This is a genomic window from Gemmata obscuriglobus, assembly GCF_008065095.1.
In the GTDB taxonomy this organism is placed as follows: domain Bacteria; phylum Planctomycetota; class Planctomycetia; order Gemmatales; family Gemmataceae; genus Gemmata; species Gemmata obscuriglobus.
The window spans coordinates 684,158-914,843 of record NZ_CP042911.1 but is presented as its reverse complement, the minus strand read 5'-3'; the positions used below and the strand labels follow the sequence as shown (position 1 = coordinate 914,843).

Below are 230,686 nucleotides of genomic sequence, written 5' to 3'. Positions count from 1 at the left end.
CCTCTGGGAGCCCAGGGTTGTCACCCTGGGCAATGATCCCGCGCCCCGTTGGGGCGAAGAGATGGCATCAATCATCCTCGCGTGCGAGTCGGCAATCAATCGCCCACATCTGATTTATTTGGCTCTCGCCCCAACGGGGCGCGGGATCATTGCCCAGGGTGACAACCCTGGGCTCCCAGAGGTGACAATCCCAAACTTGCCTTGAATGCTATTGGCTAAAATTACAATAAACATCACATCCCTACTGACCTTTCCAAACCCGCGCCCGCGGCGTTACGCTACCAATTCTTTTCCGCCCGATCCACGGGAGACGCGCCGATGGCAGCCCGGTTCCAGATCACCAGCGATTACGCGCCCGCCGGCGACCAGCCCAAAGCCATCGAGCAGCTTACCCAGGGGTTCGCCAACGGCAAAAAGGTCCAGGTGCTCCTCGGCGCCACCGGCACCGGGAAGACGTTCACCGCGTCCAACGTCATCGCCCGCGCGAACAAGCCCACGCTGGTGCTGGCCCACAACAAGACCCTCGCCGCCCAGCTCTACAAGGAGTTCAAAGGGTTCTTCAAGAACAACGCGGTCCACTACTTCGTCAGCTATTACGACTACTACCAGCCCGAAGCGTACATCCCGCAGCGCGACATCTACATCGAAAAAGACTCCAGCATCAACGAGAACATCGACCGGCTGCGGCTCGCCGCCACGTCCGCCCTCGTGAGCCGCGAGGACGTCATCATCGTCGCGTCGGTGTCGTGCATCTACGGCCTCGGGTCCCCCTCCGACTACAAGCGGATGATGGTCTACGTCCGCAAGGGGGAGACGCTCGACCGGGACAACATGCTCCTGCGGCTGATCGACATCCAGTACAAGCGGAACGACGTGGCGTTCGAGCGCGGGACGGTGCGGGTCCGCGGCGACACCATCGACGTGTGGCCGGCGTCCGAGGAGTTCGCGTACCGGATCGAGCTGTTCGGCGACGACGTCGAGACGCTGTCGGTGATCCACCCGGTGTCCGGCGAAACGATCCGGCCGCTGGACGACCTCTACATCTACCCGGCGAAGCACTTCGTCACCCCGGAGGAGCGCGTCCAGGCGGCCATCAAGGGCATCGAAGAGGAACTGAACCAGCGGCTCGAGCAGTTCAAGACCGAGGGCAAGCTGCTGGAAATGGAGCGGCTCAAGGCCCGCTGCCGGTACGACCTGGACATGCTCCGCGAGGTGGGGTACTGCTCCGGCATCGAGAACTACGCCCGCTGGTTCAGCGGCCGCGCGCCCGGCGAGGCGCCGTACACGCTCATCGACTTCTTCCCTGAAGACTTCCTGCTCGTGGTGGACGAGTCGCACGTCACGCTGCCGCAGGTCCGCGGGATGTACTTCGGGGACCGCAGCCGCAAGGAAACGCTGGTCGCGCACGGGTTCCGGCTGCCGAGCGCGCTCGACAACCGGCCGCTCAAGTTCGACGAGTTCGAGAAGCGGATGACGCAGTGCCTGTGCCTCTCCGCGACCCCCGGCCCCTACGAACTGGAGAAGGTCGGCGGGGAGGTGGTCGAACAGGTGATCCGGCCGACCGGGCTGGTCGACCCGGTCATCCACGTGAAGCCCGCCCGCGGGCAAGTCAAGGACCTGGAGGCCGAGGTGCGCACCCGGGCCGCGAAGGGCGAACGGGCGCTCGTAACGGTGCTCACCAAGCGCATGGCGGAAGACCTCACCACCTACTTCCGCGACGCCGGGATGCGGTGCAAGTGGCTCCACTCGGAACTCGACGCGATCGAACGCATTCAGGTGCTCCGGGAGCTGCGCGAGGGACAGTTCGACGTGCTGGTGGGGGTGAACCTGCTCCGCGAGGGCCTCGACCTGCCGGAGGTGTCGCTGGTGGCCATCCTCGACGCCGACAAGGAGGGCTTCCTGCGGTCCGACAAGTCGCTGATCCAGACGATGGGCCGCGCCGCGCGGAACGTGAACGCGGAGGTGATCCTGTACGCCGACGTGGTGACCGACTCGATGAGCCGGGCCATGAACGAAACGAACCGGCGGCGCGAGATCCAGCTCGCGTACAACGCCGAACACGGGATCACGCCGCAAACGGTGAAGACGGCGATCAAGAACGAGATCGAGGACGAGATCGAGGCGCACCAGATGGCGCAGGCGGCCGCGACCGGCAGCAGCGCTGCGGCGGAAGACTACGTCACGGTCGAGTACGTTCAGAGCCTGTACGAGGAGATGCTCGAGGCGGCCAAAACGCTCGACTTCGAACGCGCGCAGGCGCTGCGCGACCAGATCGTGCGGCTCGAAACCGAGCTGCGCAAGAAGCACGGCGACGCCGCACCGCCGAGCGTGTTGGGCAACAAGACGGTGCCCGTCAGTCAGCCGGCCGGGGCGAAGCGACGCGCCAAGCGGAAGAACGCCTGACCCCGAGCGGCGGCGCGCCGCTGTCGTATTAATTGGTATCCACACCGTATTCTGTAGCCGGCCTCTGTCAGGCCGGTGTACATGGGTGGTGTCGCACCGGCCTCACAGAGGCCGGCTACAGAATGCAGTCACCCTTCAATCGGATTCGGTATCATTCGTTAGCGGGAGCCGGCGTTCAGAACGCCGGCGCATCTCGTCCCGGCGCCGACGAAAGCGCCGTTCGTGCCGGAACAATCCGTAAGAAGCCACACAATGAACCTGTTCACCAAGTTCGAGGCGGGGCTGCCGCTGGCGCAGTTCCTGAAGTACGGCACCGACGCACACCGCGCGCGCTGGCAGGCCGCGGCCGCGCAAACGGTTCTTACCGGGCCGCAGCAGGAACTGGTCCGCACATTCACGCGACGCACAAACGTCCTGCTTCTCGCCGGGGCTTGGTGCGGCGACTGCTCGTCGCAGTGCCCCATCTTCGAGCGGATCGCCGAAATCAATCCGAACGTCGTCGTTCGATACATCGACCGCGACGAGCACGCCGACGCGCAGGCCGCGCTGCAAATTAACGGCGGAAACCGGGTTCCGGTCGCCGTCTTCTTCTCAGAAGACGGCCACGAGGTCGCCCGGTACGGCGAGCGCACGCTGGCCCGCTACCGTGCGCTCGTCGCCCAGCTCACCGGCGAAGGCTGCGCAACCGGCTTCGTGAAAGGAGACGACCCGGTCCAGAAGGCGGTAGTTCAGGAGTGGCTCGACCAACTCGAGCGCGTGCAGTGCATCTTGCGCCTGTCCCCCCGGCTCCGCGCGAAACACGGTGATTGAGTGAATTTTGGCAGGTTGGGCGGCTCGTTACGTTCGGGTTGTGGCTCTTCAGCCCCGAGCGTAAGCTAGAATTGGTTTTAACTGCTCGTCCAACCGATCTGAATGAAGGCGTAGCGCGTTCGTCCGCTCCGGAGCTGTCGATGATTCGGTACCGCTGCCCGCACTGCTCGCTCCTGACTGCGGTTCACGAGCGACGTGTCGGGCAGGCGAGCGTGTGCAAAGCGTGCCTGAAGCCCCATCAGATTCCGGCCGATCCCGCCCTCTGGTTGACCGCAACTGGAGACCCACTTCACACATTGGACGTGCCAGCGGAACCGATTGTGTCCGCGGCCGCCGAACGAGAAATCGTTCAGGAGCCGCAACTTACGGTTCCCGAACCTGCACCTGCTCCTTCGCACGTGCCGTTGCCGGAACCGGTGCGCGAACCGGAAATGGAGCCCGTTGCCGCGGCAACTGAGCGTCATCCGCACAGCGAGCCTGAACCGATTGCCGCGATGGGACGCGTTTCTCCCCCCCTTGAACAGGCTCCCGCCATTGAGGAAGAGCCCAGCCACGCCCCGGTTGCGACGCTAAATCTCCCATCACAAACGACTTGGGAATCGGCGCCTGCGCCGCTGCAACGAGTCCGGCCGACAGCCCCGTTGCCCCAAACAGGTGGCGATACCCCGCCGCCCCGGTACAGCGAACCGGTTCAACTTCAGACCCAGGCGGATATTGCAGCGGCGCTCACGAACGCGTTGACCGCCCGAATGAAGCCCCGCGCGGCCCCGCGTCGCGATCTGCGCCCGTCCACCGCGTTGTGGATGCTGCTGACCGGTCTGGGCGTTGCGTTCTTCCTTGCCGCACTTTTCACCGGGCCGGCGAACCGGTGGGTCGTGCTGGGGGCCGGTGCCCTGCAGATCACCCTTGGCTATGCCTGGATCGTTCGGCTGACGGCCATGCGCAGTGCCGTGCGCGGCCGGCTGTGCGCGGTCCCGGTCATCACGCCATATTACCTATTTCAGCAGAAGTACGCGAAGCTGCGGCCGCTCCGGTTCGTGCTCACCGGGGCCGCACTGGTGGCGCTCTCCCTGATCGTGCCGGCGGTTGCGGACCTGACACAGCCGCTGGCCCCGAAGGCCGAGCCGCGGCCGACGCCCCTGGACCCGTCCACGCAACCCGTGCTCGCCCAGTTGCGGACGTACCGCGAGCGGAGCGATTACGGCGGGCTGGTGCGCACGCTCGGGCTGCTGGCAAAGTCGGACACGATTCACTCGGTCGACGCCCGCGACCGGGCCGAAATCGCGGTCGAACTGGAAGGCTTGTGCAAACACGAGGACCGGACGGTGCGGCTCGGCGCGATGGCCGCGCTGGTGTCCTGGGATACGACCCCTAATAACGCAAAGGCGCGGCAGGTGTGTCTGGACGCGATCCGGTCGCAGAGCGAAGAGGAGCGGTACCGCGCCCTGTGCCTGCTGTCGCACTGGAAGGACGCCGAAACGGCCCGGGCGGCGCAATCGCTGATCGGCCGCCCGAACCGCCAAACGAACCAGGCGAAGCAGGCCCTGGAAGAAATCGGAGGCCCGCACGCCGAAGCCGCCGGGCTCGTGCTGCTGAAACGCGCCGACGACCTGACCGTGCGTCTCATCGCGATCGACATCCTGTTAAAGGTGGGCGGCCCGACCGCGGTCAACGAACTGGAGCAGTTCGCGCAGGCCACCGACGACATCGGCGCCCGCAACAGTGCCCTGTCCGCGGTGAACCAGATCCGCGGGCGCAAGCGCCCGTGACGCCGTGCCGGCGGAATCGCCGCAGCCCCGGTGACCGCCGGAAGTGCAACGAGCCGCGGCCGCCGGGGGCTGTCCCCGGCGGCCGCGGCTCGTTGCACTTCCGGCGGTGTGAATCAGAACCGGGAAGCGGCCACGGTGGCGCCGCCAAGGAAGTTGCTGAACGCGGTGAAGCTGCCCAGCTTCGTCCCCGTCAGCGGGTCGATCGCGACGGCGGACGCCTGGATGCCCACGCCCGGGGTAGTGAGAATGTCGTACCGGCCGTCGCGGTTGAAGTCCGAGAGGGCCACGTAGCCGCCGCCGGTGAACGTGGTGCCGAAGTCGTTCACGAAGAAGCTGCTAATCAGCGTGCCGTCGCGGCCGTTCACCACGCGGATGTTGAACCGCACCCCCGGGCCGCTGCCGAGCACCAGGTCCGGCGTGCCGTCGCCGTTCACGTCGCCGACGGCCACCGACACGTTGCCCAGGTACGGGCTGAACGCGAGGAAGCTGTTCTGGAAGCTCGGCAAGCTGGCCGAGACGAACGCGGTCCCGGTCTCGCCGTTGAACACCTTGGTGTGGCCGTTGATCGCGGCCGCGGTGACGACCTCTTCCAGGCCGTCGTTGTCGAAGTCGGCCGCGGAGATGGTGACGTTGCCCAGGAAGCTCTGGTACGAGAGGAAGCTGTTCAGCAGCGTGCCGTCCAGGCCGCTGAAGATCTTCACGTGGCCGTTCGCCCCGTTGGCCACCACGAGGACGTCGGCGAACCCGTCGCCGTTCACGTCGCCGGCGCCCACGTTCACCGACCCCGCGAACCCCGCGAACGAGAAGAAGCTGCCGATCGCGCCGGTCAACTGCTGGCCGGTGATGCCGTTAAACACCTTGATGTGCCCGTTACCGGCCTCGATCGCGGTGACGATCGCGTCCGGCACGCCGTCGCCGTTCACGTCGCCGGTGGCGACACGCACCCCGCCCTTGAACCCGTCGAACGGGATGATCGGCGCCGCGGTGCGCAGCGCGCCGGTGGCCGGGTCGAGCAGCCGCACGTCGCCGTTGGCGCCGAGGCCCGAGCCCACCACCACCGTGCCCTCGGGCACCACCGCGAGGTCGTACACCTCCGCCCCGTTGGTGCCGACCAGCCCGATCAGGGTGGCGGCGCCGGTGGTGAGGTTGATCGAGTAGAACCGCGTCTGCCCGTCGGTCGAGGCCAGGGCGGCGTAAGCGGTGCCCAGGCCGTTGTTGTTAGCGGTCCCAGCGGCCCCGGTGGCCTCGACGATGTCGAACCCGCCCTCAAGAGTCGCGCTCAGCGTGACGCCCAGCGCGCCGATCTGCGTGTACACCCCGCCGGTCGGGCTGTTCGGAGCGCCGTCCACGCTGCCGAGCCGCCCCAGCGTGCCGGTCGCCCGGTCGATCACGTACAGCGTGGTCGGGTAGGCCGTGCTCGCGCGGTCGGTGTTGCGGTCGTACGCGAGGCCGATGATCTCGGTCGTGTTCGGCGTGATGCCGACGTCGTTCGTGACCAGCACGCCGTTGTTCGGGTTGATGCGGGCGTTGCCGAGCGCGGCGCTCGCGAACCGGATGCGGTCCACGGTCGGGTTGAAGTCAATGTCGTTGGCGGTCGAGTCGTTCCCGCCCGTGACCGTGGCGCTGGTGCCGATCAGCGTCACAGCCCCGGTGTTCGGGTTAATGGAGTACGTTTTGGCCGGGTTGTCGCCGGTGCTGGCCGTCGGGAACGTGATCCCGATGAGCTGCCCGGTGCGCGGGCGGAAGTCGATGCCCTGGAGCGTTTCGCCCGCCGGCACGGCCACCGTGGTGGTCGCGGCGAGCGTGTTCGGGGACGCGGAGTCGAACTTGAGCAGGATGTTGTTGGCGCTGAGGGCGTACACGGTGGCCGGCACTTCGCGTGATTCAAGCGCCTCAAGCCTGAGACCGCGGGGGGGGGCTGTTGGGGAGGAGCGGGTGACCGGGGCGACGCGGCGGAGACGCGAGAGGAAGCGCGAGAGCATCAGGTCAGTACTCCAGGAATCAAGATGTCGGAGAGTGTTAAGGTACGAACGGAACTTGTGATAACCGCGTGAATACCCGGCGTCAACGCTTTATTTGCCCTAATCATTCCAAACCGCCCATTTGTCCGACACCAGTCGCCCGGGCAGCTCATTCAAACGACCCGGCGGGCCTGGCACACAGGTTCTCGAACCTGCGCACCGGCCCGCCGGGTTGTGACGGGAAACCGCTACGGAATGCGGCGCTCGATCCGGCGCAGCTCGCGCGGCGTGAGCCCGTAGAACTTGTACGTTTGAGTCCGATACACCGGGGTGTAGAAGCTGGGGTACGTGGTCGCGGTGAACGTCGGGATCGTCTTGTACTGCTCGACCGTGAGGTTGAGCGTCCCGACCTTCTTCTCCAGGTCCCACTTGGCCGCGTCCCAGGGGACGCTCACCAGCTTGTTAGCGTCCGTCGAGACGACCAGGTATTCGAGGTTGCCGGCGTCGTCGAACACGAGGTCCTCGACGGTCCCGATGGCGGTGTTGCCGGCGATCAGGATCTTGGTCCCGAGCACCTGCTTCGCGCGGAACGAGTTGGACGCACCCACCGCCGGTTGGGCCGACACGGCGCGGGGCGGGTCCGCGGCGAAAACCGGTACGGCGGACAGGAGAGCAGCGGCGGTCGCGGCGCGCAGGGTATTTTTCAGCATGAACGTCTCCGTGACGGGCGAGGTGCCGGACGCGGTTCACGCGTTCGGTGCCGCCACGGTTAGCAACTCTGGTGCCCCGACTCCGGGCGAGGGACTTTTCCCGGCCCTGTGGGCAAGGATCGGGGCGGCCGTTGTATGTCATCGGGCGGGACGATTCGCGGCGCCGGCGGCGCCCGTTACCCAACCGCTGAAAGCCCCCGCCTCGGGTCGGTTCAGACTCAACTAAGTTCGCGACTGACCTTCTTTTGCGAAACGCCGCGCGGTATCAGCACAAAAGCGGAACTTCCCGCACCGAATCTGTGGCCGGAATCATCGAATTCAGTACACGGGGCCGGCCCCGAACCTTCTGTCACAATTCCGCGTCCGTGCGACATTCTGCCGTTGCGGGCGCTCCTAGAATGGTGACAGAGGGGCGACCGCCGTGCCCCTCACACTCCGGGAGCCACCAAATGAGCAACACGCCCAACCGCGCGAGCAACTCGGCGGGCAAGCCTCGCAAGAAAGAGGTCACCCTGGACCTCGCGACCGCGCGCCAAATGCTGCCGCTGGTGCGGAGCATCGTGGCTGATGTTCAGACGGCCCGGCAGGCGCTGAGCCGGTTGGTGCCGGAGCAGGAGCGGCTGGAACGGCACCGCCGCGACCTCGTGTGGCAAGAGCGCCAGCGCCGCTACCAAGTGGCCGACGAAATCGCAGCCGCCGAGAAGAGTTGGGCCACGGCGGTGGCCGAATTGAACACGCTCGGCCTTACGCTTGTGGACGATGAGGTGGGAGAAGTGGACTTCCCCACAAAAGTGAACGGCCGCACCGCAGCGTTCTCGTGGCTGGCGAACGAAGAGGCGCTGAACCACTGGCACTACGCAGACGAAGAGTCCCGGCGCCCGATCCCGGCCGACTGGGATAAGTCCAATACCGTCAACGCGACCCGGTACCGCGGCAACCAGCCGTAACCCCGTGCCCGCATAACGATGTGCTCCGACACCGCAGTCACCTAACTGCGGTGTCGCTGTTTTTAGACCTGCTCCGCCGTGTCAACGTGCGGTTCATCTCTGCCAGTGTTGAGCCGTTACTGAATTCTTGACGCTCCTCGCAGCCGAGGCCTCACCTCTTGCGATGCTCGATCGCGGTCACTCGGCGTTCGCGTCGTAGCAATTGTTCCGGCCGAGCGCGAAGGTCGCGTTCGAGTGGTAGCGGTTCTGTCACTCGCGAGCGCCGTCCAGTACTGACATTTTGTATTTTTTACCTTCAGCCGTTTGCACCGAAAGCGGCAATGGTCTATGAAGTTGGTGTGCCCCGAAGTGCGGCCGACAACGGCCGAACAACGAGGTGCCCCGGCCCTCAGTTTTTGTGCGGGTTCGGGAGCTTCTTCACGTTGGGCTTTTACCGTTCCGAGGGGGGAGCGGTTTAGGCTGCCAGGCTACCGAAGGGATGGACGGGACCCGTAAGTATGCTTGGTACGCGGGGCGGGCTTCGGCCCGCCCCGCGTTATTTTGTGCGCGCGTTCAACCATTCTGAAAGCTCTGCGGCGGCCACGCTGCACCACATCACTTTCGCAGCAGCAAGATCACGATACCGAGCAGCGCCAGCACCAGTGCGACGGAGAGGGTAATCAGCAGCGCCGTCGGGCCGGCTGCCGGCGGGTGCGCGATCGGCAGGCGAGAGTCCGTGAGCCGCGGCGATGTGTCGCCGTCGTTGGCGAAAGCGGCCGGCTCGGGGTAAGTGCCCCGGGGGGCGCCCGAACTGTGTTCCGAAACCTTGATCTTGGTCGAGTCGGTCCGGACCGGCTCCCGCTCCGCGGGCAGCGCGGCCGACGATCCCGGGCCTCCGGGCCGACGCGCGGGGCCGGGGATCTGTGCCCGCGCGCCCGAAGTGCCGCGCACCACGGCCACCGGTGGCGCGGACCGGCTCATCGCGATCCGCGGCGGCGGGTCCGGCATCCACCGCGGGTCCGGCGGGGCCACCTCCCCGTGGTCGAACGGCGCCAGCGCCTCGAACACCCCGGACGCGGTCGGGAACCGATCGACCGCGCGCTTCTCGAGCATCCGGTGAACCACCTCGGCCAGTTCCTTCGGCACCTCGGGCCGCAACCGGCCGATCGGGACCGGGTCTTTGACTTGCTGCCACACCAACTTTTGGGCCACCCGCCCCTCGGGGAACAGCGGCCGCCCCGCGAGCAGGAAGTACAGCGTCGCGCCCAGCGAGTAGATGTCGGCCCGTGCGTCCACCTTCGAGCTGTCCACCGCCTGCTCCGGGGCGACGTAGTCGGCGGTGCCCAGGATGCTCTTGTTGTCGAGCTGCTTGGTGAGCATCGACGCCTTGTCGGCCTCCGACCGGACCAGCCCGAGGTCGAGGATCTTCACCATCCCGGTGCGATCGAGGAGCAGGTTGCCCGGCTTGATGTCGCGGTGCACGAAGCCGAGTTCGTGGGCGTGCTGGAGCCCGAACGCCACCTGGCGGGCGTAGTGGCACGCGGTCGCCACGTCCAGCGGCCCCGTCTGGGTGACGAGCGACTGGAGGCTGAGCCCCTCGACGTACTCCATCACCAGGTACAGGATCTTGCCCTCCTGGCACAGGTCGAAGACGCGGACGATGTTCGGGTGGTCGAGGGTGCCGGCGGCGCGGGCCTCGCGGAAGAACCGCTCGCGGGCGACCACGTCGTCGGTGGCGTGGACCGGGAACACCTTGAGCGCGACGAGGCGGCGCATGTGCCCGTGCTCGGCCAGGTACACCTGGCCCATCCCGCCGGCGCCGAGCTGGTCCAAAATCAAGTAGCTGCCGAGGTGAAACCCCTTGTACTTGCCCGCGGCCAGTTTGTCGGCGTGGAACCGCGTGAGGAGGCCGGCGGCCACCAGTCGGTCCAGTAGCACGGCGGTGGATTGGGCGTCACCGGGCTTCTGGCTCGCGAGAAACCCTTCCAGCCGGTCCGCCGGCACGAGGCCGCTTTTGCGGAGCCGGTCGAGCAGTTCGGTGACGCTGGTCGGCGCGGGCATACGGACCCGAAGGGCCAGAGTGGTGGGCGCTTCTAGCATAACACAGGTCCGCCGACCAGCTCAGCGGCTGGCGACGAGCACCGCCATGCCAACGAGCGCGGCAATCAGCGCAATCGTTAGCACAACGGCGTGCGTCCGTCGTTCTGGGGCCGGAGCACCGTTATCGGGACGGGGCCGCGGCTTCTCGGCGGCGGGCACCACGACTTCAGCAACGCGGCCGTGAGCCGGAACCCCGTTATCGGGACCGCGGGGCGGCTCCGGCGCGGGCAGCGGGAGCGCGGGCTTGGTGCGGTCGCGCCCGCCGGGCCTCACGATGCGGAGCGTGTCGGGAAGCGGATCGCCGCCGGTCGGCGGGCCGTGGTCGTGCGCGGTGCTGCGCGGCCCGAGCCGGAACAGCCGCTGCGGGAAGTCGTTCCCCGGCGCCGCCCACCACCGGAACACCTCGACGGCCTCGGCGGGCGTCTGGAGCCGGGCGCGGCGGTCGCGGGCCAGGAGCTTGTGGACCGCCGCCGCCAGTTCGGGCGGCAGGTCCGGGCGCAACTGGTGCAGCGGGTGCGGGTCGCCGGTCTGCTTCACCTGCCATTTCCACTGGATGTCGGTGCCCGGGAACGGCGGGTGCCCCGTCAGGAGGAAATAGAGGGTGGCGCCGAGCGCGTAGAGGTCCGCGCGGGCGTCGACGTCGGAGCTGTCGAGCGCCTGCTCCGGGGCGAGGTAGTCCAGCGTCCCCAGCACCACGTCCGACCAGTCCGTCGGCGGGTGCGTGCCGTCCGGAGCGAACTTCGCGATCCCGAGGTCGAGGATCTTGACCACCCCGGTGCGGTCGAGGAGCAGGTTGGCCGGCTTGATGTCGCGGTGAACCAGCCCGACCGCCGCGGCCCGGGCCAGCCCTTTGGCGACCTGCAGGCCCACCACCGCCGCCTCGCCGGCTCCGAACGTGCCGCCCCGCGCGACGGCCTCCTGCAGGCTGAGCCCGTCGACGTGCTCCATCACCAGGAACGGCGGGTCGTGGGCCATGTCCGCGTCGAGGACCGTCACGACGTTCGGGTGGGCCAGGGCGGCGGCGGCGCGGGCCTCGCGCATGAACCGCTTGCGCGCCCCGGGGTCCGAGCGGAGCGCGTCGGACAGCACCTTCACCGCGACCCGCTTGCCCAGCACCGAATGTTCGGCGAGAAACACGTTCCCCATGCCGCCGCGCCCGAGCCGGTCGAGCACGCGGTAGTTCCCCAGCCACAGCGCCCCCTCGTCCCCGCCCGCCACCGCGCCGGCCTGAAACGCCGTGAGCAGCCCGTCGGCGACGAGGCGGGCGAGCGCGGCCGGGGCGTCGGCGAACGCGTGCCGGGACGTGAACGCCTCCAGCCGCGCCGGCTCGACGAGGCGGGAGCGGGCGAGCGCCGCGAACAGCTCATGGACTGTTTGTGGGCGTGGCATCGGGTGCCCGGGCGGTTGGGGATTAATGCAGGATAGAACACGATTCGCCGGGGCCAATAATTCCGCGCCCGCGGGTTGCACGGGCGGGGGCGTGTTCTACTGTAGAGCGGTTCCCGTCGGCCCCACGCCGACCCGTTCCGCCCGTACCAGGGTGATCCGATGCGCCGCTCCCCGCGGCCGGCCCGTCGCGGCGTCGCGGCGATTGAGCTGGCGTTCGTGTTCATGCTGTTCGTGATCCCGCTCATGTTCGGGATCTGGGAGCTGGGCCGGCTGGTGCAGGTGCAGCAGCTCGTCAGCAACGCCACCCGCGAGGGCGCGCGGCTGTCGGCCCAGGCGTACACGATCAACAGCTCGGGCGCGCCGACGCAGATCCGGCTGAGCACCGGCACGGTGAACGTTCAGGCCTCGGTGTACCAGTACCTGTACGCGGCCGGGCTGACGAACCTGCAACTGAGCGACGTGACGGTCGAGTTCGCGTTCTCGACCCCCCGGACGACCGACTACGTGCCCCTCTCGACGGACCCGACCGGGACCAACTACCCGTTCGGCAGCTACCCGCCGGAGCCGTGCTACGGCGAGAAGGGGATGATCTTCACGCTCAAAATCACCATCCCGTGGAGCAAGGTGCGGTGGATCAATAAGGGCCTCATCAGCCCCTCCACCGTGTCGTTCACGGTCACCTGGCAGATGCTCACCGACGACCGGTTCCAGGTGAACGGCACCCTGCCCACCTGGTAGCTTGGGCGGAAGGCCGAGACCACACGTTGAGGAGCCGCGCCCGCGAACGCGCCGCGGCTCCCCCTCTACCGACTCCAACCCCCGGCGCGGACACCTATGCTCGCAACCCGACTCCGCCGCCGCCACCACCGCCGCGGGCTCACCGCGGTCGAGGCGGCGCTCGTGATGAGCGTGTTCCTGATGCTCCTGTTCGGCATGTTCGAGTACTGCCGGTTCCTGATGGTGCTGCACGTGACCAACAACGCGGCCCGCGAGGGCGCGCGGTACGCGGTCGTCAACGTGGACAAGCCGAGCACCTTCAACGTCACCGACTACACGTACACCGACGCGACCGGCGCCACCCAGACGGTCCAGAACATCGAGTCGTACACCCAGGACCGCATGGGCGGGATCCACGTTCGGAACATCGAGAGCTTCCGCATCGCGGTGTACTCGGTGGACCAGACCGGGCTGGCCCTCAGCCCGCCGGTGGTCCGGCCGAAGACCAAGACCGCCGGCGTGTACCCGGACCCGTTCAACGACGCGGACGCGAACGCGGTGCCGTGGAACTCCGCCGGGTTCACGGAGAAGATCGCGGTCACCATCGACGGCACCTACCGCCCGATCCTCCCGACGCTGCTGCTCATGCCGTCCACCATCTCGGTGAAGACCACCGCGATCATGGGCAGCGAGGGCTGAGCCCCGGAGCGCGGAGGGCAACCATCAAAAGGCGGGGGGCGGGAGGAGAAGCGAGGGACGCCCCCTTGCTTTCCCTTCCGCCCTCTGTTGTTTGATCTCTGCCCTTGAGCCCCTGCCCTCTGTCGTGCGCTCCCGCTATGAACCCCGAAACTGAAGTGATCGCGTGCCCGGCGTGCAAGCACCTGGTGCGGGTGCCGCTGGACTGGCTCGGCACGCAGGTGCAGTGCCCCGAGTGCCGGGCGCAGTTCCGCGCGCCGATCCGCGAGAACGGGACGCTCACGGGGGCCGAGCTGCTGTCGCGGCCGGGGCCGGCGCCGGGGCCGGCGCCGGCGCCCCGGCCGGACCTCATGCTGATGCTCCCGGCGTTCGGGCTGCTGGTGTGCGGCGTCGTCGGGGCGGTGGTGAACGGTTACCTGCTGTTCCTGGTGTTCGGCGACCCCGCCGCGGGCCGGCAGTGGGCCGCGAAACAGACCGAAGCGGTGCGCAAGATGGGGCTCGAGGCCGCCCCCGGCGGCACGCCCGAGGAGAAGGCCGCGCGAGAGGCGGAGGCGACCGAGCAGTTGCTCGGGCACTTCCGGTGGATCCTGCCGACCGCCCTCGCCGCCAGCGCGACCGTGCTCGCGGGCGGGCTTGCGATCGTGTTCCGGCGGAACTACCGGCTCGCGCAACTGGCGTGCGTGGTCGCGACGCTGAACGTCGCGCACCTGTGCTGCGTCCCGGGCGCCGTCGCGGGCCTGTGGGGGCTGCTGATGCTCGGCTCGGAGGAGGGGCGGGCGCACTTCCGGCGGTAGAGTCGCGCGGGAACCTGCTATCATGTCTGTTTGCTCCCGCGCGAGAGTGCTGAGATGTCCCGCTCCGGCCGACCGACCGACGACAAGCCCCTGCCGCCGCTGTACGCGATGACGCACGGCGGCATCGAGACCACCGCGGCCGACGAGATCACCCGCGACATCGGCGGGGAGGTGAAGAAGACGGCCCGCGGGCTGGTGGTGTTCCGCGTCGGCGCGCTCTCCGACAAGGTGCTGTCGCTGCGCACCACCGAGGACGTGTTCCTGATGGCCTGGGGGTCGGACTCGCTGACCTACAAGTCCGAGGACCTCGACACGATCCGCACCTGGACCGCGCGCAAGCCGGACTGGGACCACCTCTTCAAGCTGCACCACAAGCTGCGCCCGAAAACCAAGGGCAAGCCGACGTACCACCTCGTGTGCCAGATGCAGGGCGAGCACGGGTTCCGGCGCGCGGACGCGCGGGCCGCGTTCATCGAGGGGCTGGCGGGCAAGATCCCGCACGGGTGGCACTACAGCAACGAGAACGCGTGGCTCGAGATCTGGCTCACCATCTACAGCAAGACCGCCGTGTGCGGCGTGCGGCTCAGCGACCGCACGATGCGGCACCGGGCGTACAAGCTGGACCACGTCGCCGCGTCCCTCCGCCCCACCGTCGCGGCGGCGATGGTGCGGCTCGCGGGCATCGGCCCGGGGATGACGGTGCTCGACCCGTTCTGCGGGGCCGGCACGATCCTGGCGGAAGCGCTCGACGTGGCCGAGAAGCGGAGCCGCGGCGGCGAGATCCGCGTGATCGGCGGGGACATCGACCCGAACGCGGTGTTCGTGACCTCGCAGAACCTCGAGCACGTGGGCAAGGCGGCCCTCGCCCGCTGGGACGCGACGGCGCTGCCGCTGGAAACGGCGAGCGTGGACCGGATCGTGTCGAACCCGCCGTTCGGGAAGCAGTTGTCGTCCATCGAGCAGATCGGCCCGCTGTACGAGGCCGCGGGCGTCGAGATGGACCGCGTGCTGAAGCCGGGCGGCCGCGCGGTGCTGCTGGCGATGGAAGTGGAGGGCCTGAAGCGCGTGTTACAGGGCTGCCGCTGGCAGCAGGTGCGGCAGACGCGGGTCCGCCTCTTGGGGCTCCCCGCGGTGCTGACCGTGTGGAACAAGCCGGGCTGAGAACCGCCGCGTGCGCACGCGCCCCTCACCGAAGGCCGGTCACGTCTTCTCCAGCACCAGGTCGAGCGCCCAGCACCCGCGGGCGTGCGGCGCGTGCGCGTCGCGCAAGTGCTCCAGCAGCGGGGCGGCGTCGCACCCCGCCTCCTGGAGCGCGTCGGCCAGAATCGGCAACCGGTCGAAGGCCCGTTCCAGGTACGCGCCCTCCGCGAGCATCCGGACGTCCGGGGTGCGCCACGCGGGATCAAAATCCGTTGGCCGGAACGGGTTGCCGAAGACCTCGCGCACGAACGTCAGGAGGTGCCGCTCCCCGTTCTCGCGCCCCCGGAACCACGACCCGCCGGCTTCGATGACCAGGTCGGAATGGACCGCGAGGGCCGAATCCCAGAGCCCCGAGCGGACGCGAGGGTGGGCCACGTTCGGGGTCGCGGCGTACCCGGCCGCGTGGGCCGCCGAGGTGTGGACGCGGCGCCGAGAACCCAGCCGGGACGCGGAGCCCCAGGACGCCTGGCTCGCGAACTGGGCCGTCGCCTCCGTTTCCAGCCCGTCCGCGAACCGCTCCGTGACCTCGATCGCCCCGCGCGCTTGCGGCGCGAGGAGCAGGTCCCAGAACGGCCGCACGCACGCGATCGCGAACAGCCGCAGCTTGCGGTCGCTGCAGCGGCCGTTCAGGAACTGCCGAACGACTTCCGCGTCGGCGCACGCGTCCCATTCGTCGGCGGTCATACACGTTCTCGCGGTTTGAACATGGGCCGGTGGCGCTTACGACACATCGGTGGTGCTGCGAACCCGCCGTCACGAAGCGGCGGGCTCGGCCGCGCCGCTTCGTGAGTGAACGAAAAAGAGCGCGCGAGAATTCACGAAATCCTGATAAACTCTCGCCGCGTTCCGTTAATCAAGTTGAACGCGGGCCGGGCGCGAGCGCGGCCCGCGTTAAGTATCGAAGTGATTCCGGCCGTACCGGTCACGGCCGGCGAAACAAAAATGGGTTCTTGACGATCGCCCGGTGACTTGGACCTTGTTACGATGCAGGCTGAGCACTTTATAGCGTTGCATTCGGTACCGAGTTCGCTCCGGTCGCCCGCGGGCTCGGTGGCGCGTTGTCGGAGGACGTGATGGACCCCACCCGCGACATCGGCGCCCTGCTGGCGGCTTTCCGGGCCGGCGAGCCGTGGGCCGCCGAGGAGCTGTACGCCCGGTTCGGGCCGACGATCCGGGCGAACGTGCGGCGCCGCCTGCCCCCGCAGCTCCGGAGCCGGTTCGACTCGGTCGACTTCGTGCAGGACGTTTGGGCCTCGTTCCTGATCGCCCCGTCGGAGGGCCGCGCCTTCACCTCCCCCCAGGCGCTCGCCAACTTTCTCGCCCGGGTCGCGCACAACAAAGTCGTTGAGATGTCTCGGCAGCAGCTCGGAACGCAGAAGTACGACCGGTCCCGGGAGGTGCCCGCGGCCGGCGCCGAGCCCCCCGACCGCGCCCCGTCGCCCAGTCAGGTGGTGATCGCCGACGAGCGGTGGGAGCGGCTGTTACAAAACTTCTCGGGCCGGCAGCGGGTCGTCGCCGAGCGGCTGCGCGACGGGTACGGGCTCGACGACATCGTCCGGCTGACGGACGTGAGCCTGAGCACCGTCAACCGCATCGTGCGGCGGCTCAAGGACCTCGCGGGGGTGTAACCGTGGCGACCGTCACCGGCCTCGTCGACCCGTCACTCGCGGCGCCGGCCGCGCTCGCCGAGTCGCTCAAGCGGGCGTGGCGCGCCGGGGCCGCCCCGGACGCCGCCGCGGCGCTCGCCGAGCACCCCGTGCTGCTCGATTACCCGTCGCTGGTAATCGATCTGGCGTACGAGGAGTACTGCCTCCGCGAGGAGGCCGGTCCCGCGCCGGCGGTGGACGAGTTCGCCGCCCGGTTCCCGGCGCACGAAGCGCTGGTCCGCGAGGTGCTCGACGGGCACCGGCAGCTCGCCGATCACCCGGAGCTGCTGGCCGCCGCGCCGGCGTGGCCGCAGCCCGGGGACCGGTTCGAGCAGCTCGTGGTGGTCCGGGAACTCGGCCGCGGCGCGTTCGCCCGCGCGTACCTGGCCCTCGACCCCGAGGCCGGCGACCGATCGGTGGTGCTGAAACTGACCCCGGGGCCGTCCCGCGAGGCGCGCGTTCTGGGGGCGATCACGCACCCGCACATCGTGCCCGTCCTCTGGGCGCGTCAGTCCAACGGCTTCGCCGCCGTGTGCATGCCGTTCGTCGGAGAGACCACGCTACGCGACCTCATTGCGGCCCCGGCGCCGCTCGGGCTCGACCGGCGGGTGGCGCTGGCCGCCCGGCTCGCCGGCGCGGTGGAGCACCTGCACCGCGCCGGGCTGGTACACGGCGACCTGAAGCCGTCGAACGTCATCGTCGCGCCGGACGGGCGGCCGTACCTCATCGACTTCAACCTGTGCGCCGACCTCGCGGCCCCGGCACACCGGTGCGGCGGCACGCTCCCTTACATGCCGCCGGAGTGGCTCCGCGTGGTGGCCGGCGGCGGTGCGGCGGCGCCGGCCACCGCGGCCGACGTGTACTCGTTCGGGGTGCTGCTGTTCGAGCTTCTGACCGGCCACGTGCCGGCCGAACCGGGCACCACCGACGCGGCTCGCGCGGCGGCCGAACTGCTCCGGCAGTCGATTCCTCCCCGACCGCCGGTCGCACCGGCCGCCCTCGCGGGTCTCGTGCGCCGATGCCTGGACCCAATCCCCGAACGGCGGCCGGACATCCGCCGGGTGCGGGCCGCGCTCGAGCGGCACCTCGCCCGCCGCGTCCGCTGCTTCGCGGCCACGTTGGTCGCGCTCGCGGTTGTGCTGAGCGGGCTCGTCGCCGTCGCGCTCGCGCGCCGGTCCGTCGAACCGTCATCCGCCGAACCCGCTCCGCCGGCGCGTCCAGCGCCCGAGTTGCCACCGGAGCCCCGGCACGAGAGACCTGCCACGGCCGCCGAGCACTTCGAATGCGGCCGGCGTGCCCTTCAAGAGGGGTACGTTGCTGCGGCCCTCAAGAGCTTCGAGGACGCCGACCGGTTGGAGCCGTCCGGGCGGAACGCCGCGTATTTGGCTTACGCTCACTCGCTCGCCGCGAATCACGCGGGCGCGGTCGAATTGTACCGCCAGGCGGTCCGCGCGAAATTTGCGCCGGCCTGGGTGCGAAACAACCTCGGCCGGGCGCTGTTGCAGAGCGGAGGGACGCGGGCGCGGCTCTTGTGCGCCCGGGCCGAGGTCGCTGCGGCGCTGGAACGGGCGCCCGACATGCCCGCCGCCCGGTTGAACCGAGCGTACGTCCGATTCCGGCTCGTACTCGCGACCGGTTACGAGGTGAGCGACGACCCCGCAGCGCTGGACGACATCGAAGCCGCGCTGGCGGGGCCGGCCGAGTCGCCCGAGATGTACACGAACGCGGCCCTCGTGCTGCTGACCTTCGGCGGGGGACGGGAGCACTCGCACGCACGGGCCGTGTGGTGCCTCAAGCAAGCGGTCCGACTCGGCCGCCCGCCCGAACGGCTGCTCACCGATCCGATCCTCCAAAAGCAGCTCGGCGTGAAGGAGCGAGCTGAACTGTGCGGGTTGCCCCCTGGCGCGCCCGTTCCGGCCGCGGTGGACCCGCACCTCGCTCGCCCGCCGTTCGACCCACACACGTTCGCTCAGGCCGGCGGCGCGCCTTAACCTATCGAGCCGCTTCCCGCGGCCGTTTCCGTCACATCTGCTGTCGCGCCCTTTCGGATCACTACCCACGCCGTTCCGCGTTACCCGGGTACTGTTGCACCCCAATCGCTTCACGCCCGCGGGCGATAAGTTGATGCACCGTGGCACTTTGCGCAAACCGGGCTAACCGAGTTCGTGAAGCGAAGACAGCCGCACGTCCCTTCTGCATGTGTCCCGTGGGCTCCCGCCACCATTTTTGACATTTTTCGCACACCGTTCTCGATGGAGCGGGTGAACGATCGCGCGGCAGGCGCCGCGCGCCCCACCCCGACGAGGATGTCGAATGACGCACGCACGCCCCACACCGTTCCGGTCACGGCTCACGCTCGAAGCGCTCGAATGGCGGGACCAGCCGTCCGGGCTGGGGTTGGAACCGCCCACCGGCACGCAGCCGGTCCTCGTGGCGTTGGCCGCCGTGCCGGTGAACAAGGCCCCCGAGATCGTTGATTTCGAGTCCGCAGAGATCGGGAACGGGCACTTTCTGATTACCGGGCGTGTGGTCGACGAGACACCGGGCGGGCGGACGGTGACGTTCGGAGGGGCGGTCGCCCAGCTCACCGGGAGGACCGTGGTTACCGACGAGGACGGTACGTTCTCGATTACGGTGCGGATCAAGACCGACGGCACCGAGGGCGGGACCGTGTCCGCCGTCACCACCGACGGAGAGCTGAAATCCAAAGAGGTGCTGACGCACCTCAGCGCGACACCGACGCCGTGAGCGCCGCGCAGGAACGGGTGAACCGAACGGGGAGGGCGTGGCGTGGCGGGATGCGGTAACGCAGGGCGGGACCCGGGCGCCCGGCTCCTGCCGCTGATCGCCCGGGTCATCGACTTGGGGCGCGGCCCGCCCGGGCTCGTGCAGTGGGTGACCGCCCGGCTCGGGTGCGGGTTGGGCGCGCGGGAGCTGGCGCACCGGCTCGCGGGCGAACTGGCCCGCCCAGGGGCGGGTGCCGCCGATACGCTCCCCGCCGCGCCGCACCAGCACACGCGAGGCGACCTCCGGAAATCTCGAACGACCGAACCACTGTAATGTGCAAGAATATGTTCCTGGGGGCTGCGCTCGCGCGGCTGACGGCGCTCGCCGTCAGCCGCGCCGGGGACGTTCCGCCGGACGAGGCGCGGGCCGGGCTGCGGGCTCCGGGTGCTACGCGCCCGGAGCCGAGAAGTACCGGGGCCTCGGCCCAGGCGCGGACAAGGGGCTGCGGAAGCAGGCCGCCGAGGAATACTACCGGCCCCCGCGCCTCGACTATTTCAAGGACACGGACGCGGTCGGTAGTTCCGGCGGCGATGGCGCCCAACCGCTCGCGCGGAGCGGCGCGGCGATCAAGGGGCGGAACGCCTGGACCATTTGGGCCGCCGGGAACGAGGCGTGGTGGGACGGGCTCGCCCGGTACGGGTACGGCACCATCGACCTGCCGTGGCTCCCCGCCCCCGGCCACCGCGACGCCCGGTTCGCCCGCACGTGGCTCGTCAACGAGCCCGGCACCCGGCTGCCGTTCGAGGGCGAAGACGCGCAAACCTACCGGGTCCGGTTCGCGCGCCCGATCCGGCCCGACGACGGCCCGTGCCGGGTGCTGCCCGGCGACGCGCCGGAAAAGCGCCCGCCGCACGTCGGATACCGGCCCGCGGTTGACGGCGAGAAGTGGTACGACGCGAGTTCCTACGACCCGAGCGAGCGGAAGCACCCGGACGAGTACCCCGTGTACGGGTACCCGACCGGGGTGGTCGTGCTGCGCCTGTTCCCGATTCCCCGGGGGACGCCGATCAACGCGCTGGCCTGCATCGGCCCCGAGACGCCGCTCGCGAACAAGCCCGACCGGCTGAGCGCGCCCGGCGCAGAATTCCTGAAGTGCAGGGACGTGAAGCCGGGCGACACGAACGAGGACGCGAAGGCGCGCGGCGCGCGGACTTCGATCTGACGGTCGGGTCGGCCCTGATTAATGCGAGCAAGTGCCCGGCCCACGTCACCGACCTGGGCCACGACTACGAGTTCATCCGGCGCCTGTCGGACGAAGAGAAGCGCGAGCGGATCGCGCTGCTGAAGACGTTCTGACCGCCGGCCCCGTTACGCCCCGCCGCTCCCGGGTGCCCCCGCGCCGGCCCTGGGCCGCCCTCCCGCCCCCGAGGCCCGTACCCATGCCCGAGATCCGCACGGACCGGCAGCGACCGGAGGCGTCGCCGTTAGTCGTCGTCGGGGCGGGCGCCGGCGTCGCGCCGCTGGCCGCCCGGCTCGCCGAGCGCGGGTACGCGGTGCTGATCGCCGAGATGGGGCAAGAAAAGCCCGCGAAGCCGGCCGACGCGCGGGTCGAGAACGCCGACATGCCGCTCCTGCACCCGGAGGTCACCGAGGACCCGCGGCACGCGCTGCGGTTCTTCGTGCGGCACTTCGACGGCCCGCCCGCGGACAGCCTCGACCCGAAGGTTCATGCCCCGCTGCCGGGCTCCCCGGCCCCGCACCCCGAGAACGAGGCGGGCATCTTCTACCCGCGCCCAGGGGGGCGGCGGGTGCGCGATCCACAACGCCATGATCATCGTGTCCGGCCCCGCCGAGAACTGGGACCACATCGCCGAGGCGACCGGCGACCCGGGCTGGCGCGGCGACCGGATGCGGGCGTACTTCGAGCGGCTCGAGCACTGCCACTACAACCGGCGCGGGTTCTTCGACCGGATCCGCCGGTTCTTCGGGCTCAGCACCGGCTGGGAGGACGGCCGGCACGGCACCCGCGGGTGGTTCCAGACCACCACGTCCGACCTGCGGTTCCTGTTCCGCGACCGGCGCCCAGCGAAGGTGGTGCTGGAAGGCGCGTACGGGGTGATCCAGGCGCTGGCCCGGGCGGGGTGGTTGCGCCACGTGGACTTTCTGTCCACGGTTTCCGGCGGCGGCTACACCGGCGGGTTCCTGGGGCGCGTCTTCGATCCGGGCGGGAAGCGCGACGGGGTGACCGGCGCGATCCCGACCCCGGAGGGTGGGGCCGGGCAGGAGCGGGTGGCGCGGGACTTGGTGGGCTCGCGCTCGGAGCCGATCTCGTGGCTCCGCCGGCACTCGAACCACCTGTCGCCGACCGGGCACGGCCAGTTCGCCGCCAACCTGGCCGCGTTCTGGCGGAACCTGACCTCCGTGCGATCGGCGCACATCGGGGGCAACCGGTTCCGTTAGCCCCGAGGAGCCTCGGGGCTAACGGAACTGTTCGCGCTCGCCCGGGCCGTTCGCTGGGAGCCGGCTACGAACATCGGCCCGGACCGTCACGCGGGTCGTGGCCCGCGAGAACCGTTTGGAGTCTGTAAAGATTGTGAATGCCAACACATTAAGCGACGCCATGCCCCGCGTTCTTACCCGGCCGCGGGCGGCACTCGCGCTCGCACTGGTACTCGCGGCCGGGGCCGCCGCGACGCCCGGCGGGGCCGGCGCGTCCGACCATGCCGACCCGATCGACCCGTTTCGGCGCTCGGACGAACCCGAGCGCGGGCTGACCGGGCTGTTCGTGTTCCCGGTTTACGACGGCAAACGGACCAAGGGCGGGAGCGAGAAGGACTTGAGCAAGGCCCAGGACGAGAAGCTCGTGCTGATCGTGGGCGCGAACCGGCTGCGGGCCACGCCGCCGTACCGCGGGCTGGACGCGTTCGAGTTCGTCATCAACGTGGACAGCGCGCGATCGGCGAAGATCAACTACCCGAAGGAGCTGGCGCGTCCGACCAGCGCAGACGAGCGCAACACGGCCCGGTACGGCGGGGTGGTGGACCACCCGGAGGCCATCAGGCCGACGTTCCGCATCACCATGAAGCTGAAGAACAGCCTGGAACCGTTCACCGACCAGAACTTTCTCAGCCGGAAGGTCGAGGCGGACCGCGGCAACGGGTTGCAAGAGGTGCCGCTGTCCACGGTGACGAGGTGGGGGGCGGGGGTGCGCGACGACCCGTTCATTTTCCCCGCGTTCTTCGGCACCAACGTGATCGCGATGGCGGTGGAGGTGCCGTACAGTGCGTTCCCACGGACGCCCGGCACGGACTCGCTCCTCGTGTGGGCCACGCGATCTCGCAACGGCGCGCAGGTGGGCCACGTCGGCCGCGCCCAGCGCGCGCAGCTCCCGCGGTTCGATTTGCTGAACACGATACCGCCGAGCGAGCACGTGAAGGCGATCCGCGAGGCCCGTGAGAAGCCGGGGGTGCGGACCGACGCGCTCCGCTACCTGTTCCCGGCCGAGTTCAACTTGCGCTCGTTCGACGACCAACCCGACGTGGCCATCTTCACCCGCCGGCACCCGCCGGGGTTCCCGAACGGGCGGCGGCTCGAAGACGACGTGGCCAAGCTGACGTGCGAGCAGGGCGACTGCCAACTGTACGAGCTGTCGTTCGTGCCCCCGCGGTCGCCGAAGGTGCAGGAGGCGGCCAAGTACGACGCCGGCCGGCCGACCGCGAACGACCGGCCGTTCCTGGACGAGTGGCCGTACCTGGCCGAGGCCCAGGAGGAGCCGATGCCGGTGCCCGTGGCCGACCTGACGACGCGGACCCGCATCGTCTTCGTGGCGATCGCGCTGATCGTGTTGGCCGTGTTCCTGTTCCCGTTGGTGCTGCTGTACCGGTCGAAGCGCCAGCTCCGCCGGCTCCGCCAGGCGGTCACGCTGGCGGTGGCGCCCCCGACGCCGCCCCCCGGCGCGCCGGGAGGGGCGTCCTCATGAGCACCGATGGCCTGACCGTGTATCCGGGCGAAGAAGGGGCCACGCCGGAGGACTGGGCGCACCCGGGCTCGACGTTCGCCGCGGTGCGCGACGCGGTGTTCGAGGACGCCCGGTACTACGACGTGTGGAACGGCCCGGGCACGGCCAAGCGGCCGGTGTACCCGTTGGGCCTGTGGGATTTACTACGCCGCGCGCTGCGCGCCGGACGTTACCCGTTCCGGCGGCCGACCGGACCGTTGACACCCGCGCCGACTTGCGCGGGGGCCGGACCGCCGGGGCGTGCGCCGGCTCCTCCACCCGAACGAGTGTGCCTCACGGGGGTGTGGGAGATCACCGAGCCGACGGAGTACACCGGGTACTTCCGGCAGAACAGCAAGGGGCTGGTGATCGGGCGGTACTCGGCGGGCGGCGAGGCGCTCCGCGGGCAACCGCTGTCGCTGTCGCTGGTGGGCAAGCTGTACCCGACGACGGACCGGCCCGACCCGCGGCCGAGGAGGACGCGCGCGTGCCGTCGCTGATCTTCTCGCTGATGCTGGTCGAGGACGCCCGGCGGCTCCTGATCAGCAACCTGGACCTCGCCCCGCTGTGCCAGACCGACGGGCCGGACGGGAAGATCGCGTCGTTCGGCGCGGTGGAGTTTTACAATCTGTTTCCGGAGACACGGGCGACGTTCTCGGTCGCCACCGCGGCGCGGATGAACGCGTCGTTCCCGTTCGTCAGCCCGGCCGTAACCCCGCCGACGAACCCCGGTCGGCGGGTGGTGGACGCGGGCTACTACGACAACTACGGGATCGACATCGCGAGTGACCGATGACCGACGAGCAGCGCGAGCAAATCGTTCTGGCCGCCCAGAGTGAGGTCAACCGGCTGCTCACGGAACTCGAACGCGTGTACCTCTGGGTGCCCCCGGCGGCACCCGCGGTCTGCGGGGCAAACGGGTGACCGTGTCGCTTTCTTGACGAGCCGCGACCGCCAGGGAGCGGGATACGTGGCACCGCTCCCTGGCGGTCGCGGCTCGTCAACAAAAGCGGCCATATTACCGGGCACATGGATCAGGGAGCCCGTTGCGGCGCCGACTTTCAAGCTCCGATTGCGGCGCGGCGTGCGGCGCCGGATAATCGGACCTTACGGCTGTTCGAACGTGAGCGGGGATAAGGCATGGCGCGCTTCATCCTGGCGGCGTGTGCGGTGCTCGTGCTGGCGGAACTGGCCCCGGCGCGCGCACAGTTCGCGTGCGGCCCGCTGTGCGGCCCCGGATACGGGTTCGGCGGTTACTCGTACACGTACCGCACCGGCTTCGGGTTCTCGGTCGGCGGCCCTCACTTTCGCGTGAGCGGTTTCGCGGGCGGGTACGTGTCGCGTGCGGTGTACTACGCCCCGCCTTTGGTCCCGGTCTCGCCGTTCGGGCCGTTCGGACCTGTGGGGCTGGCGCCGGCGCCGCTCGTCGGGTTCGGTCGGCCGGTCATCGTCGTTCCGACCCCAATCATTCTCGGCGGGGATTTCGGCCGCGATACGCCGGAGGTGGTTGTCGCCGGGGCGGCCCCGCGCGACGACGGCGGCCTGTTCCCGCGCGGCGCAAAAGAGGGTGACTTCCTCGTCATTGCGCCGAAGAAACGGACCGCCCCCGCGATCGCCCGGGTGGCCGACGTGCGGCCCGGACCGGTGATCGCGTTCAACCCGTTTGTGGCGCCGGTGAAAGTGGCGATGGACCGCGCCGATCCGGACCCGAAAAAGGAAGCCGCGCGCCAGATCGGGTTGGCACGGGCCGCGTTCGCCGCGGCCGACTACGGCCGCGCGGCCGATCACTTCACACGCGCCAGCGCGTCCGATCCGGGCGACGCGCGAACGTACTTTTTGCACGCGCAGGCGAAGTTCGCAGCCGGTGAGTTCGTCGAAGCGGTAGCGCGCGTGCGGGACGGGCTGGCGCGTGATCCCAAGTGGCCCGCGGCGCCGTTCGACCCGACGGAACTGTACGACGGCCGTGCCGACCGGTACGCCGCCCACCTCGCCGCGCTCAAGAACGCGACGGCAGACAACCCCGGGCAGCCCGCACTGGAGTTCCTGCTCGGCTACCAGTTGTGGTTCGGGGGAGAGAGGGCCGAGGCCGAGAAGCTGTTCCGCACCGCCGAGAGGCGGCTCGCCGCCCCAGGGCCGATTGCGCTGTTCAAGTGACGCAGAGCCAAGAGCAGCTACTCGAGTCCCAGCACCAGGTCTAGCGCCCAGCACCCGCGGACGTGCGTTCCCTCGCCACGGCAGTGACGCAGCAGGGCGTCGCTGTCGCAACCCGCGTCCTGGAGCGCGTCGGCGAGAATCGGCATCGCGGCGAAATCGCGCGTCTCGTACATTTGTTTGGCGAGCGCGGTCACGGTGTCGGTGCGCCACGCGGGTACGAAGTGTGACGGCTGGAACGGGTTCCCGGCCACCTCCCACACCATCTCGCGCATCAGGGCCAGGTGAGCTGCGACAGCGGCATGAAACTCGGGGGACGTGGCAAAAAGCAGGCCGGTCGCGCCGGTGCGCGTCTGGACCACCGCGCCGAGCGCGCGCGTGCCGACCATTTCGAGCGGTAGCGGGTCGGTGGCTGCGAACGCAACCGCCCACGCCAGATCCGAGCACGCGTGGGCGGTGAGCGCATCCGCGCCGGTGTCAGTGGCCCGCCGGTAGGCGTCGTAAGACTGCTGCGCGAGGGCTCGGCAGGCGTGCCGGGCGCGGTCCAGCGCGCCGGCCGTCACCCGCCCGTCGGCGTACTGATCGACGACATCGAGCGCGGCGGCCAAGTCCGGGTGCGTGACCAAACCGGTGACGGTTCTGCACAGCCCGACCGCCAGCAGCCGCCGGCGGCGCGGCGGCAGGTGCTCGGCGGCGTGCCGCACGCGGGCGGCGTCGTCGGTCGGCGAGAGCCACTCGTCTTCGGTCATCGGGCGGGTCGCTACGGGAGCAGGTCCACCACCTGCGCGAGGTGCAGCTCCGCGACGAGCGGCGAGACCAGCGCGTTCGGCGAGCAGAGCCTGACCGAGTTGTAGGAGAACCCGTGCTGCGCGGCCGGGTCCGGGCGCGGGTCGCGGAAGATGTGGAGCTGCCGCGCCACCACGTCGATCACCCAGTAGTCGAGTACGCCCGCGGCGGCGTGCCGGCTCGCCTGCTCGGCTAAATCGTACCCCGCGTCGGCGTCCTCGATCTCGACCACCAGCACCGGCACGCGCTCGGCGTCGGTGGCCGGGTGCACGCGGACCACCGACACGTCCGGGGCGCTGGCGTCGGTGCCGTCGTGCCAGTGGACCGTGTACAGGTTCGGGGCGAACACGTTGCGGAGCCAGTTCTCGGTCATGCGCTGTGCGGTGGCGGCTTGCACGCGGTGCGCGGGCAGAACGGGGGTCGACATGCTCGGAACCTCCGAATGAGCCCCGGCCCGCCGCACGAGGTGATTGGATGCGGTCGTTCGGAGCGGAAAGGCGGTGGGCAGCTTATTGCCAACGCTGGTCGCAAACTGCCCGGGAAAGGACACCCGCAAAGTGTAACCGACCGGTTCCAGGGCCGCACGCCGAAATTCGATTTTCAGTTTGGCCGTTTGGCGACTTGGACCTGCCGGTATCCGGAAACGCCCCGAACGGGCGCGGGGAATGTGTGCCGCACGGAACCATGAAGTTTCGCGCATCAGGGCGGCTTCGATGTCAGAGCAGGGTCAGGGGGTTGACGCGGGTTTTCAGCGGTAGTTCTGTCGGCTTCCCGAGTCGGTGTGACTCGAACACCGCCGCGATCATCTCGACGATGGCGGTCGCGTCGCGGGCGGTACACTTGGTTTCGCGCCGCTGCTCGATCGCTCCGATCAGGTCGGTGATCGCGGCGACGTGTCCGCCCTCGTAGGTTCCGTCGGTGCGCGGCTCGGGCTTGTCAATCCCCGCGGAGGTGATGGATTGCCACTTCGCCCCACTCCGCGCCGGGGACCATCCGGCGTCGCGCAGTAACGCGGCCTTCACCAGGTAGCCGCTCTCCAGTTCGATGACACCCTTCGAGCCGAAGACCTGCACCGCGAACCGCGTCGGCGCTCCGGCCGCGCCCTTGCGGCTCGCGAAGTACCCCTGCACACCCTTCGGAAACGCATACGTGGCCTGGACGTGATCGCCCGCGAGCGGCCCGAGCCCTTCTGCGCCGTCTTTAACGTCGGCCCTCCCGACGGCACGCCCCTGTGCAGCGACTGTGGCGTAGCACGAGACCGCGTTCCCGCCCGCCACGCTGCGCATGAGGCCGAACACGTGCGACCCGAGCACCCACAGGTCCTCGCCCCCGCCCCGGGCGTCCTCCTTGCCGCGGGCGCGCACCTCGAGAAGGTCGCCGATCACACCGTCCGCGATGACCTTCAGTACGGTGTCGAGTACCGGCGAGTACTGACTGATGTGCGCGATCCCCAGTTTCAGGTGCCGCATGTCGAGTGCGTCGGCCACCGCGTCGCACTCCTTGAGCGTGCGCCAGAACGGCTTCTCCGTATAGATGTGACACCCCGCCTCGGCGGCGGCCATCAGCATGTCGTGGCGCTGGTCGATCCACCGCGGGCAGACCGCGACGAGGTCCGGCTTCTCTTTCGCAAGTAGGTCCTTGTAAGCGGCGTATGTGCGTGGCGCCCCGGTCCGCTTCTGGGCCGCGACCCGACCCGCCTCGCTGGCGTCCGCGACGGCTACGATCTCGACGTTATCGAGCTTCCGAAACGCGACATCGACCGCGTGCCCGTAGTCGCCGCGCCCGGTAGCCCCGATCACCCCGACCCGATACTTCCTCGCCACGGGAGGAGCCCTCCGGTCGCTTCAGATGCTTGCTTCTGGATCCCACCTGTCGACCCCTCCCCGCGCTGTCATACGCCTGCTCGTGTGAGTGGCGTCGCCGAGTTTGGAACTCGGGGCGGAGAGCCCGAACCGATCATTGATGGGCCAAGAGAGTTGTGAGAAAACGCGCGCAACAGGGCTACAAAGGCGCAATTTTTGGCGCCTTTCACGTTCTTTACACTTGCACTCACGCTGCGCGGCGTGTCACACTGAACTCATCATCCATTCATGTGCTCTTGGTCAGTTCGGATTCCGATGACACGTTCGTCGCGGCCACGTTCACTGTCGGCGTCAGCTCAGCGGTCAACTTCTGAACCAGCGCCTTAACCTGATCCGATACTCTTCGCCCGCCCGTCTCGTCGTTCACGTTTCCACGAAAAGGAGACCTCTCATGGCCAAAGCGCGCGGCGACTTCGCGGACATTCTTCTCCGCAAGAAGATGATCAGCCCGGACCAGATCGCCGAGGCGGAAGCCACCGGCCTCAAGCTCCAGGACGCGATCATCAAGCTCCAGTACCTCGCGGCCAACGAGGTGATGTCCGCGATCGCCGAGTTCTACGGGATGCAATTCGTCGACCTCAAAGAGGTTAGCATCGCCAAGGCGGTCATCGAACTGGTCCCCGAGTCGGTGGCCCGCGAGAACCTCGTTATTCCACTCAACCTGGAAGACAACACCCTCTCGCTCATCACCGCCGACCCGACGAACTACGAGACCATCGAGAAGCTTAAGTTCATTCTGAACAAGGAGATCAAGCCGGTTCTCGCGGTCCAGGAGCAGATCCAGGAGGCCATCAACGCGAACTACGGTCAGTCGGAAACGGAGTCCGTGGACTCCATGCTCGTCGAGTTCACCGACACCGCGATCGAGTTCACCCAGACCGAAAGCACGACGGCGATGGCTTCGGCCGACGACTCGGACGCGCCGGTCGTGAAGCTGGTCAACCTCGTCATCTCGGAAGCGATCACCCTCCGCGCGTCGGACATCCACATCGAGCCGTTCGGCGACCGCGTTCGGATCCGGTACCGGATCGACGGCGTGCTGGTCGAACGCGACGCCGCCCCCCGGCGGTTACTGGCTCCGATGCTGTCGCGTATCAAGATCATGGGTCAGATCGACATCAGTGAGAAGCGCCGCCCGCAGGACGGGCGCATCAAGATGACGGTGCAGGGCAAACACTTCGACCTGCGGGTCAGCCTGCTGCCGACCGTCCACGGCCAGTCGGCCGTCATGCGCATTCTGGACCGCGGCAACATTCAGGTCAGCATCAAGGACCTGGGATTTGCGGAAGACGACTACATGCGGTTCCAGCAAATCATCAAGCGCCCCAACGGGATCTTCCTGGTCACCGGACCGACCGGCTCGGGGAAGACCACCACACTGTACTCCGCGCTCAACGAACTCAATCGTCCGGACCGGAAAATCATCACCGCCGAGGACCCGGTCGAGTACTACCTGCCCGGGATCAACCAGGTCGAGGTGAAACACAACATCGGGCTCGATTTCGCCCGGATTATTCGCGCCATGCTTCGTCAAGCGCCTAACATTATTTTGGTAGGCGAAATTCGCGACAAGGAGACCGCAGAAATCGCCGTGCAGGCTTCTCTGACTGGACACTTGGTTTTCTCGACACTGCACACGAACGACGCGCCCAGTGCTGTGACCCGCCTCGGTGACATCGGAGTGCCTCCGTTCCTCATCGCCAGCTCGGTCATCGCGATCATGGCTCAACGTCTGGTGCGGATGAACTGCATCAAGTGTCGCGAGTCGTATCAGCCGCAAGCGGCAGAGATTAAGGCGGGCGGCCTCACGCCGGAAGAACTCTCGAAAGCGAACTTCATGAAGGGCCGCGGCTGTAACCATTGCCGGCAAACAGGTTACCGCGGTCGCCAGGGCATTTTCGAGATGTTAAGAATGACCTCGGCAATTCGTGAAATGACATTTGCCCAGGCCCCAACGCAGGACATTCGCCGGAAGGCGCGGGGGGGCGGGATGCGTTCGCTGCTCGAAGACGGGATTCTGAAAGCTATCAGGGGCAGCACCACATTGGAGGAGGTGCTGAGCACCTGCCACGCGGAAGTGCTCGTTGCCCGCGAAGCTTAGTGCCGGTCGGCGGCCGATAGAGACCGGGGTCCGATGGGCTCCGGTCGAACTTGAATCGTGTCGGTTTTACTCGCCCGCGCGTTCGTGATCCGTTTTTGGTTGCGCCGGCCGCGGCGGAGATAATGCGACACCGGGACGCGAACGCGCCCTTGGTGCCATTTGTGTCCGCCTCGGCACCGTCGCTCTGGCAAAGGGGTACCCCGTGCCTAAAGTCTCAATGGAGAAGTTGCTCGCGACGGTGATCCAGCTCAAAGCGAGTGACTTGCACATTAGCGTCGGTCAGCCGCCGGTCGTGCGCCACCAGGGGCGTATGAAGAAGCTCGACCTCGGCGGGCTGATCCTTGACAACGACGACACCACCGGGCTGATGAAGTCCATCACCCCGGACCGGTGTCAGCAGGAGCTGCAGACGAAAGGTGGCGCCGACTTCGCCATCGAGTACGTCGACGGTTACCGGTTCCGCGTCGCGGTGTTCAAACAGAAGGGGACCGTCGGGATGGTGCTGCGGCGCATCCCGAGCCAGTTCCTCACGTTCGAGCAACTGCGAACGCCCGAAGCGATCCGGTCCCTCATCATCCGCCCCCGCGGGCTGTTCCTGGTGACCGGCCCCACCGGGTCCGGCAAGACGACGTCGCTGGCGTCGATGCTGAACTTCCTGAACGACAACTACGACCGCCACATCATCACGCTGGAAGACCCGATCGAGTACTTCCACAAGCACAAGAAGAGCACCGTCAACCAGCGCGAGATCGGGATCGACGTGCCCGACTTCAAGGAGGGCATCCGCCGGGCGCTGCGCATGGACCCCGACGTGATCCTCGTCGGTGAAATGCGCGACCTCGAAACGATCCGGGCGGCGCTCGAGGCCGCCGAAACCGGGCACTTGGTGTTCGGCACGCTCCACACCTCCGGCGCGGCCTCGACCGTGGACCGGGTGGTCACGGTGTTCCCCGAGAACGAGCAGGACCAGATCCGCACGCAGCTCTCGGGCTCGCTCATCGGGGTGCTGTCGCAGGCGCTCCTGCCGCGCAAGCCCGAGGGGCTCATCGCCGCCTACGAGATGATGGTGGTGACGCCCGCCATCCGGAACCTGATCCGCGAGAACAAGACGTACCGCATCGACTCGTCGGTGCAGACCGGGCGCAAGCACGGCATGTTCCTGCTGGACGACTCGCTGTTCCGGCTGTGGCGCGAGGACCTGTGCGAGAAGGAAGAGGTGCTCCTCAAGTCCAGTAAGCCCAACGAGTTGGCGGCGAAGATCGCGCACGCCGAACGCGGCCTCGAAGACGAAGACGAGGAGGGGGGCGGCGAGGACGAGGAGGAGGACGAAGACGAGGACGAAGAGGACGACGACGACAACGACCGCAAGCGGCGGAGGCGGTAAGCGGCCGTCGCCCCGCTGCCCGGACAACCCCAGGGGCTGACGCCCCGCCCTCAGCTTCATCCTCCACACACAGGAACACCGATGGCCACGCCGACGCCGCCGAGCAACCCGAACCCGCCCAAGAAGCCCACGGCCCCGGCCGCGGGGCCGCCGAAGCCGCCCGCCGGCCAGCCGCCGAAGGCGGGCGCCCCGCGCCCCGGGGCCGCGCCCCAGAAGGCCGGCGCCGCGCCCCAGAAGGCGGCGCCGCAGCCGGCCGCCAAGAAGGCCCCGGCCAAGGACCGCTTCTCGTACATCGACGCCAACACCCGCCAGCTCGCCAAGAAGCTCGAGGACCTCGGGTTCCTCGACGGCCCGCAGGTCGAGACGCTCTACGAGGACCTGCGCACCACCGACGCGCAGCTCGGCGAGCTGGCCATGCAGCGCGGGCTCATCAACGAGGAGCAACTGCTCCAGGCGCAGGCCGAGATTCACGGCATGCGCGTGGCGAACCTGGAGGACACCAAGCCCACGCCGGCCGCGGTCAAGCTGGTGATGAAGAACATCGCGGAGGTGTACAAGCTCGTCCCGATCAGCTTCGAGAACGACGTGCTGACGGTCGCGATGTCCGACCCCAACAACATGCAGGCCACGGACGACCTCCGCAACCTGCTGCCCGGGGTGCGGCAGGTGAACGCGATCCTCGGGCCGCCCAAGCAGGTCCAGGCGCTGATGCAGCGGGCCTACTCGAACGAGAAGGAGGAGTCCATCTCGTCGGTGTACGCCCAGATCGCCGCCGACGAGAGCATCGGGTCCGCCTCCACGGGCCGCGAGAACAGCATCGACATCGGCGACCTGGCGGAGATGGCCAACGCCGCCCCGGTCCGGAAGCTCATCAACATGGTGCTGCTGATGGCCATCCGCGACCACGCCTCGGACATCCACTTCGAGCCGTTCGAGGACGAGTACAAGATGCGGTACCGGTGCGACGGGGTGCTGTACGAGATGGTGCCCCCGCCGCGCCACCTCGCCACCGCCATCGCCAGCCGCATCAAGGTCATGGCGAACCTGGACATCGCCGAGCGGCGCATGCCCCAGGACGGCCGCATCGAGCTGAACGTGGGCGGCAACCCGGTGGACATGCGGGTGTCGGTGCTGCCCACGCTGTTCGGCGAGAGCGTCGTCATCCGGGTGCTGGACCGCACCAACGTCGGGCTGTCGCTGGACCGCATCGGGATGCCGCCGGACCTGCTCGGCACGTTCCGGGCGGTGATCCACAAGCCCAACGGGATCGTCCTGGTGACCGGCCCGACCGGGGCCGGCAAGACCACCACGCTGTACTCGGCGCTGTCCGAGCTGAACGACATCGAGACCAAGCTCATCACCACCGAGGACCCGGTCGAGTACGAGATCGACGGCATCATCCAGTGCCCGATCAACCACGAGATCGACGTCACCTTCGCCAGCGCGCTGCGGGCCATCCTGCGGCAGGACCCGGACGTGATCCTCGTGGGCGAGATCCGCGACCTCGAGACCGCCGGCATCGCCATCCAGGCGTCGCTCACCGGGCACCTGGTGTTTAGCACGCTGCACACCAACGACGCCCCGTCGTCGATCACCCGGCTCCGCGACATGGGGGTGGAGCCGTTCCTCATCACCGCCACGGTGGAGGCGATCCAGGCCCAGCGGCTGGTGCGGCGCGTGTGCGTGAACTGCAAGACCGCCTACGAGCCGACCCGCGAGCAGATCATGGAGGTGAACCTGACCCCGGATCAGGTGGGCAAGCGGCCGTTCTACTACGGCGAGGGGTGCGACAAGTGTAACAACCTCGGGTTCAAGGGCCGCACCGGGCTGTACGAGATCCTGGTCATGAACGACGACCTGCGCGACATGGTGAGCCGCGGGGCCAGCACCGACGCGGTCCGGGCGTACTGCCGCAAGACCGGCACCCCGGGGCTCCGCGAGGCCGGCCTGAAGGCCCTGTTCGCCGGCACCACCACCCTCGACGAGGTGGTGCGCGAGACGGTGCAGGAAGACGAGGCCTAAGGGAAAATGCGGAGTGCGGAATTCGGAATTAAAGCAGCAACACAGCGGAGCATGAGATGGGGGCCGACTCGCCGGTTTCGTCTTCTGATTCCGAATTCCGCGTTCCGCATTCCGCATTGCCCAAGGGTTCCGCATTGCCCAAGAAGTCGCCCGACCTTCGTGTCCGCACGAAGGCGTTTGCCCTTCGCGTCATGCGGCTGGTGGACACTTTGCCGGCCACGCGTTCGGGTGATGTGATCGGTAAGCAGCTCCTGCGCAGCGCGACCTCGGTGGGTGCCAACTACCGGGCCGCGTGCCGGGGGCGGTCGCCGGCGGAGTTCGTCGCGAAGTTAGGGGTTGTTGAGGAAGAGGCCGACGAATCGGCCTACTGGTTCGAGCTGCTGACGGAAGGCGGGCTGGTGAAGCCGGAGGCACTGGCCGACCTGCACGCGGAGGCCGGTGAAATCGTGGCCATGGTGGTGGCGTCTATCAAGACCACCCGAAACGGCACCCGGTAACGGTTGGCGCCCCTCCTCGCAAGGGGGCACGAGCGACGGTGGCCCGCGGGTGCGGGTGTCTCGGTTCCGAATTCCGAATTCCGCATTCCGCATTGGAGAAAGTGATGCCTACGTTCAAGTACGAGGCGCTGGACACGTCCGGGGCCGAGGTCAAGGACTCCATCGAAGCCGCCAACGAGGAAGAGGCGCAGCAGAAGGTCAAGGCGAAGGGGTACTTCGTCACCAAGCTGACCGCGGTCGCCGGGGGCAAGGGGAGCAAGGGCAAGGGGAAGAAGAAGACCGGCAAGAGCCGCAAGACGTTCGTCATCGGCGGCGTCAAGCAGAAGCAACTGGTGACCTTCACCCGCCAGTTCTCGACGCTCCAGGACGCCGGCCTGCCGGTGCTCCGGTCGCTCCGCATCCTGGAGCGGCAGATGCCGCCCAGCGCGCTCAAGAACTCCATGATCGACGTGGTGGACGACGTCGAGTCCGGCTCGGCGCTGTCCGAGGCCCTGAGCCGGCACCCGAAGGCGTTCAGCAAGCTGTACGTGAACATGGTGCGGGCCGGCGAGGCCGGTGGTGCGCTGGAAATCATTCTCCAGCGGCTCGCGGACTTCCTCGAGAAGGCCCAGAGCCTCAAGTCCAAGATCATCGGCGCGATGGTCTACCCGGCGGTCGTGATCTTCGTCGCGGTGGCGATCCTCACCTTCATCATGGTGGCGATCATCCCGAAGTTTAAGAAGATCTTCGACGAGTTCGGGATGACCCTGCCGTGGGCCACTCTGACGCTCATCCGGGTCTCGAACTGGATGTCCGAGTACTGGTGGACCATTCCACTGTTCCCAACCGCACTGTACTTCCTGATCAAGCTGATCCGGCTGTCGCGGGCCGGGAACTTCGCCCTGGACCGGGCCACGCTCTGGATACCGGTGGTGGGCCAGCTCGTCGAGAAGACGATCGTGGCCCGGACCATGCGGACGCTGGGCACCCTGATCAGCTCCGGCGTGCCGATCCTGGAGGCCATCTCGATCGTGAAGGAGACGGCCAACAACGCGGTGTTTGAGCGGATGTTCCAGCGGATCTTCGAGTCGATCCGCGAGGGCGACACGATCGCCGACCCGCTCCGCGAGTCCCGTTTGGTGGACGCGATGGTCGTGAATATGGTGGAGGTGGGCGAGGAGACCGGCGACCTGGACACGATGCTCTACAAGATCGCCGACTTCTACGACGAGTGGGTGGACAACCTCGTCAAGTCGCTGATCTCGCTGCTGGAGCCCATCATGATCGTGTTCCTGGGTTTCACCATCGGCGCCATCGTGATCTCGCTGTTCCTGCCGCTCATCAAGCTGCTGGAAGGTCTGAGCAAGTAAGCCATTCGGGGTGCGGACCTCGGAACGCGGGGCGAAGACCGCTGCCGGCGTTCCGGGTTCCGCCCTCCGCACTCTCTGAGGGGACACGTCATGAACCTGAGGCGGACGGGCCGGAACCGGCGGGCGGGCTTCACGCTGATCGAGCTGCTGGTGGTGATCGGCATCATCGCGCTGCTGATCGGGCTCCTGGTCCCGGCGGTGATGAAGGTGCGGACCGGCATCAAGCGGAGCGAAAACCAGTGGCGAATGAGCCAGATCTCGCAAGCGGCCGACATGTTTTGCGCTTCTGAGGCACTGAGCAGGCCCGGCTACCTTCCTCAGGGGCCGTTCAGGCTTATGCCCTCGTACAGTGCGGGCGATGCCGAAGCCATGTACCTCAAGCACCTGTTTCCGAACCTCGACATAACCAACACTAAGTTGCCGACCGTGACCTTGACGGATGGAAACGAGGTCGCGTTGTTTTTCCTTACCGGGGGGGAAATCACTCGGTACACGGGCTTCTCCAACAATTCACAGTTTCCTTTTGACGCGGGCAGCCCGGGCGAATCTCGCAAAGGGCCGTTTCTGCAACTCAAGAGCGGCATGTATGAGCCGGTCGCCACGGGCCGGGCCAAACTCATCGACCCCTATGGTAGCCCCTACGCGATCTTCTTCAATCGTCAGGGCAATTACGGGACGCAATCGTTCACCTGGAAGAACGCGAAGGAGGAAACGACCACGTCGAGCCCGTTCTGGCGTGGGAACCCGAAGAAGTACGAGAACCCAAAAGGCATCCAGATTATTTCGGCAGGTGAGGACGCCAAGTTCGGTCCGGGTGGCGACTGGGGGACGAATGTGCCGACCGGGGGCGGCGATGACGACTGGAGCAACTTCTCGCAAGCCAAGCTCGGCGCAGGCCCGCAATAACCGGAGGACGCCATGCACACGAACACTCTCGCACGCGGTCGCTCCGCTCACCGACATGCGTTTACGCTGGTCGAACTGCTTGTAGTCATTTCGATCATCGGAATACTGACCGCACTCGTCGTCGCCGGGACGATGAAGTTCAAAGAGTCGGCCATGACAAACACGGCTGATAACCAGGTCAGCCAGCTTCAGGTGCGACTGCGCGAAGACTACAGCTTTGTGGTGCAAAAGTGCCACCGTGAAGGGGCACCGCAAGCGATCGTGACATTTTGCGGTGGAGACAAAGATAAGGCCCTGGCCATCCACACAGCGGCCACACTAAAGGTCCACTTTCCGGAGACCTTTGACGAGGCGACCAGCACGTTTTCGATCATGTCCGGAGCAACAACCATTTACACCTACGACTGGAAGCGAACTTTCGCCCCGGTCAAAAATCAGAGCAGCAGCGGCACGCCGGCCGGCACGCCGGACCAACACCGCGCCGTGCTCTTGTACCTGATTCTGGCAGAGCGAGCGACTGCCGGCGGGACCGGGGACGCGGGGGGAATCACCGGCGAACAGAAGCCGCTCAAAATTGCGAACACCGACTACACGGTATTCGTCGATCCCTACGGCACACCGCTTATCTACTACCGGTGGCTCCAGCTAAGCGAACTCGACCAACCGCCCTATGTGAACCGCAAGTTTAACGACGGCAGGGATTTTATCGACCCACTGGACCCGAAAGGTTTGATGGGCAGTTGGGGCACCACAAGCACGATCAGCCCTGCACTGGGTTTTGTCACCCCGGGTACCGCGTCTCGCAACCGGGTGCCGACGGTGCTATGCGCTGGGAAAGATCGGCGCTACGACTACTTCACACCCAAAGGCGCACAACTCCCCGTTCCTCCATATGCGTCGGGTGACTTGTCTCAAGAAGATGACCGCCTCGGCTACCGGCTTGATCGGTTCGGGGGGAAAGGGGGCAAACAATGATCCGCACCCAGAACACCCGCCGCAGCGGATTCACGCTCGTCGAACTGCTGGTCGGCATCTCGATCTTCTTGGCGCTAGCCGGGCTCGTCCTGCTGCTCTATCCGGGTGCCCGGGACCAGGACCGGGTTCGGTATGCGGTTTCCGACATCACCGCGCAACTGCGTATGGCTCAGAGCATGGCGGCCCGCGATAAAGCCCCGCGCGGCATCCGGTTCGTGCTCTCTAACGACGCAACCAACGACGACAAGACTGACGCTCGGTGGGTCACCGAGATGCAGTATGTGGAACAGCCCCCGCCGCTGATTCCGACCACGACCCCACTAAATTTCCCGCGGGCCAGCAACCCGAACCTGGGGACTGCCCCCGAGCTAATCGAAAACCTCGCGCCGCGGGTCCGGTTCGACTACGGGTTCGTGTCGTCCGGGATGAACGCGGGTGCGATCAACGGCCGCCGCTGTTTCATTGAAAACTTAAAATCGGAAGAAGCGGACCTGATTCAGCCCGGTTGCACGATCGTGATGCCGACCTTCAACTCCTGGAACAAGATCGCTCTACCCAGCATACCCGTCCCCACAACGGTGAAAAAAACCGGGCCGAATGCGAAAAACTTGTACACCGTCGAGGCCGTTCTGGAGGTGTACCCGGATGCGGTCATGGGCGGGAGCACGCAGGCCGTGGTCTACAACTTCGCGGTCTACCTGCTGGCCGTACCACTCGTGGGCGAGCCGATCATCCCGCTGCCCAAGAAGATTTGCGTGGACCTGAACGTCAGCGTTCCGGACCGGGTGAACGCCACCACCGACCTGGATGTCATATTCGGGCCGGACGGCAAGCTGCTCGGCGGCAGCGGCGGTCAACTGTTCCTGTGGGTGCGTGATTACACCAAGCCCGCCGTATACACAATCATCCCCCCCACCACCCCTCCTCCTCCCGCCTCCCCCACCCCTCGGTTAGCGGCTTATAAGACGGGGCAGGACTTGGTAGACGCGCTGCAAAAGGGTGGCGAACAACATGTGATCGCAATTCGCTCGTCCGGTACGATCGCGCACAACAACATCGCGTGGCCCGGAAACGGGACCAGTTACACGTCGGGCGGCGAACCGTTCAAGTTGGTTCGCGATCTGGGGCAGTAGCGGCAGCAAAAAAGCGGGCGTCGATTTTTGGCGCCCTGAGCCGCCGAGCGAATGATATTCACGGCGGGGCGTGCTCGGCCCCGCGGACCCGTACCCGACCCAGGACCACAGCACCGGCGCCCGCCCCACCCGGGCCGCCGCGAGGGCGACACATGACCCGCAGACCCGGACTGACGATGACCGAGCTGCTGGTCGCCATCTTCGTGGTGGCGATCGGACTGGCCGGGGTGATGAGCATGGTGCCGTTCGGCGCCAAACAGATGAGCGATGCGTTGGTCGCCGACCGCACCGCGACCCTCGCCACCAGCATCGACGCCCTGGTGCGGAGCTACTGGAAGGACAAAATCGCCGACGACCTCGCCCGGCAGGATGACCCCACATATCAGGACCGCGAGCCGTTCTGGCCGGCACTCGATGATGCGGGCAGCGGCCTCACCGTACCCGCTGCGACCGAGGCGAGTTATCCGGTGTTCCTGGACCCGATGGGGGTGTCAGGGCGATTGTCTTCGGACGCCGCACAACTCCGCGTGGGTGACGGTGGGGCCACCTTGATACCCCGGCGCACGATGAACGGAACGCGGCTCAACCCGCCGTTCGCCCCGTACAAGCCGCCGGCGACCCCGCCGTCCGGCTGGAACACGCTGAACACGCAGGAGGCTTCGCTGGCGTGGCGGATGTGGAGCCAGCCCGACGGCTTCTCCTGGGACGAGAATTCGCAACCGCAGGTGGTTTCGGGCCTGACTCCGAGTAGCAGCATTACGGTGCGCGAGCTGCGGTACAACGCGCTGGCCGTGATCCAACGCCCGACCAACAGCAACCGGACAACCGCAACGCTCAAAATAGTGGTGTTCAGTAATCGTCGGCACCAGTTCTATCCGGCCGGGTCTGAACACGTTATTCCCAAAACCGCTGGCGTGGCCTTTACGCCGGGTTCCACCGCGCTTCGGATCTCGTCGAGCTTGCTCCCGGCGAACGTCGAGATCCGCAAGGGCGGCTGGCTGATGGACGCGACGATCGACGGCTCCATCCGGCACGCGAACTTCTACCGCGTGGTGAGCGCCGCCGACGACGGGTCGGGGACACTGGACATCGAACTCGACTCCCCGGTCAAGCGGCTGGATGGGAGCACGGGCCAGTACAACGCAACGGTCGTGGTGATGCCGGGCATCGCCGGGGTGTTCGAGCGGCCGGAACTTACCGGTAACTTCGCCCCGTGACCGTTTCGGACCGGTGCCCGACACCCGAGAACGACCAACACACGTCCCAAACTTTCGAGCGAACCCGGGACCGGCGGCCAGCCGCTCCCGACGAGGACGACCGCATGACCTCTCGCACGATCCATCGCCCCGCCCGCCGCGGCCGGGCGGCGTTCACCCTGCCCGAACTGCTCGTGGTGGTGACCGTCACGCTCATCCTCATGAGCATCCTGGTTCAGGCCACCACGATCATCACGAACACGGTGAGTGAGGCCAAGGCCCAGGGCGACTTTGTGGGCCAGGAGCGTATGGCCATCGCGGTCATGCGTCGCGACCTCCAACTCGACCACTTCCTCGAAGAGGACGGCAAGCCGAACCTGGGCCGCAAAGTGAGTGACCAGCGGATCGATCAGGCAACGGTGGTCAACGGCCAGCTCACCTACAAGCCGCCGCGGTCCGGGTACTTCTGGGTGTACGCCCCGCCGGCGAAGTCGAGAACCGGCTGGACGTATGACCCGTCTCAGCCGCCGACCTGGAACGTCGAAGAGGGGGACGACAACGCCGGGTTCGGCTCGTCGCGGGCGGGCAGCCACTTCATGCAGTTTACGATCGTGGTGCCCGGCGGCGCGCCGCAGAACACGTTGACCGCGGACGTGCCGATGGGGGACCCGAACGTCATCACCGGCACTTGCGCCGAGGTGGCGTACTTCCTGGAACGGCACAACCCGCCCCGCACAACGTCCGGCTTGGCGGGGGGAGCGGAGGTGTACAAGTTGATCCGGCGGCAGCGGCTGGCGGCCCGGAACACGGACGACGATCCGGCCTACGAGTCGATACTCAAATCGTATCTGGGCGCCCCAAAGAATATGGCCCCGGCCGACCCGCTCGAAGTGATCGCGTGCTCCTACGATAGTGCCCAGACCCGGTACGACGTGCTCAACCTCAACAACCTCACCCCCCGCAGCAGCCGGTTGGTGAGACAGTCGATCTCCAATTACCGGATCGGCGAGGACGTGCTGCACAACTATGTGACTTCGTTTGAGTTGAAGTTCACCGGGCCACAGACCGGCGGCGTCTCCTACCTGGCGCCCGCGACCGGCAACATCTGGCCCCGCCCCTTTAACTTGGGCAACACCGACTACCCGTACGACGCGCTGCCGTTCAACGGCGAGTACGACACGGGCGACGAGAGCCTGCGGGCGCCGGCCAACCTGGCGACCGCAACGGTTACGGGGCCGGTGCTCAAGCCGATCCGCATCACCGGCATCCAGATCCGGCTTCGGTGCTGGAACCCGAGCAACAAGCAAACGCGCCAGACCACGACGGCCGTGGAACTGTAACGTCCCGGACGAACCCGAACACCGCCTGCGCTCCCGACCGGTGAGCGCGGGCCGATCCCGAACGCACACGCATCGGAGAAGGACATGTTCCGACCACTCCTCCGCTCTCACCGCCGGCCACCGCGCCGCGGTACGGCCATCCTCATCACGTGCTTCTTCCTCATCACCATCATGATGGTGACCGGGTTGGCGCTGGTGATGTACGCGGCCCGTGAGAAGGCCGCGGCGATGGCGTATTCAGACGCCATCGCGGTCCCCGCCAAGGCACCGCCGGACCCGACGAACGCGGTCAACGCGTTCTTCGGTGGGCTGCTCTATGACGATCTCGACGACGGCCCCGCGCTCCAGAACGTGATGCGCGGCCACAGCATCGCGCGGAGCATGTACGGCAGCCGATCTGACTACTCGGCGCCGGGCAACCCGTGGGTTGGGTCCGTTACCCCGTGGGCCGGGGTCGGTCCGTTCAACGACCAGCCCAGCACGTACACCTATAACGGTACGGCTAGCTACCCATCTCTCGCCGGCATCACGAGTCGTCAGCGGATCGTTAACTACACCGCCATGCTGATGGACAATCAGCCTCTGCTGATTGACCCGGAGTGGACTCGAAACCGACTGCCGGGCGCTGGCGGCAGTTGGCTGTTCAAGGATACCGTCGCTGGCCGCGACTACGTCGGCAAGCACGCGGGCTACACGTATCCGGGCGTCAAAGACTTCTTCCTCGGCGCCCAAGACCCGTACACCGGTGAGGTGTTAGTTCCGTCGTTCCACCGCGATTGGTTATTCCGACACACTTCTCGTCCGGCTGATGAATCGCCGCTTCATCCCGCCAACCCCAACTGGTACAACGATGCCGGTCGCCTGCTAACCGTGCGGCCACGCCCGGCCGAGCACCCGAACTTCCCACGCGTTCCACCGAACGCCGACGGCAGCTACACTGGGGACGTGCAGAACTGCCCCGGATCGTATCGATTCGTTGACGGCAAGGGCTTCATCGCGTTGAACGACAGTCAGTGGATGCACATCGGCCTGTCGCCGATGCGGTTGGCGAGCGGCAAGCTGGTGCAACCGCTGGTGGCTGCGCTCGTCCTGCCGCTGGACGGCCGGTTCGACATGAGCGTCCACGGAAACCAGCTTAATGGCGGCGCGCACGAGGGGTACGGCGGCTACGGGCCGTGGGCGGTTGATATCGGTTACGGGCTCAGCGACTACAACGCGACCACCCCGCCTCCGATGCCTTTGGCCGCTAACATGGAAGCGAACCGTAAGAGCTTGATCGCGGGGCGGAAGGCGAACTACCCCGCCGAGTTCAACCCGTTCGCGACCGGACAACTGCTCCCGACCTACGGCGGCGTGTCGTGGACCGGGGCACAGGTGGACTTCCAGTTCCCGGCCGGCAACAGCCTGTTCGGGCAGCCGTCACGTGCCAACCCGACTCTGACCCCCATCTACAGCAACTTCCAGAACGACAATGCCCAGGTGCCCAAGCCCCCGGCTCTCCCCGATCTGACGCTCGGGCACCCTGCCGGGTACAACCGGGACGAGTTCGCCGTGCGTAACACGGCCAACATGAACAGCCCGATCTTCCCGTACACGGACCTGAAGCGGTTCAGCCTGCGGTACGCGTACACGCCGGACTGGTATTACCAGGCGTTCGCGACCAAGGCCGCGCAAGACACGTTCCTGGGGCAACCGACCACATACCCGTATTTGGCGAACCCGGGGGCTAGTACGTCGTCCAATTACCGGCTCGACCCGGCGCACAACCGGCGGCTCCTGTTTACCCCGAAGGCGACGGGGCTGGATCGCCCGGCCCTGGCGCCGAACTTCGTGAGCCGCGACGACGGGACCGGTACCGGGTCTGCGTCGCCGGCGCTGCAAATCGTTGCGGGTGCGACCAAGCCGGGCGGCCTGTTCGCTGGCGCCAATCCCACCGCAACCGTATACCCCACGCCGCAAAACCCTGGGACGGTGACCGACTTCGCGCCGCCGGTGGCTGTTGGCGCAGGTGTTACGCAGCGCTGGTACAACATTCAGGCCGCGCTGGGGTCGGTGAACCTGAACCGCCCGCTGGCCGACTACCGCACCGATCTGACGAAGCCACTCGGCACCGATGTAAACCCGACGGGAACTCTGACCCCGGACCCGTTGTTGCTAAAAAACATGGGCAACGTTGTTCAGGCCGAGGCCGACCGGCAGGCGCTGGCGAAAGACATCTTCATCCGCCTCTGTGTCGCGACCGGCGCGGCGGCCATCGTTGACCCAAACACCGGCAACATCAGCCTTCCCAACCCGATCACGCGCCAAATCAACGGCGCGGGTGTGGCGTACACCACGCAGCAATACGACGCGCTGCGGTACCTGGCGCAGCTCGCGGTGAACATCGTGGATCACATCGACAACGACGATGTCAGCACCACGTTCCTGTGGAACCCTGTTGAAGGTGCAGCAGAGGATTTGAAAGCGGCAAAGGTTGGCAACCGGGCGGTGTTCGGCATCGAGAAGCCGCGGTTGCTGCTCAACGAGGTGTATAGCGAGATCACCAACGATACGGGTCCGGGTGACCAGGTTGAAGCTGTCAAAGACAAGGACGGCAACCCGACTCCGTTGGCACCGACGGCCAACGCCCAAGTTCGGTTTTGGGCCGAGTTAGTGAACCCGACTTCCGCCCCGCACGCAACGAACACCGGTGTACTTGGGACCGGCGCCGTGAATCTGAGCGCTTATCAGATCCAAATCGCACGTGCGATTCAGGAGACCGGTGGCACCGGGGATCGGATCTCGTTCCTTAGCTCGCTCAGTAACACGTCCGGAGTATTTGGTGACGCGACCGGAACCCCGGTCACTGCTGACGCAATGTTTAACTTCCCGCTTGTTCCGGTCGGGAGTAACCCTGCGGCTGTCGCGCCCAACGATGTGACACTGATTAACAACGGCCCCAATAGCCAGTATGCTCCGCCGTACACGGGCGGCCCGGCCAGCACGCTCCCGGCGGGCGGGTTCGTACTGGTCGGCCCGCCGACGCTCACTCCGAAAAAGGACGCAAAAGAATTCACCCCCCCGGCAGCCGGCGTTTGGGCAACGACGAACAAGGTCGATTCGCAACCTCTCGGGCCGGCGACGTCCAGTAGCGGGATGGGGTACATGTTGACGATGCCCAGCGCGACCATCCTATCAAACAAGGAGTTCAAGCGGCACGTGGTGCAACTCCGCCGGCTCACCAATCCGTACTTGCCGGCCAACGACCCGAACTACAGCTACGATCCGAGTCGGACGCCCAACCCTTACGTCACCGTTGACATGATGGACAATGTGCCGGCGTTCGACGCGGTTCACCGCGCGGCGGGACAACCGACGGACCGCAAGGAACGAGACGGCGGCAACCCGGGTGGGTACGATCCTGTGACCCAGAGGTTCTCCGTCGGAAAGGTCCAGCCGTTAGCTGCGTATTCGGGCATGGTTCCGATGAACGGCCCTGGGGCGTACAACGTGTACAACGGTAACACCGGGCGTGCAGTCGCTTCTTCGCTGACAGACTCGATGATCCGGGACCAGACCGGTGCCCCGACCCTGCCGACTCCGGCGACAGATCCGATGGTAACGAACGACCCGAACGAGCCGAAAAATACTTTCGGTCGTCATAATGGGCACTTGGCGGCACTCCCGGGGGGCGCGACCGTGACACCTGCCAATACCCCGGCAACGCTCACGGATACCATTATGCTCCCGTTCGACTGGCTGCCCCACCTGGACCGGCCGCTCGAAACGCAGGGCGATCTGTTCACGGTGCGAGACTGCCCGCCGCACCGGCTCACGTCCGAGTTCGTGCGCCCGAACGCGACCGCACCGTCCCTCCGATACGACGCCAGCTACGCGCAGTGGACGAGGCACAACGACGGGCTCACGCGGGCGCTGGGTCTGCTGTCCGTGAAGTCGCCGGACCTCCGCGTGCCTCACGGCGGTCGGGTCGCCGGTAAGGTGAACCCGAACGTGATCCAGGATCGCCGCGTCGTACAAGGTGTGTGGGCGCCACAGGCGAACAACCGGTTCAACCTCGCCTTCGTGAACGACACAGTGTGGGACAAGTGGCTGCGGTCCCGCTCGAACATGCAGGGACGTAAGCAGGCGGACGGTGTCACCGTGTTCAACTCCCCGGTGCCGACCGGGAGCATCGCGGAAGGCGGTGCCGACCGGCCGTTCATGCCCTTTGCGACCCCGACTGCAACGGCCGGCACGTTTGCCTACGGGAACCCGAGTACGTTCATCGACGGGGACACGATCTTGCGGCGCCCGGAGACAACGGCCATTCCGAACCCGGAACCGCACCTGATCTTGGACCCGCAGGCTGACCCCACCGTTGTTCATCACCCGTATACGCAGAGCGAGCCGCTGCGCAAGGTCATGAACAACCTCACCACCGTCAGCCATTCGTTCGTGGTGTATCTGACCGTTGGGTACTTTGAGCCTGATGGTTTGCAAACGGTGCCGACGACTTGGCCTACGGGTGTGCCAGCGCCTCCGCGCTTCGGAGCCGAGGTATACGATCAAATTCCCGGCGACATGCGGCAGAAGTTCGTGGCCGTCATCGACATGTCGAACATGGCGTTGAAGGGAACGACGTCGCTCACCGACACGAACCCTCACGCGACCGAGGCTCCGTTCTTCACGGCGCTTACGGCGACCGCCCGCGCCCCGGTTGCTCCGGCAACAACGTCTATACTGTCAATTGCGCATGAGTCATATGATACCGGTAATGGGATTGTATACGTGTCTGCTGATGGGGTCAGGAAGCCAATCACGGTTGGTACTCAGTTGATCATTGGATATGGTGCTGAGCAACAACCACCGAACCCGACCGCAGGAAATCCGACCCCCACTCCCGTAGTCGTGACCAAGGTACTCGGAGCGGGGCAACTGGAAGTGACTGGCCTCACTCGTGACGCCTGGGGTGGTACCGTCGTATCGAACGTGCGGCCGGGGTACGCGGGGCCACAACCGGGGTTCAACTTCACTCTCGATAAGTACAAGCCGGTCGTGCCCTACGTCGAGCGGCTCCGCTGAGTTCGAGTAGGTTGAAGTGAAGGGGCGGGCGGCGGTCCACTTGGATCGCCGCCCGCCCCTTGCTTATTCACACCGCTTTTCCCACCGACACCGAACATGCAGGAGGCAAAGACGCGACTGCGACGACGCACAAGCGGCTGACGGCCGGTCGCGGTGACACCGGCGGACCGCGCCGGCGTTGCCGCGGCCGGCGTGCGATCAGATCGCGTCCGCGGTGCTCAGCGGCGTCGCCGGGCGGCGCGGGAGCAGCGGGTACGACTGGGTCGGGTCGGCGTCGGTCGCGAGCTTCGTGAACTGACCGCTCTCGGGGTCGTAGGCGAACACGTCGCCGGTCTCCATCTTGTACACCCAGGCGTGCAGCTTCAGCTCGCCCGCCGCCAGCGCCGCCGCCACCGTCGGGTGGGTGCGCAGGTGCTCCACCTGCGTCAGCACGTTCTCCTGCACCATCACCTTCGCGCGGGCCTCGCCCGTCAGGTGCCCGTAGCACGTGCAGACGATCTCCGAACTGGCCTGCGCGTGCTCCAGCCACTGGCGCACGCGCGGCATGTTGGCCGTCGCCGACGGCTCGGCCACCGCCTGCATCGCCCCGCACCGCGTGTGCCCGCAGATGACGATGTCCTTGATGCCCAGCCCGCGGATCGCGTACTCGATCGTGGCCGCCTCGCCGCTGGCCGCGCCCGGCGTGTACGGCGGAACGATGTTGCCCGCGTTGCGGAGCACGAACAGCTCGCCGGGGTCGGTCTGGCAGATCAGGTCCGGCACCATGCGGGAGTCGGAGCAGGTGATGAACAGCGCCTGCGGGTGCTGCCCCTCCACCAGCTTCCGGAAGAAGTCGCTGTTGGGGGCGAACACGTCGGCCTGGAACTTGTGAATCCCGCTGATGAGCTTTTCCACGTTATACCGTCTCCATTTGGATCGTGACGCGAGGGGGCTGGGCCGCCGCGCACGGTCGCGTGCGCGGCGCGGTCCTGGGACCGACCGGTTGATTCGGGGCGCGCGGGGGCGGCGCGGGGTGCGTAACGGAACCGGTTAACAGCGATAGGGGGCGCCAAGACCGTTGCGGAACGGGTCGGCGGCGCTCGGCGGCGTCGTCCGCGGTTTGGCGACGTGAGAGTAGTGCATAGCGTGCGCGGGCGGCAGGGTCGCAACGAGTTCGCGAATCGGCTCGGCGTTCCGGTACGGGAAGGTGTGTCGAGCCTTGGCCGCACTCTCTTCCCGCTCGCCGCGCTCCTCGCGCTGCTCCTCTTCCTCGTTCGTCGGCGCGTCGGGCGCGGCCGGCACCGGGACGACCGGCAAGAGCGCCGCCCGGGCCTGCTGCGAACTGGTGAAGGGCACCAGACACAGGGCTACAGCGAGGAACCGGAGCGTCGCACCTAATCTGCGCATGGACTCCCTGACCGGCAACGGGGCTACGGGCGAATTGTATACGCAAAATTCGTTCCGCAGCAAGTGCATTCACCCCCCGTCGCTCCCGGCGGTTTCACACTCACCACGATTCGCCCACAAACGGCCCGGATTTCGAGATGTCGGCCGCAATCGAACCGGTACTCTGAAAACGCGAACAGAAACTCTGCCCCCGCGTCAGAAGCCCGTCCCCATGCTCACAACCGACCTCGTTGAACGTGTACTGACCACCATCCCGGGCCGCACGATCGGGGTGCTCGGCGACCTGTTCCTCGACCGTTACCTGGACATCGACCCGGGTCTGAACGAGCCTTCAGTGGAAACCGGGCTCACCGCGTACCAGGTCGTGAAGGTGCGCAGTTATCCCGGAGCCGCAGGAACCGTCATCAACAACCTCGCGGCGCTGGGCGTGGGACGCATCTACCCCATCGCGTGCATCGGCGACGACGGCGAGGGGTACGAACTCCGTCAGGCGCTCCGGACGCTTTCCGCCGTCGAACAGGGCGGGATCATCCAGTCGGAGGCGCGGCGCACCCCCACCTACACGAAACCGATGCTGGGAAAGGACGAGCTGAACCGGCTCGACATCAAGAACCGCACCCCGACACCGGACGGCATTCAGTCGCGCATCATCGAGTTACTCGACGCCGCGTGGCCGCAACTCGACGCGCTGCTCGTACTCGATCAGGTGAGCGAGGAGGATTGCGGCGTGGTGACCGCCCGCGTGCGCGAGCACGTCGCACGACTGGCGGAGCGCGACTCGGACAAGTTCGTCATGGCCGACAGTCGGGAGCGGATTTACCAGTTCCGCAACGTCTGCGTAAAGCCGAACGGCAACGAACTCAAGTCGTCGCGCGAGTTGTCTTCCCAGGAGCCGACCGGCGGAGGGGCAGTCTACGACGACGCCGACTTGAAGATCCTGCCCCCCGGCCCGCTCGTGTTCGCGACGAACGGCGAACAGGGCATCCGCTTATTCGACACCCGAAAAGGCGAGCCGGTGCTCACCAGCGTGCCGGCGTACCCCGTCGCGGGGCCGATCGACATTTGCGGCGCCGGCGACAGTTGCTCCGCGGGGATCGCGTCCGCGATGGTCAGCGGGCTGACGCACGAGCAGGCGGCGGCGTTCGGGAACCTCGTGGCGTCGATCACCATTCAGCAGATCGGGGTGACCGGCACCGCGCCGCCCGAGAAAGTCCGCGCCCGCTGGCGTGAGGTGGGCTGAACGCGAACGGGCCGCGGATCTGATCCGCGGCCCGTTCTCTTGCTCGACTCCGAATTCGCTCACCAGCGGCGGTAGAAATTGTAGTTGTAGCCGCCAAGCGGGTTGTACGGGTTGTAACCGAACCCGCGGTTGTAGCCGTAGCCGCCGAGCGGGTTGTACCCGTAAGACCGGCCGACCGAGTTACCGAACACGTCCCCGTAGTACGACCGCTGGTACACGCCGCCGAACGGGGAAACGTAAGTGCGGTTCGCGCCGTAAGCGCCCCAGTTGCCGTAGTTATTGGTAACCACAACGCCGCCGTTGGGGGTGGTGTTGTAGAAGCGGTACGCGTACTGGGCGTCGGCGGTCGCGGCGGTGGTCAGGCCGATGGCGAGGGCAGCCACCGCGGCGAAAGTAAAGCGTTTCATGGTGTGCCTCCTATGTTGAAGTCCGCGGGCTCGGAACGTTAGAACATACCTTGCGATTGTCGTGCCTTAACAACAAAAAGTGCGGACCGAGGGTTCGCTCCTCGGTCCGATAGTGGAAGCGTTACCGCCGCCAGCCGCGGCCCCGGTACATGCCGCCGTAGCTACTGGAGTACGGCGTGCTGTAGTACGGAGCGCTGTAATACGGCGTGCTGTAAGTCGTGGTGAAGCCGGCGGGCGTGACCACGCTGCCCGAATACGGGGAGTAGTAGTTGCTGACACCGATGCCGCTGTACGCCGGCGCGTAAGATGAGTAGGTGACGGACGGATAGTTGTAAATCGCCGACGGGTAAACAGTGGACGGATAGTTGTAAATCGCCGACGGGTAGTTGTAGCTAGATACGCTGCGGCTGCGGAACTGGGCGTCGGCGGTGCCGGCGGTGAACGCGAGACCGATGGCGGCGAAGGCCGCAAGTGCGAACGTTTTCATCTGTGTCCTCCGGGGCTGCCCGGGTGGGGAGCCGTTCGTTCGGCCGGCGATCCACGCCGGGCCGGTTCAGCGGAGGTAGAACTTGCATGACCCGTACCAACGGCCCTTCGCGCGACACTAATTCGACGGTTCTGAACGGAAGTGGCTGTCAAGTGAGCGGATAGCGGCGCGCAGCCGCTCGCGTACCTCGGGGGGCAGTTGCTGCATCGCGTCCGGATCAGCCAGCACCGCGCACGCACCTTCTACAATTTGGGCCAATCCGTGCCACGCGGAAGGCAAGGGCCGGGCCGCAAGCGGTGACGGCGGTAAGGCCGGCACGCACTCGCCTTGTGTCTTCTGATCGTGGTCGCTGGCCCTTTGCCCGCCGTCCTCCGCTTCTGCACCCGTCTCGACCAGTTCGCGCATGGTGTCGAGGAACCTGCCGGTGCCGACCGCCTCGAACGGGATCTCGTCCGCGTCGCCCGCGAACAGCCCGGCGAACAGCGCCTGCTTCGATTCGACCGTGCGCAGCACCCGCTCCTCAATTGTGCCACGGGTGACAAAGTTGATCACCCGCACCGGGCGGTTCTGACCCATCCGGTGGACCCGGGCGATGCGCTGCTCCAGCACCGCCGGGTTCCACGGCAGTTCGAGGTTCACCACCGTGTCCGCCATTTGAAGGTTCAGGCCGGTGCCGCCCGCGTCGGTGCTGAGGAACACTTTGCACGCCGCGTCGGCCTGGAACCGCTCGAGCACCGCCTTGCGCTCCTTCCCGGGCAGGCCGCCGTGCAGGAGCACGTAGCCCACGCCCAACCGGTCGAGCACCTTCGCGGCCTCCATCGCCATCGTCTCCCACTGCGAGAACACCACCAGCTTGTGATCGCTGACGAGTTCGGGGACGAGCTCCGCGAACTCGTCCAGCTTGGGGGACACGCGGGTCTGCTTGTCGTACAGGAACAGGCTGTCGCAGATGGTGCGGAGGTTCACCAGCGACGCGAGGATGCGCTTCCGGTCGAGGTCGGTCAGGTAGTTCTTTTGAAGGAGCCGCGCCAGCGTGACCCGCTGCTCCTCGTAAGGGCCGCGCTGCTCGTCGGCGAGTTCCACGAACACGGTGTTGTCCGTGCGCGCAGGGAGCTGCGTGAGCACCTCGCCGCGGGTGCGCCGCAGGAAGATGGGCGCGAGTTTCTCGCGGATCTTGTCGAGGTTGCGGTACCCCTTGAGGTTGCCGTTCTCGTCCAGCACCCGGTGCTCGTGGAGGAACTCGAACGCCGGGCCGAACCGGCGCTCGTCCACGAACTGCACGATGCTGTACAGCTCCTCGAGCCGGTTCTCCAGGGGGGTGCCGGTCAGAACGATCGCGTACCGGCTCCGCAGCTTCTTCACCTCGCGCGAGGTCTTCGCCTCCCAGTTCTTGATCCGCTGCGCCTCGTCCAGCACGATCACGTCGGGCTTCCAGGCGTTGATCGCCTCGCGGTCACGCACGACCTGTTCGTAGTTGACGAGCCGGAAGAAGGTGGGCTCGGCGTACTGGTCGAGCCGGACCCCGGGGCCGCCCTCGATCACCTGAACGGGCCGCGCGGTGAACTTCCGGATCTCGGTCTCCCACTGGTACTTGACCGAAGCCGGGGCGACGACCAGCGCGCGGCGGATGCCGCGCTCGCGGGCCAGCAGCTCGACCGCCGCGAGCGTCTGTACGGTTTTCCCGAGCCCCATGTCGTCGCCGAGGATGCTGCGGCCCCGGCACGCGAGGAACAGCACCCCGCGCATCTGGTAGTCGTACAGCGGCACCGAGAGGAGAGGCATGTCGAGCGTGCCGGCTTCCAGTTGTTGCAACCACTCCTGCTCGCGGGCGAGCATCTCGGCGCGCTCGATCTCGCGGTCGATGAACTCCAGCGCGTCGGACATTACGGTGACCTCTTCGGGCACCGCCTCCACGTCGCGGATGAGGTCCGGGTACTTCCCCCGTCCGGACCACAGCCCCTTGTCGTCGAAGTAGGCGTGCGCCAGCCGCCCGAGTTTGTCGGAGTGCCGGGGGGGGAGGTGAACCCCGACCTGAAGCTGCTCGCCGTAGTGAAGGAAGATCTCGGGCCGGGTGACGACCGCTTTCTTTTTCTGGAGGTGTGCCGGCAGTTCGTCCTTGAGGTGGTCGAGCACGGCCTCAATGTGTTTGCAGGTGCCGAGTGTGTTCGCCTTGAAGTCCGGGCACGTGCAGGCGTTGTCCCCCACCTCGAACCCTTTAATCGAAACCGTGTACTGCCCGCCGGACTCCGGGTTGGTAACCCGGTAGTCCGAGAACACGCGGTTCTTGCCCAAGTTCTCGATTGCGAACTTCGTGGCCCTCGCCCGCTGTCGCCGGATGTCGATCTGCACTTCGCGGAGCATGCGTTTCCTTTCGCCGACCCGGACCGCGGAACGGTTCGCGCCGCCCATTGTACCGTGCCAGCACGCTCGCCCGCCGTGCAGAGCGTCTGGTGCCTTGCGGTTCAGTTCAGTTGCGGTAAGCGGAGCGGGGGCGGAAGCACTTCCGCCACGCCTCGCCCGTTTAAATGCGTTGTGCGACCTTTAAGGCGGCAGCGAAAAAATAATTTGTGGGTTCACTACGCCGTGTCAACGGTGTAAACTGTGCAAACTGTGTAAACTGGTTTTGGGTAATACAGCATGACAAGTGGATGCCGAGGTGCTGGCGGCTGAACAAAAATTGTCCATTTGTGGGTGGCGAATTTTGATGAGACAATAACCACAAGGGTTTCTTATGAGACCCTAAAATGGTTCCTCTCTACCACGAATTCGCTATTTTTTAAGCTAATAGTGCGATGCGAGTTCACGGACCTTCAATAAAGTCGCATTCTGCCGTAATCAATGCCGACGCTCCGCGGTTATAAATGCCACTGCGGGCAGAATGACTCTGCAGCGCCGGCAATAGTTCGTGCCTGACGACGACTGCCGGCGCTTACCTGCGTGCCCTCCCGACCCTCGCAGGTGTCGCTTTCGGAAGGTTATCCCGGCCCCATCCCCCCCACGATCCTAAACCGATGCGCAACCGAGTTCGCCTGACGACTGAATCGCTCGAAAACCGATTCACCCCAGCAACCATCCAAATCACGGCCTTGACCAGCGGGTTCACCGCGACGAACAACAACTACCGCATCCTGGCCGACGCGTTCACTGACCCCGCTAGCCCTAACTTCGTCAGCCCGGGCGACACCGTTATCTTGAGCGGTAACTTCGACTGGACCGAGCCGAACGCTGCCGCCGCCTGGGCGCTGGGCAACGACGGCCTTGCGGACACCGGGGACGAGTACGCGATCACCATCAACGACGGCCTGGACAACGTCACGGTGACCGCCGCGTCGCTGGGGTCCGCGGTGATTCAGGGTCCGGGCGACCTACCCGACTTCGACCTCGAGGGCGCGTTCTACTTCCCCGGCGGGGCAGGCACCAACACCGGGTGGACGTTTTCCAACCTGACCCTGCTCGATTTCGATCTCGGGATCGGGATGTACGGGGACCCGAGCGGGGCCGGGGCGGGCGCCTACTCCGGCACGACCATCACGAACAACCGGATCCGCATCGCGACCGACCTGAGTACGGCGGCGGCCCCGGCAGACGTGTCCCAGAACATCGGCATCAATTTCAGCTTCGGCACCGGGCAGACGATCTCGAACAACCTGATCGAGATCCCCGGCGATGTGGCCGGGTCCACGGCGAACTCGAGTACGGTCGGGATTCAGTCCGAGACGTTCTTCCCGGGAACCTACGAAGGGCTGCGGATCACGGGGAACACGATCCGGGTGCTGAACGCGGCCGCGGTCGCGAACCCGCAGCGGATCGTGGGCATTTGGGAGAACGGCCACTCCCACGGGAGCAACATCACCGTCAGCGGCAACCAGTTCCTGAACGCCGCTGGCGTGAACCCGGCGGCGAACCTGCAGCAGGCGTTCGTCATCACCTCGCACTCCGGCCCTGACGGGGTCGTGACCTACGCCGGGAACACGGTGACCGGTGCGAACGTCGGGCTGGCGTGGCTCAGCCCCGTCGAGTTCCCTGGGTACGACTTCTCGAGTAACGGCCCGGTGCTCGTCCTCGGCAACACGCTAACCAACGTGCAGACCGGGATTTTGATCCAGTCGAAGGGCGTGGCGCAACTGGGCGGCGGCAACGTCATCACCGGCACGGCCACCGGGACCGGCGTGAGCATTCAGGCCGGTTCGGTCGCGACGATCTTCAACGGCTCCTTCACGGGCACCGGTGTCGGGATCGACGTGAACGGCGGGACGGCCCTGATCCAGGGCGCGGACCTCAACAACAACGCGATCGCCGGGCTGCGGGTGCAGACCGTAACAATCCCGCAGGGCGAGGAAATTCCTCCCCTGGTCTTCGTCGGCCTGGCGGACGCGGGCGGCGGCGGCACGGCCCTCGGCACCAGCACCGGCGGGAACAATTTCGCGAACTACCTACCGACCGGCGCGGCGCGGGCGATCATCAACCTGAACGCCGCCGGCGCCGGGGCGAACACCTCGGCCCGCAACAACACCTTCGCGTCCGACTCGCTCGCGTTCATCGAGCAGGTGGTGGACCACAGCGTTGATGTGGCCACGCGCGGGACGGTCGACTTCAGCTCCCCCGCCGCGGCCGGCAACGTGGCGCCGGCGGTTGCCAACCAGACGTTCGAACTGCCGATCGGCAGCCCGGCGGGCGCGCTCGTCGGTCAGGTGGTCGCGAGCGACGCGAACAGCAACCCGCTGGCGTACAGCATCACCGACGGCAACACGGGCGGCGCCTTCGCCATCGACGCGGCGACCGGCCGGCTCACCGTCGCCGTTCCGGCCGCACTCGGCACCGGGACGTTCAACTTGACGGTGCAGGTGAGTGACGGGCTCACGGTCAGCACCGCGACGGTTACCGTGACGCTGTTCGACAGCACCGGCGGGGCGAACGACCCGGGTCCGGCCGCGACCCCGGTGTACCTGACGGCGGTGGGCGCGGACGCGGGCGCCAACGGCCACGTGAAGGTGTACAACCAGGACGGCTCGCTGCGGTTCAGCTTCTTCGCGTTCGACGGGTTCAACGGCGGCGTGCGCGTGGCCACCGGCGACGTGAACGGCGACCAGGTTGAAGACATCGTGGTGGGGGCCGGGGCCGGGGCGGCCGGCGGCCACGTGAAGGTGTTCGACGGCGCCACCGGGGCGCTGATCTCGAGCTTCTTCTCGTTCTCGGGGTTCACCGGCGGGGTGAACGTCGCGGTGGGCGACGTGGACGGCGACGGCCGCGGCGACATCGTGGTGGGCACCGGGTCCGGCGCGGCGCACGTCAAGGCGTTCAGCTTCGCCAACAACACGCTGCTGTCCAGCTTCATCGCGTTCGACGGGTCCACCGGCGGCGTGACGGTGGCGGCGGGCAACTACGACGGGACCGGCGCCGACGAGATCGTCGTGGGCAGCGCGACCGGCCCGGCGCACGTGAAGGCGTTCACGCGCACCGGGAGCACTGTGCTCAGCTTCATCGCGTTCTCAGGGTTCAACGGTGGCGTGAACGTGGCGGCGGGCGACCTGAACGCCGACGGGTTCGCGGAACTCGTGGTCGGCACCGGGCCGGGCGTGAACGGCCAGGTGAAGGTGTTCCAGCGCACGACGGTCGCGACGGGTGGTGCGACCATCGCCACGATCCCGGGCACGGGCGGCGCCCGCGTGGCCCTGGGGCGGCTCAACAGCGACGCGGTTCCCGACATCCTGGTCGGGCCGGGGCCGGGCAGCAACGCGCTGGTGCGCACCTTCGACGGCAGTAACTTTACGGCCCTCAGCGCCATCGCCGCGTTCGACGGGTTCCTCGGCGGCGTGTTCGTCGGCTGATGAGCTCCAGGCGGGCACCAGAGCCCGCCTGGGTGAATGAACGGCTGGAACACAAGCGACGGCTCGCCCAAGTGGGCGAGCCGTTTGCGTTTCTGGCGGCTGGTGCGCAACTTCACAGGCGAGCGGGTATCATGTCGGCTTCCGCTCGTACCGGAGAAGCCGTTATGCCGCGTTCCGCGCTCGCTGTTCTTGCCCTCGTGGCGTTCACGCTGTTCCCGCCCCCTGCGGCGGCTGAAGAGATCCGGCTCCACGTCGACGCGTCCGAGGTCGCGCGGAAGGTGATCCACGTGCGTGAGGTGATCCCGGCGCAGTCGGAGTCGCTCACCCTGCACTACCCGAAGTGGATCCCGGGGCGGCACCGGCCCGTCGGTCAGATCGCCAACGTCACCGAGTTCCGCGCCGCGGCGAGCGGCAAAGCGCTCACGTGGAAGCGCGACGACGCCGACCCGTTCACCGTCGCCGTAGCAGTGCCCGACGGCGCGAAGGAGATCGAAGTCACGTTCGACCTGCTGCTCGCGGCCGGCGCCGAGGGCGGGGCACAGTTCATGACGGTCGCGTCGCCGAAGCTGCTGATGCTGAACTGGAACGACGTGCTGATGTACCCGAAGTTGGACGCGCCGCGTGCGGCGCCGCTGGAGGAACTCACCTTCACCCCGGCGGTGACGCTGCCGGCCGGTTGGGTGTGCGGCACCGCTCTCCCGGCCAAAGGAACGTCCGGCGGCGTCACGACCTTCGGGTCGGTGCCCCTTGGCACGCTCGTCGATTCGCCGCTCCTGGCGGGGGAGCACGTGCGCGAGGTGCCCCTCGACGGGGCGAACGGCAAACACCGGGTGTTTATCGCGTGCGACAGCGCCGCCGGCCTCGACGCACCCGAAGCGACCCTCGCCGCGTGGAAGCGGCTCCCGGGTGAGGCCGAGAAGCTGTTCGGGCCGGCGAAACCCTACACCAACTACACTTTCTTACTAGGCCTGAGTAACCACATTCCGCGGGCGGGCATCGAGCACCACCAGTCGAGCGACAACCGCCTCGCCGAACTCGCGCTGGTAAAAGCTGGCGAGCGGAAGGCGTCCGCAACGCTGTTCCCGCACGAGTTCGTTCACAGTTGGAACGGCAAGTACCGGCGCCCGGCCGACATGCTCAAACGCGACTACCAGCAGCCGCAGCAGACGCGGCTGCTGTGGGTGTACGAAGGGCTGACCAACTATCTGGGATGGTTGCTGGCGGTGCGGAGCGGGCTGTACACGCCCGACGAGGGCCGCGACTACCTCGCGATGACGGCGGCCCGCATGTCGAACGTGAAGGCCCGCGGGTGGCGCCCGCTGGACGACACCGCGGCGGCCGCCAGCACGCTGTTCGACGCCACGGGGGCGTGGCGGTCGGCCCGGCGGTCGGTGGATTTTTACGACGAGGGCACGCTGCTGTGGCTCGAAGCGGACGTGCTGATTCGCACCCGGACGAAGGGCGCGAAGACTCTGGACGACTTCTGCAAGGCGTTCTTCGGCACCGGAACGGGCGCACCCGCGGTGGAGCGCTATGCGCTCGACGACGTGCTGAAGGCTCTCAACGAGGTGGCGCCCTACGACTGGAAGGGGCACTTCGCCCGCCGGGTCGAGGCGGTGGCGGAGGCGCCGCCGCTGGACGGCATCACGAGCGGAGGCTGGGCACTCGCCTACTCCGACAAGCCGACGGATCTGTTCACGACGATGGAGGGGCTGGCGAAGGGAGTGAACCTCTCCGATTCGGTCGGGTTCTCGGTCAGCGCGGACGGACTCGTCGGGGACACGGTCCCGAACTCGCCGGCCGCGAAAGCGGGACTCGCCCCCGGGATGAAACTGATCGCGGTGAACGGTCGCCGCTTCTCGCCGGACGGGCTCAAGGCCGCCGTCGGCGCGACAAAAGCCGGCGGGAAGCTCGAACTGCTGGCCGAAAGCGGCGACTTCTTCAAGACCCACGCGCTCGACTACAAGGACGGGTTGCGGTACCCGCGCCTCGACCGCACGGCGGGCAAGCCCGATGTGCTCGGCGAACTGATGGGGTCGAAAACGAAGTGACCGCGACGAGGAGCGGTTCCGTTCTGAGTGAACCGCCCTTCGCCCGTCGGTGTCTTCACCCGGTTGAGTTCTGCCGGGGTGTCGGCGAGGTACAAGCCCTTGCGGGTTCGATCCTGGGACAGGGTATTTGCATGGGCTGGGTTAACGACGCACGAGCGGGCCTGTCAGAGGGGCGGACGGTCCAGGTGCGCCCCACCGGCGGATCGATGCGCGGGCGGATCGAAAGCGGCCAACTCGTCACGATCGCGCCCGCCGATCCGGCGACGGTGAGCGCTGGCGATGTGGTACTGGTCGCGTGGCGTGGCGGGTTCCTCTTGCACCTCGTGAAAGAGGTGAACGGAGACCAACTGCTGATCGGGAACAACGTCGGCAAAATCAACGGCTGGGCGCACCGCTCGGCCGTTGTCGGTCGGGTGACCGCGGTCACCGATTGAAGCCGCACCCACGACGCCTGACAGCAATCTACTTCTTCAACTCCTTCACGCGGATGTTACGGTAGCGCACGAACTGCTTCGTGTAGTCCCCGCCGCCGTGGACTTGCAGCGCGATGCCGCCCTTGTCCGCCAGTCGCTTCTCGGTGTCCTGATACTCCATGAACTTCACGCCCTTGATCCAGGTCGTGATCTTGGGCGGGTTGCCTTCGATGCGTGCCCGCAGTTCGTTCCACTCGCCGGGCTTCCAGAACGCCTTCCAGTCTTCCGCCTTCACCGGACACTTGAACCCGCCGTCGGCCTGTTTGCTGGGCACCACGATCTCCGTCACGTCCTTCCCGAAGTCGAAGTTGCGAACGTGCGGCTTGCCGCCGATGCCCTCGCCGTAGATGCCCAGCAGGTTCCCGCCCTGGTGGTAGTCGATCATCGCTTGGTAGCACTTCCCGGTGTCCGTGCTGCGCAGGAACAGCCCGCTGTCCGGGCCGTCGTCGTTGTTCATCTCCAGCGCCACCTCGAAGTCCCCGTACTCCTTTTCGGTGATGACGATCCCGCCGTTCCCGGGTTCGTCCTGACTACCGACGATCGCTCCGTCCTTGATCGCCCACTTCCCGCCGCTCTTGTTCTTACTTTTGCCGCTGTGACCGGTCTTGGCGGACACCTTCCAACCGCCGAGCGTCTTGCCATCGAAAATGGACACGAAGCCGGCGTCGTCGAACCTTTCGGGCTTGGGCAGGTCGGCGCGGGCGGCCGGGAACAGGCTCCCGAGCAGGGCGGCGCATGCGACCACGGAGAGGCGCTTCATGTGTGGCTCCTGGGGCTGGCGGCGGGCGAGCGGGTCAGTATCCGCGACCGTTCCGGCCGTGTCCAGACGCACGAGAATGGAACGCGCCCCCGTGCCCCCGGCGGGGGCACTTCGTGTCAAGGGTTCGTGCCCGCCACAACCTTCCGCAAGCCGGGAGCGCGTTGCTTGACCCGGACCGGTCCAGCCGTGTGGGCGCCGCGGCGTCGCGCAAAACACCTTCATAAACTTGTGCGACTTGCTCGACCGGTGCGCCTCACTTCTCGACCGGCAGCCCCTTCTCGGTCCACGCCCGCCAGCCGCCGTCCATGCTGATGACGTTGGTGTACCCCATCTTCTGAAGCGCGTCGGCGGCTAAAGCCGAACGGAAGCCCCCACCGCAGTAGAGCACCACCGGCGCGGCCGGGTCAGGAATCTTGGCCTCGACATCGCGCTCGATGACGCCCTTGCCGATGTGGATCGCGCCGGGGACGTGTCCGGCCGCGAACTCGCTCTCCTCGCGCACGTCCACCAGCACGAACGATTCGCCCGCGTCCCGGCGGGCGCGCACGTCATCGACCGTGCATTCCGTAACTCGGGTCTTCGCGTCCGCAACGATCTTCAGGAACCCGGGCGCGTGTTGCTTGGCCACTGGTCTCGTCTCCGTCGGTATTTATTCGTTGTCGCGGCTAACGGGCAGAACCTCGTAAAACAGCCACCCACGTCCTTCACGTCCTCAGTACCGAGGAACCCGAAGCGCTGTGTGCTGGTACTCGTTGAGGTTATACCCCGGCCGCGCGAATCGCCGCGGTGCGGCTCCCAAAAGATGACAAACCTGCACACAAAAGCAACCGGCGCGACGGGCGATTTATTCGCCTCATTTTCGCCGAGCGATCCAGCTTACCCACGCCACTAGCCCCACACAACTTGCACAACCGGAAACTCCGCCACGCCGCACAACCGGAATCGGTGCAGATCGGCTCAAGTTCACTGGGGCGCACCGCAAGGCGGTCTAGAATCGGATGTCGGAGACCGCCCATTGGGCCGCTGCGGAGGAGGGTCGATGTTACGGAAAATGCTGCTCACCGCGAGCGCAGTTCTGCTGGTCGGGGCGGTCGGGTGCCGGCACCGGTGCTGCCACCTGAACGACCCCGACAAGCGCCCGCGGCCGTACCTGCCCGAACCGCCGCGGAACTCGATCCTGTTGCCGCCGGCCGGCGTACCGACCACACCGGCCCCCTCCCCCCCGCCGACCGGTTCGAGCAACTTCCCGCCGCCGGCGCTTGACCTGCCGCCGGGCGGCAGCCCCGCACCGAAGAGTGGCGGCCCAGAAGTGCTGTACCCGGAATCACCTCCCGGCAGCTCCTCGGCCCGGCCCACGCAGCCGCCTCCGCAGGGCATTCTCGGCGCCCCAGTGAAACCGCAAACGCCCGAGCCGCCCAAAAGCACCACACCAAGTGGCGTTAGCGGTGCGATCAAGGTGAAGGACGGGCTGTTCGCCGGCCGCAAGCCGACGCTCGACGGGTTCGACGCGCTTAAGACCGCCGGGTTCCGCGCGGTCGTGTACCTGCATCCGAACGGCCAGGATGTGAGCGCGATCAAGGACATGGCCGCGAGCCGCGGGTTGACGTTCCACGCGATCGAAACGACCCCCGAAACCTTGTCCGCCGCGCTGACCGAGTTCAACCGCGTGACCGCCGACCGGTTGAACCGCCCGGCGTACGTGTTCGGCGAAGACGACCTCCGCGCCGGGGCCGTGTGGTACCTGCACCTGCGGACGGTTGACTCGTTCGGCGACGACGCGGCGCGACTCCGTGCCAAGCCGCTCGGGCTGAGCGATCAGGGGGACGAGGGCCGCGCGTTCGCGCTGGCGATCCAGAGCGTCCTCGAATCGAGGTGACACTTCACCCTCACGGCCGCCCAACAATTCCCAACAGCTCACCCGGCGTAGTGACTACAAAGTCCGGCGCCCCGGAGCGCAGCAGTTCCACCGTGTGAAAGCCCCAGGTCACCGCGGCGACCTTCGCGCCGACCTTCTTCGCGGCTTCGATGTCGCGCAATTCGTCGCCGACGTACAGCACGTCCGAATGGTCGATCTGTTCGGCACGAATGATCCGCTTGAGCGCCTTGGCTTTGCCGAACAGCCGCGGGTAGCCGACCACGAAGGCGAAGTGTCCTTCGGCCCCGTTCGCGCGCAGGCACCGGCGAATGTTGTCCTCGCGGTTTGATGACAGGATGCCGAGTTTCATTCCAGAAGTGGCGAGGGCCGTGAGCACCTCGGGGAGCCCGGTCACGAGTTTCAACCGGTCGGCTTCTTCGGCCGCCGCAGCCTGATACTTCCGCACCAGGCGCGGGAGCCGCCACATCGAGATGCCGTGCTGCCGGAGGAACTGCCGGGTGGGTAGCGACCGCGCGGCGCTCAGGTCGCCGATCGGCTCGAGTCCCATTTCGGCCGCGAGCCGGTTGAAAATGGCGGTCGCGGTCGGGAGCGAGTCCGCGAGCGTCCCGTCGAAGTCCCAAACGACCAGTTTGAACGGCACGGTATCCTCGGCCGAAAGGTGGAGAGTGAAGGGAGCCGGCCGGGCCGATCCCTGTGAGTGCGAGCGCCTGCCTCTTTGTGCGTTTTATACCGACTCGCGGTTCCTCTCACGCCAGACCGAGAACGCCGTCCACGACCCAACAGCCACGCACGTGTTCCGCGCTCGCGTCTCGGCAGTGAGTGAGCACATCGAAGTTGTCGCATCCGGCGTCTTGAAGGGCGTCGGCAAGGATCGGCATCGCGCTGAAGTCGCGCGACTCGTACATGCCGTTCGCGAGCGCTACTGTTGTGCCCGTGCGCCACGAAGTAAAGTCGATCGGCCGAAATGGGTTGCCGAAGATTTCGCGTGCAAGTGACGCTTGCTGCGCGAAGTTCAACCTCCAGTGCGCATCACCGAGCGCGCGTCTGGCAGCGTTCCGCGCGTTCGCGTCGGTAACGGCCTCGGCGAGACGACAAGGAGACGGGTTGTAACGGATACGGCAAATGAACGCAGTCCACCACAATTGTGAGCCGACCGGCCTGAGGCGGCGGAGTTCGTCGGGTGTGGCCGCAGCTTCGACCGCGTTGAGAAACGACGGCGCGTCGCCGGTGACGTGGTGCGCGAGCAGGCGCAGGCACCCGCACGCGAACAGTCTCAGCTTGCGGTCCGTGGTCCGGCCCTTTGTCAGCTTCAGGAGCGTTATCGCGCGCGTTGTCGACAACCACACATCCGCGTTCATTTCCCGCCCTCACGCGCTGCCCGCACGCGGGAGCGTCACGCGGAACGTGGTCCCTTTGCCGAGCTTGCTGTTGACCCGCACCTGGCCGCGCATCGCCTGAACGAGGTGCTTCACGATCGAGAGCCCGAGCCCGGTACTACCCTCGGCGCGCCCCCGCGCCCGGTCCACCCGGTAGAACCGCTCGAACACGCGGTTCACGTCCCCCTCCGGGATGCCTACACCGGTGTCTTCCACTTCGAAGCTGACCGTGTCCGCGGTTGCGCCCCAGCGAACGGTGATCCGCCCGCCGTTGGGCGTGTACTTGATCGCGTTATCGACGAGGTTGTCCATCACCTGCCGCAGGGCGTCGGGGTCGGCCCACGCGGCCACGTTCGCGGGCGCGTCCGGCGGCGGCTTCTCCACCAGTGTGAGCGTCTTCGTGTCGGCCCGCGGGTGGTGCCGCTCCATACAGTCGGAGATCTCGCGGTCCAGTACGACCACGCGGGGTTCGAGCCCCAGCGACCCGGACTCGATCCGCGACAGGCTCAGCATGTCCTTGACCAGGTACGTCATCCGGTCCGACTCGCGGGCCACTTGCTCCAGGAACGACGCCAGGGTGTGCGGGTCCTCGGCCGCGCCGTCCTGTAGCGCCTCCACGCTCGACTTGATGACCGCGATCGGCGTCTTCAGTTCGTGCGACGCGTTCGCCACGAAGTCCTGGCGCATGCGCTCCGCCTGCCGCACTTCGGTGGTGTCGTTGACCACCACCACCGCCCCGGGCATCCCCTGACCGGGGAACCGCGATACGTACACCTCCAGGTGCCGCCCACCGGACCCGGGCACGTCGAACTCCTCCCGGTGGGGTTCGGCGGCCGTGAGCCCCTGTTCGACGATCGCGTGGAACGGCGCCAATCGCGTGACATCGCACAACTTCTGGTTGACCGCCTTGCGCGGGTCGAACTCGAGCAACTGACCGGCCCGCTCGTTGGCGAACAGCACCCGCCGCTGGTCGTCGATCGCGACGACGCCTTCGACCATACCGGAGAGGATCGCCCGTAACTGCTCGCGGTCGTGGTCGAGCAGCCGGAACGTGGACGCGAGCCGCGCGCTCATGGCGTTGAACGTTTCCGCCAGTTCGTAGTGCTCGGCGCCGCCCGTGACGCGGATCTTGTGGCCCAGGTCGCCATCGGCCAGTTTCCGTGCGCCTTCCCGCAACTCGATCAGCGGACGCACGAACAACCGGGCCAGCGCGAACGCCGCGACGGTCGCGAGCACCACCACCCCGGCCAGCGCCACCGCGACCTCGCTCATAAGCTCGCGGAACATCTCCTCGGATCGGTGGCGAACGAGTAACCCGAGGAGCCCCACCGCGGCGAGGACGAGTACCAGATACGTGGAGAACAGGCGCCAAAACATAGAATTGTGCAAATCGTGTGAAGGTAAGACCCCGCCGGGCTTGATGAGATTGTAACGGCCGCGGGAAGAGTGGGAGGTGAAGTTTACAGTTCTCGCGCCGCTGCGAACGCGCGGCGCCGTTTCTCTCGTGAAAGGCTCAAAAAGCGAACGTCCCAGAAACGGCTTGAGCGCCGTGCGCGTTCTGCGTACTCGCTCCGCTCAGCGGCTCGCGGTACGAGTGCCGCTGAGCCGGTCGGTAAGTGTCAGACTGAGGGTGGCGGCCAAGTTCGGGCAGTGAACGTCACCAACGTTAATCGCCGCCGCAAACGCTTCGATCTTGGGAACGACCCCGTCCAGGAAGGCGGCCATTGCCGACGGCGTCAGTGCGTACCACCGTTCCGCCGCTTCTAATAACTCGGATATGAGTTCCGGGTAATCGGCCATTGTGTCCAAGTGGATCAATCGGTCCGACAGCCAAAGCAGCTCGGCCCGCTCTCTCAGCGGACCTGCCGGAGCCTGGTTCGGGTGGTGGTGGTATCGGACCGGCTCGACGACTTCGGGCGGCAGCCCCCAGCGTGCGAGCAGCGCGGCGCCAACGTCCGCGTGGTTCGCCCCGAACGTTTCGTTTTCGGCCCCGCACGGGTCGAACAGGAGCCGGTGACCTTGCCGCTGCGGGTGCTTCGCCCACCGCACCGGGAACGCGCCGCGCAACAGCTCCGACCCGAGGTCCCGCAAGAGCGCCGCGGCCATGTCTTCGTCCGGAGCCGGAGCGCGTCTCAGCACCGCCAGCTCGCGGGCGATGATCGCGCCGCCGACGGACGCGAGCCAGTACCCTCGCGCGTCGGGGCCGCGGGGGCCGGGAGCGGACAGCGCGAGCGTGAGCGCGCGCACGGTCCGGCGCCCGAGCACCTGGACGGCACGCGACACACTGGCAACGGAACGGGGGAGAGAGTAGACGCACGAGTTCGCGACCCGCAGAACGCCGACACACAGCGCCGGATCGGTGGCCAGTAGCGCGGCCAGTTGGCTCGGGTCGCAGTCCGGAGACCCCGCCGCGGCGTACACCTGCAAGACGACCGCGGGGGCCGGGGGTAGGAGGTCTGGCGGGAACACGGTCAGCAGCAGTTCGCGACGGGCTCTACTTGTTTGAGTCGGCATGCGGTCCCCGAAGTCGTCATCGCGAAGTGTGACCTATGGTGTGGGGCGGCGTATATCTATAGACCACCATGCAAGATCGGTCAAATAAAGTCTCGCCATACAGTATTTCCGTGGCGAGCGCGTTAACGCACCGCGGCCCCGGCCGTCGCATCATCCTCCGACGGACGGTCGCCGAGAGATTCGGCCCATCACTTGGCACTTGCCGAACCGGCCTGCCCGTCAGAATAAACGCGGCTGGTGGTTCGGATCGGCCAGCGCGGTCATCAGCTTCCGTTGCGGTGAGCTGACCGGGTAGTCCCCGAGTTCTTGCGGCGCGACCCACTTCGCGTTCGCATAGTGACCGGCGGCAAACGCCCCGCCCCGGAGAACCGATCCGACGCACACCAGGGTGATCGCGTACCGGGTCACGCCGTGCCGGACGGTCCGGATCTCGGCGCCCGGCTCGACATCGAACCCGGTCAGTTCTCGTGCCACCCGCACCGCAGCAGCGGAAACGTCTTCTCCCTCCGTTCGCGGGGCGTGGGGGATCTCCCACATGTTTTGCCACCGCCCCGCGTTCGCAGGCCGCTGGCACAACAGCACGTTTGCGCCGTCGCGAATCACGACCCCGACTTCTGCGACCTCGGTAATCGCGGGCTGTTTCTTTTTTGGCGGGATCTGGTCCTGGCGGCCGAGCCGCTTCGCCTCGCAGTTGTCGCGCACCGGGCAGCGGTCGCACGCCGGCGCGGTCGGGGTGCAGACCAGCGCGCCGAGTTCCATTAACGACTGGTTGAAGTCCCCGGCCCGCTTCGCGGGGAGAACGGTTTCGGCGGCGGCCCACACCCAAACCTTGCCTTCGCCCTCGCGCGGGTCGCCGGGGTAAGCGAACAGCCGCGCGAGCACGCGCAGGCTGTTCGCTTCGACGATCGGCAGCGGCCGGTCGAACGCTTGCGACAGCACGGCGCCGAGGATGTACCGGCCGACGCCCGGGAGCGGTTCCCACACGTCGGGGTCGTCCGGGAGGTCACCGTTGTGCGCTTCGACCAGCAGTTTTGCGGCGGCGTGGAGGTGCCGGGCGCGGCGGTAGTAGCCGAGGCCTTCCCAGAGTTTCAGGACGCGCTGTTCGTCGGCGGCGGCCAGCGCGCGCACGTCGGGGAAGGCGGCCAGGAACCGCTCGAAGTACGGGACCACGGCCGCGACCGTGGTCTGTTGGAGCATCACCTCGCTGACCCACACCTGGTAGGCGTCGCGGGCTCCGTTAACGGTGCGCCGCCAGGGCAGGTCGCGCTGGTGCTTGTCGAACCAGTTCAGGAGCTTGGTGCGTACCCCGGCGAGCGTGCGCGGGGACCAACCATCGGGGAGTTTCACGTTCCGGGTTCCAGGATCGGACGAATTCGGGCCACAAAACAGTAGCGAGTTTGAACCCGCGGTGCTGGGCCCGCGGGTTCAAACTCGCTTTGAAGACTTGGGGTTCCGACCGCCGCTCACTTCGGGCGGCGCATGTACTGACGGAGCAGGTCGTTGGCGGCGTTGGTCATCTCCTCACGGGTCTGGGCCTTCTTCGGCTCGCCCGGCTTCTCTCCGCTGTTCGATTTGGGGGGCTCTCCCGTTCCGGCCGTAAGCGGGTTCGGGATCTCCATCACCGTGCTGCCGTCGGGAACGCTGCCGTTCCCCTCATCGTCCATGCCCAGGAGCATCGCGGCCACGTCGTCTTCGTCCGACGTGCTTGCGGCGGCGGGCGCCGGCTTCGGCGGCACTTTCGCCGGGGCCGGCTTGGTCGGAGCGGTCACCCCTGACTTGCTAGCGGGCTTGACCGGTGCCGGTGTGGCGTCGCGGACCGGCGCCTTCGGGGCCGCCGCGGCGGCCTTAACGGCGGCAAGTGCCGCCGCCGTTTCGGGGGAATCACCGAGCGGGGTACCGTCCACCTTCGGCGCGGCCTTCTCGATCCGCACCGTAAAGTCGAGCGGGCCGACCTGGAGCGAGGCGCCGTTCTCAATGACGATTTCTGCACTCTGGACGAGTTGGCCGTTGACGAGCGTTCCGTTGGTACTGCCGAAATCCTTGACGAACACTTTCCCGTCGCGGACCACGACCGCACAGTGCAACTTGCTGATCGCGGGGCTGGCCGGGCGCAAGTTGCATTGCTGATCGCGGCCGATCAGGAACTGCGACCCGGTCAGCGGAATCACGCGGCCCTCGTGGGCCCCAGACGCAACGACCAAACTCACCTTCATGTCGTGTGTCCTTCGCCGTTGAACCGTCCGAACCCTCGGCCGAGGTGAGGAGTCGCGAGCGACCGGGAACCGTCCCCGCGCGTGGGCCGCGCCTGGGCAGGGACGACATCACCGACTTGCCGCGAACCCCGATCGGGCTACGCTCAGAGTGTGCGCACCACTGCGAGTCTTGGGTTTCTTCGGCAAACCCTGGTGGTAGCGCTCGTCATTGTATGCTACGGGCGGCGCGCTATGCAACAGGCACTTCCCCCGATTCCGCGCAACCGATACCGGCTTCACACCCTCACCATAATTGGCGGCCTTCTGCTCGTCGCCGCGCTCGGTGCTCTGGTCACCGGGTGCGACGGGAGCGGGGCGCAGGGCACCGCCCCGGACCGCCCCGGGCGGCCCCACGAAGGCGCGCAACTGACGTTCAACTGCTCGGACCCGGCGTTCGCCGCCGCCGTCGAGCCGATGATCCGCTCCTGGGAGGTGCGGACCGGCGCGGCGGTGACCCTCACCCGCGACCCGATGACGGCGGCCGACGCCACCGACCTCGCGGTGCTCCCCGCGAACCGCCTCGGCGAGTGGGCCGAACCCGGGCACCTCGCGCCGCTGCCGCTGAAGTGGCGCGGGCTGGTTTCGGAGATGCTGCCGCCGTACGCGGAGCGGCTCGCGGCGTGGGGCGATCAGACCCAGGCGATCCCGCTCACCGGCGACGGGGTGCTGCTGGTGTACCGGGCCGACCGGTTCGCCGATCCGGCCGCCGCCGCGGAGTTCGCCAAGCGCGGGAAGGGGCCGCTCGCCGCCCCGGCCACCTGGGACCAGTACGCGGACGTGGCCGCGTTCTTCGCGGCCCGCGACAAGGGGCCGAGCGTGCCCCCGCTGCCGGCCGACCCGACCGCCCTGTTCGACCTGTTCTCCCGCGTCGCGAGTTCCTTCGACCGCCCGACCCTGAGCGACAAGGACCTGAGCGAGCGGGTCAAGGACGAGGAGTTGCTCGCGTTCCACTTCGAGATCCGGACCGGCAAGCCGCGGCTGCTGGCGCGGGGGTTCGCGGAATCGGCGCGGTGGCTGGCGGGGCTCGCGGCGGCCGGCGCCGTTCCGCCCGGCGCGTCCGATGACCCGGTCGCCGCGCTGACGGCCGGCAAGGCGGTGCTGGCGATCGTTTCGCTCGACCAGCTCGCGAAACTGCCGCGCGAGAACGGCACGGTACCGGCGCGGTTCGGGATCGCCCCCGTACCGGGCGCGCAACGGCCCCTCGAGCCGGGCGCCCCCCCGGCCGAGAAGCAGGTGGTGAACTACGTTCCGTACTTCGCGGGGGGGCGGCTGGGGGTGGTCCGGGCACGCTGCCCGCGTCCCGAACTGGCGTTCGAGCTGCTCGCGGAGTTGGCCGGCCCGGCCCGAACGGCGGAACTGATCAGCACCCCGGGCCTGGGCGCCGGCCCCCTGCGCCCCGCGGACCTCAGCCCGGACCAGTTCCCGCTGTGGCTCGGGTACGGGTTCGACCCGGCCCGGTCGCAGGCCCTGCAAGACACGCTGCGGGGGTACCTGGCCGAGGCGGTCAAGAACCCGACGCTCGGTCTGCGTGGCCCGGACCGTGAGGCCCTCACCCGCGACGCGGCGGCCGCGCTGCGGAAGCTCGGTTCGGGTGCGAAGCCGGCGGATGTGCTCGCGGAGGCGCAGACCGCGTGGAACGCCCTCGACGCGAAGGCCGCGGGCGCGCCGCTCGTGCGCTGGCGGAAACGCGCCGCGGGGCTGAACTGATTCCAGTCGTTTCAAGTTGACGGCCGCCGAGATGAGATCACTCGCGGAGCCCAACACGTTACACCCGCCTGCTGACGCAGGCGGGTGTAACGTGGCTTGTCGAACCGCCTGCATCAGCAGGCGGGTGGCGCACAACCAACAGCTTGAAACGACCGGATCCCGGATGGCGTTCCCTCCCGACCGGCGATCGCCCTTCGTAGGTACCACCAACCGGGGCGAGCAGCCATATCGCGACCGACCGCGCGCCTTCGGCTCATTTATCCGCCGTCAGCGTGATTCGCTTGGCACCGTTTTTGACCTCACGCTGATACTCCACCCACAGCGCGTCCAGTTCGTTACGGGCTTTGCCCTGAAGGTTCTTCGCCGCCTCGTACCGGCGCTTCCGCTGGGTCCCCTCATTCGCCCCCGGGCCGCCCTCCAGTTCGATCACCCGGCGCAGGTCGCGGCGCACCAGTTCCGCCTCGCCCTTCAGATGGTTGTGGTACGCGCTCAGGTACCACAACCCCGACTCGTTCGCGTGGTTCAGCAGGGCGTCGTCGAGCCACGCCCGGACCTTCTTGTCGTCGCCCTGTTCCACCAGTTGGGCCCCGGTGGCCAAGCTAAATCCGTCGCGGCCCGCTGCGGCCGGGCCGCCGGTGCGCACGATCTTGACCGGCTTACCGGCGGGCACGCGGCGCCTGTAGCCCTCGTGGTCGCGGATCAGTTTCGCCAGCAGTTCCGCCGGCGCGGCGCCAACCGCCCCGGCGGCGGTCGCATCGAAAATGAGGTTCACATCCGCGTCGTACCGCGCGGCCTCGATCCGCACCCCGTCGAACTCCGGGTACGCTGGCGTCACTCGCTTCACCCGATCGAGCAGGTCGCTGAGCGGAAGCACGTCGAGCGCCGGTTTGTTGGGCGCGACCGCGAAGAATTCGGCCCACCTGGGGTCAGCCTGGATCGCACCGAGCAGCTTCGCGAGTTCGTCGTTTTGCTTCGCGCTGTCGGCCACTCCCCGTAACGTGTACCGGTTGTCGGCGTCAAAGAGCCCGCGCTCGATGAGCACGCCGTTCCATTTCTTTTGGTCGGCGGCCATCTCTTTGCGCAGGTGAGCGGTCAGGCTCGCGCCGAACGTGGGCGGGTCCCCCTTCGGCTCCGCCACCGCGCCGAACGAACGCCCGTTCTCTTGGGAACCATCCGGGGCGAGGTGCCGATCGGTCAGTTCCTTGAACTTCCGCCACACCTTCTCGCCGTCACTTTTCGTCACGGTTTTGGCGTCGAGCGTGAGCGCCCCGTCGGCCCCGAAGTGGACTCGCGAGACGCGGGCGTCGTCCGTCGTCTTGTCGGCCCACTCGCGCAGCTCGGCGAGCACCTTTTTCGTCGCGACGACCTTCATCCGCTTGACCGATATGGCGCCTTCTGCAAGGCGCTGGTACCGCCCGGACGCCGCGCCCCCTTTGCCGGCGAGTTCCTTCAACACGGCCTGGAACGTGGTCGTCAGCTCCTTCTCACCCGCGACCGTCAGCCCCGGTTGAGCGCCCACAAGCACCAAACGCCCCTCGGAATCGAACTCCGCCCCCGGGTCGATGCGCACGCCGTCGAGGGGCGGTCTGGCCGCGACCGCGGTTTGCAGCTTCTGCGCCAGCTCCGGAACCCCCGGCCCCAGCAGGGGCTTGAGATCGATCAGCACCCGCGGCGCGCCGACGAACAGTTCGGGCCATTGCTTGCGGCATGCGTCGGAGATGGGGCCGGTGCGGACGGCGTCCTCGCTGAGCCGTACTCCAGAAAACCTGAGGTGGAGTACGGTGTAACGCGCGGCCGGGTCGGGATTTTGGGCGTCGAACGCGAGGCACACGCGGTCCGCACGGAGCCGGCGCGTGGCGGCGTCAGTTGAGGTCGCGAGCAGTTTCTGAACGTCCGCCGGAGTGAGCTTCCATTCGACCGCCTTCAAACCGTCAACGACGAGCGGCTTCTCGCCGACGAGTTTCACGGCGGGGCTCTTCGCGAGGCGTTCAGAAATGGCGCCTGCTACCCATTTCGCAACGGCTTCGTCCTTGCCACGGCGGCCAGAAAGCACCACCGCACCGTCGGGGCCGAACCGGCTCGACGCGAACAGAACCCGGTCCGCGGGCGCGTCGCCCTTCGACCCCGCCGCGTTGGCCGCGGCCTGGAGCACGACGTGCGGGTGATCCTTTTCTTCGACCTTTTGCACCCCGGACCAGTCGAGAACGAGGTTCGCGCTCTTGAGCACCTCGCGAACGAGCTTGGCGGTCTCTTCCTGCGCGGTCGCGAACGCGGTCGGGGCGCCCTCCCGGGCGGCCGGAACGTCGAGGAACGCTCCGGTGAGTTTCGCCCGGCCGTCGGCAACGGTGAGGGCGTCCACGCGGAGCCGCTTTTGCGCGTCGGACCCGGTCGCGAGCCGCTTCTGGACCTCGGCCGCGTCCCGGGCGACGGCACCCGGCGCGAGCGCGACGAGGGCCGCGAGTGCGAACGAACGGAGCGGGGGCATGGGGTTCCTCGCGCAGGTCAGTCGCCGGAGGCCGTTCGCGCCGGTGCGCCGTCCGCGGGCGGCGCCGGTGGCGGGTCGCAGGGCAGATCGATCACCACGTCGCCGCCGCCGACCGCAACGGGTTCGTTCGGCGGCGCGCCCGAGCCGCCGGGTCCCGAGCGCTCTTGTGGCTCCCCCCCGGGCTCGCGCGCCGGCGGCTCGCTCGCGGCCGCCTCTTCGACCGCGAGCGGCTCGAGGGCGAGCGCCTCTTCGAGCGTGAGCCCCTCGTTCGCCGGCACATCTTCGACCGCGAACGCCTCTGCGAGCGGCTCGCGCGCGGGTACGTCTTCGCGCGCGAAAACCTCTCCGACTACTTCGGGGGGCTCAGGCCCCTCGCGCGCCGGGTCGGTGACGCGCAGAACGACCAGCGTGCAATCGTCGTTGACCATGTCGTTGCCGCGCCGGAGCACGTCCAGTTCCGCGCGCCAGTCGGCTTCCGCGAGGCCCTCGAGCCGCTCCCAGTCGACGCCGAGTTCGGTCGCGGCGCTTTTGAACAGCCGGGCCGCCACGGCGTCCGTCGCGAGCACGAACCGGTCGCCCGGCTCGCACGTCCCGGCGGCCGCGAGCGCGGCCGTGCGGTACCCCGGGCTCGACCGCACCAGCAGCGGCGCCGACCCGAACTGGTCCGCCGCGACCACCGGGAACGTCGCCAGCAGCTCGCCCCGGCGCACCCAGAACAGGCTCGCGTCGCCGACCGCGCACGCGCGCCACGGGCGCCCGCCGGTCGCATCCGCGGGGCCGACTTCCAGCCCCAGAAGGGTCGCGGCGGCGCCGACCTGATCGACCTTGGCCTGCTTCGACCAGTTCAGCCCGTCGTAGTTGATCGCCGCGCGCCACTCCGCGCGCAACCCGGCGACCCATTTGTTCAGAGCCGCGGGGTCCCGAACGTCCGGGCGGTCCGCCAGAAGCCGCCGGCAGAGCTGCTGCGCCCAGATGCTGCAGTAGATGCCGCTGCTGGCCCCGTCGGCAACGGCCGCGGCGCCGCGGCCCTCGTCCAGCGCGTAGGCGTCCTCCCACTGTTCGGGGGTGTTGCCCATCTTTTGCGCCCACATGGCGCACACGCCGGACAGCCCGGCCCCGGCGTCGGCCCAGGCGGTCGCGTCCTCCTGGGGCGCGCACGCGAAGATCGCGTCCCACGGGTCGGCGAGGTCCCACTCGTTGACGAACGCGCCGCGGCGCGCCGCGAGCGCCGCCGACACGTCCGCGAGCCGGGAGTCGGCGGGGGCCGCGGGCTGCGGGGCGAAGGTGTAGTGCAGCAGGCGCGTCGGCCCGTGGGCCGTGCCGAGCAGGTTCAGCGACCGCGCGGTAGTAAAGTAGCTGTCGTCGTGGTCGCCGGCGCCGGCGCAGTGGATGACGACCGGCGGGCGGCTCGCGTAGCGCCCGGTGAGCCACACGGACACCATCTGGTAAACGCCCGCGAGGGCCGCGCCGGCGGACGGCTCGCCGGCGCAGGCGGGGAGCACGGCCCACTTCCGCGGGAGCCCGTCCCCGTCGCGCGGGACCGCCGGCGCCCCGGCGACGTGCGCGAGCGGCACGAACCGCGGCTTGGGGTCGCCGTCGGGGAGCAGCGAGAGGAGCTGCTGGCCCTCCTGGTCGGGCGCGCGGTAGCCGAGCACGGCGACGTCGAGCGCGCCGACCGCGTACCCGGCCGCGGCCGTGTTCACCAGCCCTTCGATGAGGTCGTCCGCGAGGAGCCGCGCCGCCTCGACCGCCGGCGCCTCGCCCCGGGGGGTGACCACGTCGCGGGTCATCCCGCCCGAGAGCCGCAGGAGCAGCACGAGGCACCCGGGCGGCGGCTCCGCTGTAGTTTCATGTTCCAAGTGGCGGGTTCCAAGTTAGGGGCACGAAACCAGGCTCCCGACCGTCGGGCGTGGAACTCGGAACCTGGAACTTGAAACGTGCGCTCACCGCAGGTGCGGGGGCAGGGTGGCCGCCGCGACCACCTGCGTGCCCACGTTAAGCAGCTTCAGCAGGCTCACCGCGTCGGCGTTGAACGCCATCGCCTTGCACCCGAGCGGGGCCGAGATCCCCTTCACCTCCGCCATGTGCCGCAGCTTGTCCGGCAGCGGGCTGGACATGCCGAACAGGTCGCGGGCGTACTCGTCCGGCAGGGCCGACTCGGTGGAGGGGAGGAACACCGGCTGCGCGTCGCGGCCCGACAGGTGGCAGTTGAACAGCAGCACGCTCCCGTCGGCGGTGGCCAGCGCCTTGAGGTCCTCGGCGAACGGGACCGGGATCCCGTCGGTCGACTCGCCGTCGGTCAGGTTGATGACCATCGGCGGGAAGCTGTTCGGGTGCGCGTCGATCCACGCCTGGAGCACCTGCTTGCCGTACCCCAGCGCCGTGCACATCGGGGTGCCGAACATCTCCGTCGGGGCCGGCGAGCGGAACCACACCGGGAACGCGATCTGCCGCTCCACCTCGGTCAGCCCGCCGGCGCCGTCGTCCACGAACTCCTTCTTGCGGCGCTGCTCGATCTCCAGCGGGTGGTCGTACAGCTCGCTGATGCTCACGAGGTCCCGGCCGGCCAGCCCGAGCTGGAACAGCGGGCGGACGATCGCGACCCCGTTGGCGTCGGTGGTGTACCCGATGAGCCCCACGTCGAAGTAGTTGCGGGGCTTCTCCTCGCCCTTCTCGCAGCTCGTGATCAGCTCCTGGAAGAACCGGTTGATCGCGGTCGAGACCGTGTCCATCTTGGCCCGCTGCGTCCCCGCGATGCCGTCGAGCATCGAGTTGGACAGGTCCACCAGGAACACGATGCACCCGGGGTTGGAGCGGTCGATCTGCATGTCGTAGGGCACTGGCGGGGCTCCTTATCTGTGGCAGAGGTCGGGTCGGCTTCGGGGCAGCGTTTCAAAAGGTCTTGTCGCACACCATGCAGTACCGCGCGCCCGGGGCGCCGGGGATCTTGCGCCGGCAGGTCGGGCACGCGTCCGCGCCGCCGTCCTTGGCGGCGATCGCCGGCGGCTTGGCGACGGTCGGAACGGGCGGGCGCGGCGGGGCCGGCACCGGCGGTTTCGGACCCGCGACCGGTCCCGGCGGTTTCGCCGCCGGGGGTGGCGGCGCCACGGGCTTCGGCGGTGCCGGTCGCGGGTCGTCCAGGTCGAGGATCGAAGCGACCGGGCGGCGCGCCGGCGCCGGGGGCACCAGCGGCATCGGCAGGCCGTCGTCGTAGTCGCCGGCTGCAGGGGGCGCGGGAGGCGCGGGCGTAGGTGGCGCGGCAATCGGAGGGGGGACCGGAACCGGCGGCGGGGCCGGCGCGATCGGCGCGGCGACGGGCGCGGTCACCGCCGCGGCGCTGGTGCGCACGACGACGGTTACGGCGCCCGCGAGGCGGGTGTCCCCCGCACTCACGGGGGCCTCGCGGCGCGCGGGCACGTCCTCGCAGAACACCTTCCCGTCACGAATCCAGTACCGGAAGGCGACATCGGCCGCCCCCCGCGCCCAGACGGTACACGCCCGCGCGTCGCCGCCGACCTTCACCGGCTCCGCGCCGAGGTTGACGGTGATCGCCTCGCGCTCGCCGAACCGCACCTCCAGCCACGCGCTGCGGAACGCGGCCTCGACGACCGCGACCATCAGCCCGATGCAGAACCCGAGCAGCGCCGCCCCGCCCAACCGCCCGGCCCAGTCGCCCGCTCCGGACGCGACCAGGAACGCGACCGCGCCGAGCAGCCCGCCGCTGAGGCCCGCGCCGGTCGCCTTATTGCCGTCGAGGTTGGGAATGAAAAGGCTCACCCCGCGCCCGAGCAGGCCGCCGAGCAGCACCCACCCGACGACGAACCCGAGCTTCGCGCCCCCGAGGCCGAGCAAGAGGGTGTAGAGCACCTGCCCGACGCCCCCGGACACGAGCCCGGCCGCGCCGGCGCCGGCGACCACCAGGGCGAGCGGCACGCGCCCCGGCGCGAACGGCTTCTTCCCGAGGTGCCGGTTCTGCCCGGCGAGCAGGGCGAGGCACAGACCCGTCGCCACGAGCGCGGTCCAGAGGCCGGTCGACGCGATCCCCCACGCCGACAGCTCCCCGGACGCCTTCGGGACGGTGAGCTTCACGCTCTTGGTGCTGACCAGGGCGCCGCCCGTGGCTACGAACTGGATCGCTCGCGCCCCCTCTTTCGAGGCGTCGCTCGCAACGAGTTCGAGTTCGCCGTCGTCCTTCCCTTCCGGGATCGTGAGCCGGCCGGCGGTGACCCCGTCCGGTAGGTTCTCCAGTCGCACCTCAACCGGACCGTTGTGGTAGGCGCGTCGGACCGTCACGGGCACCTTGACCGTTTGCCCCGGCTGAAGGTCGAAGTCGTTCGGGGTGTACAGCTCCAGGCGCGGCTCAACTTTGAACCGGTGGACCACCTGTTTTGGCCCCGGCCCGCCGCCCGGGAGCTTCGTGAGGCTGTTCTTGATCTCTTTCCGCTCGCCGTTGGCCAGGATGTTGACCCGGTAGTCGCTCCGGTCCGGGCCGCCCGTGCAGCGCTGGAAGAAGTTGACGTAGATGGTGTAATCCCCTTGCGGGGCGCCGCCCTCCGGCCAGAAGATGTTCTCCACCGGCTGAGGGTCGATGGACTGACACCCGGCGTTGCGGTCCACATCCAGGCGGCCGCGGGTCGGGGACGCCTTCTGCTTGTACCAAATTTCGTACCCGCTCGGGTCGACGCAGTGCAAATCGAGGTCGTTCGCGTCGTCCCAGATGAGGGTGATCTGAACGTCCCCGGTGCTCCCCTTCGCCTGCTCGACGCGGCGCCGGAAGTCGTCGGGTAGCGGCGGGTTGCCGGACGGGGCGGTGGGTTTGGTGACGAGCGTGGCCCCGGGTCCGGCGCCGGCCGATTTCGCCGCGTAGCCGCCCGCGGCCAGGAGCGGCTCGCCGACGAGCCAGCCGGCCAGGGCGCCGACCGCCCCGAACGCGCCGAACAGCAGCACTTTCTTCCAGGTCGCCAGCAGGCTCATGTCCGTCCCAGTCGGGGAAATGGGTCCGCCGCCGCTACGGGGCCGACTCGAACAGCTCTTTATGCGCGGCCACGCCCGCCGACAGCCCGAGCACCCGGGTCGCGATCCGGGGGGCCTTGCCGGCCCCCTTTTGCTCGGGCGTTCTCAACTGGTCTACCAACTCCATTTGCGGTTCGCACGCCTTTTTTAGAGCCGCGACCGATTCTGCCGTCCAACGCGGGGCCGCCCGTTGGGACACCTGCTCGCGCGCGGCGTTGTACCCCACGGCCGCCCGGCTCACCGCCGTGGGTTTGAGCGCTCCGGGCACCTCCTCGGCCCCCTGCGCCACGACAAGCGTGTTGTCGCCCGGGTGGCGCTTCGCGAAGTTGAACTCGGTCAGGCCGGCGACCTCGTCCGACAGCGGGGCCTGCTTGTACTCCCCGTTGCCCGCCTCGTACTTAATGACGACCTCTTTGCGGGGCGTCTCGGCCCCTTTCACGAGCACCTTGTCATCGAGCCGGGCGACCGGCGGGATGAACGCGTCGGCGAACTCCTGGACCTTGTCGCGGATCAGCTTGCGGGCGGCGGCGCTCCTCGTCCGCGCGTACCGCTCGTGAACCTTCTTCAGCCACGGCTCGGCGTTGGTCGGGTTGTCGAACAGGTCCTCCTGCGCGAACAGCGCGAGCAGCTCCTCGCGGGCCGTGTACTCGTCGGCTCCGGCGCCCCGCCCCTCAATGCTCGTTCGCAGCTCCGGAGCCAGCGCGACCTTCTCCGCGTCCGACCGGCGCAACTCGTCACCGAGTTCGGCGAAGTGCCTGTTGAGCCCGCGGAGCGCGTCCAGTGCGGTTTTACCCACATTGGTGTCGCGGTCCAACGGCAGCTTCGCCTTGGTTGCGCTGGCGTACTCGCGGTCCGCCAGCGCGGCGAGCCGGTCCACGACCTTCAGCCGCGCCTCGAGTCGCCACACCGTTGCCCGCGCCTTGTTCGCGAACCGTGACCGCTGCGCGTACTCGTCGATCAGTTGCGTGGCGTCCGCTACGGCCCGGTCCGCGTCCGCAGCGGACTCGACCGGCGGCGGCTTCAGGAGCCACGCCCGCACGGCGCCTTCCGCCCGCCGAGCGGCGGTCTGGTCGCCCGCCCAGGTTGTGTACTTGTCCTTCAACTTGCCGACGAACGCCGGCTTCTCGATTCCGGACAGAAACGTGTCGAGGTCCGTGAGGTCCGCGGCCCGCGCCCCTGCGGCCTTCACGACCGCGTCCGCGTCCGGGTCTGTGGACCGGTCGGCCGCGTCGGGCGCGCGGTACCGCCACGTCACCCCGATCGCCTTGCGGGTCTCGGCCGCGGCGGTCGCGGCCCTCGCGGCGGTCGTCGGCTGGTCCCGGGGCGGGTCGGGCGCCGGAGGGGGAACCGGTCCCAACGCGTCGAGCCGCGTTGCGCTGTGGATCTGCCAGGCCGCGTAGAGCGCGAAGGGGGCCGCCAGGGCGAGCACCAGCGCGCTACTTTTCACGGAATTCATGACGCCCCGTCCGCAGGTACCACGGGTTGATGTCGGCTCCGGCGCCGGACCTGTCGCGCCCGGCGGCCCAATCCGGGCCGGTTCCCGGCTCGGAACTTGGAGCACGGAACGGGAAACGGCTGGGATCAGTATAACCGCGACCGGTGCCGGGTTCTCCCGGTTCTTAACCGCCGCTCACCGGCTCGCGTAAAGGGCCTTTACGAGGCGCGACCGGATCGGACGCCGTAATCGAAAAGCCCCGGCCCCGCCGGCTATGATGCACCAGATCCTTCGGCGCCGGAAAATTTTTCCGAGCGCGCCCGCGGTCGCGGGCAAGACACGGTAGCGGACACAGGAAGCGTTCCGGGTTCCACGGTCCGAGTTCGAGCGAAGGCACGACGCCCCGTCCTCAACTTGGGACGCGAAACCCCGAACTTCCCCGACAGGTTTCCCATGCCGACCAGACACGCCGATCGCCTGATGCCGACCCTCCGGCGGGTCGTACTGGGCCGCCAGACGGCCGCGCGCACCGACGGCGAGTTGCTCACCGCGTTCGTCGCGTCGGCCAGCGGGGACGCATTCGCGGAGCTGGTGCGCCGGCACGGGCCGATGGTGCTCGGGGTGTGCCGGCGGCTGATCCCCGATCACGCTACCGCAGACGACGCGTTCCAGGCGGTGTTCCTGGTGCTCGCCCGGCGCGCGGCCGGCGTGCGGCCCCGGGAGCGGGTCGGCGCGTACCTGTACGGGATCGCGTACCGCACGGCGCTCAAGGCCCGAATGGTTCTGGCTCGCCGCCGGTCCCGCGAAAAGCAGGTAGATGTCATGCCCGAACCGCCCGCACCGCCCGCCGCGCTCGCGTGGGGCGACGTTCAACCCGTCATCGACGAGGAACTCGCCCGGCTGCCGGAAAAGCTCCGGACCGCGGTGGTGCTGTGCGACCTCGAGGGGCGCCCCCAGCGCGAGGTGGCCCGGCAGCTCGGGGTGCCGCCAGCGACGCTCGCGACGCGCCTGGCGGCGGCCCGCCGCTCGCTCGCGGCCCGGCTCACCCGCCGGGGCGTTACGCTGTCCGGCGGCGCGCTCGCCGGGCTGCTCGTCACGCACGCCAGTGCGTCCGCGGTGCCGCACGCGCTGGCCGCGGGCGTCGCCCGGGCGGCCGAGGCGGTGGCGGCGGGCGGGGCCGTCGGGGCGGCTGTGTCCGCGCAAGCCGTTCAACTATCCGAAGGGGTGATGCAAATGATGATGCTCGCCAAACTGAAGGCGGTCACGGTGGTCGCCGCCGTCGCACTGGCGCTCACGACCGGGCTCGGCGTGGGGCTCGTCCCCGCGGCGGCCGGCGAGGGGACGGCTACAGTCACGGTCACCGCGACCACACCGGCACCGGACGGGCACGCCGGCACGGTCCGGCTCAAGGAGCGGGTGCAAGCGGACCCCGTGCCGGACGACGCCTTGTTCCTGCGCCGGCTCAGCCTCGATGTGCGGGGCACGGTGCCGACGCCCGTCGAGACCTGGTTCTTCGTGTCCGACCCGGACGCGGGGAAGCGGGCCAAGGTGATCGAGTGGATCACCGACGACGAGGAGCGGCGGGTCGCGGCCGCGAAAAAGCTCGGCGTGCCGGTCGAGCGGGTGCGGGTGCTCCGCGCGAAGCTCTCCGCCGACGGCCGGTCCGTGTCGCTCATCGACCCGAACATGGTGGCGAAGTTCGCCGACACGATCGAACTGTCCGCACCTGATCTGGCGATCACGACAGACGTTCTGCAGGACGAGATCACCACCGATGTGACCATCGCCCCGACGGTTCAAGGGGTCGTCTACGACGTCAAGAGCAGCGAACCCGGCGCCGCCAAGCCCCAACCCCCGGCCGACGGAACGAAGAAGACGGTCGTTCTGCGGCGGGTGCGGTCGGACGACGCGAAGCCGGAAGCGGCGGCCGAGTACCGCGTCGAAGATGTGTTCACGGTGTGGGGTACGACTCCGGACGATAAGAACCAGCAAACCAACCAGACCGTCAAGTTCCGAGCGGTCGTGAACGTCGCGCCCGGGTCCGACGCGGAGTTCCTCAAGCGCGTTCTGACCGACGCCCGCGGGACCGCCCCGACCGCGCTGGAGCTGAAGTACTTCACCGAGGACAAGGACCCGAAGAAGCGCGAGAAGCTACTCGACACGCTGCTGAAAGAGCCCGCCGTTGCGAAGAAGCTCGGCGACGAGTGGAAGAAGAAGATGCTCGCGCCCGGCGCCCCGCTCGCAGCGAAAGAGGCCGACTTCTTCTACTTCGTGACGCCCAAGGTCGTGGAAGGCAAGTCCACCCTCGATCTCAAGGTGCAGCCGTTCGTCGTGCCGCTTCCGCCGAACGCCCCGAAGCCGCCCGCGCCGCCGAAGCCGCCGACGGTTACGGTCACCGGTGTGGCCACGCCGCCGAAGCCGCCGGCCCCGCCCGCGCCGCCGGTCACGGTTCAGGGCACGAAAGTGGTCGTCACGTCCCAACTGAAGTCCGACAAGCTCGAGAAGCTGGTCGGGGAGCTGATCGCCGCTCAAAAGTCAGACGACGCGCTACTGGAGGCGGTCACACTGGCGACCCAGAGCCGGCTCCCGACCGACGCGGAGAAGAAGTTGGCCAAGGCCGCCGTCGGCGCCGCCGCGGACCGTAAGACGGTGTGGGTCGCGGTTGCCCGGGCACTCGCCGGAACCGAAACAAAAGCTCAGGACGTAATCGAACTCAAGGTAGTCCCATCGATCGCGCCGAAGCCGGCCAAGCCGTAACATCTGCTGTCGCACGGGCCGGCGCTCCGGCGCTGGCCTCGTCGTTGCGCCGGCCTGCGGTGCAGCGAAAGTAGAACCCCACCTCGCAGCTCCGCAGCGACTTATCAATCGGCACCGCGGCACTCGCGGGCTCACAGCGTTCTGACGCACGCGACCAGTTCGGCGTGCGTCAGAACGCGATCGGCGGGGAACAGCACGAACCCCGCGGGCGATTCGGCGCAGTCGACGATCACCTGCCGGTCGTTGGGCACCAGGAACCCGTCCTCGCTGGCGATGTGCCCGCTCACCAGCAGGTCGCACCCCATCTTGCGGAGGAAGTTGGCCGCCGCGTCGGCGCTGGTGTCGCGGCCCCACAGCAGACTATGGACCGCCCCGCCGGCCTGCAGGTCTTCGTCTCGGTAGGCCTCGGTCTCCAGACGCGCCGGGTCGAACACCGGAAGGAACCGCGCCGCCGGGAGGCTGTGCGTGATCAGCACCCCGCTGGGGGTGCGGAGCGCGACCGGCAGCGCCCGGAACAGGTCCAGGTAGGCCGCGTAGATCTGCGGGCCGAACGCCGGGCCGTAGGCCTCCGTCACCCCCTCCTCGAACCGCCGGTTCTGGTTCTCGTCGGCCTTCATTACGGGCCGGTTCGTCCACTGCGCCAGTTCGTGATTCCCCGGTAGGTAGTGGACCTGTTTGGGGAACTGCCCCTTGAGCGCGCAGAACAGATCGACGAGCTGGTGCGACTTGTCCCCGCCCTTCGGGTAGCGGAACTTCCCGTGAATCACCTCCTGGAGCACGAAGTGCCGGGTCGGGTGAGCCGCGAGGTCGGCGAGTTTGAGCAGCGCTTGAAAGTGCCCGACGTGCCCGTGCAGGTCGCCGGCAACCAGCACGTCGGTGCAGTTCTCCAGGCTCACCGTGTGCCCGCGGCGGCCCGGGGTCGCGCGGACCAGCGCGAGGGCCTGGCGCAGGTGCGTCAGCATGCGATCGGGGGCGGGCACTGGCGGTCCTCGGCGAGCGGGATGTACGCCCATTGTATCGCGCGCACCCGTTGAACACGCCCGGTCGCCCCCTCGTGCGACCGGGCGTGTTCAACGGGTGCGCGTTCGGGCAACAGCGGTGAGCGAATTGCCCCTCAACACCCTCTCAGCCGTTTCAATCTCGCGCAGCGCGATTCTGGCCGTTGAGTGTGGTCCGCTCACTCCGTGAGCGGTCGCTCCGCGCATCCGATTCGCTCCGCGGGCTTGCCGGCCCCGGCGTTGTGCGCCACGCGCACCCGACACCACGAGCGACCGCTCACGGAGTGAGCGGACCACACTCAACGGCCAACGCACGGATACGCTGCACCAACTTGAAACGACTGTCTCCCGTGTGGGAACGGCAAATGTGACACGACTACCGGGCACGTGGATGCGAAGCGTATGCGCCGCAACGGCGGCAGCCAAAACAGGCACCGACGACCGAACCGTAAATCATGAACTCGCATCGAGCACGGTTCGGATCTTCCGGGCCAGTGACCAAGGCGTGAACGGTTTTTGCAAGAACGCGTCGGTCGCTTCGACGATGCCGTGCCGCACCACGGCGTCGTCGGTGTACCCGCTGACGTACAGCACCTTCACCCCCTCGTACCGCGCGCGGACCGCTTCGGACACCTCCCGGCCGCTCATTCGGGGCATCACCACGTCCGTCAGCAGCAGGTGAATCGGCCCGGCGTGCGCGTCGGCCGCCGCCAGCGCGTCGAACCCGTTCGCCGCTTCCAGGACGGTGTACCCCTGCGTCTCCAGTGCGAGCCGGGAGAACTGGCGCACCCCGTCCTCGTCCTCGACCAGCAGCACCGTCTCGGTGCCCCGCGGGGCGAACCGCACCACGGGCTCGCGGCTGGGCGGGTCGCCGCTGGCCGGCAACAGGATCTTGAAGGTGGTGCCGACGCCGAGTTCGCTGTACACGTCCACCCGGCCGCCGCTCTGTTTGACCGCGCCGTGTACCACCGCCAGCCCCAGCCCGGTTCCCTTGCCGACTTCCTTCGTCGTGAAGAACGGCTCGAACAGCCGGGCCTTCACCTCCTCCGTCATCCCCACGCCCGTGTCCGAAACGGCCAACTGGACGTAGTCGCCCGGGGGGCAGTCGGGCCACGCCGGCATCTCCCGGTTGAGCCGCACGTTCCGCGTCTCGATGGTCAGCCGCCCGCCGCGGGGCATCGCGTCCTTCGCGTTCACCGCCAGGTTCAGGAGGACCTGTTCCACTTGCGTCGGGTCCGCCGTCACCCGGCTCAGGTCGTTCGCCAGGGCGGTTGTGAGGATGATGTCCTCGCCGATCAGCCGCCGCAACAGGCTGGCGGCCTGGGTCACCACCTCGTTCAGGTCGATCACCTTGGGGGCGACGATGGCCTTGCGGCTGAACGCCAGCAGCTGCGCCGTCAGCCCCGCGGCCCGCTCGCCGGCGGCGGTCATCTGCTGCACCATGTCGCGGGCCGGCCCCCCGATCGTGAGCTGCTCGAGGAGGATCTGCCCGTACCCGTTGATGATGGTGAGCAGGTTGTTGAAGTCGTGCGCCACCCCGCCCGCCAGGCGCCCCACCGCTTCCATCTTTTGCGCCTGTTGGAACTGCTCCTCCAGCTTCTTCCGCTCCGTCATGTCGACGATCACGGCCGTCACCAGATTCGGCGTGCCCTTCTCGTCGCGGGCGGCGACCACACTCACCTGCCCCCACAGCACCGAACCGTCCTTCCGCCGGTAGCGGCGGTCGGCCGCGTAGGACGGCACCTCGCCCCGCGCGGTCCGGGCGTACTGGGCGAGGGCCGCCTCCCGGTCCTCGGGGAACAGAACGTCGGCGATGGTCAGGGCCGGAAGGTCCTCGGGGGCGTAGCCGAACATCCGGAAGAACGCGGCGTTCCCCCGAAGGTAGTGTGCGTCCGGCGAGGTCTCGACCATCGCGACCGTGGTCGTGTCGAAGAACGCCTGGAACCGCCCCTCGCTGGCCCGCAGCTCGCTCTCGGCCTGCTTCTGCGCGGTCACGTCCTGCATCTGCCCGACGTACAGTTGCGGCCGGCCGTCGGCATCGCGGACGAGGGACACGTTGGTGACGCACCACAGGACGCGGCCGTCGCGGCGGACGTACCGCTTTTCCTGCACGAAGTGGATCGCGCCGCCCCGGAGCCATTCCCGACGGGCGCGGCTCTCGTCCCGGTCGTCCGGGTGCACGACGTCGAACACGGACCGCGCCAGCAGCTCCTCGCGCGTGTACCCGAGCAGCCGGGCGAGGGCCGCGTTGACCCGGATGAACCGGTGCTCGAGGTCGGCGATGCCCATCGCGAGGTTCGTGTCCTCGAACGCGCCGCGGAAGATGGCCTCGCTCGCCCGCAGCGCCTCCTCGGCCTCCTTGCGCGCCTGAATGTTGCGGCTGACGCCGACCAGGCCGGTGACGTTGCCGGCGCGGTCGCGCAGGGGCGCCTTGGTGGTCAGGTGCCACCGCTCCCCGCCCCGCGGGTGGCGCACCCGCTCTTCCTTATTGAATACCGTCTCTCCCTGGCGCAGCACCCGGAGGTCGTCGTCCTCGTACTGCCGGGCCAGCTCCGGCGGGTGCAGATCGAACACCGTCTTACCCACCGCCCCCGATTCGTGCACCGCCCTGGCCATCTCGTCGTGCGCCCGGTTGCTGACCACGAACCGGCCCCCGGCGTCCTTCGTCCAGACCGCATCGGGCAGCGCGTCAATGAGGGTGCGCAGGAGGGCCCGCTCCTGGCGCAGTTGTTCTTCGGCGGCGTACCGCTCGGTCACGTCCCGGAACACCAGGACGGCCCCGCCGATCGCGCCCGCGACGGTGCGGATCGGCGCGGCCGAATCGTCGATCGGCCGCTCGGTCCCGTCGCGCGCGAGCAGGACGGTGTGGTTCGCCAACCCGACGACGGTCCCCTCCGCCAGCGCCCGGCGCGCCGGGTTCGCGACCGGCTGCCGGGTGTCCGCGTTCACGATGTCGAACACGTGCTCCAGCGGCCGGCCCGTTGCCTCGGGCTGCGTCCACCCGGTGAGCGCCTGGGCGGTCGCGTTCAGGAACACGACCCGGCCCTCCGGGTCGGTGGTGATGACCCCGTCCCCGATGCTCGCGAGCGTCGCCCGGAGCAGTTCCGCCCGGTCGTGGGCGACTTGCTCGGCCGCGCGGAGCCGCAGATCGAGTGCGTGCGCGGCCCACCCGGTCCAGAGGACCATAACCGCGAACACGGTTCCGCCGCTCACCACCATCAGCGCCAGCCCGAACGCGGTGTCGTAGTAGCCGGCCCGCTCCCCCGCGAGTCGCACCGCGCCGAGGGTGAACAGCGCGACGAACACCAGCGGGAGCAGCCGGCGCACGACCAAGCCGCCGGCCGTTCGGCTCGCGAACAGAACGACCACGCCCCGGCGCGGGCGGGCGGCGAACACACCGAGCGCCAGGATGATGAAGGCAACGGTCGTCTGGATGGAGACCGAGGCGTATGCCCCCGTGCGGTAGAGCGCCTCGACGCCGTACGTGTGTCCCGCCAAAGCGGTAAGGGCGACGAGAGCGGCGAGGACGGCCGCCAGGTGCGCGGGCACCCAGCCCCGAACCGTCGGCGCGTCGAGCAGCAGCAGGGCCGAACCGAGCAGTACGAAGTTGGCCGCGGTGGCGGGCGCCAGGCGCTTGGGGATCGTACCGTCCGCGTCCGGCCCGGCGCGAACGAGTAACCCATCAATGCCGAGATCGCAACCGAACGCGTGTTCGATGAGGGTCACGAGCCCGATGAGGACGGAGAAGGCCGCGGCCGCCCTCCCGGCCTTACTGCGCGCGCTCGGAACCAGCAGCCACAGCGCGCCCCCGGTCGCCACGAACGCGAGGGCCGTGTTCGCCTTCACGACCAGAAAATCCGGCAGGTCGGCCATCGCCCGCCCAGCGGCCAGCCACCCGACCAGAATAACAGCCCCGAGGCCTCCGGTCACGGCTGCGACCGCACGGCTGAACTGGTGGAACCGGCGATCGGGCAAAACGAGTGCGGGATCGTCCACAGGAAGTAATCCGTAAACGCTCCCTGCTGCCAACAGGGCCGCGAGGGTGCGGAGCCCGAAATGATCCCTGTACGGGTAATCGTATGGCTAAGGCTATCACATCAGGCGGCCGACGCGCGCCCAAGGTCGGCACGAAAACCACCGGCAGCGGTTAATTCTGAATCATGATTGAGCTTGCTGTGGAATTTTTTCCATGTGTAGCAGGAAAGGAGCAGGGCCGACCGTTGACGAACGGTCGGCCCTGCTCTTGAGCGCATGTGGTGTTCGTGACCGAGACGGGCCGGCGACGAGAGGCGGCAATCCGGCCCGCGGCCGCGGGCTCAGGGCTTCGGGTCAAAAGTCCGATCGTCGAAAGTTGTAAAGTCGCAAATCCAGTGATAATGATAATTTGTGACTTTACGACTTGCTGACCTGACGACTTTTGACCCGAAGCCCTTACTTCTTGATTTCCGCGCCCTTCGGCACGGCGAACAGTTTAACGTGCTGGCGCAGGTCGCGGGTCAGTCCGGGGGTGTATGTCAGTGTGAGGACCGTCTTGCCGTCCTTGGTCTCGTCGGTCACCGCGATTTTGTCCTGACCGGACCCGGCCCACGCGAAGACCAGCAGCTTCTCCGTGTCAAAATTGACCAGCTTCTTCACGTCGTCGGCCGCGTCTTTGAGGACCGCATTTTTGGCGAGGTCGTCCGCGGACTTGATCTCGGTCGGCTCGCCGGCCTTTCCCTCGCGGGCCGGTGTCACGTTCAGTTCCTTCGTTTGTAACTCGCGCACCACCTGCTTGTCATCAGCCGTGAGGGCCGGCACCGCCAGGAACGCTATCGCCAGGAGCGCGTTGTGCATGTTTTCTCCATCGGGTTACGAGCGCGGCTGCGCTCACCAATCAGACGCCGCACGCCGGCGGTTCGATTGCTATTTTTGCCGGTTCGCGACGGCCTGTTTGGCTTCCGTGTCGTAATCGCCCATTGCCCAGCAGACGACGGCGTCCGGGAGCCAGCGGCTGAGCTTGACGATCAGGTGCAACCGCCCCGGGAAGTTGTACACCTTCTTCCCGGCCTCAACGGCGGCGATCATCTTCCGGGCCGCGTAAGCCGGCTCCATGAGCTGGGGCATGTGGAACGTGTTGGGCGCGGTCATCGGGGTTTTGACGAACCCCGGGCAGATGGTGGTGGCGCGGACGCCGGTGCCGCGCAGGTGCATCCGCAGGCCGTCCATGTACACGTTGACCGCGGCCTTACTCGCGCAGTACGCGGACTCGGCCGGCAGCCCGCGGTACGCCGCCAAGCTCGAAACCGCGACCAGGTGTCCGCTCTTCCGCGCGAGCATCTCGGGGAGCGCCGCGGACAGGGTGTAGACCGCACCCATCAGGTTGATGCGGAAGGTGCTCTCGACGTCCGCCATGTTCACGGGGTCGCGGAGGGTGGGGCGCCCGATGCCCGCGTTTGCGATCACGAAGTCGACCGGGCCGAGGGCCGCCCGCACCTGAGTGAACGCCGCTTCCACCTGCTCTCGCGCGCCGACGTCGGCGGGCACGGCGAGCGCCTGCCCTCCGGTCGCGGTGATTTGTGCGACGAGGTCGGCGAGCGGTTCGGCCCGCCGCGCGACCGCGCCGACCTTGTACCCCTTCGCGGCGAGCTGTTTGGCCAGTTCCCAGCCGATGCCGCTCGACGCCCCGGTCACCAGCGCCACCTTGCCCGCGGACGATTGCGCCATGAGGCCCGCTCCATGAGGGAGGACTGTTGCGGGCAGTGTACGAACCGCTACCACCGGCGTTTTGCGCCGTCGGTCTGCAAATTGGCAGCGACGGCTTATGAGTTGAGACGAGCGGACCGGATCGGGCGGGCGGGCGGGAAGGTGGTGGCAAATTCGCCGCCCAAGCGTTCGATTGTTCAGGGCGTGAGCCGCCAGTTTTTACAGAAGATGCACTCATCTGGCAACGGGCGGCACATAAAATGTATTGAATTTCTTCGACGCTTCCGCTATTACGCGGGGCGTCATGCCGCGGAGCTCTCGCACCTTATTCTCCCGCCTGTTGGCGGGGACATCGGGGTGCGCGTCGCGGCGAGTAGCCGGATCGCCGAGGCCGGGCCGACCACCGCGCCGTGAACCCACGCGGACCCCTCTCCACGTCGGCCGCCCGCACCTCCCCGACCCGACACACCGGGTGTCACAAACGGGTCCATTTTCCCCGCACGTTGGGGCCGCCGCCCCGCGCGCGTAAAACGCCAATCTCAACGGTGCGAAGATGTCGGCAACTGATCTGTTCTTGGCGGCAATGCTCCTTTCGGCTCCCGTGGGAACCCCCGAACAAACCCCGTCCGAAGAGCGCTGGGTTTCGGTCCGCAACGCCATTCACCAGACGGCGATCAAGTGGGAGATCATGGACCCGCGCGAGGAGCGGTACCTGTTGGGCACCCGCGACGATTTCCTGAGCGACCTGGACCTGCTCCGCAAGCGCTACGCCGACCTCGCGGACGCGCCCCCGCTCGCCGACTGCCACCGCCTGCCGGACCGGCGCACGGTGAACGAGCTGATCCGGTTCAACCGCTCGTTCCGTAAGGGGTTGGAGGAGCGCGAGGTGTGGGAGGCGGACCGGTCCGACCTGTTCCAGCAGGCGATGAAGGAGACGGACCGGGCGTACCAGCAGTGGGACGCGGTCCGCGACGCGCAGTGCGATTTCTACTACGTGACGGTGCGCCGGGCGGCCCTCAAGAAGCTCCGCGACTCGATCGGCGCCGAGGCGTTCGCCGCCGGGGTGATGCCGTCGTACGTGCCCGAGTGGCGGTTCGCCTCAGCCCCGTGAGCCGATTCGACCGTCGGACGAAGCCGGGTGTCGTCCGATGAGTGTCGTCTGGCGCCGGGGCGCCGACCTTGTGCTCCTGGCTCGCCGCCCCCGAACGGCGCTGTACCCCCCGTTACAGCGCCGTTCGGGGCGGGCGGCATGTGGGGCCGCCGACGGGACACTTGTAGGCGCCCGACTGGTACCTTTGCGGGCTAATCGCTACCCGCTCACTACCCCCATGCAGCTCGCCTTGGATGGCGAAAGTACCGGATGCACGGGTTCTCGGATGCCGCGAGTGGTAAGGATTACCGGTAAGAATTGCATCTTCTTCGCGCGAAATTGCAAGTCGCGTGCAGCTTGTTCACTCGGTCCCATTGACCCCAAATTTGCGAACGTGGATTTGCTTGGATTTGAAGCGGTTTGCGACCTCACGCCGCGGCCGCGTGAGGTTTGGCACGGGGGGTGCTTATACTATTTTTGTCGTGAGGGTTCTTCCCCCAGAACCCCGACCAGAGGCCGGTAAGGTTCCCCCCAATAAACCACCGCCTCCGCATCCGGTTTGCTTCCATCCCCCCCAAGTGAGCCGCCCGGTCCCCCACCGGGCGGCTTGCTCGTTTTCTGGTGATCAACGGTAAAGCGACTGAACACCTCGGATTTGGAAGACTCTGTATAATCACCAGGACATTACCCGAGCCCGCACGAGCTTGCCCATGAGTGGCCCGGTCTACGTGATGCCGACACCGCTCACCGGTCCGGCCCCGGCTACCGGTTCGGCCGAGGTCGCGGACCTGCTTCGCCAACTGCTGACGGCACAGCGGGAGCTCGTGGCTCTGCACAAAGCGCAAGCGGCGAGCCAAGACCCCAACGGGCGCTGGAAGTCGTTCCTCGCGCGGTGGGCCGAAGAGTTCCCGGGCGTCGGCGGCGCGTGCAAGCGCGCGCTGCCGGCCTTGGAGCGCGCGTACATCGGCATGATCAACGAGGCGACCGAGCGGCTCGCCGAGGACGACGGACTACTGGCCAACGAGTTCGCTCTGGCCGAGTTTCTGGACCGCTACGGCATGAAGCTGGCCCAGATGGGGAACATCATCAACCAGCTTTCGCCGCTCGCGGACGCCAGTTCCGCGACCGATAAGAGCTGAACCTGCGCCCGACAAAAGAGACCGGAGCCGAGGTGCGGACGAAAGCCCCCCGCCCTGCTCCGCCATTCGTTCCGGACCCGCTGCATGGAAATCGCACCCGCCGACCTGACCCGCGTTCGCGAGCTGTACACGCAAGGGTACTACCGACGGGCCTACGACGCGGCGACCGCGTGGGGGCCGCTGCGGGGGTGGTCCGGCACGGCGGCCCGGCTCATCGGCGGGCGGCTCGCGATCCAGTTGGGCGGGCCGAAGCTGGGGCGCCAGATGCACCTGGCGGCGTTCCGCGCTACGCCCGCGCACCCCGAGGCCATCTACTACCACGCGCGCTACCGCATGGAGCGGTTCGGGCCGCTCTCGACGTGGCGGTTCATGCGGAACAACCCCGACTGGTCCGACGCACCTCCCGAACTGCACGCCGACTGGCTGGCGCTGCACGCGTTCATCGTGGCGCGGCTCCGCGACTTCGACCGCGCGGAGCGACTGCTGAACCGGTCCGAGGCGATCGCTCCGGACCGGCCGTGGCCGTGCATCGAGCGGTCGAGCGTGTACGAACTGGCCGACCGCCTTGATGACGCGATGGCGGTGGCGCGGCGGTCGCTCGAGCTGCACCCGTGGTTCCGGCCGGGGGTGCAGTCCGTCGCCCACTTGCTGCTCCGGCAAGGGCACGACCGTGCGGCCCTCGAGTTCCTCACCGAGGCCGATGCGAACCTGGAGAGCGGGCTGATCGCGGCGCAACTGGCCGCGCTGCAAACCGACCTCGGGTACCACGCCGCCGCCCGGCGCACCCTGGACCGGTACGCGGACCTGTCGCCGCTGCTCGAGCCCGAACTCGCCAAGTGGCAGTCGGCACGGCGAGCCGACTGCGCGTACTTTTTGGGCGATCCGGCCGCCGCGGCACGGTTCGCGCGAGAAGTGAAGGACGAGTTCTACGACCAGTTCGCCGATCGCCTCGACACACAAGCACGCGCGAGTGGCGCTCCTCCGGGTGCGGACGGAGTGCGCGACGTGCCAGGCGGGGGCGATTCGCTTGAGCAAGGGCCTCACGGTTCCCGTTCCTCGGTGCCGTCTCGGTCGAAAATCGCGCTCGACTTCCCGCCCCTCCCAGTGGTCCCGAGCGTGTACGAACTGCTGGCGCGGTTCTGGAAGCACCCGCTGCCGGAGCGAGGCGAGAGCCCGCCTCCGGTCGACGGTCTTCCGGACGCGGCGGAACGCGACCGCGCCGAGGAAGCCGGCTGGGTCGCGTGCGATTTTACCCTCTCACTCGACGCGGCCGTGGCGCTGATCGGGCGCGGCGTGCCGTTCCTCCTCACGCTGGTCGAAGCCGGGTTCTCGCAACCGCGATTATGTGTTGGTGCGGATGCGATGCGCGGCACGGTTTCGGTGATCGACGGCCAGGACCGGCGCCCGGTCGACGCGCCCGCCGGATCGCTGCTGAAGCGCTTCAAGCCGTTCGGCCCGCGCTGCCTCGCACTTGTCCCGGCCCACGAGGCGAATCGGCTCGACGGCCTCCCGGGGCTCACGGACGCCGAGCCGCGTGAGGTACTGTACGCGGTGCAGAAGCCGCTACTGGGTCACGACCGGGCGGCCGCGGAGGGTGCTCTCCGGGTGCTGCGCGACCGGTTCCCCGGGAGCACACTTTCGCTCTTCGGTGAGCTCGCGTTAGCGCGGTACGACGCACACCCGCTGAAGTTGCTTGCCCTGTACGATCGACTGCTCGCCTTGTACCCGCACGAATCGACCTGGGTGCTGGGGAAGGCGGCCGTGCTGCGCGAGCTGCACCGGTTCCCCGAGCGCGACGCGTTACTTGCGGCCGAGGGCTGGCGCCGTGCGGCCGAGCCCATGGTCGCCCAAACGCTGGCGCAGGCGCTGTTGCCTGATCCGCGGCGGCAGTACGAGGCGGCGCTACTGCTGCGGCACTCGGTTCAGGTGCGCCCCACCGCCGCGGCCGGCTACTACCTGCTCGCGTCGCAGTGGTGGGAGGAGCGGCGGTTCGACGAAGCCACCGAACTGTACCGGTTCGCCTGCACGCTCGAGGAGCGCGAGGACCAGTTCGCCGACGCGTACTTCCGCGCGGCCCGCGCCACCGAACAGGTTCCAGAGGCGATTCGGTTGTTCCAGCAGCGGGCCGGCCGGGCCGCGGTGCCGGTCCCGGCGGCGACGCGCGCGCTGTACCACGCGCTGCTCGACCGCGACGAACCGCAGCAAGCCGCGGCGGCGGTCGATCAAGCGATTCGGAAGCTCCAAGACGCGGCGACGGCTCCCGCTGTGGCGGACAGCAAGGACACACCCGGGCCGGCCCGCGAGCGCGCGCTCGCGCTCGGTGAGCTTTTGTTGTTTCGTGCGGAGTGCCGCGCGTCCGCCGACCGGTTCGCCGATGCCGATGTCGATCTGACCGCGGCGAAGCCGCTCGTGCCCGCCGGCGCGTGGCACAAGGCCGCGGCGCGAGTCTCACGCACCCGGCCGGACCTGGCGGCCGCGGGCGCACACTACCTCGAAGTTGTCAAACTCGACCCGCTCCCGCTGGAGGCGCATCGCACGCTCACCGCGCTGCTCGCGGAGACCGACGGCCGCGGCGCGGCGCGGGCGCACTTGACCCAGGCGTGCCAGCGGTTCCCGCACTACTACCCGCTGCTCAAGTTCCGGGCCGAATTTCTCAGCGGCGACCCCGAAGGCGACGCCGAGCGAGCCCTTCGGGATCTGCTCGACGTGTGCCCCGACGACGCGTGGGCGCTGCGCCAGCGGGCCCTCGTGTGCGCGGACCGTAAGCGCCTGGACGAGGCACTCGCCCACGCCGTCCGGGCCGGCGAGCTGGAGCCGAATCACGTGTGGTACCATTCGGTCCTCGCACAGGTCCACAAGCGGGCGGACCGCACCGCGGAGGCGGCGGAGGCGATTCGCGCTGGGTTGCGGCTCAACATCGACCAAGAGCCGCAAATCGCCGAGCTGGTGCAACTCGCCCGAGGGCGCCGCGAGAAGCGCGACGCGCTCGAATTCATCGAGGCCGAGCTGAGGCGCCAGCCGCACACAGGGGAAGGACTGATCGCGTTCGTCGGCGTGTCGCACCACGTGTTCCAGGGCAACAGCGACCCCGAAGATCACACGCGGCTGCTCGAAACGCTGGAACAGATTCTCGACGACCGCCCGGACCTGTGGCACGCGTGGTCGGCGGTCGCTCAGCAGCTGACCGGGTTGGGGCGACTGGACGAGGCCCACGCGCTGGCCCGCGAGGCGGTCGACCGGTTCCCGCTGCTCGGGAAGCTGTGGCTCGACCTCGCCCAGGTGTGTCACGCTCTGGGCAACGCCGACGGCCGGCTCGACGCGCTGCGCCAGGCGGTCGCCGTCTCGCCCGGGTGGTCGCTGGCGGCCCGCGAGCTGGCCGAGGCCCTCGACGACGCGGACCAGCGCGACGACGCCATCGCGGTGCTCGAGCGGGCCACGGTCCGTAACCCGACGGACGCGCTGGCCCACGGGTTTCTCGCGGAGCGGCTGTGGGACGAGGGGCGGTCGCGCGAGGCGCTCGACCGCGCGAAGACCGCGGTCCGGCTGGAGCCCGGGTACGACTGGGCCTGGCACGCGGTACAGTTGTGGGCCGACCGGATGGAGCTGCCCGACGAGCCGGCGGAGCTGACCCGCGAGCTCGCCCGCGACCGGGCCGGCGACCCGCGGGTGTGGCTCCGGCTCGCGCGCACGCTGCACCACCCGCGGTTCAACGACGAGGTGCTCGCCGCCCTCGACCGCGCCATCGCGCTCGAGCCGAAGAACGTGGAGGCGCACGACCTGAAGGCCGAGCGGCTCGCCGAGATGGGGCGGTTCGACGCCGCCCTGGAGGCGGCCCGCCCGCCCCAGTTCGTGGACGACGTGCCCATGATCCTCCAGGGCCGCGAGGCGTGGGTGCTGGCCCGCCGGGGCGACTACGCCGGCGCCATCAAGAGCATGGACGCGCTGGTGCAGCTCGACCCGGCCTACGTGTGGGGCTGGCACCAGCTCGCCGACTGGTACAACGAGACGGGCAAGTCCGAGCACTACCTGGAGGCGGCCTCGGCGCTCGTGCGGCTGCAGCCGCACCACCCGACCGGCTGGACCATGCGCGGCGAGGCCAAGCTCCAGACCGGCGACCGCGAGGGCGGCAAGGGAGACCTCCGCGAGGCGCTGAAGATCAGCGCCACCTACTCGCCCGCGGCCGCGATCCTGTTCGACGCGTGCCTCGCGGACGAAGAGTACCGCGACGCGTCCCTGGCGCTGGCCGTGCTGCAGGAGCACGCGGCCGGGCCGGAGGTCGCGGTGAAGCAAATTCAGCTGGCGTGCCGGCTCGACGACGCCGACACCGCGACCCGCGCGTTCACCGAGATCTGCGAGGGGCCGGGCGCGTCGGCGTACCCGGTCCAGTCGGCGCTCAACGAGCTCCAGTCGGCCGGGATGGGGGACCGGGCGCACCGGGTGCTGCGCGAGTCGTGGCAGAGCGGCGGCCCGTTTCACCCGTGGGCCCCGATCTTCTGGATCGAGTCCCGGGAGGGGCGCGAGGCCGAGCCGAACGAGCGGCTCCGGGCCGCGGACGCCGTCATCCGGGCGCACCCGCGGTTCGTGCCGGGGCACGACTGCAAGGCCGAGCAGCTCGCGCTCGCCGGGCGGTACGAAGAGGCGCTGGCCGCGTGCAAGCCGGCCGAGTTCGCCGAGCCGCTGCCGCTCGAGTTGCGGGGGCGGGCGGCGTGGATCGAGGCCCGGCGCGGGGACCGGGCGCGGGCCGTTTCCGTCATGCGGCAGCTGGTGACCGAGCACCCGCAGTTCGTCCACGGGTGGCGCCAGCTCGCGGCGTGGTACGACACCGTCGGGCGGCCCCGCGAGTGCCTGGAGGCGAGCGAGCAGTTCGTTCGGCTCGAGCCGCTGAACCCGCTGGCGTACATCTACCGCGGCGAGGCCCGGCGCGGGGTGGCGGACCGGCGCGGCGCGATGGCCGACTTCCAGAAGGCGTTCGACCTCGACCCGACGTTCGAGGCGGCCGGGCTGAACCTCATCACGGAGCAGCTCGCCGCGGGCGACGTCGCCTCCGCGGGAAGGTCGCTCCGGACCCTTCAGGAAACCGCCAGCGGCCCGCTGGTGCGGCTGCGTGCGGTCCAGGTCGCGTGCCGCCAGGGGGACCCCGAACCGGCGCTGGCGCGCTTCCGCGAACTGGCCGCCGACCCGGACGTGACCCGCGGCACCCTGCGCGAGGCGGCGCTGGCGTTCGACGCCGAGGGCTGGTCCGGGCGCCTGACCGATGACCTCAAAGACTTGGCCCTCGCGCCCGACGCCAACGCCGACATCGCGGGGCTGTGGGCCGATCGGGCCGTCGCCGAGGGGGCGGCGGAGCAGGTGGCCGAGCGGCTGCCCGAGCTGCTCGCGCAGAACCCGGCGGCCGGGCGCGAGCTGCTGCTCACCTACGTCTGGTCGCTGGCCGAGGCCGGCAAGCCGGTTCAGGGGGTCGTTCAGAAGTACAACGACGCCCTCCGCGCCGACGACGTGGCGTGGGCGCGAGCCGGTGCGGCGCTGGTGACGGCCGGGCACCACGGGATGGCGTCCGCGTGGCTCGCCGACTGGCGCGACCGGGCCGGCGTGGAGCCGTGGATGCTGCGCCCGCTGGTGGTGGTGTTCCACCTGCTGGACCAGGACGAGCGCGCGCTTGATGTGTGCCGCGCGGCGGTGCGGCTGGGCGGCCCCGAAGAGCTGCTGGCCGAGTTCCGCGCGTGGCTGGCGCTGGACCTGGCGCTGAGCGGCCAGCCGGCGGAGGCCGCCACCCACGTCGCGCGGGTCGACGGCGTGACCGCGTCCGACGCGACGCGCCTGATCGTTGCCATGGCTCAGGCGGTGATGCTGATCAAACAGGCCGGCCCCGACGGCAAGGGGGCGGCGTTCAAGGAAGCGAAGGACACGCTGCGGGTCGCGGCCGGCGCGTGTGCGGCGAAGGACGTGCCCCCCGGTGCGGCGCGTGCGTACCGACGGGTGGTCTCGTGTGTGGCCGGCGAGGCCGGAAGCCTGAGCGCGAAGCTGTGGGCCGTGTGGCAGCGGCTCGCCCCGTGGGTGAAGTGAGGGCAGAGAACCGCGCAAGAAGGAGGGACGATTCGATCCCTCGGCCGGCACGGGAACGCCTCTTCCCGCTCGCGGAGCCGTCATCGATCGGATAATTGACATCGCTGGTCCCTAATTCCTCGCGCGGCACTTCTGGAAGTCCGCGCGGTGCCGAGGGAAGCGTCTGATTCCATTCCTCGCACCTGGAAGTGGAACTGCTTACGCAAGCACTGCGACCACAAGTGCTGCACCAGCAGCATGTTACGGTACAGCTACTGATTGCCGACCTCCGGTAATTCGCCTGCGAGAGGCGTGTGATTCGGTGGTAGCAACCACCCAGCGAATTGCCAGTTCGTGGGTAGTCGGGTGGTAGCAGGTGTCCAGTCGGTAACCCCATCCGCCGGTGTCGCGCTGTAACGGGGGTTACAGTGCCGCACCGGCATCGCGCTGTAACCCCCGTTACAGCGCCACATCAACCGACCAGCCGTGCCACGGGGCTGCGAATGCGAACCTGAAGGCCGCGGCCCCTCGGCGTGCTACGCCGCTTTCGCGCCCTTTGCTTTCGGCTGGTGCTTCCACCGCCGGTGGAGCCAGAAGTACTGCTCCGGGTGCTCGCGAATCAGTGCTTCGAGTGCGGCACTGTACCTTTGGGTGATGCGTTTGACCGCGTTCGGGTCGCTCGCGTACTCGCGCGGGTCGATGACGTCCGCCACCCGCACCGCGTAGAACAGCGGCGCGAGCGGGTCCGTCGGGTCGAAGTCCGGCCGCTGCGGGTACGCCGTCCGGGGCACCCGCGGGACGCCGATCACCACCATCACGGCGTCGAACTGCATCGCCATTAGCGCGACGGCCTTGTGCGTGCTCGCCGGGCGGCCGAAGAAGTCCACGAACACCCCGCGCGGGCCGGCGTCCTGGTCGGCGAGCGTCGCCACCTTCCCGCCCCCCTTCAGCACCTCGGTCAGGAACTCGAAGTCGTCGTTCTTGTCGATGATGGTTTGCCCGGTGCGCTGGCGGAAGTGCAGCGCGAACCGCTGGAGGTACGGGTTGTCGAGCGCGCGGGCGATGGCGTGGGTGCGGAACCCGCACAGCCCGAGGTGGAACCCGGCGATCTCCCAGTTCCCGAAGTGCGCGGTCACGATCAGCGCCGCCCGCCCGGTGAGCAGGTGCGGGAGCGTGAGGTGCCCTTCGGGCAGCGCGAGGTGCTTGCGCCACGTCCCCACGTGCAACTTGCGCGGGATCAGCATCAACTCGACAACGGACTGCGCGAAGTGCCCGAACATGGCCCGCACGAGCCGGTCGGCCTTTGCGGGGTCGTTCACGAGTTCGGGGAACGCGGCGCGAACGTTTTCGAGCGCGATGCGCCGCCGGCTCTTGACCAGCGTGTACAGGAGCCACGCGAGCGCGCCCGCGACCGCGTAGGCCCAGCGCGGCGGCACCGCTTGCACCGCCGCGACGAGCAACCGCACGACCAGGTACACCGCGTAGTCCGCGGCACGGTTCCGCTGCTTTCGCGCCATTCCGGTCCCTCAAAGGCAGCGGATGGTATCGCGCCCGGGGCGGCGGTGTCACCACCAGTTCGGCGCGCGGTCCGGCGGCGGGTTACCCCGAAACGACGACCCGTCTGCCCTGAACCGCAACGCGCCCCTCGGCGATCAGTCGAATCGCCTCGGGGTACGCCTCGCACTCGGCCTCGAACACCCGCGCCGCGAGCGCGTCCGGCGTGTCGGCGTCGTTCACCGGCACGCACCGCTGCACCAGAATCGGCCCGGTGTCGTAGGTGTCGTCGGCGAAATGGACCGTGCAGCCGCTCACCTTGGCCCCGTAGTTCAACACCGCCTCGTGGACGTGGTGCCCGTACATCCCCTTTCCGCCGAACGCGGGCAGCAGCGAGGGGTGGATGTTCAGCACCTTGTGCTTGAAGTCGTCCGGAATCGTGAGCAGGTGGAGCCACCCGGCGAGGCACACCAGTTCGGGCGCGAACCCGCGGACGGCGGCCCACACTTCGTCCGCGAAGCTGGCGCGCCTCGGGGCCGCACGCACCACGCGCACCGGCACGCCCGCACGCCCGGCACGGGTCACGCCGAACGCGTCCGGCCGGCTCGACACGGCCCCCACTACCCGCGCGTTCAGCGTCCCGGCCGCGATGCGGTCGATGAGGTTCTGAAGGGTCGTTCCGCCGCCACTCAACAGGGCGACGATTCGGATCGGATCGGCCATGACACTTTCGTTCGGAGGTTCGGTGTTGCCCGGCCGTGCCGGCTGTGTTCAGCTTAGACAGTTTTGCCGCTCCCGCCCCACCACCGCGCACCGGGAACACCTGATGCGGTGGCCACTCGTCGGTTGGTTCGTGTTGCTCGCGCGGCCGCCTTCGCCGCGCCGCCGAACGTGCTGGCCGTCATTACCGACGATCACGGGTTCGGCGATCTCGGGGCGCACGGCAACCCGGTGCTGGAGCACCCGATGTGTGCCCCTCGCGGAGCACCTCGCGCACCGGCCTATGCGGCAAATGGCACCGAGGCGACTACTGCCCGCTGCGCCCCGCAGACCGCGGGTTTCAGGAAACGTGTTGGAGCCAAGGGTGCGGGCTCGTGGGGCCGCCCGGGATGTGGTACGTTGAGCCCTCGACATCCCGAATAGCCAAGAGGTCACATCCGACGTGAGCCGCGCACACTCACAAGGCCGCTGAGTATACAAAACACATCAATAACAAATACATTGCAAATCAAAATTCTATTTTTACCCTGTGCAATCGCAGTGATCTAAAATTTGATGAGCTATGATGAAGCCATATCGAGCACAAGCACATCGGCCCGCGGGCGTCGCCAGACGGTTCCCATTAGAGACATCAACGCCAACGGCTATACTTGTGCCCACGGGGGCCGCACGACTTCCCGCCCCCGCCATCGGTGCCGTACCACGACACCGAGTGGGCGAAAAACGGTAACCTGACGGCGGATCAGCGGCGCGAGTGCGGCCCTGGCCCCGTCCGCGAAAGCGCTTGACAGCCGGGCTATCGGGTCCGTGCCGATCCGCAAACGGTGAGTGGGTGAGCGGACGTTCGGGTGATTGATCCTGAGCCGTCGGCACTCTAAGGGGCGATGATTGCACGTATGAATCGTGCAAAGTCTAAGTTTAATATCACTCACATGAGCGGTACTTCGCCGGCTCGCCAAATCAACGGGTCCGACAGATCCAGGCCCCGCAGCAACTGCTACCAATCGCTGTCTTGCATCCTAATTTTTGCCGCATCGCCTTTGACCCGCAGGCTGCGCCGGGGCGCCGGCGCCGGTGCTCCGGCGAAGCCGGGGTCAAGTTACGGCCCCTCAGCCGGCTGGTCTCCGAATCATGTCGGCAGCGTGCCAGGGGCGGCGTGCGAGCCACGGTCGGCCAACCAGCCGTGCGCGGCCGCCATGTGGACGAGGTCCACCCGGCTGCGCAACTCCAACCTCCGCATCGCGCGCCTTTTGTGTATTTCAACGGACTTGACCGAGCACATCAGTTTAACGGAGATCTCCTTGTTGCTGTAGCCTCGGGCGACCAGTACCAGCACCGTGACTTCCCGTTCGACCAGTGCCATACCAGATGGACCACGTGGCCCCTCACCACTCGAGTGCCCAATAATCCCGGGGCTGAAATACCGGCCCCCTGCGGCGATCGTCCGCACCGCCTCCTCAACGTTCTCAGTCGACGAACTCTTGAGGACGTAGCCGCGCACCCCCATCCCGAGGAACAGGCGGGCCATACCGGCGTGCTCGCTCGCCGTGAGCACGAGCACACTCTGATCCTTAACTGCACGCAGGCGGGCGGCCACGTAAGCGCCACCGAGGCCCGGTAGCACGGCCTCCATTACGACCAGGTCCGGGTTGAGTTCCTTGGCCTGAGCCAGCGCCGTCGGTCCGTCCCCCGCCTCTCCGACAACGCGAACGCCCTGACTCATGTTAATTACAGCCTTCAGACCTTCGCGAGTGACGGCGTGTGGGTCCACAATCAGCACAGTGCGCGCGTCCGGCAGAAGGCGCAGCGGTGCCGATGGGGGTGAATGCTGCAAGGGCACTTGGGTCTCGCGGTATGGGGCGAGCGGGTGCCCCGCGCTAGGCACGCCGGCGGAGGGAAAGCGGATGCCATGAATGAGAACACACCCTCCGTTAAGCTAAGTAGTGATGGGATAATCTCGCCGCGTCAGAGAAATCCCTAAATCGCCCGCACCTGAACAGCCTCCGACCGGCTCGGGCATGTCGAGGACTCAAGATGTGAAAATTTTCTTGATAATTATAATTATAAATTAATTATATCTGACAATAATTTAATAAACGTTTACACGGGACACACGCCGTCCGGATGGCGTTCTCCCGCGACCGCCGTTGCGCGTCGCCATCGTGCAGGCGGCGTCGGCCTCTGCCCGGCCGGGCACAAGGTGCGAGCCGGCCCGCGCTGCTGTGATGAGAGTGGCCTCAAGATTGAGCCCGGCCCGCTCGATTGGCCTGCACATTTAAGAGCAGTTGAGAGGACCATTCAGAACTCGGTGTCCCCACCGCCGTTCAGCGGATCGAGGTCGTGACCGGCCGGGGTGCGACCGCCGGGCGATTGTCGCCGAGCGCGTTCGAGATCGCCGGCCAGGGCTTCGTGCCGGTCGCTTTCTTGCCGGCCCCGCCGCCGAGTTTGAACCGGACAACTCGCACGCCTTACCGGCTTCAGGGCGCTGGCCTGGTTGCCACTTCTTTTCCTCCTGACGCCCCAGGCGGCCTCAGATCATTCCTGGGGCCGCACTCGTTTCCCGGAGAGACCCTTCCAGGAGTCGAACCCAGACTCCCGGCTTATTACCGGGGCTCCTGTTTCCGGGAGAGAGTCGGAGACGGCCGCCGGCGCTCCCGCCGCGCATCAGCTCTTCACACGTCTGAAAGATTATGTGCCCCCGGATGTCTAAAGGCAACCGCGTGTGCCTCATCACAAATCGCCGTGAGGCCCGGGTTCGTCTAAAGCGCCCGACTCTCCGTTCAAAGAGCATCGGCTGGCCCCGGTGACCGCATTGGCCACCCGTCCGGAGGCCGGCGGCTCTCGGGCGATCGTACCGACGGCAGAGGTGAAAGCTGTACGCCGGCACCCGCTCGTAAATAAATGCGAACGGAATGTCCGAGTTCCCCGACACGCCGTGTCAGGACTGGGAGCTAAGATTTGGTAAGCGTTCATGGGGGTGCGCCACCCGCTTTTGCCCGTCATTTTAGCCCGTTTGGATACGCGGTTGCCACAAGCGGGCATGTTCCGTAATCGAGCAGACGTCATGACGCCTGTTCCTCAACCGCCGGAACTGCCCGATAACTTACCACCGGCGGTGGTGGCGTATATTCGCGCCTTGGAGGCCACGATCACTGCTCTGGTGGCCGAGGTCGCCGAACTCAAGGCCCGACTCAACCAGAGCTCCACCAACTCGTCGAAGCCGCCCTCGTCCGATCCTCCGCAGGTGAAACTGGCCCCGCCCAAGGCCCCTTCGGGGAAGCGTCGGGGCGGGCAACCGGGGCATCCCAAAGCCGAGCGCACGCTCCTGCCACCCGATGAGATCCGGACCCTCAAGCCGTCCGTGTGCCGGGACTGCTCGCGGTCGCTGGCCGGGGACGATCCGGCTCCGGCCATTCATCAGGTCCACGAGTTGCCCGTTATCAAACCCCACGTGACCGAGTATCGGTGCCACCGGCTCCGGTGCCCCCACTGCGGCACGACCACGGTGCCCGCGGTGCCGTCGGAGGCGCGCACCGGATACGGCCCCCGGGCGCAGGCGGTGGCCGCGCTTCTCACCGGCTCGTGCCGTCTGGGCAAGCGGGGCACGAGCCAACTGTTCGACGATCTGTTCGGCCTGCCCCTGAGCCCGGCCATGGTGTGCAAGCTCCAGCACCGAACCGCCGAGGCGCTGAAGCCGGTGGCCGAACAGGCCCTGGTGTACACCCGCGGGCACCCGGCCAACGTGGACGAGACCGGTTGGAAGCAGGGGCGTCAGCGGGCCTGGCTGTGGGCCGCCGTGACCACGTTCGTGGTGGCGTTCCTGATCCGCCGGACCCGGGGCCGGGCCGCCTTTGATGACCTGCGTGCCGGGTCCACGGCCGTGCATACGACGGACCGGTATCCGGTGTACACGCACCTCGACAAGTACAAGCGTCAACTCTGCTGGGCGCACCTGCGACGCGATTTCCAGGCGATGATCGACCGGGGCGGTTCCGGACAGGCGATCGGCGCGGCTCTGTTGGCGTGTTCGGACGCCCTGTTCGAGAACTGGTATCGGGTGCGGGACGGAACCCTCGCGCGGTCCACATGTCGCTCGACCTACATCCCCGCGTTGCGTCGTCAGGTCGGCACGCACCTGCGGAACGGGGCGGCGTGCGGCTGCGCCAAGACCGCCACGACCTGCGCGGAACTGTTGTCGGTCGAGGCGTCGTTGTGGACGTTCGCGCGTGTCGTCGGCGTGGAACCGACCAACAACGCGGCCGAGCGTGAGGTGCGTCACGCCGTGTGCTGGCGCAAAACCAGCTTCGGGACCGACAGCGAACGCGGGAGCCGGTTCGTGGAACGAATCCTCACGGTGATCGCCTCGTGCCGCCGCCAGAAGCGCAACGTCTTGGCGTTCCTCATCGACGCCGTCACCGCACACCGGACCGGCGCGAAGGCACCGACGCTCGTTCCAGCTGAAGCTCAACAACAGAACGTTGTGAATCCGCTACTCGCCAACTGTTGATACACTGCCGCATCACCCGTGAACGCTTACAAGATTTGAACACAATCCGTTTCACTTGCGTAAGAGCCCGCGCCCGATATTAGCCCGAGCAATCAGCCGCACACGTTAACTCAACGACCACGCCCCACCGCGCGACGACCGCGCACGGTACACCACCGCGGATGCGAGTTTGTGCGCCGACTCACCAGCACCCACCCGTGAGGGCGGTGCGGCTGTGACGGCCCCACGCGCACAACAGATCAGCGCACGACAGCGCAACAAAACAATCAATCAATCTATAACGCCCACGTGCCTTGAACAATTTGCACAACTATTCATTAACCTAATCGATAACCATCACTGAAGACTGACATAACCGGGTGCGACCGCAACGAACGCTCAGGACTCGCCTGGGCGCGGAGCGAGGTTAAATGCTGTGCGGCCCGTACCCGTGCGCGTCACGGCTTGTTGGCACCACCGGCTCAACCGCCGGCAGTTAACGTCACGCCGGCGCGGCGCATTGTCGCGCCGCGCGGCCACCCGATACACGGGTCCGCCCCCGCCCCGGTCAGGGCTCTGGGACGCCCCACCGATCACTTACCGCCGTTCGAACAAGAAGGTGTATGCGTCACATGATCGATTCCATTCTCGCGGCACTGTCGAAGATGCGCCTCGGCCCGCGGCTCATCGCCGGCTTCCTTTTCGTCGCCGGGGCGTGCGCGTTCCTCAGCTACCAGGCGTTCGAGGCGCTGGCGACGATCAAAGAGTACCAGGTGAACGCCGCCACCAACCTCCTCCCGTCGCTCCGCAACCTCGGCAAGGTGCGGAGCAACCTCGTCACGGTGCAGCGGTCCGAGCGGACGATGGTCATTTACGGAAAGCGTGGCGACGAAAAGCAACTCGCGATGAGCCGTGGGTTCATCGATCAAGCTCGGAAAGCGGTCGACGAGGGGATCAAGGGGTACACCGCGCTGCCTATGACGCCCAAAGAGGAGATCGCTTGGAAGGCGTTCGAGGCCAAGCTCGCAGAATGGCGGCGGATCAGCGACAACATTGTCCAACTCATTGATCAGAAAAGCTATGACAAGGCGGAAGACGCGATTATCGGCGAAACCAAGCCGATGAACGAGATGATCGAAGCCCTCACGTCCGTGGTGGACTACCAGGAGGTTCTGGGGACGGAAGACAACGTTCGGGCCAACGAGACGTACGCCGCGGCCCGCACGACGCTCCGGTCCGTCACCGCCGGCGCGATTCTCGCGGCCGTCTCGTTGGGGCTCCTGCTGACCGCGTCCGTATCCCGGCCGCTCGCGCAGACCGTCTCGGTCCTGGACGGGGTCGCCAAGGGGGACCTAAGCCGCAAGGTGGAGGTCAAGTCGGCCGACGAGATGGGCCAACTGGGCACGGCTCTGAACGTGGCCATCGACGGGATGATCGCCGCCAGGGAGGCCGAGCGGGCACAGGTGGAGCGGGACAAGGAGCGGGTGGTGCAGGAGGCGCGGACGGTCGCCGAGCGGGCCGAGAAGGAAGCGGTAGCGGTGCGGGAGCGAGCCGACGCCGCCTCGGCCGCGGCGGCCGAGTTGCAGCGCAAAGTGGAAGCCATCCAGATCAGCGTGTCGGCGGTCGCCGCCGGCGACTTCACCGTGTCGATCCCGGACCTCGGTACCGACAACATGGGCCAGATGGCCAGGGCCCTGAACCAGGCGGTCGTTAACATGCGGGGCGCGCTGGAAGGGGTGCAAGAGGTTTCGGAACAGTTGGCCAGCGCCTCCGCCCAACTGTCCGGGGCCACGAACGAAATCTCCTCGGGGGCTCAAGAGCAGGCGTCGAGCCTGGAGGAGACGGCCAGCTCGCTGCAGGAGATCACGGCCACGGTGAAGCAGAGCGCGGACAACGCCCAGCAGGCCCGGCAGCTCGCCAGCGGCTCCAAGGAGACGGCCGAGCGGGGCGGCCAGGTGGTGAGCGGTGCGGTCGAGGCGATGGGCGAGATCAACGCGTCCAGCAAGAAGATCGCGGACATCATCACGACGATCGACGAGATCGCGTTCCAGACCAACCTGCTGGCGCTGAACGCGGCCGTCGAGGCGGCCCGGGCCGGCGAGCAGGGCCGCGGGTTCGCGGTGGTGGCCACCGAGGTCCGCAACCTGGCCCAGCGGTCCGCCACCGCCGCTAAGGAGATCAAGAGCCTGATCCAGGACAGTGTGAAGAAGGTGGACGCCGGCACCGAGCTGGTCAACAAGTCGGGCGACACCCTGGCCGAGATTGTCACCAGCGTCAAGCGGGTGACCGACATCGTGACCGAAATGGCGGCCGCCAGCCGCGAGCAATCGACGGGGATTGAGCAGGTGAACAAGGCGGTCTCCCAGATGGACACCGTCACCCAGCGGAACGCGAGCCAGACCGAGGAGATGAGCGCCACCGCGCAGGCCCTGACCGACCAGGCCGGGCAGCTCCGGGACTTGGTCGGGAGGTTCAAGCTGGGCGCCGGTGGCACGGCCCTGGTAGCGCGCCCGGTGAAGCGCCCGGCGGCGCCGAAACCGCGGCCGGCGGTGGCCAGAGCCCTCGACCCGCGGCGCAGCGGCAACGGCCACGCGGGCGGTCACCACGAGCTGGACTCGCTCGGCGACGGGTTCACCGCGTTCTGATACCCGATCCGGTTTAAAGGCCGCACCGACAGGAACGTCGGCGCCACAAGAACAAACCACCACCCGGACCGTGAATGAGAGGTCGGACGTGCGGGACCGGGGCGGTAGCGGCAGGTTGCGAAGAGGCGCGGGCAAAGTAGCCGGTCGATTCTCCTGACAGTGTGCCTCTCCGTAGACGTTATCAGCCCGCAGACAAGCAACGTGGCCGGGTTACCCACTGATACACGTACCCGGCAACACGGCCGCTTTTGTTGACGAGCCGCGGCCGCCGGGAGCGGTGCCACGTACCCCGCTCCCGGGCGGCCGCGGCTCGTCAACAAAGCGGTTCATGTGGGTTCATGTATGAGGCCAGCGCCGAGGCGCCCGCGTCGGCCCGCGCTGTTCGATGAGTGGGCTGTCGATGGGCCATGCCCCCGTTTTGCGGGGCGGGTGCTGGGGGAACAGGATTTATGACCGAGTACGAAAAGCTGTCGCTGCAACTCCTGTCGCAGATCCTGGCCGGGATCAGCGTTTCAATCCAATTGCACCAGCAAACCGATGAGTGCAATATACAAAAATACGAGATAATATCTGAATTTTATGATTCACAAATTGCGCTTTTGACAAAGGTGAACGACACCATCAAGAGGAACGCCCCGGCGGCCGCGGTCAAGTCGTGCGTATAAATGGGCTCGTTGCCCGGGACGACGACCCACGCGACGAGCGTCGCCCGCACCAAGGCAGTACGGCCGTCACAACGATATAGTTCCAGTCGTTTCGAGTTCGCTGGTTGTGCGCCATCCGCCGGTGGTGGCATCTGAGCGTGGTCGGGTCTGCCGCCCGAGTGACAAGGCCGTGAAAACTTGAACCCACCGGATTCCGGATGCCAAGGGGTCCCGGCACCGCGTCCGCGCCGGGCTCACCAAAACACCACGGAAGTACGGGTTCATGTATCGGCGTGCGGCTCGTTTTGCCGCGTACCCAGATTACCCACTTTATCGGCTTGGCGGGTGCGCAATTTCTCTCACTTCGCGCATCGTGGTAATGCGGCAAGGGGCGCACATTCCGCTTAATTTAGTTGATCTGGTTGTGCCGATTGGTTCGGTGTATCGACACTGCGCCCGAGGTGCGAACATGCGGAACCGGCTCTGTGCGGCTGTAGCGGTGCTGTGCGCCGTGATCGGAAACGCCCCCGCGCAGCAGCCATCTTCTTCCGCGATGGAGCTACCGGCGACCGGCCACGACCCTTTCACCGATCCGTTTTTTCGGCCCGCGGCGGCGCAAGAGCAGGCGCCGGCCTCCCCGACGCTCGCAGACGCGACCGCAGCTAACGACCTCCGGGCGATCGCAGCGGGCGACGCCGGTGAACCCGGGCTCCCGACCTGGATGTCGGCGGAGTTGCTGATCGGCCGCACCCGCGGCGCGAGCGTCGCCCCGGTGGTCACGACCGGGCCGGCGAGCGCCGGGGCGCTCGCCGGTTCTGTGGGGCAAGCCGGGACCGTGCCGCTGTTCGGCGGGAAACGGCTCCTCAACGACTGGCGCACCGGTCTGCGGATCGAAGTCGGCATGTGGCTGGACCCGGAGCGGCGGACCGGTGCGGGACTGCGGCTGTACTCGCTGTTCACCAGCAACTCGCAGTTCCGCACGATCCCGAACGGGGCGGTGGTGATCAACGTCCCACAGTCCGTGTCCGCGGGCGGGGCGACGGTACAGGTGCCCGCGTTCGTCGGGTTCCCGGGCCTGACAACGGGGCGGGTCAGCGCCAGCGCCCAAACCACGTTTGCCGGCGGCGATCTCAACTGGCGCTGCGCGATCGAGCGCGGCGACCGGGGGCGCATCGAACTGCTGGCGGGCTACCGGCAGTTGCACCTCGCCGACGAGCTGAACGTGAATTTCAGTGCCACGTCCCTCGCCGCCGCCGCGCCCGGCGCGCAGCTCAACGGGGCGGACGACGTGCGCACCCGGAACAACTTCTACGGGCCACAACTCGGGCTGCACGCGGCGACCGGCGGGCGGGCGGTCTGGCTCGAAGGCCACGCCGCGACGGCGCTCGGGGTGACCGTGAGCGAACTCGACTTCGCGCGGTCGCGGTTCTTCGGAGCGGGCGGCGCGCTGACGCTGCCGGTCACGCAGTCGAGCGTCAGCAACCGTCTGACCTATCTGGGCGTGGTGGCCGAGAGCGGGGTGCGGGTCAACTGGCGCGCGACCGAGCACGTCCGCGTAACGGCCGGGTACAGCTTCCTCTACTGGAACAACGTGCGGCGGGCGCAAGAGATGTTCGTACTCGGTCCGGTGCTGCGCCCGCACGCGATCGACTTCACCACCCACCTGTTCAGCGTCGGCCTGGACGTGCGGTTCTGATTCCCGGCCACGTTCGCGGTCGCTCGCACCTCAATCAACAACCTTCTCGGGGATCGGAGCCACCTTCGGAACCGCCGGCACGGGAAGCGGCTTCACGCGCGGGGCGAGGTCCGGGAGCGGTGCGGGCGCGACCGCCGGCCCGTCGGCGGCGGGGAGAACCACGCCCTTGATTTCGACCTTCTTGCCCTTGCGGAGCACCACCACGTCGAGCTTCTCGCCCGCCTTCGCCACGCTCACCTGACGGATAAACTCGTCGGTGTTCGCGCTCGCGGGCTTGCCGGCGAACTGGAGAACGATGTCGTGGACCTTCAGCCCGGCCCGCTCCGCGGGTGACCCCGGCACCACTCCGGCGACCGCGACGCCCACATCGGGATCGAGCCCCAGTTGGTCCGCGACGAGCGGCGAGAGCTTTTCGAACCGGATGCCGAACCTGGCCCGCTCGGGCACCCGGTTCAGGTTCGGAAACGGGTCCACTTCGGGGAACATCAGCCCACCCGGGCCGTTGAAGTCGTTGAGGTTCGGACGGAGGCTCTTGAGCATGAGCTTCTGGGCTTCGGCCGTCAGCTTCTGCGCCTCCGGGTCGTTCGGGTTCTTGAGGAGCAGTTCGAGCGCCTTTATTCGGAGTTCGTTGGCCCTCTGAAACGCTTCCGGGTCGACGCGACCGGGCAAAACCGGGTCGAACTCGGCCGGAACCGGCAGGTTCGGGCGGGCCGGCGGCGGAACCGGCTTGGTTGGTGCAAGCGCGCGCCCGGTTACGGCCGTCTCGACGGCCGCGAGTTCCTTCTGAACGGCCTCGACGTTCTCGCCTTTTCGGGCGGCGGCCTCGACGGCGTCGCGCAGGGCCTGAAGTTCGGGCGGCGCCGCGCCGGGCTTGGCGCCCGGGAGCGCCTTTTCGAGAGCCGCGAGGGCCTTGCGGACCTCGTCCACGTTTTCGCCGCGCTTGGCGGCGGCAGCAACGGCCTCGCGCAGGGGCGTGAGGTCGGCCGGTTGCGCGTTGGCGGGCGGCGGCTCCTGCGCCGTCAGCGCGAGCCCGGCCCACACCGAGGTGCCGACGAGCGCGACCACAACGGCCCACTTCCCGGTTCGGAACATGCGGTTACTCCTGAACGCACGCACGGGCACATTCCGGTAGTTCACCACAGAACCGACACGACCGCAAGGCCGCGGCGCGGAAGTTACGCACCGGCAACTGACGTTGTGATCGGCAGAAAGCGTGTTGGAGCAAACGGGCGGATGTGATGGGGAACGGGCCGGCGGGGCGCCGGACAGGCGCGTGGCGCCGGCCCGAGCACCAACGCGGCGGCGTTCGGCGCGGCGCGGCGCCCGGTTACGTGATCGGGAGCTGCCAGGGCACGTCGGTGCGGGCGTGCGGGAACGCGCCGCCGGCGACCATCTGCTGGTACGCCTCCCGCGCGTACTCCCCCAGTTGCGGCAGGTCGGCCAGCTTCAGCTGCGGGTACTCGCGGTAGAAGCAGATGTCGTCCGGCAGCGGCGCGCCCACGAACTCGGTCTCCGGCAGCACCTGCTTCGCCAGCTCCTGGAGCCGGTCGCCGTCCGGGCCGGGCGGGGTGCCGAACACCACCATTTCGTAGGGCCGCGGGAACACGTTCGGGATCAGCTCCGGGGACGCCTCCTCGAACGCCTCGCCGAGCAGCGGCTGCGCGGTCCCGTTCTCGGTCCGCGAGCGGAAGAACACGGCCGCGGCGTCCGAGTGGTCGAGCTTCGCGTCGAGGAACTCACGGGCCTTTTTCAGCAGCAGCTCGCGCAGCGGCGGCCCCTTCTCCAGCGGCTTCAGGCACACGTTGCCCAGCCCGCGGAACTTGCGGGTGATGTCCCGCTGGAGCGCCTGGTCGAACGCGAGCAGGTCCTCCGGGGCGATCCCGGCGAGGAACAGGTCGGCCGCGTCGTCCAGGCCCTTGCACCCGTCCGGCAGGATCAGCTTGCCCGGGGCGTCGGGCGCGCCGCCGGGGCCGCCGGCCGCGCCCAGCGCCGCGTGCATCTCGCCCAGGGTCGAGCGGCAGAAGTTGATCTCCCGCAGGTACTCCGGGGCGTTCCCCAGCAGCTTGCGGAACACCGACAGGGCCAGGTCGAGCGTGTGCAGCTGCAGCCGCTTGCGCGGGTACGCGCGCAGGTGGTCGAGCACCTCGGCGGCGTTCGCCTTGCGGCTCGCCATCGCGCCGAGGCCGGTGCCGCCCAGGCTCCCGATCGCGCTGAACAGCCGGGCGTACACGGTCCGCACCTCGCGGTCCAGGTCCGCCCGCACCCCCTCCAGCGCGTCGACCTGCACCTTCAGCCGCTCGGCGATCTGCCGCACCGCCTCCTCGGCGCCCGGCAGCCGGTACTGCGGCACCTCCAGGAACGTGGCCGCCATCACCGAGACGTGCCCCTCGGTTTCCTTCACCAGCTCGTCGAACTTCCGGCTCATCGCGGCGTGCAGGGTGCCCGTTTGCGGGTCGTTCTCGATGTCCGGTTTGCCCACCAGCTTGATGAGCTGGTCGAGCACCGAGCAGGCGGACGTGGCGTCCATCCGCCCGCCGGACGGGGTGCGGGTGCGGAGCGGATCGATGAACGCGTCGAACACCCTCTCGGGGTCCTCGCGGAGGGCGGCCCGGGCCGCCCCCTGGAGCGCCTCGACCACCGCGTCGAACGCCAGGTTGCGGTCGGCCCACTGCTGCCCGAGCCACGCGGCGATGTGCTCGCGCAGGTGGGCCGCGTCCTTCCCGGTCCACCGCTGGAGCTGGCGCTGCGCGAGCCGCCGGGTGGCCGCCGCGAGCACCTCGGGCCGCGGCCAGCTGAGCCGGAACAGCCCGTACGTCTGGCACGTCGGCGCGTCGGTCGGGTACGCCCGGCAGTACACGTCGCGGCCCTCGTCCGCGACGCGCCCGGTCGGGGTGAGCAGCTCGTGGAACAGCGCCCGCGCCGTCGCCCCGGTGATCGGCCGCGCCGCGGCCTCGTCGGCGCTTTTGGGGAGCTGCGCGATCATCACCCGGGCGAACGGGGGCTCGCCGTCGGTCACCGGGGCCTCGGACTTGTCGAAAACCGTCTGGTAGCGGGTCCGCTTCGACTGGAAGTGGTGCAGCTCGGCGAGCGCCGCGTAGGTGTTCGCCAGCGCCGCGTTGCGCGGGGAGGTCACCTCCGCGCGGGGCACGAAGAACACCCCCACCACCTCGGGCCGCAGGTAGCCGACCTGGCGCAGCTCGTGGCGCAGCAGGTACGCCACGTCCAGGAACATGCCGCTCCCGGTGCCGCCGGCCAGCCCCGCGATCACGTACGCCCGCGGGCGGTTGGTGCGCAGCCCCAGGCTCGTGGCCTTGTCCGCTTGGTGCAGCGGGTCGTCGGTCAGGAACGTCTCGATCTCCTGGCGCACCCGCTGCGCGACGGCGCGGTAGTGGTCGAACAGGGCGAGCCGGCCGAACGCCCGCACCCCGGCCGCCGGCCCGGGGTTCCGCGGCAGCTGGTACAGCGACCCGGTCGGCATCCACTGCTCGACCGGGGGCAGCCCGTCCCGCTGCATGTAGTGGGTGGACCGGTTCAGCCGCGCGGGGACCACCTCCCGCACGGTCAGCCCGGCGGGGTCGGACCCGTCGGCCCCGCCGGCGCCCGGGTCCGTGTCGATGTGCAGGATGCGCACGTGCGGCACCCGCTCGGCGGCCCCGTGCCGGTCGGTGATGATGCGCTTCAACTGCTCGACCACCCGCCGCCCGGTGTGGCCGAGGGCGACCACCAGCGCCGGGAACAGCGCCCCGTCCCCGGACCGCTCCGGCGGCGCGATGCCCATGCTCCCCATCCGCCCGGTCGGCATGACGACGGGGCGGTTCAGCGTCTGGGCGGGGTTCAGCGCCGCCGAGCCCGGGGGCACGAGCCGCCCGCCGGAGGGGCTCGGGGGCACCAGCGCGGGCAGCGGCGTGTACGCCGGGCTCCCCCCGGGCTTGATCAGGGGCGGGAGCTGGGTCGGCGGCGGCGTGAGCCCTGGCGCGGCCGCGCCGCCCAGTTGCCCGGCCCCGCCGGCCACGCGCGTCACCTGGATCGAGTCGGCCAGCGCGTGGCCCGCCGCGGCCGGCATCGTCGGCGCCCCCGACCCGGGCACGGCGCGGCGGGGCCGCCCCGGCGGCTCCGGCTGCGTTTGCGCCGGGGTCGGGGTCGGGGGCGGCGGCGGCAGCCCGCTCGTCTTCAGGGCGCGGACCAGCTCCGTGCAACTGGGCCACCGGTCGTCGGGGCGCTTCGACAGCGCCCGCCCGACGATGGCGCGGTCGGCCAGCGGCAGCGCGCTCAGGTCCGGGGTGCCGTTGATGTGCTGCATCAGGAGCTGGCGGGTGTTCGAGCCGGTGAACGGCCGCGCCCCGGTGAGCAGCTCCTGGAACACGATGGCGAGGCTGTACTGGTCCGAGAACCGCGACACCCAGCCCTCGAACGTCTCCGGCGCCGCGTACACCGGCGTCACCCCGCCGGTCACCGTCGCGCGCACCCCCTCGAGCACCTTGGCGAGGCCGAAGTCCGCGACCTTGATGTGGCTGAACAGCAGGAACAGGTTCTGCGGCTTCACGTCGAGGTGCTGGATCTGGTAGTGGTTGTTCATCAGGTCCAGCCCCTCCGCGGCCTCCTCCATGTAGCGGAGGAGCTCGTCGCGGGGGATGCCGGGCAGCCCCTGGCCCCGGCACTCGCGGAACCGGTCCCACAGGTTGCGGTCGGCCAGCTCCATCACGATGATGAGCTGGCCGTCGATCACCCGGAACTGTTCGAGCGTCAAAATGTAGGGGTGGCGGATCAGCTTGACGCGCTCGAGCGCTTTGAGCTCTTGCTCGGCGGGGCGGCTGTCCTCGTCCATCGCGTCCAGGTCGCCGAACACGAACTTGGCCGCCTTGAGCATCCCGCCCGGCGCCTCGATCTTCCACACCTCGCCGAACCCGCCCCGGCCGAGGCGCTCGATCAGCCGGTACCCGTTGAGCGGGTGCGGCAGCTCTTCGTGACTGACCAGTCGGACCGGCATAACACGGAGCCACGTTGGGGAGCCGAGCCGCCGCGCCGCGGGGGCGAGACGGACGGGGTAAGGGGCTAATAGTCTGTAGAGCAGGCCGTGAGGTTTGGCAAAGCCCCGGCCGGTTCGCGCCCCCGGTTCGCGCCGCCGCTGAACCGCTCGCGCGAGCGGACACCGTTCGCCCGCTCCGGCACGCACTCGCGGCGTTCGGGCGTTCGTGTCGGGCGCAAAAACAAATTCGGCTCACCCGCCCGCGGGTGGGGTCCGGCGGCCCGGGAACGCTCGCGCGCCACCCGCCGGGCCGGTTCGGGTTTCAAAATGTGCGCCGGATCGCTTATCATGCCCGCCCCGAACGGATCGTTCTTCTTCGCGGTGGAAGGAATCACCCTGTTATGAGCACCACGCCCGGACTGTTGGTCAGCGTGCGGTCGGCGGCAGAAGTGGCGGCGGCCCTGGAAGGCGGAGCGGACGTCATCGACGTGAAGGAGCCGCTGAAAGGCCCCCTGGCGCCGGCGGAAGCGGAGGTCGTTGCGGCGGTCATTGACGCGGTGGACGGCAAGGCGCCCGTGAGCGCGGCGCTGGGCGAGTGGTCGCCGAACGCCATCACCGAGGCGCACTGGCACCTCGAACTGCCGCTCCAGTACGTGAAGTGGGGCCTCGCGGGCTACGCGCCGGCCCCGGGCTGGGGCGAAGACCTGCTCGACACCCGCCGCGAGTTGCCCATCGGGACGGAGATGGTCGCGGTCGCCTACGCCGACTGGGAGCGCGCGAAGTCGGTCCCGCCGGCCGAAGTGGCGAAGTTCGCGAAGCGGTTCCGGTTCAAGGCGTTCCTGCTCGACACGTGGGGCAAGGACGGCAAAACGCTGCTCGACTTCATGCCCGCAAAGGACATCGCCGCGCTCGTCGACGGGTTGAAGCGCGTGTACACAACGGTCGTGGTGGGGGGCTCGCTGCGTCCCGAGCAGTTGAAGCAGCTCAAGGGCGTAGCGCCGGATTACTTCGCGGTGCGCACGTCCGCGTGCGCGGCGGGTAAACGTGACGGCGTGATCGACGCGGTCCGGGTCAAGAAGTGGAAGGAACTGCTGGCCGGGGTGAAGGTGTGATGTGACGGGCCGCGCCCTCGTCCCCGCTGTCCTACAACGACAGGGGGGGCTTTCACGGGCTCACACTGCGGCTCGGCCCGTCAATCGTTTGAGTAGCTCCGTTCGCTTCGCGCCGCGACGCTTTAAGCCCCTCGCTCTTGAAATGAGGGACTCGTTATGACCGACCCGTTTCTCGCCCTCGTTACGGACGTCCTGAACCTGATGCACCCGCGGTTTGCGGCGGCACACGGAACGGAATACACCCCGGACGAATCCGAAGAACCGCCCGCGGCGCGCAAGGTGCGCGAGCGGTCGTTCGTGATGGAGTTCTACCACGAGTTCCGCCGGATGTGGGACCAGGCCGAGCCCGTCCGCCGCGGTCTGGGGCACGTCTTAATTCAGGCCGATCCGGATGCCGGCGCCCGAGTGCCCGACCTTCTTTTCTGGAAACTCGGCGAGCGCGGGGCGTCCGACGCACGCCTCGGCGCGGTGTCGTTCGCGTTCTTGAGTAATCCGAACGCCGTCAGCGCGGATCAATCGCTGCTCGCGAAGTTCCGCGACAAGCCCGGTTACCCGCGAGCGGTGAGCGTTGTTATCGGGCGGCACACGAACCTTCCGACCGGCGGTCCGCCGCGCACCGATGGCGTGGTGACGGTTTTCTTCGACACCGAAAAGTGGCAAGTTGCGGCTTAACATGGCCGCACGCAACCGAGAAATCGCTGCGGATGAACTCGGTGTGGGTGGGAGGTAATAATTACCTCCGCGAATGTGCCCGAAGCGTCAAAATCCTCATACCGCTTGCAACCATCGACGCGCTCAAAACGCCGCGAGCCGCCGGACCGATAGTCTGGCGGCTCGTGATGTTACGCTGCGTTCTCAGCTAAGAGCAACTCAACTACTCGAGCAGCAGGGTCGGCTCCCAGCCGACGCGTTCGGCGTTGGCCTTGAGCTTTTCGAGTGCCCGGTTTTGGATCTGGCGCACGCGCTCCTTCGAGATCCGGAGCAGATGACCGATCTGCCGCAGGCTGTGGGTCCCGTTACCGGTGAGACCGAATCGCAGGTCCAGCACCTTGCGCTCACGCGGCCGCAGGTTTTCCATCAAGAAGCTGAGGGCCTCCTGGCGCTCGTTGTTCTCCTGCATCACCAGCGTGCCGGTGTCGGGCATCGCTTCCGTCAGCTTGAAATCGCTGTCGTCGTCAAGGACGGCGTTCAGGCTGACCGGGGTGCGGGTAGCGGTCTGGAGGTGTGTGAGGTGTTCGAGCGAACTGCCGGTTCTGCTGGCAAGTTCTTGCGGGCTGGGCAGGTGCTTGCCGCCGTGGGCAAGAGCCTCCGATTCCTGCTGCAAAAGGCCCAGTTCTTGCAAGTGGTGAGGCGACAGGCTCACGAGGTGACTTTGGCGAGCAACCGCGATCTGAAGCGTCTGACGGATCCACCACGTCGCGTATGTGGCGAGGCGAGTGCCGTGGCTGACGTCGAACCGGTCGATCGCCTGCATCAGGCCGCAAACGGCCTCCTGCAGGAGGTCGCTGTAGGCGAGGCTGTGGTGCCGGAACCGCTTGGCGACGTGGGCCGCGAGCCGGATGTTGGCGCTGGCGAGCCGGTGCTTGTAGTGAACGTAACGGTCGCGGAGGCGGCGGACCGCGATCACGTCGCACCGGTCTTCGGTGCAGTGCTCGCGGATGAACTGGGCCATCGGCCACGGCTCCAGCGGCGGGCGCACGGCGCGGAGGTCGTTCGGGTAGTGGCGCAGAAGGACGCGAACCAGTTCACTCTTGCAGTCCCAGAAGCTGGTGAGCAGTTCGCGTTCTTCTTCGGGCGTCAGCAGGTCCGAGGAGAAAGTCGTCAGCGCGGTGTCGTCGACCTTCGCGGACTGGCCGGATCGCTTCCGCCTGGCAGTTTTCATAGCGCCGTTTCCTGTTACGTCAAAAGAGGTTCGTGGACGGTTACCGGGTCTTGCGCCGAGACTTACTTAAGGGACACAGTGGCCGCAGAGTCTCGCGCGAATTGTGGCGAGGGAAAAAAAATTCCCCCGGTTCGGTTCTGAATATCCTGACAGCCAACAGTATCGTCCGATCCTGGCCCTCACTACACTTTGGGCTGGTATGTTGACGATTCTGTTGAACAATCGCACTCACCGTGGACGCACGTCACTACTCGCCGCTCGAAGAGCCGCAGAGAACAGGACACAGCGAAGGTAAGGGCGAGCAGGTCACTCAGACGAACCGGCGGCAGCACAGTGTGTGTCGCATGGTATCTCGAAGCACTTTCCCCCATCAAACAGCCCGATTGTAGGCGGTTTTTTCGCGCCTATCAAGCGTCAAGACAAACAAATTCGGCATTTTCTTCGTTCGAACTCCATTCACATTTCACGACTGCCAAGTTTCTCGTTGTGTGGCTGGTCGCGGCCGCCTCGATAGTTGTAAAATGCGAAACCCGCCTGCCCTCTTTTTCTAACCCGTTCGTTTAAATTCGTACTGGTAACGAGACGGCGGCCGGGGGTGTCCTAACTTTCTCCACATGCCCAGTGCTCCCGCGAGCGCCTGTGATGGTGGGGGCGAGCCCGTTCATGAACGTCACACGGTACAAATGCTCGGTCCTGGTTGTGGACGACGACCCCGCGATACTCGCGGTGCTCGCGGCGCAACTCGGCGGGGATTTTGACGTTACAACGGCTTGCACCGCGGTTCAGGCGCGGGCGATTCTGACGCAGCGGTCCGTTGACATCGTCCTTTCGGACCTTCAGCTCCCGGATGAAACGGGCCTCTTCCTTCTTGATTGGGTGCGCCGAACGGCCCCCCGCACCGCCCGCGTGCTTATCACCGGAACAGCCCGGATGCAAGACGCGGTCGACGCCATCAACCACAGTCAGGTCCACCGTCTCGTTCTCAAACCGTGGCGGTCGGAGGATTTACTGCAAACGTTGCGGGCAATTTCACGCGCGTTGCTCCTGGAGAGGAGCCACGAACACCTTCTGGATGAGTTGCGTAAGCTGAATCTCGAACTGGAGCAGCGGGTGCAAACCCGCACCCAGGAACTGGAACACGCTCTCGGGAAACTTCAGCAGGCGAATGAAATCCTCGAAAAGATGGCCGCGACCGACCCGCTGACGGGGTTGGCGAATCGGCGTGCCATTGACGAAGCCGCGCGAAAAGAGATCCAACGCCGGGGGCGGATGCCGGGGCCGCTGGCGGTCGTGTGGATCGACGCCGACCACTTCGGCCGAGTGAACAAAGAGTTTTCACAGATCGCCGGCGACCAGGTGCTGGTGTGGCTCGCGGGGGTTCTGCAGGCGTCGATCCGCACGACCGACTCACTCGGGCGGGTCGGCGGCGAGGAGTTCCTCGTGCTCGCACCCGGGACCGACCTCGTCGGCGCAGAAGCGCTGGCCGAGCGGCTGCGGGTTCACGTTCAGGCTGCTCATACCGTCTACGACGGCCAACTGATCCGCATGACGATCAGCCTCGGGGTGGCGGTCGCGGAGGCCGGGGTGCCGGTGACCTACGAGCAACTGCGCGACGTGTCCGCCCGGGCGCTCAAAGAGGCGAAAAGCGACGGGCGCAACCGGGCGGTCATCCGACTCATCACCTCGTCCGCCCCGCCCGCGCCTGAGCAGCAGGTGACGGTTTGAGCAGTTGCCCCGGCCGTCACGACCCCTACGGTCATTGCGACACGTCCACCCGGCGCGGTACAACACCCCTCTTCAAATGGGACCGTCCTCGGTTCAGAGAGGGAACGCGATGCTCTGCCCGCGGTGCTACGGAAAACATGTTGTTCTGCTGAGCGCGTCCTGGGTGCCGTGCCCCGAGTGCGCGGGGGCCGGCGAGTTGCACTGCTGCGACGGCCTTCGCGAACAGGGTGACTGCGCGCCGCCGGCGCGTGTCGAACCGCGCGCCGCTTCGGCCCCCGCTCCGCCCGCGGCCCGCGCCGGCGTGTAACTGCTCCGGCCGCGTGCTTGCCCGCGGCGCCCGCGCCCCGCTACGCTGGGGGGCGGAACTTCGCTCCCCGTCGCCGCGAGGGCATCATGCGGTCCGCACTTCTCCTCTGTGTCGCGCTCGGCGCGGTCGCGGGCGCCGCTCCGGTGCAACCGGTCGGCCCGCGCGACATCCCCCGGCTGATCGAAGCGCTCGGCAGCGAGGACTTCGCCGAGCGCGAGGCCGCCACCAAGCGCCTCGACGAAATGGGCCTGCTCGCGCTCGCCGGGCTCCGCGCCGCGACCCGGTCCGAGAACCCCGAGGTGGCCGGTCGCGCGAAAGAGCTCGTAAAGAGGGTCGAGCGCCGGGCCGCGAACGAGCGACTGCTCGCGCCCACAACCGTCGAACTCGACGCGACCGACGCGCCCCTCGACACGGTCCTGGCCGCGCTGTCCAAACAGGCCGGGTGCGAGGTGGTCGTCGGCGGGCCGCGGGCCAACGACACCGCGGGCACAAAGGTCACCGTCGCGACGGGCAAGGTGCCGTTCTGGGTCGCGGTGCAGAAGGTGTGCGCCGCCGGCCGGTTGCGGGTGGCGAGCGCGGGCGGCTTCGTCGCCCCCGAGGCCATGCCGTACAACGTGCGCCCGGGGAAGTTGCCGGACGGCACGCCCGTCCGCACCGCACGGAACCCGAACAACACGGTCGTGCTCGAAGCGCACGACGGCAAACCGTTCCCAGCGTCCGTTCACGGCGCGGTCATGGTCGAGGCGTTCGAGCTGCCGAAGGGGACCGAGTCGCGCTCCGTCGCCGCAACGGTGCTCCAGGTGTGGCCCGAGCCGAAGCTGTCGTGGCAGTCCAACGCCGACGTGAAGGTCGCCCACGCCGCGGACGCCGAAAAGCGGAAGGTGATCCCGGACTTCACCCCGGCGGCCGTGCCCCAGATCCAGCGGCTGCGCGGCGGCGGGGTCGTGGTCGTGCGCAACCCGGACGGGTCGATCACGGTGGTCAACCCGAACGCACAGAACCCGCTCGAGGTCGGGCCGAACTTCACGCCTAACGCCCGCCAGTCGCTGGTCAAGTTGAAGACCAACGCGAGTTCCGCGAGCGAGCTGACCGGCTCGGTGTACGGCCTCACGCGCTCGGGCGTGGAGGCGCTGGCGGCGGTCGCGCTCGACGGCGACAAGACCGTCAGCGGGCGCGGGGTTTCGGGCGTCGACTTGACTGCCACCCCGCGCACCGACGCGAAAGGCAAACGGTTCGTGGACGTGAGGACGGCATACGAGCCGCTCCGGGTGCAGCCCGCCCGCGTAAGCGACGAACTGCCCGGCGCGAAGCTCAACGCGGCCGGAAGCAACTCCAGCGTTCTGGGCGTCCGCATCACCGACGCCGACGGCAACGTGTTCGACCTCGCGCTGCCGAGCCAGCAGAGCGGCTTCGACCCGTCCGGGCGACAGATCGTCGCCCGGTTGACGCTCGAACTGCTCGACGGCAGGGAGGCGCCCCGCGCCCCCGCAACGGTCACCTTCTGGGGCACCTACACGCGGTCGGTGGAGGTGCCGTTCGTATTAAAGGATGTGCCGCTCGCTGGTGGGGCAAAGTAGTGCGCGGCGTCGTGCTCCGCAAGCGGGGGCGCCGGTCGCCCGTAACACGGAACCGCAACGTGGAACTCGGAACCTGGCTGCTGGCGTTCGTGACGCACCCGGCGGTGCTGCTCGCGGCGGGCGGCGGCGCCGGAGCGAACGCCCGCTACTGGCTCGGGCTGTACGTCCGCACGCTGCAAGGCGAGGTGGCGTTCCCGTGGGCCACGTTCGCCATCAACGCTTCAGGGTCGGCGATCCTCGGGCTCGTCGCGGCGGCGTTCCTGAACCACCCGGACGAGTCGCGGAAGAGCTGGTACCTGTTCCTGGGCACCGGGTTCTGCGGCGGGTTCACCACGTTCTCGACGTTCAGCCTCGAAACGCTCCAGCTCCTGCGCGCCGACCGCCCGGTGACGGCCGCGGTGTACGTGCTGGGCTCGGTCGCGGCCGGGCTGTTCGGCGTGTGGCTCGCGATGCGCCTGGCGGGCGGCCGGGCGTAACAGAACGCCCCCCGGGGCCGCGGCCCCGGGGGCAACGGGCTCAGCGCGAGAAGATCACGGACCCCTGGCCGAGCAGCATTTCCAGCTCTTCGAGCTTCACCGCCGCCGGGTTCACCTTGTACTCCTCGCTCATCTTCAACTGGACCTGCTTCCCGTTACCGTCGCGGATGCTCAGGTACACCGGGCACGGCCCCCGGTACCGCTTCAGGATCACGCTGACGGCCTCGAGCTTGCGCAGGTCCTCGTCGACCTCGGAGTACGCGACCTTCAGCACCAGGCTCTTGGTGAACTCGGTGCGGGCCTCCTCCATCGTGATGAGCTTCTTGACCCCGAAGTCGGGCTCGGCCCGGTCCGGCGCCCAGTTCAGCACGCCCTCGAAGATCGCGACCGTGTCCGAGCTGACCAGCTCGCGGAACCGCGAGTACTCGTCGGACCACATGATGCACCGCACGGACCCGGTGAAGTCCTCGATGCGGAACATGGCGTACTTGCGACCGATGTTGCGGCCCTTGTTCGCGGTGCGCACGTCGAGGTTGGTGATCATCCCGGCGATGCGCGCCTCGGTGCCGTTCTTCCCGCCCTTCGCGAGCACCCCGCAGTCGTGGGTGCGGAACCGGCGCAACTGCTCGTCGTGCTGCGCGAGCGGGTGGCTCGAGATGTAGAACCCCAGCGCCTCCTTCTCGAACTTCAGGCGCTCGGTCTCGGGCCACTCGGGCACGTCCGTCAGGCCCTGGTTGGTGGGGCCGGCGTCGGCCGCCTCCTCCACGTCGTCGAACAGTCCGGTCTGCCCCTTGCGCTTCTCGGCGGCGCGCTGGTCGGCCACCGCGTACGCCTTCGCGACGGCGGCGAACTGCGCCGACCGCTTCCCGAACACGTCGAACGCCCCGGCCTGGATCATCCCTTCGACCGCCGCCTTGGCGATGATGCGCCGGTCGACCCGCTCGCAGAAGTCGAACAGGTCCTTGAATTTCCCCCCCTCGTTGCGCGCCCGGACGATCTCGAGCGCCGCGCCGCGCCCGACCCCCTTGATGGCCGTCAGGCCGAAGATGATGCGGTTGTTCAGCACGTCGAAGTCGGCCATCCCGCGGTTCACGTCCGGCGGGAGCACGTCGACGCCGAGCCGGCGGGCGTCGGAGATGTGGTCGATGAACACGTCGCGCTTGTTGCCGTCGTCGATCTCGCTCGACAGCAGCGCGGCCATGTACTCGGCGGTGTAGTGCGTCTTCAGGTACGCGGTCTGGTACCCGATCTGCGCGTACGCCGCGGTGTGCGAGTTGTGGACGATCAGCCCGTTCGCGACGAAGTTGTGGTCCTCATCAACGGTCAGGTCGTAAGTGTCCTGAACCCCGGCGTACTCGATCGAAACGACGCGGTCCCAGAACACGTCCGAATCGGCGACCGCCGCGAGCCGCTGGGAGCCGAAGAACGCGGCCAGTTTCGCAATCGTGGCGCGCCGGAACCCTTTTTTGCCGGGCGCGGGGGTGCCGTAAAATTCCTGCGTCGAAACGTCGGATTGTTGCTCCAGTTCGTCCCAGGTCAGCCCGCGCGCGCGGCGCCCGTCGTCAACCCAGGCCCGAACTTCGAGCGGCACGGTGTCCTTGCTCGTGAGCCCGCGCGCCGTGGTCGCAACGTGCTCCCGGAGGATCGTGACCGCGTGCTCGCGCCCGAGGCAGTGGGGGGCGATGCGGTCGAGGAACGCTTCGGCCGCGCCGTCGCCGATCAGGTGAACCGTGAAGCCGGGCTTCAAGCCGCCCTTGTACTTGAACTGCTTCTCGTGAATCCGGCCCACGATGCCGAGGCGCAACAGCAGGTGCTGAACGTCTTGGGCCAACCGGCGCGACGAGGTGGCGTAGAACGGCACCTTCAGGGTGTCGTTCGCGATGAACCCGTCGCCCGCCCAGAGCCGACCCAAGAACAGTTCGAGGTCGGAGTCGCACAGCCGGAACACGTCGTGCGGAACGAACTTCTCGGTCGCCGTCTTGCCAAGAATGCCGAGCCGTTGCGCCCACACGAACGCGCCCGAGCGCGTCGGCGGGGCCAGCAACGCGACGGCCGCGTCGCGCTCGGCGCGCGACTTGAGACGGGTGTCCCGCCCGGTGTTCGCCCGGACTTCGAGGTTCCGGCGGTTCGGGCGCGCGTACACCTTCGCCACGGTGTCCGGGAACTGACCGATCGCGCGCGCGAAGTCGTCGATCAGCACGCGGTCGTTGCCGTAAAAGTAGAGCGTTGTCGGGTGGCAGGTGTTGCCCTCCGACAGCAGCCCGGCGAGCGCGACGATTTCGTGTTGCGGCCACGTCCCGGCCGACGGCACCGCAAGGCGGCGCGGGGCGGCGATCCGGTCCCCGGGCTTCAGCTCGCCGAGGTTCTTCCAGCCGTCCAGCACGCGGAACGGGTGGTTGTCGGTCGCGGTGATGCTCTTGCCGAGTTCGGTCGTGAGCCGGTACACGCGCTTGCGCCCGTTCCACACAACGTCGGTCACGGGGCGCGGGCGGAGCTTACTGTCGGCGCCCAGCGCGTGAACGGTGACCGCGCGGCGCGACTCGAACAGCTCGCCCACGGTAACGACCGCGCCCGTTTCGGCGTCCGTCACTTCGGTCCCCGCGACCACACACTTGTTGAAGCCGTACCCGCCGAACTTCACGATCAGCTCGAAGATCTCGTCCGCCTTTTCGGCCTCCAGGCCGCGCTCCTTCGCGCCGGTCACGAAGTCCACTTTGCGGGCGTTGATGATCTCGAAGTTCTTCTTGCTGATGGCCTTGATGCACGCGTACGCTTTCGCGAGCTCGATCCCCCCGAGCTTGTTCAGGATCCGCATGATCTGTTCCTGGTAGACCATCACCGCGAAGGTCTCACTCAGCACCTCTTCCATCACCGGGTGCGGGTAGAACGGCTGCTTCCGCTTGTTCTTGCACTCCACGTACTCGTCCACCATCCCGCCCTCGAGCGGGCCGGGGCGGTACAGCGCCAGCACCGCGATCAGGTCGCGGATGTTGTCCGGCTTCATGCGCTTCAGCAGCTCGCGGATGCCCTCGCTTTCGAGCTGGAACACCCCCTTCGCGTCGCCGCGCTGGAGCAACTGGTACGTGGCCTCGTCGGTGAGCGGGAACTTCGTCGGCTCGACCGTGATGCCGCGGGTCTTCTTGATGAGCTTCACGCAGTTGTCGAGGACCGTCAGGTTCCGCAACCCGAGGAAGTCCATCTTCAGCAGGCCGACCTTCTCCAGGATGCCCATTTCCCACTGGGTGGTCATCGTGGTCGTGTCGTCCGAGCCCTCGTCGCTGCCGCCCTTCTTGGGCGGCCGCTGGACCGGCACGTAGTTCGTGACCGGGCCGTTCGCGATCACCACCCCGGCGGCGTGCTTGCCCACGTTCCGGTTCGCGCCTTCTAACTTCAGCGCGATGTCCACGACCTGCTTGATGCTCGGGTCCTGGTCGTACTCGCGCTTGAAGTCGGGGGACTCGTCCAGCGCCTCCTGCAGGCTCTTCGAGATGGCGCCCTTCATCGGCACCAGCTTGCACAGCGCGTTCATGCGGTCGGGCGTCTGCCCGAGCACGCGGCCCACGTCCTTGAGCGCGGCCTTCGCGGCCAGCGTCCCGAAGGTGCCGATCTGCGCGACGGACTCCTCCCCGTACTTCTTCTTCACGTAGTCGATGACCAGCTCGCGCCGGTCCTGGCAGAAGTCGATGTCGATGTCGGGCGCCTCGGACCGGTTCGGGTCGAGGAACCGCTCGAACAGCAGGTCGTACTCGATCGGGCAGACGTGGCTCATGTACAGCAGGTAGCAGACGATGGCCCCGCACCCGGAGCCGCGGGCCGTGCAGGGGATGCCCTCCTCGCGCGCGAACCGGACGAAGTCCCACACGATGAGGAAGTAGCTCGAGAACCCCATCCGCGCGATGATGCCCAGCTCGTGGTCGAGGCGCTTGCGCACGGCCTCGGACGCCTTCCCCTCGTACCGCTCCTCCATGCCCCGCTCGCACAGCTCGCGCAGGTACTGCTCGGGGGTGCGCCCCTCCGGGGTGGTGAACACCGGGAAGTGCCGCTTCTTGAAGTCCAGGTCGATGTTGACCTTGTCGGCGATCTCCTGGCTGCGCGCGACCGCGTCCTGGTAGTTGGGGAACAGCCGGTACATGTCCTCCGGGCTGCGGACGAAGTACGGGTTGGGCATCCGCTCTTCGGGGTACTTCTTCTTCCGCGGGTCGTGCATCTGCCGCGTGTTGATGCAGAACAGGATGTCGTGCGCCTGGGCGTCCTCGGCGCACAGGTAGTGCGCGTCGGCGGTGGCCACGAGCGGGACGCCGAGCCGGTTCGCGATGTCCGCGGCCACGGGCGTGCACTGGTCCTGGAGCCCGATCCCGTTGTTCTGGATCTCGATGAAGTAGTTCTCGCCGAACACCTTGCGGAACCACTTGGCCGTCTTCTCCGCCTCCTGCGGCTTGTCCTTGATGATGTACTGGTTGAACTCGCCGGCCAGGCACCCGCTGAGGCAGATGAGCCCGTCCTTGTGGGCCTCCAGGATCTGGCGGTCGATGCGCGGGTTGCGGTAGAACCCTTCCAGGTACGCGCTGCTGGACAGCTTGATGAGGTTCTTGAACCCGGTCTCGTTCTGGGCCAGCAGCGTGAGGTGGGTCGAGAACCCGAGCTCGCCCTTGCTGTCGCGGTCGAGGCGCGAGCCGGGGGCCAGGTACGCCTCGTACCCGATGATGGGCTTGATGCCGCCCTTCTTGCACTCCATGTAGAATTCGATGGCGCCGTACAGGTTCCCGTGGTCGGTGATCGCGACCGCGTTCATGCCCAGTTCTTTGGTCTGCTTCACCAGCGGCTGAATGCGGTTGAACCCGTCCAGCAGGCTGTAGTGGGTGTGCAGGTGCAGGTGGCAGAAGCACTTCGCCATGCGTGGTTACCGTCGCGGTGAGGGCGTGAACATTCGAACAAGACCGGTTACACTGTGGTTATACCCCCGGCGCGCGCGGGACGGAAGGTGAGCTAGCGGGCGCCGGTGCGAGGAGAACGAACGATGGTTCAGTTCACGCGCCGCGCGCTGGGCGGCGCTCTGGCGCTCGCGGCGTGCGTTGTGTCGGGTTGTGCGGACGCGCCGGAGTTCGTCTCGACGGTGGACAAGTTCAAGGTGAAGTTCGGGATCGCCCCGCAGACGAGCGACCGGGTCGTTGGCGGCACGCGGTCGGTGACGTACAAGGTCGAGACGTCGGACGGCGCCCGCTCGGTCACGGTCACGGAGTTGCCGGTGAAGGGCGACGAGCCGCCGGAATTCGTCCCCTGGGTGCTGAACTCGGCGAAAGGCGATCTGATCCGCGCCGCGGGCGGCAAAGAGGAGTCGAGCGGTTCGCACGTTCTGGCCGGTAAGTACGCCGGGCGCGAGTTCTCGGCGTCGATCACGCAGCCCACGCGGGGGGCGATGCGGGCGCGGATCTGGGTCGTCGGCCCGCGACTGTATCAGGTGATGGTGATCGGCACCGACGCCTACGTACAGTCCGACCTCGCGAACGAGTTTCTGAACTCGTTTCAGCTCACGGAGTAGGTGCGCGAAAGCGAGCCTCAGCCAAGAACACGAACCGGCTGTTGGTGTCCGTTCTGGTTTCGTCTTTGTGGCACAGACATTCCTGTCTGTGCGGCCTTCTCACGCCACACAGACAGGAATGTCTGTGTCACAAGAAACAGACAATACCAGCCGGACCGGGAATAAGAACACGCGGCGGTATCAAACGCACGCGGCGCCGTGCGACCACGTCCCGCCTGAGGCGAGACCGCAGCACCAAAGCTCAATGGAGAAGCCGAGAAGATTTTGACAGGATCAACAGGATTGAAGACCGATCAATTTCAAATCCTGTTGATCCTGTTGATCCTCTCAAAACTTGCTTTCGTAAGCACGGAACCGACATGGGCCTGCGCGGCATCATCCGTGTTGCGCTGGCCTCACTGAGGCCAGCTACAGAAATACAGAGCAACCAACGTGGCGCATCAGTCGCGGCGCCAGGGGATCTCACGCATCTCACGCCGCTCCTTGTTGCGGCGGCTGATGCCGGGGGTGTACGGCGGACGGGGCGGCGGCGCCGGGGTCTTTACGAAGAACGCCTTGATCTTCTCGGACAGCCGGTCGAGCGCGTCCGGCGGTTGGACCGGTTGACCGTCCGGGCCGACGAGCGGCGCCACCAGATCGTTCGGGCTGAAGCTGCTCCCCTTGAAGGCGTCGTAGGGGTGGTTCGGGTCGTACGGCCGCTGCTGAGCGTTGCCGGTAATCGCCTGACCGACGGGCGGCGCCACCTGGGGCAACCGGTTACCAACCGGGTTCAAGTTTCCGCTGTACGAGCCGACCACCTGACCCGGTGTCGAGAAGCCGGTCGAGCTGTTCTGAGCTGTGGTGCGCCCTGTTACCGCCACCGCGCACAACACACCCGCCGCGAGCACAATGCGCCGCATGACACGCCCCCCCCGAGCTATTCGGCCCCAATGCCGGCGGATATGCCGTCATGTGTCTCCCGCGTCAAGGGGCTACCGGGTGATTCTTCGCGCGGGTGCTACCGGAACTTACGCATCTCGCCCCGACCGCCGAAACCGTTGTGAGCCCTCAATTTGGCAGTAGGACTAAGTCAAGCCGTCGCGCTCGCCGCGCAGATGTACGAGTCGCGCGACTTCGGCGCGATGCCGGTTCTGGCCGATGCGCTTCAGGACGCCGGGTGTGACTCCGACGACATCCTGAACCACTGCCGCGGCGACGGAGTACACGTGCGCGGGTGCTGGGTGGTAGACTTGGTACTGGGCAAGGAGTGACGCCACGAGCGTCCCGCTCCCGCAACGCGACCTTCCCCCGATTCTCCGCGAGCAACACATATGACCGACCGGCTCCCGATGCTCCTTACGTGGCTGCTCGTCACCGTCGCCTCACCCGTCTTCGCTCAACCGCCCACCGATACCCCGCGCAAAGCGGACGCTGCGGTAAAGCCGCTCGCGGTTGGGGAGGCGCGTCACGAGCCCGTCGCGCCGAGGCCCGGGGTGCCGGTGTTGGTGACCGCGAAGCTGCCGGCCGACGTGACGAAGGTCACCCTGAAGCTGCAAGCGGTCGCGCCGGGGAAGTACGTCCGCAAGGCCGACGCCGAGTACGAGAAGGACTGGACCGACCTCCCGATGCGGGACGACGGCAAGGAGGGCGACGAGAAGGCCGGCGACGGCGTGTTCAGCGTTCGGGTGCCGGCGACGTATCAGAAGCACCGGTGGCTGCTCCGCTACCGGGTCACCGCGACCGACGGGGCGGGCAAAGCCCTGCGGTTCCCGGCGGCCGACGACACCTGCCCCAACTTCGCGTGGTGGTGCAACGCCGGCCCCGCGACCTGGACCGGTTCGCGCGAGCCCGGAAAGGTGCTGCCGCTGGCGTTCTCGGCGGCGTTCCTCAACACGCTCCAACCCTTACACCTGCTCGCGCGGGCGGACGACGTTGCGAAGAGCCAGTGGGACGGAAACTTCCACAAGCAGAAGCAGCAGGGCACGGTCGTCTACCGCGGAATCGTGTACGACCACATCCAGTACAGCAACCGCGGCCAGGGGAGCGCCCACATCGCCGGCAAGAACAAATGGGCGCTGAAGTTCGCCCGCGGGCACGACGTGCCGATGGTCGATCACGACGGCGTCCCGTTCCCGGTCTCGTGCGACAGCCTCGACCTGAACCCGGGCGGGTCCACGCCGTACCTGCCGGTCCACCGCGGCATCACCGGGCTGGACGAGGTGCTGTGCATGCGCTCGTACCGGCTCGCCGGAGTCCCCAGCCCGCAGGCGACGTGGGTGCAGTGGCGCGTGGTCACCGGGGCCGACGAGGTGGCCGCGAAGGACCAGTACGCGGGCGACCTGTGGGGCGTCTACATCGCGCTCGGCGAAATGAACCCCAAGCTGCTCGCCGACCGGCCGCTGGCGGACGGGCTGACGGTCAGCATCCAGAGCGGGATCAAGCACACCCCCAAGGGCATGACGGACGCCCAGAAGGAGTGGGACAAGTTCCTTAACGGGATGCGGTCCAACCCGAAAGAGGACTGGTGGCGCCAGAACCTCGACCTGCCGACGTATTTCAGCTTTCACGCGCTGAACCGTCTGCTCGGCAACGTGGACCTGCGGCCCGACGGCAACCACGGGTACTACCGCCGCCCGGACGGGCGCTGGGCGCCGATCCCGTGGGACATGGACATGACGTTCGTCCCGCGGCACCACCAGCCGGGCTACATCGACGCGGCGAACTGCCTCCAGCACCCCGCGATCGCGCTGGAGTACCGCAACCGGGCACGCGAGGTGCTCGACCTGTTCGCGGCCGACGGCACCGACCGCGGCGGGCAGGTCGGCCAGTTGGTGTCCGACCTCGGTTCGGCGCTGACGCCGAAAGGGTTCCGTGTGGACTGGCCGCGGCTGGACGAAGCCCGCTGGAACCACCACCCGCGAATCAACCCGAAGGGCGCGTACTTCGTCAACCCGGCCACCGGCGACCACTTCGGCGGCGCGTGGAAGCGGACGCTGGCGACCGCCGACTTCGCCGGGTTCCGCAAGTACCTGATCGAGTTCTGCACCGACGTTCGCCCGGTCAAGAACTACGCCCCCAACGACGGCGACCAGCGCGGCTACGGCTGGGGCTACCTGGCGCACGAGGCGAAAGACGACAAGATCCCGGCGAAACCGGCGGTGACGCGCCCCAAGGCCAACGGCTACACGTTCGAGGCCGCGGCGTTCACGTCGCCCGCCGGGGCCAAGTCCGCGGCGCTGGAGTGGCGGGTGGGGCGCGTCGGCCAGAAGGGCTGGTACGAACTGGCGAACCACTGGCGGAAGGACGTGGCGGAGGGGCGTTCGGTGGAGATCCCGCGCGAGGTGTTCGCGGAGAAGGGCGAGTACCGGGTCCGCGCCCGCTGGCGCGACGCCACCGGGCGCTGCGGGAACTGGAGCGCGCCGGTCGCCGTCAGCGTGAAGTAATGGGACGCCGAAAGGCAGCGAGGGCCGCCGATGACCGAAGCGGAGTGGCTGGCGTGTGATGATCCGGCCGAGGTGTTGGAGGCCCTCCGCACCCGCGCGAGTGCCCGGAAGCTGCGCTTCTTCGCCTGCGCGTTGGCTCGCACCCTTCAAGCGCGACCGACCGATCCGCGGTTGCGGGCAGCAGTCGATGCGGCCGAACAAGACGCCGACGGACTGCTGGAACGATCCCAGCGTGAGCAGGCGTTTTATGACGCACGGGTTGCGATGTGGGAACTGTCCGGCCGGTTGCAAGTCGAGCCCTTGCTGGCCGGGCGCATGTCGCAGAGCATCGCAGACGCGCCGGAGTTTCAAACCGCGTTCTACGCCATCTTCGCGCTGGACGGGGAAACAGAGAATATCGATCAGTACTTGGCCATCACCGAACTCGGTGTGTTCCCACCGACGACCATCGTTGCGATCGCACGAGAGGTCTTCGGCAACCCGTTCCGCCCTGTTACCTTCTCCCCCGAATGGCGCACTGGCACCGCTGTCGCACTGGCGGGGCAGATGTACGAATCGCGTGACTTCTCTGCGATGCCGGTCCTGGCGGACGCGCTTCAGGACGCCGGGTGTAACTCCGACGACATCCTGAACCACTGCCGCGGGCCGGGGCCGCACGTCCGCGGGTGCGGGGTGGTGGATCTGGTGCTGGGGAAGGAATGATCTCTTGAGCGTGCCCCCGGGTTGCCGTGCTGCAACGGCAGCCCGGGAACGCGTCGGGGGGTCACTTGTTCTTGTCCGCCGGATCGAACGTCTGGCCCTTGAACAGTAGCCCGAACCCGGTCACCTCCTTGGCGTCTCCTCGGCCAACGATTCCGACAACGGGCTTCCCCTCGCCGTCAATGCGTCCCTCGTTCGCGCGCCCCTTCCACCCGATCCACTCGCTGTCGTAGCAGTCTTTCGGGTCCAGCGTGCCGTCGGCCTTGATCTTCATGAACGTGAGCAGGCAGCCGTCGAAGTCCCGGCTGTACTTGTAGGTCATGGCGCCGACCGCGTACCCGGCCCGCGCCTTCAGGGTGACCAACCGGTCCTCACGCGCGCCGTACCGTTCCCCGATCTTGATCTCGGTTTTCCCGCCGCTCGTCACCCGGTAAATCGGCCGCACCCCGTTGATGCAATCTTCGCCGATCGCCTCCTCAATGCTGAGTTCCAACCCGACCAAGATGGCCCCGTCGGGGCCGGGGGCTTCGAACGCCCGGTTCTGCTCGCCCCCGAAGGTCACCGCCTCTTTGCCGGCGGCGGTGACCTTCGGGTTTACGGGCGCGCCGCTCCCGTCGCCGACGGCGAACTTTTCTTGTCCCTTGAACACCAACCCGAGGGCGGTGGTCTCGGCGCCGACGATCTTGCCCACGATGCCGACGACCGGGGCGCCGTCACCGGACACCTTGAACACCTCACCCCGGCCGTCGAACCCGACCCAGGGGCTGTCGTAGGAGTCTTTCGGGTCCAATGTGCCGTCCGGCTTCACCTTCATGAACGTGAGCGCGAACCCGTTGCACCACCATCCCGCCTTGCCGATGATCGCCCCGACCGCGTACCCGTCCTTCGCCTTCAGGGTGATTGCGCCCCTCATGTCCCGGCCGAACTGGCGCCCGAACTCCTCCTCACCGTCGACCCGGTAGATCGGGCGCACGGCCCGCGCGATGTCGGTCGAGCCGAACTTGCCGAACCGCACCTCCAGGCCGATCAGGATCGCGCCCGCCGGGCCGATCGTCTTGAACTTCGGGTCGTGTTCGATCGACCCGAGGATGTAGGGCTCCTTACCCAGTGCGATGACCTTCGGCTCCCCGGGCGCGCCCGGGACCGGTGCCGACGGGTTGGTCTCGAACCCCTCCTGGCCTTTGAAGAGCAGGCCGAACGCGGTAGTCTCGTGACCAACGATCTTCCCGACGATGCCGACCGCCGGGGCGCCGTCGGTCATCACCCGGTGCACGTCCCCCTTGCCGTTGAAACCGGCCCACTCGCTCTCGTAAGAGTCTTTCGGATCGAGCGTGCCGTCCGGCTTCACCTTCATGAACGTGAGCGCGAACCCGTTACACCACCACCCGGCTTTCCCCGTCACCCCGCCGACCGCGTACCCGTCTTTGGCCTTGAGCGTGACCGCGCCCTTCAGGTCGTTGCCGAACTGCTTGCCGAATTCCTCTTTGCCGTTCACCCGGTAGATCGGGCGCACGGCCCGCACGATGTCGAGGTCCCCGAACTTGCCGAACCGAGCCTCGACCCCGATCAGGATCGCGCCCGCCGGGCCGATCGTTTTGAACTTCGGGTCGTGAGCGATTGACCCGAGGATGAACGGTTCCTTACCCGAGGGCACCACGTTCGGCTCGGCCGGCTTGCCGGGGGAGGGGCGCGTGGCCGGCGCCTGGGCCTGGAGGTCCCCCGGCTTGCGGAAAGACGCGAGGATGGTTTCCGCGTCGGCACCCGACACCTGGCCGGTCGTACCGGTTACTCGCACCAGGTAGATCCGCCGGTCGTGCACGTACGCCCGCACGCGGGTGATGCCGGTCCGGGACTCGAGCCAGAACTCGGCCCCGTGCAGCGTCCCGATTTGGGCCTGAACCGATTCGGTGATCCGTCCCGCAGTTTCGTCCCGCAGGGAGCTGCGGATGGCAGGGAACAAGTCGGCCGCGAGGCGGGCGAGCGTGGGCGGGAGGTCGACCGTCTCCGCTCGGTAGCCGAGCCCGTCTTCCGTTTCTCCGGTCACGCCGCCGGCCGGGAAGGCGCGCGCGCCCAAGGCGAAGTTGCGCCGCTCTTCGGTCTGCCGCGCCGGCTTCTCGGGCAACCAGACCGAGAACTCTTTGCCGCGCGAGGTGTGCTCCTTCCATCCGGCCGGCGGCGGGCCGGCCAGGTCTCCGGGCGTCAAGCCCGGAGCGAGCGCGAAGGCGCGCGGGCGGGTGGCCACGGCTTCCGTCTTGGCCCCCCGGTCGCCGATCACCTGAACCAGCACCGCGCCCTCGGCCTTGTCGATCGCCAGTTCGCCGACAGCCAGGCCGTTGTCCACCTTCAGAACGACCTTCTTGGCGCGCGGGTGCTTGTCGAGCGCGGCGGCGTCCGGCGCTTTCTCCTTCGGTGGAACCACGACGCAGTACGCGGTCACGCTCCGGACCGCGCCGGCCGGGTCGATCACCTCGGCCTCGACGCGCGCGATCGGCCTTCCGCCGTCTCCCTTGCCGGTGCTGACCCGCACCCGCTCGACGCGCCCGGCCATCAGCCGGCCCACCTCGGCCGCCGGGACGAGGAACCCGATCCCCTGACCGTCCCGGATGCGGGCAACGGCCACGCCGACCAGCCGCCCCTTGCCGTCGACGACCGGTCCGCCGCTGTTACCCGGGTTCAAGTTGCCGTCGATCTGGATGGTAGCCAGTTCGCCGTCGCTCCCCTCGCGGAGGCTGGAGACCGACGCCTTGCCGACGGTGACGGCCGGGGCTCCCTTGCCGGTCGCGAGCGCCTGCCCGAGCGGGAACCCGAACGAGTACACGCTCATCGTCTCGACCGGTTTGGGCGGGTCGAGGTACGCGATCGGCTTGGGCGGGTCCTTCACGTCGGTCACCCGGAGCACGGCGAGGTCGCGCTCCTCGTCGGCCGCGACGACCGCCGCCCGGTACTCGCGCTCGGCCACGGTTCCGCTGCCGAACACCACGCGCACGGTCGCCGGCTTCGGCGGGGCGCCGGGCGGCGGCTTGAGTACGACGTGGTGGTTGGTGACCACGAGCACGTTGTCCTTGTCGACGGTGACAACGAACCCGGACCCGGAGCCCTTCCAGTCGTCCCCCTCGACCCGAACGTAGACCGAGGCGGACTTGGTCGCGGTGACAGTTTCCGGGGCGATGGCGTCGTCGGCGCGAGCCGGTAGCGCGGCAACGACGAGAAGGCCGAGGGCGAGGGCGCGTGGCATGAGCACCGTCCGAAGTTCGGGTGACACGTTTTCATCGAGTATCGGCGTGTGGCGCGACACAGTCAACACGGGGCGGCCGGATAACGAATTGAACAGATGCTCGGTCCGTTCCGGTCATGTCATTACGCACGAACTCGCGATGACATCCCGGGCACGGCGCGATTGAGCACGGCAGCGGCCCGACCGGGTGCGCCGATAGTCACAGAGAAGGTTCAAGAACCGAACGGCGCCCGCTTTACCGGCCGGCGTCGGCGAGGAAGCGCTGAAGCAGTCGACCCGTGTCCGCACTGAACGGCGAATCGAACTCGGCGAGCGCGCCTTCTCCCCCGAACCGCGCCGAGGGAAGCTCCCCCGCTTGCGCCGCGAAGTACGAGCGCACGCGCCCGGCCGTCGCTTCATCGACGGCCCGCACGCGCAGTTGCACCTGCGGCTGCTCGCCGAGGCGCACCGCGAGCGTACCGCCCCGCCCGTCCTTCACCGCCGTCAACCACTTCTTCACCTCGGGCGCGTTGCCGAACAGCTTCAGCGCGGGTTTCTGCGTCCAGTCGCGGTCGTCGTCGGCCGCGGCCCACACCGCGGCGTCCGCCGGGACGGCCCGGATCATCCCGCGAAGTCCCGAGCGATCGTCGCCGCGGAACTGCGCACCCGCCGGACGGTGCTCGCCAGCCTCGATCGCGCTAAAGTCCTTCTGGTTCAACCCGAACACCCATACCGTCGGCGACACCCGTGCGAGGAGCAAGCCGAACCGGCCCACCGCGGCGTCGTACCGGTCGCGCTTTCCGGCCACCGGCCGCGCCTTCAGCTTACTCAGAAACATGTCCTCGTCGGCGGGCGGTTGTTTCAGCACCAGCACCAACGTCAGTCGGATAGCGTCGTCGCCCTCGCCCAGTTCGAGCCCGCCCGCGAGGTGATCGATCTGCGCGAGCGGAACGCCCAGTTGCTCGACCGTCGCGCCGAGTCCGTCCGGAAGCCCGGACCGTTTCAGCACGTCGCCGGGTTGCTGCTTTGTCCGTTCCGCATACGCGAGCAGCGGTTCCGGGCGAATCGCGAACACGATGTTGGAGTTCCCGCGGAGGTAGCGGAGCGCGGCCAATTCCGACGACGGAGGTGGCACGGAAGAAAGGCCGTCGTTCGATGGCCCCGATCCGTCTCTTGTCCGCATCCCGACAATGACGCCCGAAGCGATCACCACCAGCGCGAAGGTAACCAGCAGGAGGTAAAACCCGTTGTTCCAGAAGGGCTGCTTCTGGCTTTTAGGTGCGACGGCGGTTCCGGTCGTCTCCGCCACCGGCTCGTGATCCCCTTCCTCCGTGTAGGTCCGAATCGGGAACACGTCGCCGCACCGCGGGCACGTCGCGCGACGGTGCCCCGGCAGGACGGGCAGTGCGAAACCGTGGTTACAGGACGGGCACGACAGCCGGATGCTCATTACGCGGCCTGCTCGAGGGGACGAACCGGGCGACCTTCCATCATACGAACGGCTTGAACAGTTCGGTGGTGAAGTAGCGCTCCATCCGGTCCGGGAACACCGTGACCACCTGGGCGTGCGGGTCGTTGAGCTGGCGCAGGGCTTCGAGCGCGGCGCAGTAGTTCAGCCCGGAACTCGGGCCGACCGGGAACCCCAGCCGGATCAGCTCGCGCGTCGTGGCGATGGCGTCCTCGTCGCGCACCTCAACGGTCAATAAGCCCGGAACGCGCTCGGGGCGGAAAATCTCCGAGATCGAGTCCGCGACGCCCGGGATGCGCGCCGAGAAGCTACAGCACTCGACCTCCGGTGCGCTCACGAGGTTGACCGGGCGGGCCAGCACCGGCACCACCCGGCACCCGTTCTCGCGCAGCCCCTCGAACAGCCCCACCAGCGTCCCCCCGGTGCCGACCCCGCTGACCACCGCATCGACCCGGCCGCCGGGGATCTGGTCCAGCACCTCGCGCGCGGTCCCGAGCCGGTGGGCTTCGGCGTTGTCGAGGTTCGCGAACTGCTTCGGCAGGAACACGCCGGGTTCGGCCCCGAGCCGCTCCACCTCCGCGATCGCGCCGCGAATCCCCAGCGCCGCCGGGGTGAACGTCACGTCGCCGCCGTAGGCCCGGATGATGAACACCCGCTCGTTGCTCACGCCCTCCGGCATCACCGCCAGGAACTTCAGCCCCATCTGCGCGCAGGCGAGCGCCAGGGCGATGCTCGTGCTCCCGCTCGACGCCTCGACGACCCGGCCCCCGCACGTCACCAGCCCGCGGCGCCACGCCTTCTCCAGGATGAACCGCGCGATGCGGTCCTTGGTGCTGCCACTCGGGTTCAGGAACTCCAGCTTGCACCACACCGCGGGCCGCCCGGCGTCCAGTTGCACCGGCACGAGCGGCGTCGGGGCGATGCGGTTCAAATAGCGGTGACAGCCGGGCAGTTCGGTGGCCATGAACGTCGTTCTCCGGAACCGGGCTGGTGTTGTATGTGTGAAGGTTGCTGCAATCCGAACAATCCGAATTGACACGAATCCGCCGGCAATTATGATGCGAATGAACGTTCGCTCGCGATGAGAGAGGCCGCCGTGTGCGCACTGGCCGACGACCGCCGCAAGCAGATCCTGGCCGCGGCCGAACGGTGCTTCGCGCGCCACGGGTTCCATCAAACGTCCATGCAGGAAGTGTGTCGGGAGGCCGGTCTGAGCCCCGGGTCCGTGTACCGCTACTTCCGCAGCAAGGACGACATCATCGTCGCGATGGCCGGCGAGAACCGGCAGGACACCCACGCGCGGTTCGCGACCGCCGCGGCCAACCCGGACGTGATCGCGGGGCTGCTCCAGTTGGCGGAAGACGTGCTGGGGCAAATCAACGATCCGGCGTGCGGGCCGCTTCACTTCGAGTGTACCGCGGAAGCCATGCGCAACCCGCGCGTGGCCGAGGTTGTTCGCCGCGACGATCAGGAGATCGTCGCCGGGATGGTCGAACTCTTGCGCCGTGGGCAAGAGGGCGGGCACATCGACCCCGCCCTCGACCCGCGCCGGGCCGCCGAAACACTGATCGCGCTCGCCGACGGGCTGACGTGGCGCAAGTTCCTCGACCCGCGGATCGATCTCGCGGCGTTCCGCGACACCGCGCGGCTGATGATAGAGCGGTTCCTGCGCCCGCGGGCGTGACTGCTCGACTTCCACGGCCGGCGCCCGCCGAACGGCCTGATACCTCTCCGACACCTGTGCCCCACCCAGGGAGGCTTTGACGTGCTCCACCGGACCCTCGTTGCGCTTTCGCTCGCCCTCGGCGCGAGTCCGCTCACGGCCGGGGACCAGCCCGCGCCCGTCGGAGCGAAGGTCGCCGATTTCACCCTGACGGAACCGCTCTCGGGCAAGCCGTGGGCACTGAACGAGCAGGCCCGCGACGCGAAGGCCACCGTCATCGCGTTCACCGCCCTCGATTGCCCGGTGTGTAAGGCGTACTGGGGCCGGCTCGCCGACCTCCGCAAGCGCTACGCCGACGACGGTGTGGTGTTCGTCGCAGTCAACAGCCAGCTCACCGACTCGGCGGACGAGGTGGCCCGGGCCGCAAAAGATCTGAAGCTGCCGTTCCCACTCCTGAAGGACGACGGCACGAAGCTGGCGGACAAACTGGCGGTTTCGCGCGTCCTGACGGTCGTGGTGCTCGACGCGACCCGTACCGTCCGGTACGCGGGGCGGATCGACGACCAGTTCGCCCCCGGCGTCCACCGCGACAAGGCCACCACCCGCGAACTGGCCGCTGCTCTGGACGCGGTTCTGGAGGGTCGGGAGGTGAAGAAGCCGTTCACCGCCGCGGCGGGGTGCAAGCTAACCCGCGAGAAGAAGCCCGTGCCGACCGCCGCGGTCAGTTACCACAAGCACGTGGCCGCGATTTTCCAGGCGAAGTGTCAGGAGTGCCACCGCGCCGGCGAGGTCGGCCCGTTCGCCCTCACCTCGTACAAGCAGGCGAAGGGCTGGGCGGACATGATTCGCGAGGTGGTCGCGGACGGCGTCATGCCGCCGTGGCACGCGGACGCCCCAGCGGGCCACTTCAAGAACGACCGCCGGCTGTCGGCGGAAGAAAAGAAAACGCTACTGGCGTGGATCGACGCCGGGTGCCCCGAGGGGGACCCGAAGGACGCGCCGGCGCCGGCGCAGTTCATCGACGGGTGGCGGCTCCCACAAAAGCCGGACCTGGTGCTGAAGATGAACCAGCCGTTCGACGTGCCCGCGACCTCGCTGCTCGGAATGGGCATCCCGTACCAGCACATCACGGTCGGCGCGCCGCTGAAGGAAGACATGTGGGTGCAGGCGGCAGAAGTGCGGCCCGACTACCGGGCGGTCGTTCACCACGTCATCGTGTACATGGTCCCGCCGGGTGGAAAGCTGGATCACAACAACTTCGCGCGCTACATGATCGGGACCTACGTGCCGGGCGACCAGCCGCTCGTTTACCCCGAGGGGATGGCGAAGAAGGTGCCGAAGGGATCGCAAGTGATGTTCGAGGTACATTACACGCCCAACGGCACGGCCGGGAAGGACCGGTCGGTGCTGGGGATCGTGCTGGCGAAGAAACCGCCGGCGCAGGAAGCAAAGGGCGACGCGGCGCTGAACGTGCGGTTCGCCATTCCGCCGGGCGCCGAGAACTACCAGGTGGCCGCGAGCCACACGTTCGAGAAGCCGACCACGCTGCTGTCGCTCAGCCCGCACATGCACCTCCGCGGGAAAGCGTTCAAGTACGAACTGGTGAACAAGGACGGCACCCGCGAGACGCTGCTGAACGTGCCGAAGTACGACTTCAACTGGCAACTGTCATACGAGCTGGCGAAGCCCCGCGCGCTTCCCGCCGGGAGCAAAATCGAGTGCACCGCATGGTACGACAACTCGGCCAAGAACCCGTTCAACCCGAACCCGGGCAAGAAGGTGACCTGGGGCGACCAGACCTGGGACGAGATGATGATCGGGTTCTTCGAGTACTACGACACGCCGTAACCGGAACCGGGAAACGACGCGCGCCGGTGTGAACGCGTCCCGCCTCTTCCGCCTCTATACTGAACGGAGGAGGGCCGTATGGCGCGTGTCGTGTTGGCGATGAGCGGCGGGGTCGACAGTTCGGCGTCGGCGGTCCTGCTGAAGAAGCAGGGCCACGAGGTGATCGGGCTGTTCATGCGCACCGGCACGCACGGCCACGACCAGCCCGACGAGCGCCGCGACAACAAGAAGGGCTGCTGCTCAGCTATCGACGCGGGCGACGCGCGCCGCGTGGCCGACAAGCTCGACATCCCGTTCTACGCGCTCGACTTCGAGAGCGAGTTCAACCGCATCATCGATTACTTCGCGGACGAGTACGTGCGGGGCCGCACGCCGAACCCGTGCGTGGTGTGCAACAACTGGCTGAAGTTCGGCCAGTTGTGGACGTTCGGCCAGAAGTTGGGCGCCGACTTCATCGCCACGGGGCACTACGCCCAGGTGCGGAACGGCGAACTGCACAAGGGCGTTGACGCCGACAAGGACCAGAGCTACGTGCTCCACGGGATCAAGCGCGAGGTGCTCCCGCACCTGCTGTTCCCGGTGGGCGGGTACACGAAGCCACAGATCCGCCAGTTCGCGCGCGAGGCGAGCTTGGTGGGCGTCGCGGAGAAGCCGGACAGCGTCGAAATCTGCTTCGTCCCCAGCGGCAACCACACCGATGTCGTCCGCGCCCGCCGGCCCGGAGCCGCTACCGCCGGCGTGATCGCCGAGCGCGACGGCACCGTACTCGGTGACCACGACGGTATCGACCGCTACACCATCGGCCAGCGCAAGGGGCTCAACATCGGTGGCGGGAAAAAGCGCTTCGTGCTGGAACTGCTCGCCGAGACCAACACGGTCGTCGTGGGCGACGAAAGCGATCTCCTCTCATCGGGGCTCGTGGCGAGCGGGATGAACTGGCTCATCGACCCGCCCACGGAACCGCTGACGTGTGTGGCGAAGATCCGCTACCGGCACGCGGGCGTGCCCGCGACCGTGACCGCGCTGCCCGACGGCGGCGCGGAAGTGGTCTTCGACGCCCCGCAGCCTGCGGTCACGCCGGGGCAGGCGCTAGCGCTGTACGACGGCACCCGCGTCCTCGGCGGGGGGTGGATCGAACTGCCCACGAAGTGAATGCGGTAGTGCCACGTTCCAAGTGGGGAACCGCCCCGGCAAACGTTCCGGGCGGTTCGTGCGCACTTCGGCCGCGCGTGGAGCCTGAAATTTGGAGCGACGGGAGCGGGGAATAATCCCCCCGCTCCGGCGTCTCTATTTGCGAGGGGCAGCGGCGGGCGCGAGCGGCCCCTCAACGACCGGTCACTTCCGTTTCGTGCCCGTTTCCGATTCCATCACACCGAAAACTGAGGGTGCGTTCCATGTTACGGACGTGCGTGAGCTGCTGCGCGCTGATGATCGCCGGCCTGACGATCGGGTGCAACCAGTCGAAGGACACAACAAAAGACACGAAGGTCACTTCGACAAAGAAAGATGAACTCGTGATCGCGTACAAGGGCGATCTCGGCAAGCTTGAAAAACAGGTCGATGAGCTGAAAACGAAAGCGGAGAAGGCGGCCGGTGGCGAAAAGGCCAAGCTGGACGCGCAGCTCAAGGACGCGGGCGCGAAGCGCGACGCCGCGAAGAAGAAGCTCGACGAACTGGAGAAGGCCGCCGCGGACAAGTGGGAGGCCGTGAGCAAAGAAGCCGCAACGGCGTTCGATGACCTGAAGAAGGCGGTCAAGGAATAACGTCGCGAGCGCGGGCCGGCGCCCACGGCCCGCGCGACACTTGCACCCAACAAGCCACCGCCCCCGGATGGCTTTTGTGATAAGTGCGGCGCACGGCGGACGCGGGCCGCGTCTACTCTTCATCTTCATACCGTTGGTTGCGCGTTGCCGCCCGGTGCCCCGGTCGTTGAATAGCGGTGGCTCCACATCCCGCCTCCCGCAGGAACTTGCCATGCGCCCCTTTCGCGCCGGGCTGCTGTTCGCGCTGATCGTCGCACTCGGCTCCGCCGCCCGTGCCGACGACCCGAAGGTGCTCACCAGGATCGCGTTCGGCTCCTGTGTCGATCAGGACAAGCCGGTGCCCATCTTTGGCGCCATCGCCGCCGCGAAGCCGGACCTGTTGCTGCTGCTGGGCGACAACATGTACGCCGACCTCGACCGGAAGGTGAAGGTGACGCCCGAGGTCATCCGCGAAAAGTACGCGCAGATGGCGAAGGTGCCGGGGTTCGCGAAGCTGAAGGCAACGTGCCCGATGCTCGGCACCTGGGACGATCACGACTACGGCAAGAACGACGCGGGCGCCGAGTGGGAGCACAAGGACGCGGCGCAGAAGGAGTTTCACGACTTCTTCGAAACCCCGGCGGATTCGCCGCGGCGCGCCCAGAAGGGCGTGTACCACGCGGAGATTTACGGCCCGCCCGGCAAGCGCGTCCAGGTCATCATGCTGGACACGCGGTACTTCCGCAGCCCGCTCAAGAAGGGGCCGTTCGACGCGAAACTGCGGACCGCACCGTACCTCCCGAACACCGACGCCGACGCCACCCTGCTCGGCACAGAACAATGGAAATGGCTCGAAACGCAGCTCAAAAAGCCGGCCGAGTTGCGGCTGCTCGTGTCCAGCATCCAGGTGATTTCGGACGAGCACCCGTTCGAGAAGTGGGCGACGTTTCCGAAGGAGCGCGAGAAGCTCTACGCGCTGCTCAAAAGCACCGGCGCGAGCGGGGTGATGATCCTGAGCGGCGACCGGCACCTTGCGGACATCTCGGTGGACCCGACTGCGATCGGCTACCCGCTGTACGACGTTACCAGTAGCGGGTTCAACCAGTCGTCGAAGAACTGGCGCGCACCCGAACTGAACTCGAAACGCGTCGGCGGGATGCCGCACGGCGACAATTTTGGGTTCATCACCATCGACTGGACCGATAACCCGCGTGTGAGCGTCCAGATCTGCGACGAAGACGGGGACACCACATGCGGGTTCAAGGTGCGGCTCGCCACGCTCAAGGGAACTGGCACCGCGGCGACCACAGCCCCCGTCGGGCCGAAGCCGCCGGAAGGGGTACTCACGCCCGCGGAGGCGGCGAAGAAGGCCGGCGAAACGGTGAAGGTCCAGTTCATGGTGCAGTCGATCGGCGGGAAGGCGAACCTGTACCTGAACTCAGATAAGGACTTCCGGGCGAAGGACAACTTCGCAGTGGTTGTGCCGGTCAAGGTTCAGAAGGGCGCGCTCGCGAAGGGCGACATCGAGAAGCTGGTCGGGGCGACGATCCGTGTGACCGGCAAGGTCGAGACCAACAAGCAGGGCAGCGCGACGCTCGAAGTCGCCGACGAGAAGGCGTTCGAGATCGTGAAGGAGTAAGGCAGAGGAGCGTTCACCGCAGCGAGCGCGAGAGGGCGCAGAGAAGAAGCCAAGAGAGTGAAAGCGACTCCGCTCTTGGCTTCTTCTCTGCGCCCTCTCGCGCCCGCTGCGGTGAACACGAACACTCTTGGCCTTGGGCCTATTCACCGGGTTGCAGCACCCCAATGAACGGCAGGTGCCGGTACTCGTCGTTGAAATCCAACCCGTACCCGATCACGAACTTGTCGGGGATCGGGAACCCGACGAAATCGGGCTCGAACGGCACTTCCTGGCGGCCGAGCTTGCGGAGCAGCACCCCCACCTTCACCGACGCCGCACCGCGGTCGATCAGATGCGCCACGACGCGGGCGAGCGTCTTACCGGTGTCGAGGATGTCGTCGAGCAGCAGGATGTGGCGCCCGGCGATGTCGGGCAGCAAATCGTCACGAATCTCCAGCAGACCGGAAACGGTGGTCGTTCCCCGGTAACTGGACGCGGTGATGAACGCGACCCGCAGCGGCAGGTCGATCCGGCGTATGAGGTCCGCGGTGAAGATCAGGCACCCGGTCAGGATGCCCACGACCGTGACCGGCTTGCCGTCGTAGGCGCGCATGATCTCGGCGGCCATCTCGTCCACACGCGCGCGGACCTGGTCGGCGGTGATGAGAACTTCCATTCGGACGGCTCCAGCGGGGTGACGCTAGTTTGGGTCGGCGCCGTCCGGGTTTCAAGTTCGCCGCGCGTGGGCCGGTCATTTCTTCTTGGCCGCGACCTTCTTCGCGGTGGACTTCTTGGCCGCACTCTTACCCGCCGATTTTGGTGGCGTGTTCTTCGCGGCGGATTTCTTCGCGACGGGGCTCTTGGCGGTTGCCTTCGCCGCACTCTTGGCGGCCGGCAGCTCGGCGCGAGCCGTTTTCGCAACGGCTTTCGCCGCCTTCTTCACTGTGGCCGCGGCCTTCTTCGCGACCGTTTTGGGGTTCGACTCCGCCCCGCCCGCGCTCTTACCGGCAAACGCGCCGACGATGCCGCCGAGCACCGCACCGGCCGCCGCGGTGACCGGGCCGAGCAGCGCACCGGCCGCCGCACCGGTCGCGGCCCCGCCCGCCGCGCCGCCGACCGTGCGCACCGCCTCGTCCCCGGTGCGGCTTTTGTTGGACTTCGCCATTGGTCTGTGTCCTTCGCAAGCGTGTTGAGAATCGGAACGTTGTTCGCGAAGCATCCGGCATGCCGGAACGCATGAGCTGTTCGCGACACGAACGGCACGCGCATCGGCACAACCCCACCGAACCAAGCCCCGGAGCGACCGAGTGACGCGCACCGTACTCGGGTTGATGTCGAAGCGGTCGGAGGCGAGCCCGTTCTGCACACTGCTCACACTCACCCAAGAGCACTGGCAAGGGAGCGGCCGACGCATCCCGCGCCCTTGCGGGCGCGGCTCGTCCCCAAACGCGCCCCGCCGACTGCAGCCCCTCCAGCAAGCTTTGGTGCCACACGTCCTCAACCGTGCGGCCGCGATCATCTCAGCCACCGGCGTACCGAATTGTCCAGTCATCAACGCCTTGCGCGTTGGGGCAAGCGAATCGCGGCGCGGCCCGCAACACCGTCCCGCCCGTGCTTGCACTCGCGCGGCCGATTCGGAACAATAACACCGTCGAGCGCCCTGTTACCCGCGCCCCGAGTGCTCCGATGCCCCAAGACGTCACGTGTCCCGCGTGCGAGGCGACGTTCCCGGTCACCGAGTCGCGCACCGCTTTTACCGCCGCGTGCCCGCACTGCGACGCCGAGATGATCGTCGAGTTCCGCAAGCCGGCGGCGCCGCCCGAGCCCGGCCAGCCGCGACACGAACTGCACGTCACGCCCGGCGCGCTGCCCGCTCCCGAACTGCCGCGGCCCCGAACGAAAAGAGACATCGACGGCGAAGACGCCGAGCCCCGGCGTGCGAGCGGGTCCGCGGCCATCGTCCTGCTCAGCGGCGGGTGCGGGATGCTGATGGTGCTCGGCGGGCTGGGCCTCACCGCGTGGGTGCTGTTCGGGTTGATCGGCACCACGGTCCCGGCCACTTACAAGCGGCCGGGAACGAACCCGCCCGCCATCAACCGGGTGAACCCGCCGAGCAACACGTTCACCCCGCAGAACAACACGTTTAACCCGCCAAGGAACACGTTCGTCCCGCCGAACAGTCCGTTCATCCCCCCCCAGCCCAAGGACACGTTCGACCTGCGCCCGGTTACCGTGGCGCTGCCGTCGATCACCCCGGCACCGCTCGAAGCGGACCCCGCGACCGTCAAACTCGAACGGGTGGGCACGGTCGCGGTCGGCGGCGGCGGGCGGTACCTTGTGATGCACCTTCCGGACAAGGGGCAGCTCACCGTGTTCGACACCAGCGCCGGGCAGTTCACCGCGACCGTCCCGGCCGACACCGGCGACGCGCACCTGACCGCCGGGGTCTCAAAGGTCGTGCTGGCCGCGCCGAACTCCCGCATCTTCCGCGTGTATGCTCTCCCGGGACTTACCAAGGAGTACGATTCGACCGGCCCCGGCGGCATCCGCGGGATGGCGATGGGCTCGCGGACCAACGGGCCGATGGCGACCGTCGAAGTGTTCGGAGAGGTGAAGCTCTGGGACATCGGCGCGAGCGGCATCACGGAAGTCGAAGGCGCGTCCGGCAAGCTGGGCGTCCACTGGCACGACCGGTGCCTCCGCGCCGCCCCCGACGGCACCGCCTTCTCGACCTACGACGGGCTTCACAGCCGCCAGAACGCCATACTGCTAACCAATCAGAACCGCAAGTGGCAGGTCTCGGCCGACAGCTACCCGGTCCCGTACCCCGGCGTGGACGGAAACTTCTACGGTAACGGCATCGTGGTCAGCAAGGCGTATCAGGACCAGCGGGTCGGCGGGATCGGCGCGAGCAGCGGCGTGTGGTTCGTGCCGTCCGTGTCGAGCAAAGACTACTTCCTGAAGGTCGCTCCGCAAACCGTCGGGTTCGCGCCGAACCAACAGAAAACCCTCGCGGTGAGCGTCCACAAAGGGCGCAACTCCGAGGCCGCTGCACCGGGCACAACGGTGCTGAGCGATTTGCCCGAGTTCGAGGGGATGGTGGACGCGTTCAGCGGCAACGTGAACGTCGCGTGCGACCAGCACTTCTTCCTGATCCCCCAGGCGAAGTTGTTCATCACAATAACCGCGAAGCGGGACCGCCTCGTGGTGCGACGGATCGACCCGCGTTGAGTGCGCAGACACAGAGTTCGACGCGTCATGCCCCGAACAGCCGCGCGAGCCAGCTTCGCCGGATCGGGGCCGGTGGGGGAACGACCACGGGTTCGCCACGCAGCACGGCCTCGCCGCGGGCGCACGCGATCCCTTCTGCGTGCCGGCGCCCGATCCATTTTGTGAGCCGCTGGAAGCCGGCTGTCAGCTCCGGGCGGCGGCGGTCGATGCCGTGCCCGTCGGACCCGAGCAGGTGAATGAACCCGTCGGTCGCCCAGCGCCGCAGCGCGTTCTCCTCCTCTCCTTCGGCCTCCGCGAGCGCCCGGGCCGTCACCTGAATCAGGCACCCCGCCGCGATCCATTCGCGCGTCAGGACCGGATCGTCGAGCAGCGGGGGGTACCGCTCCGCGTGTGCGATAATGAGCCCCACGCCCTCCGGGCGGAGCGCGCCCGCAAGCGGGAGCACGTCGAGAAACCCGTCGTGCGGCATTTCGACCAGGAGCCACTGCCGGTGGTCGCCGACCGACATGAGGGCCCCGCTCCGCCACTCGTCGAGTGTGTCCGCGGAGAGCATGACCTCGCCGGCGGGGTGGACCGACAGCGGGATCTTCTTTTCGCGCAGCGCGACCGCGAGTTGTGTCGCGGCCGCGCGGAGCCGGTCCGCGGTGTTCTCGGGGTAGTCCGGGTTCTGATGTGCGAGCGCGGTTACGTATCCGACGCCTTGGGAAACGAGCGTCCGGCACATCGCGAGCGCGACATCCGGGGTCTCCGGGCCGTCGTCGAGGCCGGCGAGCAGGTGAACGTGGGTGTCCGCGAGGGGAGTCATGACGTGTTCGGGGCAAGCGGTGTGCCGGCGGGCTCACGCCGCTCGCTGAAGATGCTGTGTCGGGCCGTCCACTTCGTAACCTGTGGCGCGGAAGGCTCACGGCACCGCCTGGCCCAGGGTATATACCGGGCAACCGGAACCGCGTACTGCGAGGTTGTTCCAGACCGGTTGCCCGGTATATACCCTGGGCCAGGAAGCGGTGCTGGAACAGCCTTCCCCGCGACGCATTGCCGGACAAACGCTCGGCCGACGCAACATCGGCCTGCTGCAACGCAGCGAGCTGAACCGGCCCGACACAGAAGGCGCAACGAGCCGGCCCCGGTCGTTCCAACTGGAGCGTCCGGGGCCGGTGAACTCAACTTAAATTACTCGCCGGCCGGGTCCTTGCCGCCGACCCACGGGCCTTCGAGCTTCTGGTAGTCCGGCGGTTGCAGCAGGCTGCCCTTGTCGCCGGCGTTCCAGCCCATGATTTGGTTCGGCTTGCCGCGCTTCTTGCTGCGGGCCTCCCACTGGCCGGCCCACGACTGGTCCGCTTCCTTCGGGGCGCGCTTTTCCTTGTCCCAGAACAGCACCTTGCCGTACCGATAGCTCTGCACGCCCATGTTGACCGTGGCGAACGCCGCGGCGCCGAGTTCCGGGGTGCTGAGCGTCTCGCGCTTGCGCTCGCGGACGCACTCGAGGAAGTTCTCCCACAGGGCGTAGGTGGCGTCGCCCTTCTTCGGGTTGGCGAACACGTGAACCGGCTTCTCCTCGCCCCCGTTGCTCTTCGGCTTGGCGGGGCCGCCGGCGATGTTCTGGCCGTACACCGAGAAGCCCTTGATGAAGTCGCCGCCGCCGTCGAACTTGATGGTCGCGAGGTGGCCGCGGATCATCTCGCCGAACTGCACGTCGTTACACATCGTCGCGCCGACGATGAACTGGCACCCCTCGTCGTAGTCGGCCACCACGGTGGCCACGTCCGGCACGTCGCGGCCGTCGTACTCGAGGTACAGGCCGCCGGCGCCCACGACGCGGGCCGGGAACCGCAGGCCCATGGCCGCGATCATGTGCGTCGTCTGGTGGACGAAGAGGTCCGTGTACATGCCGCCGCCGAACGGCCAGTAGCACCGCCACTGCGCCCAGACGGCGCGGTCGAACGGCTGCGCGTCCGGGGTCGGCCCGAGGGGCTCGCCGTCCACGCCCTTGAACGCGTGGCCCAGCCACATGTCCCAGTCGATGGTCTTCGGCGTCATGTCCTTGGTGAGCGGGTAGTACCGCCACTGGCCGACCGAGCTGTTGCGGAAGTAGCTGGTCTGCCCCTGCATCACCTTACCGATGTTGCCGGCGGCGACGTACTCGTGCGCCGCGAGCCAGGTCGGGTCGGCCATGCTCTGCACGCCGACGGTGACCACCTTGTTGGTCTTCACCGCCGTGTCGACGACCGCGATCGCTTCGGCGATCGTCTTGGTCATCGGCTTCTCCATGTACACGTCCTTGCCCGCGTTCATGGCGTCGATCGCCATGCGCGCGTGCCAGTGGTCCGGGGTGGCGATGCACACCAGGTCCACGTCCTTCTGGTCGAGGATCGTGCGGTAGTCTTTGCTGACGTGGTTCTTGTCCCTCTTGTCGAGCCCGCACTTCTCGGCCGACGGGTACAGCCCGCGCCCCTGGATCACGCCCTTCTTCACCTCGCCGTCCCACACGTCGCACACCGCGGCCGGCGCGACCGCCTTGCCTTCCTTCTGCATCTGAAGGATGACACCGATGTGCTGCTGGCACCGGCCGCCGACGCCGAGGAAGCCGACCCGCAGCTTCTCGTTGGCGGCCTTGATCCGCGCGTAACTGGCGGCCGGAAGGGACATCGCGGCCCCGGCCGCGGCGGTGCCGGCGATGAACGCCCGGCGGTTCACGTTCGAGTTCGACATTCGCAGCTCCTGCGGGAGGATTCAGACCACGGACCCGTCACCGGCGATCGGTGCTACCTTCTCAATGGTCACAGGCCCGTCGTCTGGCTCGGAAAATCATCGGTCACGAGTCGGAGAACCCAGGTGCTCACTTCTTTTTCTGTTCGAGCAGCCACTTGTACAGTTCGTCGGTGTCGTAGGCCGCGTCCCACGAGTTGTGCCCGACCTTCGGGTACTCGGTGTATTTGGGGCTGCCGCCGGCCTTCTTGATCGCGTCCACCATTTCGCGCGAGAGGTCCACCTTCACCGCGGTGTCGGCGTCGCCGTGGAACACCCACGTCGGGACGTCCTTGATCTTCTCCGCGCTCTTCACATTGCCGCCGCCGCAGACCGGAACGATCGCGGCCCAGCGGTCCGGGTAGGTCGTGGCGATGCTCCACGTCCCGAAGCCGCCCATCGACAGCCCGGTCAGGTACTGGCGCTTCGGGTCGGTCTTGTACGCCTTTTGCACCTCGTCGAGCATCGCGAGGGCGCGTTTGGCGTCGCCGGAGGTCGCCTGCCACGTCCGTTTTTCGGACTGCGGGATCACGACAATGAAGGGGAAGTCTTTTTCACGCTTTTTGATCGCCGTGCCGAGGCCCACCTCGACCGGCATCTTCTTCCCGCCCTTGGTTTCGCCGGAGCCGTGTAAGAACAGGACCGTCGGGTACTCCTTCGTGCCGTCGTAGGTGTGGGGGACGAACACGACGTAGGGCGAGGTGGTGCCGTCGGCGTTCTTGAATGTCTTGTCGATGAACCCGGTTTTCGGTTTGTCGTCCGCGCGGGACGGCGTGAGCAAGGAGAAGAAGGACGCGCAGAGCAAGAACGCGGAGAGGACGCGCATGCGAGGGCCTCCGGTAGGGGCGGTGTGCTAAAGCCTATCAAACCGGCCACACGGTCGCCAGCAAGAAGGTGAAATGTCAAGTTGCGGGGAAGGCGGGGCCGCGCAGTTATGTTCAGGCGAGGGCCACACGAGCGCGTTGGGGGAGGGGCCGGGTTTCTGATCCGGTTCAGGCCCCCATAGCGTCACTCGGGTTTCGGCCCCTCAAGCGCCTGGAGCGCCTCGACGAACAGCTCCGGCGGGTCGATCACCGAGTCGCCGTCCTTAAGTGTGATGAACGGGTGCCACACCCCGTGCCACACCCAGAACACGTCGTCGGTGATCGGGTACGCGTGCTCGCGGAAGTTCTCCACCGCGAACAGGTGCAGCCCGTGAACGTCCTTGATCGCCGGGAACGACACCGGCCACACGGCGAGTTCGTCCCGGCTCGGAACGGCCACCCAGAACCCCGCCGGCGAGTCCGGCATGAGTTCCTCCACGAGCAGCGCGCGGGCCGCGTCGTAGCTGTCGCCGGTGTGCCCCAAGTAGATGTCGTGGTCCGGCGAGGCGCGGTCGAAGAAGTCCGCCGCGGTCGCGTTCCGCAGGTTCTCGACCGCGATGTCGAGCAGGTCCTCGCCCCGCTTCCGCGAGCGCTTCAGCATCTCGTCGGTGACGAACGCCATCGTGTGCGGGAAGTCCACCACCAGGGTGATTTCCAGCCCGGTGCCCGGGAGCGGGATGCCCCACGGGTGGGCCGCGCGCTTGTCGAACGGCCGCCCGAGCCGCGGGCGCAGCCGGTCCGCGACGGTCATGAGGTCGTGCGGGATGTCGGGCGCGGCGACCGCCCGGGCGAGCCGGTCGAGGAACCCGTCGATCAGCTCGGGCCACTCGGCCGGGCCGGCGGCCTTCGCGCGGCGGTACAGGTTCGCCAGCCCGATGTACTGCTCGTCGCCGCCCCCCGGCGGGCGCACGTTCACCCCGCTCGGCTCCCAGCTCGCGACCGCGTACCCGCCGGCCGCGAGCCGGCCCGCGACCGCGGATCGGAACGCCGCGGGGAACTGCGGGGTCGGCTCGTCTTCGGGCGGGTCGGCAGCGGACACGTACGGACCTCCGGTGGTCAAGCGCGGACTTCGGCCGCCGGCTCCGCGCCGACCGCCCCCTTCGGCAGTTTCACCACGAGCACCGAGCACGCGGACTCGCACATCACGCGCTCGGCCACGCTGCCCATCACCAGCCGCTCCACGCCCGTTCGGCCGTGGGTGCCGATCACGATCAGGTCGATCCCGGCGTCCGCGGCGTAGCGGGTGATCTCCGAGGCCGGGTCGCCCTCCAGCAGCACGTGGCTGACCGAAATCTTCGGGTTCGCCGGGCGCACCTGCTCGAGCAGCCCCTTGGCCTGCTCGCGGGTGAGGCCGGTCCCGGGGGCGTAAACGTGAACCGCGGCCAGTGTCGCCCCGTGCGCTTCGGCCAGCGCGACGGCGTGAAAGTAGGCCAAGTTCGAGTAGCTCGAAAAGTCGGTCGGGTACAGGACACGGGCCACGCGGATCATGGAGAGGTCTCCCGGGGCGGTCGGGGCCGGGCGCCGGCCGCCGCTCCTATCGTACCAACGGAACCGACCGAAGGAAGGAGACTTGTCGGAAGTGGCGCCCCGGGCGGGCGCGAGACGAGGTCAATCCACGACGATTCCGCCGAGGCACCCGGCCGCGGGCGCCGGACGGTACAAGCCCCGCGCGATCGAACGAAAAAGCCCTTGCAGTTGCGACGAGCAGCGCCCGTGCCGTCGGCTCAAACCGCTACCTGATTCAACCGCCACGAATTGGGCTTCGTTGTGCGGGGGTAGGCGCGATGTCATCGGGGCCGCCCGATTCCGCAACGACGCGCCGCTCGTCAGGTGAGTTACGGGCGCTCCCCCCGGGCGAGTTTGGCGTTCAAGTCGGCGATCAGCCCCGGCAGCGCGCCCAGGTCGCTGATGGCCGCATGCGCGCCCGCCTGTTTGTAGCGCGCGGTGATGGCCGCGCGACGGGCTTCGAGTTCAGCGGGCGGCAGCGCGCGAAGCTCGTCCGCGCTCAGCCCCATCTCGTTGCTGGAGTCGATCACGCCGACGCTCCAGCACCCGGCGTTGCGCCCGTCTTCAATATCGATGACCGTATCGCCCACCTTCAGGACCGCGGCCGGCGGGTACACGTTGAGCGCTTCCATGCACCGGAAGATCATCCACGGGGCCGGGCGGCCCGCCGGAACGTCATCGGCGCAGATGTTGAAATCGGGCTCGTACCCCTGGCGCTTCGCGGCCCCGGCGACCGCCGCGGCCGCCTCGTGGAAGTAGCCGGTCGTCGCGGCCACCTTGATCCCCGTCGCGCGGACCGCGGCGACAGCCTCGCGAGCGCCGGGGATCAGTTCGCTGTACTTCACGGCGGCTTCCACCTGCCGCGGGGTCACGTCGCGGTACAGGTCTTCGACATCCGCCTCGGTCCAGTCCCGGCCGACGGCGGCGCGCCACTTCCCGCCCACCGCGTCGGTGCGCAGCATCGCGCGGATGTGGTCCTTCTTGTGCAGCCCCATCGGGCCGCGTGCCTCGGGCAGCGTCACGGTCACGCCCTTCGTGGCGAACGCGGCCACGAACGCCCCGGACGGGGCGCGGCACCCGAAGTCGATCGTGGTCCCGGCCCAGTCGAGCACCACCAGCTTGATCTCAGCCACGGAGCGAGGCCTCCAGGTACTTGCGGAAGTGGCTGTACGGCGGGGTCTCCATGCCGACCACTTTCGCGCGGTCGTCGTACTCGCGCACCTTGGCGGCGGCGGCGAAGTGCGGCTCCGCCTCGAACGCCGCGATCTCGGCGGGGTCCATTCGCCCGCCCTGGAGTTCGAGGCTCTTTATGGACGCCGGCGAGAGGACGCCCGGGTACGCGGGGTGCTTGCCGCTGGCGAGGTAGCGCTTCGCCGGCACGTGCAGCCGGATCGGCTCGGTGACGGCCGGGCCGAACGCGTGCGCCAGGAACCGGGCGCCGAGTTCCTCGTGGCGGTCGTTGATGTTCTTATCGAGGTAGTCCTCGCCGTGGCCGTGGAGCATGTGCCCGATGTCGTGGAGCAGCGCGGCGGCGACGATCTCGGCGGGCTGCCCGTCCTGCTCGGCGAAGTAAGCCCCCTGGAGCGCGTGCTCGAGCTGGGTCACGGCCTCGCCGTGGTACTCGGACCCGCCGCGCTCGGCGAACAGGCGGTCGATGCGGGCCATCACGTCTACGGGCGTCACGTTATGGTTCTCCATGGGTGCAGGTGCCGTCTTCTTATGAACTCGCGCGCGCACCCTTGCTCTCGGCGCGCGACTCCCGATAGTATCGGAAAGTCGGAGCCGCACGTCCGCCGCTCGCCTCGGGTGCTACCGCATGGCCGTTGAACTCCGCTGCCCGGAATGCCGGGCCAAACTCAAACTCGACGACGCCCCGGACGCCGGCACGGACATCGAGTGCCCCAAGTGCGGCACCACGTTCGTCGCGCCCGAGCCGGCGGACGACGAAGGCGACGACCGGCCCAAGAAGAAGAAGTCCGACGACCGGCCCAAGAAGGACCGGGAGCGCGACGGGGCCGGCGAGGGCAAGAAGAAAGACAAGCCCGCCAAGGGCGGCGCCGACCCGAAGGCCCCCAAGAAGCGGAAGTCCAAGAAGCGCGAGACCAGCAAGGGGTTGCTCGTCGGGGTGATCGTCGCCGGGCTGGTGATGCTCGCTTGCGTCACCGGACTGTTGGTGTACCTGCTCGGCCGCACGCCGAAGTCGGTCGAAATGATGCACTACGTGCCCGAGGACGCCGACTCGCTGTCCGGGTTGAACCTGGGGCACGCGCAAAAGTACCCGGAGTTCTATAAGGCGCTCTCGGGTACGTTCGGCGGCAGCGAGTTCAAGCTCGCGGGCGACGGCATCGGCCGCGCGATCGGCGCCAACGACCTCGACGGCCTCGCCGACCACGTCCTGTTCGGGTCCAACAGCAAGGGCCACTCCGCGATGGTGTTCCGCACCAAATCGGAGTTCAACGCCGACGGCTTGGGCAAGCTGCCCGGTGCGAAGCAGCAGTCCCTCGACGGGCGCACCTACTACGCCGTGGACGGGTTCAGCAGCGGGGCGCCCCGGACGCGGGTCTTCGCTCCTACTAACCGGCTCGTTGTCGTCTGCCCGCAGGATGTGCCCGAACCGGTGTTCAAGAAGATTCTGAGCGGGAACGCGGGCTCCCAGGACAAGACCGCCGGATCGCGTATGGGTGAACTCGGCAAACGGGTGACCCGCGGCACGTTTTGGAGCTTGCAACTGTTCCAGGGCGACTCGAAGCCCCCGGCCGCTCCGGCGGCCAGCAAAGACGGTGCCGGCGGCAGCGACGACGGCAAGGCCCAGCTCGCGCGCACCATCGCGGAGACGCTGAGCGGGAGCAAGGGGTACGGGCTCAAGGCCAGTATCGGCAGCCGCGAGGTGCGGTTCGAGGTCGTGGTGTGGTACGCCGACAGCGAGAAAGCGTCGAGCACCAGCCGGAAGTGGAAGGAGAGCGACCTGGGCAAGGGGGACGAGGGCACCCCGCCGCGGTGGTGGAAGAGTGAGGTCGACCCGCTCGGCAACAAGATCAAGGCGCAAATGCTGGCGAACATCGGGTGCGGCTCGTCCGGCGACCTGTTCTACGCCCGCTCGTCGGTCGAGTCCGCCGACCTGAAGGAATCGGTGAGCAATGTCGCGAACAAGTTCAACCCGCGGGGCGGGAGCGGGGGCGGGGGAGGCGGCGCGGGAATGCCCCCTCCGGGTGGCCCTGCCGGGCCGGCCCCGGGCGGTCCCGGGCCGAGGCCGGGCGGTCCGAAGCCGCGTCGTCGCGTGCGGGCCTGCCGGTGACCGCCACCCTCGACCCGCAACCCGCGCCGCTGCCCGACGCCCCGCTCGCGGTGCTCGTCAGCGGCGGGCTGGACAGCGCCATCCTGCTCGCCGAAGCGGTCCGCGCGTGCCCCGTCGTGTTCCCGCTGTATGTGCGCTCCGGGCTGCACTGGGAGGCCGTCGAGCGTGCCTACCTGGAACGCTTCCTGGCAGCAATCGCGGCCCCGAACTTGCGCCCGCTGCGGGTTCTCGATCAGCCGACCGCCGACGTGTACGGTGCCCACTGGAGCACCACCGGCGAGGGGGTGCCCGGTGCCGACTCCGCCGACGAGGCGGTGTTCCTGCCCGGGCGCAACGTTCTCCTGCTCGCCAAACCGCTCATCTGGTGTCATTTGAACGCGGTGCCGTTCGTCGCGACCGCGCCGCTCGGTACGAACCCGTTCCCGGACGCGACGCCCGCGTTCTACGACGGCTTCGCCGGGATCGTGAGTTCCGCGGTGCGTGGCGACGTGAGGGTGCTGCGCCCGTACGCGGCCCTTCACAAGGTGGACGTGATGCGCCGCGGCCGCGGGCGGCCGCTGGAGCACACGTTCTCCTGCATCCGCCCCGTGCGCGGCTTGCACTGTGGCACCTGCAACAAGTGCGCGGAGCGCCGGCAGGCGTTCCGCGACGCCCACATGACCGACCCGACTGAATACGCAGAGAAGTAAAGGAGAAAGGCAAAAGACCGCTCGCCGGCGACCGCGTGCGCTGCGCGGGCCGCCCTTCGCCTGCCTTCTTTTGTCTTTGTGCCGGAGGGAACGATGTTCCGAGTGACGAAGGAAATCCACTTCTGCTACGGGCACCGGTTGCTGAACTACGCCGGGAAGTGCCGCAACCTGCACGGGCACAACGGGAAGGCCGTCGTCACCGTCGAGACCGAGTCGCTCGACGCCCTGGGCATGGTCGTGGACTTCACCGAGATCAAGCGCGTCATCGGGAAGTGGATCGACGACACCCTCGACCACCGCATGCTGCTGCACCAGGACGACCCCATCATCCCGGAACTGGAGCGGCAGGGCGAGCCGTTCATCGCGCTGGACGTCAACCCGACCGCGGAAACCATCGCCCGGCTCATCTTCGACCGGGCGGTGGCGCAAGGGCTGCCGGTCACCGAGGTGATCCTCTGGGAGACCGAGAACTCGTTCGCCACGTACCGGCCCACCCCCGGGGTGCCTTCGAGGCCGGTGGCGATGCGAGAGGTGGTCGGCGGCACGCCGCCCGCGGCCCCAGAGTGACCGGACGCGAACCCCTTGCGGCCGTATCCTGTCCCAACGAAGGAACTTCGACGTTGGGAGCAGAGCAGATGGCCGAGGTGAACTCGCTCGATGACCTCAGGAAGCTCGTCGCGGACGCCCAGGCGGCCCTCGAGCAGTGCGCCGACGAGGCGGCCCTTCGCGCCTGGAACACTCAGGTGTTCGGCGAGAAAGGGCTGCTGAAGAACGCGATGGCGCTGCTCGGCAAAGTCCCGAAGGCGGACAAGCCCGCCACCGGCGCCGAACTCAACCGGGTCAAGGAGTCGCTCACCGCGGCCTACGACGCGGCGCTCGCCGACGCGAAGGAGAAGGCCCTTCAACTCAGCCTCACCACGAACCCGCTCGACGTGACGCTGCCGGGCCGCGGGCGCCCCCGCGGGCGCCTCCACCCCGCGACGCAGATCCTGCGGCAGATATACACGATCTTCGCGGACCTCGGGTTCCAGGTGTACCGCACCAACGAGGTCGAAACCGACGAGCTGAACTTCGAGGCGCTGAACATGCCCGCGCACCACCCGGCGCGCGACATGTGGGACACGTTCTTCACCACCACACCCGGCGTCGTGCTGCGGACGCACACCAGCCCGGGGCAGATCCACGTGATGCGCGAGGCCGCGGGGAAGCCGATCCGCGTCATCCTGCCCGGGATGTGCTACCGGAACGAGGCCATCAGCACGCGAAGCGAGATCCAGTTCTACCAGGTCGAGGGACTGGTGGTCGGCGAAGGCGTCACGATGGCCGACCTGAAGGGCACGATCACGGCGTTCGCGCGCCGGATGTTCGGCCCCGAGCGCCAGGTCCGCATCCGCAGCAGCTACTTCCCGTTCACCGAGCCGTCGATCGAGGTGGACATCGACTGGCCGAAGGACGACCCGAACCGCGACCGGCTGACGAAGGGCACGGGCTGGCTCGAAATCCTGGGCGCGGGGATGGTCCACCCGAACGTGCTGCGCGCCGGCGGGTACGACCCGGACAAGGTGACCGGGTTCGCGTTCGGGATGGGGCCGCAGCGGATGCTGATGCTCAAGCACGCGATCGACGACATCCGGCTGTTCTGGCAGAACGACCTGCGGTTCCTCAAGCAGTTCTGAGCGCCGCGGGCGGCGTCACTTCGCGGTCAGGGCCAGGTCCTGCGTGCTCGCCTGGTCCCCGGCCACCTTCGCGGTCAAACCGGACTGGGCCGGGTCGGCGTACCGGGCCGGCAGCTTGACCGGCTTGGCGTACGGGGTCGCCACGTCGGTTTTGGTCACCGTCAGCTGGTACTCGCCGGCCGACGGCCGCGCGAACTCGTACCCGCCGTCCGGGTTGATGTTCGCCTCCATTACCTTCGTCCCGCCCCGGTAGGCGGTCACCACGCCGGCCACGACCGGCCGGCCGTCGCAGGTCACCTTGCCCCGGAGGAGCGACGTGGCGACCGCCGACTCCGACCCGCCGCACCCGGCGGCCACGGGGGCCAACAGAGCGACAAAAAACAGTAACTGGCGCGCGAGGCTCATAACAGTTGGTTCTCGGTGGAGAGGATCGGGAACGTGAGCGGTCCGGGCCGCCCCGGCCCCGGACCGCGCGGCGGCTCAGTCGAGGGTGACGACCTCGCCCCCGTTGCGGCTGCCGAGCGCGCCCCAGACGCCGTAGGGGCTGGTCCCGGCCACAGTGCTGGAGTTGACGGTCTGGTCGCCGACGCTGACGCTGTCGCGGACGAACCGGACGCTCCCGTCGGCCAGGCACGCGTTCACCCCGCCGGTGTGGTTGCTGTTCGCGGTGAAGAACCCGCGGTTCCCGTCCCACCCGGAGTCCGAGTGGCACCCGGGGCCGTTCGGCGGCAGGACGGTCAGGATCTCGCCGTAGAGGGACCGGCCGTCGCCGTACCGGCTCGACGGGGTGTGCGTGACGACGGCGCTGTACTGGGTGCCGTTCCACAGCGCGCGGCAGTCGCCCGGCACGGTCGAGGCGGTCAGCCCCAACCGGGCGATCTCGTTGGCGCCGGTCGGCCGCCGGCGCTCGGAGAAGAGGAGCGTGTTGCTCGTGCCGTCGCTGATGGCCAGCAGCCCGGCGCTGTGCTTTTCGGGGGTGGCCCCGCCCTGCGGGACCGCCTGGAACGCGCCGCGGCTGCCGTCGTACCGGTCGCCGACGTTCATGTGGTAGTTCCGCGGGGCCGTGCCGCTGGCCGTCGTGCCGGCGTCGGACGGGCACTGGAACAGCGAGAGGACGACGGTCCAAGGCGCGAAGTTCGAGTCCCAGGGGGCGCCGCCGGTGCCGGCGACGAAGGCCGCGTTGTTGTAAATGGAGTCCTTCAGGTTCGCCTGCTCCGCGTACGGGAGCAGGTACACGAACCCGCTGATCGTGTCGTACACCGGGGCCGCCCCGCGGTTCGGGGTGCCGACCGGGGTGGTGTACCGGGTGCTCGGGAGCCCGTTCATCACGTCGTGGAAGTTGTGGACCGCGAGCCCGAGCTGCTTGAGGTTGTTCTGGCACTTCATGCGGGCGGCGGCCTCGCGCACCTTCTGCACGGCCGGCAGCAACAGCCCGATCAGAATCGCGATGATCGCGATCACCACCAGCAACTCGATGAGCGTGAACCCGCGGCGCGCGCGGATGGGAGAGAAGAGCATATCGGGCCCGGAGAAGGAAAAGGGAGGGCGGCCCGTGGCCCGGGTTGGGGCACGGGCGACTAAATCGGCCCGACCACGCGTTGAGCGGGGCGAGCAGCAGAGCTAAACTGGGCGACACCGAACAGCAAAGGCGGGTACTGAGCTAACCGTTCGGGCGAGCAACATCTGGTTGCCCGGTGGCATGTATGCATAATAGCAATGCGGCGCGATCTTTCAAGTGCGCGCCCGCCTTGCAATTCCCGCCGGGCGTCTGAACGAGCGCCCGGCGCGCCGCTCAGCCCCGGCGCTTGACCGCGTACCCGTACTGCACCGGCCACGCGGGCTCCTGGCCGAGGGTCTGGGCGGCCTTCAACGCCCAGTACGGCTCGCGCAGCATCTCCCGCGCGAGGAACGCCAAATCCGCCGCGCCAGAGGTGACGACCTCGTTGGCCTGCTGTGTCTCCGTGATGAGGCCGACCGCCCCCGTCAGCAACCCCGTCTCGCGCCGGATCGCTTCCGCGAACGGCACCTGGTACCCCTTGCCCACGGGGATCTTGACGTGCGGCACCAGCGCCCCGCTGGAGCAATCGATCAGGTCCACGCCGAGCGGCTTGAGGGCCTTGGCCAGTTCAATCGATTGCGGCAGGTCCCAACCGCCGTCGGCCCAGTCCGTCGCGGAGATGCGGACGAACAGCGGCAGCTCTTGAGGCACGGTGTCGCGCAGCACGGCGGCCGTTTCGAGTACGATCCGCATCCGGTTTTCGAGGCTCCCGCCGTACCGGTCCGTGCGGCGGTTCGAGAGCGGCGAGAGGAACTCGTGCATCAGGTACCCGTGCGCCGCGTGCAGTTCGAGCACGCGGAACCCGGCCCGCACCGCCCGCTCGGCGGCAATCTTGAACTGACCGATTACCGTGCGGATGCCGGCCTCGTCCAGTGCGGTCGGGGCGCGGTCGCCCTCGTTAAACGGGACCGCGCTCGGGCCGACGTGCTGCCACCCGCCTTCGCCGAGCGGGAGTTGGGCGCCGCCTTCCCACGGCACCCGGCAGCTCGCCTTTCGCCCGGCGTGGGCGAGCTGGATGCCCGGCACCGACCCCATACGGGTTACGAAATCGGCGACCCGCTTGAGCGGTTCGGCGTGGGCGTCGGTCCAGATGCCGAGGTCGCCCGGGGTGATACGCCCTTCGGGCGCCACCGCGGTGGCTTCCACAAACACGAGCCCCGCACCACCGGCGGCCCGACTCCCGAGGTGGACCAGGTGCCAGTCGTCCGCGAACCCGTCCGTCGCACAGTACTGGCACATCGGCGACACGACGATACGGTTGCGGAACGTGACGCCGCGGACCGTGAGCGGCGCGAGCAGGTCGGTGTCTGGTACGTTACGGTCGTGGCTGACCCCTGACGGGCACCCGCCTGCGTGTGTCACTTCGCTCATGTTTGAACCTGATGGTAGTGGGGACTCGGCGACGTGCTTGCAAACCGCGATCCGCGAACCGTCGCAGTTGGGGAATTATGCCGGGCTATTTTGAGAACCTTACACGTCGGAGAAGTGGCCGCACGAGAATGGGCGGCACGGAGTGGAGCAGGCACGTGATCGGTGGCTACTTGTGTACCAGGTTGAGCCACCTGAGGTCAGCGCGCGACTCGTGTTCGAGGTCCGTTCACGGTTTGTTGGTGGGCTCGCGGCGCCTCAAGGGCGGGGTGGAAAATCCGGCCCCCGACGTAACCGCAAGAACCGGTTCTTGCTCGGGAGCCACAGAACCTTCAAACGTTGAACAAACGCCCGCCCGGCGATTCGCGATTTCGTTTTGCGCGGGCGCCATTCATCTCAGTAGCCTCACGGCCTTCACGAGGTATTGCGCCCCGCTCCCCACCGTGGCCGCGAGCGTCAGCCACAGCAACGCCATCTGCGCCGGTAGCAGCAGGCCCAACAACCCCGTCACACCGTCGACGGTGCGGAGCCACGCGATCAGCAGCACGCTGGCCAGCACCGCGCACTGAAGTGCCATCTTCAGTTTGCCGAACCAGTCGGCGCCGAACTTTTTACCGGTCGCCTCGACCATCCCACGAAGGCCCGTCACTAACAGTTCGCGGCACACCACAACGGTCACCATCCACGGGTCGATGCCGGCCCTCGGGACGGGAATGAGATAAATGAAGGTACCGCACACGAGGATCTTGTCGGTGAGCGGGTCGAGGCTGCGGCCCACGAGCGTGAGGGGGCCGTACCGGCGTGCCCACCAGCCGTCGGCCCAATCGGTCGCGGCAGCCACCAAGAACACCAGCAGTCCCGGGAGCCACAACTCGTGGACGATGCACGCGAACAGCACCGTTGCAAGCGGCACCCGGGACAACGACAACACGTTGGGGACGTTCAGAAGCGGTTCTGGCGCGGCCGACACGGACATGCGGTTCCCCCTCGCCGGCGGCGCCAACGGCCGCTTGGGGTCATTCTCGTGACGGACGCACAAAAGGCACGGCCGCGGGTGTTACCGCGGCCGTTCGGCTGGTTCGGGGAAATCCCCGGACCGGCTCTCCTCACTTTTATTTGGCTTTCTGTCCGGGCGCTTCCCGCTTGGGCGGGGGCGAGCCGGCCCCCGCCGTGGGCTGGTTCTTGTCCCCGTCACAGCCAAGGGATACCAGCGAAGCGCCCAGAACCACTACAAGAACGAGCCGACGAAGCATTACAAGGTCCTCCGAAGTCGGCGGGTCACGGGGCGGCAAACACTTCGCCGCCCGCCCGCGAGGCCATCGCCTCAAGGAGGGTCACGTTGACCCCGTTGACCTGGGTGACCACCTGGGACCCGGCCGAGTAGGCGATGAACTGCACCGAGCCGTCTGCCCGGGCCCACATCGCGCCGCCCGTGTGCAGGCTCCAGTAGTGGTTGAAGTGGGTGTCCTGGTTCAGGTTGCCCGGCCCGTACACGCCCGGGGCGTCGTTGATCGACGGGATCCGCTCGCGCACCCCGAGCACCACGTCACCCGCGCCGAACGCGCCGGGGTCGTACCCGGCCCCGGCCCACATCCACCCGTACTCCAGGCTGTTCGCCGGCGGGCGCTCCCCGATCATCAGCGTGTTGCTGGTGCCGTCGGTGATGCCCGCGATCTTGACCGACGAGTTCACGTACATGATCCCGTCCTGACCCGCCAGCTTGCTCCCGGAGATGGTCTCCTTGTACGTGTCCCGGCCGGTGACCGCCATGTAGTCGGTGAGGGCGGCGCGGTTCCCGGTGCCGGACTCGGTCCAGAACAGGTCAGACCGCGAGTCCGAAGGACAGATGAACGTCTTCGCCTGGATGCCGACCACCGTGTTGCTGCCGCCGGTAGTTCCCGGGATGATCTGCCACCACGGCCAGCCGGCGGGGGTGCCACTCATGTTGGCGGCCTTCTGGACGTTGTCCAGCTCCATGTACGGAGCGATCCGCATGGCCCACGACCAGAACGGGCCGTCGGCCGGGTAGCTGGTGGTGGCGTTGGTCCACCCGGCGGCCGGGTTGTCGTAGGCGTGCGCGTTCGTGTACCAGCCGTTGCCGTTCCGGCCCTTGCCGAGCGTGGTGCCGGCTGGGAACCGCTGGTTGGCGTCGTGGAACCCGTGGCACGCGATGGCGATCTGCTTCAGGTTGTTCGTACACTTAATGCGTGCTGCCGCTTCACGCACCTTCTGGACGGCGGGCAACAGCAGCCCGATCAAGATCGCGATAATCGCGATCACTACCAGCAATTCGATCAGCGTAAAGCCGCGACGCAGACCCTTCGGATAAAGTGACATGTGCTGTCCCTTCGACGAGAATGGAAGACAGTAGGCGCAGCACCTCCTACGAACGCAGGAGATACGCTGTTACGCCATGTAACGAGAGAACAATCAATCAAAAGGAAACGCGCGACCGAAAGGTGCGTCCGAGGGAGAGTGAGTTGTATCGGATAGCGATTCGATTCGGCGCGAGTCTGCGAGTGCTTATGTTGTACGCTAATCTGACGACCCACACAAGAAGAAAATGAGGGGAAGCTGAAAAATTGACCTGTGGTATCAGAAACTGGTTTTCGGGGCACCGGGCGGCATGGCCCCCTGACCCGATTACGGTTTGGACATCCCCACGAAGCTCCCGTCGTTGTCACGCGCGAGCGACCAGAGGAACGCCCCCACCTCGACGCTCTCGAAGTAGAACCCGATGGCGTTGATCCGCACCCGCGACTGCCCCGCAGCGGGCTTGTTCCACGTGCACGCGAGCGTGTCGCGCACGTGCTTACCGAGGATCACCCCGAGTTCCGACTCCGACAGCGGCGGGTTCGCTTTCTCCTGCTCCCGCGTTAGCCCGGGGCCGCTCGTCGGCAGGCCGTCGGAGAACAGGTACATCGTGTCGAGCCCCGAGGTCTTCAGGCCGAACGCCTTCTCGAACGCCGCGTACATGTTGGTGTCGTCCACCGGCTTCGTTTTCAACAGCGCGTCGCGTACCCGGACGACGGATTTTTCGCCGTCGAACGAGCACCACTCCCCGTCGTCAAAGAGCCAGCGGGCGGAACTGGAGAACACGACCACCTGGTAGCGCTCCAGCGTCGAGATGCTGCGCATCACTTTGCACACCGTTTCGACCACCAGCGGCCACTTCGTACCGTCCAGAGTCTGAAGGTCACGCTTGCCCATACTGCCGGACATGTCCACGAGGAACACGACCCGCTTGCCGGTCATCGCGACCCCGGCGAACCGCGTCTCCGCTTCCTTCTGGAACCGGTCGTACTTGTCGGCCAGCTTCGCCTTCTCACCCTGGAGGTCAATAATGGTGGCGTTCGCGTCGTCGACCTTCTTGTTCAGGTCCTTGATCTGCGCGCGGGCGGTGCCGAGTTCCTCGCCCGTTTTCGCGGCCCCGGCCTTCGTGGCGGCGATCTGCGCGTCCAGCTCCCGCCGGGTCGCGCGGAGCTTGGCGTCGAGCTCGGCGAGTTCCTTGCGCGCCTCCGCGAGCTGCGCGTCCAGCGCCGACCGCTCGGCGTCCTTGGACAGCATCGAGCGCCGGAGGCCGTCGAGCTGGGTGGCCCGGGCGGCGTCCTTCTTGGCGAGCTCGTCGATGTCGGTCTGACGCGCCTTGAGGAGCCGGTCGGCGGTGGCGGCCTCGGCCCGCGCGTCGGCCAGCTCTTTCGCGGTGGCGGTGGCCTTCTTTTCGAGCCCGGCGAGGCTCTCTCGAGTCGAATCGAGGAGGGTCCGCGCGGTTTTCAGCTCGTCGCGTGCGGTGTCAAGTTTACGCCCGGCTTCATCCTTCTCGGTACGGGCGAGTTTGAGGTCCTCGGTGAGTGCTCGGGACTCGTCAACCAGTTTGAGCCGCGCGCCTTCAAGCTCGGCGAGCGACGCGGTCAGCTTCCCGCGTTCGGCTTCTTCGGTCGCGAGCTTGGTCCGGGTGGTTTCGAGCGCCGCGAGGGCGGTGGCGAGCTGCTGGTCGGTGTGCGCGAGGTCGGCGCGGGCGTCGCGGCTGGCGCGGGCGGCGTCCGTCGCCAGCCGGCTGTTCAGCAGGAACAGGAGCGTGACGCACCCCAGCGCGCAGCAGAACACGTCCAGCATCCACATGCTGACCAGCGTGGGCTGCTTGTGGCGGATTCGCATCGACGGTTCCTCCTGTCGTCCGGGTCACCCGCTGGCGCGCGGGGTCGCTCGCGCGCCGGCCGGGGCGGCCGGTCGCGGGGGCAGCGGGATCAGGCTATCGAGGTGCGCCCGGGGGAGCGCCCCGGTGAGCCACCGCGGCACCAGCGCCGCCGCCGCCGCCGCAACGGCGTTCGGGGGCAGGATCTCGACCGCCGTGCCCTCGGGGGTGTTCGCGTGGACCGCCCGGACGAACCCGGGGAGGCGCCCGGCGGCGTCGGTCAGCCAGACCGCGCGGGGCGGCTCGGCCAGCCCGATACCGTTTACGAAGTCGCGCACCGACTCGCCGGCGAGCCGGACCAGCGCCGAGCAGTGCGCCTCGAACTCTTCGGGCTGCTGAACGATGTCCTGGAACCAGTGCGCGGTGCGGACGGTCAGCCCGATGCGCTGGCCGGCGCGGGCGCGGTCGAACGCCTCGTCCAGTTGCTCGAACAGCAGTTGCTCGGCCTCGCCCGAGTCGCGCGGGTCGCGACGGCACAACTTGACGCACCGGTCCGCAACGGCGTCCAGGAGCCGCTCCTTCCAGACCTTGACCGAGAGCCGCGGCCACGCCGCCCCACCGACCGCGCGCACCTGCTCCCGGTCGACCGCCACCAGCAGCGCCGACACGGCGAACTCGTCGGCGTCGAGCACCATCACGGCGCCGGGGCCGCTCGCGCCGGGCCGCAGCGGCACCACCCAGCCGGCGGCCGGCGGGGGGCCGGCCCCGTCCCCGCCGAGGACCCCGGCGGCGCGGTCCGCGGCCAGCGCCAGCCCGCCGACCGCGGTGCCCTTGAGGGCGAACTTGGCGCGGCCCGCCGCGGCGCCGACGCGGGTCACCTGCGAGGGCGTCAGGTACGCCGGCAGCGCCAGCGCGGTGCCGTCCGACTCCCCCCCAATAACCGCCCGGAGCCGGTCGAACACCAGCCCGAGCGCGGCCTCGGCCGTGAGCGTGTGCCGGCCCAGCTTCCACTCGCGCGACTGCCCGAGCGCAGGGAGGAAGTTGGAGCAAACGAGGTGCGGCAGCTTGCGGTACAACCCGACCCCGGCGCGCCCGACCTCCGGCCCGCGCCGGTCGCCGGCGACGAACAGCGCGAGCTCCTCGTCCGGGGCGTCGAGCACCAGCGCGCGCGACTTCTCGCCCGCCGCTTCCGCGCGGGCGCGGCTCGCGGTCAGGTCGATGCCGACCGCGCGGTGGCGGTCGTGAACCGGAGCGGGCTTGCGGGACCAGAGCATGTCAGTGTGACGAATGTAGGTGTGGGACCCGGGCCGAGAGCACGCGAGAGACACCGGACGGCCACTTCGGCCCCTCCGGAACCCTGGTTCGCGCTCACTCCCCCTCGCCCCCTGAGTACAACCGCAGCAGGAGGTGCTCCTGGCAGTACTGCTGCGCGTCCGTGACGAGCGACTCCTCCGCCCGCTGCACCGCGTGGACCAAATACATCAGCACGAGGCTCAGCACGAGGGCCACCAGCGTGCAGTCGAACGCGACCTTCAGTTGGTCCTTCGCCTGGCGCGTGAACTCCGCGATGTCGGTCGCTTCGGCGCCGAACGCGCCGCCCAGCCCGCGGACGGTGCCGACGAAACCGATCGCCGGGATCGCCCAGGCGAGGTAGTGGACCGTGGACATCCCGGTCACCATCCGCGACATTTCGACATCGGCCTGGTTCCGGACCACCTCCGCGACGTCGGTCGCGGACTTGCTCACGGCGAACTTCCCCAGCCCCAGCCGCACCAGGTTCGCCAGGACGAGCGGCCGGCCGGCGGTCACCTGCTCGAGCTTCCGACCGAGCGGGCGGGCGTCTTCGGGCAAGATGCGTGCCCCCTCTTCCGTGGGCAACAGGTCCAGGGCGAACGCCCGGCGCTGGGCCAGCACCTCGCGGAACCGGCTCTGGAGGATCAGTACGGCCCACGCCGCGCAAACGTAACACAGCACCTGCTCGAAGCCGAGGAACAGCTTCGCGAGCCGGTCCCGGGTCCACCGCGCCTCCAGTTCGGCCCGGGACTCCGGGCTGCCCATCAACTGCCACAGCGGCGCCACCACCACCGCCACGACCGCCAGCGCGATCAGGAGCAGGAGCCATTCCCGGGCCGGGCGGTGAGACGCGGGTATCGACATCAACCGTTTCCTCGTGCGTTCAGGATCCCACAAACCGGGCGCCGGGCAACCTCAGAGGCGTATTGTCCGGTTCCAACTGTCGGGCCGCAAGGAGTTGTGTACCGAACGGGTCGGTGTGGTAAGCTGGGCGCTCCGCGGAGCCGCCCCATCTTCCCATCCCGTGAGAACCAGTTGCCGTGCGCCACCTACTCGCCGTCACCGCCGCACTCTGCGGTTTCCAGACATTCGCCGCAGACGCGCCGAGATTTAAAACTCAAGAGATCGACACCGGACTGAAGATTGGGTACGCGGTCGTCACCGCCGACATTGATGGCGACAAAAGGCCCGACATCGTGGTGGTCGATCAGCACAAGGTCGTCTGGTATCAGAACCCCGGGAAGGCGGGCGCGGGCTGGAAGAAGTTCGTCATCCTCGACGGCAAGACGAAGCCGGACAACGTGTGTGTCGCCCCGATCGACATCGACGGCGACGGGCTCCCGGAACTGGTGGTCGGCGCGGCGTGGAAGCCGTTCGACACCGCAAACCCGGGACAACTCGTGTGGCTGAAACGCGGTGCAGACGCGACCAAAGAGTGGGCGATGTACGAACTCCCCTGCGAGGAGCCGACGGTCCACCGCGTGCGCTGCTTCGACATCGACGGCGACGGGAAGCCGGAAATCGTTCACGTGCCGCTGATGGGCCGTGGGTCGAGCGCGAAGGGCAACTGGACCGACGGCAAGCCGGTTCGCATCGTGGCGTTGAAGGTACCGGCAAAGGAGCCCGAGAAGAAGGAAAACTGGAAGACGCAGGTACTCTCGGAAGAACTGCACGTGTGCCACAACTTCGCCCTTCTCGGACATAGCGGCGCCGGGGGGCGCCCCATGACCGGCGTGCTGGTCACAAGCTACGACGGCGTCCATGTGCTCCGCGGGGGCGGGACCGGCTGGTCGGTGAACAAAATCGGTGAAGGCAACCAGGCCAACCCCAAGGGCAGCCGCGGTGCGAGCGAGATCAAACCGGGGCAAGTGAGTAAAGCCGCCCGGGTGATCGCAACCGTCGAGCCGTGGCACGGGAATCAGGTGGTGACGTACACCCCAACGCAAACGGGCGGAACCTGGCAACGCCACGTGATTGACGAGCAACTGCGCTGGGGGCACGCGGTGTGGTTCGCGGACCTCGACGGTGACGGCGCCGACGAACTCGTCATCGGGGTGCGCGACGACCCAAACCCGAAGCTGGGCGACACGTTCAAGGAGCGCCGCGGGGTGCGGGTTTACAAGTGCACCGACGGCAAAGGAGCCAAGTGGGACCGCACCATCATTGAAGACGGCGGCGTGGCGGTCGAAGACCTGACCGTGGCCGATCTCGATAGCGACAGCCGGCCCGACATCATCGCCGTTGGCCGTGTGACCGGGAACGCGCGCATTTACTGGAATCAGGGGAAGTGACGGCGCGGCGCGGTCGAGCCGCATCCGTTACAGTTCGACCGCGCCCCGGCCCTTGGCCGGCTCACATCACACCGCCGGCAGTTCGAACCCCTTGCGGTACTCGCGGCCGAGCAGCTTGTTCGCCTCTGACGAATCCGTCGTCTCGGTCGCGGCGTCGAACTTCAGCACCTTGCCCGTCCGGAACGCGATGTTCCCGAGATGACACAGCCGCGTGCTCTTGTGGCCCTCCTCCACCTCCGCGTTCGGCTTCGCGTCGCCGCGGACGGCGTCGATGAAGTTCTTCTGGTGTGCCTTCACCATGTCGGGGCCGTTCGGTTCCTTGATCTCCTCCCCGTCGCGCACGTGCCAGCCGCTCCCGTCGAACAGCAACGACCCCTTCTCGCCGTGCAGAATGATCCCGAACGACTGCTTCTCGGGACCGCTCTTCTCCCACACCCGGTGCTCCCACACCACCGTACACCCCGGGAAGTCGAACATGGCGGTCTGGGTGTCCGGCGTCTCCTGGTCGTCATCGAACACGTACTTCCCGCCCATTGAGGCGATTCGCGTGGGCGCGTCGAGCTGGAGCACGTTGCGGATCACGTCGAGGCCGTGGATGCCGTTGTTGCCGAGTTCGCCGGTGCCCGTTTCCCAGAACCAGTGCCAGTTGTAGTGGAACCGGTTCGCGTTGAACGCACGCTCCGGGGCCGGGCCGCGGAACAGGTCGTAATCGACGCCCTTCGGCGCCGGCCCGTCGGCCTTCTTGCCGATCGGCTTGCGGCTCCCGGCGATCCACGCCCGCGCGAACGCCACCTTCCCGAGCTTCCCGGACTTCACGAACTCCCGCGCCGCCGCGACGCTGGTCGAGCTGCGGCGCTGCGTGCCGGCCTGGATAACCACCTTGTACTTGCGGGCCGCTTGGACCATTCGCCGGCCTTCAATCAGGTTGTGCGACACCGGCTTCTCGACGTACACGTGCTTGCCCCGCTCCGCGGCCCAGACGGTCGCGAGCGCGTGCCAGTGGTCCGGGGCCGCCACCACCACGGCGGTCACGGACTTGTCGTCCAGCATCTTGCGGACGTCGGTTTCGATTTTGGGCAGCGACGCCGGGTTCTTGAGCACGTCCAGGGCGGGCTTCACCATCGCGGGGTCGGGGTCGATGACGTGCGAGATCTCGACCCCGGGCAGCGCCGCGAAGCCCGGGATGAGCTGCTTACCGCGGGTGCGGAGCCCCATCACTGCGAGCCGGATTTTGGCACTCGGGTTGTCGGCGGCGCGGGCGTAAGACGCGGCGGAGAGGGTGAGGGCGGATGTGGTGAGGAACTGGCGGCGGGTTGTCGGCACGGGCAGCGCTCCGAACGGGCGAACAACGTGGTGAATCGCGATGCGAAGCATGGTAACCTGTGCGGATTCGGGTTACCAAGTGTTTCAGTCCCGGGGACCCACTCCCGGGGCCGTTGGGGCCACGCGATGCGATTCCCTCTCTCGCTCCTCATCTGTGCCGCCCTCGCGCCGCCGCTCGGTGCCGAAGACCGCAAGGACGTTCTCGTCGCGGATTTCGAGGGCAGCACGTACGGCGCGGGCTGGAAAACCACCGGCACCGCGTTCGGCCCGGGGCCGGCCGCGGGCACCCTCCCGGGCCAAATGTCTGTCTCGGGCTTTCTCGGTAAGGGGCTGGTGAACAGCTTCCTCAACGGCGACGACAGCACCGGCACGCTCACCTCGCCGGAACTCACCATCGACCGCAAATACCTGAACTTCCTTGTGGGCGGCGGCAAGCACCCCGGGAAGACCTGCATCAATCTGCTGGTCGGCGGCAAAGTGGCACGCACCGCGACCGGGCCGAACGACCGGCCGGGCGGGAGCGAGCACCTCGACTGGCACTCGTGGGACGTGACCGAGTTCGCCGGCCAGAAGGCGGTCATCGAGATCGTCGACCAGCAGAAGGGCGGCTGGGGGCACATCAACGTCGATCACATCGTGCTCAGCGACACGAAGAAGCAGAACGAGCTGCTGACCGCCACGCTCGACCTCACGCAGCCGTACCTGCTCCTGCCGGTGAAGAACGGGGCGCCGGTTCGACGGGTCCGGTTCCTCGTGGGCGGTGCCGTGGTGCGCGAGTTCGACATCGAACTCGCCACCGACGGCAAAGGCGACTTCCGGGCCACGTCCGACGTGTCGGCGTTTAAGGGCAAGAAGCTCACCGTGGAAGCGCTGCTGCCGGCGGACGTGAAGCTCGCGGGGCTGGTCGACCAATCGCCCCGCTGGGCCGACGCGGACAAGATCTACAAGGAGATGCACCGGCCGCTGTTCCACTTCACCAGCCGCACGGGGTGGCTCAACGACCCGAACGGGCTGGTGTACGCCGACGGCGCGTGGCACCTGTTCTACCAGCACAACCCGTTCGGGCGCGAGTGGGGCAACATGCACTGGGGCCACGCGGTCAGCGCGGACCTGTTCCGCTGGAAGGAAGAGGGCATCGCGCTCTACCCCAGGAAGTACGGCGACTGGGCCTTCTCCGGGTCCGCGGTGGTGGACAAGGACAACACATCCGGGTGGGGCACAAAGGAGAAGCCGCCGCTGGTGCTGGCCTACACGAGCACCGGGCGCGGCGAGTGCATGGCGTCCAGCACCGACGGGGGCCGCACCTGGACCGAGTACGACAAGAACCCGGTGGTGAAGCACGCCGGCCGCGACCCCAAGCTCATCTGGCACGAGCCGACGAAGAACTGGGTCATGGCCGTTTACGACGAGGCCGAGAAGAAGCAGTGGATTGCGTTCTACACCTCGCCCGACCTGAAGGCGTGGACGTTCGCGAGCCGTATCGAGGGCTTCTTCGAGTGCCCGGACCTGTTCCAGCAGGTCGTGAGCGGCAAAGGCCCGCGCGACGCCCGGAGTCGGTGGGTGCTCTACGGCGCGGACGGAAAGTACCTGCTCGGCGACTTCGACGGCAAGCAGTTCAAACCAGACTTCAAGGAAAAGAAGCAACTGTGGTACGGCCGGTTCTACGCCGCTCAGACGTTCGACAGCGCGCCGGCGCGGAAAGGGAACTCGCCGCGTCGGGTCCAGATCGGCTGGGCACAGGGCGTGTCGTTCCCCGGTACGCCGTTTAACCAACAGATGACCGTACCGGTGGAACTCCGGCTGCTGACCACCCCGGACGGCCCGCGCCTGGCGGCGATGCCCGTTGACGAGTTGCGGTCGTTGCGAGAAACCGCCGAACCGGTCGCGCGGTTCAAGGACACGGACGCGAAAGAGCCGACCGTGCTGGCCGAGAACCTGGATGCGTTTGAAGTGATCTGCACCGCCAGCGCCGGCCGCCCGTTCGTGCTCGACCTCCGCGGAACGAAGCTCAGCTATGACCCGGACAAGAATGTCCTGACCTGCAACGGCGTGACGGCACCGGTCGACGCGCCGGCCGGCGCGTTCCTGCTTCATGTGCTCGTGGATCGCGGCTCCGTTGAGGTGTTCGCCGACAACGGGCGGGTCGCGATGTCGGTCGCCGCGATCCCGAACGAGAATAACCGCACGGTCGGGCTCGGCGGGCGCCTGGACAGCGGCGCCGTGTGGCGCCTGAAATCCGCGTGGGAGAAGTAACCATGTCGCTCGTCGTCCCGTGCCCCGGGTGCCCCGCGCAGCTCAGCGCGCCGGAGTCGGCCGCGGGCAAGCAGATCCGGTGCCCGAAGTGCAAGGCGGTCGCCACCGTCCCCGCCTTCCTGCCGGTCGAAGAGGTGCCAGTCGTGGAGGCGAAGGTCGCCGCGCCCGTGCCCAAGCCCAAGGTGCAGACCACCATCTCGTGCTGCGTCGTCTGCAACACGATGGTCGCCGTTCTCGCCAAGGTCAAGGTGGTCCACTGCCCCAAGTGCGGCTTCGCCAACCCGGTGCGCGGGTGGACCGACGACGGGGACGAGGACGAAGCCCCTCGCCGGCAAGTCGCGCGACGCAACGAGGGCGACGAAGACGACCGCCCCCGCAAGAAGAAGCGCCGCGCGGACGACGACGATTACGAGGACGACGACCGCCCGCGCCGGCGGAGGCGAAGAAGCGTATCGCGTGGGGGCGGAAGCGGGCGCGTTGTGGCGCTCGTGGTCGGCGGGCTGGTCCTGCTCGGTGGGCTCGCGCTCGGCGGCTACCTGCTAGTCGGCCCGGGCGGGGTGCTCGCCGCCCGCGCACCGGTGCCGCCCGGGTGGAAGCAGTACGACTACCCGCAGTCCGGGTTCCGCGCGGCGTTCCCGGGCGAGCCGACGGTGTTCGGCGCGAACGTGCCGGGCGGGTTCGGCGGGGGACCGCTCCCCGGCGGGGGCGAGATCCCGCAACTCGAGTCGATGTTCTCGTACAGGACCGGCGGGCTCGGGGCGTTCGGCGTGCGCGGCCAGAGCGGCACGCAGGTGATCGTTGAGGTTCACCGCTACCGCACCTCGATCCCGCGCGCGTCACGCGACCTGATGACGCGAACCGGCTACGGCCGGTTCACCGGCGGCAGTTCCAACCGCGTTCGGTGGCTCGGCAGCAGCGCTTTTGAAATGGTCATGGGCGGCACCCTGGTGCGAATGGTCGTGCTCGAAAAGGCGGTGATCGTCGTCCAGATCAGCGGACCGAACGGGGTCCGCGCCCGGCCGGAAGAAGAAAACGGGTTCTTCGACAACTTCGAGCTGACCCAGTAGCGCCGGCACCCGGGGCCGGCGCGAGCGTGCGGTTCCCTACCGCCCGTCACCCTGTTTGACCCACGCCTCGTCGAAGCGGGCGTGCTTCATGCTCTTGCCGTCGGCCACGAAGTAGCTGTACACGGCGTGAACGGCCCCGTCCTTCGACTGGATCACCGCCGGGTAGTGGTACTGCCCGGTTTCGTGCTTCTCCAGGTGCCGGGTCCACTTCCAGGTTTTCCCCTCGTCGTCCGAGAGCGACACTGCCAGCCGGCTGCGCCCCTTGACCGTGTCGTTGTACACGATCAGCCAGTTCCCGCTCGCGAGCCGCACCGCGTCGAGCCCGCTTCCCGGGTTGATGAGGTCGGTGCTGTAAACCGTTCCCCATGATTCGCCGCGGTCCTTCGACTCGCACGCGCGCACCTTCTTGAACACCCCGTTCTCGCGCATGTACGCGACGAGCGTGCCGTCCTTGCGCTCCAGCACCGCGGGCTGGATGCTGCCGAACCCCGCCAGCGGCTGCGACGCGGTCCAGGTCTTGCCGCCGTCGTCGGAGAGGGCCATGAGGCCCGCGTCGTAGGTGTCCGAGTACAGCGGCAGGAGCACGCGCCCGGTGCCCAGCACGACGGGTTTGCACCGCGGCTGCCAGCCGAGGCGCGACAGGAGCTTGTCGCCGACCTTCTTCTTCAGCGGCGCGGCGTCGGGCTCGAACGGCATCTTCGACGCCGCCGCGACCTGCTTCTTCCACGCCTCGAACTCGCGAAGCATCACCCCCTCGAAGTCCTTCGGCTTGAGGGGTATGGTGCCCTGCCACTCCCACTTCGGCGCGCCGCCCGTCTGGTAGTCGGACGACACGCGGTAGGAGGTGAGGCACGACTCCCACGAGTTCGCGAGGATCAGCGGCCAGAACAGCCACAGCTTGCCGTCCTTATCGACCCACATCGTCGTGTTGCAGTCCGGGAACCCGGGCGTGTCGGCCATTAAGAACGCGTCGCTCCACGTGTCGGCCCCGGCCTTCTTCCGGGCGCCGTAAACGGCCACGTCGTCGGCCGAGCGCTCGCCGCTGCCGCGGTACCACGACACCAACAGGTCGCCGTTCGGGCACTCAACGATCCCCGGCGCGTGGTTGTGCTGCTTGTGCAGCGGGAAGATCAGTTCGGCGGCGAAGGAGCCATCCTTCCCTTCCTTCTTGAGCGAAGGGGTGGGAGCCGCGTCCTTCACGAGCCCCGCTTCGCGCGTGCCCGTTCCGGTGCGTTTGGTGAGCGAGTCCCCCAACTCCATGCGCGCCTTCTCGGCCAGTTCGAGAAGCTGGGTCACGATTTTCGGGTTCGCGGCGGCGACATTCTGCGTCTCGCCGGGGTCTTGCGAAACGTGGTACAGCTCGGGCTTCTCGATCTTCACCTGCTTGTAGCGCCCGGGGGTGCCGTCCTTGCCCGCCGGTTGGCCCTGCATCGTGCGGTACGTGTGCGGCAGGACCAGCTTCCAGGCGCGGGTGCGGACGGCCTGGAGTTCGTTGGTCGCGTAGTAGTGGAAGTACGCCTCGTGGGCCATACTCGCGTCGGGCGCGCACCGGAGCAGCGGGAAGATGTCCCCGCCGTCGATCTTGCGTTCGGGGAGCTTCGCCCCGATCAGCTTCGCAACGGTCGGCAAGAGGTCGATCGTCATCGCCGGGACGTCGCAGGTGGCGCCGGCGGGGATCTTCTCCGGCCACCGTGCGATGAACGGCACCCGCGTGCCGCCCTCCCACGATGTCCCCTTCCCCTCGCGGAGCAAGCCCGCGGAGCCGGCATGGTTCCCGTAACTCAGCCACGGGCCGTTGTCGCTGGTAAAGACCACTAGCGTGTCTTGCGCCAACTTGTGCTCATCGAGAGCTTTGAGGATCTCGCCGACCGACCAGTCGATCTCCTGAATCACCTCGCCGTAAAGCCCCTGCTTGGACTTACCTTTGAATTGATCGCCGACGAACAGCGGGACGTGCGGCATCGTGTGCGCCACGTACAGGAAGAACGGCGTCGCCTTGTTCTCGGCGATGAACTTCACCGCGCGCTCGGTGTACTGCGCGGTCAGCTTGGACTGGTCGGCCGCGGTCACGTTGCCGTTGACGACCGTCTCGTTCTCGAACAGCGGGAGCGGCGGGTAAGTGCCCTTCTTGGCCTCGGGGTGCTCGGGCCACATGTCGTTCGAGTACGGCAGCCCGAAGTACGAGTCGAACCCGTGCCGCGTGGGCAGGAACTGCGGGCGGTGGCCGAGGTGCCATTTGCCGACCATCCCCGTGGCGTACCCCCGGCTCTTGCAGACCTCCGCGAGCGTGGTTTCGTCGGCGTGGAGGCCGTGCCGCGCGTTCGGCCCCAGCGCGCCGTGGATCCCGATCCGGTTGGCGTAGCACCCGGTTAGCAGCGACGCCCGCGACGCCGAGCACACCGCCTGCGAGACGTGGAAGTCGGTCAGCCGCACGCCCTGCTTGGCGAGCTTGTCGAGGTGCGGCGTGTCCGGGGCCGGCGCGCCCCCCGCGCCGGCGAAGCAGCCCACGTCGCCGTACCCCAGGTCGTCGGCGAAGATCAGCACCACGTTGGGCGTGCCCGCCGCGCGCGCGGCGGGCACGGTCCCGAACAAGAGTGCGGCGATAATAAGGGTACGGCGCATGGGGTCCCCTTTGGTGTTCAAGGGCGGACGGGCGAAGATATCCGCTTCTGCGATCTTCAGATAGTTATCATTGCGGAACCTGTTTTGTGTAGGTATTGTGTTGCTGGTTCGATGTCCCTTTTTCGATTCTTGGTTGTTCCTCTTCTCCCGAGGCCGCCATGCCCGCCCCCGTTTCTTCCCGCTCGCGGCGTGCGTTCACGCTGATCGAGCTGCTGGTGGTGATCGCGATCATCGCGATCCTGATCGGCCTGTTATTGCCCGCCGTGCAAAAGGTCCGCGAAGCGGCCGCACGCATGTCCTGCCAGAACAACCTCAAGCAGATGGGGTTGGCGATCCACAACTTCCACGACCAGCGCGGCCACCTGCCGTCCGGCGGCACGACCGACACGCCGCCCTACGGCACCGGTAACGGCTGGGGCAGCGCGTGGACGGTGTTCATCCTGCCCAACATGGAGCAGGACAACATGTTCAAGCAGTTCACCTTCACCGGCGGGTCCGGGTGGGGGGCCAGCGCCACCAACAACTGCACCGTGGCCAGCAACGCCCGGATCAAGAACTACCTGTGCCCGTCGTCCCCGATCGGGGACGTGACCCCGTCCCCGCACAACGGGAGCAACATCCAGAAGAACCACTACGTCGCCGTCACCGGTGCCGTGAACGGGCTGATCACGGGGTACACCGAGAGCCGGTTCTTCACCAACAGCGGCAGCGCCGGGTGCTGCTCCGGGGGCATCGCCTCGGGCGGCGGCGCGCTGGTTCCGGGGGTGGAGACCAAACTGGCACTCAACCAGATCGGCGACGGCACCAGCAACCAGATCCTGGTGAGCGAGCAGAACGACTTCCTGGTCACGGCGAACGGGTCCAAGGTGAGCTGGGGCACCGGACAGCTCCACGGGTGGATGATCGGCTGGCACACCAACCGCACGCCGGCCGGCGGCGGGAACATCGGCGACGCCCGCACCTTCCAGATGACCACCATCCGGTACCGCATCAACCAGAAGACCGGCTGGGTCGACCCGCCCGGGGACTGCGGCAACCAGGGCGTGTGTGACAACGTGGGGACCAACGTCCCGCTCAACTCGGCGCACACCGGCGGGGTCAACGCCCTGTACGGCGACGGGTCGGTGAAATTCCTCCGCGACAGCCTGCCGATCGCGACCCTGGCCCAACTCGCCACCCGCGACGACGGGATCCCGCTGGTTAACGATTAACCCGCTAACGTTCGCACACGCGGCCCGCCGGGTTCATCTCGGCGGGTTTTCTCTCTACGAGGTGCTATTGTGATCCGCTGCGCTTGCGCCTGCGCCCTCCTGCTCGCCGCTGCGGCGCTGGTCGGGTGCGACAAAAAGAGGACCGACGTGGCCCGCGCCCGGGTGTCCGGCAAGGTGACGCTCGACGGCAAGGCGGTCGAAACCGGCACGGTCACGTTCGACGCGGCGAACGGCGAACCGCCCGGCACCTGTACCCTGCTCGACGGCCGCTACGAGGGCATGGCCCCGGTCGGCAAGAACAAGGTGCGGCTCGCCGCGATGCGCAAGATCTCCATGAAGGAGAAGATGAAGATCGACGGCCCCGGGTACGACCAGACGGTCGAGGAGAACCTGCTCCCGGCCAAGTACAACGACGGGACCATCATCCGCGAGGTCGTCGGCGACGGACCGAACACCTTCGATTTCGACCTGAAATCGAAGTGACCGCGCGGCGACGCCTGTGCGCCACGGGGCACACGGGCGCCGCCCTTCCCTGTAAGACAGGCACGTCCCTTCCGTATCCCTCCCAACCGCTCGCACACCCTGCATTCGGAGGCCGACGTGTCACGCACCCTCACCTGCCTCGCTTTACTCTTTGTTTGTGCGCCCGTTCGGGCCGACGACTGGCCCCAGTGGATGGGGCCGAACCGGGACGACGTGTGGGCCGAAACCGGCATCGTGAAGAAGTTCCCCGCGGCCGGCTTGAAGCCGACGTGGACGGCGGCGATCGGGGCCGGCTACAGCGGCCCGGCGGTCGCGGGCGGCCGGGTGTACGTGCTCGACCGCTTGCTCGCGAAAGGCGCGGCGAACCCCGAAGACCCGTTCGACACCAAGCAGAAGGTGAACAGCACCGAGCGGGTGCTGTGCCTCGACGCGAAGGACGGCAAGGAGTTGTGGAAGCACGGGTACGAGTGCCCCTACCAGATCAGCTACCCGGCCGGGCCGCGCTGCACCCCCACCGTCAGCGGCGGCAAGGTCTACTCCCTGGGCGCGATGGGCGACCTCTTCTGCCTCGACGCCGCTACCGGAAAAGTGGTCTGGTCGAAAAACTTCGTGAAGGACTACAGCGCGAAGGTGCCCGTGTGGGGCTTCTGCGGGCACCCGCTCGTGTACAAGAACGCGCTGATCTGCCTCGCCGGGGGCGACAAGGCCACTGCGATTGCCTTCGACAAGGAGACCGGCAAGGAACTGTGGAAGGCCCTTGAGGCGCGCGAGCCCGGGTACTGCCCGCCCACGCTCATCCACGCGGGCGGGACCGACCAAGTGCTGATCTGGCACGCGCAGGCCCTCAACAGCCTCGACCCGCTCACCGGCAAGGTGTACTGGAAGGTGGACCTGGAGCCGATGTACGGGATGTCGATCATGGCGCCGCGGCAGAGCGGGGACCTGCTGTTCGCCGGCGGGATCGGCGCGTGTGCCGTTCTCAAGCTCGACCGCGACAAGCCCGGCGCGTCGGTGGTGTGGAACGAGGCGGTGGACAAAGCGGGCGCGAAGGCGAAGCCGCGCGGGCTGTACCCCGTTAACATGACGCCCCTCATTGAGGGCGGCACCATCTACGGCGTGGACCAGCCCGGCATGCTGCGCGCGGTCGAACTGGGGACGGGCAAGAAGCTGTGGTTCACGCACAAGCCGGTGATCGGCAAGGAAGAGGAAGAGGGGTTCAAGGGCAGCGGGTCGGGGACCGCGTTCGTGGTGAAGAACGGGGACCGGCACGTCCTCTTTTCCGAGACCGGCGACCTGATCATCGCGCGGCTCTCGCCGAAGGGGTACGAGGAACTCAGCCGCACCCACCTGCTCGACCCGACCGGCGCCGCGTTCGGGCGCAAGGTGCTGTGGACGCACCCGGCGTTCGCGAACAAGAGCGTCTACATCCGCAACGACAAGGAACTCGTGTGCTTCTCGCTCGCGGAGTAAGGTAGGGTTAGAAGCTCGCCCCAAAGGCACAAGTGGACGGGCCGGCCACAAACGCGTTGTGGCCGGCCCGTCCGCTTGCGCCCTACTCGAACAGTTCCGCACCGGCGGCGAGGCGGTTCGGGACCAGCGGGCGGTCCTGCCAGTGCCCGTCGGCGGTGACCAGTTGCGTGAACTCGGAGCGAACGAACTTGTACCGCTCCGTCACAACGCCGTTCTCTTCGACCTTCACGTACAACCCTTCCATCACGCCCGTCAGGTCGGTCTGGCGCACCGCGCGCTCGACGTCCCAGCCCAGCTTCGCCACGTCCGCCCGGAACTGCCCCGGGGCGCTCTCCGTAACGAAGTGTGACGGCCCCACCAGCGCCCGAAGGAGCTCCTCGCCGGGGAACTCGCCCGCGAACAGCACCTTCACCGGCTTCACTGGGAGGTCCGCCAGCAGTTCCGCGCGCCGCGGCGTGTCGAGGAACTCCCCGGTCGCGGTGTCGAGGATGTCGAACTCCATGAAAAAGTGCGGGAGCGCGTCGTAGTAGACGGTGTGCTTGGCGTACAGCCACTCGCCGTACATGACGTACCGGTCCGCGAGCCGGTCGAGCAACCGGTCGGACATCGCGCCGGCCCACTGCTTCAGCAGGTCGAACTGGCGCTCGCGCGGCCCGCCCGTCAGGTAGTGTCCCCGGCTCTGGAGCCGCAGCTCGAGTTCCGGCGAGAAGCTGACGCCGCAGTTCGCGCCGTCCATCTTCTCCTCAAGGACAACGTACCTGCCCTTCAACTCGGACATGGGCACCGCGTCCAGGTCTTCGTCGCCGGGTTGCAACCGCGAGCCGATCAGGTGCCGGGTACGGGGGTACTTGCGGATCGCGTTCATGGGCGGCACTCGGCGCGGCGGAGGCCCGCCGGTTGCATTCGGCGCAAAGGCCCCGCGGCCTCTCGCCGCGCCGCCCACCGAACTCATACCGGGACACGCGTTCCGACGGAAAGGTTCATGCGTCTTCAGCGCAGGAACCGATCATTTACCTGAACACGCGATCACAAAATGTGCCACAACTGACATTGCGCCCGACGGGCGTGCAGGGCACATTACCGCGGTGGTTTTAAACAAGGGGGGTAAGCGATGTCCGAAATGAAGGGGCTCATTCCGCACCTCGTGGTCAAGGGTGGGGCGAAGGCGATCGAGTACTACACCGCCGCGCTCGGGGCGGTTGAACTCTCGCGCATGCCCGCCGATGACGACCGGTTGATGCACGCGGCGCTGAAGATTGGCGATGCCACGCTGTTCCTGTGCGACGACTTCCCCGAGTACTGCGGGGGCGTCTCTCGCACCCCGTCCGGGCCGTCCCCGGTGACGCTGCACCTGTGCGTGCCGGACTGCGACGCCGCCATCGCGCAAGCGGCTGGCGCCGGCGCGACGGCCACCATGCCGGCCGAAGACATGTTCTGGGGCGACCGATACGGGCAGGTAGTGGACCCGTTCGGGCACACGTGGTCGTTCAGCACCCCGCTCAGCGCCGAGCGCAAGGCCGCGGCCGAGAAGAAGTGGGCCGCCGAAAACCCATTCGCGCAGAAAAAGTCGGCTTGAGTGATGGGCCGACCCGAGCGAGGTGTTTCACCTCGCTCGGGTCGGCCCATCACCGCTCGTTAGATGAACATGATCTTGGTCACGTCGCCGTCGGCGGCGCTGAAGTCGAGCACCAGTTCGTCGAACAGCGGGACCGGCGCCGTGGACTTGTTTAACTGGCGCCGCACGAAGGTGTCGGCGCCGGTCCCGCCGATCAGCACGTCCTGCGCGCCGTCCTTGCCGCCGTCGTCGAGCGTGTCGTTTCCGGCGCCGCCGTCGAGCGTGTCGGTGCCCTTCCTGCCGCTCAGCGTGTCGTTCCCGTCGCCGCCGACGAGCACGTCGTTCTTCGACCCGCCGCTCAGCGTGTCGTTGCCCGCGCCGCCGAAGATTTGGAGCGTCACGTTTGCCGCCGACCCGTCGAGCTTGTCGTCCCCGTCGCCGCCGTCCATGACCACGCTCTTCACGCCGGTGCCGGCGAGGGCGGTCACGGTGATCGTGTCGTTCCCGCCGCCGGTCTGCATCACGACGGTTTCGGTCGTGGTGATGTTGATGAAGAACGGCACCAGGTTCGTCCGCTGGAACTTAACCCCGCCGGTCGCGGGGTCGGCGTCGAGGCGGAAGCTGTCGCCGTTGCCCGTGTCGTTCGGGTCGGGCGTCGTCAGGTCCGGGATCGCCGTCGTGTTCCCGACCACGACGGCGGTGTCGTTGCCGCCGCCGCCGTCGAACGCGTCGATCAGCGTGCCCGGGAGCCAGCGGAACGTGTCGTTGCCGCTCTCCCCGTACATCGTGTCGTTGCCGAACCCGCTGTCGAGGAAGTCGTCGCCAGAACCGCCGTACATCGTGGAGTTGCCGACGATGTTCGGCAGCGGCTGTCCCTGTGCCGGCAACCCGCCGACGAACCCGCCCGCGAGTACGCGGATGGTGTCGTTACCGGCACCGCCGTAGAGCACGCTGTTCGCCGCGAACGCGAGCTTCCCATTAGCGTCCAACACGTTGATCGAGTTCTGGATCACGATGGAGTCGTTGCCCCCCTTCGCGTCCACAATGACGGTCTGAAGGTTCGCCTTGTTCGGGGCGCCGAACGTGCTGCGGATGGTGACCGCCGCGCCGTTGTTCGTCACCTGCAAAGTGCCGTTGGCGTCCGCGGCGACAACGATGTCGTTCGCGGCGCTGTCGCCGGTGACGGTGAGTATGCCGGTGTTGAACGACGCGAGAACGGCGGGCACCTCACGTTGTTCGAGCGCGTCGAGCTTCGGGAGGAACGCGGCGTGGGTGCGGTCGGTCGTGGACATAGTGTTGCCTCCGGCGCGCAGGGTAATGCGCGCACGAGTGGAGCGAACGCGGGCAGTGGCCGCGAGCGCCGGGCCATGGATAAAGGGGGCGAAACGGGCCGGAGGCAGCCGGCCCCGCTGTGGGGTACGAAGTCGCGCGGCGGCGGCCGCGAACTCACGGGCGACGCTAGAAATCAGGCGGCGGGCAAACGCCGACGGGATGAGAGTTCTCTTAGCTCCGGCGCGGCGGGCCGGTCAACCGAGTTTCGCGATTGGGCGGGCGGCCGCGCCGAGAGTTCCGACAGGCCCGGCGCGCGTTCCCGTAGGGGTGTGAATTCGGGTGGGGTGAAAGCGGCGAACGGCCGGTTGTGACACCGCGGTGTCACAACCGGCCGTTCGCGCGGGGGAAGAACTCACTCGGGGCGGGGCTTCTCGGCGTACCCTTTGCCGGTTTTCTCGGCGACGAGCTTGTCGTACTCTTTCTGGGCCTTCGCCGCGTCGGCGAACGCCTTGCGGGTCTCGCGGCCGGGGGTGCCGACCTTGCCCCACTGGGTCACCACCTCGTTCCCGTCGGTCCACACCTCCCAGAACTTGTTGGAGGCGCCGTCCACGAACTCGAAATACCGCTTGGTCGTCGTCGCCATCGTCGATCCTCCGGAAACGGGTTCGGACAACAGGGGCGCGTTGGTTACCCGCGTAGTAACGGGCTCAGCCGGCACAGCAACAGGCGTCGCAACGGCAGCCGTAACCGTGGCGACCGTCGGCGGCGCGACCACGGTTTTCTTGCGCGTCGGGGCGGGCACATTCGGGAAGCCGTCGGGGCGCGGGCCGACGTACACCGGGAACCGCAACGCCCCGTCGTCGGTCAGTTCCTGATATTTCACGGTGATGATGCTGCCCTTGGCGGGCGGGTTGTCGCGATCCTTGTCCTTCAGACCCGTGCCGACCTTGCACTTCACGCCCGAGCTGAGTTGCACCCAGAGCGCGCCGACACGGCCCTTGTGGCGACCTTCTCCGGCTTCGTAGTCCACGACCACCACTTCCGTGTCGAGGAACTTCTTCACCTTCAGGACGCTGGACGAGCGGGCGCGCTCGTACCTCGAGCCGGGCTTGCGCACCATCAGCCCCTCGCCGCCGAGGGTGACGATCCGTTCCAGCTCCTCTTCGAGGTGGTCGTTGCCCTTACAGACCGTGTGTTCGACCAGCGACACGAACGGCGATTTCCAGGTGGGCAGCGCGGTCGCGAGAAACTTCATGCGGTCCTCGAACGGCCCGGACTCGTCGGGCGCGTCGAACACCAGGAACTTCATCGGCCGCCAGCGCTCCGGTTGCCCCTGGCTGCGGGCCACGTCGCTGGCCTCCTGGAACTTCTTCCGCGCGATCCACAACTCGCCGTCGAGCGGGTGGTTGGGGAGCCCGGCGGTGAACCAGTCCGGCGCGAAGTAGATGTTGTACCCGCGGGACAGGAACTGCTTGCCGTCCCAGTACGCCCGCACGCCGTCGAGCTTCTCGCTGATCCACCAGCCGGTGAGGTCCTGCTCCCAGTCCCAGGGCTCGCCTTTGAGGAGCGGCAGCTCTTTCTTGTCCTCGGCGCCGGTTGGCTTGGCCGGCAACGTCTCGCCGACGGCCGCGAGCCGGGACTCCTCGGCCTCCTCGCCGCGCAGCTTGCGGATGTGCTTACACGTGCGCTTGTTGCTGGGCGCGTTCTGGTTCAGCCACGCGGGGCACGAGCACGAGTACGCTCCGCCCACGTTCTTGATCTTGTACGGGTTCTTCCCGGAACCCTGCATCTCGTAAATTTGGCCGTCCGCGAGGTCCATCTGTGAGTCCCGTTTGGGAAATGTGGGTGTGAAACTAACCCGGCACCGGTGGCGTTGCAATCGTCGTTGCCGGAGAAGTTCTTCGACCGCAAGAAGCCCGCAGTGGCCGGATCGCTCCGTCAGCAGTTCGGTGCGCGGGCTTCACCCCCTCCTTCACGAGGGGCGGCCCACATGGACGAGATCGAAGGGTTCCAGAGCCTCGCCGAGTGGACGCACCGACTCGCTCACGGGCCGCGCGGTCGGGAACGTTCGGCTGACCTTGCCGAGCATGCAGAGATATCATCACGGATCGGGCGCGGCGGTGGTCTGGAGAATGTGGCGCCTGCGAAACGCCCCGCGAGGGACCATTTGGCCCCTCGCGGGGCTTCGGTCGTGAGTCGGACCACCCACGTCGGAACCGAGTAGCCCAGAATAACACACACGCAACTGCATAACTGATTTGCGGTTGCGGCCAGATTGCCGAATCCGCCACCGTGCCAGAACCGTGATAATACCTCTGCACGGAGTGAACGGACCGCACTCCAAAACCAGAACCGCGCTGCTCGAACTTGAAACTACTGGACTTGGGTATGAGTTCTTCAGTCCGGCTGGCGGACGAGGCGGTTCGCTAGGCCACCATTCCGGCTCCGGTCGAACCGCCTGCGCCCGCAAGTGGGGTAATGGCCCGAAGTGAAGTGCGGAGCGTAAACGCCCCCGGCACGGCGATCGCCGCGCCAGGGGCGCTTACGCTGGAGGGACTGGTGCAGCGATGTCCGCCGGTTCGGCGCTACTGCACGGTCCACACGTCTTCGGCCTTGAACAACTCCTCGATCCGCCCCGGCCCCTTCTTTTGTGTCGCGTCCTTGATGCGGTTGTCGAGTTGTTCCTCGTAGGTCGGCTTCCGGACGCTGCGGAACACCCCCAGCGGTTCCGGGAACGAGTTCGGGTTCCGCGGGTCGTGCGCGAACCGGCTCAGCAGGTACGCCAGCGTCGGCTCCTCGCTCGCCTCGTCGTGGGTGAGCAGGTCGTCGACCTGGCAGTCCTTCCCGACGGTGACCACTTCGGGCTTGAGCCCGTTGAGCCGGATGCCCTTGTTCTTGTCCTTGCCGAACAGCAGCGGCTTGCCGTGCTCGAGGTACAGCACGTTGTCGGCCTTCACCGCCTTGTTGCTGGCGTAGTCGTACACGTCGGGGTTGAAGATCACGCAGTTCTGGTAGATCTCGACGAACGCGCTGCCCTTGTGCGCCGCGGCCTTCTGGAGCGTCGCGACGAGGTGCTGCACGTCCACGTCCACGGTGCGGGCCACGAACGTGGCCTCGGCAGCCAGCGCCACCGACAGCGGCCGGACCGGCGTCTCGAACGACCCGCCCGGGCTGGTCTTGCTAGGCGTGCCCAGCCGGCTCGCCGGCGAGTACTGCCCCTTCGTGAGGCCGTAGATCTCGTTGTTGAACAGCAGCACCTTGATGTCCACGTTCCGCCGCAGCGCGTGGATCAGGTGGTTGCCGCCGATCGAGAGCCCGTCGCCGTCCCCGGTGACGACCCACACCTGAAGGTCCGGGTTGGCGAGGCGCAGCCCGGTGGCGAACGTGGGGGCACGGCCGTGAATGGTGTGGAACCCGAACGTGTTCATGTAGTACGGGAACCGGCTGGAGCAGCCGATCCCCGACACGAACGCGATCTTCTCGCGCGGCACCCCGACGGTGGTCAGCGCCTTCTTCATCTGGGCCAGGATGGAGTAGTCGCCGCACCCGGGGCACCAGCGCACCTCCTGGTCGGTCGTGAGTTCCTTCGTCGTTAACGGGAGCGCGGTAGCCATTGGTATTGTGAGTGTTTGGTGGTTGAGTGCTGCGCGTGTTTGGTGTTTTGTTTTTGGTGTTTCGCGGGCCTTTCCCGCGGCCCGGTTGCTGGTGTCTGTTCTTGGGTTCCGGTTTCGTGGCACAGACAGGAATGTCTGTGTGATTCCGTGGGCCAAGCTCGCACAGACAGGAACGTCTGTGCCACAAAATCAGACACCGCCAACCGGGCCGGCCCTCAGATCACCGGCAAGAGCCCCAGCGCCTTCTCGATGGCGGTTTCGAGTTCGGACACGAGGAACGGCTTACCCTGCACCTTGTTCAACCCCTCGGCGGGCGCGAGGTACTTCGCGCGGAGCAGCCAGGACAGTTGGCCGGTGTTCAGCTCGGGCACCAGCACCTTCTTGAACCGCTTCAGCACGGCTTCCGTGTTCTTCGGCATCGGGTTCAGGTAGCGGAAGTGGACCTGCGCCACCTTCAGCCCCTTGCGCCGGGCGCGCTCCACCGCGGTCGTGATGCTGCCGTAGGTGCCGCCCCAGCCCGCCACGAGCAGTTCGGCGTCGGTGTCGCCGGCCACCTCGAGGTCGGGGATCGTCAGCGCGATGTTCTCGATCTTCTTCGCGCGGGTGTCGGTCATGTGCTGGTGGTTGGCCGGCTCGTAGTTGATGTTGCCGGTCACGTCCTGCTTCTCGATGCCGCCGATGCGGTGCTCCAGCCCCGCGGTGCCCGGGATCGCCCACGGCCGCGCCAGGTACTCGTCCCGCTTGTACGGCAGGAACTTGCCCGCCCCGCCGGCGGGGGAGGCGTCGCCGCTCTCGTGCGCGAGGTTGGTGCCCTCGCTGTTCGGCTGCGTCGGGTGGGTGATCTCGATCGGCTTGAGGTCCGCGACCGCCGGGATCTTCCACGGCTCGGACCCGTTCGCGATGTACCCGTCGGACAGGTAGAACACCGGGCACATGAACCGGACGGCGATGCGCACCGCCTCCACCGCCATGTCGAAGCAGTCCACCGGCGATTGCGGCGCGAGCACCGCCACCGGGCTGTCGCCGTTGCGCCCGAACATCGCCTGGAGCAGGTCGGACTGTTCGGTCTTCGTCGGGAGACCGGTGCTGGGGCCGCCGCGCTGCACGTCCACGATCACGAGCGGCAGCTCGGTCATCACCGCGAGGTTGATGGCCTCGCTCTTGAGGCACACGCCCGGGCCGCTGGTGCCGGTGACGCCCAGCGCGCCGCCGTAGCTGGCCCCGATGGCGACGCCCGCGGCGGCGATCTCGTCCTCGGCCTGGAACGTCTTCACCCCGAACCGGCGCAGCTCGGTCAGCCCCTCCAGGATCGAGCTCGCCGGGGTGATCGGGTAGCCGGCGTACACGATCGGCTTCTTCGCGAGCTGCCCGGCGACGGCGAGGCCCAGGACGGCGGCCTCGTTGCCGGTGATCTTGCGGTACGTGCCCGGGGCGATCTGGGCCTTCGCCACCTTATACTGGACCGGCAGCGCCTCGACCGTCTCGCCGTAGTTGTACCCGGCCTTCAGCGCCCGGATGTTGGCCTCCAGCGTGTCCGGCTTCTTGCCGAACTTCTCCCGCAGCCACCGGACGGTGGCCTCGAGCGGGCGCTCGTACAGCCAGTACACGAGCCCGAGCGCGAAGAAGTTCTTGCACCGGTCCTTGTCGCGCGGGGTGAGCGGCAGCTCCGCGATCGCCTGCACGGTCATCTTGGCGATGGCGACCCGGACCACGCGGTACCCGGTGAGCGAGCCGTCCTCGAGCGGGTCCGTCTTGTACACGGCCTTCTTCAGGTCGCTCGTCTCGAACCCGTCGGTGTTGGCGATCAGGATGCCGCCCGGCTGCAGGTCCTTGATGTTGGTCTTGAGCGCCGCGGCGTTCATCACCACCAGCGCGTCGAGCGCGTCGCCGGGGGTGTGGATGTCGGTGCTGGAAAAGTGGACCTGGAACCCGGAGACGCCGGCCAGCGTGCCGGCGGGGGCGCGGATCTCGGCCGGGAAGTCCGGGAACGTGGCGATGTCGTTGCCCAGGAGCGCGGACGTGTCGGTGAACCGGGTGCCGGCGACCTGCATCCCGTCGCCGGAGTCGCCGGCGAACCGGATGGTCACGGACTCGAGCACCTCGGTCGAACGGGCGCTGCCGTTCGCGCCGGCCGGCGCAACTGTGGCGGAGCCGTTGTCAGAACTCATATCAGCCGCTTCCTCGGAAGAAGTGGGGAGAGGTCATGGTTTCGCAGGGGGGTGCCCGTGTGGTTGTGTTCATCTTACACGTCCGGCGGAAAACGGGGACGGAACTTCACCGGCGCCCCGGGCGCGGGCGGGGCGGGAAACCGCTGGCACCGGGGGGCCGAGTTGTGAGACGATGGTACGGCGCCCGGCCGCCGCGCCGGCGGCCCTTCATCATCGGTTGCCCCTAATGTCGCGCAGCGCCCCCATTCGCGTGCGCGTGGCCGTTTACGACGACGGCGGCACGCACGTCGGCTACCTCAGCACGGTCGGCCACCCCGACCACGGCGACGCCCCGGGCGTCCCGCGCTTCGACATGGCCGTCTCGGACCTGGGCGGACAGCACGTCGCGCTGGTCGAGCAGTACCGGCAGCACTGGCTCGTCTACTGCGGCCGGCGGTACGACACGGCCGACGCGGGCGGGGACCTGAGTGCGGACCACCTGCTGGCACTGGCCCGGCTCGCCCTCCGCACCCGCAACGACCCGGTGTCGGTGCGGATCGCGGCCCTGAAGGCGTACATCGAACGGGTGCTCCGGCGCTGGTGGAAGTCATAAGCCAAGAGGAGCCCGGTCGTTTCACGTTCCAGGTTCCACGTTCCAAGTGGAGCCAAAGACCGCACCCGGCGCCCGGAGCTTTTGCCGCGCCGGTTCCCAACCCGGAACTCGAAACGACGGGAACCACTCCCTCCCAGGTTCCTCCCGATGAAAGCGATTCAGCTCGAGCAGCCCAAAGCGTTCCGAGAGATCGACCTCCCCGAGCCGCCGGCCCCCGGCCCCGGCGACGCGGTGGTGCGGGTGTCGCGCGTCGGCGTGTGCGGCACGGACTACAGCGGCTACCTGGGCAAGATGCCGTTCTTCAGCTACCCGCGCATCCCGGGGCACGAGCTGGGCGTGGAGGTGGTCGCGGTCGGCGAAGGCGTGACCAACGTCAAGGTCGGCGACCGGGCCGCCGTCGAGCCGTACATCAACTGCCAGAAGTGCTACTCGTGCGCCCGCGGGCACTCGAACTGCTGCGAGAACCACCAGACGCTCGGCGTCCACGTCGACGGCGGGCTGCGCCCGCGGTTCACGGTGCCGGCCCGCAAGCTCCACACCTCCGCGAAGCTGACGTTCGAGCAGCTCGCGCTGGTGGAAACGCTCGGGATCGGGCTGCACGCGATCAACCGCGCGAACCCGCGGGCCGACGAGACCGTGTTCGTGATCGGGGCCGGGCCGATCGGGCTCTCCGTGATCGAGTTCGCCAAGCTGGCCGGGGCGCGCGTCGTCGTAATGGACCTGAACGAACAGCGCCTCGCGTTCGTGCGCGAGAAGATGGGCGTTACGGACACGATCCTCTCGTCGGGCAATCTCGAAGCGGACATCAAGACGTTCACCGACCTGACCGGCGGGAAGCTCGGGAACGTGGTGGTGGACGCCACCGGCAGCGCCCGGAGCATGAACGCCGCGTACAACTTCGTGGGGTTCGCCGGCCGGCTGGTGTGGGTCGGGATCACGCAGGACCAACTCGGGTTCACGCAGCCGCTGATGCACCGGCGCGAGATGACGTTCCTCGCCAGCCGCAACGCGCTCCCGCACGAGTTCATCCGTATTATTCGACTGATCGAGGGCGGGATGCTCAGCACCGACCCGTGGGTCACGCACCGCGCCCCCATCGCGGGCCTGATCGACGTGTTCCCGACGTGGCTGAAGCCCGAAACCGGCGTCGTGAAGGCGATGGTCGAAGTGAGCTGAGCCCCGGTCCCGCGCCCGGCACAAACAACCAGAGGCGATCGATGAGCACGCACGCCGAACGGCTCCCCCGCTACCTGCAACTGCGCGAAGCGAGTGTGGCCCTCAACAGCCGGCTCGTGAAGGGCCTCTCCCGGAGTGCGATGAACGAGGCCGGGCGGCGGCTGAACATGCTGGACGGCGGCACGCTGGTCCTCGACAGCGAGGACATGACGGCCGTGCTGATGGACTACTGCATCCACGACGTGCGGCGGTACGGGGTGAACGCGGTCGAGCGGCACCTGAGCACGGCGCCGCCCGCCGAGGGCTCGGACGAGTGGGTGCTGCTCCACGCGCTCCGGGCGAGTCGGTTTTCGGTGTTCGCCGTGGAGGCGGTCGAGAGCGGGGTCGGCGTCGGCGTGCGCGACCTGCTGCGCGACACGACCATGTTCGCGACGGATGTGGGCCTGGGGACGAGCGGCCGGGTGGGAATGGTCTTCGCCATGCGCGTCATGGTGGCCGACGGCATCGGCATGACGACCGGCGCCGCGCTCCTGGTCGGGAAGCTGCCCAAGAGCGCCCGCGCCGAACTCGTGGCCGACATCCGGGAGACGTTCGCGGGAATCGACTTTCAGAACCTCGCCCCGGAGGAGGCTAGCGACTTCGCCGCGGCCGTGCTCCGGACCTGTCTGGACGACGGCGCCGGTGAGCGCATCTCGTATGTCGCTCCCGAGGAGATCGCTCCGCCCGCCCGGCGCCCGCCGCGCCGGAAGCTTGCGGGAGGTGAGGCGCGGTTACGGTAACGAGGTGATGAAGTGGTCGAGCGCCGCGACGTACTCCGGCGTGTAGTGCTCGTTGTGGTTCCCGCCGGGGATGGTGACGAACTGCTTCGGCTCGTTTGCCGCCTCGAACAACTTGCGGCCGAGGGCGTACGGGACGATCCGGTCCGCGTCCCCGTGAACCTGGAGAAGCGGACCGCGGTAATCCCCAATCTTGGCGACCGAGTCCAGCCGCGCCCGCATCACCGCTCGCACCGGGAGCAGCGGCACGTGGCTCGCCGCCACGTCCGGCAGGTTGGTGAACGTCCCCTCCAGAATCAGCCCGCGGGTGCCGTCGCGGGCCGCCAGATCGACGGCCACGCCGCCGCCGAGCGAATGCCCCGCCAGAACAACGTCGGCCTCGCGGACGCCCGCGTGGGCCGCCAGCCAGCGGCGCGCGGCCCGCGCGTCGTCGAGGACGCCGTTCTCGGTTGGTCGCCCGTCGCTGCGGCCGTAGCCGCGGTAATCGAACACCAGGACGGTGGCGTTCATCCGGTCGCGGAACAGCTCGATCACGTGCCGCCGGTTGGTCACGTTCCCGCCGTTCCCGTGGGTGTACAGGACGACCGCGCGAGACGGGCCGCGGGCCGGTTCGGCCAACCAGCCGTGCAGGCGGACGCCGTCGGACGAATCGATCCAAACGTCTTCGGTCCGGAGTGCGGGGTTCCAATCGCCCTTCGGGAACGGCTTCGGCTGAAACACGATGGCGTTTTCGATGCCGGCCGCTCCCCGCATCAGCGGGGCGCACCCGACCGCGCACCCACCCACGAGGATCAGCGCGAGGACACGAGCCCGGCCCATCGCGGTTCCCCCGAGTGGACGTTTGATGCCTTAATTTAATGAGGGCTATGCCCACACCGGGGCAATCCGTCAACGGGAGCTGCGGTCCGGAACCGCTTTGACCCGCGACCTCACGGGACAGGCTCGTGTGCTCCCGTTTCTTTTTCAACACAGCCACAAAAAGATGAAGCCGGCGACCGAAGTCGCCGGCGTTGGTTGATAGGTTGTTGGAGGTGCCGGGAGGTATGTGGGGTGGGCCGGGGGAACCCTGACCCGATCGGTGTTCGACGCTTCGAGATAAAGCACCCACCGTGCCAAACGCCCGGAACCAGCCGATTGCCTTCGTTTTCGGTGTATTTGTTCTCACATCGCGGCTGCCACGGCTTGTAAGTCGTACCGGTCGGCAAACTCTTCATACCCCACTCGGGAAGCGCGGTTCCTTCGGACGGACCAGCCAGCTCCCGAACCCCGCCGCTCCGCCGATCACGGCACCGGGGAGCATTCCCATCCAGAACAGGAACACGGACCACGAGAGCGCCGACACGCCCGCCGCTTCGAGCCCCGGCGGCAGTTGGGCGGTCGGTACGCCGTTGACGTACCCGTACCACGCGCCCGCCCCGGCGAGGACGAGCATCCCGATGACAACCCCGACCGCCGCGCCGATGATTGCCCGCACCATGTCACGTTCTCCTGCGAGTACATCTCTGGAAAGAGAACCGTGTGCGCGGGGCGAACCATAACCGGGTCAGGCGTGACGGTTCCCAGAAATGAAGGGCCGCACGGGAGCGGGGACGTTATCCCATTCCCGTGCGGCACCGGCTCGTTAGACACGCGATCCGAATTTGGTGGCGAATGAGAGCTAATCAATCTTTCCGCTCGGCGCGTCGCTCGGGAGCGTGTACCGGGCCTCGATCGCGGCCCGCACCGCCGCCCGCGCGTCCCGCGGGCCGGTCTCGGCGTCCGCCTCGACCTCGGCCAGTTCGTCGGCGAGCTGGTTGTCCTTGATCTGCTCGCGGACCCACTGCGAGTAGTCGCCGTTCGCGCGGTGGAACTCCCACGTGTCGTCGTCCACCCCGTCGGCGAGCTGAACGAACATGAACAGGTTCGACGCCTTCAAATTGAGCTTCCCGTCCGGCCCGCGGAAGTAAAAGCTGCGGTCCGCGCCGAGGTTGCCTTCCGCGTACTTGCGCGAGTGCCGCTTGCGCTCGGTCCGCGGCGGCTGCGTGTGAACGATGACGGCGTTCTTGTCCCCGCGCCGCCAGAGCATGGTGTCGCCCGTCGGCAGCTTGTTGCCGCTCACCGGCGGGCACTTCGGCCGCTTCTCGCCGATGGCCTTGCAGAACTCCTCGACCGTTTTCGCCGGGTGCCCGCCGATCACCAGCAGCGTGCGGACGTGGTCCAGCGCGCGCGTCTCCATCGCGCCGGCGTGGACGGTGATGTACAGGGTGCCGCGGTCCGGCAACTGGGTCGCGAGGTTCGCCGCGTCCGGGCCGGCGGGGAGCATGTGGTGCGACTCGTCCACGACGAGCCAGTGGGGGCGGCCGGTCCGGGCCTTCTCCTCAAGGACGCGGGGCAGCAGTTGCGCGAAGAACGCGGGCCGGTCGGCGAGCGGCACCCCGAGCAGGTTCACCACGATGGACCGCTTCGGGTCCCGCAGGGCCTCGGTCACTTCCTCGGGCCGCGGCGCCTGGTTCGTGTTGCCGATGATGTGGGCGAACTCGAGGTTGGTGTAATCGCCCTCCGGGTCCACGACGAGGATCTGGTAGCCCGCGTGCGCGAGGCGCTCCATCAGCGCCGTCGTGAGGGTCGATTTGCCGCTCCCGGAGGTGCCGCACACCAGCACCCCGGCGCCCGCGGGGTCGAGCGTTTCCTCCTGGCCCCCGTCGGCATTGCCGACCGGGACGCGGTGCCGGGCGAGCGTTTTCAGGCCCGACAGGTCGTCGGCGATCAACTGCTCAATGAGTTCGGCGACGCCCGCGCCCCGCTGCCCCTTCATCACGATGTCCGCGGTGTCTTTGACGGCGGGCAGCGCGTTGCCGACCGCCGCCGAGCACTCGCACATCTTCAGGAACGCGTGATCGTTCTCGGCGTCGCCGACCCCGACCGTGTTGTGCGGCGAAAGGCCCAACTCCGCCAGCGCCGCGGCGAGGCCGGTGGCCTTGTTGATGCCGGACGGCAACACCATCACCGCGTCCTTGTTGAAAATCACCTGCAGCTCGAGCCCCAGTTCGCGGACCGTGTCGAGAACGGTGTTCTGGTGCGGTACGAACGTGGCGACGATCACGTGCCCGCTTGAGAGCGGCTGTACGCCGCGCTTGCGCAGCTCCTCGGCGAACTTCGGCGGTGGGCCTTCGGCCAGGACCCGCGTTTCCTTGGTGGCCGGGTTGTACACCACCGCCCCGTTCTCGACGACGGCGAGGTCGAAGAGGTCGAGGCGCGGGAAGATCGCGAGCAGGTCCGGCAGCTCGCGCCCGGTAACCATGATGAGCTTGCGCCCGGACTTCTTCAGCTTTTCCAGCGCTTTGAGGGTGTCGGCGTCGACGGCCCCGTCGTGCGCGATGGTGCCGTCGTAGTCGGTCGCGAGGGCGTGAAACCGCATGAGCGCTCCAAAAAGGGCAGACACGCCGGTTCAGATGCAACTGGCGCGCCGCACGGCGGAACCAGGACCCGGGCAACGCACCGGCAAAAAATCAAAGAAAAAAGCGTGTGGATTCGGACGCGTCGCCAATTATTATGCAAGCGACATCGGGCGGCCATACCGCTTTTGAGGCGAGCGGCGTGCCGCCTGTGGTTTGCGGTCGTCGAGGCGCCGACGACGGGCGATCACCGAGGCGTCAGTCCAGCGAAATCCGAACAACGGGCCCATTCGGGTGCGTGGCGCTGCGCTCGCCGGACCGCGCGCGCCGTTTCGCCCGGCCCGCATGTTCTACGCTTTCGTGCCGCCGGCGCCGCCGGTCCGGATACGGAACGTTGTCCGCGTCGGCCGGATCGATCTCTCCCTGCCGTTGGAGGAGCAGTTACATGCCCCCCGCCCGTTCTCACCGCCCGCGCTCCGGCTTCACGCTGATCGAGCTGTTGGTCGTCATCGCGATCATCGCGATCCTCATCGGGCTCTTGTTGCCCGCCGTTCAGAAGGTGCGGGCGGCGGCGGCGCGTATGAGCTGCCAGAACAACCTGAAACAACTGGCCCTTGCCGCCCAGAACTACGAGGCGGCGAACCAGGCCTTCCCAGTCGGGGCCGCGGTACTCGCGCCGACCGACGCCGCGTCCGGCTTCCCGTTCACGAACAACTCCGGCGTCGGGGTGCTCGCGTACCTGCTCCCGTACGTCGAGCAGAACAACGTCCACGCGCAGCTCCAGGTGAACTGGGACCCGTTCAACACGGCCGCGGGTAGCCTGTGGTCGTCGAACGCCGCGAACACTGCCCCGGCCCGCACCCGGATCAAGACGTTCGAGTGCCCCGCGGCGCCGAACGCCGCGCCGACGGACGGGTACATCGGGCCGCACCGGATGGTCTTCAACGGGTCGGCGATCGGGTGGCAGGCGTCCGTCTTCCCGGCGTCCGCGAACCTGGGGATCACGAACTACATCGGGGTCGGCGGGCGGTTCTCGCTCGTCGGCTCGAACATCACGACGGGCGGCCAGGCCCTCGACAGTTGGCGCGGCGTGTTCGTGCCGTCGATGGTGCTGCCGTACGGGGCGGCGGCCACCTTCTCGAACGTCCAGAAGGCCGCGCCGGTCAACAACCTGAGCATATCGGACGGGACGAGCAACACGCTGATGTTCGGCGAGACGCTGGGCGACGGGCTGGCGTCCGGCCCAAGCGGGCCGATCACCGTCAAGACCGCGTGGTCGTGGATCTCGGCCGGGTGGCGCTCGACCTTCGACGGCCTTCTGGCCCCGGGCAGCCGCGACTTCGGGGCGTTCTCGGCGGAGCACAGCGGGGTCACGAACTTCGCGTTCTGCGACGGGTCGGTTCGTGGCATCCGTGCGCCGACGGCGGCGCCGCACACGCAGTACATTAACGCGAGTTCGGCCCAAAAGGGCGAGGTCATCGATTTCAGCGACCTGGGCGGTTGAACGCGCACCGAACACGAAAGGGAACCGACGATGCGGGCGCTTGCGCTTATGCTGTTCGTGATCGGCGCCGCCGGTTGCGGGAGCAAACAGGACAACTCGAAAATCCAGTCGCCTTCCGACCAGCCCATCGGCGGCCCGAAGGCGCTGGGCTCTCAGGGCGACGAGCCGGTCAACCTGGGGGGCGGGAACAAGGGGCGCGGGGCGGCGCCGAAAGTCGAACTCAAACCGTAGCGGCTACGCGCGGACCGCGCCGCCGTTGACGCGGACCGTCTGCCCGGTGATGAACCCGGCCGAGGGTCCCGCCAGCCACACCGCCGCCGCCGCCACGTCTTCGGGAAGCCCCCACAGGCCGAGCGGCGTCTCGTCGCGCACCCGCTCCTGCCACACCGGGGACGCCGTTTCGCCCCACGAAGTCCGCACCCACCCCGGGGCGAGACAGTTGACCCGCACCTCGGGCGCGAGGCTCAGGGCGAGGCTCCGCGTGAAGCACGTCACCGCGCCCTTCACGGCGGCGAACAGTTGCCCGCTGTCGCCCTCCATCCCGGTTTCGGACTGGTCCCAGCCCACCGTCAGCACGCACCCGCGGCCCCGCGCCTTCATCCGCGCGCCGAGGTCGCGGGCGAGCCGCACCGTGGCCCTCAGGTCGATCGCGAGCAGCGCGTCGAACTTCTCGTCGAACGACCACTTCGCGGCCGCGCCGGTGAGCGTGTCCGCGCCCGCGTTGCACACGAGCACGTCGATTGGGCCGAACGTGTCCCACGCCGCGCTCGCGAGCCGGTCGACCTGAGCCGGATCGCTCAGGTCGGCCGAAAGGTGCCGACCCGCGCCCGAACGTCGGCCGTGGGTGATCACCTCGGCCCCGTGGTCGGCGAACGCGGTTGCGATCGCTTGGCCGATCCCGGACGTGGACCCCGTAACCAGTGCGCGCAAGCCGGCCAGCGTTTGCGGCGCCGGCGGAGGCGCGACCGGTCGGATGTCATCCGCCGGAACGGCTGCGGCGAGCTCACTCGCAGTCTTCTTGAGTACCGGGTGGCGCACGTCGGGGGCGATCGCGGCGAGCGGCACCAGCACGAACGCGCGCTGGTGCGTCCGCGGGTGCGGAAGGATCAGATCGGGCGTGTCGATGACCGCATCACCGTGCAGCACGAGATCGAGGTCCAGGGTGCGCGGGGCATTCGGTTCGCTGCGGACGCGCCCGAACTGCCGTTCGATGTAAAGGAGGAGCTTGAGCAGGTCGTGGGGCGTGCGGTCGGTTTCGACCGCGGCGACGGCGTTGAAAAACTCACCGGCCCCGGGCGGGCAATCGACCGGGGCGGTTTCATAGAACGCCGAAACCGCGGTGACCCGCAGCCCGGGTTCGGCCCGGAGCCGCTTCACCGCGGTTGAGAGTGTGGCCCAGCGGTCGCCAAGGTTGGACCCGAGCGCGACGTATGCGAGCGGCATTAGAACCCCGGTAGTTTCAAGACGGCAAGTCGAAAGTCATCAAGTCCAGGACACGACTGGGTTGACTTGCGACTCGCAAACGTCCGGACTTGAAACTACGACGCTCGGTCGTGGCGCTCGTTGAGGGGCAAAAGTCCCTGACGAGCGCCGCAGCCGAGCGGGAGCGGTTACTTCTTCTTCTTGGCTTTGTCGTCCCCGCCTTCGGCCTCTTCCTTCTTCGCCTTCTTCTTGAGGGCGATCTTCTGGACGCGGGTCTTGGGCAGCCCGTAGGGGCTGGACTCCGCGCCGAACTTGCCGTTTTCCAGCATCTTGGTGATGCGCTCGGCGCGGGTCAGCACGCACCGCTGCCGGGACATGCCGGCTTTCCGCTTCAGGCTCTTGTCGATGGACATGGTCGTGTTTCGTGTTATCGTGTTTCGTGGTTCGCCGGGCGGCAGCATTGCGCGAGCCGAGCGTGAAAAGTGATGATACGCCCCCAACCGATATTCGTCCACGCGCCCCGCGCAACCGCGAAGTCCGAACCCACCAGAACTTCAGTAAGGAGCCGATCGACGGCTACTCGCACCGCACCTTCTGGGCTACGGTGCCAACAGTCGTAACCGCCCGGCTCGGATCGTTACGACTTCCCGAGCAGCAGGTCAACGACCCAGCAGCCGCGGCAGTGCCGCCGCTCGGCCCGGCAGTGAGCGAGGGCTTCGGCGTCATCGCACCCGGCGTCCTCTAACGCGTCCGCCGCGATGGAAGGTCAATTTAGCCATGGCGACCTCGTGCTCTGCGCCACGAGGCCGCGCGCGTGCGACCCGCCGGTTGAGACAGGTGCGCCAACCGGAGGATCACGCGCTCGCTCACCCTACTTCCCGATGGCGTAGAGCGCCTTGTCGGTGCGGATGAAGATCCGCCCGCGCGCGATCGCCGGGGTGCCCAGCGTCTCGCCCGGGAGGTCGTTGGTCGCCAGCACCTCGAACCCGTCCGCCTTGGCGTCGAGTACCGCGCACGAGCCGGTTTCGTTCAGGAAGTACACCTTCCCGTCGGCCGCAACCGGGGACGCCGAGAACGCCCCCTTCAGCCGCTCCTTGTACAGCGTCTTGCCGGTCTTCGTTTCGGCGCACGACACCAGCCCCTGGCCGGTCACCGCGTACACCCGCCCCAGGTACACCAGCGGCGACGGCATCCCGGACTGAACGTCCTTCGCGGTCCAGGATGGCTTCTCCGCCACGCCCTGCGCGCCGAGCTTGAACGCGCTCACCCCGCCGGTCGGCAGGTACAGCGTGTCGCCGTCGAGGGTGCCGGTCGGGATGGACCCCTTCGACGCCTTCGACGACCAGCGCTTGTCGCCGCTCGCCGCGTCGTACGCGGTCAGGCCGCTCGGGCCGTCGAACAGCACCTCGGTGGTGGACCCGACGGCGCGCGTGATGGGCGTCGTCCAGTTGCTGTCCCGCGGGCGCTCGGCCTTCCAGACGTTCTTGCCGTACTTCGTGTCGACCGCCGCGAGGAACGATTCGCCCGCGTTGTCCATCGGCACGATCAGCTTGTCCCCCACCAGGATCGGCGAGGCCGCCATGCCGATCTGGTTCGTGATCGTCGGGTAGTCGCCGACCAGCGAGCGGTACCAGCGCAGGGTGCCGTCCGCGTCGAACGCGGCCAGGTCGCCGGTGGCGAACAGCGCGTACACGCCGTCCGCGTCGGCCACCGGGGTGTTGGCGGCCATGCACGACTTCGGGTGCGCCGCCGTCCCGCCGGTCGCTTGCAACTGGCGGTGCCAGAGCTGCTTGCCGGTGCCCGCGTCGAAGCACAGGACGTGGAGCCGGTCGTCCCGGACCCCGGAGCTACAGGTGACGTACACCCGCCCCGCGACCACCACGGGCGACGACACCCCGCGGGCCGGGAGCTTCGCCTGCCACGCGACGCCCTTGTCCTTGCCCCACTCCGCCGGGAGCCCCTTCTCGGTCGAAACGCCGGTCGCGTTCGGCCCCTTGAACTGGGGCCAGTCGGCCGCCGCCAGCGCGGGCGCGAGGGCGGACGCGAGCGCAAAAGTCAGAAGGTACCGGGTCACTTCTTCTCCTCCTTCTTTTCGCCGCCTTCGGGGACGAAGCCGAGCTTGATCGTCCGCTCTCGGCCGTCGGTGGTCACCTTCTGCTCCAGCGGGAGCGGGCCGCCGGTCGGGTCGCACACGCGCACCTGGAACGCCCAGGTTTGCGCCCACTGCTCCGTCTGGTTGTTCTGGCACACCTTCAGGGTGAGCACGTTCTCGCCCTTCCGCAGCGTGCCCTTGCCGACGTGCGAGTCGAACGGGGCGCCGTGGTGGTACTCCTCGTGCGCGCACAGGAGCTTCCCGTTCAGGAAGATCTGGGTCGCGGTGGCGCACGTCGCCCGGATCTCGCACGGGGTCTCGGCGCCGGCCACGACGACGGCCTGCGCGTAGGCGACCGCGTCCTTGTGCTTCCCGAGCAGCGTGTTCAGGTCGAACGTGCCGTACTTGTCCCGCGTGTCGGCGGGCTGCCACTTGACCTCCGCGCCGCCCTTGCCGGGGAACTTACCGCTCGCGTCCCGGGCGCCCTCCGGCGGGTACGCGACCGCGAACCCTTTTCCGCCGGTGCTGTCGAACGGGCCGACCAGCGCCACGTGCGTTACGAATCCGAAGTGCTCGGTGACGCTCACCTTGCCGCCCGCGTCCGCGATCTTCTTGGCCAGCAGGTCCACCTGATCCTTGTCGCGCGCGTGGGCGAACAACTTTTCCAGATCGGCCTTGAGGGACGGCTTCGCGGCCTTTTCCAGAATGGCGAGTTCGTGGGCGACCGCGTCGCGCCGGAGGTCGGGCGACTTGTCGTTGAGGAAGCCGGGCAGCAGCCGGGCCTTCACGGCCTCGTCTTGCGCCGCGAGCAGTTCGTAGGCCGCGCGCCGGGCGGTCGCGGCGTTCTTGGTGTCCGTGACGAACGCTTCGAGCTTGTCCGCGGGGAGCTTGCGGCCGGCGGCGTGCTCGCCTTCCGCGATGGCGTCCACGGCGGTGCGGAGCCAGTTGGTGACCGCGACGTTGTCGTCGTCGAAGGCGCCGAGGGCGAGGAAGAGCGCCGGGCCGCCCTGGCTCACGAGGGTCTTCCACGCCGGGCCGGCGTCCTCATTCCCCTTGCCTTCCTTGGCGACAGCCTTGAGCGCTTTGAGCGCCCGCGCCGTGTCCTCGTCGGCGCGGGCCGCCGCCGGGGCGAGCCCCAGCGCGACGGCCGCGGTGCAGATCCAGAGTCGCATGAATTCGTCTCCCGAACGGGAACGCAGAACGAGACTACTGTCGCGGGTCCGAAAGGCCGGGTCAAGGCGCTGGGTACGGCGATGCCCTCGGCCCCTCGGCGGCAGACCGCGTGCCTCCGTATGGTGCCGTTCCCACGGTGGCCCCGCGCTCTTGCGGCCCGGATGGGGGCATCAGTTAGATGTGGGTGCTGTGGCGTTTCCCCCGCCGACCGTTCAGCCGCGTCTCGCTCACGTGACGATGCGTTCCCGATAGACGTGCCCGGCGACCGTGTCGCATCCCCGCGGGCGGCCGAAAATGGGCCGCCGTTTGGCCACTTTACCTACACCGTCCGACCGGTCTTGCGGACGTCTGAACTTGTAACATTTTCAGCCGTTACACGTGGCGCAACTTCGGCTCCTGCGCTAAAGTGTCTGCGTGGTTTCACTCAAGCCCGCAGCGCCCGCCTGAGCGAATGCCCATAGAATCGTCCGGAAATCGCAAAAATACTTCTTTGACGCCCAGTCGGTGCGCGTTATCTTAATCGCTTAACCCGCATCAGTCGCTCTCGCGGCGGGCCCCTCTCCCAGCCCTCACCGCCCGCCCCGTGCCTCCGGCGAGGCACGGCGTTTGCGCCGGTACGCCCGGCCCCTCTTTCCTGTCACCCTTTTCTAAGGGGAAACGCCGATGGTTTCGGAATCCGAACTGCAAGTGGTCGTTCCGGTGGGCTTCCTGCTCGCCGAGGCTCGCGACATCAGCGTTCGCGTGGACCGGCCCGGGGAGGAGCCGCTGCCGATCCGACTGCGACTGATCCCGGCCCAGGTCCGCGTGTCGGCGCCGTCCGCCCCGGCGCCCCACCTGCCCGCCCGCCCGCGCCGCGCCGATCTCGATTCCGACTACCTCGAACTGGGCACCGGGGACTGAGCCGGTTGTTGCGCCCCGCTCACGGCCCCGCGGCCCCTCACTCGTGCGGCGAGTGGGGCGCCGCGGGGTCATCTTGTTGCCGCGTTCGGCCCGGTCGTACAATGCCCGGTATCACTCGCGGGCGGGACGCCCGCGGTTCCTTCCCGCGGGCGCGATGCAGTCACCACAACCGAGAGCCGATCGCCCGCGCCGCGTCGCCGTGCTCGGGTCCACCGGGAGCATCGGGACCAGCACCCTCGACGTGGTCCGGCACCTGCCCGAGCGGCTCGAACTCGCCGGCCTGGCGGCCCACTCGAAGTGGGAGCAGCTCGCGGAGCAGTGCCGCGAGTTCCGCCCCCGGTTCGCCGTCCTCTGTGACCGCGAGGCGTTCCAGCGGGCCGACCGAAAATCTTTCCCCGCGGGAACCGAACTCCTCTGTGGCGAGGACGGCGTTCACCGGATCGCGACGGACCCCGACACCGACGTGGTGGTCTCCGCCGTCGTCGGGGCTGCCGGGCTGGCCGGCACCTGGGCAGCGCTCGAGAGCGGCAAGACAGTCGCGCTCGCGAACAAGGAAACCCTCGTCGTCGCCGGGCCGCTCGTGACCGAACTGGCGGCGCGCCGGGGCGCGAAGCTCCTGCCCGTGGACAGCGAGCACTCCGCCATCTTCCAGGCGCTCACCGGCCACGCCGCGGCGGACGTGGACCGCGTCGTCCTGACCGCCAGCGGCGGGCCGTTCCGCGGCAAGCGCGCCTGCGACCTGGAGACCGTCACCCGCGAGCAGGCGCTGCGGCACCCGACCTGGCAGATGGGGCCGAAGATCACCATCGACTCCGCGACCCTGATGAACAAGGCGCTGGAGGTGATCGAGGCCCGCTGGCTGTTCGGGCTGACCGCCGAGCAGATCGACGTGATCGTCCACCCGGAGTCGATCGTCCACTCGTTCGTCGAGTTCCGGGACGGCTCGGTGCTCGCCCAGCTCTCGCCCCCGGACATGCGGCTGCCGATTCAGCTTGCGCTCCTTCACCCCGACCGCGTGCCCGGCCCCACCAAGCGGCTCGACTGGAAGGCGCTCGCGGCGCTGCGCTTCGAGCAGCCCGACCGCGACACGTTCGAGGCCCTGGAGCTGGGCTTCGAGGTGGTGCGGCGCGGCGGGACGTGCGGCGCGGTGCTCAACGCGGCCAACGAGGCGGCCGTGGGCCGCTTCCTGAACGGCGAGCTGGCGTTTCTCGACATCGCCCGGTGCTGCCGGGCGGTTCTCTCTTCGCACGACTACGAAACCCGACCCACGCTGGAGAGGCTCTTGGCCCTCGACCGGTGGGCGCGGCAGGAGGTGGCCCGTTGGACCCGACCCCGAACGCCGGTAGCCCCGACAGCATGAACCCGCCGCCGCCGACCGACCCGAACGCCGCGGCCGGCGCGCCCGACCACGGCCAGGAGGTGTCCGCGCTCAGGGGGTGGGTGCGCGAGAACGCGTTCTCGCTCGTCACCAGCGCCGTCGTGATCGCGCTCGTGTGCCGGTACCTCGACCCGTTCGACACCCTCAAGGTGGTGCTCGGGCTCGGGTTCATCATCTTCATCCACGAGCTGGGCCACTTCCTCGCGGCCAAGTGGTGCGACGTCCACGTCAACATGTTCAGCATCGGGTTCGGCCCGGCAGTGCCGTTCTGCCAGTACAAGTGGGGCGAGACCACGTACAAGATCGGCATCATCCCGCTGGGCGGGTTCGTGCAGATGGTGGGCGAGGGGGACGGGGCCGACAGCGAGGAGGCCGACGACGACCCGCGCAGCTTCCGCAAGAAGACGGTGGGGCAGCGGATGCTCATCATCTCCGCGGGGGTGGTGATGAACATCATCCTCGGGATGGCCTGCTTCGTGGCGGCGTACCTGCACGGGGTGCAGGAGAAGCCCGCGGCCGTGGGCACCGTCGAGAGCGGCAGTGCCGCGTGGCGCGCGGGCATGCGCACCGGCGACCAGATCACCCAGATCGACGACCGCACCAGCCCGTTCTTCGACGACATCCGCCCGATCGTGATGGGCACGCAGAAGGACGAGAAGGTGCCGATCACCTGGACCCGTGGGGGCGGAACCGAGACCGTTTCGACCACCGTCTCGCCGCTGCGCGACGAGGGCCAGCGGTTCCCGCAACTGGGGGTGTCGCCGCCCTCGCAGTTGAAACTGATGACGATCCCGAAGCGGTCCGGCTTCAGTCCCACGGTGCCCGGCACCCCGGCGGCGGCGGCCGAACCCAAGTTCATGGCCGGCGACCGGATCGTCAAGATGACCGAGCCGCCCAAGAAGGACCAGCCGGGTACGCAGGAGCTGCCCGTTACGGATGTTGCGTCCTTCGCCGAGTACCAGCGCCGGATGGTGCTGCTCGCCGGCAGGGACATCACGTTCCACGTCGTTCGCGCCGACGGCGACCAGCAGCCGGTCGCGATCACGGTCAAGCCCACCTACCGGCACGACCTCGGGCTGCGGATGCGCATGAACGAGATCGTCGCGCTGCGGGCCGGCGGGAACGCGGAGAAGGCCGGGGTGATCGCGCACAACGAGGGCACGAACCCCACCCGCGGCGACCGGATCAAGGCCGTCCTGCTGCCCCCGGACGCGAGCGGCGCGCGGGTCTGGTTCGTGAACGGGCCGATCGATTTCGGCAAGCCCGAGTTCGCGGTCGAGGACCCGAAGAAGGTGGTTCAGAAGCCGCTCGACCCGCTGCTGCTCCCGCACCAACTCAACCAGTGGGCCAACGGCCTTTCGGGGCCGGTCGCGGTGGAACTCGTGGTGCTGCGCGAGGACGTGGCCAGCCACACCGACGTGTCCAAGCGGCTGAAGGTCGAGTTCGACCCGTCGTACCGGTTCGACCGCGAGAGCTGCACGCTGCCGAACAGCCCGATCCCGATCAGCGGTTTGGGGCTGGCGTACTGGGTGGACGCCGGGATCGACGAGGTCGCCCCGGGCGGCCCGGCGGCCGCGGCGGGGGTCCAGCGCGACGACGTGATCGTCGCGGTACGGTTTAAGTCCCGAGACGCGGCCGGAAACCTGAAGGCGGGCGAGTGGAAGGAGGACCTGAAGTCGTACCAGTGGGCGTCCGCCGAGTCGGCGTACCAGGCCGGCCCGCCGGAACTCGACATCCGGGTGAAGCGCGGCGAGGAGGTGAAGGAGTTCACGCTCACGGGCGCCGAGCACAAGGAGTTCCCGACCGACGACCGCGGGCTGATCTTCCAGACCGAGAACCAGGAGCAGGTGGCCGCGGACGTGGGCGACGCGATCCGGCTGGGGGCGCAGCGCACGACCCGGTTCATCAAGGTCGTGTACATGAACCTGTACGCGATGGCGTTCGGGCGGGTGAGCGTCAAGACGATGAGCGGCCCGCTCACGATCGCGACCGTGTCGTACCGGTTCGCGGGTGAGGACTTCTGGCAGTTCCTGCTGTTCCTGGGGATGATCTCGGTGAACCTGGCGGTGGTGAACTTCCTGCCGATCCCGGTGCTGGACGGCGGGCACATGGTGTTCCTGCTGCTGGAGAAGATCTTGGGCCGCCCGGTGCCGGAGCGACTGTTCGCGGTGGCGATGTACACCGGCCTGTTCCTGATCCTGTCGCTGATGGTGTTCGTGATCGCGATGGACGTGCGCCGGCTGTTCTTCGGCTGGTTCTGATCGGCCGGCCCGGGGTTTTCACCCCGGACTATTTCCCGCGGCCCCGTTGGGGCCGAAACCAACCAGGGCACCCGGGTCACCCCCGGGTGCCCTTGCGGTTGAAGAACTCCGCGATGAGCCGCTTCGACTCCTCGGACCCGGCGAGCTGCATGAACGCCTCGGTTTCGAGCTGAATGGCTTGTCGCAGTGGCAACCGCTCCCCTTCGTACAGAACGCGCACGGCTTCCGTCGCCGCCCCCGGTTCCGGCTCCCGAAGCGGCTTGAAACGTTGCCGCTCCCACGGAGGGCTCAGCGGGTAGAACTTGCGCGCCCGGCGGTCCTTGCGGTCCACACGCAGCACGTAGTACGCCGCTTGCGTAACCAGCGTGGCGGGCTCAACGGCCACATCGACCAGTTCGTGAGCCACGGCTCCGTGGTAATCGAGGCTCTGGCCGGTCGTGAGCATCGTGCTTGCTTGGTGCATTCCGCTCACACCAAGGACGCGCGGGAGCCGCTGGGTTCCGCCCCACCCCGGGATCAGTCCGAGCTTCACCTCCGGCAGCCCCAACTGCACTTTCGGGTTGGTTCCGCAGATGCGGCAGTCGCACGCGAGTGCCACCTCCAACCCGCCGCCGAGCGCGGCGCCGTCGATCGCGGCGCAGGTGGGAAACGGCAGCGCTTCAAGTTGTTCGAGAACGCGCAACCCCTGCTCGATGAACGCTCGCACCTCGGGGTCGTTCGGGACGGGCGCGTTCGCCAGGAGCTTCAGGTCCGCGCCCGCGATGAAGATGCCCGGTTTCGCGCTCGCGAGCACCAGCCCGGTCACGTCGGCGCGCGTTGAGAGGGATGTGAGCGCGTCGCCGAACTCAGTCCACAGTTCGCGTGTGAGAACGTTGGCCTTGCTTCCCGATTGGTCGAACGTGAGCACCGCGACGCCGTCCGGGCGCGTGGTCAGGGTAACGGCTGACATGCGGCACCGTGAGTTGGTGGTGACCCTTCCCGCCAGCATACCGGCTTCGCATACCGATCCGAAGCAGCATTTTTGACAGGATCAACGGGATCTCAGTCGTTTCAAGTTAGCGACAGCCGTGACGAGATCACTCACAGGACCCGAACACGCCCACCTTACACCCGCCTGCTGACGCAGGCGGTTCGACAAGCCACGGTCGAACCGCCTGCGTCAGCAGGCGGGTGGCGCACAACCAACAACTCGAAATTACTGGAATTTGAAAGACCAGAGGTCGCACCGCATTTCTTCAAATCCTGTCTCTCCCGTTGACCCCGTCAAAAATGCTTCTGGTCAGCGCCACTGGCGCCGGAGGCGCTCGCCTGCGGCACGCGAAATCGTCGGGTAGCGGTCCGCGCCGATCAAGGCCAGCACCTCGGGGTGCGTTTGCGGCCCGGCGACGGCGCCGCCGTCCACGTACTTCGCCGCGAGGCGACTCGTACCGGGTTCGCCGACGCGGATCACCGGCTGGCGGAGCGATTGCAGTTTCGGGTCCGCATAAGTGACCGCGTGGACGCAGTTCTGCACCGCCCGGTTGCCGCGGAAGGAATCGACGCTCCGGAACGTCACGGCGCCGCTGTTGAGCGTGTTCGCCTGGCGCGCGGCGAGTTCGTACCGCTGCGCGTCGGTCTCGAACGGCCCCCACACCGACACCTGGGCGTTGTTGGCCGCCATCTTCGCGAACGTCTCGTCGAGCGTGTAGTTCCTCCCCTCAACGGGGCGTATGCGCAGCGGTTGCACCGGGCCGGAGGCGGGCAGCCAACTGATTGTGACCTGCTCCACCGCCGTCCGGCCGTCAGCGGTCGGCGTGGTTTTCACGAACGTCGCCCAGGTGTGCGCGGTGCGCGGTTTGAACGGAACCGACTGCCCCCCGAACAGAACGAAATAGTACCGTGAGCCCGGCGCGCACTCGGCGGCCGGCACGGTTCCGATCAAGGAGAGGGCGGCGAAGCAAGCGAACATGGCTCGGGCTCCGGGTGGCGTTCCCAACATAATCTCGGGGAGATGCGGAACTTGTACCCGTTCGCAGGTCCGGTGAACGTAACCGTAATTTCCCGACACGTGCAACCGGCAAAGGCCGAACGACGCGCCCCCGCGGCACGTTGACCGCGGGGGCGCGTCGTTCGGAGTGGCGATAACGCGTTACGGGGCACCCGGGCGCAAGCGGTTCCCGTCCTTATCGACCCACGTGAACGGCCGGACCACGTCCACCGGTTTCGTGGAGATCTTTTCGCCCAGGATGTTCTCGAACACCGTTCCGTACACGCGCTCGATGGGGATCATTGCGTGCGCGGCCATGATCTGGTGAACGAGGCCCTGGTTCGTGACCACCACGCGGCCCCCCTTACCGCACGCGACCACGCGGTTGCCCGGCGCGCCCGCCGCGTCCTTCTGCATCTGCTCGAACTTCTTGGCACCGAGGGTGACATCGGGGCCGTCGATCGGCGGCGGCGGGAGCTTCGGCGCGAGCGGGCGCCCGGTCGGGTCGCGGTAGGTCAGCGCGTCCTTCTCGTCCATCGGGTCCGGCGGGTCGTAGGCGACCGCTTCGACCACGATGCCGAACTCCCGGCGCAACTTCTCCGCATGCGCCTTGCGGAACAGCTCCTTGAACGTGGCCCCGTCGTTCTTCGCGTCCCGCATGCAAGTCTTGGTGGTCTCCACGACCCATTTCGCTTCGCGGAGGAAGGTTTGGGCGTCCACCGGGCCGGCGACGCAGTGCAGCACACGGCCGTCCGGGGCGCAGAAGTACGCGGCCACGTTCCCGCCCTGCTTCTGCCCGCCCACGATTTTGAAGGTCGCGACCTTCTGGTACGACGACACGAAGTACTCGTTCACGAACGCACCGACCGCCGCGTTGTTCAGGGCGCCCGCACGGAGCGCTTCGGCGTTGTTTCAGGTCAGGCCCGGGTCTTCGAAGTGGCCGGACACGTGCAGCACAAGGACGAGCTTCTGTTCTTTCTTGGCGACGGCGGCCGCTTCCTTGGGGCTGTCGACGAAATCGAGCCTCGTGCCGTGGCCGCAGGTTTCGGCGGCGCCGCCGGGGGCCGCGACGAGCGCGACCGCAGCGAGCGCAAGCAGAGACCGACGCATGGGAACTACCTCCGCGCGTGGGGGCGGGCGAACCTCATACTACCGTCCCCAAGACGCGGCAGGCGGCGGAAAGGATTGCCGCGTTACACGGGCGTTGCGCGGCTCTCCTGGTGCCCCGGCGCCCACAATTACTTCGGCCGGCGTCACTTCTTCTTCGCTTCGCCCTTGCGCCAGCCGAGCAGCACGATCTGGTACTCCTCGGCCTTGGCGTCGATCGGGATGACGAGTTCGTTGGTGTCCGGCGTCTTGGTGACGCGCTCCTTCTTCACCCCATCAAGGAACTCGTCGGGGCCGGCGAGGTCCTCGTACCCGGGCACGCCGTAGTGCATCGGCAGCGCGTACAGCCGCGGCTTGATCTGCTCCGTCACCTTCTGCGCCTGCTCGCCGTTGATGGTGTAGATGCCGCCGACCGGAACCATCAGCACGTCCACCTTGCCGATCGCCTTCACCTGCTCCGCGGTCAGCTCGTGGCCCAGGTCGCCCAGGTGGCACAGCACCAGGCCGTTCATCTCGATGATCCAGATGCTGTTCTTGCCGCGCTGCATCCCGTTGACGGTGTCGTGGTAGGTCGCGACGTTGCGCACGCGGATGCTGCCGCGCTTCTCGTCGTACGTCTTCCACTCCTGCTTCCCGGGTTTCGTCTCGACGACCCCGCGGTAGATGTCGGCCTCCTTGAGCTTCGTGTCCTTCTTCTGGGCCTCAACGAACTCGACGAGCGCGTGGTCCTCGTGCGAGTGGCTGACGAGGACGAACTCGGCGGGGATGATGGGGCGGCCGAACGCCGGGATGCCGTGCGGGTCGATCGCGATCAGGCGCCCCTCGGCCGACTCGATCTGGAAGAACGACTGCCCGAGCCACCGGATCTTGATCGACTTGTCCTTCGGCTCCTGCCCGGCCGCGCGCGAGGACGGTGCGGTGAGCGCGGCCGAGAGCAGGGCGGCCAGCAGAGCAGCAGAAGCGAACAACCGGGTCATGGATCTCTCCGCGGTGGTGTCGTCGGGGCCTTTGATCGGTTCGGGGCGCGGGTGGCGTTCGGCAAGCAACGGGGTGGCGCCGGCACCACTCGAGCTGATTCGGTACACGTTACGCGGCACAAATCGGCGGGCGACCGATTCGAGCCCCCGCCCTCACTTGGCGGCCACGTCGTAGCACCACAGCACGTCGCGCTCGCGGACGTAGAACTTGCCGTCCACGACCACCGGGTGCGCCCAGGTGTCGTTCTTGCCGTTCGGCACCTTGAACGCGCTGATCTCGGTGTACTTGTCGGCGGTCGCGTCCGCCAGCACCACCCAGCCGTCCGAGTACCGAATGTAGAGCTTGCCGTCCGCGTAGGTCAGCGACGCCGACCCGCGCCCCTCGCCGCCCTTGCGGGTCCAGAGCACCTTTCCGGTTTTCAAGTCCGCGCAGAACGGGGTGCCGCTGTCGTCGCGGTCGCCGAACAGCTTGTCGCCCACCAGGATCACACCGCCGTGTTTGTTCGTGAGCTGGTTGGCCCAATAAACCTCTTCGACCGCGAACTTTCCGCCCGTGCCGCTCACCTTCAGCAGCGCCGCGCCCCGGCCGTACCCCGCCGACGCGAACACGTACTCGCTCGTGACGATCGGGGTCGGGATGTTGGCGGTGTTCCCCCCGAACCGGCTGCTCGCGGTACCGTACCGCCACAACAGTTTGCCGGTTTTCGCGTCGAACGACACGAGCCCGTTCGCCATCAGTTGGATGTACTGTTTCACCCCGCCGAAGGTGCCGATCACTACCGACGAGTAGCCGGCGGCGTCCCCGCCCTCGACGGCGCCGGTCCATAACGGTTTGCCGGTCTTCTTGTCGAGCGCCACCATCGCCGCCTTGGCCCCGCCGGGCGTTACGATCAGGCTGTTGCCGTCGAGCAGCGGCGATTCGGTGAAGTTCCACCCGCCGGCCTGCCCGCCGAAGTCTTTCGGCAGGTTCTTGCGCCACACCTCTTTCCCGTCCTTCGCGCCGGCGCACACGAGGTCGCCGAACTGCCCCAGCGCGAACACCAGTGTTCCGTCGGTCGCGGGGGTGCAGCGCGGCCCCTGGTAGTTGCCGCCGGTCTTGCCGACCTTCCGCTCCCACACTTTCTTGCCGGTCTTGCGGTCGATCCCGAACAGGAAGCTGCTGTCCTTCCCGTCGCCCATCGTGAACACGCGGTCGCCGCTCACCGACACGCTGGAAAACCCGATCCCGATGCCTTCCGTCTTCCACGCCAGCGGCGGGCCGTCGCCGGGCCACTCTTTCAGTAACCCCTTGTCCTTCGATACGCCGGTTCGGTCGGGACCGCGAAACAGGGGCCAGTCGTCGGCGCGGGTGGGACTCTCGACGAACGCGAACGCGACGAGAAGAAGCGCTACGGGAACGCGGGACATGGTGACCTCGGGGGCGGGAGATTGTTGACTCTGGGCGCGGCAGGGACGGGGCGGCGTTCGGCGCGGGTATGGCCGACAGCCACACTCGACAGGAGTCAGGATTTCATACCGGCGCCGTTCCCTGAGGCAACGATACCACAGGGAACCCGGCCACCGCCACCAGGATGATGTGAGTAGGTCGGCCGGCTCCGGAACGCGGAAGCCCGCAGGTGCCGAAGCCGTTCGCGGTGGGCTGTGCAAATGATGCTGCGATCGGCCGGAACGTGAGCTGAACGAGGCGGGTCCAAGAAACCTGGGGCTCCGCGTGCTATCCGGCCGAGGCGAGCGGGGCGCGTTCCCGCAACACGCGGTCCACGAGCAGGATCAGCTTCTCCGGATCAACCGGCTTTTGGAGGAAGTCGTACGCGCCGAGCCTCATGGCCTCGACCGCTTCGCGCACCGACCCGTGCCCGGTGACCACCACCACCTGGCACCCGAGCCCGCGGTCCTGCACTTCGCGCAGCACCCGCATCCCGCTCGCCTTCGGCATCCGTAGATCGGTGATGACCAGCGCGTACTCGCGCTCGGCGAGCAGTTCGAGCCCGCGCACGCCGTCCGGGGCGGTATCGACTTCGACGCCCAGCGCGACCTGAAGCAGATCTTGAAGAGACGTGCGGCTGTCGGGCAGGTCTTCAACCACCAGTACGCGGCGTGAAACGGGCGGGGCCAGGCGTGCGCTCATCGCGGGCTCCTGTGTCGGTCCCTGACATCAACCAGAACCAGTATACAGCAGAACGATCGCGTAACTGCACCAAATTGACACATTCGCTAAACGCACCCCAGCTCCCCTGATCCGGCGCAACGGCACAACCCGTTCTTCGTATGAAGTGCTGGCGCCGGTTGTGCCGATTATGAGTTCGTGCCACTCCCCACGACGAACGCGCGACGCCGTCGCGTGCTGTGGTTCGCCGGTTACGCGCTGCTGGCGCTCGCGGGGTGCCACGCGCGGCCGTCGTCTTCGTTGTGCCCGGCGCCGGGGCCGGCACAACTCCCGGTCGCGAGCCGGCCCAATTTCGAGCCCGACCTGTCGGGTGTAACGGCCGAAGCGGTGCCACTCGTCCGCCCGGACAAGGGGCGGCGCCTCACCGCCCCCGACACGCGCAGGCTCGCACGCGCCAACGCCCCGTTCGCGGCGGACCTCGACCGGCACGAAGACAACCAAGGGCCGAACCACGAGAAGCTGAACAGGAAAGCAGCACGGTTCGCCGCGGCAAGCCGCCTCGTGCGCGGCCACGCCGCCGACGAGCTGCGCAACCGGGCCGCGGGCGAGGCCCTCGACGAGTTCTTTAAACTGGCCGGGGCCGAAGGGCAGTTCGATCTGCTGGCCGCCGCCGCGGCCGAACTCAAGGCCCAACTCGGCGAAGCGGAGCGGGCCGAACAGGCGGGATTGAAGGACCGCGCCGACACCCCGGCGCTGCGGCGCCAGTTGCTCGACATCGAGGCGCAGCAGGCGAAACTCGAAGCCGGCATCGGGGCGCTGAACGCCAGCCTCCGCGCCCGTCTCGGTTTGGAGGCGGGCGATCCGCTGCCGCTCTGGCCGGTCGACCCGCTCGCGGTTCGTCCCGATGACATCGATGTACCGGCGGCGGTTGCCACCGGGTTGGTCTACCGGCCGGACCTGAACGCGCTGCGGGTGCTCGCGGACGGCGGTGCGGCGGACCTGACGGACGCGGTGCTGACGGGGCTGAACCCGCTCCTGGCGAAGCTCAAGCCGGACAGCCCGCTCGCGCTGCTGCTCCTAGCGTGCCTCAAGGAACCGGAGCGTCAGACGGAGGCTGCGACCGGCCGCGCGGCCAGCGCGCTGGCGGCCCGGACCCGTCAGGCCGAGGCCGAGATCCGGGCCGCCGCAGTGAGCCTGCGTGGGTACCGGGCCGCGGTCGCGGCCCGCGCGCTCGATGTCCGGGCCGCGGAGGCACGCGTCAGCGAACTGGAGCAGCGCAAGGCGGCCGGGCTCAGCGTGGCGGCCGACCTCGCGGCCGCAAAACTCGCGGTGCTCAAGGCGAAGGGCGAACGGCTTTCGGCCGTGATCGAGTGGCACACGACGGAAGTGAAGCTGCGCCAGGCGATGGGGCTACTGGTGCGGGAGTAGACAGGGTTTAATTCGGAATGCGGAACGCGGAGTGCGGAATGACAGCCAAAAGGACTTGATGCCTTGGCTGTCATTCCGCACTCCGCGTTCCGCATTCCGAATTACACTTACGGCTTGATCGACGCGCCGACCGCGTTGGCGTCGATCTTGTACTTCAGGGTCGCGGTGGTCAGCTCGGACTCGACGCGGCCGAGCTTGTCCTTCATCTGCACCTTCACGTCACCGCTCATGGCGACCTCGCCGGTGCCGGCCATGAACGACAGCTCCTCGCAGGTGCCCTCGACACCGAACCCGGCGAACCGCACCTTACCCCGGGCGGTCACCGCCGAGAGGCCCACGCCCTTCTCCGGCGACTTGATGTCCACCTTCTCGCACGCCACCTTCAGCACCAGGTCGTCGCCCGACTTCACCTCGAACGTCGGCTCGCCCTCACCCACGCGGAGCACGATGCGGTACTTCATCGCCTCCACCTTGACGGCGCCAGCCGCCGGTGCCGGGGTCGGCTTGCTCGCCGGCACGTCCAGCGTCGGCTTTTCTTGCTCGATCGGCGTCGGCGTGATCTTCGGGCTCTCGATCAGCGCGGGCGGTTGGGCCGGCGCCCCCGTACCCAGCGGGAGCACCGAACCGGTCGGCTGCGCGGTGCCGGAAGCCGGCATCACCGGCGGGGTTGCCAAGGGCTTACTCGGGGCCATGCCGCCCGTGGCCTCAGGCGCCGGCAACGGGACGGTGAGCGGAGCGATTTTCGGCGCCTCGGCGACCGGCTTCGGCGGGTTCATCGGGGGCGCGGCCGGGGCCGGGGTGGTCGTCTTGGTCGGCTCCAGCGCGGGCTTCGCGTCCGGGAGCGGCAGGGCCGGCAGCGCGGGGGCGGCCTTCGGCTCCTCCGGCTTCGCCGCCTTTTCAATCGCCGGGACCGGCGGGGCGCCCGCCGGCAAAGACCTGACCGGCGCCGGGAACGCCGCCGGCAGCGCGGGCGGCAACTCGGGGAGTTTCGGCGATGACGGAGCCGGCAGTTCGGGGGGCAGCGCCTCGTTGACCTTCGGCGCCGACGGCGCGCCGGCCGGCGGCAGCTTCGGGGCCTCGGCGGTGACCGGCGCTTCGGGCTGGCGGCCCTTGGTCTTGTCCAGCTTCGGGCACTGGCTCGCGGCCGCGGCCAGGCCGCCGATCGACACGCCCAGCACGCCGGCCATCAGCTTCCAGCGGGTCAGCAACATGGTGATACACCTCTGCGCGGCGCGGCAACCAGGGGGACCGCGGGCATCCGAGCCCGGGGGTCACGTGCGCCAGGTTAAATCCCGGACAGGGAAATACCCGCGCCCGCTTCCCGTGTCTGCGCCACTTTCCCAGTGGCTCGGCTCGCGGCGGCAAGGCGGGGCAACCGGGCGCCCAATCACTACACCTCACAGGAACCCGCTCGCCCCCCGATTCGAGTGCGCAACATGAGCCGTCCAAAGGTGTTCGTCGCCCGCCGTATTCCCGACGAAGGGCTGAACGCGATCCGGGCCGTCTGCGACGTGGACGTGTGGCCCGAACAGCTCCCCCCGCCGCCCGCGGTGCTGCGCCGCCACGTGGCGGACTGCGACGGGCTGGTTTCGCTGCTCACCGACCGCGTGGACGCCGAACTCCTCGACGCGGCGCCGAAGCTGAAGGTGGTGAGCAACTTCGCGGTGGGGTTCAACAACGTCGATGTGGCCGCCTGCACCGCCCGCGGGGTGTGCGTCGGGAACACGCCCGGCGCGCTGACCGACGCGACGGCCGACATCGCGGTCACGCTGCTGCTCGCGGCGGCGCGGCGGGTGGGCGAGAGCGCGACCGACGCGAAGGAGGGGCGCTGGCTGACGTGGGAGCCGCTCGGGTGGCTCGGCTCGGACCTCGCGGGCCGCACGCTCGGGATCGTCGGCATGGGCCGCATCGGGTTCGCGGCGGCGAAGCGGCTCCACGGCGGCTGGGGCATGAAGGTGCTCTACACCGCCCGCGGCCCGAAGGAGGACGCCGACAAGGAACTGGGCGCCACCCGCGTGGAACTGGACGAGCTGCTGGCGCGGAGCGATTTCGTGTCGGTCCACGCGGACCTGAACCCGACGACGAAGGGGCTGTTCGGGGCGGCGCAGTTCGCAAAGATGAAGCGGACGGCGGTGTTCGTCAACACGTCGCGCGGGCCGCTGGTCGATCAGGCCGCGCTGGCCGCGGCGCTCCGCGACGGCACCATTTTCGCCGCGGGGCTCGACGTGACCGACCCGGAGCCGCTACCGACCGATCACGAGCTGTTCCGGCTCCCGAACTGCCTGATCGTGCCACACATCGCGAGCGCCACTATCGACACGCGTAACGCGATGGCACGGCTGTGTGCCAACAACCTCCTGGCGGGGGTGGGGGGCGCGGCGCTGCCGAACTGGGTCAACCCGGAGGTGGCGGACAAGCGGCGGGCGTGACGGACAGTGAGGGCGCGAAGCTACCGATTCGTGGTCCGGTTGCTGGCGTGCATTTTTGCTGATGTCTTTGTGGCACAGACATTCCTGTCTTTGCGGCGCGAGAAGGCCGCGCAGACAGGAATGTCTGTGCCACAAGAAACAGGCATAGTCAGGCGGATCGTGAACGAGAGCCGACACGCTTGCATTTCTGGAGCGCGGGCCTCCGGCCCGCCGGTTTGCTGCGAGGTGCCGCTCCGCGGATTCCCCGAAGCCACCTCACTCGCCGGGCCAGCGGGCCGGAGGCCCGCGCTCCAGCGCCGCCGCGTCAGTCCACATAGGGGTCCGCGCCGAGGTCCTGGAGCATCTCCTGGCGCTGCTTGTCGTAGTTCATCAGGTCGAGCCGCTGGCGGTAGTGCCGCGCCTCGACCCGCTTTTGCGCCTGCCGGAACAGCGGGGCGTAGGCGTTCCAGTCGCGGCTCCCGCCGGCCTTCCCGAGCTGCTCCAGCTCGCGCTGCTTCGCGACGCCCAGACCTTCGAGCAACTGGTCTTCGAGCGAGAGCATGAACTGCGCGCTGCCCGGGTCGCCCTGGCGGCCGGCGCGGCCGACGAGCTGCCGGTCGATGCGCTCGGCCTCGTGCCGCTCGGTGCCGATCACGTGCAGCCCGCCCTTCTCGGCCACCCCCGGCCCGAGCTTGATGTCGGTGCCGCGCCCGGCCATGTTGGTGGCCACCGTCACCCGGCCCGGCTGCCCGGCCGCGGCCACCACCTCCGCCTCGTTCTCGTTCTGCTCGGCGTTGAGCACCTGGTGCGCGACGCCCACCGCGGTCAGCTTCGCGCTGATCTTCTTCGACGCCTCCACGGTGCGGGTGCCGATCAGCACCGGGCGGCCCACGGCCAGCATCTCCTGCGTCTTGCGCACCACCGCGTCGAACTTGGCCTCCTCGGTCGGGAACACGAGGTCCGGCAGGTTGTCGCGGCGGTTCGGCTTGTTGGTGGGCACCTTGGTGGTCCACCGCCGGTACACCTTCCGCATCTCCCAGAAGTTCGGCAGCAGCGTCCCGGACATGCCCGCGAGCTTCGTGTACAGGCGGTAGAAGTTCTGGAACGTGATCTGCGCGGCGTGCGAGCTGGGCATGTTGATCTGCACCTGCTCCTTCGCCTCGACCGCCTGGTGCAGCCCGTCGCGCCAGTGCCGGTCGGGCATCGGGCGCCCGGTGCCCTCGTCGATGATGACGATCTTCTTCTCGCCGTTCACCATGTAGTGCTGGTCGCGCATGAACCGGTAGTGCGCCTGGAGCCCCCGCTCGACCGCCTCGAGCAGCTTATCCATCGCCTTCGCGTGCTTGCCGGTGGGCGGGTTCGAGTACCGCACGAGGTGCTTGCCCGCGTCGGTCAGCTCGATCTTGTCCTTCTTGGCGTTCATCACGAAGTGCTGGTCGCGCCGCATCTCGCGCGCGAGCTGGTCGGCCCACTTGAACACCACCTGCTCGTCGGGCTCGGCGGCCCGGGTGGGGTTCGCGATGATGAGCGGGGTCTTGGCCTCGTCCACGAAGATGCTGTCCGCCTCGTCCACGATGGCGTAGTGCAGGGGCCGCTGCACCCGCGGGTCCAGGCGCCCCGCGCCGCCGGTCCACGCGGCCCAGAAGGGGGCCGCGTTGGCCTGCCCGCCGCGGAGCTTCAGCCGGTCGCGCAGGAAGTCGAACCCGAACTCGGCCGCGGTGCCGTAGGTGATGTCGGCCTTGTACGCCGTCACCCGGGCGCTCTCGTCCATCTTCTGCTGGAGCACCCCGACGGACATGCCGAGCTTCTGGTACACCGGCCCGATCCACTCGGCGTCGCGCTTGGCGAGGTAGTCGTTGACGGTGGTGACGTGGACGCCCTTGCCGGAGAGCGCGTTCAGGTACGCCGGGGCCGACGCGCTGACCGTCTTGCCTTCCCCGGTGGAGAGCTCGACCAGCCCGCCGAAGTGCATCACCGTGCCGGCCGCGAGCTGCACGTCGAACGGCCGGATGTTGAGGGTGCGCTGGATCGAGACGGAGACCAGCCCGAACGCCTCCGGGAGCAGCGCGTCGAGGTCCCACTTGCCGCGGGCCTTGCCGCGCAGCTCCATGCTGAGTTCGATCAGCTTCTCGTCCGACACGTCCGCGTGCAGCTTCTCGTAGTACCGGATCTTGGGGATCATCAGCGCGGCCTTCGCGAGCCGGCGGGTCCACGGGGTCCCGACCCGCGAAACGGCGCTGTTGACGGACCACGACCCGAGCCGCCCGGGCGTGTTCTCAATCTTCCGCGGGGCTTCGTGCGGCAGTTCGACGGCACCCATGCGCGTACCTCGGCGAGCGTTGCTTCCCCGATTAGCATACGGCGTGATCCGGCGGACCGCTACCGCGGCAGTGGCCCCCGACCCTCCCGATCTGAAGCCGCGACGGGGCACGTTTTCCGCCCCGGTGCCATCAGTCGGATAGGGCGAAGCGGCCCTTCGCGCGACGCAAGGCCGGACGACCGAAGGGCCTCGCGACCGGTTTTGGCGTTTTCCGCTCGCGCGGGTCTGTAACGGGGGTTACAGTGCGACACAAGTGGCGCTCGGCTGATCAACGACGGGACATTTGCTGGCGTCGGACTGGCAACTCGCTACCGGTTCGCTGGGTGATCGCTACCACCGAATCCCGCCCGCAAAACCCGGACAACACGCACGGGCGAACAGAGGCCGGGTCCGAGACAGCCCGGACTGCTCGCCGCAACATCGCAAAAGGGTGGAACTTGTGCCGAATTCCATCCGGATCGCGGCGCCCCGCCCGCGGACCGGAATCGAAGGGCAAAGGGCCGGTTGAGAGCCGCACGAGCTGCCAGAACTACCGGACGCGAAAAATGCACGGCTCTCGGGGGCTACCCGGCCGCGCCCCCGAGAGCCGGCCGGCGGCCGGGGCCGGTTTACCGCACCGCGAGTTGCACCAGTACCACCGCGAGGAGGCCCAGGCTGATGACGCCGTTGACGTGGAAGAACGCGCGGTTCACGCGAGTCAGGTCGTCCGGGCGGACCAGCCAGTGTTCGTAAGCCAGAAGTACCCCGACGGCTCCCAGGCCCGTCAGGAAGATGATCCCGAGGTGCGGAGATGCGAAGTACAGCCCCACCAACAGCGCGAACATGACCGCGTGGCACCCGGCGGCGATGCGGAGGCTCCGAGGGATGCCGAACCGGGCGGGAACGCTGTGCAGTCCGGCGTCCTTATCGAACGCGGCGTCCTGGCAGGCGTAAAGGATGTCGAAGCCCGCGACCCAGAACCCGACCGCGCCGCCGAGCAGGAGCGGCACGGTCATCTCGGTAAAGCCCCGAATCGCGACCCACGCCGCCACCGGGGCGAGCATGAGCGCGACCCCGAGCCAGAAGTGGGCGAGGCTGGTGAACCGCTTGGCGAGCGAGTAGCCCATTACGAAGAGCAGCGTCGGGAGCGCCAGGTACAGCGGCCACGGGTTCGCGGGTTCGCGGAGGTAGAAAATGAGGGTGGAGGCCACAAAGCCCGCGCCGCAAAGGAGCGTGAACAGCCACACGGTCCCGACCGTCAGCGTGCCGGCGGGCAGGTGGCGCCCGGCGGTGCGGGGGTTCCGGGCGTCGATGTGCCGGTCGGCGACGCGGTTGAACGCCATCGCGGCGCTGCGCGCGAACACCATGCACAGCAGGACGCCGACGAGGTCTTCCCAGCGGAACGGCTCGTCCCGCCACGCGAGTGCCGCCGACAGGGCGGCGAACGGCAGCGCGAAGACGGTGTGGCTGAACCGGATCAGTTCCAGCAGCTTGCGTGTGACGGTGAGCATGGTGTCAGGTTTCGCGACTCGCCGCCGGGTTTCAACCCCGGCCGCACGAAGAAGAAACCGCGTTCGCGCCGGAGCCGCAACCCGATGAAAGGTCCGTGCCGACCGACGGTTTGATCTGGTACACCGTGTGCAAGTAGAATGGGGCTGGCTGTCCTTTCACCGTGAAGCGAAAGCACCTCATGCGCGTTCTCACCGCGATTCCCGTTTACAACGAGGCCAAGCATGTCCGCCACGTCCTCGCGGAGGTGCGGCAGTACACGCCCGACATCCTGGTCGTGAACGACGGCTCCACCGACGGCACCGCCGAACTGCTCGACCGCGAGCCCGGCCTCTTGCGGATCGATCACCCGCAGAACCGGGGGTACGGGGCGGCGCTGATCTCGGCGTTCGCGTTCGCCCGCGCGAGTGCATTCGACGTGTTGGTCACGATGGACTGCGACGGCCAGCACCAGCCCGAGCGCATTTCGGTGCTCCTGGAAGCGATTCACGACTGCGACATCGTGTCCGGCTCGCGCTACTTCCGCGACTTCCGCCAGGACACCCCGGCGCCCACCGACCGCCGGTTCATCAACGCCACCATCACCCGCGAGATCAACGCGAAGTACGGGTTCAACCTGACAGACACGTTCTGCGGGTTCAAAGCGTACCGGCGTGAGGCGCTGGAGAAGCTGAACATCACCGAGCGCGGCTGGGGGATGCCGCTGCAACTGTGGGTGCAGGCCGCCCGCCAGGAACTGCGGGTGAAGGAAATCGGGGTGCCGCGGCTGTACCTGGACCCGAACCGCGCGTTCGGCGGGGTGATGAACGACCCCGAACAGCGGCTCGCGTACTACCGCGACGTCCTCGCGTCCGCGGAACGCGACGAACTGCCCACGGCCCCTGCGGCGGCGTGCTGTCCGTGCCCGGGGACGTGCTGATGCTGCACCGGTTCCGCGCCCCGAAGGCCGACGGCGAGGTTCTGGCCGAACCGGGCTTCGACGCCGTTCCGGGGCTCGTCGAAGCCAACCGCAAGCGTCTCGATCGGGCGGATGTGGTCGTTGGCGGGTTGCCGCTTCGCGAGTTGCGGGCGTTGGCACGGCGTGAAGTGATGGAGTTAGCGGGCGGAACGGGCCACGGCCCGCTGCTGCTCGCGGGGCACCAGCCCGAGTTGTCGCACCCGGGCGTGTGGGTCAAGAACTTCGCGCTCAACGGCCTCGCCCGGCGGCTCGACGGGGTTCCGCTCAACCTGATCGTTGACAACGATACGCTCAAGGGCACCGCGATCCGCTTCCCGGTTTTCCGCGATCGCGCCCCGGCTTCCGTTCACGTTCAGGCCCTGAGCTTCGACACGCTCGCGGGCGAAGTTCCTTACGAGGACCGCACGGTTCGCGACGGCGAACAGTTCCGCACGTTCGCGGAACGGGCCGCCCCGCTCTGGGCCGATTGGGGCTACGAACCGCTACTGGCAAAACACTGGGCCGGCGGCGCAAACGTGGGCGAGTCGTTCACGGCAATGCGCGTGGCGCGTGAGCGGGCGTGGGGCTGTCGCAACCGCGAACTGCCGGTCAGCCGGCTGTCGCGAACGGACGCGTTCGCGCGCTTCGCCCGTCACATCCTCGGCGAACTGCCGCGGTTCCACGAGGTGTACAACGCGGCGATTCGCGCTTACCGGACCGCGAACGGCGTTCGCAGCATGAACCACCCGGCGCCGGAGTTGGCGGAGGGCGAAGGCCCGTTCTGGGTGCGCACCAGCGCCGGCCGGCGGCAGCGCGCGACACCCGCGAGCGACACGAACCAACTGCGCCCGCGGGCGCTCACGCTAACGCTCTTCGCCCGCGTGTGCCTGGGCGATTTCTTCATTCACGGGATCGGCGGCGGGAAGTACGACGAGGTCACCGACGACATCATTCGCGACTACTTCGGTATCGAGCCGCCCGCGTATCAGGTGCTGTCCGCAACCTTGCATTTGCCGCTCCCGGCGTTTCCGTCGGCCGCTCGCGACTTGCAGACCGCGGAACGCCGGGTACGTGATCTGCGCTGGAACCCGCACGCGCGTCCGAACGCGCCAACCGATCTCGTGCGCGAACACAAAGCGATCACGGCATCGGAGCCGCCTTACAGTAATCACGCCGCCCGGCGCGAGTGGTTCCGGGCGCTGCAACGGGTAAAAGAAGGGTTACGGAAAGCTGCGGCGAATGAAGTACCCGCTGCCGAGGCCGACGTGCAGCGTATCAGGCGCGAAGTCGAAGCGAACGCGATCCTCCGGCGCCGCGACTACCCCTGGGTTCTGTATCCGGAAGAGACCTTGCGGCCGTTTCTGGTCGGTGTGAGCGAGCGTGCGAACGGGAGTTAAAAACGCCGGAGGCCGGAACCTCTGCGGCTCCGGCCTCGGGTCTTGTCTGATCTCGTACCGACGCCGATTACGGCTTCTTCTCGTCGACCATCTTCTTGATGGCGGCGAGGATCTCGGCGACCTTCTCGTCGGTCAGTTCGTCCGTCTTGAGGCTCCACCGCTGCACGATCCGCAACCGGTTGTAGATGACAATGGTGACCGGCGCCGTTTCTTCGATCTTGAACGCGGTCACCGCGGCGGACTTGTCGGCCGCCAGCCCGAACGGCACCTTGTTCGCCCGCACTTTGCAGGCGTACTCCTGCACCAGCTTGACCTTATCCGCCCGCTTCTCGTCGTGCGGGAACTCCAGGTCCACCGCGACCTTCTGTTCGCTCCCGTCCTCGCCCTTCACGGTAACGGCCTTGGTGCCCCCCTCGAGCCAGAGGAACATCACGAACGCGGCCAGCTTGTCAGCCTGGTACGTGGTCATCAGGCCGTCGCGGGGCCGCACGTCGCGGACCTTCGGGTCATCGTTTTCTCGGTCCAGTCCCCGCAGCAGTTTGCCCAGTCCGGCGTCCGCGGTGAGCCGGGGGGCGTCCGCGCGCACGAAGATGGCCACCACCGGCGCCAGCCCGTACTCGCTAACGAGGTCGTGCATCTTACCGGTGCGGTCCCGCGGGTCGCGGTCGCTGTCGTTGACCTTGTCCTCGTCCTTGGCCTTTTCGCCCAGCGCGAGCGCGGCGCACTCCGGCCACCCGTCGCCCGTATCGAGCCGGTGCTTGGTTTTGAGCGAGAACCGGTTGTCCACCACGAGCTGGGCGCGGAACGTGGACGGGACCACGTTCGCGGCCTTCGCGCCGCCCTTCGGCTCCTGGGCCTGTGCGAGCGCGAACCCGGCGACCAGTCCGCCCAGCGCGACCGCCAATCGAATGCTCATCCGCTCCTCCCGAGTCGGGCGCCAGGGCACCACGTGATGCTTTCAGCCTGACAGCCGCCGCCGGTCCCGTCAAGCGGCCGGCGCGGCCGGCGCGGGAAGTTTCTCCCGTAGCGGTACGAGTTTGTGGCGCGTAGCACGTGTCCACTCGCGCCCCGGATATTCGGGCGCGCCGGAAAAGTGCGTCGCCGGCTCGGCTGCTGACCTTCAGTTGTTCCCCGCGCGCGGGTAAACTTCACCCCGTTACGACTGACCCACACTAAACCGCTCAAAGGGATGGGACCGCGTCATGGCCGAGAAAGGCGACAAACTGGAGAAGAGCAAAGAGGGCGGCGGGAGCATCAAGGACAACAAGGAACTGAAGACCGCCCTCGCGGCGATCGAAAAGGAGTTCGGTAAGGGGTCCATCATGTCGCTCGGCGACATGAACGGCCTCGACATCGATTGCATCTCGACCGGGGCGCTGAGCCTGGACCTCGCGCTCGGCGGCAAGGGCATCCCCCGCGGGCGCATCGTCGAGATCTACGGCGCCGAGGCCAGCGGCAAAACCACCATCGCCCTTCACACCATCGCGCAGGCCCAGAAGGCCGGCGGCGTGGCCGCCTTCATCGACGCCGAGCACGCCCTCGACCCGAGCTGGGCGAAGCGCCTGGGCGTGGACCTGGACAACCTCCTCGTCTCGCAACCGGGCTACGGCGAAGAGGCGCTGCGCATCGCAGAAATGCTCGTCAAGTCGAACGCCGTGGACCTGATCGTCGTGGACTCGGTCGCGGCCCTGGTGCCGAAGAACGAGATCCAGGACAGCGAGATCGGCGACACGAAGGTGGGGTTGCAGGCCCGGCTCATGAGCCAGGCGATGCGCATCCTGACGCCGCAGATCAACAAGAGCCGCACCTGTCTGATGTTCATCAACCAGATCCGCCAGAAGATCGGCGTGATGTACGGCGACCCGAACACCACCACCGGCGGGCTGGCGCTCAAGTTCTACGCCAGCGTCCGCATGGAAGTGAAGCGGGTCACGCACGTGAAGGACGGCGAGGACACAATCGGCGCCGAGACCCGCGTTCGGGTGGTCAAGAACAAAATCGCCCCGCCGTTCCGCAACGCCGAGTTCGAGTTGCTGCACGACCGCGGCATCGACTTCGAGGGCGACGTTATCAAGCTGGCGCTGGAGGACGAGGTCATCGAGAAGAGCGGGGCGCACTTCTCGTACAAGGAGCAGCGGCTCGGCCAGGGCCTCAAGAACGCGGTCGAGTTCCTGCGCGAGAACCACGCGGTGCGGGACGAGATCGTGGCGGCGGTGAAGGAAAAGCGGACCCCGAAGGTGGTGGACGCGGCGGCCCTCGAAGCGACCGCCGCGCAGGAAGAAGCCGAAGCCGCCGCGGCCCTCGCGGCGCTGGGCGAAGAGGTCGAGATCGCGCCCAAGAAGAAGCGCGGCAAGGCCGCCGCGGAGTAGTGCGCCGCGCTCGGGCGAACCCCGCCCGCCGGGGCGGGGGTGGGTGCCTCGCGGGTGCCCGCTCGGTTGCTGGCGCTCACAGCAACCAATGATCCCCTTGCGCTCCGACACCCCCGCCCCGGTGGGCGGGGTTCGCCTTTTTTGTAGGTAGCGCGGTGTGATAGCCTTTGCGCCCCCGGCACGGAGGCGTTTGCATTGTCTGAATCGAGTTCGGCCAAGCGGTCCCTTCTGCTCGGCGCGGCCACCAACTGGGCCGCGTTCGTCGCGACGCTCGCGGTCAGCATCTTTCTCGCACCGTACTTGGTGAAGTCGCTCGGCGTCGCCCGCTACGGCGTGTGGTGCGTCGTGGAGAGCGTCCTCGCGTACTTCACCCTTTTTGACATGGGCATCGCGGCGTGCCTGGTCCGGTTCGTCGCGAAGTACCACGCCACCGAGTCGCGCCACGAACTCAACAAACTCGTGTCGGCGTGTTTGGCGCTGTTCGTACTCGCCGGCGCGGGGGTGCTGCTCGTCGGCGGGGCGATCGTGCCGTTCGTCGCGCCGGGGCTGGAGCGCAAACTCGGCGAGTCCGGCGATGTGGTGCCGTTCGCGCTGCTGGTGCTTGCGAACCTGGCCGTCACGCTTCCGCTCAGCGCGTTCCCGACGATCCTCGACGGGCTCCAGCGGTTCGGGACCAAGAGCCTCGTCCGGCTCGTGTGCCTGGCGCTGCGCGTGGGCGGAATCGTGTGGGTGATGGAAACGCGCCCCGGGCTCCTGCCGCTGGCCGTCGTGTTGACCGTCACGAACGTACTCGAACACGCGCTGATGGCGCTGTGCTGCTTCCGGTTTCTGCCCGGCCTGCGGGTTTCAACCCGGCTGATCGACCGGGCCACCCTGAAGGACGTGCGCGGCTACAGCCTCGACGCCTTCTTGGCGATGGTGGCGGGGCGAGTCACCGTGCAGACGGGTGCGATCGTGGCCGGCGGGTTCCTCACGTTCGAGGCGGCCGCGTACTACGCCATCGCGCTGCGACTGGTGGACATGGCGAAGAACCTCCTCCGCTCCGCGACGACCACGCTCACGCCGGCCGTCAGCCAGCGCGAGGCGTCAGGTGACATGACGGGCGTGCGCCGGGTGCTGCTCGACGGCACCCGCGCGGTGCTGTACCTCGTCCTGCCGATTCACCTGGGGCTGCTGTTCTTCGGAGCGCCGTTTCTGGTGCGGTGGATGGGTGGGGAGCAGTACGCCGAGTGGTGTTTCCCCGCGACGGCCGTGCTCTCCGCGACGCTCACCATCGGCGTGGCGCAGTCGGTCGCGTCGCGCATCCTGTACGGGATGGGGAAGCTCAAGCTCTTCGCGCGGCTAGCGCTGGTGGAGGCCGGCGTGAACTTGGCGCTCAGCCTCGCCCTGGTGAAACCGTTCGGGATCGTGGGCGTCGCTGTCGCGGTCGCGGTTCCGAACGTCCTGTTCTGCCTGTTTGTAATCGGATACGCGTGCCGCACGCTCGATGTGTGTGTGTGGCGCTACTTGCGCGAGAGTTGGGTGAAGCCGCTCGTCGCCGTGAGCGTGCCGGCGCTCGTGTGGTGGGGCGTGATTCCGGTCGAAGCGAAGTGGCTGAGCATCGCGGTCGGTGTCGCGATCGGGCTCGCACCGTTCGCCGCAGTGGTGGCTGCGATCGAACTGCCCCCGCGCCGCCATGCCCTGTGGGCGCGGGTCAGTCGTCCCCGTCCGACGCCGGAATCAGGTCCGCGAGTTGCTGAGGCGTAACCCCGCGAACCAAGATCACCTTGTTCCGGTTCGTTTGCCCGCTCAGCAGCGCCAACTGCGATCGTTGTAGTTTGAAGTGGTCGCAGAGCAGTGCAAGAACGGCGTCGTTGGCCCGGCCGTCTTCCGGTGGCGCCGTGACCGAAACCCGCAGCGCGCTGGCCCGCTCGCCCAGAACAGCGTTCTTCTTGGCTTTCGGCTGCACGCGCACCGCGAGCGTGCAGCCTTCGGCGTGAGCCGTCACAGCGGCTGCCATCAGTGAAGTACCTCGACCATTGCACGCGGTGTCGGAAAGGAGTACGCGTCGTTCTCGCTAAGATAGCCGTCTGAATCGCTCACGACGTGAGGCGCCCGCAAAATGCAACGACCGGAGCCGACCGAATACGCGCCGTTTTATGGGACGTACATCACCCTGGTTCCCGAGGGCGATGTGCTCGCGGCGATGGAATCGCAGCTCACCGAGACGCTCGCGTTCTGGCGCACCATCCCCGAATCGCAAGGGGACGTGTGCCACGCGCCGTACACCTGGACCGTGAAACAGGTGATCGGGCACCTGATCGACGGCGAACGCATCTTCGGCTACCGGGCGCTGCGGTTCGCCCGCGGCGATTCCACCCCGCTGCCGGGGTTCGAGGAGAACGACTACGCAAAGACGGGCCATTATGAGCGGCTCACCGTCGCGGCCTTGGTGAGCGAGTTCGAGGCGGTGCGGCGGTCGAGCCTCTGGCTGTTCCGCAACCTGCCCGCGGAGGCGTGGACGCGGAGCGGCAAGGCGAACGATTCGCCGGTCACGGTCCGGGCGTTGGCGTACATCGTCGTCGGCCACGTCCGGCACCACGGCGGCATCCTCCGCAAGCGACTCGGCGCGGCGTGAGTTCGGTCGGAATTCTGTTAACGGCTCCGAGCCGATCGGTATCTTGTCCCCGGACTTCTCACACTCGGGGATTCTCACATGCGATTCCTGTTGCTCGGGTGCGCGCTCGCGTTCGTTGGCTCTGCCGTGCGCGGGGACGACGAGGCCGCCAAGAAGGAACTGAAGGCGCTGGAGGGCACGTGGACGGTCGTTGCCGCCGAACACGACGGCGCCCCGCTGGACCGCGTCGTCGGCGGAGAGATGGTCATCAAGGAGAACAACTTCCACGTCAAAACGAAGAGCGGCACCGAGCTGAAGGGCGATCTGGTTCTCAACCCGACGAAGAAGCCGAAGCACATCGACTATGTTCACCAGGACGGCCCGCTCAAAGACAAGAAGTGGGAAGGCGTTTACGAACTGAAGGGCGCCACGCTCAAGATCTGCTACGCGGAGGCGGACAGCGAGAAGGAGCGGCCGACCGAGTTCAAGACACTGAAGAACTCGAAGCTGCTGTACCTCGAGTTGCAGCGCGAGAAGAAGTAGATGGCGGCCGGCGTGCTCGCGCTCGACCTCGAGCGCACTCTCATTGATGACGACGAGGGCTGGATACGACCGGACCAGCGGGACCGCTGGATACCGATCGCACCGTGGGACGGCGGTCCGGACGAGGAGCTGAATCGTGTGCGCAGTGTACTGGAGCAGCGGCTCGACCGGGCCGGCAAGTGAGCCACGTCAGATGAACAGATCGGCAACCGGGCACGCGAACCCCGGCAGCACGTTCTCGCCCGAGAGCGTTCCCGTTTCGTCCAACTCGACGCAGGTGCCGTCGGCGCGGCGCACCAGTACGGTGCGCGTCTCGGGGCTGATGACCCAGATCAGTTTCACGCCGACCGATTTGAACTCGGTGACCTTTACGGCCACTTCTTCGTAGGTGTCGTGCGTGGACACCGCTTCGACGACCAAGTCGGGCACCAGCGCGATATCGCCTTTCGGCCATTTGTCGTCCGGCAGGCGCCCCGCGACGATGACAGCGGCGTCCGGCTTACGGGCCAGCTTCGGCTGTTTAGGGAAGCACCGGAACCCGGTTTGTGAGCCGAACGCGATGCCGCTTTTGGTTCGCACGCAGAACTGGTCCAGCAATCCCCCGATCCGAAGGGCCACCTTGTCCGACTCAGCGCCCGTCTCCTTCCCCTTGAGACGACCGTCGATCAGTTCGTAGCGATCCCCGCCCGGCATTGCGAGCAGGTCGTCGGGTTCCAGCACCGCCGAGACCGCGTTGTGCGTCATGTGTCGCTCTCCGGTTCACGTTGGCGAATGCTATGGTCCGTCCTGATCTGTTGTAAAGCGTGACGGACGGCGCCCGGCATCAATTCGCTCCCGGCGCGCAAGGGCAGGGCGGCTCGCGGCCGCGCCGCGACCGACTTCGTATCGTTTTGAACACACGCTCTTTACGCGGAAGGGGTCGATATGAACAAGCTCGCCAGGCACGCCGGGCTCGTGCTGTTCACCATTTTTGGGGTGCCGCTCATCATCGTAACACCGTTCCTGCTGTTCGGGTTCATCGGCAAGCCGTGACCGCGGGCGCCCGCTCATTTAGACGAAAGGCAGTCATGACGCACCGTGATTTCGACGGGGCCTCCGTATCGGAAGTGGGGCTCGGGTGCTGGCAGATCGGCGGCGACCAGTGGGGCGACGTGGCCGAGGCCGACGCGATTGAGGTGCTGCGGGCGTCGGCCGACACGGGCGTCACGTTCCTCGACACCGCCGACGTGTACGGGGCCGGGCGCAGCGAGGAACTCATCGGCCGGTTCCTCACGGGGTACCCGCGCGACCGGTTCTTCGTCGCATCGAAGTTCGGCCGGTTCCCGCGCCCTGGGTGGCCCACCAACTTCGAGCCGAAGACGATCCGCGAGCACACCGAGAACTCGCTCAAGCGGCTCGGGGTCGAGCGCCTCGACCTCACGCAGCTCCACTGCCTGCCGATGGAGCAACTGAAACGCGCCGAGGTGTGGGACACCCTGCGCGGGCTCAAACAAGAGGGGAAGATCGCCCGGTTCGGGGCCAGTGTGGAGTCGGTCGCCGAGGCCGAGGAGTGCCTGAAGCAGCCGGACTGCGCGTCGCTGCAAATCATCTTCAACATCTTCCGGCAAACGCCGGAGACCAGCGGCTTGCTCGACCGGTGCCGGCGGCGGGGCGTGGCGATCATCGTGCGGCTCCCGCTCGCCTCCGGGCTCCTGGCCGGGAAGTACACGCCGCGAACCACCTTCGGGCCGAACGACCACCGCACCATCAACCGCAACGGCGAGAAGTTCAACGTCGGCGAGACGTTCGCCGGGCTCGGCTTCGAGACCGGGCTGGACATGGTGGAGAAGCTGAAGCCGCTCGTGCCCGCCGGTTACACGCTGCCGCAGCTCGCGCTGCGCTGGTGCCTGGACCACCCCGCGGTCACGACGATCATCCCGGGCGCCCGGAACCGCGCGCAGGCCGAAGCGAACGCCGCCGCCAGCGGCCTGCCGCCGATCGCGCCCGAAGCGCTGGCGCGGCTCCGCGAGTTCTTCGTTGCGACGGTGAAACCGGCGGTGCGCGGCCCGGACTGATCCGGGCAAATTTTTCTCGCACCCGTTTCTTGCCGCCGTACACTCAGGTTCCGTAGCATAACGCTACACTTGTGAAACTTTTCACAAAGTCGCGAGGGCGGCCCGTGTCGGTCGCCCCGGCGGAGGCGAGTGCGTGCCTGCGATCTTCCCGCGATCACTCGACGGTTACGTCCGCCAGGGCGCTATTGGTCTGGCGGTGGCTGCCGCGCTCGTCGCGACCGGGTGGTACTACTACGCGCTGCCGAGCTACACGCGGGTCGGCTACACCCCCGAGCAGCCGGTGCCGTTCTCGCACGAGCTGCACGCCGGCAAGCTCGGGATGGACTGCGCGTACTGCCACCAGTCCGTGTGGGACTCGCCGCACGCCAGCGTGCCCGCGGCACAGACGTGCATGAACTGCCACAACCCGAAGAAGGCGAACGTGAAGGGCGCCAGCCCGCTGCTGGCCCCGGTGCGCAACAGCTACGACACCGGCCGCCCGGTGGAGTGGAAGCGGGTCCACAAGCTGCCGGAGTACTCGTACTTCAACCACGCCGTTCACGTGAACAAGGGCGTGTCGTGTGTGTCGTGCCACGGGCAGGTGAACGAGATGCCGGTGGTGCGGCACGACAAGCCGCTCACGATGGGCTGGTGCCTCCAGTGCCACGCCGACCCGCACGCGCACCTGCGCGACGTGAAGGACGTGACGAACCTGAGCTGGAAGCCACCGCCCGGTAAGACGGTGAACGAGATCGGCGCCGCGATCCAGAAGGAACTTCAGGTCGCCCCGCCGATGCACTGTCAGGCGTGTCACCGGTAAGTGAGGCGAGCGGCGCGGCGTAGAGCCCGCCGGTGCGTCGGACCCAAACCGGCGGGCTCTACGCCGCGCCGCTCACGAGCACATGACCGAGCGAACCGACTACCCCCGCAGCTCCGAACGCCGGCCCGGCGCGCCGGCCCCGGAGTTCCCCGGCTTCGCGAACGTGTTCGAGTTCACGGGCGAGGCGGAGCCGCTCGACGATAACCCCGCGGAAGCGGGTCTCAACCGCCGCAAGTTCCTCGCGTTGTCCGCAGCCACCCTGAGCGCCGCAACGCTAGCCGGGTGCCGCCGGCCGGACATCCAGATCCTCCCGTTCTCGGCCGTTCCGGACGACCAGATCGGCCACGCCGTGCCCGGCAAGCCGACGTTCTACGCGACGAGCCTCCCGCGCCCCGCCGGCGCGCTGCCGGTCCTGATCGAGAGCCACGACGGGCGCCCTACCAAGGTCGAAGGGAACCCGCAGCACCCGTGCAGCCTGGGGAGCACCGACGCGCAGGCGCAGGCGACGGTGTACGACCTCTACAGCCCCGACCGGCTGATGTCGGAGAAGTGCCCCGGCGTCATGGAGGGCAAGGCGCCGCGCAAGTGGGAGGACTTCGACCGCTTCGCCCGCGCCACGACCGAGAGCCTTCTGGCGGAGAAGGGTAAGGGGTTCGCGATCCTGACGGAGCAGGTCCCTTCGCCTTCGCTCCGGGCCTTGCGCGAGGCACTCAAGGGGAAGCTCCCGCAAGCTGCGTGGTACAGCTATGAGGCCGCCGACACCGGCGAGGCGCTGAAGGGCGCGGAGATCGCGTTCGGGGCGAAGCTCGTCGCGCGGTACCGCTTCGACCGCGCGGACCTCGTCCTTGCGCTCGACGGCGACTTCCTCGGCAACGAGGGCGACCACGTTTACCAATCACGCGGGTTCGCGGCCAAGCGCCAAGACGAAGCGCACATGAACCGGCTGTACGTCGTGGAATCGACGTACACGGTTACGGGCACGATGGCCGATCACCGGCTGCGCCTCGCGGCGTCGCAGATTGGCGCGTACCTTCTTGCCCTCGCAAAGGAGTTGAAGACCGCACACGCAAAGGCGCTCAAGAAGCCGGACGCGTTGCCAGACAGCTTCCCGGCGACGCCCGAGTTTCCTGAGAAGTGGGTCACATCCGTCGCGAAGGACGTTGCCGGGCACGCGGGGCGCGGGCTCGTCGTGGTCGGCCCGCGCCAGCCGGCCTGGGTTCACGCCCTCGCGCACGCGGTGAACGAGGCCCTCGGCAACTACGCCGCGGGGCTCGCCGAGTTCCGCGCCGCGCCGCCCGAACACACCGACAAGACGCTCGCGGAACTCACGACCGCGATGGCCGCGGGGCAGTTGAACACGCTACTCGTTGTCGGCGGCAACCCGGCGTTCAGCGCCCCCGCCGACCTGAAGTTCGCGGAGGGGTTGGCAAAGGTCGCGAAGAAGCTCCGGCTGGGGCTCTACTACGACCACACCTCGGAGCTGTGCGACTGGCACCTGCCGCTTTCGCACCCGCTGGAGAGCTGGGGCGATGCCGAGGCGGGCGACGGCTCACTGTGCTGCGTGCAACCGCTGATCGCGCCACTGAACAGCGGTAAGAGTTCGGCCGACGACGCGGCCCCGCCGGCGCGGGGCGGGCGCACGGTGCTCGAAGTGCTGGCCCTGCTCGCGCAAGCCCCCGGCGCCGACGGGAAACCCGTTGGATCGTTATTCGCGGCCCAGAAGGCCGGTTACCACTACGTCCGCAAGGCGTTCGGCGACCGGAGCGGGATCGCGCCGACCGCGCCGAACTTCGACACCGAGTTCAACCGGTACAAGCAGGTCGGCTTCTTCCCGATCGACGCCGAAAAGGCAAAGGCGCTCGGGTTCGCGAAGGCCGACGAGAAGGCGCCCAAGCCCAAGAGCGTGACGGCGAACAAGGCGAACGTCGCCGGCGCGCTCGCCGCACTCCAGATCCCGGCGGCGCCGAGCAAGGACGCACTGGAAGTCACGTTCCACCCGTCCTACGCGCTGCACGACGGCCGCGGCGCGATGAACCCGTGGCTCCAGGAGCTGCCGGACCCGATCACGAAGCTGGTGTGGGACAACGCGGCGCTTGTAAGCCCCGCGACCGCGCGCGAGTTCGGCCTGTCCACCGGCGACGTGGTGCGGCTCGACCGCGACGGCCGCGCCCTGGAGGTGCCGGTGTTCGTGGCGCCGGGGCAGGCGGACCGCTCCGTCGCGCTGAGCTTCGGGCACTTCGGCGAGATGCGCATCGCACACGTGCCCGACGGCGGCGGCACGAACGTGTTCCCGTTCCGCACGTCCGACGCGCTCCACACCGTCACCGGGGTGAAGCTCAAAAAGACCGGGCGCACGGCGGACCTCGTCGTCACGCAGGAGCACGGCGTCATCCCCGAGGGCCGCGACATCGTCCGCGAGACGATCGCGCACGCCGATCATGGCGTCACTGGCAACGCGCACAAGCACGAACACCAGCACCCCGGCGGGCACGGGCCGAAGCTCGGCCTCGCGCCGGACGGGCACCTGACCAAAGAGGCGCTCAAGAAGCAGTTCCAGGGGGGCTACGGGAACAAGCAGCAACCGCCGGCGCCCGCCAAGGAGAAGCAGGAGCGGTTCCCGCTCGACCTCGCCCGCCCGGAGCTGCTGGACAGCCAGTTCCAGTGGGGCATGGTGTTCGACCTGTCGGCCTGCACCGGCTGCTCGGCGTGCGTGATCGCGTGCCAGGCGGAGAACAACATCCCGGTCGTGGGCAAGCACGAGGTGAAGCGCAACCGTGAGATGCACTGGATCCGCATCGACCGGTACTTCTCGGCGCAGGACGGCGAGACCGCCGACGCCGACCCGCGGGTGGTCTCGCAGCCGCTCGCGTGCGTCCACTGCGAGGCCGCGCCGTGCGAGCAGGTGTGCCCGGTGAACGCCGCGGTCCACAGCCCCGAGGGCCTGAACCTCCAGGTCTACAACCGGTGCATCGGCACCCGGTACTGCTCGAACGCGTGCCCGTACAAGGTCCGGCGGTTCAACTGGTTCGACTTCAACAAGCGGCGGCTGGACGAACTTCGCGTCCCGACCCCGCTGGCGAGCGGCGGCGCCAGCTTCACCGACAGCGGCGTGCCCGAGACGCTGAAGATGCAGAAGAACCCCGACGTGACCGTGCGGATGCGCGGGGTGATGGAAAAATGCACTTACTGCCAGCAGCGGATCGAGCGCGGCAAGTACGGGGCGAAGATCGCCGCCGCCGAGGTGGCGCAGGGCCGGCGCACGATTGAGCTCGGCGAGACGCTGAAGCCGGGCGCAGCGGCGTCGGGCTACCGCCGGCCGAAGTACCCGGCGGCGGCGGGCTACGACCTCGACGCGCAGGGCCGCGTGATCGTGCCCGACGGCGTCATCGTGACCGCGTGCGAGGCCGCGTGCCCCACGCGGGCGATCACCTTCGGCAACATGCTCGACCCGCACAGCCGGGTGAGCAAGCTGAAGGCGAAGGACGCGGACTACCTGCTGCTCGGCGAGCTGAACACGAAGCCGCGCACGAGCTACCTGCCGCGGGTGCGGAACCCGAACCCGGACATGGTGTGACGTACGCAAAGCTCAGGGCGTGGTGCGAGTGCCGGGCGGTCGTGATCGCCTGCGCCGCTTGGGCCGGGGTGCCCACCTGCTGTCTGGGCACCTTCGGCGATACGCTCGCCAAGGACCCGGCCGGCCCGCTGTTCTGGATTGTTAACGCGGGTGCCGGGGGTGCGATCGGCGCGGCGGGAGGGCTCCTCGCGTGTGCTCTCGTGCGTCCGAAACGGGCGCGCCAGGTGTCGGCGGGGTTAACCGCCGTGCCGGCGGCGGTGAACGAGCGGCGAAGGGTTCGCGCGCTTCGCCGCCTGATCGGAATCCCGCTCGCGCTGCTGGGGGCGGTGATTTGGTTGTTCTGGATCTCTGAAGCCGTTCGCGGCCCGATGCGGTGAACGGCCGCTGTCGGGCAACGGGTCGGAGCGCTGAAATCGGTTCCGGGTGAACAGAACCCATTTGGTCCGCGAGATGACTACCGCTACACACGAGACGCACGACACGCCGCACGGGCCGACGTTCCCGGACCCGCTGCCGCGCATCCCGCTCGTGTGGGGGCCGGCGGACTACGACTCCGTCTCCCGGCAGGTGAGCGAGATCACCGAGAAGCCGCAGCCGTACTGGTGGTGGCCGACGCTGCTCCTCACGTCCGCGCTCACGTGCGGCGGGGTGCTCGCGGCCACCTACCTCATCTCGACGGGCGTCGGGGTGTGGGGCAGCAACGTCCCGGTCGCGTGGGCGTTCGACATCACCAACTTCGTGTTCTGGATCGGCATCGGCCACGCCGGCACGCTCATCAGCGCGATCCTGTTCCTGTTCCGGCAGAAGTGGCGCACGTCGATCAACCGGTTCAGCGAGGCGATGACGATCTTCGCCGTGATGTGCGCGTTCATCTACCCGGGCATCCACGTCGGCCGGTTCTGGTACGTGTGGTTCTCGATCCCGCTGCCCAACGCGAACCACATCTGGCAGAACTTCCGCTCGCCGCTGCTGTGGGACTTCTTCGCGATCTCGACGTACTTCACGATCTCGCTGATCTTCTGGTACATCGGGCTGATCCCGGACCTCGGCACGCTCCGCGACCGCGCGAAGAGCCGCGCCCGGCAGATGGTGTTCGGGGTGCTCGCGCTGGGGTGGCGCGGCAGCACCCGGCACTGGCGGCACTACGAGGTCGCGTACCTGATGCTCGCCGGCCTCAGCACCCCGCTGGTGCTAAGCGTCCACTCGGTCGTGAGCTTCGACTTCGCGACCTCGCTGATCCCGGGGTGGCACACCACCATCTTCCCGCCGTACTTCGTCGCGGGGGCGATCTTCGGCGGGTTCGCGATGGTGCTCCAGGTGATGATCCCGGCCCGCGCGGTGTACAAGCTGGAGAACATGGTGACGGTCAAGCACATCGACGTGATGTGCAAGTTCATCATGGCGACCGGCACCATCGTGGGGTACGCGTACTGCATGGAGCTGTTCATCGCGTGGTTCTCGGGCAGCCCCTACGAGTGGCAGACGTTCAAGAACCGCGCGTTCGACGGCGACTACACCTGGGCCTACTGGGTGATGATGACCTGCAACCTGTTCATCCCGCAGGTGTTCTGGGTGCGGTGGTGCCGGCAGACGCCGTGGTTCGTGCTGCTCGTGGTCACGTTCGTGAACGTGGGCATGTGGTACGAGCGGTTCGTCATCATCGTACAGTCGCTGCACCACGACTTCCTGCCCGGCTCGTGGGGGCAGTTCCACCCGACGTGGGTGGACTGG

180 protein-coding genes and 1 pseudogene (1 of these 181 only partly in view) are annotated in these 230,686 nt (G+C 67.9%); 94 read left to right on the top strand and 87 right to left on the bottom strand.

Annotated features, from left to right (window positions below; genetic code table 11):
• Positions 1 to 318: 318 nt before the first annotated feature.
• The 3 genes from uvrB to GobsT_RS03810 all read left to right on the top strand — a co-directional run bounded on the left by uvrB (position 319) and on the right by GobsT_RS03810 (position 4,982).
• Positions 319 to 2,403, top strand: a complete 2,085-nt coding sequence (uvrB, locus tag GobsT_RS03820) for an excinuclease ABC subunit UvrB (RefSeq protein WP_010052770.1) — start codon at positions 319 to 321, stop codon at positions 2,401 to 2,403.
• Positions 2,404 to 2,655: 252 nt separating this feature from the next.
• Entirely contained in the window at positions 2,656 to 3,213 is a 558-nt protein-coding gene (locus tag GobsT_RS03815) for a thioredoxin family protein (protein WP_010052642.1), read from the top strand.
• Between the two features lie 749 nt (positions 3,214 to 3,962).
• Positions 3,963 to 4,982, top strand: a complete 1,020-nt coding sequence (locus GobsT_RS03810) for a HEAT repeat domain-containing protein (RefSeq protein WP_010052640.1) — start codon at positions 3,963 to 3,965, stop codon at positions 4,980 to 4,982.
• Positions 4,983 to 5,095: 113 nt separating this feature from the next.
• Here the strand turns inward: GobsT_RS03810 and GobsT_RS03805 are convergent, their stop codons facing one another.
• Positions 5,096 to 6,856 carry a DUF4394 domain-containing protein gene (locus GobsT_RS03805; protein ID WP_162542185.1) on the bottom strand — a complete coding sequence of 587 codons (1,761 nt, stop codon included), beginning with the start codon at positions 6,854 to 6,856 and terminating at the stop codon, positions 5,096 to 5,098.
• Positions 6,857 to 7,191: 335 nt separating this feature from the next.
• Complete coding sequence (locus GobsT_RS03800) at positions 7,192 to 7,653, bottom strand: PRC-barrel domain-containing protein (RefSeq protein ID WP_109571321.1); 462 nt, start codon at positions 7,651 to 7,653, stop codon at positions 7,192 to 7,194.
• Between the two features lie 449 nt (positions 7,654 to 8,102).
• On the opposite strand from GobsT_RS03800, the gene GobsT_RS03795 reads away from it, so the two are divergent.
• Positions 8,103 to 8,600, top strand: coding sequence for a DUF2203 domain-containing protein (locus tag GobsT_RS03795; RefSeq protein WP_010052963.1), 498 nt, complete (start codon positions 8,103 to 8,105; stop codon positions 8,598 to 8,600).
• A 594-nt stretch (positions 8,601 to 9,194) separates the two neighbouring features.
• Here the strand turns inward: GobsT_RS03795 and GobsT_RS03790 are convergent.
• Both GobsT_RS03790 and GobsT_RS03785 read right to left on the bottom strand, forming a co-directional pair.
• Positions 9,195 to 10,679 (bottom strand): serine/threonine-protein kinase, encoded by a 1,485-nt coding sequence (locus GobsT_RS03790; protein ID WP_081471841.1) that lies wholly within the window; start codon positions 10,677 to 10,679, stop codon positions 9,195 to 9,197.
• A gap of 21 nt (positions 10,680 to 10,700) precedes the next feature.
• Positions 10,701 to 12,068: a serine/threonine-protein kinase gene (locus GobsT_RS03785; RefSeq protein ID WP_010045902.1), complete on the bottom strand. Its 1,368-nt coding sequence runs from the start codon at positions 12,066 to 12,068 to the stop codon at positions 10,701 to 10,703.
• Positions 12,069 to 12,227: 159 nt separating this feature from the next.
• Between GobsT_RS03785 and GobsT_RS03780 the strand changes: the two genes are divergently transcribed.
• The 4 genes from GobsT_RS03780 (at position 12,228) to GobsT_RS03765 (ending at position 15,436) form a co-directional block, all read left to right on the top strand.
• Positions 12,228 to 12,806, top strand: coding sequence for a TadE/TadG family type IV pilus assembly protein (locus GobsT_RS03780; protein WP_010045904.1), 579 nt, complete (start codon positions 12,228 to 12,230; stop codon positions 12,804 to 12,806).
• Between the two features lie 96 nt (positions 12,807 to 12,902).
• The gene (locus tag GobsT_RS03775; protein ID WP_010045906.1) at positions 12,903 to 13,484 is read left to right on the top strand and encodes a TadE family protein; all 582 of its coding nucleotides are present in this window, start codon (positions 12,903 to 12,905) and stop codon (positions 13,482 to 13,484) included.
• A 137-nt stretch (positions 13,485 to 13,621) separates the two neighbouring features.
• The gene (locus tag GobsT_RS37455; RefSeq protein ID WP_162542186.1) at positions 13,622 to 14,275 is read left to right on the top strand and encodes a hypothetical protein; all 654 of its coding nucleotides are present in this window, start codon (positions 13,622 to 13,624) and stop codon (positions 14,273 to 14,275) included.
• 54 nt (positions 14,276 to 14,329) lie between these two features.
• Complete coding sequence (locus GobsT_RS03765; RefSeq protein ID WP_010045911.1) at positions 14,330 to 15,436, top strand: methyltransferase domain-containing protein; 1,107 nt, start codon at positions 14,330 to 14,332, stop codon at positions 15,434 to 15,436.
• A 39-nt stretch (positions 15,437 to 15,475) separates the two neighbouring features.
• Here GobsT_RS03765 and GobsT_RS39315 read toward each other — a convergent pair whose 3' ends face one another.
• Positions 15,476 to 16,159, bottom strand: a complete 684-nt coding sequence (locus tag GobsT_RS39315) for a hypothetical protein (RefSeq protein WP_010045913.1) — start codon at positions 16,157 to 16,159, stop codon at positions 15,476 to 15,478.
• A 389-nt stretch (positions 16,160 to 16,548) separates the two neighbouring features.
• On the opposite strand from GobsT_RS39315, the gene GobsT_RS03755 reads away from it, so the two are divergent.
• The 6 genes from GobsT_RS03755 (at position 16,549) to GobsT_RS03730 (ending at position 21,204) form a co-directional block, all read left to right on the top strand.
• Entirely contained in the window at positions 16,549 to 17,103 is a 555-nt protein-coding gene (locus GobsT_RS03755; protein WP_010045915.1) for an RNA polymerase sigma factor, read from the top strand.
• 2 nt (positions 17,104 to 17,105) lie between these two features.
• A complete protein-coding gene (locus tag GobsT_RS03750) occupies positions 17,106 to 19,112 on the top strand; it encodes a serine/threonine-protein kinase (protein ID WP_010045917.1) in 2,007 nt (668 codons plus the stop codon).
• Between the two features lie 322 nt (positions 19,113 to 19,434).
• Complete coding sequence (locus GobsT_RS03745) at positions 19,435 to 19,869, top strand: hypothetical protein (protein WP_010045918.1); 435 nt, start codon at positions 19,435 to 19,437, stop codon at positions 19,867 to 19,869.
• A gap of 42 nt (positions 19,870 to 19,911) precedes the next feature.
• Positions 19,912 to 20,181: a hypothetical protein gene (locus tag GobsT_RS03740; protein ID WP_010045920.1), complete on the top strand. Its 270-nt coding sequence runs from the start codon at positions 19,912 to 19,914 to the stop codon at positions 20,179 to 20,181.
• A 1-nt stretch (position 20,182) separates the two neighbouring features.
• Positions 20,183 to 21,070, top strand: coding sequence for a hypothetical protein (locus tag GobsT_RS03735; RefSeq protein WP_010045923.1), 888 nt, complete (start codon positions 20,183 to 20,185; stop codon positions 21,068 to 21,070).
• Positions 21,001 to 21,204, top strand: coding sequence for a hypothetical protein (locus GobsT_RS03730; RefSeq protein WP_010045926.1), 204 nt, complete (start codon positions 21,001 to 21,003; stop codon positions 21,202 to 21,204). Before GobsT_RS03735 ends, GobsT_RS03730 begins: the two co-directional genes overlap by 70 nt.
• A gap of 128 nt (positions 21,205 to 21,332) precedes the next feature.
• On the opposite strand, the gene GobsT_RS03725 is transcribed toward GobsT_RS03730, so the two are convergent.
• Positions 21,333 to 21,677, bottom strand: coding sequence for a hypothetical protein (locus GobsT_RS03725; RefSeq protein ID WP_148087598.1), 345 nt, complete (start codon positions 21,675 to 21,677; stop codon positions 21,333 to 21,335).
• Here GobsT_RS03725 and GobsT_RS03720 point away from each other — a divergent pair.
• The 6 genes from GobsT_RS03720 to GobsT_RS03700 all read left to right on the top strand — a co-directional run bounded on the left by GobsT_RS03720 (position 21,676) and on the right by GobsT_RS03700 (position 25,999).
• Complete coding sequence (locus GobsT_RS03720) at positions 21,676 to 22,308, top strand: hypothetical protein (RefSeq protein WP_010045931.1); 633 nt, start codon at positions 21,676 to 21,678, stop codon at positions 22,306 to 22,308. The genes GobsT_RS03725 and GobsT_RS03720 overlap by 2 nt on opposite strands.
• 160 nt (positions 22,309 to 22,468) lie before the next feature.
• The gene (locus GobsT_RS03715) at positions 22,469 to 23,827 is read left to right on the top strand and encodes a hypothetical protein (protein WP_010045933.1); all 1,359 of its coding nucleotides are present in this window, start codon (positions 22,469 to 22,471) and stop codon (positions 23,825 to 23,827) included.
• A complete protein-coding gene (locus tag GobsT_RS03710) occupies positions 23,824 to 24,345 on the top strand; it encodes a hypothetical protein (protein WP_010045934.1) in 522 nt (173 codons plus the stop codon). The genes GobsT_RS03715 and GobsT_RS03710 overlap by 4 nt, the downstream gene beginning before the upstream one ends.
• Positions 24,333 to 24,641 carry a patatin-like phospholipase domain-containing protein gene (locus tag GobsT_RS03705; RefSeq protein ID WP_010045936.1) on the top strand — a complete coding sequence of 103 codons (309 nt, stop codon included), beginning with the start codon at positions 24,333 to 24,335 and terminating at the stop codon, positions 24,639 to 24,641. The genes GobsT_RS03710 and GobsT_RS03705 overlap by 13 nt, the downstream gene beginning before the upstream one ends.
• Positions 24,638 to 24,769 (top strand): hypothetical protein, encoded by a 132-nt coding sequence (locus GobsT_RS40375; RefSeq protein ID WP_010045938.1) that lies wholly within the window; start codon positions 24,638 to 24,640, stop codon positions 24,767 to 24,769. The genes GobsT_RS03705 and GobsT_RS40375 overlap by 4 nt, the downstream gene beginning before the upstream one ends.
• Positions 24,770 to 24,985: 216 nt before the next feature.
• On the top strand, positions 24,986 to 25,999 hold the full coding sequence (locus GobsT_RS03700) for a tetratricopeptide repeat protein (protein WP_010042758.1): 1,014 nt from the start codon (positions 24,986 to 24,988) through the stop codon (positions 25,997 to 25,999).
• A gap of 17 nt (positions 26,000 to 26,016) precedes the next feature.
• Here the strand turns inward: GobsT_RS03700 and GobsT_RS39310 are convergent, their stop codons facing one another.
• The 3 genes from GobsT_RS39310 to GobsT_RS03685 all read right to left on the bottom strand — a co-directional run bounded on the left by GobsT_RS39310 (position 26,017) and on the right by GobsT_RS03685 (position 28,605).
• Positions 26,017 to 26,745, bottom strand: a complete 729-nt coding sequence (locus GobsT_RS39310; protein WP_010042756.1) for a hypothetical protein — start codon at positions 26,743 to 26,745, stop codon at positions 26,017 to 26,019.
• Between the two features lie 11 nt (positions 26,746 to 26,756).
• Positions 26,757 to 27,209, bottom strand: a complete 453-nt coding sequence (locus GobsT_RS37450) for a Uma2 family endonuclease (RefSeq protein ID WP_010042753.1) — start codon at positions 27,207 to 27,209, stop codon at positions 26,757 to 26,759.
• Positions 27,210 to 27,498: 289 nt separating this feature from the next.
• Positions 27,499 to 28,605: a Gfo/Idh/MocA family protein gene (locus GobsT_RS03685; RefSeq protein WP_010042750.1), complete on the bottom strand. Its 1,107-nt coding sequence runs from the start codon at positions 28,603 to 28,605 to the stop codon at positions 27,499 to 27,501.
• A gap of 430 nt (positions 28,606 to 29,035) precedes the next feature.
• Between GobsT_RS03685 and GobsT_RS03680 the strand changes: the two genes are divergently transcribed.
• The 11 genes from GobsT_RS03680 (at position 29,036) to GobsT_RS03630 (ending at position 46,608) form a co-directional block, all read left to right on the top strand.
• Positions 29,036 to 30,745 carry a GspE/PulE family protein gene (locus GobsT_RS03680; protein ID WP_010042743.1) on the top strand — a complete coding sequence of 570 codons (1,710 nt, stop codon included), beginning with the start codon at positions 29,036 to 29,038 and terminating at the stop codon, positions 30,743 to 30,745.
• Between the two features lie 217 nt (positions 30,746 to 30,962).
• A complete protein-coding gene (locus GobsT_RS03675) occupies positions 30,963 to 32,129 on the top strand; it encodes a type IV pilus twitching motility protein PilT (RefSeq protein ID WP_010042738.1) in 1,167 nt (388 codons plus the stop codon).
• Between the two features lie 81 nt (positions 32,130 to 32,210).
• Entirely contained in the window at positions 32,211 to 34,151 is a 1,941-nt protein-coding gene (locus GobsT_RS03670) for a GspE/PulE family protein (protein WP_010042736.1), read from the top strand.
• Between the two features lie 134 nt (positions 34,152 to 34,285).
• Complete coding sequence (locus tag GobsT_RS03665; protein ID WP_010042730.1) at positions 34,286 to 34,648, top strand: four helix bundle protein; 363 nt, start codon at positions 34,286 to 34,288, stop codon at positions 34,646 to 34,648.
• 104 nt (positions 34,649 to 34,752) lie between these two features.
• Positions 34,753 to 35,997, top strand: a complete 1,245-nt coding sequence (locus GobsT_RS03660) for a type II secretion system F family protein (protein ID WP_010042729.1) — start codon at positions 34,753 to 34,755, stop codon at positions 35,995 to 35,997.
• A 90-nt stretch (positions 35,998 to 36,087) separates the two neighbouring features.
• Positions 36,088 to 36,903, top strand: a complete 816-nt coding sequence (locus GobsT_RS39305; RefSeq protein ID WP_010042728.1) for a type II secretion system protein — start codon at positions 36,088 to 36,090, stop codon at positions 36,901 to 36,903.
• Positions 36,904 to 36,915: 12 nt separating this feature from the next.
• Positions 36,916 to 37,878: a type II secretion system protein gene (locus GobsT_RS38605; protein WP_010042727.1), complete on the top strand. Its 963-nt coding sequence runs from the start codon at positions 36,916 to 36,918 to the stop codon at positions 37,876 to 37,878.
• Positions 37,875 to 39,011, top strand: coding sequence for a pilus assembly FimT family protein (locus tag GobsT_RS03645; RefSeq protein ID WP_010042725.1), 1,137 nt, complete (start codon positions 37,875 to 37,877; stop codon positions 39,009 to 39,011). Before GobsT_RS38605 ends, GobsT_RS03645 begins: the two co-directional genes overlap by 4 nt.
• A 152-nt stretch (positions 39,012 to 39,163) precedes the next feature.
• A complete protein-coding gene (locus GobsT_RS03640) occupies positions 39,164 to 40,228 on the top strand; it encodes a type IV pilus modification PilV family protein (RefSeq protein WP_109571324.1) in 1,065 nt (354 codons plus the stop codon).
• Between the two features lie 104 nt (positions 40,229 to 40,332).
• On the top strand, positions 40,333 to 41,547 hold the full coding sequence (locus tag GobsT_RS03635) for a PulJ/GspJ family protein (RefSeq protein WP_148087597.1): 1,215 nt from the start codon (positions 40,333 to 40,335) through the stop codon (positions 41,545 to 41,547).
• Positions 41,548 to 41,631: 84 nt separating this feature from the next.
• Complete coding sequence (locus GobsT_RS03630; RefSeq protein ID WP_010042720.1) at positions 41,632 to 46,608, top strand: hypothetical protein; 4,977 nt, start codon at positions 41,632 to 41,634, stop codon at positions 46,606 to 46,608.
• A gap of 198 nt (positions 46,609 to 46,806) precedes the next feature.
• Here GobsT_RS03630 and GobsT_RS03625 read toward each other — a convergent pair whose 3' ends face one another.
• Both GobsT_RS03625 and GobsT_RS03620 read right to left on the bottom strand, forming a co-directional pair.
• Entirely contained in the window at positions 46,807 to 47,502 is a 696-nt protein-coding gene (locus GobsT_RS03625) for a carbonic anhydrase (RefSeq protein WP_010043747.1), read from the bottom strand.
• A gap of 135 nt (positions 47,503 to 47,637) precedes the next feature.
• Positions 47,638 to 47,994: a hypothetical protein gene (locus GobsT_RS03620; protein ID WP_148087596.1), complete on the bottom strand. Its 357-nt coding sequence runs from the start codon at positions 47,992 to 47,994 to the stop codon at positions 47,638 to 47,640.
• Between the two features lie 211 nt (positions 47,995 to 48,205).
• Between GobsT_RS03620 and GobsT_RS03615 the strand changes: the two genes are divergently transcribed.
• Entirely contained in the window at positions 48,206 to 49,234 is a 1,029-nt protein-coding gene (locus GobsT_RS03615; protein ID WP_010043753.1) for a bifunctional heptose 7-phosphate kinase/heptose 1-phosphate adenyltransferase, read from the top strand.
• A 59-nt stretch (positions 49,235 to 49,293) separates the two neighbouring features.
• Here GobsT_RS03615 and GobsT_RS03610 read toward each other — a convergent pair whose 3' ends face one another.
• From GobsT_RS03610 to GobsT_RS03600, 3 genes are all read right to left on the bottom strand, one after another.
• Positions 49,294 to 49,641 carry a hypothetical protein gene (locus GobsT_RS03610; protein ID WP_010043755.1) on the bottom strand — a complete coding sequence of 116 codons (348 nt, stop codon included), beginning with the start codon at positions 49,639 to 49,641 and terminating at the stop codon, positions 49,294 to 49,296.
• A 121-nt stretch (positions 49,642 to 49,762) separates the two neighbouring features.
• Positions 49,763 to 50,128 carry a hypothetical protein gene (locus GobsT_RS03605; protein WP_010043757.1) on the bottom strand — a complete coding sequence of 122 codons (366 nt, stop codon included), beginning with the start codon at positions 50,126 to 50,128 and terminating at the stop codon, positions 49,763 to 49,765.
• A 117-nt stretch (positions 50,129 to 50,245) separates the two neighbouring features.
• Positions 50,246 to 52,489 carry a DEAD/DEAH box helicase gene (locus GobsT_RS03600; RefSeq protein WP_109571560.1) on the bottom strand — a complete coding sequence of 748 codons (2,244 nt, stop codon included), beginning with the start codon at positions 52,487 to 52,489 and terminating at the stop codon, positions 50,246 to 50,248.
• Positions 52,490 to 53,139: 650 nt separating this feature from the next.
• On the opposite strand from GobsT_RS03600, the gene GobsT_RS03595 reads away from it, so the two are divergent.
• The 3 genes from GobsT_RS03595 (at position 53,140) to GobsT_RS03585 (ending at position 58,441) form a co-directional block, all read left to right on the top strand.
• A complete protein-coding gene (locus GobsT_RS03595; protein ID WP_010043759.1) occupies positions 53,140 to 55,956 on the top strand; it encodes a beta strand repeat-containing protein in 2,817 nt (938 codons plus the stop codon).
• A gap of 164 nt (positions 55,957 to 56,120) precedes the next feature.
• Positions 56,121 to 58,007: a M61 family metallopeptidase gene (locus GobsT_RS03590; RefSeq protein ID WP_010043761.1), complete on the top strand. Its 1,887-nt coding sequence runs from the start codon at positions 56,121 to 56,123 to the stop codon at positions 58,005 to 58,007.
• Positions 58,008 to 58,138: 131 nt separating this feature from the next.
• A complete protein-coding gene (locus GobsT_RS03585; RefSeq protein WP_029601056.1) occupies positions 58,139 to 58,441 on the top strand; it encodes a S24 family peptidase in 303 nt (100 codons plus the stop codon).
• A gap of 28 nt (positions 58,442 to 58,469) precedes the next feature.
• Here the strand turns inward: GobsT_RS03585 and GobsT_RS03580 are convergent, their stop codons facing one another.
• Both GobsT_RS03580 and GobsT_RS03575 read right to left on the bottom strand, forming a co-directional pair.
• Positions 58,470 to 59,240, bottom strand: coding sequence for a 3-keto-disaccharide hydrolase (locus tag GobsT_RS03580; RefSeq protein WP_010043771.1), 771 nt, complete (start codon positions 59,238 to 59,240; stop codon positions 58,470 to 58,472).
• A gap of 253 nt (positions 59,241 to 59,493) precedes the next feature.
• Positions 59,494 to 59,868 (bottom strand): rhodanese-like domain-containing protein, encoded by a 375-nt coding sequence (locus GobsT_RS03575; RefSeq protein ID WP_010043773.1) that lies wholly within the window; start codon positions 59,866 to 59,868, stop codon positions 59,494 to 59,496.
• A 411-nt stretch (positions 59,869 to 60,279) separates the two neighbouring features.
• Here GobsT_RS03575 and GobsT_RS03570 point away from each other — a divergent pair, with 411 nt between their 5' ends.
• Positions 60,280 to 61,116, top strand: coding sequence for a protein tyrosine phosphatase family protein (locus GobsT_RS03570; RefSeq protein ID WP_010043775.1), 837 nt, complete (start codon positions 60,280 to 60,282; stop codon positions 61,114 to 61,116).
• A gap of 10 nt (positions 61,117 to 61,126) precedes the next feature.
• On the opposite strand, the gene GobsT_RS03565 is transcribed toward GobsT_RS03570, so the two are convergent.
• The 6 genes from GobsT_RS03565 to GobsT_RS03540 all read right to left on the bottom strand — a co-directional run bounded on the left by GobsT_RS03565 (position 61,127) and on the right by GobsT_RS03540 (position 67,219).
• Positions 61,127 to 61,756, bottom strand: coding sequence for an HAD-IA family hydrolase (locus GobsT_RS03565; protein ID WP_010043777.1), 630 nt, complete (start codon positions 61,754 to 61,756; stop codon positions 61,127 to 61,129).
• A 106-nt stretch (positions 61,757 to 61,862) separates the two neighbouring features.
• Positions 61,863 to 62,456 (bottom strand): hypothetical protein, encoded by a 594-nt coding sequence (locus tag GobsT_RS39300; protein ID WP_232068328.1) that lies wholly within the window; start codon positions 62,454 to 62,456, stop codon positions 61,863 to 61,865.
• A gap of 27 nt (positions 62,457 to 62,483) precedes the next feature.
• Positions 62,484 to 63,869, bottom strand: a complete 1,386-nt coding sequence (locus GobsT_RS03555) for a HAMP domain-containing sensor histidine kinase (RefSeq protein ID WP_010043781.1) — start codon at positions 63,867 to 63,869, stop codon at positions 62,484 to 62,486.
• Between the two features lie 198 nt (positions 63,870 to 64,067).
• Positions 64,068 to 65,006 carry an HDOD domain-containing protein gene (locus GobsT_RS03550; protein ID WP_109571327.1) on the bottom strand — a complete coding sequence of 313 codons (939 nt, stop codon included), beginning with the start codon at positions 65,004 to 65,006 and terminating at the stop codon, positions 64,068 to 64,070.
• A gap of 219 nt (positions 65,007 to 65,225) precedes the next feature.
• A complete protein-coding gene (gene mutY / locus GobsT_RS03545; protein ID WP_010043786.1) occupies positions 65,226 to 66,353 on the bottom strand; it encodes an A/G-specific adenine glycosylase in 1,128 nt (375 codons plus the stop codon).
• Positions 66,354 to 66,469: 116 nt separating this feature from the next.
• Positions 66,470 to 67,219, bottom strand: a complete 750-nt coding sequence (locus tag GobsT_RS03540; protein ID WP_010047252.1) for an FHA domain-containing protein — start codon at positions 67,217 to 67,219, stop codon at positions 66,470 to 66,472.
• 231 nt (positions 67,220 to 67,450) lie between these two features.
• Here GobsT_RS03540 and GobsT_RS03535 point away from each other — a divergent pair, with 231 nt between their 5' ends.
• Positions 67,451 to 68,965: a type 2 periplasmic-binding domain-containing protein gene (locus GobsT_RS03535; protein WP_010047255.1), complete on the top strand. Its 1,515-nt coding sequence runs from the start codon at positions 67,451 to 67,453 to the stop codon at positions 68,963 to 68,965.
• A gap of 253 nt (positions 68,966 to 69,218) precedes the next feature.
• Here GobsT_RS03535 and GobsT_RS03530 read toward each other — a convergent pair whose 3' ends face one another.
• From GobsT_RS03530 to GobsT_RS03510, 5 genes are all read right to left on the bottom strand, one after another.
• Positions 69,219 to 71,450, bottom strand: a complete 2,232-nt coding sequence (locus GobsT_RS03530) for a hypothetical protein (protein WP_010047256.1) — start codon at positions 71,448 to 71,450, stop codon at positions 69,219 to 69,221.
• Between the two features lie 17 nt (positions 71,451 to 71,467).
• Entirely contained in the window at positions 71,468 to 73,309 is a 1,842-nt protein-coding gene (locus GobsT_RS03525; RefSeq protein WP_148087595.1) for a protein phosphatase 2C domain-containing protein, read from the bottom strand.
• 84 nt (positions 73,310 to 73,393) lie between these two features.
• Positions 73,394 to 74,290, bottom strand: a complete 897-nt coding sequence (locus tag GobsT_RS03520; RefSeq protein WP_010047260.1) for a vWA domain-containing protein — start codon at positions 74,288 to 74,290, stop codon at positions 73,394 to 73,396.
• A gap of 52 nt (positions 74,291 to 74,342) precedes the next feature.
• Positions 74,343 to 76,424, bottom strand: coding sequence for a YfaP family protein (locus GobsT_RS03515; protein WP_010047261.1), 2,082 nt, complete (start codon positions 76,422 to 76,424; stop codon positions 74,343 to 74,345).
• Positions 76,425 to 76,458: 34 nt separating this feature from the next.
• On the bottom strand, positions 76,459 to 77,919 hold the full coding sequence (locus tag GobsT_RS03510; protein ID WP_109571329.1) for a hypothetical protein: 1,461 nt from the start codon (positions 77,917 to 77,919) through the stop codon (positions 76,459 to 76,461).
• A gap of 432 nt (positions 77,920 to 78,351) precedes the next feature.
• Here GobsT_RS03510 and GobsT_RS03505 point away from each other — a divergent pair, with 432 nt between their 5' ends.
• Entirely contained in the window at positions 78,352 to 80,655 is a 2,304-nt protein-coding gene (locus GobsT_RS03505) for a sigma-70 family RNA polymerase sigma factor (protein WP_109571330.1), read from the top strand.
• 131 nt (positions 80,656 to 80,786) lie between these two features.
• On the opposite strand, the gene GobsT_RS03500 is transcribed toward GobsT_RS03505, so the two are convergent.
• From GobsT_RS03500 to GobsT_RS03485, 4 genes are all read right to left on the bottom strand, one after another.
• On the bottom strand, positions 80,787 to 81,635 hold the full coding sequence (locus tag GobsT_RS03500; RefSeq protein ID WP_157507127.1) for a metallophosphoesterase: 849 nt from the start codon (positions 81,633 to 81,635) through the stop codon (positions 80,787 to 80,789).
• 471 nt (positions 81,636 to 82,106) lie between these two features.
• Positions 82,107 to 85,649, bottom strand: a complete 3,543-nt coding sequence (locus GobsT_RS03495; protein WP_109571332.1) for a hybrid sensor histidine kinase/response regulator — start codon at positions 85,647 to 85,649, stop codon at positions 82,107 to 82,109.
• A gap of 435 nt (positions 85,650 to 86,084) precedes the next feature.
• The gene (locus GobsT_RS03490; RefSeq protein WP_109571333.1) at positions 86,085 to 86,486 is read right to left on the bottom strand and encodes a hypothetical protein; all 402 of its coding nucleotides are present in this window, start codon (positions 86,484 to 86,486) and stop codon (positions 86,085 to 86,087) included.
• 69 nt (positions 86,487 to 86,555) lie between these two features.
• Positions 86,556 to 87,356, bottom strand: coding sequence for an SDR family NAD(P)-dependent oxidoreductase (locus GobsT_RS03485; RefSeq protein ID WP_010043996.1), 801 nt, complete (start codon positions 87,354 to 87,356; stop codon positions 86,556 to 86,558).
• A 532-nt stretch (positions 87,357 to 87,888) separates the two neighbouring features.
• Here GobsT_RS03485 and GobsT_RS03480 point away from each other — a divergent pair.
• From GobsT_RS03480 to GobsT_RS03470, 3 genes are all read left to right on the top strand, one after another.
• The gene (locus GobsT_RS03480) at positions 87,889 to 88,446 is read left to right on the top strand and encodes a hypothetical protein (RefSeq protein ID WP_148087594.1); all 558 of its coding nucleotides are present in this window, start codon (positions 87,889 to 87,891) and stop codon (positions 88,444 to 88,446) included.
• Positions 88,447 to 89,135: 689 nt separating this feature from the next.
• Positions 89,136 to 89,564 (top strand): hypothetical protein, encoded by a 429-nt coding sequence (locus tag GobsT_RS03475; RefSeq protein ID WP_010044001.1) that lies wholly within the window; start codon positions 89,136 to 89,138, stop codon positions 89,562 to 89,564.
• Between the two features lie 84 nt (positions 89,565 to 89,648).
• On the top strand, positions 89,649 to 95,627 hold the full coding sequence (locus tag GobsT_RS03470) for a tetratricopeptide repeat protein (RefSeq protein ID WP_010044003.1): 5,979 nt from the start codon (positions 89,649 to 89,651) through the stop codon (positions 95,625 to 95,627).
• A gap of 515 nt (positions 95,628 to 96,142) precedes the next feature.
• Here the strand turns inward: GobsT_RS03470 and GobsT_RS03465 are convergent.
• The 4 genes from GobsT_RS03465 to GobsT_RS37440 all read right to left on the bottom strand — a co-directional run bounded on the left by GobsT_RS03465 (position 96,143) and on the right by GobsT_RS37440 (position 100,285).
• Complete coding sequence (locus GobsT_RS03465) at positions 96,143 to 97,123, bottom strand: lysophospholipid acyltransferase family protein (protein ID WP_010044005.1); 981 nt, start codon at positions 97,121 to 97,123, stop codon at positions 96,143 to 96,145.
• A gap of 82 nt (positions 97,124 to 97,205) precedes the next feature.
• Positions 97,206 to 97,823, bottom strand: coding sequence for a phosphoribosylglycinamide formyltransferase (purN, locus tag GobsT_RS03460; protein ID WP_010044007.1), 618 nt, complete (start codon positions 97,821 to 97,823; stop codon positions 97,206 to 97,208).
• Between the two features lie 1,126 nt (positions 97,824 to 98,949).
• The gene (locus tag GobsT_RS03455) at positions 98,950 to 99,600 is read right to left on the bottom strand and encodes a response regulator transcription factor (protein ID WP_010044008.1); all 651 of its coding nucleotides are present in this window, start codon (positions 99,598 to 99,600) and stop codon (positions 98,950 to 98,952) included.
• Between the two features lie 544 nt (positions 99,601 to 100,144).
• The gene (locus GobsT_RS37440) at positions 100,145 to 100,285 is read right to left on the bottom strand and encodes a hypothetical protein (protein WP_010044010.1); all 141 of its coding nucleotides are present in this window, start codon (positions 100,283 to 100,285) and stop codon (positions 100,145 to 100,147) included.
• Positions 100,286 to 100,884: 599 nt separating this feature from the next.
• Between GobsT_RS37440 and GobsT_RS03450 the strand changes: the two genes are divergently transcribed.
• From GobsT_RS03450 to GobsT_RS03435, 4 genes are all read left to right on the top strand, one after another.
• Positions 100,885 to 102,327 (top strand): IS66-like element ISGob4 family transposase, encoded by a 1,443-nt coding sequence (locus GobsT_RS03450; protein ID WP_029600604.1) that lies wholly within the window; start codon positions 100,885 to 100,887, stop codon positions 102,325 to 102,327.
• 611 nt (positions 102,328 to 102,938) lie between these two features.
• On the top strand, positions 102,939 to 104,951 hold the full coding sequence (locus GobsT_RS03445) for a methyl-accepting chemotaxis protein (protein WP_010044012.1): 2,013 nt from the start codon (positions 102,939 to 102,941) through the stop codon (positions 104,949 to 104,951).
• Positions 104,952 to 105,400: 449 nt separating this feature from the next.
• On the top strand, positions 105,401 to 105,616 hold the full coding sequence (locus GobsT_RS03440; protein WP_010039206.1) for a hypothetical protein: 216 nt from the start codon (positions 105,401 to 105,403) through the stop codon (positions 105,614 to 105,616).
• A gap of 448 nt (positions 105,617 to 106,064) precedes the next feature.
• A complete protein-coding gene (locus tag GobsT_RS03435) occupies positions 106,065 to 107,291 on the top strand; it encodes a BBP7 family outer membrane beta-barrel protein (protein ID WP_010039209.1) in 1,227 nt (408 codons plus the stop codon).
• Between the two features lie 30 nt (positions 107,292 to 107,321).
• Here GobsT_RS03435 and GobsT_RS03430 read toward each other — a convergent pair whose 3' ends face one another.
• Both GobsT_RS03430 and GobsT_RS03425 read right to left on the bottom strand, forming a co-directional pair.
• Complete coding sequence (locus GobsT_RS03430) at positions 107,322 to 108,383, bottom strand: PDZ domain-containing protein (protein WP_010039211.1); 1,062 nt, start codon at positions 108,381 to 108,383, stop codon at positions 107,322 to 107,324.
• Between the two features lie 235 nt (positions 108,384 to 108,618).
• The gene (locus GobsT_RS03425; RefSeq protein ID WP_010039213.1) at positions 108,619 to 112,278 is read right to left on the bottom strand and encodes a tubulin-like doman-containing protein; all 3,660 of its coding nucleotides are present in this window, start codon (positions 112,276 to 112,278) and stop codon (positions 108,619 to 108,621) included.
• 380 nt (positions 112,279 to 112,658) lie between these two features.
• Here GobsT_RS03425 and GobsT_RS03420 point away from each other — a divergent pair, with 380 nt between their 5' ends.
• Entirely contained in the window at positions 112,659 to 113,369 is a 711-nt protein-coding gene (locus GobsT_RS03420; protein ID WP_010039218.1) for a (5-formylfuran-3-yl)methyl phosphate synthase, read from the top strand.
• Between the two features lie 156 nt (positions 113,370 to 113,525).
• The gene (locus GobsT_RS03415) at positions 113,526 to 114,041 is read left to right on the top strand and encodes a hypothetical protein (protein ID WP_010039220.1); all 516 of its coding nucleotides are present in this window, start codon (positions 113,526 to 113,528) and stop codon (positions 114,039 to 114,041) included.
• A 202-nt stretch (positions 114,042 to 114,243) separates the two neighbouring features.
• On the opposite strand, the gene GobsT_RS03410 is transcribed toward GobsT_RS03415, so the two are convergent.
• On the bottom strand, positions 114,244 to 115,251 hold the full coding sequence (locus GobsT_RS03410; RefSeq protein ID WP_010039221.1) for a sigma-70 family RNA polymerase sigma factor: 1,008 nt from the start codon (positions 115,249 to 115,251) through the stop codon (positions 114,244 to 114,246).
• 663 nt (positions 115,252 to 115,914) lie between these two features.
• On the opposite strand from GobsT_RS03410, the gene GobsT_RS03405 reads away from it, so the two are divergent.
• The 3 genes from GobsT_RS03405 to crcB all read left to right on the top strand — a co-directional run bounded on the left by GobsT_RS03405 (position 115,915) and on the right by crcB (position 119,336).
• Positions 115,915 to 116,976, top strand: a complete 1,062-nt coding sequence (locus GobsT_RS03405; RefSeq protein ID WP_162097355.1) for a diguanylate cyclase — start codon at positions 115,915 to 115,917, stop codon at positions 116,974 to 116,976.
• Between the two features lie 393 nt (positions 116,977 to 117,369).
• The gene (locus GobsT_RS03400; protein ID WP_010039228.1) at positions 117,370 to 118,860 is read left to right on the top strand and encodes a hypothetical protein; all 1,491 of its coding nucleotides are present in this window, start codon (positions 117,370 to 117,372) and stop codon (positions 118,858 to 118,860) included.
• Positions 118,861 to 118,919: 59 nt separating this feature from the next.
• On the top strand, positions 118,920 to 119,336 hold the full coding sequence (crcB, locus tag GobsT_RS03395) for a fluoride efflux transporter CrcB (RefSeq protein ID WP_197905095.1): 417 nt from the start codon (positions 118,920 to 118,922) through the stop codon (positions 119,334 to 119,336).
• Between the two features lie 40 nt (positions 119,337 to 119,376).
• Here crcB and dnaE read toward each other — a convergent pair whose 3' ends face one another.
• On the bottom strand, positions 119,377 to 124,230 hold the full coding sequence (gene dnaE / locus GobsT_RS03390; protein WP_010039231.1) for a DNA polymerase III subunit alpha: 4,854 nt from the start codon (positions 124,228 to 124,230) through the stop codon (positions 119,377 to 119,379).
• A 123-nt stretch (positions 124,231 to 124,353) separates the two neighbouring features.
• On the opposite strand from dnaE, the gene GobsT_RS03385 reads away from it, so the two are divergent.
• Positions 124,354 to 124,875: a hypothetical protein gene (locus tag GobsT_RS03385; RefSeq protein ID WP_010039232.1), complete on the top strand. Its 522-nt coding sequence runs from the start codon at positions 124,354 to 124,356 to the stop codon at positions 124,873 to 124,875.
• 440 nt (positions 124,876 to 125,315) lie between these two features.
• On the opposite strand, the gene GobsT_RS03380 is transcribed toward GobsT_RS03385, so the two are convergent.
• A complete protein-coding gene (locus GobsT_RS03380) occupies positions 125,316 to 125,774 on the bottom strand; it encodes a hypothetical protein (protein WP_010039233.1) in 459 nt (152 codons plus the stop codon).
• Between the two features lie 153 nt (positions 125,775 to 125,927).
• On the opposite strand from GobsT_RS03380, the gene GobsT_RS03375 reads away from it, so the two are divergent.
• Genes GobsT_RS03375 through GobsT_RS39295 form a run of 3 tightly spaced genes read left to right on the top strand, consistent with a single transcriptional unit; the run spans position 125,928 to position 128,999 of the window.
• On the top strand, positions 125,928 to 126,125 hold the full coding sequence (locus GobsT_RS03375) for a hypothetical protein (protein WP_148087593.1): 198 nt from the start codon (positions 125,928 to 125,930) through the stop codon (positions 126,123 to 126,125).
• Positions 126,126 to 126,185: 60 nt separating this feature from the next.
• Positions 126,186 to 128,297 carry a CotH kinase family protein gene (locus GobsT_RS03370; protein WP_010039235.1) on the top strand — a complete coding sequence of 704 codons (2,112 nt, stop codon included), beginning with the start codon at positions 126,186 to 126,188 and terminating at the stop codon, positions 128,295 to 128,297.
• Positions 128,298 to 128,327: 30 nt separating this feature from the next.
• Complete coding sequence (locus GobsT_RS39295; protein WP_010039236.1) at positions 128,328 to 128,999, top strand: hypothetical protein; 672 nt, start codon at positions 128,328 to 128,330, stop codon at positions 128,997 to 128,999.
• 61 nt (positions 129,000 to 129,060) lie between these two features.
• Here the strand turns inward: GobsT_RS39295 and GobsT_RS39290 are convergent, their stop codons facing one another.
• The 3 genes from GobsT_RS39290 to GobsT_RS03350 form a co-directional block, all read right to left on the bottom strand.
• The gene (locus GobsT_RS39290) at positions 129,061 to 132,231 is read right to left on the bottom strand and encodes a S1C family serine protease (protein WP_232068327.1); all 3,171 of its coding nucleotides are present in this window, start codon (positions 132,229 to 132,231) and stop codon (positions 129,061 to 129,063) included.
• Positions 132,232 to 132,466: 235 nt separating this feature from the next.
• A complete protein-coding gene (locus GobsT_RS03355; RefSeq protein WP_010039238.1) occupies positions 132,467 to 133,660 on the bottom strand; it encodes a zinc ribbon domain-containing protein in 1,194 nt (397 codons plus the stop codon).
• Positions 133,661 to 133,700: 40 nt separating this feature from the next.
• Positions 133,701 to 134,642: a PLP-dependent cysteine synthase family protein gene (locus GobsT_RS03350; protein ID WP_010039240.1), complete on the bottom strand. Its 942-nt coding sequence runs from the start codon at positions 134,640 to 134,642 to the stop codon at positions 133,701 to 133,703.
• Positions 134,643 to 134,759: 117 nt separating this feature from the next.
• On the opposite strand from GobsT_RS03350, the gene GobsT_RS03345 reads away from it, so the two are divergent.
• From GobsT_RS03345 to GobsT_RS03325, 5 genes are all read left to right on the top strand, one after another.
• Complete coding sequence (locus GobsT_RS03345) at positions 134,760 to 135,362, top strand: TetR/AcrR family transcriptional regulator (RefSeq protein WP_010039241.1); 603 nt, start codon at positions 134,760 to 134,762, stop codon at positions 135,360 to 135,362.
• An 81-nt stretch (positions 135,363 to 135,443) separates the two neighbouring features.
• Positions 135,444 to 137,189, top strand: a complete 1,746-nt coding sequence (locus GobsT_RS03340; protein WP_010039243.1) for a redoxin domain-containing protein — start codon at positions 135,444 to 135,446, stop codon at positions 137,187 to 137,189.
• Positions 137,190 to 137,267: 78 nt separating this feature from the next.
• Positions 137,268 to 138,341 (top strand): tRNA 2-thiouridine(34) synthase MnmA, encoded by a 1,074-nt coding sequence (gene mnmA / locus GobsT_RS03335; protein ID WP_010039244.1) that lies wholly within the window; start codon positions 137,268 to 137,270, stop codon positions 138,339 to 138,341.
• A 242-nt stretch (positions 138,342 to 138,583) separates the two neighbouring features.
• Positions 138,584 to 138,952 carry a sll1863 family stress response protein gene (locus GobsT_RS03330; protein WP_010039246.1) on the top strand — a complete coding sequence of 123 codons (369 nt, stop codon included), beginning with the start codon at positions 138,584 to 138,586 and terminating at the stop codon, positions 138,950 to 138,952.
• 211 nt (positions 138,953 to 139,163) lie between these two features.
• Positions 139,164 to 140,570: an alkaline phosphatase D family protein gene (locus GobsT_RS03325; RefSeq protein WP_010039253.1), complete on the top strand. Its 1,407-nt coding sequence runs from the start codon at positions 139,164 to 139,166 to the stop codon at positions 140,568 to 140,570.
• Between the two features lie 139 nt (positions 140,571 to 140,709).
• Here the strand turns inward: GobsT_RS03325 and hpt are convergent, their stop codons facing one another.
• Positions 140,710 to 141,225 (bottom strand): hypoxanthine phosphoribosyltransferase, encoded by a 516-nt coding sequence (gene hpt, locus GobsT_RS03320; RefSeq protein ID WP_010051300.1) that lies wholly within the window; start codon positions 141,223 to 141,225, stop codon positions 140,710 to 140,712.
• 75 nt (positions 141,226 to 141,300) lie between these two features.
• Positions 141,301 to 141,714, bottom strand: coding sequence for a hypothetical protein (locus GobsT_RS03315; RefSeq protein WP_010051298.1), 414 nt, complete (start codon positions 141,712 to 141,714; stop codon positions 141,301 to 141,303).
• A gap of 521 nt (positions 141,715 to 142,235) precedes the next feature.
• Between GobsT_RS03315 and GobsT_RS03310 the strand changes: the two genes are divergently transcribed.
• The gene (locus tag GobsT_RS03310) at positions 142,236 to 143,780 is read left to right on the top strand and encodes a hypothetical protein (protein ID WP_029601331.1); all 1,545 of its coding nucleotides are present in this window, start codon (positions 142,236 to 142,238) and stop codon (positions 143,778 to 143,780) included.
• A gap of 25 nt (positions 143,781 to 143,805) precedes the next feature.
• On the opposite strand, the gene GobsT_RS03305 is transcribed toward GobsT_RS03310, so the two are convergent.
• The 7 genes from GobsT_RS03305 to GobsT_RS03275 form a co-directional block, all read right to left on the bottom strand.
• Positions 143,806 to 144,585: a tyrosine-protein phosphatase gene (locus GobsT_RS03305; protein ID WP_010051297.1), complete on the bottom strand. Its 780-nt coding sequence runs from the start codon at positions 144,583 to 144,585 to the stop codon at positions 143,806 to 143,808.
• Positions 144,586 to 144,950: 365 nt separating this feature from the next.
• Entirely contained in the window at positions 144,951 to 146,489 is a 1,539-nt protein-coding gene (locus GobsT_RS03300; RefSeq protein ID WP_010040115.1) for a Gfo/Idh/MocA family protein, read from the bottom strand.
• Positions 146,490 to 146,616: 127 nt separating this feature from the next.
• On the bottom strand, positions 146,617 to 147,351 hold the full coding sequence (locus GobsT_RS03295) for a carboxylesterase family protein (RefSeq protein ID WP_010040117.1): 735 nt from the start codon (positions 147,349 to 147,351) through the stop codon (positions 146,617 to 146,619).
• 182 nt (positions 147,352 to 147,533) lie between these two features.
• Positions 147,534 to 148,427: a DUF1444 family protein gene (locus GobsT_RS03290; RefSeq protein ID WP_010040120.1), complete on the bottom strand. Its 894-nt coding sequence runs from the start codon at positions 148,425 to 148,427 to the stop codon at positions 147,534 to 147,536.
• Between the two features lie 17 nt (positions 148,428 to 148,444).
• On the bottom strand, positions 148,445 to 148,876 hold the full coding sequence (locus GobsT_RS03285; RefSeq protein WP_010040121.1) for a universal stress protein: 432 nt from the start codon (positions 148,874 to 148,876) through the stop codon (positions 148,445 to 148,447).
• 347 nt (positions 148,877 to 149,223) lie between these two features.
• Positions 149,224 to 150,027, bottom strand: coding sequence for a phosphonoacetaldehyde hydrolase (gene phnX, locus GobsT_RS03280; protein ID WP_010040123.1), 804 nt, complete (start codon positions 150,025 to 150,027; stop codon positions 149,224 to 149,226).
• A complete protein-coding gene (locus GobsT_RS03275) occupies positions 150,020 to 150,577 on the bottom strand; it encodes an HD domain-containing protein (RefSeq protein WP_197905094.1) in 558 nt (185 codons plus the stop codon). The genes phnX and GobsT_RS03275 overlap by 8 nt, the downstream gene beginning before the upstream one ends.
• Positions 150,578 to 150,710: 133 nt before the next feature.
• Between GobsT_RS03275 and GobsT_RS03270 the strand changes: the two genes are divergently transcribed.
• From GobsT_RS03270 to GobsT_RS03255, 4 genes are all read left to right on the top strand, one after another.
• Positions 150,711 to 152,189 (top strand): zinc ribbon domain-containing protein, encoded by a 1,479-nt coding sequence (locus tag GobsT_RS03270; RefSeq protein WP_010040129.1) that lies wholly within the window; start codon positions 150,711 to 150,713, stop codon positions 152,187 to 152,189.
• Positions 152,186 to 152,878, top strand: a complete 693-nt coding sequence (locus tag GobsT_RS03265; protein ID WP_232068326.1) for a 7-cyano-7-deazaguanine synthase — start codon at positions 152,186 to 152,188, stop codon at positions 152,876 to 152,878. The genes GobsT_RS03270 and GobsT_RS03265 overlap by 4 nt, the downstream gene beginning before the upstream one ends.
• A 93-nt stretch (positions 152,879 to 152,971) precedes the next feature.
• A complete protein-coding gene (locus GobsT_RS03260; RefSeq protein WP_010040135.1) occupies positions 152,972 to 153,445 on the top strand; it encodes a 6-pyruvoyl trahydropterin synthase family protein in 474 nt (157 codons plus the stop codon).
• A gap of 77 nt (positions 153,446 to 153,522) precedes the next feature.
• Positions 153,523 to 154,554, top strand: a complete 1,032-nt coding sequence (locus tag GobsT_RS03255) for a phenylalanine--tRNA ligase subunit alpha (RefSeq protein ID WP_029600896.1) — start codon at positions 153,523 to 153,525, stop codon at positions 154,552 to 154,554.
• A gap of 15 nt (positions 154,555 to 154,569) precedes the next feature.
• On the opposite strand, the gene GobsT_RS03250 is transcribed toward GobsT_RS03255, so the two are convergent.
• The 8 genes from GobsT_RS03250 to GobsT_RS03215 all read right to left on the bottom strand — a co-directional run bounded on the left by GobsT_RS03250 (position 154,570) and on the right by GobsT_RS03215 (position 163,772).
• Positions 154,570 to 154,959 carry a peptidase associated/transthyretin-like domain-containing protein gene (locus tag GobsT_RS03250; RefSeq protein WP_010040140.1) on the bottom strand — a complete coding sequence of 130 codons (390 nt, stop codon included), beginning with the start codon at positions 154,957 to 154,959 and terminating at the stop codon, positions 154,570 to 154,572.
• A gap of 75 nt (positions 154,960 to 155,034) precedes the next feature.
• Complete coding sequence (locus GobsT_RS03245) at positions 155,035 to 156,072, bottom strand: DUF1559 domain-containing protein (protein WP_010040142.1); 1,038 nt, start codon at positions 156,070 to 156,072, stop codon at positions 155,035 to 155,037.
• A 274-nt stretch (positions 156,073 to 156,346) separates the two neighbouring features.
• Complete coding sequence (locus GobsT_RS03240) at positions 156,347 to 157,483, bottom strand: NADH:flavin oxidoreductase/NADH oxidase (protein WP_010040144.1); 1,137 nt, start codon at positions 157,481 to 157,483, stop codon at positions 156,347 to 156,349.
• A 388-nt stretch (positions 157,484 to 157,871) separates the two neighbouring features.
• Positions 157,872 to 158,456, bottom strand: a complete 585-nt coding sequence (locus tag GobsT_RS03235; RefSeq protein WP_010040146.1) for a CDP-alcohol phosphatidyltransferase family protein — start codon at positions 158,454 to 158,456, stop codon at positions 157,872 to 157,874.
• Between the two features lie 302 nt (positions 158,457 to 158,758).
• Positions 158,759 to 159,817, bottom strand: a complete 1,059-nt coding sequence (locus tag GobsT_RS03230) for a DUF1559 family PulG-like putative transporter (RefSeq protein WP_010040148.1) — start codon at positions 159,815 to 159,817, stop codon at positions 158,759 to 158,761.
• Between the two features lie 306 nt (positions 159,818 to 160,123).
• Positions 160,124 to 161,638, bottom strand: coding sequence for a VWA domain-containing protein (locus GobsT_RS03225; protein WP_010040151.1), 1,515 nt, complete (start codon positions 161,636 to 161,638; stop codon positions 160,124 to 160,126).
• A gap of 24 nt (positions 161,639 to 161,662) precedes the next feature.
• Complete coding sequence (locus GobsT_RS03220; protein WP_010040153.1) at positions 161,663 to 162,889, bottom strand: hypothetical protein; 1,227 nt, start codon at positions 162,887 to 162,889, stop codon at positions 161,663 to 161,665.
• A 94-nt stretch (positions 162,890 to 162,983) separates the two neighbouring features.
• Positions 162,984 to 163,772 (bottom strand): MotA/TolQ/ExbB proton channel family protein, encoded by a 789-nt coding sequence (locus GobsT_RS03215; protein ID WP_010040154.1) that lies wholly within the window; start codon positions 163,770 to 163,772, stop codon positions 162,984 to 162,986.
• A gap of 176 nt (positions 163,773 to 163,948) precedes the next feature.
• Between GobsT_RS03215 and GobsT_RS03210 the strand changes: the two genes are divergently transcribed.
• Positions 163,949 to 165,199 carry an FG-GAP repeat domain-containing protein gene (locus GobsT_RS03210; protein ID WP_010040155.1) on the top strand — a complete coding sequence of 417 codons (1,251 nt, stop codon included), beginning with the start codon at positions 163,949 to 163,951 and terminating at the stop codon, positions 165,197 to 165,199.
• Between the two features lie 66 nt (positions 165,200 to 165,265).
• Here GobsT_RS03210 and GobsT_RS03205 read toward each other — a convergent pair whose 3' ends face one another.
• Positions 165,266 to 166,522, bottom strand: a complete 1,257-nt coding sequence (locus GobsT_RS03205; RefSeq protein WP_033198335.1) for a Gfo/Idh/MocA family protein — start codon at positions 166,520 to 166,522, stop codon at positions 165,266 to 165,268.
• A 126-nt stretch (positions 166,523 to 166,648) separates the two neighbouring features.
• Between GobsT_RS03205 and GobsT_RS03200 the strand changes: the two genes are divergently transcribed.
• Together GobsT_RS03200 and GobsT_RS03195 are read left to right on the top strand one after the other, a co-directional pair.
• Positions 166,649 to 168,775 (top strand): glycoside hydrolase family 32 protein, encoded by a 2,127-nt coding sequence (locus GobsT_RS03200; RefSeq protein WP_010040158.1) that lies wholly within the window; start codon positions 166,649 to 166,651, stop codon positions 168,773 to 168,775.
• Positions 168,776 to 168,777: 2 nt separating this feature from the next.
• Positions 168,778 to 169,842 (top strand): hypothetical protein, encoded by a 1,065-nt coding sequence (locus GobsT_RS03195; protein ID WP_010040160.1) that lies wholly within the window; start codon positions 168,778 to 168,780, stop codon positions 169,840 to 169,842.
• A 36-nt stretch (positions 169,843 to 169,878) separates the two neighbouring features.
• Here GobsT_RS03195 and GobsT_RS03190 read toward each other — a convergent pair whose 3' ends face one another.
• A complete protein-coding gene (locus tag GobsT_RS03190) occupies positions 169,879 to 172,464 on the bottom strand; it encodes a sulfatase-like hydrolase/transferase (protein WP_010040162.1) in 2,586 nt (861 codons plus the stop codon).
• A gap of 158 nt (positions 172,465 to 172,622) precedes the next feature.
• Here GobsT_RS03190 and GobsT_RS03185 point away from each other — a divergent pair, with 158 nt between their 5' ends.
• From GobsT_RS03185 to GobsT_RS03175, 3 genes are all read left to right on the top strand, one after another.
• Positions 172,623 to 173,675 carry a DUF1559 domain-containing protein gene (locus GobsT_RS03185; RefSeq protein WP_010040164.1) on the top strand — a complete coding sequence of 351 codons (1,053 nt, stop codon included), beginning with the start codon at positions 172,623 to 172,625 and terminating at the stop codon, positions 173,673 to 173,675.
• Between the two features lie 69 nt (positions 173,676 to 173,744).
• Complete coding sequence (locus GobsT_RS03180; RefSeq protein WP_010040166.1) at positions 173,745 to 174,158, top strand: hypothetical protein; 414 nt, start codon at positions 173,745 to 173,747, stop codon at positions 174,156 to 174,158.
• Between the two features lie 117 nt (positions 174,159 to 174,275).
• The gene (locus GobsT_RS03175; protein ID WP_029600897.1) at positions 174,276 to 175,628 is read left to right on the top strand and encodes a PQQ-binding-like beta-propeller repeat protein; all 1,353 of its coding nucleotides are present in this window, start codon (positions 174,276 to 174,278) and stop codon (positions 175,626 to 175,628) included.
• A gap of 82 nt (positions 175,629 to 175,710) precedes the next feature.
• Here the strand turns inward: GobsT_RS03175 and GobsT_RS03170 are convergent, their stop codons facing one another.
• Positions 175,711 to 176,493 (bottom strand): RNA ligase family protein, encoded by a 783-nt coding sequence (locus GobsT_RS03170; RefSeq protein WP_109571334.1) that lies wholly within the window; start codon positions 176,491 to 176,493, stop codon positions 175,711 to 175,713.
• A 246-nt stretch (positions 176,494 to 176,739) separates the two neighbouring features.
• On the opposite strand from GobsT_RS03170, the gene GobsT_RS03165 reads away from it, so the two are divergent.
• Complete coding sequence (locus tag GobsT_RS03165; protein ID WP_010052117.1) at positions 176,740 to 177,204, top strand: VOC family protein; 465 nt, start codon at positions 176,740 to 176,742, stop codon at positions 177,202 to 177,204.
• 59 nt (positions 177,205 to 177,263) lie between these two features.
• On the opposite strand, the gene GobsT_RS03160 is transcribed toward GobsT_RS03165, so the two are convergent.
• The 4 genes from GobsT_RS03160 to GobsT_RS03145 form a co-directional block, all read right to left on the bottom strand.
• Positions 177,264 to 178,475, bottom strand: coding sequence for a calcium-binding protein (locus GobsT_RS03160; RefSeq protein WP_010052119.1), 1,212 nt, complete (start codon positions 178,473 to 178,475; stop codon positions 177,264 to 177,266).
• Positions 178,476 to 178,867: 392 nt separating this feature from the next.
• Positions 178,868 to 180,274 (bottom strand): DNA ligase, encoded by a 1,407-nt coding sequence (locus GobsT_RS03155; protein WP_010042224.1) that lies wholly within the window; start codon positions 180,272 to 180,274, stop codon positions 178,868 to 178,870.
• 766 nt (positions 180,275 to 181,040) lie between these two features.
• Entirely contained in the window at positions 181,041 to 182,069 is a 1,029-nt protein-coding gene (locus GobsT_RS03150) for a 2-oxoacid:ferredoxin oxidoreductase subunit beta (protein WP_010042227.1), read from the bottom strand.
• A gap of 215 nt (positions 182,070 to 182,284) precedes the next feature.
• Positions 182,285 to 184,237: a 2-oxoacid:acceptor oxidoreductase subunit alpha gene (locus GobsT_RS03145; protein ID WP_010042229.1), complete on the bottom strand. Its 1,953-nt coding sequence runs from the start codon at positions 184,235 to 184,237 to the stop codon at positions 182,285 to 182,287.
• Between the two features lie 226 nt (positions 184,238 to 184,463).
• On the opposite strand from GobsT_RS03145, the gene GobsT_RS03140 reads away from it, so the two are divergent.
• From GobsT_RS03140 to GobsT_RS03130, 3 genes are all read left to right on the top strand, one after another.
• Entirely contained in the window at positions 184,464 to 184,829 is a 366-nt protein-coding gene (locus GobsT_RS03140; protein WP_010042230.1) for a hypothetical protein, read from the top strand.
• Positions 184,830 to 184,976: 147 nt separating this feature from the next.
• Positions 184,977 to 186,005, top strand: coding sequence for a zinc-binding alcohol dehydrogenase family protein (locus tag GobsT_RS03135; protein WP_010042232.1), 1,029 nt, complete (start codon positions 184,977 to 184,979; stop codon positions 186,003 to 186,005).
• A gap of 41 nt (positions 186,006 to 186,046) precedes the next feature.
• Positions 186,047 to 186,784, top strand: a complete 738-nt coding sequence (locus GobsT_RS03130; RefSeq protein ID WP_010042234.1) for a DUF7986 domain-containing protein — start codon at positions 186,047 to 186,049, stop codon at positions 186,782 to 186,784.
• Here the strand turns inward: GobsT_RS03130 and GobsT_RS03125 are convergent.
• The 3 genes from GobsT_RS03125 to GobsT_RS03115 form a co-directional block, all read right to left on the bottom strand.
• Positions 186,776 to 187,600, bottom strand: a complete 825-nt coding sequence (locus GobsT_RS03125; RefSeq protein WP_010042236.1) for an alpha/beta hydrolase — start codon at positions 187,598 to 187,600, stop codon at positions 186,776 to 186,778. The genes GobsT_RS03130 and GobsT_RS03125 overlap by 9 nt on opposite strands.
• A gap of 391 nt (positions 187,601 to 187,991) precedes the next feature.
• Complete coding sequence (locus GobsT_RS03120; RefSeq protein WP_010042238.1) at positions 187,992 to 188,258, bottom strand: hypothetical protein; 267 nt, start codon at positions 188,256 to 188,258, stop codon at positions 187,992 to 187,994.
• A gap of 180 nt (positions 188,259 to 188,438) precedes the next feature.
• A complete protein-coding gene (locus GobsT_RS03115) occupies positions 188,439 to 190,178 on the bottom strand; it encodes an HAD family hydrolase (RefSeq protein ID WP_010042241.1) in 1,740 nt (579 codons plus the stop codon).
• A gap of 422 nt (positions 190,179 to 190,600) precedes the next feature.
• Here GobsT_RS03115 and GobsT_RS03110 point away from each other — a divergent pair, with 422 nt between their 5' ends.
• Entirely contained in the window at positions 190,601 to 191,659 is a 1,059-nt protein-coding gene (locus GobsT_RS03110; RefSeq protein ID WP_010042244.1) for a DUF1559 family PulG-like putative transporter, read from the top strand.
• Positions 191,660 to 191,689: 30 nt separating this feature from the next.
• On the top strand, positions 191,690 to 191,890 hold the full coding sequence (locus GobsT_RS03105) for a hypothetical protein (protein ID WP_148087592.1): 201 nt from the start codon (positions 191,690 to 191,692) through the stop codon (positions 191,888 to 191,890).
• A 3-nt stretch (positions 191,891 to 191,893) separates the two neighbouring features.
• Here GobsT_RS03105 and folK read toward each other — a convergent pair whose 3' ends face one another.
• Both folK and GobsT_RS03095 read right to left on the bottom strand, forming a co-directional pair.
• Positions 191,894 to 193,102: a 2-amino-4-hydroxy-6-hydroxymethyldihydropteridine diphosphokinase gene (gene folK, locus GobsT_RS03100; RefSeq protein ID WP_010042248.1), complete on the bottom strand. Its 1,209-nt coding sequence runs from the start codon at positions 193,100 to 193,102 to the stop codon at positions 191,894 to 191,896.
• A 167-nt stretch (positions 193,103 to 193,269) separates the two neighbouring features.
• Positions 193,270 to 193,494: a small basic protein gene (locus GobsT_RS03095; RefSeq protein WP_010042250.1), complete on the bottom strand. Its 225-nt coding sequence runs from the start codon at positions 193,492 to 193,494 to the stop codon at positions 193,270 to 193,272.
• A 62-nt stretch (positions 193,495 to 193,556) separates the two neighbouring features.
• On the opposite strand from GobsT_RS03095, the gene GobsT_RS03090 reads away from it, so the two are divergent.
• On the top strand, positions 193,557 to 193,826 hold the full coding sequence (locus GobsT_RS03090; RefSeq protein WP_148087591.1) for a hypothetical protein: 270 nt from the start codon (positions 193,557 to 193,559) through the stop codon (positions 193,824 to 193,826).
• A gap of 126 nt (positions 193,827 to 193,952) precedes the next feature.
• Here the strand turns inward: GobsT_RS03090 and GobsT_RS03085 are convergent, their stop codons facing one another.
• Both GobsT_RS03085 and GobsT_RS37430 read right to left on the bottom strand, forming a co-directional pair.
• Positions 193,953 to 195,155 (bottom strand): outer membrane protein assembly factor BamB family protein, encoded by a 1,203-nt coding sequence (locus GobsT_RS03085; RefSeq protein ID WP_010042252.1) that lies wholly within the window; start codon positions 195,153 to 195,155, stop codon positions 193,953 to 193,955.
• Entirely contained in the window at positions 195,152 to 196,345 is a 1,194-nt protein-coding gene (locus GobsT_RS37430) for a hypothetical protein (protein WP_010042253.1), read from the bottom strand. Before GobsT_RS37430 ends, GobsT_RS03085 begins: the two co-directional genes overlap by 4 nt.
• A gap of 664 nt (positions 196,346 to 197,009) precedes the next feature.
• On the opposite strand from GobsT_RS37430, the gene GobsT_RS03080 reads away from it, so the two are divergent.
• The 3 genes from GobsT_RS03080 (at position 197,010) to rseP (ending at position 200,885) form a co-directional block, all read left to right on the top strand.
• Entirely contained in the window at positions 197,010 to 197,246 is a 237-nt protein-coding gene (locus GobsT_RS03080; RefSeq protein WP_010042255.1) for a hypothetical protein, read from the top strand.
• Positions 197,247 to 197,400: 154 nt separating this feature from the next.
• The gene (locus tag GobsT_RS03075) at positions 197,401 to 198,606 is read left to right on the top strand and encodes a 1-deoxy-D-xylulose-5-phosphate reductoisomerase (protein WP_050790291.1); all 1,206 of its coding nucleotides are present in this window, start codon (positions 197,401 to 197,403) and stop codon (positions 198,604 to 198,606) included.
• Positions 198,567 to 200,885: an RIP metalloprotease RseP gene (rseP, locus tag GobsT_RS03070; protein ID WP_010042261.1), complete on the top strand. Its 2,319-nt coding sequence runs from the start codon at positions 198,567 to 198,569 to the stop codon at positions 200,883 to 200,885. The genes GobsT_RS03075 and rseP overlap by 40 nt, the downstream gene beginning before the upstream one ends.
• 76 nt (positions 200,886 to 200,961) lie before the next feature.
• Here the strand turns inward: rseP and GobsT_RS03065 are convergent, their stop codons facing one another.
• The 7 genes from GobsT_RS03065 to GobsT_RS03035 form a co-directional block, all read right to left on the bottom strand.
• Entirely contained in the window at positions 200,962 to 201,834 is an 873-nt protein-coding gene (locus GobsT_RS03065) for an enoyl-CoA hydratase-related protein (protein WP_029600994.1), read from the bottom strand.
• A gap of 330 nt (positions 201,835 to 202,164) precedes the next feature.
• Positions 202,165 to 202,833 carry a hypothetical protein gene (locus GobsT_RS03060; RefSeq protein ID WP_010049528.1) on the bottom strand — a complete coding sequence of 223 codons (669 nt, stop codon included), beginning with the start codon at positions 202,831 to 202,833 and terminating at the stop codon, positions 202,165 to 202,167.
• 180 nt (positions 202,834 to 203,013) lie between these two features.
• Positions 203,014 to 203,706 (bottom strand): hypothetical protein, encoded by a 693-nt coding sequence (locus tag GobsT_RS03055; protein WP_010049529.1) that lies wholly within the window; start codon positions 203,704 to 203,706, stop codon positions 203,014 to 203,016.
• Positions 203,707 to 203,763: 57 nt separating this feature from the next.
• Entirely contained in the window at positions 203,764 to 203,961 is a 198-nt protein-coding gene (locus GobsT_RS03050) for a hypothetical protein (RefSeq protein WP_010049531.1), read from the bottom strand.
• 143 nt (positions 203,962 to 204,104) lie between these two features.
• Entirely contained in the window at positions 204,105 to 204,935 is an 831-nt protein-coding gene (locus tag GobsT_RS03045; RefSeq protein ID WP_010049534.1) for an MBL fold metallo-hydrolase, read from the bottom strand.
• A gap of 153 nt (positions 204,936 to 205,088) precedes the next feature.
• A complete protein-coding gene (locus GobsT_RS03040) occupies positions 205,089 to 206,342 on the bottom strand; it encodes a PQQ-binding-like beta-propeller repeat protein (RefSeq protein ID WP_010049536.1) in 1,254 nt (417 codons plus the stop codon).
• Between the two features lie 307 nt (positions 206,343 to 206,649).
• Positions 206,650 to 207,063: a response regulator gene (locus tag GobsT_RS03035; RefSeq protein WP_010049538.1), complete on the bottom strand. Its 414-nt coding sequence runs from the start codon at positions 207,061 to 207,063 to the stop codon at positions 206,650 to 206,652.
• Between the two features lie 213 nt (positions 207,064 to 207,276).
• Here GobsT_RS03035 and GobsT_RS03030 point away from each other — a divergent pair, with 213 nt between their 5' ends.
• Positions 207,277 to 208,470: a TolC family protein gene (locus GobsT_RS03030; RefSeq protein WP_010049540.1), complete on the top strand. Its 1,194-nt coding sequence runs from the start codon at positions 207,277 to 207,279 to the stop codon at positions 208,468 to 208,470.
• A gap of 107 nt (positions 208,471 to 208,577) precedes the next feature.
• Here GobsT_RS03030 and GobsT_RS03025 read toward each other — a convergent pair whose 3' ends face one another.
• Positions 208,578 to 209,681, bottom strand: coding sequence for a hypothetical protein (locus GobsT_RS03025; RefSeq protein WP_010052699.1), 1,104 nt, complete (start codon positions 209,679 to 209,681; stop codon positions 208,578 to 208,580).
• Between the two features lie 225 nt (positions 209,682 to 209,906).
• Here GobsT_RS03025 and GobsT_RS03020 point away from each other — a divergent pair, with 225 nt between their 5' ends.
• Entirely contained in the window at positions 209,907 to 210,899 is a 993-nt protein-coding gene (locus GobsT_RS03020; protein ID WP_010052697.1) for a 2-hydroxyacid dehydrogenase, read from the top strand.
• Between the two features lie 304 nt (positions 210,900 to 211,203).
• Here GobsT_RS03020 and GobsT_RS03015 read toward each other — a convergent pair whose 3' ends face one another.
• On the bottom strand, positions 211,204 to 213,198 hold the full coding sequence (locus tag GobsT_RS03015; RefSeq protein ID WP_010046373.1) for a preprotein translocase subunit SecA: 1,995 nt from the start codon (positions 213,196 to 213,198) through the stop codon (positions 211,204 to 211,206).
• A 608-nt stretch (positions 213,199 to 213,806) separates the two neighbouring features.
• Positions 213,807 to 214,688 (bottom strand): UbiA-like polyprenyltransferase, encoded by an 882-nt coding sequence (locus tag GobsT_RS03010; RefSeq protein ID WP_010046376.1) that lies wholly within the window; start codon positions 214,686 to 214,688, stop codon positions 213,807 to 213,809.
• A 179-nt stretch (positions 214,689 to 214,867) separates the two neighbouring features.
• Between GobsT_RS03010 and GobsT_RS03005 the strand changes: the two genes are divergently transcribed.
• Together GobsT_RS03005 and GobsT_RS03000 are read left to right on the top strand one after the other, a co-directional pair.
• Positions 214,868 to 215,605 (top strand): glycosyltransferase family 2 protein, encoded by a 738-nt coding sequence (locus tag GobsT_RS03005; RefSeq protein WP_010046378.1) that lies wholly within the window; start codon positions 214,868 to 214,870, stop codon positions 215,603 to 215,605.
• Complete coding sequence (locus tag GobsT_RS03000; RefSeq protein ID WP_029601163.1) at positions 215,578 to 217,020, top strand: hypothetical protein; 1,443 nt, start codon at positions 215,578 to 215,580, stop codon at positions 217,018 to 217,020. Before GobsT_RS03005 ends, GobsT_RS03000 begins: the two co-directional genes overlap by 28 nt.
• 67 nt (positions 217,021 to 217,087) lie before the next feature.
• Here GobsT_RS03000 and GobsT_RS02995 read toward each other — a convergent pair whose 3' ends face one another.
• The gene (locus GobsT_RS02995) at positions 217,088 to 217,936 is read right to left on the bottom strand and encodes a hypothetical protein (RefSeq protein WP_010046384.1); all 849 of its coding nucleotides are present in this window, start codon (positions 217,934 to 217,936) and stop codon (positions 217,088 to 217,090) included.
• 286 nt (positions 217,937 to 218,222) lie between these two features.
• On the opposite strand from GobsT_RS02995, the gene recA reads away from it, so the two are divergent.
• The gene (gene recA / locus GobsT_RS02990) at positions 218,223 to 219,389 is read left to right on the top strand and encodes a recombinase RecA (protein ID WP_010046386.1); all 1,167 of its coding nucleotides are present in this window, start codon (positions 218,223 to 218,225) and stop codon (positions 219,387 to 219,389) included.
• A gap of 195 nt (positions 219,390 to 219,584) precedes the next feature.
• Positions 219,585 to 221,135 carry a lipopolysaccharide biosynthesis protein gene (locus GobsT_RS02985; protein ID WP_010046388.1) on the top strand — a complete coding sequence of 517 codons (1,551 nt, stop codon included), beginning with the start codon at positions 219,585 to 219,587 and terminating at the stop codon, positions 221,133 to 221,135.
• Here the strand turns inward: GobsT_RS02985 and GobsT_RS02980 are convergent.
• Positions 221,083 to 221,388 carry a DUF167 domain-containing protein gene (locus GobsT_RS02980; protein WP_010046391.1) on the bottom strand — a complete coding sequence of 102 codons (306 nt, stop codon included), beginning with the start codon at positions 221,386 to 221,388 and terminating at the stop codon, positions 221,083 to 221,085. The two genes, GobsT_RS02985 and GobsT_RS02980, sit on opposite strands and share 53 nt — an antisense overlap.
• A gap of 102 nt (positions 221,389 to 221,490) precedes the next feature.
• On the opposite strand from GobsT_RS02980, the gene GobsT_RS02975 reads away from it, so the two are divergent.
• The 3 genes from GobsT_RS02975 (at position 221,491) to GobsT_RS02965 (ending at position 222,711) form a co-directional block, all read left to right on the top strand.
• Positions 221,491 to 222,006 (top strand): DinB family protein, encoded by a 516-nt coding sequence (locus GobsT_RS02975; protein WP_010046393.1) that lies wholly within the window; start codon positions 221,491 to 221,493, stop codon positions 222,004 to 222,006.
• A 78-nt stretch (positions 222,007 to 222,084) separates the two neighbouring features.
• A complete protein-coding gene (locus GobsT_RS02970; protein ID WP_010046394.1) occupies positions 222,085 to 222,528 on the top strand; it encodes a TIGR03067 domain-containing protein in 444 nt (147 codons plus the stop codon).
• The gene (locus GobsT_RS02965) at positions 222,529 to 222,711 is read left to right on the top strand and encodes a hypothetical protein (protein ID WP_010046395.1); all 183 of its coding nucleotides are present in this window, start codon (positions 222,529 to 222,531) and stop codon (positions 222,709 to 222,711) included.
• Between the two features lie 6 nt (positions 222,712 to 222,717).
• Here GobsT_RS02965 and GobsT_RS02960 read toward each other — a convergent pair whose 3' ends face one another.
• Positions 222,718 to 223,272 (bottom strand): Uma2 family endonuclease, encoded by a 555-nt coding sequence (locus tag GobsT_RS02960; RefSeq protein ID WP_010046397.1) that lies wholly within the window; start codon positions 223,270 to 223,272, stop codon positions 222,718 to 222,720.
• 323 nt (positions 223,273 to 223,595) lie between these two features.
• On the opposite strand from GobsT_RS02960, the gene GobsT_RS02955 reads away from it, so the two are divergent.
• From GobsT_RS02955 to nrfD, 5 genes and pseudogenes are all read left to right on the top strand, one after another.
• Positions 223,596 to 224,582 (top strand): aldo/keto reductase, encoded by a 987-nt coding sequence (locus GobsT_RS02955; protein WP_010046405.1) that lies wholly within the window; start codon positions 223,596 to 223,598, stop codon positions 224,580 to 224,582.
• 133 nt (positions 224,583 to 224,715) lie between these two features.
• Positions 224,716 to 225,381: a cytochrome c3 family protein gene (locus GobsT_RS02950; protein WP_010046406.1), complete on the top strand. Its 666-nt coding sequence runs from the start codon at positions 224,716 to 224,718 to the stop codon at positions 225,379 to 225,381.
• An 82-nt stretch (positions 225,382 to 225,463) separates the two neighbouring features.
• Positions 225,464 to 228,955: a 4Fe-4S dicluster domain-containing protein gene (locus tag GobsT_RS02945; protein WP_197905093.1), complete on the top strand. Its 3,492-nt coding sequence runs from the start codon at positions 225,464 to 225,466 to the stop codon at positions 228,953 to 228,955.
• Between the two features lie 41 nt (positions 228,956 to 228,996).
• Positions 228,997 to 229,332: a hypothetical protein gene (locus tag GobsT_RS02940; protein WP_148087590.1), complete on the top strand. Its 336-nt coding sequence runs from the start codon at positions 228,997 to 228,999 to the stop codon at positions 229,330 to 229,332.
• 73 nt (positions 229,333 to 229,405) lie between these two features.
• Positions 229,406 to 230,686: pseudogene (gene nrfD, locus GobsT_RS02935) on the top strand (NrfD/PsrC family molybdoenzyme membrane anchor subunit); its annotated part runs 117 nt beyond the window's last position; the annotation flags it as partial.

Bases quoted from the DNA above. Each gene is read 5' to 3' on its own strand.
- GobsT_RS03145 (WP_010042229.1), bottom strand. From the start codon at position 184,237: ATGAGTTCTGACAACGGCTCCGCCACAGTTGCGCCGGCCGGCGCGAAC.
- GobsT_RS40375 (WP_010045938.1), top strand. From the start codon at position 24,638: ATGACCGACGAGCAGCGCGAGCAAATCGTTCTGGCCGCCCAGAGTGAG.
- GobsT_RS03160 (WP_010052119.1), bottom strand. From the start codon at position 178,475: ATGTCCACGACCGACCGCACCCACGCCGCGTTCCTCCCGAAGCTCGAC.
- GobsT_RS03435 (WP_010039209.1), top strand. From the start codon at position 106,065: ATGCGGAACCGGCTCTGTGCGGCTGTAGCGGTGCTGTGCGCCGTGATC.
- GobsT_RS03700 (WP_010042758.1), top strand. From the start codon at position 24,986: ATGGCGCGCTTCATCCTGGCGGCGTGTGCGGTGCTCGTGCTGGCGGAA.
- GobsT_RS03595 (WP_010043759.1), top strand. From the start codon at position 53,140: ATGCGCAACCGAGTTCGCCTGACGACTGAATCGCTCGAAAACCGATTC.
- GobsT_RS03790 (WP_081471841.1), bottom strand. From the start codon at position 10,679: ATGCTAGAAGCGCCCACCACTCTGGCCCTTCGGGTCCGTATGCCCGCG.
- GobsT_RS03415 (WP_010039220.1), top strand. From the start codon at position 113,526: ATGACCGACCCGTTTCTCGCCCTCGTTACGGACGTCCTGAACCTGATG.
- GobsT_RS03425 (WP_010039213.1), bottom strand. From the start codon at position 112,278: ATGCCGGTCCGACTGGTCAGTCACGAAGAGCTGCCGCACCCGCTCAAC.
- GobsT_RS03440 (WP_010039206.1), top strand. From the start codon at position 105,401: ATGACCGAGTACGAAAAGCTGTCGCTGCAACTCCTGTCGCAGATCCTG.
- GobsT_RS03580 (WP_010043771.1), bottom strand. From the start codon at position 59,240: ATGAAGCGCCTCTCCGTGGTCGCATGCGCCGCCCTGCTCGGGAGCCTG.
- GobsT_RS03170 (WP_109571334.1), bottom strand. From the start codon at position 176,493: ATGAACGCGATCCGCAAGTACCCCCGTACCCGGCACCTGATCGGCTCG.
- folK (WP_010042248.1), bottom strand. From the start codon at position 193,102: ATGCCGCTCGCATACGTCGCGCTCGGGTCCAACCTTGGCGACCGCTGG.
- GobsT_RS03165 (WP_010052117.1), top strand. From the start codon at position 176,740: ATGTCCGAAATGAAGGGGCTCATTCCGCACCTCGTGGTCAAGGGTGGG.
- GobsT_RS03585 (WP_029601056.1), top strand. From the start codon at position 58,139: ATGGGCTGGGTTAACGACGCACGAGCGGGCCTGTCAGAGGGGCGGACG.
- GobsT_RS03155 (WP_010042224.1), bottom strand. From the start codon at position 180,274: ATGGACCTCGCGGACGGCCAAATTTACGAGATGCAGGGTTCCGGGAAG.
- GobsT_RS03200 (WP_010040158.1), top strand. From the start codon at position 166,649: ATGCGATTCCCTCTCTCGCTCCTCATCTGTGCCGCCCTCGCGCCGCCG.
- GobsT_RS03465 (WP_010044005.1), bottom strand. From the start codon at position 97,123: ATGGCGCGAAAGCAGCGGAACCGTGCCGCGGACTACGCGGTGTACCTG.
- GobsT_RS03065 (WP_029600994.1), bottom strand. From the start codon at position 201,834: ATGTCAGCCGTTACCCTGACCACGCGCCCGGACGGCGTCGCGGTGCTC.
- GobsT_RS03570 (WP_010043775.1), top strand. From the start codon at position 60,280: ATGTTACGGAAAATGCTGCTCACCGCGAGCGCAGTTCTGCTGGTCGGG.
- GobsT_RS03075 (WP_050790291.1), top strand. From the start codon at position 197,401: ATGCAGTCACCACAACCGAGAGCCGATCGCCCGCGCCGCGTCGCCGTG.
- GobsT_RS03590 (WP_010043761.1), top strand. From the start codon at position 56,121: ATGCCGCGTTCCGCGCTCGCTGTTCTTGCCCTCGTGGCGTTCACGCTG.
- GobsT_RS03110 (WP_010042244.1), top strand. From the start codon at position 190,601: ATGCCCCCCGCCCGTTCTCACCGCCCGCGCTCCGGCTTCACGCTGATC.
- GobsT_RS03195 (WP_010040160.1), top strand. From the start codon at position 168,778: ATGTCGCTCGTCGTCCCGTGCCCCGGGTGCCCCGCGCAGCTCAGCGCG.
- GobsT_RS03675 (WP_010042738.1), top strand. From the start codon at position 30,963: ATGGAGAAGTTGCTCGCGACGGTGATCCAGCTCAAAGCGAGTGACTTG.
- GobsT_RS39290 (WP_232068327.1), bottom strand. From the start codon at position 132,231: ATGCCACGCGCCCTCGCCCTCGGCCTTCTCGTCGTTGCCGCGCTACCG.
- GobsT_RS03775 (WP_010045906.1), top strand. From the start codon at position 12,903: ATGCTCGCAACCCGACTCCGCCGCCGCCACCACCGCCGCGGGCTCACC.
- GobsT_RS03785 (WP_010045902.1), bottom strand. From the start codon at position 12,068: ATGCCACGCCCACAAACAGTCCATGAGCTGTTCGCGGCGCTCGCCCGC.
- GobsT_RS03535 (WP_010047255.1), top strand. From the start codon at position 67,451: ATGCAACAGGCACTTCCCCCGATTCCGCGCAACCGATACCGGCTTCAC.
- GobsT_RS03095 (WP_010042250.1), bottom strand. From the start codon at position 193,494: ATGTCCATCGACAAGAGCCTGAAGCGGAAAGCCGGCATGTCCCGGCAG.
- GobsT_RS03130 (WP_010042234.1), top strand. From the start codon at position 186,047: ATGAGCACGCACGCCGAACGGCTCCCCCGCTACCTGCAACTGCGCGAA.
- GobsT_RS02995 (WP_010046384.1), bottom strand. From the start codon at position 217,936: ATGAGCATTCGATTGGCGGTCGCGCTGGGCGGACTGGTCGCCGGGTTC.
- GobsT_RS03680 (WP_010042743.1), top strand. From the start codon at position 29,036: ATGGCCAAAGCGCGCGGCGACTTCGCGGACATTCTTCTCCGCAAGAAG.
- GobsT_RS03445 (WP_010044012.1), top strand. From the start codon at position 102,939: ATGATCGATTCCATTCTCGCGGCACTGTCGAAGATGCGCCTCGGCCCG.
- GobsT_RS03780 (WP_010045904.1), top strand. From the start codon at position 12,228: ATGCGCCGCTCCCCGCGGCCGGCCCGTCGCGGCGTCGCGGCGATTGAG.
- GobsT_RS03380 (WP_010039233.1), bottom strand. From the start codon at position 125,774: ATGCGGCGCATTGTGCTCGCGGCGGGTGTGTTGTGCGCGGTGGCGGTA.
- GobsT_RS03620 (WP_148087596.1), bottom strand. From the start codon at position 47,994: ATGCGCAGATTAGGTGCGACGCTCCGGTTCCTCGCTGTAGCCCTGTGT.
- GobsT_RS02960 (WP_010046397.1), bottom strand. From the start codon at position 223,272: ATGACGCACAACGCGGTCTCGGCGGTGCTGGAACCCGACGACCTGCTC.
- GobsT_RS03385 (WP_010039232.1), top strand. From the start codon at position 124,354: ATGGTTCAGTTCACGCGCCGCGCGCTGGGCGGCGCTCTGGCGCTCGCG.
- GobsT_RS03305 (WP_010051297.1), bottom strand. From the start codon at position 144,585: ATGACTCCCCTCGCGGACACCCACGTTCACCTGCTCGCCGGCCTCGAC.
- GobsT_RS39295 (WP_010039236.1), top strand. From the start codon at position 128,328: ATGACCGAAGCGGAGTGGCTGGCGTGTGATGATCCGGCCGAGGTGTTG.
- GobsT_RS03615 (WP_010043753.1), top strand. From the start codon at position 48,206: ATGCTCACAACCGACCTCGTTGAACGTGTACTGACCACCATCCCGGGC.
- GobsT_RS03040 (WP_010049536.1), bottom strand. From the start codon at position 206,342: ATGTCCCGCGTTCCCGTAGCGCTTCTTCTCGTCGCGTTCGCGTTCGTC.
- GobsT_RS03610 (WP_010043755.1), bottom strand. From the start codon at position 49,641: ATGAAACGCTTTACTTTCGCCGCGGTGGCTGCCCTCGCCATCGGCCTG.
- GobsT_RS03475 (WP_010044001.1), top strand. From the start codon at position 89,136: ATGAGTGGCCCGGTCTACGTGATGCCGACACCGCTCACCGGTCCGGCC.
- GobsT_RS03125 (WP_010042236.1), bottom strand. From the start codon at position 187,600: ATGGGCCGGGCTCGTGTCCTCGCGCTGATCCTCGTGGGTGGGTGCGCG.
- GobsT_RS03120 (WP_010042238.1), bottom strand. From the start codon at position 188,258: ATGGTGCGGGCAATCATCGGCGCGGCGGTCGGGGTTGTCATCGGGATG.
- GobsT_RS03605 (WP_010043757.1), bottom strand. From the start codon at position 50,128: ATGAAAACGTTCGCACTTGCGGCCTTCGCCGCCATCGGTCTCGCGTTC.
- GobsT_RS03310 (WP_029601331.1), top strand. From the start codon at position 142,236: ATGCCCCAAGACGTCACGTGTCCCGCGTGCGAGGCGACGTTCCCGGTC.
- GobsT_RS03035 (WP_010049538.1), bottom strand. From the start codon at position 207,063: ATGAGCGCACGCCTGGCCCCGCCCGTTTCACGCCGCGTACTGGTGGTT.
- GobsT_RS03765 (WP_010045911.1), top strand. From the start codon at position 14,330: ATGTCCCGCTCCGGCCGACCGACCGACGACAAGCCCCTGCCGCCGCTG.
- GobsT_RS03755 (WP_010045915.1), top strand. From the start codon at position 16,549: ATGGACCCCACCCGCGACATCGGCGCCCTGCTGGCGGCTTTCCGGGCC.
- GobsT_RS03640 (WP_109571324.1), top strand. From the start codon at position 39,164: ATGACCCGCAGACCCGGACTGACGATGACCGAGCTGCTGGTCGCCATC.
- recA (WP_010046386.1), top strand. From the start codon at position 218,223: ATGGCCGAGAAAGGCGACAAACTGGAGAAGAGCAAAGAGGGCGGCGGG.
- GobsT_RS03240 (WP_010040144.1), bottom strand. From the start codon at position 157,483: ATGAGCGAAGTGACACACGCAGGCGGGTGCCCGTCAGGGGTCAGCCAC.
- GobsT_RS03720 (WP_010045931.1), top strand. From the start codon at position 21,676: ATGATCATCGTGTCCGGCCCCGCCGAGAACTGGGACCACATCGCCGAG.
- GobsT_RS03815 (WP_010052642.1), top strand. From the start codon at position 2,656: ATGAACCTGTTCACCAAGTTCGAGGCGGGGCTGCCGCTGGCGCAGTTC.
- GobsT_RS02975 (WP_010046393.1), top strand. From the start codon at position 221,491: ATGCAACGACCGGAGCCGACCGAATACGCGCCGTTTTATGGGACGTAC.
- GobsT_RS03490 (WP_109571333.1), bottom strand. From the start codon at position 86,486: ATGCACAACGCGCTCCTGGCGATAGCGTTCCTGGCGGTGCCGGCCCTC.
- GobsT_RS37455 (WP_162542186.1), top strand. From the start codon at position 13,622: ATGAACCCCGAAACTGAAGTGATCGCGTGCCCGGCGTGCAAGCACCTG.
- GobsT_RS03710 (WP_010045934.1), top strand. From the start codon at position 23,824: ATGAGCACCGATGGCCTGACCGTGTATCCGGGCGAAGAAGGGGCCACG.
- GobsT_RS39315 (WP_010045913.1), bottom strand. From the start codon at position 16,159: ATGACCGCCGACGAATGGGACGCGTGCGCCGACGCGGAAGTCGTTCGG.
- GobsT_RS03140 (WP_010042230.1), top strand. From the start codon at position 184,464: ATGTCGCGCAGCGCCCCCATTCGCGTGCGCGTGGCCGTTTACGACGAC.
- GobsT_RS03725 (WP_148087598.1), bottom strand. From the start codon at position 21,677: ATGGCGTTGTGGATCGCGCACCCGCCGCCCCCCTGGGCGCGGGTAGAA.
- GobsT_RS03510 (WP_109571329.1), bottom strand. From the start codon at position 77,919: ATGAATTCCGTGAAAAGTAGCGCGCTGGTGCTCGCCCTGGCGGCCCCC.
- GobsT_RS03150 (WP_010042227.1), bottom strand. From the start codon at position 182,069: ATGGCTACCGCGCTCCCGTTAACGACGAAGGAACTCACGACCGACCAG.
- GobsT_RS03355 (WP_010039238.1), bottom strand. From the start codon at position 133,660: ATGAGCATCCGGCTGTCGTGCCCGTCCTGTAACCACGGTTTCGCACTG.
- GobsT_RS03345 (WP_010039241.1), top strand. From the start codon at position 134,760: ATGAGAGAGGCCGCCGTGTGCGCACTGGCCGACGACCGCCGCAAGCAG.
- GobsT_RS03350 (WP_010039240.1), bottom strand. From the start codon at position 134,642: ATGGCCACCGAACTGCCCGGCTGTCACCGCTATTTGAACCGCATCGCC.
- GobsT_RS03220 (WP_010040153.1), bottom strand. From the start codon at position 162,889: ATGCTCTGGTCCCGCAAGCCCGCTCCGGTTCACGACCGCCACCGCGCG.
- GobsT_RS03450 (WP_029600604.1), top strand. From the start codon at position 100,885: ATGACGCCTGTTCCTCAACCGCCGGAACTGCCCGATAACTTACCACCG.
- GobsT_RS03270 (WP_010040129.1), top strand. From the start codon at position 150,711: ATGGCCGTTGAACTCCGCTGCCCGGAATGCCGGGCCAAACTCAAACTC.
- GobsT_RS37430 (WP_010042253.1), bottom strand. From the start codon at position 196,345: ATGCGACTCTGGATCTGCACCGCGGCCGTCGCGCTGGGGCTCGCCCCG.
- GobsT_RS03480 (WP_148087594.1), top strand. From the start codon at position 87,889: ATGTCGGCAACTGATCTGTTCTTGGCGGCAATGCTCCTTTCGGCTCCC.
- GobsT_RS03800 (WP_109571321.1), bottom strand. From the start codon at position 7,653: ATGCTGAAAAATACCCTGCGCGCCGCGACCGCCGCTGCTCTCCTGTCC.
- GobsT_RS03225 (WP_010040151.1), bottom strand. From the start codon at position 161,638: ATGCGAATCCGCCACAAGCAGCCCACGCTGGTCAGCATGTGGATGCTG.
- GobsT_RS03550 (WP_109571327.1), bottom strand. From the start codon at position 65,006: ATGCCGACTCAAACAAGTAGAGCCCGTCGCGAACTGCTGCTGACCGTG.
- GobsT_RS03045 (WP_010049534.1), bottom strand. From the start codon at position 204,935: ATGACCCGGTTGTTCGCTTCTGCTGCTCTGCTGGCCGCCCTGCTCTCG.
- GobsT_RS03015 (WP_010046373.1), bottom strand. From the start codon at position 213,198: ATGGGTGCCGTCGAACTGCCGCACGAAGCCCCGCGGAAGATTGAGAAC.
- GobsT_RS03660 (WP_010042729.1), top strand. From the start codon at position 34,753: ATGCCTACGTTCAAGTACGAGGCGCTGGACACGTCCGGGGCCGAGGTC.
- GobsT_RS03005 (WP_010046378.1), top strand. From the start codon at position 214,868: ATGCGCGTTCTCACCGCGATTCCCGTTTACAACGAGGCCAAGCATGTC.
- GobsT_RS03635 (WP_148087597.1), top strand. From the start codon at position 40,333: ATGACCTCTCGCACGATCCATCGCCCCGCCCGCCGCGGCCGGGCGGCG.
- GobsT_RS03230 (WP_010040148.1), bottom strand. From the start codon at position 159,817: ATGTCACTTTATCCGAAGGGTCTGCGTCGCGGCTTTACGCTGATCGAA.
- GobsT_RS02970 (WP_010046394.1), top strand. From the start codon at position 222,085: ATGCGATTCCTGTTGCTCGGGTGCGCGCTCGCGTTCGTTGGCTCTGCC.
- GobsT_RS03540 (WP_010047252.1), bottom strand. From the start codon at position 67,219: ATGAAGGTGAGTTTGGTCGTTGCGTCTGGGGCCCACGAGGGCCGCGTG.
- GobsT_RS03010 (WP_010046376.1), bottom strand. From the start codon at position 214,688: ATGCTCACCGTCACACGCAAGCTGCTGGAACTGATCCGGTTCAGCCAC.
- GobsT_RS03300 (WP_010040115.1), bottom strand. From the start codon at position 146,489: ATGTCGAACTCGAACGTGAACCGCCGGGCGTTCATCGCCGGCACCGCC.
- GobsT_RS37450 (WP_010042753.1), bottom strand. From the start codon at position 27,209: ATGTCGACCCCCGTTCTGCCCGCGCACCGCGTGCAAGCCGCCACCGCA.
- GobsT_RS03190 (WP_010040162.1), bottom strand. From the start codon at position 172,464: ATGCGCCGTACCCTTATTATCGCCGCACTCTTGTTCGGGACCGTGCCC.
- GobsT_RS03215 (WP_010040154.1), bottom strand. From the start codon at position 163,772: ATGTCGATACCCGCGTCTCACCGCCCGGCCCGGGAATGGCTCCTGCTC.
- GobsT_RS03400 (WP_010039228.1), top strand. From the start codon at position 117,370: ATGCGGTCCGCACTTCTCCTCTGTGTCGCGCTCGGCGCGGTCGCGGGC.
- GobsT_RS03370 (WP_010039235.1), top strand. From the start codon at position 126,186: ATGACCGACCGGCTCCCGATGCTCCTTACGTGGCTGCTCGTCACCGTC.
- GobsT_RS03020 (WP_010052697.1), top strand. From the start codon at position 209,907: ATGAGCCGTCCAAAGGTGTTCGTCGCCCGCCGTATTCCCGACGAAGGG.
- GobsT_RS03235 (WP_010040146.1), bottom strand. From the start codon at position 158,456: ATGTCCGTGTCGGCCGCGCCAGAACCGCTTCTGAACGTCCCCAACGTG.
- hpt (WP_010051300.1), bottom strand. From the start codon at position 141,225: ATGGAAGTTCTCATCACCGCCGACCAGGTCCGCGCGCGTGTGGACGAG.
- mnmA (WP_010039244.1), top strand. From the start codon at position 137,268: ATGGCGCGTGTCGTGTTGGCGATGAGCGGCGGGGTCGACAGTTCGGCG.
- GobsT_RS03050 (WP_010049531.1), bottom strand. From the start codon at position 203,961: ATGCGTCGGTCTCTGCTTGCGCTCGCTGCGGTCGCGCTCGTCGCGGCC.
- GobsT_RS03325 (WP_010039253.1), top strand. From the start codon at position 139,164: ATGCGCCCCTTTCGCGCCGGGCTGCTGTTCGCGCTGATCGTCGCACTC.
- GobsT_RS03260 (WP_010040135.1), top strand. From the start codon at position 152,972: ATGTTCCGAGTGACGAAGGAAATCCACTTCTGCTACGGGCACCGGTTG.
- GobsT_RS03285 (WP_010040121.1), bottom strand. From the start codon at position 148,876: ATGATCCGCGTGGCCCGTGTCCTGTACCCGACCGACTTTTCGAGCTAC.
- GobsT_RS03135 (WP_010042232.1), top strand. From the start codon at position 184,977: ATGAAAGCGATTCAGCTCGAGCAGCCCAAAGCGTTCCGAGAGATCGAC.
- GobsT_RS02955 (WP_010046405.1), top strand. From the start codon at position 223,596: ATGACGCACCGTGATTTCGACGGGGCCTCCGTATCGGAAGTGGGGCTC.
- GobsT_RS03060 (WP_010049528.1), bottom strand. From the start codon at position 202,833: ATGTTCGCTTGCTTCGCCGCCCTCTCCTTGATCGGAACCGTGCCGGCC.
- GobsT_RS03315 (WP_010051298.1), bottom strand. From the start codon at position 141,714: ATGGCGAAGTCCAACAAAAGCCGCACCGGGGACGAGGCGGTGCGCACG.
- GobsT_RS03420 (WP_010039218.1), top strand. From the start codon at position 112,659: ATGAGCACCACGCCCGGACTGTTGGTCAGCGTGCGGTCGGCGGCAGAA.
- GobsT_RS03080 (WP_010042255.1), top strand. From the start codon at position 197,010: ATGGTTTCGGAATCCGAACTGCAAGTGGTCGTTCCGGTGGGCTTCCTG.
- GobsT_RS03245 (WP_010040142.1), bottom strand. From the start codon at position 156,072: ATGCTCTTCTCTCCCATCCGCGCGCGCCGCGGGTTCACGCTCATCGAG.
- GobsT_RS03600 (WP_109571560.1), bottom strand. From the start codon at position 52,489: ATGCTCCGCGAAGTGCAGATCGACATCCGGCGACAGCGGGCGAGGGCC.
- GobsT_RS03405 (WP_162097355.1), top strand. From the start codon at position 115,915: ATGAACGTCACACGGTACAAATGCTCGGTCCTGGTTGTGGACGACGAC.
- GobsT_RS03295 (WP_010040117.1), bottom strand. From the start codon at position 147,351: ATGCGCGTCCTCTCCGCGTTCTTGCTCTGCGCGTCCTTCTTCTCCTTG.
- GobsT_RS39305 (WP_010042728.1), top strand. From the start codon at position 36,088: ATGAACCTGAGGCGGACGGGCCGGAACCGGCGGGCGGGCTTCACGCTG.
- GobsT_RS03430 (WP_010039211.1), bottom strand. From the start codon at position 108,383: ATGTTCCGAACCGGGAAGTGGGCCGTTGTGGTCGCGCTCGTCGGCACC.
- uvrB (WP_010052770.1), top strand. From the start codon at position 319: ATGGCAGCCCGGTTCCAGATCACCAGCGATTACGCGCCCGCCGGCGAC.
- GobsT_RS02980 (WP_010046391.1), bottom strand. From the start codon at position 221,388: ATGGCAGCCGCTGTGACGGCTCACGCCGAAGGCTGCACGCTCGCGGTG.
- GobsT_RS03745 (WP_010045918.1), top strand. From the start codon at position 19,435: ATGACGCACGCACGCCCCACACCGTTCCGGTCACGGCTCACGCTCGAA.
- purN (WP_010044007.1), bottom strand. From the start codon at position 97,823: ATGGCCGATCCGATCCGAATCGTCGCCCTGTTGAGTGGCGGCGGAACG.
- GobsT_RS02945 (WP_197905093.1), top strand. From the start codon at position 225,464: ATGACCGAGCGAACCGACTACCCCCGCAGCTCCGAACGCCGGCCCGGC.
- GobsT_RS03810 (WP_010052640.1), top strand. From the start codon at position 3,963: ATGAAGCCCCGCGCGGCCCCGCGTCGCGATCTGCGCCCGTCCACCGCG.
- GobsT_RS03025 (WP_010052699.1), bottom strand. From the start codon at position 209,681: ATGTTGCTGACCCGCTGGAAGCTGATGGCCGGCGTGCTGGGCGTGTCG.
- GobsT_RS03250 (WP_010040140.1), bottom strand. From the start codon at position 154,959: ATGAGCCTCGCGCGCCAGTTACTGTTTTTTGTCGCTCTGTTGGCCCCC.
- GobsT_RS03670 (WP_010042736.1), top strand. From the start codon at position 32,211: ATGGCCACGCCGACGCCGCCGAGCAACCCGAACCCGCCCAAGAAGCCC.
- GobsT_RS03530 (WP_010047256.1), bottom strand. From the start codon at position 71,450: ATGCCCCCGCTCCGTTCGTTCGCACTCGCGGCCCTCGTCGCGCTCGCG.
- dnaE (WP_010039231.1), bottom strand. From the start codon at position 124,230: ATGGCGAAGTGCTTCTGCCACCTGCACCTGCACACCCACTACAGCCTG.
- GobsT_RS03115 (WP_010042241.1), bottom strand. From the start codon at position 190,178: ATGCGGTTTCACGCCCTCGCGACCGACTACGACGGCACCATCGCGCAC.
- GobsT_RS03715 (WP_010045933.1), top strand. From the start codon at position 22,469: ATGCCCCGCGTTCTTACCCGGCCGCGGGCGGCACTCGCGCTCGCACTG.
- GobsT_RS03555 (WP_010043781.1), bottom strand. From the start codon at position 63,869: ATGTTTTGGCGCCTGTTCTCCACGTATCTGGTACTCGTCCTCGCCGCG.
- GobsT_RS03645 (WP_010042725.1), top strand. From the start codon at position 37,875: ATGATCCGCACCCAGAACACCCGCCGCAGCGGATTCACGCTCGTCGAA.
- GobsT_RS03505 (WP_109571330.1), top strand. From the start codon at position 78,352: ATGCCGACCAGACACGCCGATCGCCTGATGCCGACCCTCCGGCGGGTC.
- GobsT_RS03105 (WP_148087592.1), top strand. From the start codon at position 191,690: ATGCGGGCGCTTGCGCTTATGCTGTTCGTGATCGGCGCCGCCGGTTGC.
- GobsT_RS03485 (WP_010043996.1), bottom strand. From the start codon at position 87,356: ATGGCGCAATCGTCCGCGGGCAAGGTGGCGCTGGTGACCGGGGCGTCG.
- GobsT_RS03630 (WP_010042720.1), top strand. From the start codon at position 41,632: ATGTTCCGACCACTCCTCCGCTCTCACCGCCGGCCACCGCGCCGCGGT.
- GobsT_RS03795 (WP_010052963.1), top strand. From the start codon at position 8,103: ATGAGCAACACGCCCAACCGCGCGAGCAACTCGGCGGGCAAGCCTCGC.
- GobsT_RS03410 (WP_010039221.1), bottom strand. From the start codon at position 115,251: ATGAAAACTGCCAGGCGGAAGCGATCCGGCCAGTCCGCGAAGGTCGAC.
- GobsT_RS38605 (WP_010042727.1), top strand. From the start codon at position 36,916: ATGCACACGAACACTCTCGCACGCGGTCGCTCCGCTCACCGACATGCG.
- GobsT_RS03515 (WP_010047261.1), bottom strand. From the start codon at position 76,424: ATGAGCCTGCTGGCGACCTGGAAGAAAGTGCTGCTGTTCGGCGCGTTC.
- GobsT_RS39310 (WP_010042756.1), bottom strand. From the start codon at position 26,745: ATGACCGAAGACGAGTGGCTCTCGCCGACCGACGACGCCGCCCGCGTG.
- GobsT_RS03470 (WP_010044003.1), top strand. From the start codon at position 89,649: ATGGAAATCGCACCCGCCGACCTGACCCGCGTTCGCGAGCTGTACACG.
- GobsT_RS02965 (WP_010046395.1), top strand. From the start codon at position 222,529: ATGGCGGCCGGCGTGCTCGCGCTCGACCTCGAGCGCACTCTCATTGAT.
- GobsT_RS03185 (WP_010040164.1), top strand. From the start codon at position 172,623: ATGCCCGCCCCCGTTTCTTCCCGCTCGCGGCGTGCGTTCACGCTGATC.
- GobsT_RS03330 (WP_010039246.1), top strand. From the start codon at position 138,584: ATGTTACGGACGTGCGTGAGCTGCTGCGCGCTGATGATCGCCGGCCTG.